The organism is Bacillus sp. WC2507 (assembly GCF_052656125.1).
The window spans coordinates 30,001-192,500 of the sequence record NZ_JBQXPN010000001.1; the positions used below are offsets into that span (position 1 = coordinate 30,001).

General features: G+C 37.6%; 168 protein-coding genes, 14 tRNA genes, 5 rRNA genes, 1 pseudogene, 3 riboswitches and 2 other annotated features (2 of these 193 only partly in view). Of the genes and pseudogenes, 27 read left to right on the forward strand and 161 right to left on the reverse strand.

Translation table 11 applies throughout. The annotated features are described in order from the left end of the window. The 6 genes from ACUN28_RS00190 to ACUN28_RS00215 form a co-directional block, all read right to left on the reverse strand. Window positions 1-59 (reverse strand) — tRNA-Met (locus ACUN28_RS00190) (it extends 18 nt beyond the left edge of the window). Window positions 60-83: 24 nt separating this feature from the next. Then, window positions 84-159 (reverse strand) — tRNA-Val (locus ACUN28_RS00195). Between the two features lie 4 nt (window positions 160-163). After that, window positions 164-238 (reverse strand) — tRNA-Glu (locus ACUN28_RS00200). 8 nt (window positions 239-246) lie between these two features. Continuing rightward, window positions 247-337 (reverse strand) — tRNA-Ser (locus tag ACUN28_RS00205). 3 nt (window positions 338-340) lie between these two features. Next, window positions 341-415, reverse strand: a tRNA-Asn gene (locus tag ACUN28_RS00210). A 114-nt stretch (window positions 416-529) separates the two neighbouring features. Beyond that, entirely contained in the window at window positions 530-994 is a 465-nt protein-coding gene (locus tag ACUN28_RS00215; RefSeq protein WP_116329675.1) for a SprT family protein, read from the reverse strand. A 189-nt stretch (window positions 995-1,183) separates the two neighbouring features. Between ACUN28_RS00215 and cmpA the strand changes: the two genes are divergently transcribed. Next, window positions 1,184-1,300: a cortex morphogenetic protein CmpA gene (gene cmpA, locus ACUN28_RS00220; protein WP_001143642.1), complete on the forward strand. Its 117-nt coding sequence runs from the start codon at window positions 1,184-1,186 to the stop codon at window positions 1,298-1,300. A 59-nt stretch (window positions 1,301-1,359) separates the two neighbouring features. On the opposite strand, the gene ACUN28_RS00225 is transcribed toward cmpA, so the two are convergent. The 6 genes from ACUN28_RS00225 to acpS all read right to left on the reverse strand — a co-directional run bounded on the left by ACUN28_RS00225 (window position 1,360) and on the right by acpS (window position 7,302). Beyond that, window positions 1,360-3,528 (reverse strand): Tex family protein, encoded by a 2,169-nt coding sequence (locus ACUN28_RS00225; protein WP_016089587.1) that lies wholly within the window; start codon window positions 3,526-3,528, stop codon window positions 1,360-1,362. 68 nt (window positions 3,529-3,596) lie between these two features. Further along, entirely contained in the window at window positions 3,597-3,947 is a 351-nt protein-coding gene (ndoA, locus tag ACUN28_RS00230) for a type II toxin-antitoxin system endoribonuclease NdoA (RefSeq protein WP_000635963.1), read from the reverse strand. A gap of 4 nt (window positions 3,948-3,951) precedes the next feature. Further along, on the reverse strand, window positions 3,952-4,239 hold the full coding sequence (locus tag ACUN28_RS00235) for an antitoxin EndoAI (protein WP_000004570.1): 288 nt from the start codon (window positions 4,237-4,239) through the stop codon (window positions 3,952-3,954). Window positions 4,240-4,548: 309 nt separating this feature from the next. Continuing rightward, window positions 4,549-5,718, reverse strand: a complete 1,170-nt coding sequence (alr, locus tag ACUN28_RS00240) for an alanine racemase (protein ID WP_000390587.1) — start codon at window positions 5,716-5,718, stop codon at window positions 4,549-4,551. A 117-nt stretch (window positions 5,719-5,835) separates the two neighbouring features. Then, window positions 5,836-6,786 carry a LolA family protein gene (locus ACUN28_RS00245; RefSeq protein WP_016089588.1) on the reverse strand — a complete coding sequence of 317 codons (951 nt, stop codon included), beginning with the start codon at window positions 6,784-6,786 and terminating at the stop codon, window positions 5,836-5,838. A gap of 156 nt (window positions 6,787-6,942) precedes the next feature. Next, window positions 6,943-7,302, reverse strand: coding sequence for a holo-ACP synthase (gene acpS, locus ACUN28_RS00250; protein WP_016089589.1), 360 nt, complete (start codon window positions 7,300-7,302; stop codon window positions 6,943-6,945). Between the two features lie 92 nt (window positions 7,303-7,394). Here acpS and ACUN28_RS00255 point away from each other — a divergent pair, with 92 nt between their 5' ends. Then, a complete protein-coding gene (locus ACUN28_RS00255; protein ID WP_016089590.1) occupies window positions 7,395-7,943 on the forward strand; it encodes a rhomboid family intramembrane serine protease in 549 nt (182 codons plus the stop codon). A gap of 52 nt (window positions 7,944-7,995) precedes the next feature. On the opposite strand, the gene uvsE is transcribed toward ACUN28_RS00255, so the two are convergent. The 14 genes from uvsE to ACUN28_RS00325 form a co-directional block, all read right to left on the reverse strand. Continuing rightward, a complete protein-coding gene (gene uvsE / locus ACUN28_RS00260; protein ID WP_016089591.1) occupies window positions 7,996-8,958 on the reverse strand; it encodes a UV DNA damage repair endonuclease UvsE in 963 nt (320 codons plus the stop codon). A gap of 92 nt (window positions 8,959-9,050) precedes the next feature. Continuing rightward, complete coding sequence (locus ACUN28_RS00265) at window positions 9,051-10,634, reverse strand: DEAD/DEAH box helicase (protein ID WP_000206603.1); 1,584 nt, start codon at window positions 10,632-10,634, stop codon at window positions 9,051-9,053. Window positions 10,635-10,939: 305 nt separating this feature from the next. Further along, window positions 10,940-12,316: a UDP-N-acetylmuramoyl-tripeptide--D-alanyl-D-alanine ligase gene (gene murF, locus ACUN28_RS00270; RefSeq protein WP_016089592.1), complete on the reverse strand. Its 1,377-nt coding sequence runs from the start codon at window positions 12,314-12,316 to the stop codon at window positions 10,940-10,942. A 60-nt stretch (window positions 12,317-12,376) separates the two neighbouring features. Next, the gene (locus ACUN28_RS00275) at window positions 12,377-13,462 is read right to left on the reverse strand and encodes a D-alanine--D-alanine ligase (protein WP_016089593.1); all 1,086 of its coding nucleotides are present in this window, start codon (window positions 13,460-13,462) and stop codon (window positions 12,377-12,379) included. A gap of 233 nt (window positions 13,463-13,695) precedes the next feature. Then, window positions 13,696-14,967: an MDR family MFS transporter gene (locus ACUN28_RS00280; RefSeq protein ID WP_033659611.1), complete on the reverse strand. Its 1,272-nt coding sequence runs from the start codon at window positions 14,965-14,967 to the stop codon at window positions 13,696-13,698. Between the two features lie 108 nt (window positions 14,968-15,075). Next, window positions 15,076-16,491, reverse strand: a complete 1,416-nt coding sequence (locus tag ACUN28_RS00285; RefSeq protein WP_016089595.1) for an amino acid permease — start codon at window positions 16,489-16,491, stop codon at window positions 15,076-15,078. A gap of 231 nt (window positions 16,492-16,722) precedes the next feature. Further along, window positions 16,723-17,895, reverse strand: coding sequence for a homogentisate 1,2-dioxygenase (locus ACUN28_RS00290; RefSeq protein ID WP_000499922.1), 1,173 nt, complete (start codon window positions 17,893-17,895; stop codon window positions 16,723-16,725). Further along, complete coding sequence (locus tag ACUN28_RS00295; protein WP_016089596.1) at window positions 17,861-18,817, reverse strand: fumarylacetoacetate hydrolase family protein; 957 nt, start codon at window positions 18,815-18,817, stop codon at window positions 17,861-17,863. Before ACUN28_RS00295 ends, ACUN28_RS00290 begins: the two co-directional genes overlap by 35 nt. Before the next feature lie 66 nt (window positions 18,818-18,883). Further along, window positions 18,884-20,002: a 4-hydroxyphenylpyruvate dioxygenase gene (hppD, locus tag ACUN28_RS00300; RefSeq protein WP_016089597.1), complete on the reverse strand. Its 1,119-nt coding sequence runs from the start codon at window positions 20,000-20,002 to the stop codon at window positions 18,884-18,886. Between the two features lie 345 nt (window positions 20,003-20,347). Beyond that, the gene (locus tag ACUN28_RS00305) at window positions 20,348-20,458 is read right to left on the reverse strand and encodes a DUF3948 family protein (protein WP_001083700.1); all 111 of its coding nucleotides are present in this window, start codon (window positions 20,456-20,458) and stop codon (window positions 20,348-20,350) included. Window positions 20,459-20,500: 42 nt separating this feature from the next. Next, window positions 20,501-20,608: a DUF3948 family protein gene (locus ACUN28_RS00310; protein WP_000664237.1), complete on the reverse strand. Its 108-nt coding sequence runs from the start codon at window positions 20,606-20,608 to the stop codon at window positions 20,501-20,503. 41 nt (window positions 20,609-20,649) lie between these two features. After that, entirely contained in the window at window positions 20,650-20,757 is a 108-nt protein-coding gene (locus ACUN28_RS00315) for a DUF3948 family protein (protein ID WP_000664237.1), read from the reverse strand. Between the two features lie 41 nt (window positions 20,758-20,798). Then, window positions 20,799-20,915 (reverse strand): DUF3948 family protein, encoded by a 117-nt coding sequence (locus ACUN28_RS00320; RefSeq protein WP_000654250.1) that lies wholly within the window; start codon window positions 20,913-20,915, stop codon window positions 20,799-20,801. Between the two features lie 35 nt (window positions 20,916-20,950). Continuing rightward, window positions 20,951-21,058, reverse strand: coding sequence for a DUF3948 family protein (locus tag ACUN28_RS00325; RefSeq protein ID WP_000664237.1), 108 nt, complete (start codon window positions 21,056-21,058; stop codon window positions 20,951-20,953). A 450-nt stretch (window positions 21,059-21,508) separates the two neighbouring features. On the opposite strand from ACUN28_RS00325, the gene ACUN28_RS00330 reads away from it, so the two are divergent. Continuing rightward, the gene (locus ACUN28_RS00330) at window positions 21,509-22,381 is read left to right on the forward strand and encodes a Cof-type HAD-IIB family hydrolase (protein WP_016089598.1); all 873 of its coding nucleotides are present in this window, start codon (window positions 21,509-21,511) and stop codon (window positions 22,379-22,381) included. Window positions 22,382-22,500: 119 nt separating this feature from the next. Here ACUN28_RS00330 and ACUN28_RS00335 read toward each other — a convergent pair whose 3' ends face one another. From ACUN28_RS00335 to ACUN28_RS00360, 6 genes are all read right to left on the reverse strand, one after another. After that, window positions 22,501-23,466, reverse strand: coding sequence for an ABC transporter ATP-binding protein (locus ACUN28_RS00335; protein ID WP_016089599.1), 966 nt, complete (start codon window positions 23,464-23,466; stop codon window positions 22,501-22,503). Continuing rightward, window positions 23,463-24,443, reverse strand: a complete 981-nt coding sequence (locus tag ACUN28_RS00340; protein WP_016089600.1) for an ABC transporter ATP-binding protein — start codon at window positions 24,441-24,443, stop codon at window positions 23,463-23,465. Before ACUN28_RS00340 ends, ACUN28_RS00335 begins: the two co-directional genes overlap by 4 nt. Before the next feature lie 10 nt (window positions 24,444-24,453). Beyond that, complete coding sequence (gene opp4C / locus ACUN28_RS00345; RefSeq protein ID WP_016089601.1) at window positions 24,454-25,377, reverse strand: oligopeptide ABC transporter permease; 924 nt, start codon at window positions 25,375-25,377, stop codon at window positions 24,454-24,456. A 12-nt stretch (window positions 25,378-25,389) separates the two neighbouring features. Continuing rightward, window positions 25,390-26,346: an ABC transporter permease gene (locus tag ACUN28_RS00350; RefSeq protein ID WP_016089602.1), complete on the reverse strand. Its 957-nt coding sequence runs from the start codon at window positions 26,344-26,346 to the stop codon at window positions 25,390-25,392. 103 nt (window positions 26,347-26,449) lie between these two features. Further along, a complete protein-coding gene (locus ACUN28_RS00355; RefSeq protein WP_016136990.1) occupies window positions 26,450-28,177 on the reverse strand; it encodes an ABC transporter substrate-binding protein in 1,728 nt (575 codons plus the stop codon). Between the two features lie 238 nt (window positions 28,178-28,415). After that, window positions 28,416-30,119 (reverse strand): ABC transporter substrate-binding protein, encoded by a 1,704-nt coding sequence (locus ACUN28_RS00360; protein WP_016089604.1) that lies wholly within the window; start codon window positions 30,117-30,119, stop codon window positions 28,416-28,418. A gap of 237 nt (window positions 30,120-30,356) precedes the next feature. On the opposite strand from ACUN28_RS00360, the gene ACUN28_RS00365 reads away from it, so the two are divergent. Continuing rightward, window positions 30,357-30,554 (forward strand): hypothetical protein, encoded by a 198-nt coding sequence (locus tag ACUN28_RS00365; protein WP_000369250.1) that lies wholly within the window; start codon window positions 30,357-30,359, stop codon window positions 30,552-30,554. A gap of 11 nt (window positions 30,555-30,565) precedes the next feature. Here ACUN28_RS00365 and ACUN28_RS00370 read toward each other — a convergent pair whose 3' ends face one another. The 7 genes from ACUN28_RS00370 to ACUN28_RS00400 all read right to left on the reverse strand — a co-directional run bounded on the left by ACUN28_RS00370 (window position 30,566) and on the right by ACUN28_RS00400 (window position 38,141). Next, the gene (locus ACUN28_RS00370; protein ID WP_016089605.1) at window positions 30,566-31,711 is read right to left on the reverse strand and encodes an ABC transporter permease; all 1,146 of its coding nucleotides are present in this window, start codon (window positions 31,709-31,711) and stop codon (window positions 30,566-30,568) included. An 11-nt stretch (window positions 31,712-31,722) separates the two neighbouring features. Next, on the reverse strand, window positions 31,723-32,919 hold the full coding sequence (locus ACUN28_RS00375) for an ABC transporter permease (RefSeq protein WP_016089606.1): 1,197 nt from the start codon (window positions 32,917-32,919) through the stop codon (window positions 31,723-31,725). 15 nt (window positions 32,920-32,934) lie between these two features. Beyond that, entirely contained in the window at window positions 32,935-33,867 is a 933-nt protein-coding gene (locus ACUN28_RS00380) for an ABC transporter ATP-binding protein (RefSeq protein WP_016089607.1), read from the reverse strand. 138 nt (window positions 33,868-34,005) lie between these two features. Continuing rightward, window positions 34,006-34,662: a response regulator gene (locus tag ACUN28_RS00385; RefSeq protein WP_016089608.1), complete on the reverse strand. Its 657-nt coding sequence runs from the start codon at window positions 34,660-34,662 to the stop codon at window positions 34,006-34,008. After that, on the reverse strand, window positions 34,659-35,852 hold the full coding sequence (locus ACUN28_RS00390; protein ID WP_016089609.1) for a sensor histidine kinase: 1,194 nt from the start codon (window positions 35,850-35,852) through the stop codon (window positions 34,659-34,661). Before ACUN28_RS00390 ends, ACUN28_RS00385 begins: the two co-directional genes overlap by 4 nt. A 149-nt stretch (window positions 35,853-36,001) precedes the next feature. Further along, window positions 36,002-37,882: a ribosomal protection-like ABC-F family protein gene (gene abc-f, locus ACUN28_RS00395; RefSeq protein WP_016089610.1), complete on the reverse strand. Its 1,881-nt coding sequence runs from the start codon at window positions 37,880-37,882 to the stop codon at window positions 36,002-36,004. 124 nt (window positions 37,883-38,006) lie between these two features. Then, the gene (locus ACUN28_RS00400; protein ID WP_046956655.1) at window positions 38,007-38,141 is read right to left on the reverse strand and encodes an RAxF-45 family protein; all 135 of its coding nucleotides are present in this window, start codon (window positions 38,139-38,141) and stop codon (window positions 38,007-38,009) included. A gap of 421 nt (window positions 38,142-38,562) precedes the next feature. Here ACUN28_RS00400 and ACUN28_RS00405 point away from each other — a divergent pair, with 421 nt between their 5' ends. Both ACUN28_RS00405 and ACUN28_RS00410 read left to right on the forward strand, forming a co-directional pair. After that, on the forward strand, window positions 38,563-38,691 hold the full coding sequence (locus ACUN28_RS00405) for a hypothetical protein (RefSeq protein ID WP_002006681.1): 129 nt from the start codon (window positions 38,563-38,565) through the stop codon (window positions 38,689-38,691). Between the two features lie 135 nt (window positions 38,692-38,826). Further along, window positions 38,827-39,621 carry a DUF4931 domain-containing protein gene (locus tag ACUN28_RS00410; RefSeq protein WP_033659610.1) on the forward strand — a complete coding sequence of 265 codons (795 nt, stop codon included), beginning with the start codon at window positions 38,827-38,829 and terminating at the stop codon, window positions 39,619-39,621. Between the two features lie 11 nt (window positions 39,622-39,632). Here the strand turns inward: ACUN28_RS00410 and ACUN28_RS00415 are convergent, their stop codons facing one another. Further along, window positions 39,633-40,166 (reverse strand): transglycosylase SLT domain-containing protein, encoded by a 534-nt coding sequence (locus tag ACUN28_RS00415; protein WP_000713257.1) that lies wholly within the window; start codon window positions 40,164-40,166, stop codon window positions 39,633-39,635. A gap of 250 nt (window positions 40,167-40,416) precedes the next feature. On the opposite strand from ACUN28_RS00415, the gene ACUN28_RS00420 reads away from it, so the two are divergent. Then, the gene (locus ACUN28_RS00420; RefSeq protein WP_016089612.1) at window positions 40,417-42,066 is read left to right on the forward strand and encodes a DUF2334 domain-containing protein; all 1,650 of its coding nucleotides are present in this window, start codon (window positions 40,417-40,419) and stop codon (window positions 42,064-42,066) included. A 35-nt stretch (window positions 42,067-42,101) separates the two neighbouring features. On the opposite strand, the gene ACUN28_RS00425 is transcribed toward ACUN28_RS00420, so the two are convergent. The 6 genes from ACUN28_RS00425 to ACUN28_RS00450 all read right to left on the reverse strand — a co-directional run bounded on the left by ACUN28_RS00425 (window position 42,102) and on the right by ACUN28_RS00450 (window position 48,115). After that, window positions 42,102-43,607, reverse strand: coding sequence for a DL-endopeptidase inhibitor IseA family protein (locus ACUN28_RS00425; protein WP_016089613.1), 1,506 nt, complete (start codon window positions 43,605-43,607; stop codon window positions 42,102-42,104). 95 nt (window positions 43,608-43,702) lie between these two features. Further along, complete coding sequence (locus ACUN28_RS00430; protein WP_016089614.1) at window positions 43,703-44,467, reverse strand: TatD family hydrolase; 765 nt, start codon at window positions 44,465-44,467, stop codon at window positions 43,703-43,705. Between the two features lie 743 nt (window positions 44,468-45,210). Beyond that, window positions 45,211-45,567, reverse strand: coding sequence for a YxeA family protein (locus tag ACUN28_RS00435; protein ID WP_016133457.1), 357 nt, complete (start codon window positions 45,565-45,567; stop codon window positions 45,211-45,213). A 138-nt stretch (window positions 45,568-45,705) separates the two neighbouring features. Further along, window positions 45,706-46,542 carry a YitT family protein gene (locus tag ACUN28_RS00440; RefSeq protein ID WP_016089616.1) on the reverse strand — a complete coding sequence of 279 codons (837 nt, stop codon included), beginning with the start codon at window positions 46,540-46,542 and terminating at the stop codon, window positions 45,706-45,708. A gap of 118 nt (window positions 46,543-46,660) precedes the next feature. Continuing rightward, the gene (locus tag ACUN28_RS00445; RefSeq protein WP_016089617.1) at window positions 46,661-46,990 is read right to left on the reverse strand and encodes a PH domain-containing protein; all 330 of its coding nucleotides are present in this window, start codon (window positions 46,988-46,990) and stop codon (window positions 46,661-46,663) included. 147 nt (window positions 46,991-47,137) lie between these two features. Beyond that, a complete protein-coding gene (locus ACUN28_RS00450; protein ID WP_016089618.1) occupies window positions 47,138-48,115 on the reverse strand; it encodes a LacI family DNA-binding transcriptional regulator in 978 nt (325 codons plus the stop codon). Window positions 48,116-48,420: 305 nt separating this feature from the next. Here ACUN28_RS00450 and ACUN28_RS00455 point away from each other — a divergent pair, with 305 nt between their 5' ends. Then, window positions 48,421-48,516, forward strand: coding sequence for a DUF3948 family protein (locus tag ACUN28_RS00455; protein WP_080118129.1), 96 nt, complete (start codon window positions 48,421-48,423; stop codon window positions 48,514-48,516). A gap of 73 nt (window positions 48,517-48,589) precedes the next feature. Here ACUN28_RS00455 and ACUN28_RS00460 read toward each other — a convergent pair whose 3' ends face one another. Then, window positions 48,590-49,195 (reverse strand): lysophospholipid acyltransferase family protein, encoded by a 606-nt coding sequence (locus ACUN28_RS00460; protein WP_016089620.1) that lies wholly within the window; start codon window positions 49,193-49,195, stop codon window positions 48,590-48,592. 336 nt (window positions 49,196-49,531) lie between these two features. Between ACUN28_RS00460 and ACUN28_RS00465 the strand changes: the two genes are divergently transcribed. Further along, window positions 49,532-49,654, forward strand: a complete 123-nt coding sequence (locus ACUN28_RS00465) for a DUF3948 family protein (RefSeq protein ID WP_080118131.1) — start codon at window positions 49,532-49,534, stop codon at window positions 49,652-49,654. Window positions 49,655-49,686: 32 nt separating this feature from the next. Here ACUN28_RS00465 and ACUN28_RS00470 read toward each other — a convergent pair whose 3' ends face one another. Continuing rightward, complete coding sequence (locus tag ACUN28_RS00470) at window positions 49,687-49,827, reverse strand: YrzO family protein (protein ID WP_000894068.1); 141 nt, start codon at window positions 49,825-49,827, stop codon at window positions 49,687-49,689. A gap of 21 nt (window positions 49,828-49,848) precedes the next feature. Next, on the reverse strand, window positions 49,849-50,817 hold the full coding sequence (locus tag ACUN28_RS00475; protein WP_033659609.1) for a DMT family transporter: 969 nt from the start codon (window positions 50,815-50,817) through the stop codon (window positions 49,849-49,851). A 128-nt stretch (window positions 50,818-50,945) separates the two neighbouring features. Between ACUN28_RS00475 and ACUN28_RS00480 the strand changes: the two genes are divergently transcribed. Both ACUN28_RS00480 and ACUN28_RS00485 read left to right on the forward strand, forming a co-directional pair. After that, a complete protein-coding gene (locus tag ACUN28_RS00480; protein ID WP_016089622.1) occupies window positions 50,946-51,812 on the forward strand; it encodes a LysR family transcriptional regulator in 867 nt (288 codons plus the stop codon). Window positions 51,813-52,067: 255 nt separating this feature from the next. Beyond that, window positions 52,068-52,169, forward strand: coding sequence for a DUF3948 family protein (locus tag ACUN28_RS00485; RefSeq protein ID WP_016089624.1), 102 nt, complete (start codon window positions 52,068-52,070; stop codon window positions 52,167-52,169). Window positions 52,170-52,386: 217 nt separating this feature from the next. Here ACUN28_RS00485 and ACUN28_RS00490 read toward each other — a convergent pair whose 3' ends face one another. After that, window positions 52,387-53,334: a helix-turn-helix transcriptional regulator gene (locus tag ACUN28_RS00490; protein WP_080118132.1), complete on the reverse strand. Its 948-nt coding sequence runs from the start codon at window positions 53,332-53,334 to the stop codon at window positions 52,387-52,389. A 134-nt stretch (window positions 53,335-53,468) separates the two neighbouring features. On the opposite strand from ACUN28_RS00490, the gene modA reads away from it, so the two are divergent. From modA to ACUN28_RS00525, 7 genes are all read left to right on the forward strand, one after another. Next, window positions 53,469-54,275, forward strand: a complete 807-nt coding sequence (gene modA, locus ACUN28_RS00495) for a molybdate ABC transporter substrate-binding protein (RefSeq protein ID WP_016089626.1) — start codon at window positions 53,469-53,471, stop codon at window positions 54,273-54,275. Window positions 54,276-54,280: 5 nt separating this feature from the next. Next, window positions 54,281-54,955 (forward strand): molybdate ABC transporter permease subunit, encoded by a 675-nt coding sequence (gene modB / locus ACUN28_RS00500; RefSeq protein ID WP_016089627.1) that lies wholly within the window; start codon window positions 54,281-54,283, stop codon window positions 54,953-54,955. Between the two features lie 301 nt (window positions 54,956-55,256). Then, complete coding sequence (locus ACUN28_RS00505) at window positions 55,257-56,108, forward strand: GRP family sugar transporter (RefSeq protein WP_016089628.1); 852 nt, start codon at window positions 55,257-55,259, stop codon at window positions 56,106-56,108. Between the two features lie 212 nt (window positions 56,109-56,320). After that, window positions 56,321-57,124, forward strand: a complete 804-nt coding sequence (gene proC, locus ACUN28_RS00510) for a pyrroline-5-carboxylate reductase (protein WP_016089629.1) — start codon at window positions 56,321-56,323, stop codon at window positions 57,122-57,124. A 1-nt stretch (window position 57,125) separates the two neighbouring features. Beyond that, entirely contained in the window at window positions 57,126-57,959 is an 834-nt protein-coding gene (locus ACUN28_RS00515) for an aldo/keto reductase (protein WP_016089630.1), read from the forward strand. A 152-nt stretch (window positions 57,960-58,111) separates the two neighbouring features. Continuing rightward, window positions 58,112-58,216: riboswitch (SAM riboswitch) on the forward strand. 132 nt (window positions 58,217-58,348) lie between these two features. Continuing rightward, the gene (locus tag ACUN28_RS00520) at window positions 58,349-59,989 is read left to right on the forward strand and encodes a peptide ABC transporter substrate-binding protein (protein WP_016089631.1); all 1,641 of its coding nucleotides are present in this window, start codon (window positions 58,349-58,351) and stop codon (window positions 59,987-59,989) included. Between the two features lie 387 nt (window positions 59,990-60,376). Further along, on the forward strand, window positions 60,377-62,017 hold the full coding sequence (locus tag ACUN28_RS00525) for a peptide ABC transporter substrate-binding protein (RefSeq protein WP_016089632.1): 1,641 nt from the start codon (window positions 60,377-60,379) through the stop codon (window positions 62,015-62,017). A gap of 40 nt (window positions 62,018-62,057) precedes the next feature. On the opposite strand, the gene ACUN28_RS00530 is transcribed toward ACUN28_RS00525, so the two are convergent. Genes ACUN28_RS00530 through ACUN28_RS00540 form a run of 3 tightly spaced genes read right to left on the reverse strand, consistent with a single transcriptional unit; the run spans window position 62,058 to window position 63,507 of the window. After that, window positions 62,058-62,408, reverse strand: a complete 351-nt coding sequence (locus ACUN28_RS00530) for a hypothetical protein (RefSeq protein ID WP_016089633.1) — start codon at window positions 62,406-62,408, stop codon at window positions 62,058-62,060. Next, entirely contained in the window at window positions 62,405-62,596 is a 192-nt protein-coding gene (locus ACUN28_RS00535; protein ID WP_016089634.1) for a hypothetical protein, read from the reverse strand. Before ACUN28_RS00535 ends, ACUN28_RS00530 begins: the two co-directional genes overlap by 4 nt. An 11-nt stretch (window positions 62,597-62,607) precedes the next feature. Then, complete coding sequence (locus ACUN28_RS00540; RefSeq protein WP_016089635.1) at window positions 62,608-63,507, reverse strand: helix-turn-helix transcriptional regulator; 900 nt, start codon at window positions 63,505-63,507, stop codon at window positions 62,608-62,610. Between the two features lie 172 nt (window positions 63,508-63,679). Between ACUN28_RS00540 and ACUN28_RS00545 the strand changes: the two genes are divergently transcribed. Then, entirely contained in the window at window positions 63,680-64,147 is a 468-nt protein-coding gene (locus tag ACUN28_RS00545) for a YusW family protein (RefSeq protein ID WP_016089636.1), read from the forward strand. Window positions 64,148-64,163: 16 nt separating this feature from the next. On the opposite strand, the gene ACUN28_RS00550 is transcribed toward ACUN28_RS00545, so the two are convergent. The 5 genes from ACUN28_RS00550 to ACUN28_RS00570 are packed head-to-tail and all read right to left on the reverse strand — an operon-like array spanning window position 64,164 to window position 69,464. Further along, window positions 64,164-65,774 (reverse strand): peptide ABC transporter substrate-binding protein, encoded by a 1,611-nt coding sequence (locus tag ACUN28_RS00550; RefSeq protein WP_016089637.1) that lies wholly within the window; start codon window positions 65,772-65,774, stop codon window positions 64,164-64,166. Window positions 65,775-65,787: 13 nt separating this feature from the next. Beyond that, on the reverse strand, window positions 65,788-66,561 hold the full coding sequence (locus tag ACUN28_RS00555) for an ABC transporter ATP-binding protein (RefSeq protein ID WP_016089638.1): 774 nt from the start codon (window positions 66,559-66,561) through the stop codon (window positions 65,788-65,790). Beyond that, window positions 66,558-67,568 carry an ABC transporter ATP-binding protein gene (locus ACUN28_RS00560; protein WP_016089639.1) on the reverse strand — a complete coding sequence of 337 codons (1,011 nt, stop codon included), beginning with the start codon at window positions 67,566-67,568 and terminating at the stop codon, window positions 66,558-66,560. The genes ACUN28_RS00555 and ACUN28_RS00560 overlap by 4 nt, the downstream gene beginning before the upstream one ends. Continuing rightward, a complete protein-coding gene (locus tag ACUN28_RS00565) occupies window positions 67,525-68,529 on the reverse strand; it encodes an ABC transporter permease (protein WP_016089640.1) in 1,005 nt (334 codons plus the stop codon). Before ACUN28_RS00565 ends, ACUN28_RS00560 begins: the two co-directional genes overlap by 44 nt. A 17-nt stretch (window positions 68,530-68,546) precedes the next feature. Further along, a complete protein-coding gene (locus ACUN28_RS00570) occupies window positions 68,547-69,464 on the reverse strand; it encodes an ABC transporter permease (protein ID WP_016089641.1) in 918 nt (305 codons plus the stop codon). 137 nt (window positions 69,465-69,601) lie between these two features. Beyond that, a riboswitch (SAM riboswitch) is annotated at window positions 69,602-69,707 on the reverse strand. A 173-nt stretch (window positions 69,708-69,880) separates the two neighbouring features. On the opposite strand from ACUN28_RS00570, the pseudogene ACUN28_RS00575 reads away from it, so the two are divergent. Beyond that, window positions 69,881-70,097, forward strand: a pseudogene (locus ACUN28_RS00575) (DUF3951 domain-containing protein). Window positions 70,098-70,113: 16 nt separating this feature from the next. Here the strand turns inward: ACUN28_RS00575 and ACUN28_RS00580 are convergent. After that, complete coding sequence (locus ACUN28_RS00580) at window positions 70,114-70,617, reverse strand: lipoprotein (RefSeq protein ID WP_016089642.1); 504 nt, start codon at window positions 70,615-70,617, stop codon at window positions 70,114-70,116. Window positions 70,618-70,986: 369 nt separating this feature from the next. Between ACUN28_RS00580 and tnpB the strand changes: the two genes are divergently transcribed. After that, entirely contained in the window at window positions 70,987-72,105 is a 1,119-nt protein-coding gene (tnpB, locus tag ACUN28_RS00585; RefSeq protein ID WP_016133450.1) for an IS200/IS605 family element RNA-guided endonuclease TnpB, read from the forward strand. A 181-nt stretch (window positions 72,106-72,286) separates the two neighbouring features. Here tnpB and ACUN28_RS00590 read toward each other — a convergent pair whose 3' ends face one another. The 5 genes from ACUN28_RS00590 to ACUN28_RS00610 form a co-directional block, all read right to left on the reverse strand. Next, complete coding sequence (locus ACUN28_RS00590; RefSeq protein WP_116329624.1) at window positions 72,287-73,546, reverse strand: multidrug effflux MFS transporter; 1,260 nt, start codon at window positions 73,544-73,546, stop codon at window positions 72,287-72,289. A 118-nt stretch (window positions 73,547-73,664) separates the two neighbouring features. Then, complete coding sequence (locus tag ACUN28_RS00595; protein WP_016089644.1) at window positions 73,665-75,383, reverse strand: DUF3981 domain-containing protein; 1,719 nt, start codon at window positions 75,381-75,383, stop codon at window positions 73,665-73,667. Window positions 75,384-75,461: 78 nt separating this feature from the next. Next, complete coding sequence (locus tag ACUN28_RS00600) at window positions 75,462-75,995, reverse strand: MFS transporter (protein ID WP_016089645.1); 534 nt, start codon at window positions 75,993-75,995, stop codon at window positions 75,462-75,464. After that, the gene (locus tag ACUN28_RS00605) at window positions 75,992-77,428 is read right to left on the reverse strand and encodes an FAD-binding oxidoreductase (protein ID WP_016089646.1); all 1,437 of its coding nucleotides are present in this window, start codon (window positions 77,426-77,428) and stop codon (window positions 75,992-75,994) included. The genes ACUN28_RS00600 and ACUN28_RS00605 overlap by 4 nt, the downstream gene beginning before the upstream one ends. Window positions 77,429-77,552: 124 nt before the next feature. Beyond that, entirely contained in the window at window positions 77,553-78,317 is a 765-nt protein-coding gene (locus ACUN28_RS00610) for a hypothetical protein (RefSeq protein ID WP_016089647.1), read from the reverse strand. A 154-nt stretch (window positions 78,318-78,471) separates the two neighbouring features. Between ACUN28_RS00610 and ACUN28_RS00615 the strand changes: the two genes are divergently transcribed. The 4 genes from ACUN28_RS00615 (at window position 78,472) to ACUN28_RS00630 (ending at window position 82,170) form a co-directional block, all read left to right on the forward strand. After that, window positions 78,472-79,380 carry an NAD(P)-dependent alcohol dehydrogenase gene (locus ACUN28_RS00615; RefSeq protein WP_016136989.1) on the forward strand — a complete coding sequence of 303 codons (909 nt, stop codon included), beginning with the start codon at window positions 78,472-78,474 and terminating at the stop codon, window positions 79,378-79,380. A gap of 81 nt (window positions 79,381-79,461) precedes the next feature. Then, a riboswitch (SAM riboswitch) is annotated at window positions 79,462-79,576 on the forward strand. A gap of 85 nt (window positions 79,577-79,661) precedes the next feature. Continuing rightward, complete coding sequence (locus ACUN28_RS00620; RefSeq protein WP_016089649.1) at window positions 79,662-80,474, forward strand: MetQ/NlpA family ABC transporter substrate-binding protein; 813 nt, start codon at window positions 79,662-79,664, stop codon at window positions 80,472-80,474. Between the two features lie 12 nt (window positions 80,475-80,486). After that, a complete protein-coding gene (locus tag ACUN28_RS00625; RefSeq protein WP_016089650.1) occupies window positions 80,487-81,527 on the forward strand; it encodes a methionine ABC transporter ATP-binding protein in 1,041 nt (346 codons plus the stop codon). Beyond that, window positions 81,502-82,170 carry a methionine ABC transporter permease gene (locus tag ACUN28_RS00630; protein ID WP_016089651.1) on the forward strand — a complete coding sequence of 223 codons (669 nt, stop codon included), beginning with the start codon at window positions 81,502-81,504 and terminating at the stop codon, window positions 82,168-82,170. Before ACUN28_RS00625 ends, ACUN28_RS00630 begins: the two co-directional genes overlap by 26 nt. A 190-nt stretch (window positions 82,171-82,360) precedes the next feature. Here the strand turns inward: ACUN28_RS00630 and ACUN28_RS00635 are convergent, their stop codons facing one another. The 24 genes from ACUN28_RS00635 to ACUN28_RS00750 form a co-directional block, all read right to left on the reverse strand. Beyond that, the gene (locus ACUN28_RS00635; RefSeq protein ID WP_016089652.1) at window positions 82,361-83,137 is read right to left on the reverse strand and encodes an SDR family oxidoreductase; all 777 of its coding nucleotides are present in this window, start codon (window positions 83,135-83,137) and stop codon (window positions 82,361-82,363) included. A gap of 366 nt (window positions 83,138-83,503) precedes the next feature. After that, entirely contained in the window at window positions 83,504-85,123 is a 1,620-nt protein-coding gene (locus ACUN28_RS00640) for an S-layer homology domain-containing protein (protein ID WP_016089653.1), read from the reverse strand. A 389-nt stretch (window positions 85,124-85,512) separates the two neighbouring features. Beyond that, entirely contained in the window at window positions 85,513-86,079 is a 567-nt protein-coding gene (locus tag ACUN28_RS00645) for a DUF4256 domain-containing protein (protein ID WP_016089654.1), read from the reverse strand. Window positions 86,080-86,176: 97 nt separating this feature from the next. Further along, complete coding sequence (locus ACUN28_RS00650) at window positions 86,177-88,141, reverse strand: S9 family peptidase (RefSeq protein ID WP_016136988.1); 1,965 nt, start codon at window positions 88,139-88,141, stop codon at window positions 86,177-86,179. 263 nt (window positions 88,142-88,404) lie between these two features. Beyond that, complete coding sequence (gene glmS / locus ACUN28_RS00655) at window positions 88,405-90,207, reverse strand: glutamine--fructose-6-phosphate transaminase (isomerizing) (RefSeq protein WP_016089656.1); 1,803 nt, start codon at window positions 90,205-90,207, stop codon at window positions 88,405-88,407. Between the two features lie 12 nt (window positions 90,208-90,219). Continuing rightward, window positions 90,220-90,405: a hypothetical protein gene (locus tag ACUN28_RS00660; RefSeq protein ID WP_033659100.1), complete on the reverse strand. Its 186-nt coding sequence runs from the start codon at window positions 90,403-90,405 to the stop codon at window positions 90,220-90,222. 286 nt (window positions 90,406-90,691) lie between these two features. Further along, complete coding sequence (gene glmM / locus ACUN28_RS00665; RefSeq protein ID WP_016089657.1) at window positions 90,692-92,038, reverse strand: phosphoglucosamine mutase; 1,347 nt, start codon at window positions 92,036-92,038, stop codon at window positions 90,692-90,694. Then, window positions 92,031-93,494, reverse strand: coding sequence for a CdaR family protein (locus ACUN28_RS00670; RefSeq protein ID WP_016089658.1), 1,464 nt, complete (start codon window positions 93,492-93,494; stop codon window positions 92,031-92,033). Before ACUN28_RS00670 ends, glmM begins: the two co-directional genes overlap by 8 nt. Further along, on the reverse strand, window positions 93,487-94,308 hold the full coding sequence (gene cdaA, locus ACUN28_RS00675) for a diadenylate cyclase CdaA (protein WP_016089659.1): 822 nt from the start codon (window positions 94,306-94,308) through the stop codon (window positions 93,487-93,489). Before cdaA ends, ACUN28_RS00670 begins: the two co-directional genes overlap by 8 nt. A gap of 248 nt (window positions 94,309-94,556) precedes the next feature. Next, window positions 94,557-95,450 carry an arginase gene (rocF, locus tag ACUN28_RS00680; protein WP_016089660.1) on the reverse strand — a complete coding sequence of 298 codons (894 nt, stop codon included), beginning with the start codon at window positions 95,448-95,450 and terminating at the stop codon, window positions 94,557-94,559. 209 nt (window positions 95,451-95,659) lie between these two features. Then, window positions 95,660-96,805 carry a glycerate kinase gene (locus tag ACUN28_RS00685; RefSeq protein WP_016089661.1) on the reverse strand — a complete coding sequence of 382 codons (1,146 nt, stop codon included), beginning with the start codon at window positions 96,803-96,805 and terminating at the stop codon, window positions 95,660-95,662. 116 nt (window positions 96,806-96,921) lie between these two features. Next, a tRNA-Ala gene (locus ACUN28_RS00690) sits at window positions 96,922-96,994 on the reverse strand. Between the two features lie 10 nt (window positions 96,995-97,004). Further along, window positions 97,005-97,076, reverse strand: a tRNA-Gly gene (locus tag ACUN28_RS00695). A 5-nt stretch (window positions 97,077-97,081) separates the two neighbouring features. Next, a tRNA-Lys gene (locus tag ACUN28_RS00700) sits at window positions 97,082-97,157 on the reverse strand. Window positions 97,158-97,162: 5 nt separating this feature from the next. Continuing rightward, window positions 97,163-97,237, reverse strand: a tRNA-Gln gene (locus tag ACUN28_RS00705). Between the two features lie 65 nt (window positions 97,238-97,302). After that, a tRNA-Tyr gene (locus ACUN28_RS00710) sits at window positions 97,303-97,386 on the reverse strand. Window positions 97,387-97,403: 17 nt separating this feature from the next. Continuing rightward, window positions 97,404-97,479, reverse strand: a tRNA-Val gene (locus ACUN28_RS00715). A gap of 5 nt (window positions 97,480-97,484) precedes the next feature. Further along, window positions 97,485-97,559 (reverse strand) — tRNA-Glu (locus tag ACUN28_RS00720). A gap of 22 nt (window positions 97,560-97,581) precedes the next feature. Further along, window positions 97,582-97,654: transfer RNA gene (locus tag ACUN28_RS00725), tRNA-Thr, on the reverse strand. A 4-nt stretch (window positions 97,655-97,658) separates the two neighbouring features. Next, window positions 97,659-97,733 (reverse strand) — tRNA-Asn (locus tag ACUN28_RS00730). A 9-nt stretch (window positions 97,734-97,742) separates the two neighbouring features. Further along, window positions 97,743-97,858, reverse strand: a 5S ribosomal RNA gene (gene rrf, locus ACUN28_RS00735). Window positions 97,859-97,945: 87 nt separating this feature from the next. After that, window positions 97,946-100,867: ribosomal RNA gene (locus ACUN28_RS00740) — 23S ribosomal RNA — on the reverse strand. Window positions 100,868-101,013: 146 nt separating this feature from the next. Continuing rightward, window positions 101,014-102,565, reverse strand: a 16S ribosomal RNA gene (locus ACUN28_RS00745). The 16S, 23S and 5S rRNA genes sit together here with 9 tRNA genes alongside, the layout of an rRNA operon. 225 nt (window positions 102,566-102,790) lie before the next feature. Then, on the reverse strand, window positions 102,791-103,009 hold the full coding sequence (locus tag ACUN28_RS00750) for a hypothetical protein (protein WP_016089662.1): 219 nt from the start codon (window positions 103,007-103,009) through the stop codon (window positions 102,791-102,793). Between the two features lie 170 nt (window positions 103,010-103,179). Between ACUN28_RS00750 and pdaB the strand changes: the two genes are divergently transcribed. After that, window positions 103,180-103,944, forward strand: coding sequence for a polysaccharide deacetylase family sporulation protein PdaB (pdaB, locus tag ACUN28_RS00755; RefSeq protein ID WP_016089663.1), 765 nt, complete (start codon window positions 103,180-103,182; stop codon window positions 103,942-103,944). 127 nt (window positions 103,945-104,071) lie between these two features. Here pdaB and kbaA read toward each other — a convergent pair whose 3' ends face one another. Then, window positions 104,072-104,683, reverse strand: a complete 612-nt coding sequence (kbaA, locus tag ACUN28_RS00760; RefSeq protein WP_016089664.1) for a KinB signaling pathway activation protein KbaA — start codon at window positions 104,681-104,683, stop codon at window positions 104,072-104,074. Between the two features lie 139 nt (window positions 104,684-104,822). On the opposite strand from kbaA, the gene gerD reads away from it, so the two are divergent. Then, window positions 104,823-105,440 (forward strand): spore germination protein GerD, encoded by a 618-nt coding sequence (gerD, locus tag ACUN28_RS00765; RefSeq protein ID WP_016089665.1) that lies wholly within the window; start codon window positions 104,823-104,825, stop codon window positions 105,438-105,440. A gap of 58 nt (window positions 105,441-105,498) precedes the next feature. Here the strand turns inward: gerD and ACUN28_RS00770 are convergent, their stop codons facing one another. From ACUN28_RS00770 to ACUN28_RS01125, 72 genes are all read right to left on the reverse strand, one after another. Next, window positions 105,499-106,566 (reverse strand): Mrp/NBP35 family ATP-binding protein, encoded by a 1,068-nt coding sequence (locus tag ACUN28_RS00770; protein WP_016089666.1) that lies wholly within the window; start codon window positions 106,564-106,566, stop codon window positions 105,499-105,501. 143 nt (window positions 106,567-106,709) lie between these two features. Continuing rightward, on the reverse strand, window positions 106,710-107,423 hold the full coding sequence (cwlD, locus tag ACUN28_RS00775; protein WP_000822446.1) for an N-acetylmuramoyl-L-alanine amidase CwlD: 714 nt from the start codon (window positions 107,421-107,423) through the stop codon (window positions 106,710-106,712). 66 nt (window positions 107,424-107,489) lie between these two features. Beyond that, complete coding sequence (locus tag ACUN28_RS00780; RefSeq protein WP_001101006.1) at window positions 107,490-107,918, reverse strand: YbaK family protein; 429 nt, start codon at window positions 107,916-107,918, stop codon at window positions 107,490-107,492. 162 nt (window positions 107,919-108,080) lie between these two features. Next, window positions 108,081-108,473: a 30S ribosomal protein S9 gene (gene rpsI, locus ACUN28_RS00785; RefSeq protein WP_000079986.1), complete on the reverse strand. Its 393-nt coding sequence runs from the start codon at window positions 108,471-108,473 to the stop codon at window positions 108,081-108,083. 21 nt (window positions 108,474-108,494) lie between these two features. Beyond that, a complete protein-coding gene (gene rplM, locus ACUN28_RS00790; protein WP_001260795.1) occupies window positions 108,495-108,932 on the reverse strand; it encodes a 50S ribosomal protein L13 in 438 nt (145 codons plus the stop codon). A 152-nt stretch (window positions 108,933-109,084) separates the two neighbouring features. Then, window positions 109,085-109,828: a tRNA pseudouridine(38-40) synthase TruA gene (gene truA, locus ACUN28_RS00795; RefSeq protein WP_016089667.1), complete on the reverse strand. Its 744-nt coding sequence runs from the start codon at window positions 109,826-109,828 to the stop codon at window positions 109,085-109,087. 14 nt (window positions 109,829-109,842) lie between these two features. Then, window positions 109,843-110,637, reverse strand: coding sequence for an energy-coupling factor transporter transmembrane component T family protein (locus tag ACUN28_RS00800; RefSeq protein ID WP_016089668.1), 795 nt, complete (start codon window positions 110,635-110,637; stop codon window positions 109,843-109,845). Continuing rightward, window positions 110,625-111,506 (reverse strand): energy-coupling factor ABC transporter ATP-binding protein, encoded by an 882-nt coding sequence (locus ACUN28_RS00805; protein WP_016089669.1) that lies wholly within the window; start codon window positions 111,504-111,506, stop codon window positions 110,625-110,627. Before ACUN28_RS00805 ends, ACUN28_RS00800 begins: the two co-directional genes overlap by 13 nt. Beyond that, entirely contained in the window at window positions 111,482-112,324 is an 843-nt protein-coding gene (locus ACUN28_RS00810; protein WP_016089670.1) for an energy-coupling factor ABC transporter ATP-binding protein, read from the reverse strand. Before ACUN28_RS00810 ends, ACUN28_RS00805 begins: the two co-directional genes overlap by 25 nt. A 103-nt stretch (window positions 112,325-112,427) precedes the next feature. Then, window positions 112,428-112,790, reverse strand: coding sequence for a 50S ribosomal protein L17 (gene rplQ / locus ACUN28_RS00815; RefSeq protein WP_000331490.1), 363 nt, complete (start codon window positions 112,788-112,790; stop codon window positions 112,428-112,430). A 35-nt stretch (window positions 112,791-112,825) separates the two neighbouring features. Further along, a complete protein-coding gene (locus ACUN28_RS00820; protein WP_000569644.1) occupies window positions 112,826-113,770 on the reverse strand; it encodes a DNA-directed RNA polymerase subunit alpha in 945 nt (314 codons plus the stop codon). Between the two features lie 180 nt (window positions 113,771-113,950). Then, the gene (rpsK, locus tag ACUN28_RS00825; RefSeq protein WP_000101797.1) at window positions 113,951-114,340 is read right to left on the reverse strand and encodes a 30S ribosomal protein S11; all 390 of its coding nucleotides are present in this window, start codon (window positions 114,338-114,340) and stop codon (window positions 113,951-113,953) included. Window positions 114,341-114,364: 24 nt separating this feature from the next. Continuing rightward, on the reverse strand, window positions 114,365-114,730 hold the full coding sequence (gene rpsM / locus ACUN28_RS00830) for a 30S ribosomal protein S13 (RefSeq protein ID WP_000090790.1): 366 nt from the start codon (window positions 114,728-114,730) through the stop codon (window positions 114,365-114,367). A gap of 21 nt (window positions 114,731-114,751) precedes the next feature. Then, entirely contained in the window at window positions 114,752-114,865 is a 114-nt protein-coding gene (rpmJ, locus tag ACUN28_RS00835) for a 50S ribosomal protein L36 (protein ID WP_000868344.1), read from the reverse strand. Between the two features lie 35 nt (window positions 114,866-114,900). Beyond that, window positions 114,901-115,119, reverse strand: a complete 219-nt coding sequence (gene infA, locus ACUN28_RS00840) for a translation initiation factor IF-1 (RefSeq protein WP_001029884.1) — start codon at window positions 115,117-115,119, stop codon at window positions 114,901-114,903. Window positions 115,120-115,187: 68 nt separating this feature from the next. Further along, window positions 115,188-115,934, reverse strand: coding sequence for a type I methionyl aminopeptidase (gene map / locus ACUN28_RS00845; protein WP_445423327.1), 747 nt, complete (start codon window positions 115,932-115,934; stop codon window positions 115,188-115,190). Beyond that, entirely contained in the window at window positions 115,934-116,584 is a 651-nt protein-coding gene (locus ACUN28_RS00850) for an adenylate kinase (protein WP_001048996.1), read from the reverse strand. Before ACUN28_RS00850 ends, map begins: the two co-directional genes overlap by 1 nt. A 56-nt stretch (window positions 116,585-116,640) precedes the next feature. Then, window positions 116,641-117,942, reverse strand: a complete 1,302-nt coding sequence (gene secY, locus ACUN28_RS00855) for a preprotein translocase subunit SecY (RefSeq protein ID WP_000490118.1) — start codon at window positions 117,940-117,942, stop codon at window positions 116,641-116,643. Beyond that, the gene (gene rplO / locus ACUN28_RS00860; RefSeq protein WP_000766083.1) at window positions 117,942-118,382 is read right to left on the reverse strand and encodes a 50S ribosomal protein L15; all 441 of its coding nucleotides are present in this window, start codon (window positions 118,380-118,382) and stop codon (window positions 117,942-117,944) included. The genes secY and rplO overlap by 1 nt, the downstream gene beginning before the upstream one ends. Before the next feature lie 33 nt (window positions 118,383-118,415). Next, window positions 118,416-118,598 carry a 50S ribosomal protein L30 gene (rpmD, locus tag ACUN28_RS00865; RefSeq protein WP_001085231.1) on the reverse strand — a complete coding sequence of 61 codons (183 nt, stop codon included), beginning with the start codon at window positions 118,596-118,598 and terminating at the stop codon, window positions 118,416-118,418. A 13-nt stretch (window positions 118,599-118,611) separates the two neighbouring features. After that, window positions 118,612-119,112, reverse strand: a complete 501-nt coding sequence (gene rpsE / locus ACUN28_RS00870) for a 30S ribosomal protein S5 (protein ID WP_000554646.1) — start codon at window positions 119,110-119,112, stop codon at window positions 118,612-118,614. Window positions 119,113-119,133: 21 nt separating this feature from the next. Beyond that, on the reverse strand, window positions 119,134-119,496 hold the full coding sequence (gene rplR, locus ACUN28_RS00875; protein WP_000628818.1) for a 50S ribosomal protein L18: 363 nt from the start codon (window positions 119,494-119,496) through the stop codon (window positions 119,134-119,136). 31 nt (window positions 119,497-119,527) lie between these two features. Then, window positions 119,528-120,067 (reverse strand): 50S ribosomal protein L6, encoded by a 540-nt coding sequence (gene rplF / locus ACUN28_RS00880; RefSeq protein ID WP_000086553.1) that lies wholly within the window; start codon window positions 120,065-120,067, stop codon window positions 119,528-119,530. Between the two features lie 32 nt (window positions 120,068-120,099). After that, window positions 120,100-120,498, reverse strand: a complete 399-nt coding sequence (gene rpsH, locus ACUN28_RS00885) for a 30S ribosomal protein S8 (protein ID WP_000245511.1) — start codon at window positions 120,496-120,498, stop codon at window positions 120,100-120,102. Window positions 120,499-120,527: 29 nt separating this feature from the next. Continuing rightward, window positions 120,528-120,713 (reverse strand): 30S ribosomal protein S14, encoded by a 186-nt coding sequence (gene rpsN, locus ACUN28_RS00890; RefSeq protein ID WP_001085700.1) that lies wholly within the window; start codon window positions 120,711-120,713, stop codon window positions 120,528-120,530. A gap of 33 nt (window positions 120,714-120,746) precedes the next feature. Then, window positions 120,747-121,286: a 50S ribosomal protein L5 gene (gene rplE / locus ACUN28_RS00895; protein ID WP_001080829.1), complete on the reverse strand. Its 540-nt coding sequence runs from the start codon at window positions 121,284-121,286 to the stop codon at window positions 120,747-120,749. 26 nt (window positions 121,287-121,312) lie between these two features. Beyond that, the gene (gene rplX / locus ACUN28_RS00900) at window positions 121,313-121,624 is read right to left on the reverse strand and encodes a 50S ribosomal protein L24 (protein WP_000558201.1); all 312 of its coding nucleotides are present in this window, start codon (window positions 121,622-121,624) and stop codon (window positions 121,313-121,315) included. A 38-nt stretch (window positions 121,625-121,662) separates the two neighbouring features. After that, window positions 121,663-122,031, reverse strand: coding sequence for a 50S ribosomal protein L14 (rplN, locus tag ACUN28_RS00905; protein WP_000615912.1), 369 nt, complete (start codon window positions 122,029-122,031; stop codon window positions 121,663-121,665). Window positions 122,032-122,074: 43 nt separating this feature from the next. Then, complete coding sequence (gene rpsQ / locus ACUN28_RS00910; RefSeq protein WP_000004106.1) at window positions 122,075-122,338, reverse strand: 30S ribosomal protein S17; 264 nt, start codon at window positions 122,336-122,338, stop codon at window positions 122,075-122,077. A 20-nt stretch (window positions 122,339-122,358) separates the two neighbouring features. Then, entirely contained in the window at window positions 122,359-122,559 is a 201-nt protein-coding gene (rpmC, locus tag ACUN28_RS00915; RefSeq protein WP_000855718.1) for a 50S ribosomal protein L29, read from the reverse strand. Next, window positions 122,549-122,983 carry a 50S ribosomal protein L16 gene (gene rplP, locus ACUN28_RS00920; RefSeq protein ID WP_000928969.1) on the reverse strand — a complete coding sequence of 145 codons (435 nt, stop codon included), beginning with the start codon at window positions 122,981-122,983 and terminating at the stop codon, window positions 122,549-122,551. The genes rpmC and rplP overlap by 11 nt, the downstream gene beginning before the upstream one ends. A 1-nt stretch (window position 122,984) precedes the next feature. Next, the gene (gene rpsC / locus ACUN28_RS00925) at window positions 122,985-123,644 is read right to left on the reverse strand and encodes a 30S ribosomal protein S3 (protein ID WP_000529958.1); all 660 of its coding nucleotides are present in this window, start codon (window positions 123,642-123,644) and stop codon (window positions 122,985-122,987) included. Window positions 123,645-123,647: 3 nt separating this feature from the next. Next, complete coding sequence (rplV, locus tag ACUN28_RS00930) at window positions 123,648-123,989, reverse strand: 50S ribosomal protein L22 (RefSeq protein WP_001148024.1); 342 nt, start codon at window positions 123,987-123,989, stop codon at window positions 123,648-123,650. 17 nt (window positions 123,990-124,006) lie between these two features. Then, a complete protein-coding gene (rpsS, locus tag ACUN28_RS00935; RefSeq protein ID WP_000124454.1) occupies window positions 124,007-124,285 on the reverse strand; it encodes a 30S ribosomal protein S19 in 279 nt (92 codons plus the stop codon). Between the two features lie 60 nt (window positions 124,286-124,345). Further along, a complete protein-coding gene (gene rplB / locus ACUN28_RS00940) occupies window positions 124,346-125,176 on the reverse strand; it encodes a 50S ribosomal protein L2 (protein ID WP_000511584.1) in 831 nt (276 codons plus the stop codon). A 28-nt stretch (window positions 125,177-125,204) separates the two neighbouring features. Further along, window positions 125,205-125,495: a 50S ribosomal protein L23 gene (gene rplW / locus ACUN28_RS00945; protein ID WP_001205558.1), complete on the reverse strand. Its 291-nt coding sequence runs from the start codon at window positions 125,493-125,495 to the stop codon at window positions 125,205-125,207. Further along, window positions 125,495-126,118 carry a 50S ribosomal protein L4 gene (gene rplD / locus ACUN28_RS00950; protein ID WP_001127258.1) on the reverse strand — a complete coding sequence of 208 codons (624 nt, stop codon included), beginning with the start codon at window positions 126,116-126,118 and terminating at the stop codon, window positions 125,495-125,497. Before rplD ends, rplW begins: the two co-directional genes overlap by 1 nt. 25 nt (window positions 126,119-126,143) lie before the next feature. After that, window positions 126,144-126,776 carry a 50S ribosomal protein L3 gene (gene rplC, locus ACUN28_RS00955; protein ID WP_000160209.1) on the reverse strand — a complete coding sequence of 211 codons (633 nt, stop codon included), beginning with the start codon at window positions 126,774-126,776 and terminating at the stop codon, window positions 126,144-126,146. Between the two features lie 34 nt (window positions 126,777-126,810). Then, on the reverse strand, window positions 126,811-127,119 hold the full coding sequence (rpsJ, locus tag ACUN28_RS00960; RefSeq protein WP_001040595.1) for a 30S ribosomal protein S10: 309 nt from the start codon (window positions 127,117-127,119) through the stop codon (window positions 126,811-126,813). A 399-nt stretch (window positions 127,120-127,518) separates the two neighbouring features. Further along, window positions 127,519-128,706: an elongation factor Tu gene (gene tuf / locus ACUN28_RS00965; RefSeq protein WP_001029617.1), complete on the reverse strand. Its 1,188-nt coding sequence runs from the start codon at window positions 128,704-128,706 to the stop codon at window positions 127,519-127,521. A gap of 117 nt (window positions 128,707-128,823) precedes the next feature. After that, entirely contained in the window at window positions 128,824-130,902 is a 2,079-nt protein-coding gene (gene fusA / locus ACUN28_RS00970) for an elongation factor G (protein WP_000196381.1), read from the reverse strand. A gap of 208 nt (window positions 130,903-131,110) precedes the next feature. Then, window positions 131,111-131,581, reverse strand: a complete 471-nt coding sequence (gene rpsG / locus ACUN28_RS00975; RefSeq protein ID WP_001137492.1) for a 30S ribosomal protein S7 — start codon at window positions 131,579-131,581, stop codon at window positions 131,111-131,113. Between the two features lie 29 nt (window positions 131,582-131,610). Then, on the reverse strand, window positions 131,611-132,033 hold the full coding sequence (rpsL, locus tag ACUN28_RS00980; RefSeq protein ID WP_001142341.1) for a 30S ribosomal protein S12: 423 nt from the start codon (window positions 132,031-132,033) through the stop codon (window positions 131,611-131,613). Between the two features lie 114 nt (window positions 132,034-132,147). Next, on the reverse strand, window positions 132,148-132,396 hold the full coding sequence (locus ACUN28_RS00985; protein ID WP_016089671.1) for a 50S ribosomal protein L7ae-like protein: 249 nt from the start codon (window positions 132,394-132,396) through the stop codon (window positions 132,148-132,150). A gap of 113 nt (window positions 132,397-132,509) precedes the next feature. Further along, window positions 132,510-136,121 carry a DNA-directed RNA polymerase subunit beta' gene (gene rpoC, locus ACUN28_RS00990; RefSeq protein WP_016089672.1) on the reverse strand — a complete coding sequence of 1,204 codons (3,612 nt, stop codon included), beginning with the start codon at window positions 136,119-136,121 and terminating at the stop codon, window positions 132,510-132,512. A gap of 37 nt (window positions 136,122-136,158) precedes the next feature. Next, on the reverse strand, window positions 136,159-139,692 hold the full coding sequence (gene rpoB, locus ACUN28_RS00995; RefSeq protein WP_016089673.1) for a DNA-directed RNA polymerase subunit beta: 3,534 nt from the start codon (window positions 139,690-139,692) through the stop codon (window positions 136,159-136,161). A 291-nt stretch (window positions 139,693-139,983) separates the two neighbouring features. Then, window positions 139,984-140,583, reverse strand: a complete 600-nt coding sequence (locus ACUN28_RS01000; RefSeq protein WP_000763283.1) for a class I SAM-dependent methyltransferase — start codon at window positions 140,581-140,583, stop codon at window positions 139,984-139,986. A gap of 75 nt (window positions 140,584-140,658) precedes the next feature. Further along, window positions 140,659-141,018 carry a 50S ribosomal protein L7/L12 gene (gene rplL, locus ACUN28_RS01005; protein ID WP_000159737.1) on the reverse strand — a complete coding sequence of 120 codons (360 nt, stop codon included), beginning with the start codon at window positions 141,016-141,018 and terminating at the stop codon, window positions 140,659-140,661. A gap of 67 nt (window positions 141,019-141,085) precedes the next feature. Beyond that, window positions 141,086-141,586: a 50S ribosomal protein L10 gene (rplJ, locus tag ACUN28_RS01010; protein ID WP_000048719.1), complete on the reverse strand. Its 501-nt coding sequence runs from the start codon at window positions 141,584-141,586 to the stop codon at window positions 141,086-141,088. A 39-nt stretch (window positions 141,587-141,625) separates the two neighbouring features. Beyond that, window positions 141,626-141,769, reverse strand: a sequence feature (ribosomal protein L10 leader region). Window positions 141,770-141,818: 49 nt separating this feature from the next. After that, complete coding sequence (gene rplA, locus ACUN28_RS01015) at window positions 141,819-142,511, reverse strand: 50S ribosomal protein L1 (RefSeq protein WP_002020168.1); 693 nt, start codon at window positions 142,509-142,511, stop codon at window positions 141,819-141,821. A 177-nt stretch (window positions 142,512-142,688) separates the two neighbouring features. Continuing rightward, window positions 142,689-143,114, reverse strand: a complete 426-nt coding sequence (rplK, locus tag ACUN28_RS01020; RefSeq protein WP_001085872.1) for a 50S ribosomal protein L11 — start codon at window positions 143,112-143,114, stop codon at window positions 142,689-142,691. Between the two features lie 167 nt (window positions 143,115-143,281). Next, window positions 143,282-143,815 carry a transcription termination/antitermination protein NusG gene (nusG, locus tag ACUN28_RS01025; protein ID WP_000415794.1) on the reverse strand — a complete coding sequence of 178 codons (534 nt, stop codon included), beginning with the start codon at window positions 143,813-143,815 and terminating at the stop codon, window positions 143,282-143,284. A 131-nt stretch (window positions 143,816-143,946) separates the two neighbouring features. Further along, the gene (gene secE / locus ACUN28_RS01030) at window positions 143,947-144,126 is read right to left on the reverse strand and encodes a preprotein translocase subunit SecE (protein ID WP_001241321.1); all 180 of its coding nucleotides are present in this window, start codon (window positions 144,124-144,126) and stop codon (window positions 143,947-143,949) included. A gap of 32 nt (window positions 144,127-144,158) precedes the next feature. Then, window positions 144,159-144,305 (reverse strand): 50S ribosomal protein L33, encoded by a 147-nt coding sequence (gene rpmG, locus ACUN28_RS01035; RefSeq protein ID WP_002070160.1) that lies wholly within the window; start codon window positions 144,303-144,305, stop codon window positions 144,159-144,161. Window positions 144,306-144,432: 127 nt separating this feature from the next. Beyond that, window positions 144,433-145,092 (reverse strand): RNA polymerase sporulation sigma factor SigH, encoded by a 660-nt coding sequence (locus ACUN28_RS01040; RefSeq protein ID WP_000387198.1) that lies wholly within the window; start codon window positions 145,090-145,092, stop codon window positions 144,433-144,435. 67 nt (window positions 145,093-145,159) lie between these two features. Next, window positions 145,160-145,672: an NYN domain-containing protein gene (locus tag ACUN28_RS01045; RefSeq protein WP_000997888.1), complete on the reverse strand. Its 513-nt coding sequence runs from the start codon at window positions 145,670-145,672 to the stop codon at window positions 145,160-145,162. A gap of 3 nt (window positions 145,673-145,675) precedes the next feature. Further along, window positions 145,676-146,419, reverse strand: a complete 744-nt coding sequence (gene rlmB, locus ACUN28_RS01050) for a 23S rRNA (guanosine(2251)-2'-O)-methyltransferase RlmB (protein ID WP_000093762.1) — start codon at window positions 146,417-146,419, stop codon at window positions 145,676-145,678. Continuing rightward, window positions 146,416-146,823, reverse strand: coding sequence for a Mini-ribonuclease 3 (locus ACUN28_RS01055; protein ID WP_000564263.1), 408 nt, complete (start codon window positions 146,821-146,823; stop codon window positions 146,416-146,418). The genes rlmB and ACUN28_RS01055 overlap by 4 nt, the downstream gene beginning before the upstream one ends. Window positions 146,824-146,825: 2 nt before the next feature. Beyond that, a complete protein-coding gene (gene cysS / locus ACUN28_RS01060) occupies window positions 146,826-148,223 on the reverse strand; it encodes a cysteine--tRNA ligase (RefSeq protein WP_016089674.1) in 1,398 nt (465 codons plus the stop codon). Then, on the reverse strand, window positions 148,204-148,869 hold the full coding sequence (gene cysE / locus ACUN28_RS01065) for a serine O-acetyltransferase (RefSeq protein ID WP_000476500.1): 666 nt from the start codon (window positions 148,867-148,869) through the stop codon (window positions 148,204-148,206). Before cysE ends, cysS begins: the two co-directional genes overlap by 20 nt. Before the next feature lie 146 nt (window positions 148,870-149,015). Further along, window positions 149,016-149,262: a binding site (T-box leader), on the reverse strand. A 47-nt stretch (window positions 149,263-149,309) separates the two neighbouring features. Beyond that, window positions 149,310-150,767, reverse strand: a complete 1,458-nt coding sequence (gene gltX / locus ACUN28_RS01070) for a glutamate--tRNA ligase (protein ID WP_016089675.1) — start codon at window positions 150,765-150,767, stop codon at window positions 149,310-149,312. A gap of 89 nt (window positions 150,768-150,856) precedes the next feature. After that, complete coding sequence (gene ispF / locus ACUN28_RS01075) at window positions 150,857-151,333, reverse strand: 2-C-methyl-D-erythritol 2,4-cyclodiphosphate synthase (protein ID WP_002159614.1); 477 nt, start codon at window positions 151,331-151,333, stop codon at window positions 150,857-150,859. Between the two features lie 116 nt (window positions 151,334-151,449). Next, window positions 151,450-152,130 (reverse strand): 2-C-methyl-D-erythritol 4-phosphate cytidylyltransferase, encoded by a 681-nt coding sequence (ispD, locus tag ACUN28_RS01080; protein WP_016089676.1) that lies wholly within the window; start codon window positions 152,128-152,130, stop codon window positions 151,450-151,452. Window positions 152,131-152,146: 16 nt separating this feature from the next. After that, complete coding sequence (locus ACUN28_RS01085; RefSeq protein WP_016089677.1) at window positions 152,147-153,256, reverse strand: PIN/TRAM domain-containing protein; 1,110 nt, start codon at window positions 153,254-153,256, stop codon at window positions 152,147-152,149. A 160-nt stretch (window positions 153,257-153,416) separates the two neighbouring features. Beyond that, window positions 153,417-154,490 carry a DNA integrity scanning diadenylate cyclase DisA gene (gene disA / locus ACUN28_RS01090; protein ID WP_000392165.1) on the reverse strand — a complete coding sequence of 358 codons (1,074 nt, stop codon included), beginning with the start codon at window positions 154,488-154,490 and terminating at the stop codon, window positions 153,417-153,419. A 3-nt stretch (window positions 154,491-154,493) separates the two neighbouring features. Further along, complete coding sequence (gene radA / locus ACUN28_RS01095; protein ID WP_001085203.1) at window positions 154,494-155,870, reverse strand: DNA repair protein RadA; 1,377 nt, start codon at window positions 155,868-155,870, stop codon at window positions 154,494-154,496. Window positions 155,871-155,965: 95 nt separating this feature from the next. Then, window positions 155,966-158,401 carry an ATP-dependent protease ATP-binding subunit ClpC gene (clpC, locus tag ACUN28_RS01100; RefSeq protein WP_016089678.1) on the reverse strand — a complete coding sequence of 812 codons (2,436 nt, stop codon included), beginning with the start codon at window positions 158,399-158,401 and terminating at the stop codon, window positions 155,966-155,968. A 22-nt stretch (window positions 158,402-158,423) separates the two neighbouring features. Next, window positions 158,424-159,488: a protein arginine kinase gene (locus ACUN28_RS01105; protein ID WP_016089679.1), complete on the reverse strand. Its 1,065-nt coding sequence runs from the start codon at window positions 159,486-159,488 to the stop codon at window positions 158,424-158,426. Between the two features lie 4 nt (window positions 159,489-159,492). Continuing rightward, the gene (locus ACUN28_RS01110; protein WP_016089680.1) at window positions 159,493-160,041 is read right to left on the reverse strand and encodes a UvrB/UvrC motif-containing protein; all 549 of its coding nucleotides are present in this window, start codon (window positions 160,039-160,041) and stop codon (window positions 159,493-159,495) included. 173 nt (window positions 160,042-160,214) lie between these two features. Further along, window positions 160,215-160,676, reverse strand: coding sequence for a transcriptional regulator CtsR (gene ctsR, locus ACUN28_RS01115; protein ID WP_016089681.1), 462 nt, complete (start codon window positions 160,674-160,676; stop codon window positions 160,215-160,217). A 207-nt stretch (window positions 160,677-160,883) separates the two neighbouring features. Continuing rightward, a 5S ribosomal RNA gene (gene rrf, locus ACUN28_RS01120) occupies window positions 160,884-160,999 on the reverse strand. Between the two features lie 49 nt (window positions 161,000-161,048). Beyond that, window positions 161,049-162,500 (reverse strand): 23S ribosomal RNA (locus ACUN28_RS01125); it runs 1,470 nt beyond the window's last position.

Genomic DNA, 162,500 nt, shown 5'->3' on the forward strand with positions numbered 1-162,500 from the left:
TTGAACCTGCGACCTTCGGGTTATGAGCCCGACGAGCTACCGTGCTGCTCCACCCCGCGATGATATTACTTATATAATTTATATGGTGGAGGATGACGGGATCGAACCGCCGACCCCCTGCTTGTAAGGCAGGTGCTCTCCCAGCTGAGCTAATCCTCCGAAGTGGTGACCCGTACGGGATTCGAACCCGTGTTACCGCCGTGAAAGGGCGGTGTCTTAACCACTTGACCAACGGGCCAGTATGTATGGCAGAGAAGAAGGGATTCGAACCCTCGCACCGCGTTAGCGATCTACTCCCTTAGCAGGGGAGCCCCTTGAGCCACTTGGGTACTTCTCTGTATGGCTCCGCAGGTAGGACTCGAACCTACGACCGATCGGTTAACAGCCGATAGCTCTACCACTGAGCTACTGCGGAATAATAAAGACAATTTGTATCTTATAAAATTTCTCATCGTAAGTCAAGATGTTTTTTCATAACATCTTGTACAAACGTGACATGTTTATAATATACTGGATTGCGTTTTCACTGTCAAGATGTTTTCTTTATCAGGTTCAGTTTCCCTTTACACTTTCCGCAGACATATCTTTTTGTATTTATTTGACGTCTTCTTACATATTGAAGCGAACAGCCCATACATTCATACGTATAAACCTTTTTTTCCTTCTCTTCATTCATTATTCGTTTACAAAAGCGTGGCGCATCAACTTCTTTTAACAATTCACGAAAATCTCTATCCCGGTGCTTATAGCCCCTTCCTGTAATATGCAAGTGATAATGACAAAGCTCATGTTTAATGATTCCAACTAACTCTTCTTTCCCATACATTTCGTAATATCGATAATTCACTTCAATATTGTGTGTATTCAATAGATAACGTCCACCAGTTGTACGCAACCTACTATTGAACATAGCTTTATGTAAAAATGGCATTCCGAAGTATTGTAGTGATACTTCTTCCACCAGACGCTGTATTTCTTGCTCATCCACTCTCATTCCTCCTAAACTAAAAAATATTTTTACACTTTTCTCCTCCCTTATACATATATTAAATAGTACATATACCCATCCTCATTCAAGAAGCGTGGTTTCTAAAAATATAGCATGAATAGAAATCCACTCACCAACCTCTCATCAATAGTACCTTAGATTGTTGAGAGTAGGATTAAACAAGGAGGGATTCCTATGCCTACGTGGCTAAAAAAACAAATGCAACGCGCATATTTTGAAAAAAACCGGTATCAAATTAAATTACTAAATGAATGCTGGTTTTATTATAGCAAAATACACCAAAGCTCATAATCCATTACACGTTTTATCCCATAAAAAAAGAGAGCAGTTTCATCCGCTCTCTCCTCTTACTATTCTATCGGCAACATGGATAGTGCAACGCGACCTTTTTTCGTATCAATATCATCTACCCATACCTTGACGATTTGTCCGACAGATACAATATCTAACGGATGCTTCACATACTGTTTGCTTAGTTTAGAAATATGTACTAAACCATCTTGTTTTACACCTACATCAACAAAAGCACCAAAATCAACAACGTTACGAACTGTTCCTTCCAGTTCCATACCACGTTTTAAATCTTCTAATTTCAAAATCCCTTTTTTCAGAAGCGGTTTAGGCAACTCATCCCTCATGTCTCGCTCCGGACTAATGAGCGCATCTATAATATCTACTAATGTCGGCTCCCCAACTCCCGTTTCTTGCGACAACTTAGAAATCTCCACTTCTTCCAAGCTCTTTTGTAATTGCAATTGCCCTACGTCATCTTTTGATAACCCTAGACTCTTCAATAACAATTCAACATTTTTATATTGTTCTGGATGAATACCCGTTCGATCTAAAGGATTTGCCCCTTCTAATATACGTAAGAAACCTATGCATTGTTCATATGTCTTCGCACCTAGACGCGGTATTTTCTTTAAGTCTGTTCGTTTTGTAAATTTCCCTTCTTCTTCACGCTTTGCCACAATATTTTTCGCAACGGTTTTCGATAAACCCGAAACATATTGCAATAAAGCAACTGAAGCTGTATTTACATTCACACCAACTTGGTTAACTGCCGTCTCTACTACAAATGTTAATGATTCATTCAACCTCTTTTGAGATACATCATGTTGGTATTGTCCAACCCCAACTGATTTAGGATCAATCTTCACAAGTTCAGCAAGTGGATCTTGCAGACGTCTCCCAATAGAAACAGCACTTCTTTCTTCAACCTGCAAATTCGGAAATTCCTCACGAGCTAAATCAGAGGCCGAATACACACTCGCACCAGCTTCGTTCACAATAATATAGAAGACTTCTTGTTTCACATTTTGTAATACATCAACTATAAATTCTTCCGATTCTCTAGAAGCTGTACCATTCCCAATCGCAATCATTTCAACTTGATATTTATCTATAATAGAAAGAACTTTCGTTTTTGCATCTTCATATTTACGAACAGGTGGATGCGGATAAATAACATCAATATATAGAACCTTCCCCGTATCATCTACAACAGCTAATTTACAACCCGTTCTATATGCAGGATCTACAGCTAACACAACCTTTCCTTTCATTGGAGGTTGTAATAATAAATTACGTAAGTTCTCAGAGAAAATATGTATCGCTTGTTCCTCAGCTGTTTCTGTTAATTCTTTTCGAATCTCTCTTTCAATGGAGGATTGAATTAATCGTTTATAACCATCCTCAATTGCTAACTTTACATAATGTGCACTTTTCGAATCGTTATCACGAATTACTCTCTTATATAAGAAAGTTACTATCTCATCTACTGGTGGAACAACAGAAACTCTCAATATATCTTCTTTCTCACCGCGATTCATCGCTAATACACGATGCGGTACTACTTTCTGCAACGGTTCTTCATAACTGTAATACATTTCATATATATTCTTTTCATCTTTCTCTTCATCTTTCACGGACGAAGACATAACACCTTTTCTAAAAGTAACATTCCGAATCCAACTTCGATAAGCTGCTTCATCTGAAACGATTTCTGCAATAATGTCTTGGGCACCTTGTAATGCTTCTTCTGCAGATTGCACTTCTTTCTCTGCGTCAATAAACTCCACTGCCTTCTGATTTGGATCTTCTTTCTTATATAACAATAACCATTCAGCTAACGGCTCTAGTCCTTTTTCTTTTGCAATCGTTGCTTTCGTTCTTCTTTTCTCTTTATATGGACGATATAAGTCTTCTACTTCTTGCAACTTTACAGCTTTAACAATTTGCTGACGTAACTCTTCTGTCAGTTTCCCCTTCTCATCAATAAGACGAAGAACCTCTTCTTTCCTATCTTCAAGCTGCATCATATATTGCCATCTCTCTAAAATTGTACGAATTTGCACCTCATCTAAAGAGCCTGTCCATTCTTTTCGGTAACGAGCAATAAATGGAACTGTGTTACCTTCTTCTGTTAATTGAATAACATGACGAACTTGCTTTTCGGTAAAGCCTAATTCCTTCACTAACATTTTCATTAACGCTTGTCGATTATCTACCATTTCCATATACAACCGTAACCTCCTCTATAATAAAAAAAAGTTGCCCTGTAAAGAGAGCAACTTAAACTGCCGATTTAAAAATCTATTAGTCCTAAACTAATTTGTAGCGCTTCATCTACACGAATCATCATCACTTCATCTAAGTGAGTGATTTTGTCCGTTAAGCGCTGCTTATCGATTGTTCGAATCTGCTCAAGTAAAATAACAGAATCTCTCTCAAAACCGTACTTTTTCGCATCAATTTCCACATGAGTGGGTAATTTAGCTTTTTGAATCTGTGCAGTAATAGCCGCTACAATCACCGTTGGACTAAAACGATTTCCGATGTCATTTTGAATGACAAGAACCGGACGAACGCCTCCTTGCTCAGAACCAACAACTGGGGAAAGGTCTGCAAAATACACGTCGCCGCGTTTTACAATCAAAATATTACCCCCCGCTAACTAAGCGTTCTACTGTATGAGCTGCTTCATACTCTGCTAAGAAAGCTTCCGATGCAATACCAAGATTAATTTTTCCCATTTCAATGTACCCACGTCGCATTGATTCATGTTGGTAGCGTTTCTTCGTCTTATGTTGACGCAATAACAGTTGTGTTGCCTGGCAAATTAGTTCATGGCGATTCTTATTCTCTTGTTTTCCAATTCCGTCCAATTCCGTTACCATTTGCTTTGGCAACCGAACCACGATTTCAGTAGTTACACTTGATTCGGACACAAAAATACACCTCCACCGTCAACTACACACCCAAATATATATATGACACCTATTGTAATAATACCATTGTATGGAGCCTGTTGCAAAGACTTCCTTATTCCTTGCTTATGTTTTCCAATTCACAAACAAAACATTCATATTCTTTTATTTTTATCTTATTACAAACAAGAAACGAAAGAGTTTCCCAGCAAAATTCACTTTAAATTATGTTAAAAGTAATGATAAGTAAAAAGCTTCTCATCAAAAATGAGCTTATTCTTAACCAATGAACAGTCCTCTCAAATGACAAGAAGCAAATCATACTACCTTCTATATATTGTTCAAATAATTGATTACTTCTACAACCTTGCCGTGCCGTATGAATATTCTCGGCACACGGAAGCTTATCGTTGCAATAATTTCATAATTAATAGTCCCAGAATATTCAGCAACCTCAGTAGCACTAATATACTCATCACCTTGTTTTCCAATGAGTGTAACTTTCGTACCAAGCGGCACTTCACAAGGAAGGTGTATCATGAATTGATCCATTGTTACTCGACCTACAATCGGTACCCTTTTACCATTTATAAGCACTTCGAACCCTTGTAATCTTCTAAGCCATCCATCTGCATATCCAATTGCAACAGTTGCAATCCATTCCTCCGTCTTCGTTCGGTAAGTGACGTTATAACTAATCCCATCCCCTTTAATCACCTGTTTAATATGAGCAACTTTCGTATGCAATGATAGCGCTGGTTCTAATTTAAACGGTAAAAAAGGGCGTATTTCTACAGACGGGGATAACCCATACATCGCAATGCCAATTCGTACTGCATTAAATGTAATCCCTTGAAAACGTAGCGTTGCAGCACTATTAGCTGTATGGACAAACTTAGGATCCACTCCGAACTCTTTCAACCAACTTAACTGCTGCAAAAATGTGTTATATTGCTTATCAAAGTAAGAAGTCTCCACCTCATCCGCTGTTGCAAAATGTGTATAAACTCCTTCTAATTCTAAAAATGGTGCACCTTCTAAACTTTTTAAAAACCCTTTTAATTCTTTGCGTTCGCGTATTCCAATTCTCCCCATACCACTATCGAAATTAATATGGTATTTCATTGTAGATGAACCATCCCAAAGTTTGATCGCTTCATCCACCCATTCTTTTTGAAAGACAGTTAACGCTACATCATTTTCAGCCGCTACATTGACATCACGAGGCGGGGAAGGACCTAACACTAAAATTGGCACAGTAATACCAGCCCTTCGGAGCACTAGAGCTTCATCTAAAAAGGCAACCGCTAACCTTGTCGCCCCTGCTTCTAATGCCGTTTTAGCCACCGGTACATAATCGTGTCCATATGCATTCGCTTTAACTACAGCAAAAATCTCTACATCACTTGGAATGAAATCTTTAATGTGTGTAATATTGTTATAGATCGCATCTAAATCCACTTCCACCCAAGTATCACGGTAAAATGGTGCTTCTTCCATAAATACACTTCCTTATACACGATATGCGAAGCTTATTCTTTTATATGCTTCTTTTATGAAATCCACCTTCAAACTAAGAAAAGACGTGGTGCACATATATCACCACGTCTAAGAAGTTTACTTCACTTGCTTCTCTGTAACTGAACGAGCAACCATTAACAGCTCCTTCGGCTCTAAACCTTTAGACACGAGCATATATTCTACTCCGTTATGCGACCACGTTAAAGAGTCTTTCGTCAATGCACCAATCGTAAAGCCAAGATCAACCAATTCTCCACTCACACTTATCGCTGACGAAGCCTCTGCAACTTTTGCCTTTTCTTGTATTAAAGTAAAGGATTTCTTACTTCCAGTGTATGTGAGTATCGCACGCTTGCCACTGTCTGTCTTCAACTCTTTTTCGTCTTTCAAAACCATACCTTGCGGCGTATCACGCGGATACAAAACAGCAAATGGTTTGTCTTCTTTCGCTGTCGTTTGAACATCTACTTGCGCTCTAGACATATTTTGTTTCGTATCAAATGCACCTTTATCAAATTTCGCATCAAATTTCACTTTTGAGAAATCTACTTTCACAAGAACATTTTGATCATTATCCATTAACTTCACCGAAACTGGTGTTAAATCACTTTTCTTCAATGTAATCTCTTGTTTTGGCAACATGTTTTGATGTTGATAGTTTGTTTTTGTTTTAAAAATATAATACTTATCTGTTTTTTCAAAAGTAAGGTTTTTCTTATCCTGTAAAATGTCTCTCACAAGTGATTCATATAAATAAGCCTGGCTACTATTTTGCGGCCAATCACTTTGGAAACGGAAACTCTTATTAAGCGCTGGCGTTAATACAAATACCCCTTCTTCATTTCTTAAAATAATTTGGCTTTGATCTTTTTTCGCATTCTGCAAATTCACACGATAAAAAGAAGGTTCCTTATGCCATATTTCTACCTTGTACTCCTGAGGCTCATTCCCTGTTTTAATAGATAATTTTGCTTCAGCTTGATAACTTTTCATCCCTTTTACTTTCGCCTCTAAATCTCTCACAACATCATCTTGTTTCTTTTCCATACAACCCGCCAACACAAAAACGGTTAATAAACCGACAAGAACTAAAAACAGACGCCTTTTCATCACTTCAGCCCCTTTGCCCCTATAAATGAATGGAAGATGTACCTTCCTTATCGCTACATCAAATATATGAGACAAAGATATAAAATATGCAGACTAGCGTGACGAGCTTTCTAAAACAACTTGAGCAACAGCAAATTCCTTACTATGACTAATTGATAAATGAACAATATGCTCTGTACTTGTAACAAGAATTGGCTTACCTCTATCATCATTTCTTACTTCAATATCTAAAAAACTTACTTCTTTCCCGATACCAGTCCCTACCGCTTTTGAATACGCCTCTTTTGCTGCAAATCTTCCAGCCACAAACTCTATAAGGCGACTTCCTTTCAACTCCTTAGCAACATTACGTTCATTTTCATTTAAAATACGTTCCATAAATTTAAGTTTTCCATCTAGCATTTTTTCAATTCGATTCAATTCAATAATATCGATTCCAATCCCTACAATCATTTCAAAATCCCCTTCTTCTATTTAGCTTTCTTCTTTCATATTGTAAGAATAACAGAGAATCTTTCTGATGCAAAAGGAGTGATACTAACAACATGCTAATACCATCTTTCCGCATTTCCTTACAACCAATCGTCATCGCTTTACTTCTCATACAATTAGTCATGATTATGTTAGGCGACTTTTTTCTCTTTCCCATGGCAGCCTATAATGAATATATCGCTAAAGGAGAATGGTGGCGTCTCATAACTTCTCTACTTGTACATGTAGACTTACAACATTTCCTTTCTAATAGTATTTGTTTATTCGTGTTTGGCTCTTCTATTGAAAAGCAACTAGGGCACTTTTCTTTCATCATTATTTTTTTCCTTTCTGGCATTCTTGGAAATATTTCTTCTTATCTTATTATGCCTCTTGAATATATTCATGCCGGGGCATCTGGTGGTATTTTTGGATTGCTAGGGGCACAATTATTTCTATTATATAGTCGATATCGTTCTTTCAATCCAAGAGACATTGCTATTTTTTCAATTATGATATGTATATTACTCCTATTCACTTTCTTCAATCCCTCCGCTAACCCCATAAGCCATTTAACAGGATTGATCATTGGCGGTATTTGCACCCCTTTTTTAATAAAGTGAAACTTTAATCAACCCACAAATAGCGGGATAAAAAAACTCGATGGTGCAGAGCTTATTTAATATAAAAGCTTGCACCATCGACAATTTCTACATCTGTTTGTTTACTTAAATCTCTCATTAGTTGAAATAAAGACTCATCCTTCTTCTTCGCCTCAATCATACAATCAATTTGCGAAACACTTCCCTTTATCTTTTTTAAAAAAGATAAAAAAGTATCTACATCAATAAAGTCCGCGTGTGCTCTCGGGTCTTTTCCCTCTCTAGGACTAGAAATGTGCATTTTCACTGGTAACAAAGACGATTCCCACGTATGTACAACACGAGCCCAATCTTCATGCCAATCTTCTCGATCATGATTCATCATATGGTGATGCAAATCAAACACGACTGGAATATCTAACTTCTCACCCAAATACAATGTTTCTTCTAAAGAAAAGGTCGTATCATCATTTTCTAATATGACCATCTCTTGAATACCTCTTGGGACATTCGACCAATTTTCTATAAAACGTTCTAATGCAAGTTCCTTATCGTTATAACCTCCACCCACATGCAATACACACCTCTGTTTATGTTCAATCCCCATACCTTTTAATAATTTTTTATGCATCTGCAATGTCTTTACGGATTGTTTAAAAATACTCTCTTCAGGTGAATTCAGTACAACAAAATGATCTGGATGGAAATCAATTCGCATGTTCATACGAATTGCGTATTCACCTAGCACTTTTAAATTTTCTTTCAACGGACGAATGTAGTTCCACTCTAGCAACTCCTCATGATTCGCTAAAGGAACAAGCTTGGAACTAAGCCGAAAGAAAGATATATCATGCCCTTTATTATGCTTTAACAACCGTAAACAATTTTCTAAATTCGAATTGGCAATTCTTTCGAGTTTACGAATTGCAGCCTCCCGATCATCAATTCGTTGAAACTGCGCATATGTCATCGTTTGAGATGGAGATGCATTCTTTAAATGTACACTCATCGCAACATACCCAAGTCTTACAAGCATGTAGCACCTCTTTTCTACACAAGTTATTATGTAGTATGTACAATTACAGAAATAAAAAAAGAGAATACCCGCAAAGGGCATTCTCTTTTTTATTAAGCTTGTGGACGGCTATGATGTTTTCTTTCGCCACGTCCATTTGAAGATCCAGGGCGACCTTGACCTTCACCTTTACGACCACGGCTACCACCATCACGATTACGATCACGGTTACGGCCATCGCCACCACCGCGTCCATCACGATTGCGATCACGGTTACGACCATCGCCACCGCCGCGTCCGTCACGACTACGATTACGGTTACCATCACGGTATCCGCCTCCGTTACCGCCGCGTTTTTTAGAACCGCCACCTCTTGAAACAACTGGTGGTTCTGATGTTAAAGCGATTGGAGTTGTATCTGGCTCTTTTGTCATCATTTTTAAAGCAGCAGCTACTACTGTTACAGAATCATTCTCTTCTAACATTTCTTCTGCAATACGCTTGTAGTATGATAAGTTCTCATTTTGGATTGTGCTTTGAAGCTTTTCAGCGATTAAACGTTGTTGACCTTCTAATGCCTCGTCAAGTGTCGGTGCTTCCATACGGTCAACTTTACGTTTTGTTGTGCGCTCGATATTTTTTAATTGTCCTGATTCACGTGGTGTTACAAATAACATTGCAATACCTTTTTTACCCGCACGGCCAGTACGACCGATACGGTGAACGTATGATTCTGGATCTTGTGGGATATCGAAGTTGTATACGTGTGTTACACCTGAAATATCAAGACCACGTGCAGCAACGTCTGTTGCAACAAGAACTTCAATAGCACCTTCTTTAAATTTACGTAATACAGACATACGTTTCGCCTGTGTTAAGTCACCATGAATACCTTCTGCTGCATAACCACGTAAGTTTAATGCTTCTGATAATTCATCAACACGACGCTTTGTACGACCGAATACGATTGCAAGCTCTGGAGATTGAATATCTAGCAAGCGTGTTAACACGTCAAACTTTTTCTTTTCTTGCACTTCTAAATAGAACTGCTGAATGTTTGGCATTGTTACTTCTTTTGCTTTTACTTTAATGTGTTGAGGCTCAGTCATGAAACGCTCAGCAATACGACGGATTGGATCTGGCATTGTCGCTGAGAATAATAATGTTTGATGTGTTTCTGGCACATCTGTTAAAATCGCTTCAATATCTTCAATGAAGCCCATGTTTAACATTTCATCTGCTTCGTCAAGAACAACAGTCTCTACGTTTTGTAAGCGAAGTGTTTTACGGTTAATATGATCTAAAATACGACCCGGCGTACCAACAATAATGTGTGGGTGTTTTTTTAGAGCACGAATTTGGCGGTTAATATCTTGACCACCATAAATTGGTAGAATACGAACGCGCTTATGTTTACCAATTTTGTATAACTCTTCTCCAACTTGAATTGCTAATTCACGCGTTGGCGCGATAACAATACCTTGAACTGCTTCTTTATTTGTATCCACTTTATCTAATAGTGGTAATCCGAATGCTGCTGTTTTCCCTGTACCTGTTTGTGCTTGCCCAATAATATCTTTACCCTGCAATGCATGTGGAATTGTTTCAGCTTGAATCGGCGTAGCCTCTTCAAAGCCCATACTTTCAACAGATTGTAGTAAAGACTCACTTAATCCTAATTCTCGAAATGTTGTCAATGTTACTTCTCCTTTTCTATCCTATACTTATCATTTAAAAAAAGGCGTTTTCCGAATTTGCGGAAAAGCCCTTTTCCTGAATGCTCACGTATATAAACGGGCGTATATTCTTCGCGAAAATACTTCTAAACGTTATTACACTTTATCAATTATAAGTTTTGTATGTGTAAAAAGCAAACCCAACTGTTACCTTATTTTCATATTCAGAGTTTTTTTCTTCACTTTTATTTTTTTATATTTACTGTAAGCGCTTATTATAAGTTTCTTCTATTTTCGTGGCTATCATCCCTATTTATATACACCAATTATTTCAACATAGTAATTACTTCTTCCAATTTCATACCGCGAGATGCTTTTATTAATACAACATCTTTCACATCGACTACTGCTTGCAACTCTTTTACTAACTCTTCTTTATTATCATACGCCTTTACACGTTCATTTGGGAAATTAATTTTCGCTCCTTCAGCAATTTGAGCTCCTAATTTACCATATGTGAACACATATGAGATTTTTGCTGGATCGATTAATTTACCTACTTCATAATGAAACTGTACTTCTTGATCTCCAAGCTCTAACATATCGCCGAGCACAACAATTTTTTTAGCAAATCCATCTAAACCATTCATTAAATGGAATGCTGCTTCCATAGCTGTCGGACTTGCATTATAAGCATCATTGATAATTGTTAATCCACTATCCGTTTTTACAATTTCCATACGCATGCCCGTCATTTGAAGTGTTACTAAACCTTGTTTCATTTCTTCCCATGTTACACCAAAATGTTTCGCAATTGCCATTGAAGCAAGTGTATTATACACATTATGTTTTCCCAATACTGGTAAGTAGAATGAAATATTTTCATCTCTATTCATTTTAAAATGTGTCCCAGTCGCCTGTAATGCTACAGTCGTTGGATAATAATCATTTGCTCTAGCATCACCAAACGTAACTGTTTCAGCTATTAAATTCATTTCGGGAACACGATTTGTTAATAATGGCTCATCTCCGTTATATACGAATACTCCACCTTCTTGTAATCCTGTCACAATTTCTAATTTCGCTTCAGCAATTGCCTCACGAGAACCTAAGTCCATTAAATGTGCCTCACCAATGTTTGTAATGATAGCTGCATTTGGACGAGCTAACTTAGATAAGAATTCAATTTCCCCTCGGCTTGACATACCCATTTCTAATACAGCTACTTCTGTATTTTCTTCTAAGTTTAAAATAGTAAGAGGTAATCCGATATGGTTATTGAAGTTTCCTTCTGTTTTTTGAACTTTGAATCTAGTCGCAAGAAGACTTGTTACAATATCTTTTGTAGATGTTTTACCGTTACTACCTGTCACACCAATAACTTTAACATCCAATTGATCGCGATAGTTTTTCGCTAACATTTGTAATGCTGATAGCGTGTCTTCTACAAAAATAACTGGAAGATTCTCAGGTGGATTTGCTACATTTTTCATCCATAATGTCGCCACAGCTCCATTTGCAACAGCTTTATCTACAAAAGCATGTCCATCGAAACGTTCACCTTGAATCGGAACATATAGGTTTCCTTTTTCGATTTTTCTCGTATCGATAGACACTCCTTGTATAGTAATTCCCTCATATTGCGCTGCTAATCCCGTACCATTTATCATCTGTTCTACTTGTTTTAACGTTCGATTTATCATGAAAACACTCCTTACATAGAGGAAGCACTATTCCTGCGAATAGTGCCTCCTCCTTTTTTGTTAGATTGTATATTTAATTTTTTGTTTTTCTTCGTGACGCTCAATCGCTAAACGAATTAGCTCTTCAATTAATTCCGGATACGGTAATCCAGTATGTTGCCATAGTAGAGGGAACATACTAAACGGCGTAAATCCTGGCATCGTATTCACTTCGTTAATATATACTTCTCCGTCTTTTGTTAAGAAGAAATCAGCTCTTGTTAAGCCAGCACTATCTAAAGATTGGAATGCAATAATCGCATCTCGCTTAATGACATTAGACTCTTCTTCTGTCATTTCAGCTGGAATAATTAACGCTGTATCGCCATCGATATATTTCGACTTATAATCATAGAAGTCTTTTTTCGGTACGATTTCACCTACAACTGAACATTTCGGTTCATCATTACCTAGTACACCAACTTCTACTTCACGTCCAACAATATTTTCTTCTACAATAATTTTACGGTCAAATTGGAACGCCTCTTCAAATGCATTCTCAAGTTCTTCACGATTTTTACACTTATTAATACCAACACTTGAACCAAGGTTTGCTGGTTTTACGAAGCAAGGATATCCTAATACTTCTTCTACTTTTTCATATGCTGTTTCACGATTTTTTTCCCATACGCTACGAATAAATGATGCATATTTTGCTTGTTTTAATCCAGCTTCTGCAAAGATGTTTTTCATAACAACTTTATCCATACCAGCAGCAGATGCTAGAACACCATTTCCTACATAAGGAATGTTCATTAATTCTAATAATCCTTGAACCGTTCCATCTTCACCATTTGGTCCATGTAATAATGGAAAAATAACGTCGATAGCATTTTCCTCAGAAGCTGCAGATGGAATGATTTCTGTGCTTAATGATAACGGAGAAATCGCATTTTCTGCACCGCTCATTTTTAGAACTTCAACATCTGTTACTTCACCTTCGATACGCTCACCGCGCACCCATTGACCTTGTTCTGTAATATAAATTGGATGAATCTCGAATTTATCTTGATTTAATGCTTTAATAGCAGCAAGAGCCGTTTGTAGCGAAACTTGATGCTCAGCTGATTTTCCACCATATAATAAACCTAATTTAATTTTTGTCACTGAAATCACCCTAACCAATTGTTTTCATTTTTCTATTTTAGCACTTTTTATAAAAATAGGTAGTTCCTATTTGAAATAAAATGTAACTTCCACAAATAAATAAATGACTCCACTTATTGGTTTTCTATACTTTTTCCACTTAACTTTCTTCATAAATATATAAAATTGCACCCCACTCTAGTTATGTACCTAGAATATGTAGAAATCCCCTTTTTGTGTATGTCATCTACTCATTAAGAAGATTGTTTGGTCATTGTGCCTTTTTGCCTTTCTTCAACGAGATGATCTAAAGAAACATATACAATACCTGCAACTACACATCCTACAGCTAAAATTGTAAATAGAAAGTGGCCAAGTAATCGATCCAATAAAAAACCTCCAAGAAGCGGACCGAATGCACCTCCTGTAATCCACTGCAAACTTGCAGCTCCCATATAAGTCCCTCTCAAGTGCTCAGGGGCCAAATTCGCTACAAACGTCATCTGTACAGGCGACATAATCATCTCACCTAACGTATATATGGCATAAACGAACAACAACGTTATTAAAATAATCGTAGCATTTGCATCGAATTCTCCAAACCACTTCGGTAACCATCCTATAAAGAACAAACCAATCCCGAACAAACATGCGCCATATAACATCGTCTTTCCGACAGGTTTATCTGTGGCCCATTTTGAAATTTGAAATTGGAACAACACAACTAATAGTCCATTTAAAGCCATTAAATATGGGTATGGATTGTTAATCCCAAAAATGCCTTTCATTTCATTATCAAAGTGCAGCGGCAACATGCCTTCTGTTTGAGAAAATCCCATCGAAATAATGATACCTGCTAACAAATAAATCATTAGTGCCTTATCTCTCATTACAATTTTCCAAACCGCCCCTGATTCCTTTTCTTTATTCTCTTCTTTATTCGCGCTCTTTGGCATTGTCTCTTGAATAAGAATGAATACAAGTAATGCATAAAATAACATCGTAGACGAGGCAATAATAAACACAAGGTTCTTCGACAACATAACTACTGAAGCGCCCATTATCGGGCCAATTGCAGCACCTATATTGTGCCCCATTCGTAATAAACCGTATGCTTCTGTTCTTTTTTCTGGCGTTGTTACATCCGCAACCATCGCTGATGCAGCTGGATGAAATAGCGAATTACTTAACCCTAAAAAAATAGATAAAATCGCATACGGAATAAATCCTTCTATAAATAAAAAACCGAGCATTAACACCGCATTACTCGTCATCGAAAATATCATAATCGGCTTTCTTCCATATATATCAGCAATTCTTCCCCCTATAATTGATCCAAAGCTTGCTGCAATTGGAGAAAGCGCCATAATCACTCCGACCTGCAATAACGAATCTACCTTATCTTTTAAATATAATGCAAAAAAAGGCATCAACATCATCATCGCAATTCCATTTAACGTCTCTCCAATAAATCGAATCCATACGTTACGGTCCATCTCCCTTAACTCACGCCACGTATTTTTCATCATTTCACCCCTTTCGTTCGCCAACAATTATCTTATAACTAATTCAGAAAAATGTAAATTTTCAAAATAAAAAATCCATCCTAACAGAATTAGAATGGATTTTTCGACTTATAAATTTGCTGCATCTTCTTCGTCTTTACTATTATTTAACGCACTATGTTTTCGGCTATATAAGAAGTAAACCGCAATACCGATAACCATCCATACCCCAAAACTAATCCAAGCAGTCCCGGATAACTGAAGCATTAAGTATAAACAAAAAATCACCGTTAATGCTGGTAAAAATGGTACAAGCGGCGCCTTAAATGCCCTTGGTAAATCAGGATGAGTTCTTCTCATTACAATAACAGCAACAGCTACAAGTGCAAAGGCTGACAAAGTCCCCATATTTACAAGATGCGCTAACACATTTAAATCTATTAATCCTGAAATAAGTGCTGCAATAATTCCTGTTGTCCATGTATTTAAAAATGGTGTTTTAAATTTCGGATGGACTTTAGCAAGGCGCTTCGGCAATAATCCATCTCTACTCATTGCATACGAAACACGTACTTGCCCATACATCATAACTAACATTACTGTTGTGATTCCCGTAATTGCCCCTACTGAAATTACTCCAGCTAAACTATCTTGTCCAATAAATTGAAGTGCAAAAGCAACTGGATCTGATATATTCAACTGTCCGTATGGAACAATTCCTGTCAAAATAAGTGAAACGACAATATAAAGAACCGTACAAATTAATAAAGATGCAATAATGCCAATTGGTAAATCACGTTGTGGACGTTTCACTTCCTCTGCAGCTGTTGAAACTGCATCAAATCCTATGAATGCAAAGAACACCGTAGCAGCTCCAGCCATTACACCATCTAAGCCAAACGGCATAAAAGGTGTCCAATTTTCAGGTTTTACATAATTAAAACCAGCAAAGATAAAAATAAGAACAACCGCTAATTTAATAAACACCATAATGTTATTTATTCGTGCACTTTCACGAACACCTCTAGATAAAAGAACTGTCATAATTAAAATAATTAAAACTGCAGGTAAATCAATTATTCCACCCTTCCCTGTACCAGGTGCTGAGGAGAGAATAGTCGGAATATGAATCCCAAATCCCTTTAATAAAGATTGAAAATAAGCGGACCAACCGTTTGCTACAGCAGATGTAGCGAGTAAATATTCAAGCATTAAGTCCCATCCAATTAAAAATGCGAATACCTCTCCCATCGTCGCATATGTGTACGTATACACACTGCCTGAGACGGGAACTGAAGAAGCGAATTCAGCATAACAAAATGCAGCAAAGGCACAGGCTAACGCGGCTATCGCAAATGATAATATAATAGCTGGTCCAGAGTGTTTTGCTGCCACCACGCCCGTTAGAACAAAAATACCTGTTCCAACAATTGCCCCGATTCCAAGCATAGTTAAATCCAATGCGCCCAATGTTCTTGCTAATGTCTTTTGCTTACTCTCTTGCATTAACTTTGCAATAGGCTTCTTTTGAAAAATTTGCTTCATAGCATGCTCCTCCAAGTTTTAAATTTTCTGAAAATTTTTAATTCGCTTTTTTATTTTACTCATAGCACTTTTCCTAGTCAATACTTTTGTCGAAATAAGTAGAAATTCTTCTGAATATGTCCTATCCTTATCCTTCTTTCTATATATCTTTCTATAACTTTTTTTGGTATTATTATACATGTCGATTCCATAAAAGAGGCACGCTCACTAAGTGAGCATGCCTCTTTTTACTTATTTCACAGTATGTGAACCTTCTTCAATCCAGCTATACATATATTTTTCATCTTCCGTCTCATGTGCTTGTTTTACAATACGAAGCGGACGGAATGTATCTATCATAACAGCTAATTCAAGCGTTTCTTTCTTCCCTATACTCGCCTCTGTTTTCCCAGGGTGCGGCCCATGAGGAATTCCGCTCGGATGAAGTGTAATAGAACCTTCTTCCACACCTTTCCGGCTCATAAAGTTTCCTTCTACATAGTACAGTACTTCATCACTATTCACGTTACTATGATAATATGGTGCCGGAATAGATTCTGGATGATAGTCGTATAAACGTGGTACGAAAGAGCAAATAACGAAATTGTGACCTTCAAACGTTTGATGTACTGGAGGTGGCTGATGAATACGGCCTGTGATCGGTTCAAAGTCCTCTACATTAAAGACCCACGGATATAAATAGCCATCCCATCCAACAACATCTAACGGATGGTGCCCTAAAACATGTTTATGCATATACCCTCGCGACTTTGTCATTACGACAAACTCACCTTTTTCATCATACGTCTCTAATTTTTCAGGACCACGAATATCCCTCTCACAAAACGGACTATGCTCTAACAATTGTCCGTATTCATTGCGGTAGCGACGCGGCGTTGTAATTTGACTATTTGCCTCTACAACAAGAAACTTAGTCTCTCCTTCATCTGGAATAACACGATAGATTGTGCCAATTGGAATCGTTACATAATCACCTTTTCGATAGTGAATCGTTCCAAACATCGTTTCAATTTTCCCTGTTCCGTAATGAACAAATAACATTTCATCTCCATCGCCATTACGGTAGAAATAGTCCATTTTTTCTGTTGGAGTCACTACTCCAATTAATAAATCCTCATTCCCAAGCATAAAGTTTCTTCCACTTACTGCATCACCAGTTTTTTTATTTTCTTTCGTGCGAAAATGACGGTGAGCAAGAGCTACATCTTCTTCATACTGCAACTGACAGGAATGTGATACTGCCGAATGCGATACTTCCGTTGGCATATAATGATGATACAAAATAGACTGCGTACCAGAAAAGCCTTTCGTTCCCATTACCTGTTCACGATAAAGCGATCCATCCTTTTTACGGAATTGTACATGTCGTTTATGAGGTAGCTCCCCCATGTGACGATAAAACATGCCCATCACCTGCTTCCATTTCTTTTTTGACCGTATTACGTAACGTACCTAAACCAGTAATCGTAAGTTCTACAACATCTCCATCTTGCAGCCACTCTTCCGTACCCAGTTCTAAAATACAACCTGTTCCTACTGTCCCAGAACCAATCACATCGCCTGGATATAAAGTAACGTCTTCTGAAGCACGTTCAATCATTTCAGCAAATGTATAGTAAATATCTTGGAAGTTCCCCTTTGATAATAGCTTTCCATTTACATGAGCAGTCATTTCTAACTCATAGCGGTCACCGTTACGATACACAGCTAGTTCCTCTTTCGTAACAAGGTGCGCTCCTAATGAAGTTGCAAAATCTTTTCCTTTTGCTGGACCGAGTCCTACCTTCATTTCTGTTGCTTGTAAGTCCCTTGCACTCCAGTCATTCATAATACAATAACCAAAAATGTATTCTTCTGCTTGCTCACGAGAAATATTTCTTCCTTCTTTCCCGATTACGCAAGCAATCTCTAACTCATAATCAAGTTTTTTAGATTTCTTCGGACCGATTACAAAATCATCAGGACCAATTACAGCACGATGGTTCGTAAAATAAAAAACCGGGAAATCGTACCATTCAGGTACAACATCTAGCCCTCTTCGGCCACGAGCCGTTTTTACGTGCTGTTCAAACGCGTAAAAATCCCGAATACTACTCGGATTAGGAATTGCCGCCGCTAATTGTACTTCCTCTAAGGAATATACACCCTTTTCCGGATTCTTAATCTTACGCAATACTTCTACATACTCATCCGCTTTCTCTAAAAAGGCGAACATAGAAGAAGGTAATTTCCCATCACTAGCAAGATTCATATCAATTACTTTGTCACCTTCAAGCCATCCAGCTCGCATTTCTTTTGAAGGAAGACGAAATGTAACAAATTTCATCATGATTCCTCCCTATGAAAATGAAATTTCCACCAACAAAATAATTTTTGCTGGTGGATATAAATTTTATAAATTTCCGCGACGCTCTTGTTCTCTTTCAATTGATTCGAATAATGCTTTAAAGTTCCCTTCTCCAAATCCGCGAGAACCTTTACGTTGAATGATCTCAATAAATAAAGTTGGACGATCTACAATTGGTTTCGTAAAGATTTGTAGTAAGTAGCCTTCCTCATCACGATCTACTAAAATCTTTAATTCTTTTAACCTATCAATTTCCTCATCAATTTTTCCAACTCGTGCACTTAACTCATCATAATAAGTATCGGGTGTATCTAAAAACTCCACGCCATTTGCACGAAGCGCTTCCACTGTTTTAACGATATCGCTTGTTAGTAAAGCAAGATGTTGTACACCTGCTCCATTATAGAATTCTAGATATTCTTGAATTTGTGATTTTCGCTTTCCATCTGCCGGTTCGTTAATAGGGAACTTAATACGACTTCCATTCGTCATTACTTTTGACATTAACGCCGAGTACTCTGTACTAATGTCGTCATCATCAAAATGGATCATTTGTTTAAAGCCCATAACGTTCTCATAATAACTAACCCACTCTTCCATTTTTTCAACATTACCAACTACGTGGTCTACAGCAATTAACCCTGACTCTTCAAATGGAATATTAAACTCGACCTTTTGGAATCCTGGCATAAATGTTCCTTTATAATTTTTACGCTCTACAAGCGTGTGAATTGTATCACCATACGTACCAATAACTGCTTTTTTCAATGTACCGTCCTCGTCCGTTAACTCTACAGGCGGAGCAATTGCGACGGCACCACGTTTTACTGCTTCCGAGTATGCTTTATCAACATCATCAACAAGTAATGCCACGTCTTTCACACCATCACCATGAGTCTTTACAAACTCTGCGATACGATTGTCGCTACTTAAAGCTCCAGACACAACAAAACGCATATTTTTTTGCACAAGAACATAAGATACCTTTTCACGGTTACCAGTTTCTAATCCAGAGTAAGCCACAATTTTGAATCCGAATGCTCTCGCAAGATAATAACTTGATTGCTTTGCATTCCCTACGTAAAATTCCAAATGATCTACATCACGTACTGGAAAAAAGTCCTCCATTTGTGCAGCTAGCGTATCCATAGATTTTTGTTTCATAAAATCCTCATCCCCCTGTAAATAGATTAAATGGTCCATACTTAAAACCAACCGAAAACGCTTCCAACATCGATTAATAGAAATTAGTTAGCAAGCTAACAAATTCTGACCTTTAAAATTTTCTATCTTTTCTGTCAAATTCCTCTTTTTTTCTTACATATAAAATTCGACTTTTTTCTCTTTAAAATAAAGTGAAACTTTAATCAATGAAGTTTTACGAGATAAAGGAAGACTGTTAATACTTGAAGGAATATATAGAAGAAAAACAAAAAAGACCCCAACATATTAACTACTTACTAATATGCTAGAGTCTTTATTTTTTTTGAATGATTGTATTTATATGTCTCATACTAATACATTTGCAAGGAATAGAATAAATGATGTTAATACTACCGCTCCACCTAATGATCCTAATAAATCTGTTTTTGTTACTTGTAACACTTGTTCACTGTTCATATTCCTCATTCTCCTTTCATTTTGTGAGATTTAAAATTTTTATTATACTAATACGCTTGATAGAAATACGATTAACGCTGTTAATACTACTGCTCCACTTGCTGATCCTACGAAGTCACCTTTTGTTACTTGTAATACTTGCTCTTTCATTTTGCATTCTCCTCTCTTTTTCTTTTATTACAAAACTTCTATTATACTAATACGCTTGATAGAAATACGATTAACGCTGTTAATACTACTGCTCCACTTGCTGATCCTACGAAGTCACCTTTTGTTACTTGTAATACTTGCTCTTTCATTTTGCATTCTCCTCTCTTTTTCTTTTATTACAAAACTTTTATTATACTAATACGCTTGATAGAAATACGATTAACGCTGTTAATACTACTGCTCCACTTGCTGATCCTACGAAGTCACCTTTTGTTACTTGTAATACTTGCTCTTTCATATCTTTCATTCTCCCTTCTATTTTCTTTTGTCACAAAACTTTTATTATACTAATACGCTTGATAGAAATACGATTAATGCTGTTAATACTACTGCTCCACTTGCTGATCCTACGAAGTCACCTTTTGTTACTTGTAATACTTGCTCTTTCATTTTATGTATCCTCCTTTTTAATAAGTTATCTATATGTAATTTCTAAGAAATGTTTATTTCATAGTTTTTATGTTAGCGTTACATTAAATTTAATAACGTAACGTTTGTAACATTAATGTAACATAACTATTATTACGTTGCAATATAATTACGTAAATTTTATTACACTTTTTTTACGTTTTTTTATAAACACCCTCAAAAACCTTGTTTTAATGCACTTTCTACTAAGTTCACGTTTGTAACATTCGTGTAATATTACAGTCATAAAACGAAATATAATCATTTCTCTCCCTACTTTTGTTACAAATCAAAGTAAAACTCTAATAAATGACAGTGAACCTATTGAAACTTTACTGACAGTTAATACGGGATAAAACACCATCTTTCCAAGATAAGTTTATATGTTTCCTCTATATAACTATGTATAATAAAAACAAAGAGGTGGTCATTTTGAAATTAATCGCATTAGATATGGATGGTACGCTACTATCATCTAATCTCGAAATCTCCAAAGAGAACTTACAAGCAATCCAAACTGCAAAAGAAGCCGGTCATATCGTAATGATTTGTTCTGGCCGTGCAAAAGAGGATGCTTTGAAATTATTGGAAGAATATAAACTATCTCTTCCAGTTGGAGCGAGCAATGGGGCAATTGTTTATGTGGATGGAAAAGTAATTAACTCGCGTTGTTTACAAAATGATAAAGTATACAAGCTTGCAAAATTACTAGAATCTGAAGGTTTTCCTTATAAGCTATATACGAATAAAGGAGTTTATTCTCCATATACATGGCAAAATCAAGTCATGCAAGCGTTCGAAGAAAACAAGCATGCACTAGATGTTACACTTGAGGAACTCGAAAGAATTACAGAAAAACAAAAGAAATCAAACTTAATTACTGATTTCCAAAAAATCGAAGATGTTGTAAATAATCCAGAACTAGAAATATCTAAATTCTTTATTTTGACATTTAATGCAGAGCATCGCGCACAGCTATTAAGTATGTTACAAGAAGACACTGATATTATGGTTACAGCATCTGCTCCTACTAACTTAGAAATTATGGATAAGAATGGGCATAAAGGGAATGGGCTGAAACAAATGGCAGCCCACTTTAATATACCAATTGAAGATACAGTTGCTATCGGTGACAATTTTAACGATGTACCCATGTTAGAAGTAGCTGGTTTATCAGTTGCAATGGGAAATGCTGAAGAAGATGTAAAAAAACTATGTGATGTTGTGACATTAACAAACAATGAACATGGTGTTGCTCATGCAATCGAGCAATTTGTATTGAAACAAACTTCATCTAGTAAATAAAGTGAAACTTTAATCAGAGGGGGGGCCTCTGATTATTAGTTGAACCAATCGGGCTTTTACAGGCAGTTAATGCGGGGTAAAAAAGGGACTCTTTCAACTTCTGAAAGAGTCCCTCTCTTTTATACATGATGACAAGCAACAAAGTGCTCTTCACCAACATTACGGAATTCTGGTACTGTTTGTTTACAAATATCCGTCGCAAACGGGCAACGTGTATGAAAGCGACAACCCGAAGGTGGATTTGCTGGACTTGGAATGTCACCCTCTAGTATAATTCGCTCTCGCTTCACTGTTGGATCTGGTATTGGCACAGCCGATAACAATGCTTTTGTATACGGATGAAGTGGGTTCGTAAATAACTCATCACGCGGCGCTGTTTCCACAATCGTTCCTAAATACATAATCCCAATTTTCGTACATAAGTGCTCCACTACGCTTAAATCATGTGAAATGAACAAATAAGATAGTCCCTTTTTCTCCTGTAACTCACTAAACAAATTAATGATCTGTGCTTGAATAGATACATCTAGTGCTGCCACAGGTTCGTCAGCTACAATAAATTCTGGATTTAATACCATAGCTCTCGCGATAACGATACGCTGACGTTGCCCACCAGAAAACTCGTGAGGATAACGGTCAATATGATATGGAGCTAGACCGCATAACTCTAATACTTCTGTCACTTTTTCACGAACGTTTTCTTTCGTCGCTAGTCCGTGAGCCAACATCGGCTCGCCAAGCGCTTCTCCAATTCTCATTCTTGGATTTAATGAGCTAAATGGATCTTGGAAGACGAGCTGCATATTAGGACGATGTTTTCTCAATTCCTCTTTTGATAGAGAATGAACATCGTGTCCTTTAAACTTCACTTCCCCCTCCGTTTTTTGGACGAGACGTAAAATTGTTTTTCCTATCGTCGTTTTTCCGCTTCCTGATTCACCAACGAGACCGAACACTTCGCCTTTATTAATAGTAAAGCTTACTCCATCAACTGCTTTTACATGTCCAATTGTTCGACTAAATACGCCACCTTTAATGGGGAAATATGTCTTTAAGTTTTTTACTTCTAATAATGGTTCGCTCATTGTTCCGCACGCTCCTCATATAACCAGCAAGCTACTTTATGATTTTCATCATGTACATTTAGATTCGGTGCTTCTTCTTTACATATTTCCATACAATGCTCACAACGACCGCTAAAGTAGCAAAATTCATCCAAACCGACTAAATTAGGAACTTGCCCTGGAATAGAATATAGTTTATCTATTCGTTTTCCCATCACTGGTTTTGATTTCAACAATCCTTTCGTGTACGGGTGTTTCGGATTTTGGAATATCTCCAGCACTGGTGCTTCTTCAATAACTTTCCCGCCATACATAACGACAACGTAATCAGCCATTTCTGCTACAACGCCTAAATCATGTGTAATTAATAAAATGGATGTTTTAAATTCCTCTTTTATTTGTCTTAATAAGTCTAATATTTGAGCTTGAATCGTAACATCAAGAGCCGTTGTCGGTTCATCAGCAATTAATAACTTTGGATTACAACTAAGTGCAACAGCAATCATAATACGTTGTAACATGCCACCACTTAGTTCGTGCGGATAAGAATGGACGATTTCATCCGCACGAGCTATGCCGACTTTACGAATTAACTCAATTGCTTTCTTATACGCTTCATTTTTACTAAGTAATTCATGCTCTCTTAACGTTTCTACAATTTGTTCACCTACAGTGAAGACAGGATTTAGCGATGTCATCGGTTCTTGAAAAATCATTGCAATATCATTTCCTCGTAAACTACGAAGTTCTTTCTCTTTCATTCCTAAAAGACTTTTTCCTTCATATAAAATATCTCCACCTACTACACTGCCTGATTCAGCAATAAGTCCCATAATAGATAAAGCCGTTACACTTTTCCCGCACCCTGATTCACCTACAACACAAACCGTTTCACCTTCTCGAACTGCAAAGCTAACGTGATTTACAGCCTTTACTGTCCCTTCTTCTGTCTGAAAGTGTGTTTGTAAGTCTTTCAGCTCTACTACCGCTTTATTCATACCTTCTCACCTACCGTCTCATCTTTGGATCTAACGCATCACGAAGTGCATCACCAAGTAAGTTAATTGATACAACTGTTATAAAGATTGCAAAACCAGGCGGAATCCATAACCACGGACGCTTTTGGAAATCAATTAATGAGTTAGCTGCACTAATCATATTCCCCCATGATGGTGTAGGTGGGACGACGCCGAGACCTAAGTAGCTTAGTGCGGACTCCCCTAAAATTGAACCCGCAACACCTAATGTGGATACAACAATTAATATCGGTAAAACATTAGGAATTAAGTGGTATATAATTTTTCGGTAATCTTTTATTCCTAGCACATCAGCAGCTTGCATAAATGCTTGCTCTCTAAGTGATAAAATTTGACCTCTTACAAGACGTGCAAGCCCCGGCCAACCTACTAAACTTAAAATAATCATAATGACATACAGACGATAATCAGACGGTACTTTCCACTCTGATAAAATCGCTCCCATTATAATAAGTAATGGTAATCCTGGCATCGACATTAATATATCGGCAAGACGCATAATAATATTATCAACGATACCACGATAAAAACCTGCGATAGCTCCTAATACAGCTCCTAGTATCACTGATAAAACCATTGATGCTAGGCCAATCGTTAATGAAATTCGTCCCGCTTGCATAAGTCTTGTTAAAATATCTCTTCCTAATTGATCTGTACCGAGCCAATGAGAAAAACTAGGTGGTTTGTTAATTAACGCAACTTGTATTTTCCCTGATGCATATGGTGAAAAGAACGGACCGATAAAACAAAATAAAAACATAAAAATTAGTGCATACAACCCTACGAGCGCCATCTTATTTCTCTTTATCCGTTTAAGAGCTTGTCGCCATGGCGATGATTCATTTTTTCTTCTCTTTTTTTCTTTCTTCTCTGTAATTACTGTAACAGTCTCCATTTCTTTCCCCCCTTACTTCAACCGAATTCGTGGATCAACAACTGCATATACGATATCTGCGAAAAAATTTGAAACGATTGTTAAACAAGAAAGAAACATCGTAAATGCCATCAATACTGTATAATCACGGAAATTTAGTGCTTCCAATTGAATACCGCCAATCCCTGGCCAGTTAAAAATTTGTTCAATAATAATTGCCCCAGAAAACAATCCAGGTAACTCAAACGCAAGCAATGTAATAGCCGGTAAAATGGCATTTTTTAATGCATGCTTATAAATAACAGTCTTCTCTTTTAACCCTTTTGCTCGTGCTGTTCGTATGTAATCTTGTCTTACAACCTCTAACATACTTGTTCTAAAGTAGCGAGTTAATGAGCCCACACCAAGAAGAGTCAAAATAAATACCGGTAAAACCATATGCTTTGCAACTTCTATCACATAAGCGAATCCGGTTGAATTACTACCAACATCAATCATTCCACCTATTGGCAATAACTTAAGATCAACTGCGAACACCTTAATTAAAAACAGACCTATAAAAAATGAAGGAAATGACATTGCTGCAAAGATACCAATTGTTACAAGCTTATCGAATAAAGAATGTTGTTTTGTCGCTGAAAATACACCGATAATAAGTGCAATTAGCCAAATAAAAAACAATGCAATAATTGCTACACTAAAAGAGTTCCAAATAAATTTATTTAATAATGATGTTACAGGTTCTTGATACTGCAACGAAAAACCAAAGTCGCCTTGTAACGCATTACCTAACCAATGAAAATAGCGCTCAACAATTGGCTTATTTAATCCATACAATTCCCGAAGCTCTGCCGCCCTTTGCGGTGTAATCTTAGGATTCGAATCAATATAATCCCCTGGAAGAAGTGCAAACAGGAAGAAAATAACAATTGACGTTCCCAAAAGTGTAGGAATCATTTGTAACAACCTACGAACGATATACGTTTTCACCCTTTTTCTCTCCAATCTTATGCTTAAAATAGAAGAACATTTTTTCGAATCAGCATATTACTAGCCGAATGAAAAAATGTCTTCTACTTATACATTCTTCTCGTTATTTTTCAATAGATAATACTGGCGAGTTCGAACTAATACTGTCATACTTCTCAGGATCAATTCCTTTAATGTTTCCATTGTAAGCTGTGATGATTCTACGATAGTTTAATAAAATTACTGGCGGATCATCACTTAGTTCTTTGTACAGTTCTTTGTAAATTGGTTTACGTTTCTCAATATCTACGGTTTCAATTCCTTTTTTAATTAATGCATCTACTTTTTCATTTTTATAACCTAGGGTATTATCATCACCTTCTGAAGAGTAACCACTTACAGTTTCACTTGGATCTGTTGTAATTGGTGTTGCAACAGAAGCTAAATCATAATCGCCTTTTTTCACTTTTGATAGCATCGTATTAAAATCCATAAATTCAGGATTGAACTCAACACCTAATTCTTTATAGTTCTCTTTTGCGATCGGAATAAATAAATCACCTTCTTTTGCTGAGCTTGCACCATAATACGTTAATTTAAGTTTTTGACCATCTTTTTCACGAATTCCGTCTGAACCAGCTTTCCATCCAGCTTCATCTAATAATTTCTTCGCCTTATCTAAGTTATATTCGTACTTATTAATACCCTCTTCTGTATAAGCCCAAGATGTTGGATGAATTGGAACATTTGCTACTGTACCGTATCCTTTCAAAGCTGTATCTACATATTTTTTACGATCCAATCCATAAATAAGAGCTTGACGAACTTTCTTATCTTTTAAATACGGTTTTTTACTATTCATTCTTATATAACTAAATGAAGCAGCCGTCTCTATTTCAACATTTGCAAACTGTAAACTCTTCACTTGTTCTAGAATTTCATCCCCGTAGCCTACTCCTGTATAATCTATCTCACCTGTTTGGAATAATTGGAATTTTGTATCCGGTGAAGTAATCTTATAAATAAAGTTTGGGATTTTTGGTTTGCCTGCATAATAATTTTCATTTGCTATAAAACGAACTTCTTGTCCTGGGATATACTTTTCAAACTTATATGGCCCCGCAGCTATCGGTTTTCCATATAACTCTTTTAAATAATCTAAACTAGTATTTTGTTTATACTCTTTTCCATAATAAGCTTTCGATAATACTGGACCACCTAAAGCAATTAGCGCTTGTGAGTTAACTTTTTCAGTTGTAATTTTAATTGTTTGTGGATCAACAACTTGAATTCCTTCAATAGACGTCGCTTTTCCTTCTTTATATTCCTTTCCACCTTTAATTGCATATTGTGAAATATCATCGCCGCCTTCATACGCTTTATCATGTAGAAGTGATAATGTAAATGCTACATCCTCAGCGGTTAATGGCGATCCATCACTAAATTTCAAGTCTTTGCGTAAATGAAATGTATATGTTAATTGGTCTGAAGAAACATCCCACTTCTCAGCAAGATCTGGTATAGGTTTTCCTTGTTTATCTGTTGTAACAAGGGAAGCAAAAATAACCGATGTCACATTCCCATCCCAACCGTTCTCTTGAAAGTAAGGTAAGAAAACTCCCCCAGGCTTTGAGATACCAGAAATAAACGTATCTTTTCTATTTTTTGCCTTATCAGGTACTTTCGTTTTATCTGTAGCCGCAATTTTTTCAACTTTTACATTTTTTAAATCCTGCTGTTTTACCGGTTCTGTAGAAGCCGTATCCTCCTGTCCCCCACAAGCAGATAACACAAGTGAACTACTCAGTAATACCGAAAATACACCAGCCCATTTTTTTGTCTTTTTCTTCATTGTCCCCACCCTAACTGTTTAATAGTGATACCCTTTGAACTTATTAGCTTATGTATGCCTCCCACAGCACATTTATAGCCAATCGGAAAAGTCGGTTTTAATCGTAAAAAAATAGACGTTTTTGAGGGGTAACAATCCTATTCCGACCTTTCCGGTAGACTTTATGGTTATTAGCTTATATCGTCCATTATATTTTGTCAATTCTTTCTAAATAAATATTTTGAGAATTTTTCCAAAATTATTGTTCTATCTTTAATTTAGGTAAACTTAACAAGATACCGTTATAGTTATCTTCTTGCAATCCTTGAATGCGTGCATTATGTGCAGACACAACTTTACTATTATTTAGGAAAATAACAGGCGGATCTTCGCTCAACTCCTGGTACAACTTTTTATAAATTTCTTTTCGTTTTTCAATATCTAATGTTTCTAGTGCCTGCTTAGCTAATTCATCTACTTTTGGATTATAGTATCCATCATAGTTTCGTTTACTTGTCGAAACAAACTCCTCAATTGTTCCACTTGGATCATCAATCATTGGCGTAGATACCATCGCCAAATCATAATCACCTTTTATCACTTTTGAAATCATCGTATTAAAGTCCATATATTCCGGGTTGAACTCTACACCAAGCTTTTTATAATCTTCTTTCATCACAGGAATCATTACATCATTTATTTTACTTGCTGATGAGGCAAAATAACTTACTTTCAGTTTTTGTCCGTCCTTTTCACGAATTCCATCCGAACCTGCTTTCCATCCAGCCTCATCCAATAATTTCTTTGCCTTCTCTAAATTATACTCATATTTATTAATGCCCTCTTCTGTATACGCCCAAGAAACTGGCGTAATCGGTACATTAACAAGTGACGCATAACCTTGGAAATACGTATCAATAACCTTTTGACGCTCTAATCCATAAATAAATGCTTGGCGAACACGTTTATCTTTAAAGTATGGCTTCTTATAATTCATTTTAATGTAGCCGTAAGAGCTTCCTGTATACACATTAATATTAGCAAAACCTAAATCTTTTAATTGTTCAATTGTTTCTGCATTTGTAGAAAATCCGTCGTAATCCACTTCTCCAGCTTGGAATTGCTGCAACTTCGTATCGCCTTTTGAAATTTTATAAATAAAGTGCTCAATCTTCGGCTTTCCTTCAAAATAATTTTCATTTGCTACAAATCGAACTTCTTGACCAGGAATATATTGATCTAACTTATAAGCTCCTGCTCCCACTGGCTTCCCATACAACTCTTTTAAGTACTCCAAGTGTCCTTGTTTATACTCTTTCCCGTAATAAGCTTTAGATATAACTTCTCCGCCAATTAACGATAATGTTTGGGCATTTACCTTTTCGGTTGTAATCGTAATTGTTTTCGGATCAATGACCTGAATTCCCTCAATAGAATTTGCTTTTCCTTCTTTATATGCTTGCCCACCTTTTATTGCTGTTTGACTTATATCAGTCGCCCCACTATAAGTTGGGTCGTGTAATAAAGTTAATGTAAATGCTACATCATCTGCAGTTAACGGTGTACCATCACTAAACTTTAAATCATCTTTCAAATGGAATGTATATGTAAGCTGATCCTCCGAAATATCCCACTTCTTCGCCAAAATAGGAATTGGTTTCCCTTCCTTATCCAGTCCAACAAGAGGCGCAAATATAGCTTGCGTTATATTACCATCCCATCCATTCTCCATAAAGTGCGGAAGGAATATACCCCCAGGACTCGGCATTCCAACTACAAAGGTATCTTTTCTTTCTTTTACTTTTGTAGGACTTTTTGCTTTGTCGCTTGCCTTAATAAATTCATCTTTTACTTTTGGTACGTTCCCGGCTTCATTTGTACTTGCTTCCTCTTGACCACATCCGGCTAGTAATACTGATACACTAAGAAATGTAACAAGTGCTCCTTTAAAAGCATTTTTCATTGCACTCTCACCTTTACCTTCCTAATTTTTAACGATGTAGGAACATAGGCCCCCTTCCTGTAACTATCTTTATTTTTCCTATAAAAATAGTATGAATTAATTTCAAGATTATTCCTTTCCTTTAAACATGTCAATCGTTCTCTTTTATTTCGTATTAAAAAATTGAAAATCCACTTCTATTCGTTCAGCATGAAACATAGAATACTAATAACCAATTACCAAAAAGGGGGCGAAAACATGGACAACCTATTCCAATACGTCCTGCACTACGTATTATTAACAATTATGATAGTTGGGGCGCTATTACTATTCCCATTCTTCCCAAAGTTCGTCCTCTTTTTAGCTTTTTTTATTATGCTCGGGATCGCTATTATCATTTCAACAAAGGAAGATACCACACAAAAAGAAAGCAGAGTTCAGCGTGTAAAGCTGTAACTCTGCTTTTTTCAATCGTAACGTATTCTTGTTAAACCAATCACGAAAAATACTCCTGCAAATAAAATGAGTATACCAATATAGCTTCCTATATCTGCTAATGCACCTCCTCTTACAATCAACTCCGTAAATCCACGCATTGCCCAAGTTTGCGGAACAAAGTTTGCTACTGTTTGCATCCATGCTGGTTCAATTTCAATTGGCCAATAAAGACCACCAATCATGCATGTTGAAATCACAACGATATTCCCTAGCGCGGACTGCTGTTCTGTTGTTTTTACGATGCTTGCTAATAATAAGGCTAGACCAATGACAGCTAGTAATAACGCCGAGGTGAGGGTAATAACTCCTAATAAATTTCCCCACTGCACATCAAATAAGGAATGCGTTAATATCATTAAAACACCAAATTGAATCCACCCTATTAAAAAGAAGGAAAGGATATATCCCGCCAGTATTTGAACTTTTGAAACTGGCGCTTCTAATAAACGAGACCAAACACCAAGTTGCCTAGCTTTTAAAATAGTCCCCGTCGCACTTAACATAACAATCATAACGAATAGAATGGAAAAGCCTGCCGCTCGTCCTGTAACGTTATTTAACTTTTGATCATCATGTGAAATTGACTCTTTTTGAATCGAAACAGGTTCTACTTTTGTATAGGTTTCTTTATACATCGTTTCCCACGAAGTGTTACTTTTCTTCTCAAAATCTCTTGCTGCACTAACTTCTATCTCCATTTTTTTTAATGTGCTTGTCAATACTTGCTCTACAGAAGTTCCACCAGTAAAATCAGCACTGGCCTGAAACTGAATATTTTCTATCTTCCTATCTAGCATACTCTTTTGAAAGTCTTTCGGAATGATAACTATACCCGATGATTTTTTATTTTCAACCTTCTGTTTTCCTTCCTGATACGTTACCTTCTCTATAGAAATTAAGTCACTTTTCTTTATTTCCTCATAATATTTGCTAGATAGTACAGAACCATCTTCATCTACTAAGCTAACATTTACTTTCTCATTCCCACTTCCACCTAAAAGTCCTCCAAAAATGAGTGTAAAAATAATAGGCATTCCAAACATGAGTATATAACTTTGTGGCTTTATTAAAATTTGTTTTAGCTCTAACCAACAAAGCGCCCAAACCTTCTTCATCATTTCCCCTCCTATCTCGTACGTAAACGTAATGTTCCAACCATAACGGAGACAATTCCTGCACTACATAAACTAAAAATAACAGGGAGTAGCACATCCCAAGATGTTCCCGACATAATATTTAAGAAGCTTGTAAGTGCCCATTTATTCGGAGTAACATTTGCAATGGTTTGAAGTGTATCAGGGAATACGTAAATCGGTAACATTGATCCCCCTAATATAGCGAGTATTTGAATACCGATTCCTCCCATTACATCTGCCGTTTTTTCCTCATGGATAAAAGCCGCAATTAACATAGATAAACCAGAAACACAAATTGCATACGAAATTCCCAATACTACTATTTGAGACACATCTTCTCCCCATTCCACATGAAACATAAAGTGCGTAGCAGCTATAAATATTCCAAATTGTATACAAGCAAATAGTAATGTACCTAAAAACTTTCCAAATAAAATTGAAAATGAGCTCGTCGGTGTACTGAACAAACGCGCCAACGTTTCAGTTCGTTGCTCTGTTACAACTGACTTTGCACCTACTGTTATGTTATATAGTAAAAACATGACTAACATCGCTGCTGCATAATATTGCATCGCTGCAACTGTTTTTTTACCTATCGTCCCTCTTTTAATGTTATCCGCATTTGTAGTTGCTATCGCCTGTAAACTTCCACTTACCTCTTTTGCAACTTGTGCTACATCACCCTGCTGAGATTTCACTAATTCTGTTACAACACTTTTAGTAGATACTGCGACTGTTTGAACACGTTCTGAAAAGGATCGGATCATTGATTCAGCAATTTTCGCTTGTATATTTTTTGATGGGTCTATAAGCACCTTTGGTTCTTTTAATTTTCCATCTTGTACTTGTTCGCTCCATTTATTTGGGATGACGATTCCCACATCGATTTTCTTTTCCTTTAACATATCTTCAAGCTCTTCCTGAGAATGAACTATCTTTACTTTCACATCATCTTTTATTTCTTTAGATTGCAATACGTCTTTTTGAAAGACATCTGCCAACTCATCAGTTCCCACTTGATAATAGCCAATCACTGTTTTCGGTAGTCCACCATTATCAAATATATTACTTAACGCTGAACCTAAAATCGCTGTTAATAAAAGCGGCATAATTAACATCATCATAAATCCGCGCCGATCAATTAAACGTATTTTTAAATCCTTCCATGCAATAATAAAACTTTTCATCCCACACTAACCTCCTTAATCACGAAGTGAACGTCCTGTTAATTGTAAAAAGAGTGCCTCTAAATTTGGTTCTTGTACTTCAAGCTTTAAAATTTGAGCGTTGTTCTCAACAACTACTGACACAACTGTACCAATAGACTCGCCACCATTTAGTCCAATATCAATCGTGCTATTATCTTCATCAAAAATAATCCGTTCAACAACAGATAGTGATTTCAACTTTTGTAGCAATTCCGTACTATAACGATTTAATTGCAATCTCACTATAAACCCATCTGCCAGGCGATTACATAGCTCCCTTTTCGTTCCTAATGCAATTACCTTTCCGTGATCAACAATTGCAATTCGTTCACATAAATACTCTACTTCTTCCATGTAATGACTCGTATAAATAACCGTCATACCTTTTTCATTTAATTTCTTAACAGTTTCTAAGATATGATTTCTCGATTGTGGATCAATCCCGACTGTCGGTTCATCCATAATTAATAACTCTGGTTCGTGCATAAGTGCTGCACCAATATTAATACGCCTTTTCATGCCACCTGAAAATGTTTCAATTTTATCTTTTCCGCGGTCCTGTAAACCGACGTAGGCTAATACTTCCTCTGCCCTCTCTTTTGCAACTTTTCCATTTAAACCGTACATCTTTCCCCAAAAAATCAAATTTTCCTTTGCTGAAAGTGTCGGATACAAAGCAATGTCTTGCGGAACAATACCAATTTTCTTTTTCGCTTCTAATGGATATTCTTTTACAGATTTCCCACCAACTTTTATATCTCCACTATCGTACGGAATTAATCCACAAATCATTGATATTGTCGTTGATTTTCCCGCTCCATTTGGACCAAGCAATCCAAATGTTTCACCTTTTTTCACTTCAAAAGACACATTCTTTATGATTTCCTTCTTACCAAATGATTTCGTAATATGATCTATGACTAACATACTGATTCAGCCCCTTTGCATTCATCTACACTTTCATTGTAGAAAATTTTTTTCTTCTCTCCATCACCCTTGAGATAGAAATACAAAATAAAAAAGCAGCAAATTCTGCTGCTTTTTCACAATTATATATGCCAAAAGTCATGTGTACATCGTGATGCCATACCTTACTGCATATATGGCAGCTTGCGTTCGATCTCTCAGTTCTAACTTACTAATTAAATTAGAAACATGATTCTTAACAGTCCCTTCTGTAATAAATAGCTTTTCCGCAATCTCTTTATTATTTAAACCAAGTCCAATTTCTCTTAAAACATCTACTTCTCGCTCAGTTAATTGCGCTAATTGTTCTGGTGTGGTGCACTCTACTGCTACTTTTGTCTTTTTTAATTCTTTTATGATTTGCGCTGTTATATCCTGAGGAAGCACAGCCCCTCCACTATGCACCGTTAAAATTGCTTGAGCAATTGCATCTGCCTCCATATCTTTCAATAAATAACCACTCGCTCCTTGCTCCAATGCTTCAAAAATAAGCTCACTATCACTAAAAGTCGTCAGCATAAGTACCTTTATATGAGGGAACTGTTCTCTAACTAAACGTGTTCCTTCAACACCATTCATACGAGGCATCCTAATATCCATCAAAATAATTTCAGGATGTAGCTCTTTCACCTTTTGTATCACTTCGTCTCCATCCGTAGCCGTTCCCACTACATCGAGTTCCGGACTTAAATTTAATAACATCGCTAAACCATCACGAATGAGCGATTGATCATCAACAATCATAATCCGAATCATACAGTTCCCCCTATTATCCACGTTTTCTCCTGAAGTGGAAATTCAATCTGTAACCGAAAGCCTTTTTCTATCTCACTCTCAAATTGAATAGTTCCACCATGTTCCTCTACTCGTTCTTTCATATTAAGTAAACCAAAACCCGGGCTTACCTCGTTAACTCCCACGCCATTATCCAAAATACATAGTTTAACTTGTTTCGCCGAACAAATTAAACTCACTTCACATAAACTCGCTTTCCCATGCCGCTTTGCATTTGTTAAAGACTCTTGCATAACTCGGAGCAGTGTAGGTTGTAGTGACAACGGAATCACAACCGGATCCCCTTCTAATTGAAAAGATACTTGTACTTTCGTCGCTTTAGAATATCCATGTAACATTTCACGCATATTCTCTATTATGTTCCCTAGTTTACCTTCTTCTTTTAAAGCATGTACAGAAGCTCTAACCTCTTGAAGTGATTTTCTGGCTAGCCCATGACATGTATGTAAAACCTCTTCCGTAGCGTCCGATTTTTGTTTCCACAAAGCCTCTGCCAGTTGTAATTGAACAAGTAAGGCTGTCATATTATGACCGACAGTATCATGAATTTCTCGGGCAATATCATTTCGCTCCCGAACAGCTGTCAATTCTTCTACCTCTTTGGCATATAGACGTAATTGTTCATGCGCTTCTTTTAAAGCTGTATGAGATAATGCTAATTCTCCATATTGCTCATCTACCATTTTCCGAGCAGCTGTAAGTTTTTTTATTAAGCTTCCAGCTAAAGCACTAAAAACGATGAACATAAAATTAATGGCATTACTCTCCAATTCTAAACTACCTGTATGTTGATATGCATGTAGTATATTAATAAGCCAACAAAGAAAGAAAAAAGTAATAAAAAAGTACGTCATGCTTCTACGAAATTCATGAATAAATAGTCCTACTGCATCAATTCCAAATATAATTAAATATAAACATGTCTCAGGAAATAAAAAACCTAATAAAGCTGTGACTATCCCATTTGCTAATAGTGTATAAAAAACAAGCTTTTTACCTCCACTTACTTTTACTAGCAAAATATGATTCACAATATAAATAAAAAGTGCTGTACCTACAAAAAGTTGCAAATGTGCTGTTTCACGTGAAACATGGTTTGCATAAACAAAACAAATCATAACGATTGTAGCAATCCGTGCGTATCCTAACATAACATTCTCCTCACGTTTTAATAACTTAAAGTTCTTCTCTTTATTGCAACAACAAGAAAATTATACCAATTTTTATCTTTCCGTACACAAAAAGAGCAAGCCTCCCTCAAAATATGAGAAAAACAACTTGCTCTTTCATTCTAATTTCTTTACTCCACAATATTCTCTAACTCATTATATAACTCCGCTCGCAACAACTCTTTCTTCGTTTTTTCTTCATACAATTGTTCAAGCATTTCAACATCAACTACATGCTCCATCTTACACTCAAGCGCATATATATCCTCTTCTACATGCATTAACTCCGTTTCAATATCCTCAACATTCCTAACTTCTTTCTTTTTTACAGGAGCTGTTTCAATATTTTTTCTTCCTTGGCGTTGCTGCTTTATTACTTGTTTCTCGAGCTTTTCTTCCCACTTTTGACGAGCCCATGCGTAGTTCCCTGCAAACTCAAATAATTTATGCTCATCAATCCAATACGTCTTTTCAAATAACTTATTCAAAAAATAACGATCATGTGAAACAGCTAAAATCGTTCCATTATATTGCTCAAGAGCTTCCTCTAAAACTTCCCTTGATTCAATGTCGAGATGGTTTGTCGGCTCATCTAAAATTAAAAAATTGATATCTTGATACATAAGTTGCGCAAGTCTTAACCTCATTTTTTCTCCACCGCTCAGTTGCGTTACTTTCTTAAACACCGCTGGACCATAAAATAAAAACTTAGCTAATATATGTCTCGCTTCTCCCTCTGTTACAGCTACATATTCCCTGAAAGCCTCTAATACATTACTCTTCATATTTCCGTACGCATGTTGTGATAAATAACCAATTTTCACACTACTACCAATACGGATCTCTCCAACGTCTGGTTCTATTTCTTCTAATAATAACTTTAGTAGCGTTGTCTTTCCTGTACCATTACGACCAACGATCGCCGCACGCTCTTGAAAACGAACATGTAAATTCGCTTCGTTAAATAAAGGGTGGTCAGCAAATCCTTTACTCACTTCTTTCATTACAACAACATCTTTCCCACTTCTCTCTTTCCCTTCAAACTGAAGTCCCATTTGTTTTCGTTCTAAAATAGGTTTCTTTAGTTTCTCTATACGTTCCAGTGCACGTTCCATACTTCTCGCTCTCTTATGCAATCCTTCATTCGGAGGATTCGCCTGATTTGCCCATTCACGTAGTCGTTTAATTGCTTCTTTCATTTTCTTTATTTTCTTTTGCTGTTCTTGATAAGCCTGAAACTCCTGAAGTAACCGTTCTTCCTTTTCCTCAACAAACTGAGAATAGTTTGTATGATACACGTGAATCTCTCCATCTTCTAAATCAAAAATCTTCGTTACAACTTCATCAAGGAAATAGCGATCATGTGAAATGACCATAACCGTTCCATTGTATTCTTTTAAAAATTGCTCTAGCCATTCTACGGCGAATAAATCTAAATGATTGGTTGGTTCATCTAATAGAAGTAAATCTGGTTTCTGCAACAACATGTATGCAAGGCTTACTTTTGTTTGTTCCCCACCACTTAACTCGGAAAATGATCGGAGAAATAGTTCTGTCACCTGTAGACCGTTTGCTACCTTCATCATATTCGCTTCTATTTCATAACCACCAAGAAACGCAAACTTTTCTTGGATTACTCCGTATCTCTCCATTAATCTTTGTAAAGCAGACGGTTCCCGTTCTTCTGCCATATGTTTTTCTAAAGCACGCATTTCTCTTTCTAATTCCTTTTCTGTTTTAAAGGCGGAACTCAATACATCATATATAGTCATACCCTCATCAAATTTCGGAATTTGTGCCACATGACCAATACATGTACCTTTCTTCATATGAATGGCCCCTGCATCCAAACTTTCCATTCCAGTTAGAAGCTGAAAGATTGTTGTCTTCCCACTACCGTTACGACCAACTAATCCAACACGTTCACCATTCTTTATTTCAAGCGATATATTTTCAAATATGATGTTTCCACCAAAAGATTTCGTTACATTATTTACACTACAAATTGTCATTTTCCGTACTCCTTTCAATATAAAAAACCATGGGAAAGAAACATTCCCCATGGTTTTCGGCATAGAAAAAGGAAGCCAAATAGCTCCCTTTTCACACGTTTATTAAAAATGGGTGAAGAGATTTCTATCGTTCAATAGCTACTATGCAATTGTTAAAAAAGGACAGACGTATCCCGTTAACAACTACATCATGAAAAATCGCACGACAAAAATAGATATAATCTAAAAATTTGGCACGTGCAGCTAAAGAACGTTTCATCTCATTCACCTCTTTCGTACGGAATTTAATACTTACTTCTTTATTATACTTCCCCATTTCATGTTTGAATAGTCATTTTTCTGAAAATAATGAAGATAGACTAAACATTTCAATAAGTGACATCAAATCTTACAACACTGTTATGTTCACGTAATGGAAAGCGATAGTACGAAAAAGCGCCTCCCTATACAATAAAGATGTAAACAAGAGAGACAACAAAAGGAGGAAAACAATCATGATGAAAGAAATCGTAAAAGCAATCTTTGAGGTATTAGTGAACGGACAAGCAGTTGTAAAAGAACTAAACGAACTATAAAAAGGAGTGAAGGAATATGATGAACATGGTAAAAATGATTTTACACGCTCTAGTTGATGCAAAAGCAGTTAGCCAAGAATTAAACGAACAATAAAAAAGGGGTAAATGAATATGAAGAAAGCCATTATTGTAATCGCAAGTACAGCAATTGCCTTATACACAATAAAAAATAGAAAAAAGAAGCACAATAAAAACGATCTATATTATCCATACACATTATTAAAGAAAAAATAAAAGACAAGGTACCCTATCTTAATGAGGATATCTTGTCTTTTATTTTTCCTATCCCCTTTAAAGGATTTCCTTCTCCTTTTCCCGAATGTATTAAGCGGGATTTTTTACACATATTTTAAAGGGGCACATATACAAATGGATACACAACAACTATACTTTTTAAACGATATCGGCAAACAAAAACCAGAAAGCATCCGGAATAGAAGCGCTGCATGTCCTTTTTGTGACAGAGAAAATTTAACGGATATTTTAGCTACTGAAGACTCAATTATTTGGCTAAAAAACAAATTTCCTACATTAAAAGATACATTTCAAACGGTGCTAATCGAAACAGATAATTGTGAAGACCATATTGCGACATATACAGAAGAACATATGAGATCGCTAATCCGTTTCTCCATTCAACATTGGTTAGACTTACAGAAGAATGAAGAATTCACATCTGTGATTTTATACAAAAATCATGGTCCATTCTCAGGCGGAAGTTTGCATCATGCACACATGCAGATTATTGGAATGAAATATGTAGACTACCTCGATAACGTAGAACAGGAAAACTTCCAAGGAGTAATTGTGCAAAAAAACGAACACATTGAACTCAATATTTCAGATCGTCCTATTATCGGTTTTACTGAATTTAATATCATCATTGAAGATGTTGAATGCATAGATGAACTAGCAAATTATATTCAACAAACTGTACGTTACATACTGACAGATTTCCATAAAGGATGTAGTAGTTATAACTTATTCTTCTATTACTTAGACGGAAAAATCATTTGTAAAGTTGTTCCTAGGTTTGTCGTTTCACCATTGTATGTAGGATATAAAATACCGCAAGTTTCCACAAAACTAGAAGACGTGAAAATACAACTCGCGCAGTACTTCACGAGCGAAAAAGATACAATTATTCACAAAAAAACAGAGTAGGTATAGAAAACCTACTCTTTGATTACACCTTTATTTCGATAGTACACGTCCTCTAACCCGACGTTATACTTCATGTTATTATCCGTCCACTCTGGTCCTAAATTTCCCGGCCATCCAGATGTATTTGCTATATATTTTAGTAATGCAAAATCAGTCAAACCTTTTTGCACCCCGCGCTTATATCCTTTCATTAAATGCGGCATTGCAATTTGCGCATTTGTACGTGGATCTTTCAACTCTTCATCAGTTAAATGCTCTGGTGCAAGTCCACCCCCGCGATGCAATTGAAACAATCCGAATGAAGTTCCATTATCTCCAACACTTCTTGGATTTAACCGGCTTTCATGTTCGGCAATTGTAAGAGGTATCCATTCTGGAAGATTGACTTTCTTTGCTTCCTCTATAATAATTTGTTTCATCTGTTTTGCTTCTTCTGAGTCAACATAGCTTGTCTCATTCATTAACTTGCCCATTCCTTCAGACTTTCCTTGGAAATATAAGTACACCCCAAGAACAACTAAAAATCCTACAAAGAATTTCTTCACTACCTCTACCTCTTTCTCCGCTGAAATTTGTCCCCTTTCAGCCTTCTTCCCTTTACAATTACCAACATTCTATCATTCTCTTACCCTTTTATCATAGCAAATAACTATACATATTATCATCATGCTTTAGACCGATTTTGTGAAAAAACAGCTGGTAAATACGTGCAAAAATGTAACTTTCATAGACCACAACGTATTTTTTGTATATAATTGTAAATTGAACTCTACATATAGAATAGGAGCAAACCAAATGAAAAAGTGCATAATACTCTTGTTCAGCATTTTACTTCTTATGCCTATCCACACCTCTGCACAAACGTCACCAAAACCAAAAGTACTTGTTTTATATAGTACAAAAGACGATAAAATTACAAATAATATTCAAATACTTAATACTCAATTAGGCCATTTTACAAACGATATAACTACGAAAAGTTTAAAACAAGCTAATGAAATTACTAATTCATCTTCTTATACACATATTGTCTATATCGGTGAACAAAAGGAAGAGTTTCCTGCTGAAGCAAAACAACTGATAGAAAATTTCTCAGGCCCAGTATTAGTTCTAGGACAAAATGTTGAACAATTATCTAATCGCTTTTCTTTCATTACTCTAAAGGATAATGAGATACGAGTTAATAAAATCGAATATCCAAGCCATAAACTAAAAAACACTTTAGAAGAGGAACGGTTGATTCAATCCTTTGATACAAACGGAACTGTTCTTGCTAACGCTGTAAGCTCAAATAGCAAGAACCCACTTATCGTTCACCATGAAACATCTTATTACGTTGCAACGCCAAATCTCTTTGACTGGATGTCTCATTACGTCGGTGAAATGTTATTTTCTTACTTTGGACAAAAATCGACGACAAATAAAGTAGAAGCTTATTTACGTCTTGAGGACGTTCATCCAGCCGCAGATACAAATCAATTAAAAGAAATTGCTGAATTACTAAAAGAGAAAAAGATCCCTTATATGATTACAGTCATACCGGTATATAAAGATCCGGATACAGGAAAGACCATACATTTAAAAGATAAACCTGAGCTAGTCGATCTTTTACGCTCTATGCAAGATGATGGTGCAGCAATTATTATGCATGGTTATACTCACCAATTTTATGATAGTGAAACTGGTGAAGGTTTTGAATTTTGGGACGTAAAAACAGATCAACCAATTCGTCAACCGAAGCATGAAAAATCAAAAACAAAAGATGACTTTCCTAATATAGAGGCATATAATGCATACGTAAAAAAAGGAGAAGAGTTTGAAGAAAAATATACGACTGATCATATTGAAAAAGGCATTCAAGAACTTGTAGATGCCAAACTATATCCTGTCGCATTTGAAGCACCTCATTACACGATGTCTCAAAAAGGATACGAAATATTATCAAGGTACTTTTCAACTTATGTAGGACAACTACAGTTAAGTGATACAACTTGGAAATCCATGCACTCACCATTTTATACAAGTACCCCATCATTTTTACACGGAATGAAATTAATGCCTGAAACAGTCGGCTTTATCGAAGAAGATAAGCCACATGCTATTGCAAAGATGAAGGAACGTGCTGTATCTGTTGCTAAATTATCCGATGGCGTTATTGGTGCATTCTATCATCCTTACTTAGGTGTGAAACCATTAAAAGAAGTATTAAAGGATCTAGAAAGTATTCCAAATATAGAATGGATTGATTTACAAAAAGAAACAAATGAAGTGAAAATGAAAAATATTCATATTACCACTAACAAAGATGGCATTCATGTTGAAAAACCAACAAGCGCAGATGACGTAATGGATTATATAAAACAATATGGGTTCTTCCTTATACTTGGTTTCTTCGTCATTGTCTTTCTTTTCCTATTAAGACGCGCGAAAAAATTAGAGTCATAATACAAAACCACCAAGTAGAATGCTTGGTGGTTTTTTTAACTTAAACCAAAACGTGGCATGTTATTAATAACCCATTGATTATTTTCATAAACAAATTCAACTTCTACTTTTTCCGTTACATTATCATAGTCATTATACGTTTCTACCTGCGCTTTTATTTTCCCATCCTTCAAATCGGTAGAAATAATTTTTGTAAATTTAGTCGCTGCTTTTGACCCTGGATCTCCAATAGCATAGTGCATTTTTCCATTTAACTCTTTAATATACTTACTCTTCATATACTCTGCTATAAATGATTTTGAGAAGTACGTAGATAGCGTAGTCTCTAAAGTATCCCTCGTATTATAAATAGGATTCACTAATTCCCCGTACGAAAAATCCCCTACTCGTTTTGGGTTTCCTGTTAGTGCAGCCATTTGAATATTAGTAAGTTCCTTCTGTGCATTCCATACTTTCTGTAACATACCGTCATCTGCTAACTTCTTATCTTGTGCTTCATTTGATTTCTTTGTATCTAGATTCAAAATAGTCCCGTTATCCGTATAGAGATACATATCTCCTGCTACAAAATATAAATAGGATTTCGTTGGTTCAACCGCTTTATTATAAATCACTTTTTCATTTCCACCATTCATTTTCTTCTTATATACTCCGTCCTTTTTTAAATAATAAAAAGTATCCCCTTTCACATTCATCTGCAAGGCATCCTTTACCAATAGCTTTTCATTATTTTGTTGAATGTCTATTTCATATATGCCATGCTCAGCTTCATTTGTTTCAAAAGGTAACGAGAAGTCGACAACAGCATATAATTTTTCATTATTATACGTAGCACTAGATATTGTTGCATAATTTTCTTTTGACCAAGTTTTATTATCCTTTGTCACTTGCGTTCCACGATTTTTATTCCAATGTAGAATACTATCGTCTATCGTTCGAGACCAACCAGAGTTTTTAAATGCCGCTTCTTCTTCCTGTCCCGTTTTCAAATCCATTTTTACAATCCCTACAATATCAAAGCCACCATGCTCAGAATATTTTTTCGGATAAAATAAAGTTTGGTCTTTTATATAAACATAATTTGTATCATCTTTTAACGTGTCTAGCTTTTTGCTAGATATATCATACTTCATTAAATAAGATAATCCTGCATTCTTATCTTTATCCGTATGAATAAAATATAAAGATTTATCTTTTATATTTATGTAAGAAGCATTTACGCCTTTTACTACAGGCTCTGCTGTTTGAAATTGATCTTTCGTACGATAAATGCCTCCTGTATTTTTATCACCATTCACCGCATAGTAAATCCAGCCGTTACTTTCTGCCATTTTCCCTTCATTAGAACTGTTTCCAACCGTATTCCCATTCTTCTCATTTTCTTTCATCTGTTTTTCAACTACTGGATCAATTTTTTCTTCCTTATTTTCTTGTTTTGCGTTTGGATTTATAGCCTTTGTTTCTGCTTCACACCCAAATGCTGCAAGTGAAAGTGCACCGACCATCATTGTAATAGCTATTTTTTTATATGCTTTCCCCATTTTTCCCCCTACTTCCTTCATCAAATTAAACACATCATAAATTATAGAAAATATTAGAAAAAATATCCATAATAAAAAGGATAAGAGTAACTCTCCTATCCTTTTAAGTAAAATTGAATCGTATTTTCATATATCGTTTTCGTAACCCTATCAACAGATATGTTTTTTATAACACTAATTTCCTTTAATACCTCTCGAATCATCCTCGGATGCGTCATAACATCCTCTTGAAATTCCCACGGTCCATCTGTTTCTACCATCATATATTCAAGTGGATAATACGAAACAATTTTTCTAATCTTCTCCTTATGTAAAACATCTGGTGTGATAGAAATATAATAACCGTTCCTCATCATCCGTTTCATTGTTGTTTCACTTCCCTTAAACCAATGAAAGTGTGCACGCGAAACTTTATGTTCCTCTAGTAAATCACATACGATATCAGCATCTTCATAAACAGCGTGCAAAACAATCGGCAAATCGTACTTCCTCGCTAACTCTATAAACCTTTTCAATACCGCTATATATGGCTCTAGAGTAATATCTTTCTCTTCTTGCCTTAAATAATATGGTAATCCCACTTCACCAATCGCAACTATGTCCTCTACATGATCTTCAATTAATTTATACATTTGCTCACAGTCTTCTTTATGAATCGGTTGCTCCGGATGAAAACCTATTGCTGGATGCACAAAAGGATATCGCTTTGCTAAAGATAAAGTTTCTTTACATGATTGATAATTCATAGATACCGCAATAAGCCCCTTTATCTCTTTACTATTTTCCACATCTTTAAGTAATCTACTTTTTTCTTCATCCTTATATTGATCAACATGTATATGACTATCAATCCATTTCATTTTTATTCCCCCATAAAAAAAACAAGAAAGGATCTCCCTTCTTGTTTTGTCATCTATATTATTTAACAATTAAGTTTGTTATGATATCAAATAATCCAATACATACTACGGCAACAGTAAAGTAGCTACAGAAATCTTTAATTGGAAACTTCACTACTTCTTCTTTACGCATCCCAGTTTTCTCCCTTCTTACTATATCCCTAATTATTTTATCTATTTGTATCTATTATGCAAAAAATATGACAAATTTACTATCGAATTAACTTACGTAAACCTTACAATGTTGTAAGGTTTATAAAAAGAGCCCCATCTACATACAGATGAGGGCTATTAAAAAGTAGTTGGTTTTTCATTCTTCATTAACATTACAAACAGAAAGTAATACAGTGCGACTTTCTAATTACACTATATGAAATTCACTATCTTTTAACTATCGAATTACATTACAGAAGACTTACATGTTTGTAAGCTATGTGTAATGTAATTCGATAGTTTCCCTTGCCTACATCTCGTACAATAAAGTTAGAAAGTAAGCCAAATAAGAAGAACACTCACATAACCAAATTACATTGCTAGTAGCTACTCTTCTTATACCTTTCACTCATGCTACTACAATGTACCCCCTTCCCCTTTATATAATAAAAAAAGCCTTAGTCCATATGGATTAAGGTTTTTTACGCATCTCAAAATACCCCTACCTTGTATTTTTGTTTTCGACAAAAAATAGGTAGGGGTATATTTCGCTATCTCATCGCTAAAAGTTTACTCTTCGCATTAATAGGAATATTTACAGCTTCAATTTCTTCAATTGACTCACCGTAGCGTCCTTTTGCGTACACCTTTAATGCTTCATCTCTCTTTAACATATGCTTAACAGTCTTCTTTATTTTTTGTTCTCTTCCACGTTCGTCAAACGCAATAAATTCATATTCATACCACTCATCACCAACATGCTGACCAATTGTATTCACAACCGTATAGTATTCTTTCGTCTTATAAAGCGGATTATATTTATCGATAAATGGTCCAAGTTTCGTAGGCAGTAACATTACTACTATCACTAGCATCGCTATTATAGTAGTGATCATTTTTTTCTTCATACTAAACATTCCTCCTCTGCAGGATATATATACATCCATTTTAAAAAGAAGGAATAAAATCTACTATTGAATCTCATTACATTACACTTACATTTTTGTAAGAATAAAAAAAGGTGAACGAATTTACTCGTTCACCTTTTAGCTCGCTTTAAAACCACCACCAAGCACATCACGTACATCGTGAATAACAACGAAAGCATCTTCATCTACTCGGCTAATAACTTGCTTTAACTTAACAAGCTCTTGTTTATTAATAACAACATATAAAACTTCTTTATTTTTACCAGTATATCCGCCGCGTCCTTCTAATACAGTGACACCGCGTGTCATGTTTTTCGTAATAGCCTCACGTATTAAGTCTGGTTGATTTGAAATGATTGTGACAGCCGTTTTTGTATCCATTCCTTCTACAATGAAATCAATCACTTTGGCTCCGATGAATACTGCAACAAGTGTGTACATCGCTTTTTCTTGTCCTATTATAAATACAGAACCAGCAATTACAACGATATCAATAATAAGTACACCTTTACCAACGCTCCACCCTAAATATTGATTTGCTAACCGTGCTAAAATTGCCGATCCTCCTGATGTACCTCCAGCTTTGAACATACAGCCTAATCCGATACCTACAAACAAACCAGCAAATAAAGCTGCTAATAGCGTATCACTATTTACATGATACTCAATATGTTCTGTAACATATAAAAACAAGGATGTTTCTACAATCCCTAAAATTGTATAAACCATCGTTTTTTTATCAAAAAACTTATAACCAATAGCTAGTAAAATTGCATTTATAGCAAAGTTCACAATCCCTGGTGACCAATCAAATAAGTAGTACGTAACAACCGTTAAACCAATAATTCCACCTTCCGATAAACGGTTTGGAATTGCAAAGTAATTAATACCAATTGCGAATAATAATGAACCAATTGTAATTAGTGTTATTTCCTTTATACGTTGATTAACCATAGTTCATACCCTCCCCCCATTTGACATTGTATCACTATCTCCTAGAGGTTTAGAAGTGGTTTTTATTCCGCATTTTACCTCTTAAAAATCGAGATATTATGTTTAAACAAAGGGGTGGTTAATTATTCATATTCATTCTCACTGTACGGACAAATCGCTCCACATTCCCTTTCTGAATATGCTTAGCTCTAACCGTTTCATGATTACAAGTAAACTCAAAGTACGGATGAAAATCTATGCTATCTATATGCAAATATGAGTACTCTTTAAATGTTGAAGGATAGTACGGAAATTTCCCGTAAAACAGGAGACGTCTAGTAGTGGCAACAAAAATTCCATGTTGATAACATAACATAAAATTATCCTTCTCAAAGACCCCTACTACAAAGGCTAAAATCTTTTCGTCATCCTCTATATACTTTTTCATACTTAATAAAAGTTCATTCATGCATATCCCTCCAAATATTATTCTTGAAAAGAATCCATGGATTGTTACAAACCGGTTTAACTTCTTTATAAAGTATGAAACGCGTTTCCTGTCAAAGATATTTCAAAAAAATAATCCGTTATGTGATGTACACATAACGGATTAAAATTAAACTGTAGAGCGTTCCACAAGTTCGTATGGAATTTCCAACTTTTCTTGTTTAGAACTTTCATCACTTATTTTCCTATAAAACATTTCAAAAGCCTTTTTACCTATCTCCTTTAAATTTTGATCAATGGTTGTAAGTTGCAATACTTGCGAAATAGGTTGATTATCAAAGCCAATAATCGCTAAATCCTCAGGAACTTGAATACCTAATTTTTCAGCTTCTGTCATAACTCCAATCGCAACTTCATCTCCTGCTACTATTAATGCTTCGGGAAGATCCTGCATCCCCTTTAATTTATGAGCCACTTTCACACCATCTTCTAATGTAAAACATTCTGTGAAAATCCACTCTTCATTCACTTCTTCATCTATAGATTGCAATCGTTGTTTATAAACATCAAAACGCTTTTGACTACTCGGTCCTAATTTCCTTCCCGTACAATAACCAATTTTTTTATAACCTTTCCCAATTAAATAATCCATTCCTAATTGAAAAGCTGCCGAATGGTTCGTATATACACTTGAGATATTTGAAATATCATTATCTTCACAAGCAACAATCGTCCCATAGGAAGCATACGGCTCTATCGTTTCCCATTCATTCGCACGAGAACAAATAATCAGACCATCCAATTGTTTTGTTTTTAACATATGTAAACTTTTCATTTCTTCTTTTTCATTATAATTCGTTTGGCAAAGTAGCACTCTGTAATTATGAGCTAACGCCACCTCCATCATCCCGCCCACCATCGCATCAAAACATGGATGATTAATATACGGTAAAATCACACCAACGATATTCGTTTTCCCTTTTGATAAATGAACAGCATTTGCGTTTTGTGAGTAATTCAACTTCTCAACTATCTCTATAACCGCTTTCCTTTTCTCTTCACTTACGTACGGATGATCATTCAATACTCTCGAAACAGTCGTAACTGAAACTCCCGCCATCTTTGCGATATCTTTAATATTAGCCATACACTCACCTCTACTTTTAACTTAATGAATCCCATCAACATATGTCAAATCTTCTTATCATTACAACTTCATTCGTTTTTCTTACAAAAGTGTAATTTTCCTGTAAGCTAATTCGATAGTGACTCTCCGCAATATTTCATACAATTAAGTCAGAAACAGGGCAACAATTACTCGAAAAGGAGCGGATTCATATGATGAACACAATGAAAATAAACAATTTCTTCAATACAATGGGCATGGTATTTTCCGCTCTTATCGATGCAAAAGCTGTTGCTTCTACATTAAACAAGTAAGGAGAATGCATGATGAATAACATCACTTTTAACAAATTAGATTTTGTAGGATTAGCTAGTGGCTCGATTCTTCTTACTGCTTTTATTTACGCCGCTACGCTTGTATAAATTTTGTGTCCCCTTTCCCCTTTATTATAAATAGTAATAGAAAAGACGACCGTCTATGCCCGGTCGTCTTTTCTTACTTTTGATGTGATTGCAAAGTTTCCTTTAGCTCCTCAAACTTCTCATTTAATTGATCTGTCATCATTTTCATAGCTGTTTTTCGATCTATTTGTTCTCCGGCATCAATTTGAATTGGATCACCAAAAACTAATTGCGCTTTTTTCCCTTTTATCAATTCTTTTACACTTGATGGACCAATATAAGCTGCCGGTACTAACGGAACGTTAGAACGCAGCGCAATCGTAACAGCTCCAGCTTTTAATGAAACGTCTTCTGTTGATCTCGTCCCACTCGGAAAAATCCCTACTACTTTTCCTTCTTTTAATAGGCGTGATGGAATTTTAAGTGTACTCGGTCCTGGATTCGCACGATCTACAGGGAATGCATTCACATTTTTAAAGAACCAATTTTTGAACTTCCCTTCAAATAACTCTTTTTTTGCCATGTAATGAATTTGGGTCGGGTACATCCCTGTAGCTAACATTAATACATCCATAAAACTTGTATGTGTACATGCAACAACATATGGGCCACCTTCTGGTAACTTTTCTCTTCCTTGCACTTCTACTTTCCCAGCTGTTTTAAATATATATTTCAACAAAAATGTAATTGGTTTATACATTTGTTTCGTTCCTTTCTGAATATCCGAATTATAATCATTCTCTTACAACGATTATAACACTAAGTTTTAGGAGTTGGTAATAATTTTAAGTATTAATTGTTACATTTCAATTCTTACAAAAGTGTAATTTTCTTGTAAGCTAATTCGATAGTTACTTCCCAAAATATTTCATACAATTAAGTCAGAAAGAAACAACAACTATTCGAAAAGGAGCGGATCAATATGATGAACACGATGAAAACGAATAATTTTTTAAATACAATGGGCATGGTATTTTCCGCTCTAATCGATGCAAAATCTGTTGCTTCTACATTAAACAAGTAAGGAGAATGTATCATGAATAACATCACTTTTAACAAATTAGATTTTTTAGGATTAGCTAGCGGCTCTCTTCTTCTTACTGCTTTTATTTACGCTGCTACGCTTGATAACTTTGTGTCCCCTTTCCCCTTTATATAGAAAAAGACGACCGTCTATGCCCGGTCGTCTTTTTACATTTTTCTTTCTTTCAATTCTTTTAAAAGCTGTATCATCTCAGCTTGTTGTTTTATCTTTTTACGACCATTTCGGTTAATTGCTGCAAGCTCGCAGGCAACTCCGACGGCGAAGAAAAACAATAAACTTTCTAACATGTGAAATCCTCCAATTGCCTATTAAACAGCTTGGCGTAATTGCTCTTCTTGTAAAATCTTCTTATTTATATTTTCTTCTTTTCTCTGACAAACGTTATTGCGAATAAGTGCCGCAATAACAAGTAAAGTTCCTACAATATCAAACATCGTTATTTGATATCCTTGCATCATCATAATCATTAAAGTCGTAATCGGTACAAAGTTAATAAATAAAATCCCATTAATAGATGATAAAATTTTCACACCATAGTTCCAAGCGAGTAACGCTACGATACCTGGTAATGTCATCATAAACAATAAATCATATTTCACAATAGAAATCGTTCCCACACTCGGAACCGATACGTATCCAAGCGATGTAATAATTACAGTTATAATCCCTGTGACAGTCGTACCGAATACACACGTCAACGTAGAATAACGTAATGTTGACCAATCGCTACACGTTTGACCACCCATCGTATAAATAACCCAACCTACAACACCAACAAATATAAAGGCCAGTGAAAACATGTTATCTTTCAATGTTAAAAAGAAACTCACATCACCTTTCGTAATAACGAATACAGCTCCTACAAAAGCGATAATCATGCTCGTTATCATATACTTTTTCGGTTTTACATGCTTATATCCCCATAGAATACAAATAGAAATCATCGGCATAAGTGCTTCCATAATAGAAGCTACCATCACGCCTGATTTCCCCATTAACATTTGACCTAAAAATATAAGTACATTATATACAGTAAACGCCATCGTTCCGAAAAAGACGAGTAACTTTCCTCTTCCCTCTAAACGAAATGCCTGTTTTCCTTCTTTCATTAACAACAATACAATAAGTACGATCGCCACCGCTCCATAGCGAATGAGCGAAAAATAAAATGGATCTATGTATTCTAGCGCATGATCAGCAACCGGAAACATTGCCCCCCATGACATACTTGCAATTAAACATGCTAAAGCCCCTATTATCATTTGACCTTTTCTCAACACAATTCCCCCGCTTCTTTCTATTTGCACAAAGAGAATTGTAAAAGAAAAAATATATCACGTAAAATGATTCAAAATGATGTTAACTATCACTTATAATGATAGTTAACATCAAGGAGGATCATACTATGGAATTAAGAGACTTACAAATCTTCCAAAGCGTTGCCGACCGCGGTAGTGTAACCGGTGCAGCAAAGGAATTAAACTACGTACAATCAAATGTAACTGCACGTATTAAACAACTGGAAAACGAGCTGAAAACACCGCTCTTTTATCGTCATAAAAGAGGCATGACTTTAACAGCTGAAGGAAGAAAAATGCTCGTTTATGTTAATAAAATTTTGCAAGATGTTGATGAGCTAAAACAAGTATTTTTAGATAGTGAAACACCCTCTGGCATATTAAAAATCGGTACTGTCGAAACAGTAAGTACATTACCTACCATTTTATCTTCTTACTATAAAAGCTATCCGAACGTCGATTTATCATTACAAGCGGGTCTAACAGAAGAATTAATTAGACAAGTACTTGATCATCAATTAGATGGTGCCTTTATATCAGGTCCTATTAAACATCCACTAATCGAACAATACGATGTTAGTACAGAAAAATTAATGCTTATAACACAGAATAAAGCTTTTCATATAGAAGAATTTACAACAACACCCCTACTCGTTTTTAACCAAGGATGTGGATACCGTTCCAAACTAGAACGATGGCTGAAAGACGAAGGTTTGCTACCAAAAAGAATTATGGAATTTAATATATTAGAGACAATATTAAACAGTGTTGCACTCGGCCTTGGGATTACACTCGTACCCCAGTCTGCTGTCCATCATCTTTCTAAAGCAGGTAAAGTGCATTGTCATGCAATCCCTGAAAAATATGGTAGTATTTCAACGGTTTTCATACGTCGTAAAGATAGCTATATGACGAATTCAATGCGCAGCTTTTTAAAAACAATTGAAGAGCATCATCATATCAACATGCTTTAAAGGACATTCTTACGCGAATGTCTTTTTTTCTTACAAAAGTGTAAGCCTTCCGTAAGCTAATTCGATAGTTGTAACCGATCATATTTCCTATAATTAAGACATAAAGCAGGGCAACAACAATTCGAAAAGGAGCGGATACGCATGATGAACAAAATGAAATCAAACAAATTTTTAAATACAATGGGCATGGTGCTATCCGCACTTGTCGATGCAAAAGCTATTGCAACTACATTAAACAAATAAGGAGAGATTATAATGAACAACATTACTTTCAACAAATCAGACTTTTTAGGACTTGCAAGTGGAGCGACTCTTCTTACAGCTTTCATTTACACACTTGCTCAAGGTCTTGTTTAACACTTTGTTTCCCCAAACCCCTTTATATATAGAAAAAGCTGCTCGTCTTATAGACAAGCAGCTTTTTAGTTTATCCCGCTTTAATGGGCAGTAAGACCCCCACCTCAAAATTCAGCGAAAGCAAAGAAGTTTGGTGGGGGATCAACTGCCCATAAAAGTCCGATTGGTTCAACTAATAATCAGTGGGGGATGAAGAAAACCCCCACTGATTAAAGTTTCACTTTATTTCATATATAATTTGACCTGTTTTCGTCATATCGTATCCGCCAATTGCTTTTAATTCATTATGAAATTCTTCCGATTGTAGAATGTCTTTCACGACTTCAATCAGCTCTTCATTTTCTTTATTCTTCAAAATCACTAAATCATACTGTTCTTTCATGATTGGAATAAAATCTACATTTACAATTTGCGAAAATTTTTCTGAACCTACTCCCACATCAGCTTTTCCATTCGCGACTTGCGTGGCAACACCAAGATGATTTGATTCTTCCCATTCATATCCACTAATACGTTCTTTATTTAACTTTTGAATTCGCAATTGTTCATCGACTAACACCCTAATGCCAGAACCTTTTTCTCGATTTACAAATCGTATAGACGATTGAGATAAATCAGCCCATGTTTTTATATTTTTTGGATTCCCCTTTTGCACATAAAACCCAACGTTCCTTGCTAATAAATTAATCATAATACATGGTTGTCCAACTAAAATACGTTTTACATACGGAACATTATATGTATCCGTTTCTCCATCAAACAAATGCAAGCTAACGATACTTCCTTCTCCTTGATACATCTTTACTAAACTCGTTAAACTACCTTGATATGCCCGTAATATATTTGAACTTGGCAGGCGATTTTCTATACGTTTTGCCAGCATATCTAATGTTAGTTCTTGCCCGCTAATAATACATGTACCCAAGCCTCTACTATCTTCGCTCTTTACAGGAGTACCTTGTATTTTCCCCGTTTTCATTTGCTTAATATATTGTTCTAAATCTTCTGCATCAATGCGCATCTGTCTACCAACTCTATAAGAAGGAAGTTCTCCTTTTTTAATTAAGTCGTATACAGTTAATTTCGATACTTTTAATCGCTTTGCTACTTCTTCCGTTGTGTAGGAATGATGATCCATAGACGATTCCTCACTTTCTTTCTTCATTGTAACAAAGAAAAGAATATTTCTCCTATATTTTAAAAACAACTACATCGTTCAAATTATATTCAATTATAACTAGTTATATTTAGTTATATTTAGTTATAATTGAATATGTCAAAACGAAAGGGGATTTTTTTATGAATAAGTTTACATTACGATCCATCGGGGCACTTATACTTTCTTTTCTTCTTATATTTAGTGTTGCATGTACAAGCGGAGAGAAGAAAGAGAAATCAACTGCCAAAGAAGGAAAAACAGTCGAACTTACTATATCAGCAGCTGCAAGCTTACAAGATGCATTAAAAGAAATTGAAACAAAATATAAAGAAAAAGAACCTACTATTAAACTTTCTTTTAACTTCGGCGCTTCTGGTGCACTTCAACAACAAATTGAACAAGGTGCACCTGCTGATTTATTCTTCTCAGCAGCTGAAGATAAATTCCAAACTCTTGTTAAAAAAGGATTCATTAATGAAAAAGAAGGGAAAAATCTTCTTGGAAATGAGCTCGTTCTAGTCGTCCCAAAAGATAGTTCTCTTACAAAAATTCAAGATTTAAAAGATGAAAAAATTAAGAAAATCGCACTTGGTACACCTGAATCTGTACCTGCGGGAAAATACGCAAAGGCTTCTCTCACCCATGAAAATCTATGGAATGACATTCAAAATAAAATCGTATTTACAAAAGATGTTCGCCAAGTGTTAACATATGTAGAAACAGGTAATGTCGATGCTGGTATTGTATATAAAACAGATGCTCTCATTTCAGACAAAGTAAAGATTGGTGAAACAGCAGCAGCGACTTCTCATGAACCAATCCACTATCCTTTAGGTATTATAAAGGAATCTAAGCATAAGAAAGAGGCGACTTCATTTTATGAGTATTTGCAGTCAAAAGATGCACAATCTATCTTTAAGAAATATGGATTTACAGTCCTATCATAATTGCCATGAGCTTTGATGTTATTTTGTCACCAATCTTTCTATCTTTACGAGTAGCTGCATGTGCCACCATTATCGTTACAATTTTAGGAACGATTATCGGACGAGCACTAGCACGCTCCTCATGGAGATATAAAGTAATATTAGAAACTATTTTCTTATTACCAATGGTACTTCCGCCAACTGTAATCGGCTTTTTTCTCATTATCATTTTTGGAAATAACAGTCCCATTGGAACGTGGATAGAATCAATATTTCAGCAGTCTATTATGTTCACATCTACTGCTGCTATCATTGCTTCTACAGTTGTTGCATTTCCGCTTATGTACCAATCAGCAAAAACAGGATTTTCTATCGCGAATGTACAAATTGAAGAAAGTGCTCGTGACCTTGGTGCAAGTGAATATCAAGTTTTTCTACACGTCACACTTCCGCTTGCATTTCCTGCCTTACTAAGCGGAATGATTTTGAGCTTTGTTCGTGCGCTCGGTGAGTTTGGTGCTACACTCATGTTTGCTGGGAACATTCCTGGTAAAACACAGACGATCCCAACTGCAATTTACATGGCAATTGATGCAAGTAATATGCAACTCGCCTGGACACTAGTAGTTATCACTATTAGTATGTCCCTCCTATTTTTGCTATGTATTCAGCTTATTAATAAAAGAATCACTAACTCTTAAAGCAGCTTTTTTTGAAGCTGCTTTTTTTATTTCTTAGGAAATAAAATATACCATCGGGAAATAACTGAATTTTACCTTTTATTTAAATATACATTTTATTTGAATTCACTTTCTAAAATAGGCAATTTCCTGTTATTATATGGAGGTGTTTCAAAAAATGAAGAAATGAAAACGCATTTATATCGTAAGTTCTTCATCCTGTTTTAGCGATCGGTAATCTTCTACTCTATTAGTGGGGCATTACCGATCGTTAGAACGATATGTAATTATATTGGTATAGAAAACCGAAGGGAGTCTTGTAATGGACATTTTATTAGCGCTTCTTCCTGCAATTGCATGGGGAAACATCTTATTAGTAAGCGTAAAAATGGGCGGTGGTGCATATAGCCAAACGGTAGGTATGACAATCGGTGCTCTATTCTTCGCAACAATTATGTATGTATTTACTCAACCGGCTTTAACAATGACAATCTTGATTGTTGGTTTTATTTCAGGTTTATTCTGGGCTTTAGGACAAGTAAACCAATTAAAAACAGTTGAAAAGTTAGGTGTTTCTACTACTGTAACGATTTCTACTGGTATGCAACTTGTTGCAACTTCTATCTTTGGGGTTATCGCTTTCCGTGAGTGGACTACTACTACTACAATCATTATGGGAACGATTGCAATCCTATTAATCGTAGTTGGTGTTGTATTCACATCACTAGATGACAAAGAAAATGCTCAGCCACCAGGACAATTGAAAAAAGGACTTCTTACTTTAATTGTTTCTACTTTCGGCTACCTTGTATATGTAATTATCATTCGTTGGTATAATATCGATGGTTGGTCTGCTATTTTACCACAAGCAGTTGGTATGTTTGTTGGTGCGGTTGTACTGACATCTAAACATAAGCCATTTAACAAATATGCAATCCGTAATGCTTTATCTGGTTTACTATGGGGAACAGGAAACTTATTCTTACTTCTTTCATTACCACGTGTTGGAGTGGCAACAAGCTTCCCATTATCTCAAACTGGAATCGTTATCTCAACATTCGGTGCGATTGTCTTCTTAGGTGAAAAGAAAACAAAACGTCAATTGATCTTTATTGCACTAGGTAGTGTTTTAATTATCGGCGGCGCTGTATTACTTGGTATGACAAAAGCATAAACTTATAGTCTATTAATCCCTGAAGCAATTATGCTTCAGGGATTTTTTATTACAACTATTTTTTAAATATAATAATATTTATAACCTTATTTGCATTAACCCTCCTCCCTCCATTTTCATCCTTTTCACGATAAGTCTTTTCTTTTTACAAAATTCTCTTAAAAATGGTATCGTTTTTTATAACATATCTCCACTAGAAAGGAATAAAGGATATGCTAACTAAACATCGAATTTTATTTATTGGTGCTGGTCGTATGGCAGAAGCTATATTTTCCGGATTACTTAAAACAAGCAAAGAATACATCGAAGAAATTATCGTTTCTAACCGTAGCAACGTAGAAAAGCTAGAACAATTAAAAGGGTGCTATAATGTGTCTATTACAACAGATTGGAAGCAGCATGTTACATCTGTTAATACGATTGTTTTAGCAATGCCGCCTTCTGCACATGAAGAATTATTAGCAGAGTTATCTCCGTTACTATCAAATCAACTTGTCGTAACGGTAGCTGCTGGCATTGGCCCATCTTATTTAGAAGCTAGACTACCTAAGGACACGCCTGTTGCTTGGATTATGCCAAATACAGCTGCTGAAATTGGGAAGTCAATCTCCTTATATACAATGGGACAATCAGTAACCGAGATGCATCAAGAAACCCTGCAACTGCTTTTAAGAGGCATTGGTACTTCGCAACTTTGCACTGAAGAGGAAGTTCATCAGCTTACTGCAGTTACTGGAAGTGCACCAGCTTTCCTTTATTACTTTGCTGAAAGCTTGATTGAAGCAACAAAAAGTTATGGAGTCGATGAAGCAACCGCAAAACACCTTGTCATTCAAATGATTTCTGGCTCTGCTTCTATGCTTGAACAAACGCAAAATCCGGCTAACCTCCGCGAACAAGTAACAACGCCAGGTGGTTCCACAGCTGAAGGTCTCAAAACTTTATATGAGTATAATTTTTCAGAGGCAATTCAAAAAGCAGTAGAAGCAACAAACAAAAAAGCTAGGGGGAAATAATATGAGTTTAACAAGTTTAAAAGACTATACAACATTACATAACGGTGTAAAAATGCCTTGGTTCGGTTTAGGTGTTTTTAAAGTAGAAGATGGTTCAGAAGTAATTGATTCTGTAAAAGCAGCAATTAAAAATGGCTACCGCAGCATCGACACTGCAGCAATCTATCAAAATGAAGAAGGCGTTGGACAAGCGATTCGTGAATCAGGTGTTTCACGTGAAGAATTATTTATTACATCAAAAGTATGGAATAGCGATCAAGGATATGAAACAACACTCCAAGCATTTGAAACTACATTAGAAAAATTAGGTCTAGAATATTTAGATTTATATTTAGTACATTGGCCTGTAAAAGGGAAATATACTGAATCATGGAAAGCATTAGAAAAGCTTTATAAAGATGGCCGTGTTCGCGCTATCGGTGTGAGTAATTTCCACATTCACCACTTACAAGACGTATTTGAAATTGCTGAAATTAAGCCAATGGTCAACCAAGTGGAATACCACCCACGTTTAGCACAAGAAGAATTACATGCTTTCTGTAAAGAACATAACATTCAGCTTGAAGCTTGGTCGCCATTAATGCAAGGACAGCTACTGGATAACCCAACATTACAAGACATTGCTACAAAATATAATAAATCAACTGCACAAATTATTTTACGCTGGGATCTACAAAACGAAGTTGTAACAATCCCTAAATCTATTAAAGAACATCGCATTATTGAAAATGCAAATATATTCGATTTTGAATTAAGTGCTGATGACATGAAAGCAATTCAAGCTCTAAATGAAGATCGTCGCGTTGGTCCAGATCCAGATAACTTTAACTTCTAGTAGAAAAACCACTGCCATATGCAGTGGTTTTTACGTTAAATAAAACTGAAAATTTAAACTATATTCCATCCGGTTGACACTTCATTATCCAAGGTGTAAGATTTTGAATTATCAAAGAAACACAAAAATTAATAAAATTTATTCGTTTACTCATTGTATCAAGAGAGGTGGAGGGACTGGCCCTTTGAAACCTCGGCAGCAGGTTCATTTTGAATACTGTGCCACTTCCTGCAAGCTTTGTGCTTGAAAGATAGAATGAGGGACTTCGTTTATATACGGGTGCATAACTTGTACGTAAAAATCCCTCTTTCTCAATACGAAAAGAGGGATTTTTTATTTTTCATTTCCCTCATCATCATCCAAACTTAATTATTTAGGAGGAAAATCAAATGAAAAAGAAGTTTGTACCCGGTATCGCATCAGTTGTAGGAGTAAGTATTTTATTAACTGGTTGCGGTAGTTATAAAAACGAAGCAAGCGGAGCAAATGCAAAAGGCGAGGCACCTAGTAAACAGGTTTTAAACTTATCTTCACCTACTGAAATACGAACAATGGATACAGCTCGTGCTACAGATACTGATTCTGGTCAAGTGATGAGAAACGTATTTGAAGGCTTGTATAATCTTGGTGAAGGTAACAAACCTGTCCCTGGTGTTGCAAAATCTCATGAAGTAAGTGGCGATAAAACGAAATACACATTCCATTTACGAGATTCAAAATGGTCAAACGGTACGCCTGTTACCGCGAAAGATTTCGTCTTCGCTTGGCAAAGAGCTGTCGATCCAGCAACAGCCTCTGAATATGCATTTTTATTCTTTGATATTAAAAACGCAACAAAAATTAACAACAAAGAACTTCCAGCCGACCAACTTGGTGTAAAAGCAATTGATGACCATACGTTTGAGGTAGAATTAGAGCGTCCTGTTCCGTATTTTATTAGCTTAACAGCGTTCCCAACATTTCTACCAATTAACGAGGAATTCTTTAAAGCACAAGGTGATAAGTACGCTTTAGAAGATAATGCAATCTTGTACAATGGAGCTTTTACACTAAGCGATTGGAAGCATGAACAAAGCTTTAAATTCAAGAAAAACCCTAGCTATTGGGATAAAGATACTGTCAAACTAGAAGAAATCAATTTTAACGTCGTAAAAGAAAAATCTACAGAAGTAAATTTATTCGAATCTAAACAATTAGACCGTATAAAACTAACATCTGACTTCGTTGATAAATATAAAAAAGATGCCAACTTTAAAGAACGCCCGAACGTAGGGGTCCAGTTTTTACGTATGAATCAACAAAACAAAGTACTTCAAAATGTTTCTGCACGCCAAGCAATCGATCAAACAATTGATCGAAAATCCTTTGTAAATACGTTATTAAATGATGGCTCTACACCAACCTTTAGTCTCGTGCCGAAAAACTTTACAAAGGGGCCTGACGGAACAGACTTCCGTACTGCAAACGGGGATTTAACAAAAATCAATACAAAATCTGCACAAGAATTGTGGAAGAAGGCAAAACAAGAGCTTGGTTCTGAAAAGATCACATTAGAATTATTAACAAGTGATGGTGACCTTGAGAAGAAAACTGGCGAGTTCTTAAAAGGGCAACTAGAAAAGAATTTAGACGGATTAACAGTAAATGTAAAACCACAACCGCGTAAACAACAAGTTTCACTTTTATTAAAAGGTGACTACGAAATCGGAATTGACGGCTGGAGCCCTGATTTTGCGGATCCAATTACATTCCTTGAACTATTTACAACGAATAACCCTTACAACTTAGATCATTACTCTAATAAGGAGTTCGATGAAACAATAGCAAAAGTGAAAACAACTTTAGCTGGTGATGAAAAAGCTCGCTGGGAAGCATTACTGGCATCCGAGAAAATATTATTTAAAGACTCTGTTATCGCTCCTCTTTACCAAAAAGGTGAATCTTATTTAGAACGTTCTTATGTGAAAGGAATTGTGCAAGTAGACTTTGCAGGTCAATTAAACTTCAAATGGGCACAAATTGAAAAATAAAAGGCAACCTGAATTGAAGTTTTTCTACCCATACCAATTGTTTTATTGGAAAAATGTATCAAAAGCGGATTTCTCATTAGGAGAAAATCCGCTTTTTCAATATATTATTTTTAAAAAATAATACTCCATTTTTTATTATTGACATATAGTTCTTTCCAGTGTTAATATTCTAAATAATCAAAGAAACTAAATATTTAACCATCAAAATATAATGTCTTCTACGTTGAAACATATAACGATAGATTATAGTTCAACATGTATATACATATAGAACACCTGATGACCTACATGCACATTTTTATAATAGGTTTTCTCTTCTTCTATAGTTACACTTCAAGACATGGACATTATGACGTTACAAACAACACATTTAGGGAGGAACGAACAATGAAGAAAAAAGTTGTACCTGTTGTTGCATCTGTTTTAGGGGCAAGTCTATTACTAACTGCTTGCGGGGGAAATAAAGATAATGCAAGCGGAGCGAAAGCAAATGATAAAGCACCTGATAAACAGGCCATTAACTTATCATTCGCTTCAGAAATTCCAACAATGGATGTTGCAAAAGCAACGGATGGTGAATCCATGAACGTAATGCGAAATGTTTTTGAAGGTTTATATGCAATGGGAGAAGATAATAAACCGATTCCGGGTGTTGCTGAGTCGGTTGACGTTAGTCCCGATAAAACAAAATATACATTCCACCTGCGTGATTCAAAATGGTCAAACGGTACTCCTGTTACAGCAAAAGATTTCGTCTTCGCTTGGCAACGTGCCGTAAATCCTGATACCGCAGCTGAATATGCATTCTTATTCTTCGATATAAAGAATGCGAAACAAATAAACCAAAAACAATTACCGGTTGATCAATTAGGTATTAAAGCTCTTGATGACAAAACTTTAGAAGTACAACTAGATCGTCCTGTTCCCTACTTCTTAAACTTAACGACATTCTCAACATTCTTACCAATTAATGAAGAGTACTTAAAATCTCAAGGTGATAAATACGGTTTAGAAACAAATCATTTAATTTACAACGGTGCTTTCACATTAGATAACTGGAAACATGAACAAAGCTTCCAATTGAAAAAGAATCCTAACTATTGGGATGCTAAAACGGTAAAATTAGAAGAAATCAACTTCAATGTCGTTAAGGATAAATCTACAGAAGTTAACTTATATGATTCAGGACAAATTGATCGTGTTGCTTTGACTGCGGAGTTTGTTGATAAATATAAGAGCGATCCAAACTTCAAAGAACGAGCTGAAGTTGGCATTCAATTTTTACGACTCAATCAAAAAAATGAAACATTAAAAAATCAACATGCACGCCTTGCTATTAACGGCGCAATGAATAAAAAGGCATACGTAGAAACAATTTTAAATAACGGCGCTGTTCCAGCTGAAGGAATGGTTCCTGCGAAATTCGCAAAGAGTCCAGAAGGCAATGACTTCCGTAAAGAAAATGGAAATCTAGTCAAAGATGATGTGAAAACAGCGAAAGAAAACTGGAAAAAAGCGAAGCAAGAACTTGGTACTGACAAAGTAACAATCGAACTATTAACTAGTGATAATGCTTTAGCTAAAAAGACTGGTGAATATTTAAAAGGTGAACTAGAAAAGAACTTAGATGGCTTAACAGTGAATTTAAAACCACAACCACGTAAACAACAGTTAAAACTACTATTAAGTGGTGATTATGAAATCGGAATCGATGGCTGGGGCCCTGACTTCGCTGATCCAATTACATTCTTAGATTTATTTACAACAGATAGTGCTTACAACTTCGATAAATACTCTAATAAAGAGTATGATGAGCTAATTCATAAAGTAAAAACAGATTTAGCCGGTGATGAAAAAGCACGCTGGGAAGCAATGAAGCAAGCTGAAAAAATCCTATTACAAGACGGTGCTGTCGCTCCTTTATACCAACAAGGTCGTTCTTACTTACAACGCGGATTTATTAAAGGACTTGTAACAACTGACTTCGGCGGTGAGTTTAACTACAAGTGGACAGAAGTTGCAAAATAATAAAGTAAAAAAGGTATCCCAAGAAGGATACCTTTTTATTTTATGCTTCTTTAACTACAGAGCTTCTTCTTCCCTTTACCATTCCTTTTATCGCTAAAGTCATCACTGCTACTGATTGTGTAACCAATACAATAACTAATAATGAAATAATATTTCTCTCTAAACTAACTCCTCCGAATATTATTGTATAATAGCCATTTGCTGCATATGTTGCGGGAAATAATTCGTCGATTGTTTGATATGTTTTAGAAAGCATCTCATGTGGTACGATTACACCCGAACTTACAAGTTGTAACGATAGTGAAATTATATTAAAGATCATACCTGCATTTCCGAAAACAGTTATGAACATTTGTGTTAATGAAAGAAAAGCGAAGAAGACTATTGTCAATAATCCTCTTCCCCTTCTTTTTGCATTGAACTAAAACTCATCATAAATATAAATAAAAACATCAAATATATTTTCCACGTCAAAGAAGGTATATGCCCTGACCAAAGATAGCTAATCAAATAGTTAATCCCCATAATACAAGAAGATACTACTAAACTAATGCTTATTAGTTTTACATATTTGAACATACCTTTTCTCCTTACTTTTCTATCTCTTCAAATTGCAGATTTACCGGCTCTTCTAGGAGTGTTTCATAAAAGTTTTCAGCCAAATCTGTTGAAGGAATTTTTCCATCCACTTCATCAAATCGAATACTATCTAGCCACACACAACCTTCTCCTGATAATAAAACACCAAATGCAATACCAAGTGCTTCTTCCTTTATATCTAATACAACCGAGTACGATTGCCAGTTATTCGTATTTTTAATTGGACGATTTTGCATGTTATCCATAGCGAGCGGTTCTGTATCTTTTCCGTCTACTCGCATCCACAATCCTGCCCAATCTCTTACGTTTTCACTCTTAACAAATGCTGTAAAACGTAATCTCTTTCCTACATATTTATCCGCTCGGAACATTTGCATTAATGTTGAAAATCCTCCGTGCGTAACATTCTCTTTTGCTTTTATGTATGCAGATACTTTCCCTTGATGGACAACTTCATAATCTAAACCCATCTCATATTCAGCAGGATGACTTCCACTTAAGATCCATCCTTTCGGTATACCTTTTTGCATTGAAACACCCTCTCTTTCTATATAAAATGATTGGAAATACTTTCGATATTTCTTTGGTGGCAATTGGAACATTCTTTTAAAAGCTCTCGTAAATGCCTCTTGTGAGGAAAAACCGTATTGCACTGCAATATCAATAACTGCTCTCTCAGTTGACACTAAAACCTGCGCAGCATGAGTTAACCTTCTCTTTCGAATATAATCCGTGACACTCATCCCAATATAACTTTGAAAAATACGATGAAAATGGTACATCGATACTGCAATGTGAGATGCCACTTTTTCTGTTGTAAGCTCCTCATGTAAATGCTCCTCTATATATTCAATTGCTTTTTTCATCATCTCTTTATATTCTTCATGCATTTTAGTACCCCCTCACAACTTCAATTTACCATATACATACAAATTATTTTTGATTTAAATTGCGGATTAGCCCTTGTGGCTACAGAATAATAATTTATTTTTAGCACATACATAATTACATGATTTTGGGAAAAACTTGTATAGAACGAATTTACATAAGGAGGAATTTATAATGAGAATTTTACTATCAGTTTTATTAGCTCTTATGCTAGTACCTGCATTAACAGGATGTAAAGCCCCTGCAAAAGAAGACACAACTTCTAATAAAAAGACTACAGAAGAGGCGAAGAATGAAGCTCCTGCTGATTTAAAACTAAACTTCAATGAATTCGATTTAAAGGCAGACTACCAAGATACAAAGAAAGACTACGAAGCAGACTATAAAAACGTAGCAGCTGATAAAAAAATGGAAGCAAAAATTGAAGATCATAAAGCAGATGTAAAATTAACAGGAGACGAGGCTATTACAAAATTAAGCCCACTTCTAAAAGAATTAAAATTTGATAAAGATACTCCTGACCAAGAAGTAATCGATCAAGTAGTGAACGTGTTCAAACTTGATAAAGACTACCAAAAATTCGATTTAGAAGTTGTCTTCTCTGATGGAACGAAAAAAGAATATAAAAGAGAAATAAAATAAAGAAGTAGGCGGTTGCCTACTTCTTTATTTTTGCATATCTTAAATCTGGCTTAGATCCAACATAATATTGAAGTCCAGATACTGATTCTTTTTGTAAATAGGAATCAGAAGGGAATATAACCGGAATTAATGGTGAATCTGTAAACATAATATCTTCTGCTTTATGCAGTAAGTCAAAGCGCTTATCTTCATCTTGTTCAACTTCTGCTTCTTTTACTAAAGCATCAAATTCTTTATTATGCCATTTTGCATAGTTATTCGGACCATCACCTGCATATAGATCTAGTTTAGTAATTGGATCTAATAGAGAGCCGCCCCATCCCATATAAGCTAATTGGAAATCACTTTGCTTATATGTGTCGATGTAACTCTTCCACTCTTTATTTTCTAATTTAATATCTACGCCTAGATTTTTCTTAAACATTTCTTGCATTGCTTCTGCTACTTTTTTATGTTGTGTATCTGTAGTGAATTTTAATGTTACTTCAGGTAATGTAGACCAGCCTTGTTCTTTCATACCTTCTTCTAGTAATTTTTTCGCTTCTGCTGGATCAAATTTAACGTAACCACCTTTTTCTTTACGGAAATCACGGCCACTTTGTGTTTTTGCTCCTTCTGGAACGAATGCATTTGCTTCTTGTGCATTGTTTTTATACAGTTTTTCCACGATAAACTTGCGATCAACTGCTAATGAGAATGCTTTACGTACTTTCGCATTTGTGAATGGCTCTTTTTCTACGTTAAACGAATAAATATAAGATGAAAATCCTGCAACACGCTTATATTCTTTATTTCCTTTTTCTTTCTCAATCATCTCTTGTGGTAAACCACTTAGTAAATCTAATTCTTTTGATTTGTACAATTGGTACGCTGTTTTAGAGTCTGGAATAATACGAAACTCAATTTCTTTTAATGTTACCTTTTTATCATAGTATTCTTTATTTTTTTGTACTGTAATTGCTTGGTTATGCTTCCATTCTTTTAACGTGAATGGTCCGTTCGTAATTAACTCTTTTGGATCTGTTTTTAATTTATTATTATCATCAATTGATTTTTTAGATAATGGAATAAATAATGAACTTGCTAATTTTTGTTTAATAGAAGACACTGGGTGCTCTAGTGTTACCTTTAATGTTTGAGGATCAACAACTTGAATACCCACTTGGCCTTCTTCACCTTTTCCAGTATTATATGCCTCTGCACCTTTAATAAAATACATTTCTGTCGCATTCATAGAACCTGTTTTTGGATTTAATAATCGCTTCCATGCAAATTCAAAGTCATTTGCTGTAATAGCAGAACCATCTGACCATTTAATATCTTTCTTTAAATGAATTGTATATTCAGTTCCATCAGTATTTACTTCTTCTTTCTCTGCTAATTCATTTTGATATTTCCCATCACTATCTTGCGTATATAAACTTGAGAATAAATGTCCAATTACATAACCTGACGTGCTATCTGTTGCAATAGCGGAATCAAGTGTATATGGATCGCTACCAATATTCGTTACTAATCGATCTCCTCCTCCCTTACCAGCACTTGCCTTTTGCGTCTCTTTCTTACCGCAAGCGACAGAAGTAATTGCTAAAACGGTCATAATGACAAACAGTAAAAACTTCTTCATCTTACATTCCCCTTTACCCTGAAATTTTTGGTGTTGATGCTAATAATGTTTTTGTATAAGAATGTTGTGGATTACGGAATACTTCATCCGTATCTCCAAATTCAACAAGTTCTCCTTTATATAAGACAGCCACTTTTTCACATAAATAGTGAACCATCGGTAAATCATGCGCGATAAATAAATATGTATAGCCTTGTTCCTTTTGAATCTTTTGCAGCAAGTGCACAATTTGGATTTGAAGTGAAACATCTAATGCTGAAATTGGTTCATCCAGAATCAATACTTCTGGCTCACATAATAAAGCTCTTGCAATAGCAATACGTTGACGTTGCCCTCCGCTAAATTCATGCGGGTAACGATCAATATATCGTCTATCTAACCCAACACGCTCTAGCGCATCACCCGCGACTTTATCTTTCAATCCTTTATCGCCTAAACCAAATGAAATATAGCCTTCTGTTACGCTATCGCGTACTTTCCAGCGCGGATTTAATGCCGCTGTGGAATCTTGAAAAATGAACTGCACTTTCTGTAAGAAATCACGCTTATGAGCTGCCTTCAACTTGTGAACAACTTGACCGTTATAATCAATTTCACCAGACGTTGGTTTCTCGATCCCAGCTATAAGCTTACCGAGTGTTGTTTTTCCAGAACCGCTTTCTCCAATAATGCCAAGCGTTGTTCCTTTCGGGATAGAAAGAGATATATCTTTTAAAGCTGTGATTTCTTTGTTTTTACTTCCATACGTTTTCTTTACTTGCTTTACCGTAATTAAATCTGTCGTCATGAAGCATTCACCTTCTCTTTTGATTTCGCTTGGTTATGCTCTAGAACATGCTGCCAACAATGAGAACTATGCTCCTCAGAATATGTTGTTCTCTCTGGGAAGCGATGAATGCATTCTTTTATTGCTACTGGGCAACGATTAACAAAGGGACAACCAAAGCTATTTAATGTTTCAATGGAAGGTGTCGTTCCTTCTATTGCACGTAATACTTTTTCTGAATCATCCATATTCGGAATTGCTTGTAATAAGCTTTTCGTATATGGATGTTTAGGAGAACCTATTACTTCCTGTATCGTCCCTTTTTCAACAACACGTCCACCGTACATAACTACCACCCGGTCAGCTACTTCACGTACAAGCGCCAAGTCGTGTGTGATTAATAAAATGCTCGTATTTTGTTTTTCTTTCCGCTCTTTTAATAATCCCATAATTTGTTTTTGAATCGTTACATCTAACGCTGTTGTTGGCTCGTCTGCAATAACAAGCTTTGGATGACAAGCAAACGCAATTGCTAAACAAATACGTTGCCTCATACCGCCACTTAATTGATGTGGGTACTGTTCAAAACGTTTCTCTGCTTCATGTATTCCTAAATCATTTAATAGGTTAATTGCAATTTTTTTTGCCTCTTTTTTCGATTTCTTTTCGTGTTGCAAAATCACTTCTGTAATTTGCCTTCCCACCTTCATCGTCGGATTTAAAGATGAAAGCGGATCTTGAAAGATAAAGGAAATATCTTTCCCGCGAATTTGATTCCATTCTGATTCTTGTAAATTCGTTAATTCCTTTGATTGGAAAGATACATTTCCACCATCGATACGAATGGATTCTTGATTTAAGCCGATAATAGATTGCGCTGTAACGCTTTTTCCTGAACCACTCTCCCCTACCAATGCCACTATTTCACCTTTGTTAATAGAAAAGGAAACATGTTTCACAATCGCTTGCTTACTATTCTCTTTTTCAACGGCTAACGTTACGTTTTCTAAAGATAAGAGCTGTCCCATGTTTTTTCTCCTTTCGATTCCGTTTTACGATTTTCGGATCAATTGCATCTTGCAAACCATCACCAATAGCATTAAATGCGAACATGATGAGTGCAATCATGATTGCCGGGAAGAATAGCTGCCACCACTCTCCGCTTAGTAATGTCCCAAGTGCATCGTTCGTCATCGTTCCCCAACTCGCTGCTGGCGATTGCACTCCAAGGCCAATAAAGCTTAAAAATGATTCTGAGAAAATAGCTGCTGGAATTGTAAATGACAAATTCACGATAATAATGCCTGTTAAGTTTGGAATTAAATGTCCATATATAATTTTCATATGCGATGTACCTAATCGCTCTGCTGCAATAACAAACTCTCTTTGTTTTAAAGACAAGACTTGAGCTCGAATGAGACGAGCCATTCCAATCCACCCTGTTAATGCAAGGGCGATAATGATGGTAAAAAGACCTGGTTTCATAACGATTAATAGTAAAATAACAATTAATAAATATGGGATACCATATAATACTTCAATCCCTCTTATAATCCACTCATCAATTAACGTTCCAAGGCGATTGCGCCCTCTCACATATCCACTAAATCCACCGATCAGTACACCTAGCCCTATATCAAGAGCTGCTGCTACCAATCCAACTGTTAGCGAAATTTTCCCGCCAGCCCATGTACGTGCCCATATGTCTCTACCTAAATCATCTGTTCCGAACCAATGTTCACTACTAGGCGGTAAGTTTGTTGCCTCTTTTACTTGCTCACTCGCAGTAAATGGCGTTAAACTTTCACCAATAAGAGAGAATACAATAATTAGTAATAACGTCACTGACCCTAAAACTGCGATTGGATTCGATACAAACTTACGAAGTACTTCCTTTTTTCGGCTAATCGTTTGCTGCTCTTTATTTATCGTTAATTCTTTTTTCTCTTCATTCGTTAATAACTGTTTATTAATTTCATAAGCTCCCATTTAAATATCCCCCCTCCTTACGTAATAGAACGAATGCGCGGATCAACAATACGATGAATGATATCTGTAATAAAAATACATACAATCAATAGCGCACTATAGAAAATGGTTGTTCCCATAATTACCGGATAATCTCGATTAAAAATACTATCTACGAAATATTTTCCTAAACCAGGAATGGAAAATATTTTTTCAATAACGAAAGTCCCTGTTAAAAGCCCAGCCATTAACGGTCCAACAAATGTAAGTACTGGAACAATTGCATTCCGAAGAGCGTGTCTTATAATAATCTTCTTAATTGGTATACCTTTCGCTCTTGCTAGCTTAATATAATCACTCTGCAAAACTTCGATCATATTAGAACGAACAAACCTTGTAATAACCGCGATTGGCCCTAACGCTAATGCAAAGGATGGCAACACCGTATGCTCGAATGTGCCCCAAGACGCTACTGGTAAGAGCTCAAATTGAATAGCGAATACTTGTATAAATAGTGGTGCTAAAATAAAACTTGGAATAGATATGCCGAGAATCGCAAGTAAACTCACACCATAATCAATTACTCTCCCGTGATAGAGAGCAGCAAATGTACCTGCTGCAATTCCGACTAATAATGAAATAACAAGTGCTTGTAAACCAATAATCGCTGATGGACCAAATCCTGTCGTTATAATTTCTGATACGCCTTGCCCCGTCGATTGAACGGATTCACCAAAATCAAAATGAACTACGCCGTCTAGATACGCAACATATTGATTCCATAACGGTTCATCAAGATGATACTTTGCTCTCATATTTTGTATCACTTCTTCAGGAAAGATTTTCGCATCCGATGAAAATGGATCGCCTGGAATAATATGCATAATTAGAAATGTCACTGTCGTAATAACCCATAGTGTGAATACCATAACCGATAATTTTTTAATTACATACACTTCAATAACCCCCTAAACACATAAATTTACTTAGTTTTATTAACGTATTTTCCCCATTACTCCCTTTTCTCTTTTTAGAATACAAAAAGCCTTGATCTTAAAAAAATAAGATCAAGGCTTAATAAACAAAGGCCCATCACTTATCTTTCAAGACTTGCTTGCTGGAATTAGCACGGTGTTCCTGTTATAGAACCCGCTGCTGAGGTGTCATAGGGCCAGTCCCTCTACCTCTCTGGATAAGTAAATTGCTATATTATTATTTGGTTCAAATTGTATATTTCGAATTATAATTCTGAAAAAATGAAAAGTCAATCAAATTAGATATATTTAGAAAAATCAGTTTTCTGCGATGCTAGTTATTGAAATTACAATCTTTCGCTTATAATAAAAAGAAATTGTATTAAAGGAGTTATAAAATGGATTCCTTACTTCTTGCTACTATAGGATTACCATTAACCATCGTTATACTTGTCATCATCGGCTTCTATAAACTCTTTATTCAAAAGAAACGTATCACTTCTTTTTATAACTCCATTCGATAATATTACCGGACAAACAATTTCTGAATTTCACGAAGAACAGAAGGTATTAGTATCCGAGGATGAAGACGGAGATGGTAAGAAGAAAAAATAACCTTGCATGCGCAAGGTTATTTTTTCGTTTCTGCTTGAAAACGTTTATAGTATGTCGATGCTGTTGCAAAATTAATTTCTATATCACGAATCAACGATGAATCTTCTTCTTTAGCTAACTTCTGTAATTTTTTCATCGCTTGTTCTGATTCATTCAAGAAACCAACATATACCTCATGTTCTTTCTCTTTCGACTTTGGAACACGAATTTCTTTACGTATATGATCAATATCTTCTAACATGCTCGTCGTTACCTTTTGCACGTCTTCTTTATATGTAGCATTCGTTATTTCCTTACCGCCCTTTTCTTTTGCCACTTCAAATAACTGCAGTGCTTTATTAATTTCTTTATTTATTTTTATATCGTATTTTTCATGTACTGCAAGGTATTCTTTTATCTCTTCTTTTTGTTCAGTAGATTGCTCTACCTTTTCTTTCGGTTCTTTCGTATCTTTATTTCCATTACACCCTGCTAGAAGGAGCATACTTCCCATTACAGCAATACCCAAAACCTTCTTCATCTCTTCTTCTCCTTTTATCTACAGCTATTACTCATTATAGTTTATTTTATCTCCACTTGTTATTATACCGAGAACACCCTACTTTTTACACTTAAGACGATATCTTAATATACACACCAACATTTTTGTCACAGTATCGTCACTTTATCAATTTAGCCAAGAAGACTCCTTCCTCAAGGATCGTGAAGGACGTAGCCCAGCGAGTAGGTGGGAGATGAATTGGCTTCGAACAAGAGATGACAGGAAGTCATCTTAATCGTTCGACATATGTAAAGTATTACCAGGAAATTTGTAATAATCACTTCACTATCAATCGAATGTATGTTTGGTATATAATAGACATATATCGAAATGGAGGTGAAACGAAGGATGATTAATAAAGCGTATAAATTTCGTATCTATCCAAATAAAGCACAAGCGATCCTGATTAATAAAACGATTGGTTGTTCTCGTTTTGTATTCAATCACTTCCTATCTCTATGGGATAATGCATACAAAGAAACAGGAAAGGGTTTGACATATGGTACATGCTCTGCCAAACTTCCTGCCATGAAGAAAGAGTTTGTTTGGCTAAAAGAAGTGGATAGTATTGCTATTCAATCGTCTGTTCGCAACCTTGCGGATGCTTACACACGCTTTTTTAAAAAACAAAACAGTGCCCCGCGTTTCAAATCTAAAAAGAACAACGTACAATCTTATACCACAAAACAAACAAATGAAAACATTGTTGTTGTGGGAAACAAAATGAAATTGCCGAAACTAGGTCTTGTTCGATTTGCCAAAAGTCGTGAAGTAAAGGGACGTATTTTAAATGCTACGGTTAGACGGAACCCTTCTGGTAAATACTTTGTGTCCTTGTTAGTTGAAACAGAAGTGCAAGAACTTCCGAAAACACATTCTTATATTGGAATGGATGTAGGGTTAAAAGATTTCGCCATTTTGTCAGATGGAACAACCTATAAAAACCCTAAATTTTTTCGCTCATTGGAAGAGAAGTTGGCAAAAGCACAGCGTGTTCTTTCTAGAAGAATGAAAGGATCTTCTCGCTGGAATAAACAACGAGTAAGGGTAGCTAGAATTCATGAATACATAGCTAATGCTAGAAAAGATTACTTGGACAAAATCTCAACTGAAATCATCAAAAACCACGATGTTATCGGTATAGAAGATTTACAAGTATCGAATATGTTAAAAAATCATAAGTTAGCAAAAGCGATTAGTGAAGTATCTTGGTCACAATTTAGAACGTTGCTAGAATACAAGGCAAAATGGTATGGAAAACAAGTCATTCCGGTATCCAAAACATTTGCTTCAAGCCAATTATGTTCTTGTTGTGGGTATCAAAATAAAGACGTTAAGAATCTAAATCTTCGTGAATGGGATTGTCCTGAGTGCAATAGTCATCACGACAGAGATATTAACGCAAGTATCAATCTTAAAAATGAAGCTTTAAGGCTTCTAACCGTAGGAACTACGGGGATAGCCTAATGAATTAGAAGCCACTAGGCTTCTGTACTTAGGAATCTCCCACTTCAAACAGTCCGTAAGGACGTTAAGTGGTGAGTAGTTCAAGCAAATAACTTTTGCATCACCTTACGAAACTGTATGCGTTATTTCAAAAAATGAAAAAAGAGCTGATTCAAAAAATATTTGAATCAGCTCTTTTTTATTAAGCCTCTAAATTTTGTCTTTGTTGCAGTTCAAACTGCTTCTCACTTCTTCTGGCCATAAATAGATAACATAATACAGCACCAATTTCACAAAGCGCTATAACAACTCCCATCGGTAATGCGGTGTTGCTTCCACCAATACCTACTAGCGGTGCAACAAGTGCTCCTGAAATAAACTGTAATAAGCCTAATAAAGCTGATGCTGTTCCTGCAGCTTGTTTCTGATTTCTCATCGCTAATGAGAACCCAGTTGTTGATACAACCCCCACGCTTGACACGACAAGGAATAAGGAACATAAAACACCAATTAAACCTATTCCTAGTACGATTGTTAATAGTAAAGATAAACCACCAACAGCTGCAATAATAATACCGGAAACAAATAATGTCTTCTCATTCACTTTCCCCGCTAAACGGCCCGTAACCTGACTAGCAATAATAATACCGATACCATTAATCGCAAAGAATAAGCTAAATTGCTGTGGTGATGCTCCGTATATGTTCTGCAACACAAATGGTGATCCCGAAATGTACGCAAACATTGCCGCCGTTACTAACCCTTGTGACAATGCATATCCCATAAACAGACGATCCTTTAACAGTTTTCCGTACGTCGCCAATGTCCCTGACAAACCACCTGTTTCTCTTTCTTCAGGAGGTAATGTTTCACGTAATACGAAAGTAGCTGATATTAACATAAATACACTAATTGCTCCAAGAACGATGAAGACACCGCGCCATGTTGTGAACTGTAGTAATTGTCCCCCAATAATCGGTGCCAAAATAGGCGCTGCTCCGTTTACTAACATGAGCAGCGAGAAAAACTTCGTCATTTCAGAACCTGAATACATATCACGTACCATTGCACGTGATATAACAATCCCTGCTGATCCTGAAGCTCCTTGTAAGAAGCGTAATAATACTAAACTCCAAATAGATGGCGCAATAGCGCAAAGTAAAGAAGAAGCAACATAAATAATAAGAGCAATAATAAGAGGTTTGCGTCTTCCGTAAATATCACTAATTGAACCGACAAACAACTGTCCTACTGATAGCCCAAGCAAACAAGCTGTCAATGTAAGCTGCGCAAGGGATGCACCCGTTTGTAAATCATCTGTTAATTTCGGTAACGAAGGCAAATACATATCAATAGATAATGGCCCGATCGCCGTAAGTGTCCCTAGTACAAGAATCATCCATAACCTGTTCATCTTTACAGGTTTATATATTTCGTGATTAACTTCATTCACTTTTTCAATTCACCCTTTCCGATACATACTAAATCGTAACAATTATAGTTACAACATAAACATACGTCAAGTATAGTGCATTTTCCTGTTTTATACTGTAAAAAAAAGCGATAGAATTTCTATCGCTTTACTTTTTCAAATTACTATTTGTAAATTTAGATACAGATGCCATTGTTTCTCCTGTGTCTAAATATGTGATTTGGATTGGATCCCCTACTTCTGTAAACATTGCATATGGGAATTTCTTCGCTGGTACCATAAATACTTTTTGCTCATTTTCTAATAGTACGTACACAATCGTATTTTCACTTGATTTTTCTTTATATACACGTTGTACAGTACCTTCTTTTTGTGCTTCTTTACCACTTGAAGTCGGTCTAAATGAATCTCCACTTCCACTCAACGCATTTTTATAATTCTCAAGCGCTTCTTTTTGTGTCGAACCTGTTGCAAATATTTTCGCATTAGAAGCATAGATAACCGTGTGAGCACGTACTAATCCTCCGTCATCAATAACAGGTACAATCCAAGAAGGTTTACCATACACGTTATAAATAACCGGCATCGTTCCGTGCCATTTCTCTCTCTTAAAGGAATTATCCACTACTTCCGAAGCAGCTGAACCATCCATAATTCCCTTTACTTCTTTTCCGTTATAGTAATACAACTTACCTGTACGCGCATCGATAAGCGAGTAACCTAACGCAGAATCTACTCCTTCTTTCGGAGAGGTGAAATCAGTAAAGTAATATAGCGTTCCATCCTTACCGAAGATTGGTGTAACTCCTTCTTTCGTTCCCCACTCAGTCGGAATCTTCATATCCGTTTGCGAGAATTTTGTATTCCAAAATCCATGAATATATTTACCAAAATACGTATTTAATGTAGATGCGGTCTCGTGATTTAACACACCATCAACAAATTTAGGCGCTTTTCCTTTATCGTATCTTTTCACTTCACCTGTTTGTGCATCTACTACTACAACACCCTCTACCTCAAATCCAGATCTTCCTGAAATAAATTCACCATACGTCATTGTATAATACGGTTTCCCTTGATCATCAACTTCGAATTTAGGCTTCCCTTTAAAAATTAAATCCGGTTCTGCTTTTCGAACGACACGTTCTAATTTATTACCAAAAAACATGCTCGGCACATATTTCATTTTATAACCGAGGTGCAGCTTCGCTTCCGCATCAGGATTCGTACCTGACATCGTTACATACCCTGGAATTGTCTCAGCCTTACGTGCTTTAAAAAATCCTGAAACTTCAATCGGTGCTACATATAAAGCCTCACCATTTACCATTTGTGGTGTTAATTCTCCCAGCTCAAAATAAGCTACTTTCGGAATATCCCCAAATACTTTTTTCATCTTATTCTCCGCTGTCTTTGGCGGCACTGTAAACGGCTGATCATTTTCAGTAAATGGCTCTGAAATATCTTTCTCTACTTTAACAACAGAATCATACTTCGTTTGCGTGATTACTATATCGTGTAAATAACCAAAATAACCGTAACTTGCGAGTAAAACAAACATTAGAAGTCCTTTTAATGTCCCTTCTAATTTCCCTATCTTCTCTTGTGAAAATAAAACAAGCCCAATTAAAATTGCTACTGCAACAGAATAATGAGTAAGAATCGAATCTGCTCGATCATCAATTAGCCAAAGATATTCATAGATTGCAATACCTATCCAAAATAAAATAGGAATAACTAAAATAGATGATTTCTTACCCCTTACAACCTTCCCAGCCTCTTTCTTATCCACTGCTTGCAGTTTACTACCGCTTCTTGTCCATGGAATTAAAAACAAAGTGAGAATAGCTAAAATTAAAAATTTCATCAAAGGCAATGTCCCCTTTTCTTTTGTTTTCCCCTTTAGTATAACAAATAAAGGGTATACAGGTAAAAATGGGAATGTTTATATTTTTTTACTACTTAATACAACTCCGCTCACTACATATAAGATAGATGCAATATAAAAAATGGTACCAATCGTAAAGAAATCTACTAAATATCCCGTTGCAATAATTGCTACTGCTCCTCCAATCGATGTCCACACATGATATTTTCCAATCTCATAACCAGCATTTTCTTGCACAACTTTTCGTGCTAACGATGTCTTCTCCGTATTACGCTGCACAGCCCCTAAAATACCCATTAGAATTTGAAGAATGTATACATGCCAGACTTCCGTGGCGATCGGAAAACAAAGCATTAATATCGCCATGGACCAAGCATATATAATTAATAATTTTTGATCGCCTACTCGATCAGACATCTTTCCTACTAACGGATATACAAGTGCTGAAGTTAAAGCAAATAAGCCATACGCCCAACCAAACTGTGAGAAACTATTTCCAACGTTCCGAAGCAATAATATATAAAAGGGAAATACCATACTTCCCGCCATCATAATGATACTTTGTGAGGCTACAAATCTTCTATATGTCATTTCGTATACTCCCTATAAAATAAATTCACAAATCTCTCTTCTGGATCTACTTCCTTCTTCTTCTGAAGAAATTCTTCTATACGAGGATATGCTTTCTTTAGCTGTTCTTTCGTTGGGTAAGAATAATACGGTAAATAATAACTACCATTATGCTTTAAAGTAACATCGATCATCTTCCGAATGACACCTTCTGTTTTCTTTATCTCTCTCTCAGAGCGTCCCTGATTAATTAAAAGAACTAGTGCAAACATATCATCTTTCGCATAGGATAAAACTGCATTTTCATTCTTTTCCACGTAACGAATCGTAATGTTGAGCAAATTCAGCTCTTCTTTAGTTAATGTGTTACGTAAATCATCTATGTATTTTGTGAAAGAATCTAAGGGCACAAAGTATTCTTGTAACACTTCTGTCCTATTCGGATTTTCATATTCCATAAAAGCACTATCTGACCTCATAACATTATTTCGCGTCTCATACTTTCCATCTGTACGTTCAAAATAATTTCTTTGTATATCCCAAAACGTATTCTTTCCCCATTCGCTATAACGCGATAACCCAAGCAAAAATTTCGGTGCAGCTATAATATTTTCTTCCTTTAATTCACTGTACTCTTCCCTCATATTTTGATTTTGTGCCACTGTATAATCTGTCACATACATCTCTTTTAAAAATGAGTTTGGAGCAACAGAAATACGCGCTAAGTGCATACGAACATTTTCATCTTTTTTCACTTTTTCTTTGAAATAAGATGCGTATTCTTTATAATCTAGCATTCTTGTGTGCGTTTCATATAATTCATCATCCGTTAACTTTAACGTCACATCTAAAATAACACCAAATAACCCGTAACCACCAATGACATATGGAAATAACTCCGTATTCTCTTTTCTGCTTACATTGCGTACAGTACCATCTGCCATTAATAGTCGAAAGGATTCGACCGTATCAATCAATGCTTCATGACGAATATCACGCCCATGTACATTTACACTTAATGAACCACCAACAGTAAAAATATTTTGAGATTGCATCACTTGAACCGCAAGACCATATGGATTGATTTTCTTTTGAATGTCATTCCAGGTGACACCGCCTTGCACCCTAATCCTCTTCTTCTCCGCATCGAATTCTAATATTTTATTATACCCTTTCATATCAAGCATCGTACCGTTCGGATAATACGTCTGACCGCCTTGACTATGCTGCATACCCGCAATCGAAATTTTCTCTCCTGAAACTTTTGCATCTTGCACTAATTTTATTAACGAGTGCTCATCCGTAGCACTTTCAACACGTTTAATCTTTGTCGGGAGCAATTTACCGACATCACTCATCATAGGATGATCGAGTTGTTTTTTATACGTATGTACAGACGCCGCTAACAAAACGGTATACGCTACAATGACAACTACTATCTTTCTTTTTTTCAAATGACACTCTCCTTGTTTGAATTTCTTTCACTACATATTGTACATATTTTTCTAAGAAGAAAATATGTTAGTAACGAAAAAAGAGAGATACCCTTGCTCTTTTAGGCATCTCTCTTCAAATCAATTAATTCGTTACTGGCAACTGTATGGGATCAAATTTTTCATATGATGTATATTTTATATCCGTCATAATTTTTGCTTTCTCCTTACTATTTCTACTCACAACTATATCCAATTTTAATGATTCATATTTAAAATCTTTTGTGATCATATATTCTGCATCTATCTCTTCTACCTTTGCATTTTGTGCTTCTAATGCTTTCTTCTGCGTTTCACCTATACTACCTAAAATACTCTCTGCATCTTTTCCTTTTAACCTGACCTTTAATTTATATTTGTCTCCACTTTTTTCCATCTTCATTTTTTGTACAATTTCTGGTGGGATTTCTACATTCTCTTTCACACTCTTGGCTGCATTCATCCCACTAATATTTAATTTCTCTTCTGGTATAGATATAACTTCACCTGTATTAGGATTCTTCACTTGACCAACAATTTTATCATTTACACCATAAATGATAATATCCGTACCCGAAACATTCATTTCAGCACGAGAACTCTTTGTTTTCAGCTCTATTTGTATTTTAGCCTTCATTATACTCAGTTCTTGTCCATCAGCCTTTATATCCATATCCTGCATCACCGTTACATACTCTTCATTTTTTAAGTTCTCATACGCCTTATTAAAAACATCTTTTGCGGCTAAATCCTTCTCTTTCTTTACTGATGCCGTTTTGGGTTCACCCGTCTTCGATACTTTATCACTACTACACCCTACCCCTAAACCAATTGTAAGTAATAAACTAGAAGCTACTATAATTTTCTTCATAAAAATCCCCCTTTACCAAATAATACCACTTTTTTATCTTTTAAATCTATATGATTTCCAATGTCCTTATTTAAATTCAACTCTAAATAACAACATGTTTGATGAAAGGTTTAAATATGATGTAAATAAAAACAACGAAATTCGGGAGGTTATTATGAAAGTAATGATTTGCACAAAATATGGACCACCTAACGTTCTCCAGCTTCAAAATATAGAGAAACCTACACCTAAAAAGAACGAAGTATTAATTAAAATTCATGCAACAAGTGTATCGACTGGAGATTGTAGAATACGCGGCTTTAATAGTCCCCTCTTATTTTGGATTCCTATGCGGATCATATTAGGTTTCAGAAAACCGAGAAAACCTATACTCGGCGTAGAATTAGCTGGAGAAATTGAGGAAATTGGAACAGATGTAACCCAATTTAAAAAAGGAGATCCAATTTTTGCATTAACAGAACTAAACCTTGGTGGTTATGCCGAATACACATGTGTACATGAAAGTGGATTAATAGCATTAAAACCTACCAATGTGACGTATGAAGAAGCGGCAGTTATTTCTTTTGGCGGAACTTCAGCATTACATTTCCTGAGAAAGGGCCGTATAAAAAAAGGACAACAAGTGCTCATATATGGTGCCTCTGGATCAGTAGGAACAGCTGCCGTACAACTTGCTAAATATTTTGGTGCGACCGTTACGGCTGTTTGTAGTCATTCAAATTTTGAACTCGTGCAATCTTTAGGAGCTGATAAAATAATTGATTATACAAAAGAAGATTTTACTAAGCGGGGTGAACGCTACAATATTATATTTGATGCAGTTGGAAAACATAAAAAATCCCTTTGTGAAAAGGCATTAACACCTAATGGGAAATATGTATCTGTGAATGGAATGATGGCAAAAGTAAGTAAAGAAGATATGATTCTACTAAAAAAACTAACTGAAGCAGAACATTTAAAGCCTGTTATTGATAGAACTTACCGATTAGAAGAAATTACTGAAGCTCATATATATGTAGAAAAAGGGCATAAAAAAGGAAATGTTTCGATTACCTTAAAATAAAATATATTCAGAAAATAACATTGACAATTCTTTTTGTAAGATTTACTATTAGTAGCATATTAAAAAAACTACATACACATACTCTTATCAAGAGTGGCGGAGGGACTGGCCCGATGATGCCCGGCAACCGAGCTTATGACGTATAAGCTAAGGTGCTAATTCCTGCAAAACGAGCTTTCGTTTTGGAAGATAAGAGAGGAACCTATTTTGTCTATTCGGCACCTCTCTTATTTTTGAGAGGTGCTTTTTATTTTGGAACGTATATGAAGGGGGAACTATAGATGAAAAAAGTATTATTGAGCATTGTAAGTGGAGCGGTATTATTATTAGGCGCATGTAGCGGGGGTTCAGATAAAGAAGTAAAAGCGTTAGATGAGAAAAAGATTACTGTCGGTGTAACAGGCGGTCCGCATGAACAAATTTTTGAAAAGGTAAAAGAAGTTGCCGCAAAAGACGGTCTCGAAATTGATGTAAAAGTATTTAATGATTATGTAGCACCAAACGTATCCCTAGATGAAAAAAGCCTCGATGTAAATAGCTATCAAACGAAATCATATTTAGACGTATTTAAAGCTGAACGTAATATGAAATTAACTGAAGTATTTTCAACAGTAACATTCCCTATGGGTGTATATTCGAAAAGCTTAAAAGATGTAAAGGATTTAAAAGAGGGCGACGCAATTGCTGTACCAAATGATCCAACAAATGAACTTCGAGCTTTAAAGCTATTTGAAAAAGCCGGTGTTTTAAAAGTAGATCCAAAGGCTACAGAAAAAGCGACTGCGAAAGATGTAATTGAAAATCCAAAAAACTTAAAGATTGTTGAATTAGAGGCATCTCAATTACCGACACAACTAAGTGAAGTAAAAGCAGCTGCGATTAATACAAACTTTGCATTAGGTGCAAAATTAAGCCCTGCGAAAGATTCTATCTTCCGTGAAGGAAAAGATTCACCATATGTGAACTGGGTCGTTGTTCGTACTGAAAATAAAGATGATGCTGTTGTAAATAAATTAAAGAAAGCTTATCAATCTAAAGAAGTGAAAGAATTTATCGAGAAAAAATTTGATGGTTCTGTTTTACCGTCTTGGTAGGAGCTGACGATAATGATTGAATTAAAAAATGTATCCAAAGTATTCACAACAAAAAAAGGGAATGTGGAAGCTCTTAAACCTACCTCCCTTCAAGTAAAAAAGGGCGAAGTATTTGGAATCATTGGATATAGTGGTGCTGGTAAAAGTACATTAATTCGATGTGTAAATTTATTAGAAAAGCCAACGACAGGAAATATCATTGTAAACAACCAAGACTTAACAACTTTATCAGCAAAAGAACTCGCAAAAGCGCGACAAAAAATCGGAATGATCTTTCAAGGATTCAATTTACTTAAAACCGTGACAGTTTATGAAAATATCGCATTACCTTTACGCCTTGCTGGCATTCCCAAAGTAGAAATTGAAAAAAGGGTAGAAAAATACTTACGTATTGTCGATCTTTTCAATCGAAAAGATGCCTATCCGAGTGAACTTTCTGGTGGCCAAAAGCAGCGTGTTGCCATTGCACGCGCACTATCACACGAACCTGAAGTGTTATTAAGCGACGAAGCAACAAGCGCTTTAGATCCGGAAACAACCGATTCTATCCTTGACTTATTATTAAAAATCAATGAAGAAATCGGGATCACAATTTTATTAATTACACATGAAATGAATGTCATCCAGCGTATATGTGACCGAGTTGCTGTTATGGAACATGGAGCAGTAATCGAAAGTGGAACTGTGAAAGATATTTTCACCAACCCACAACATATAACAACGAAGAAATTCGTAAATAGTGCATTTGCAGCTAGAATTCCAGAAGAGGTACAAAAAGAACTACAAAGAACCGGAGAAATCGTAACACTTTCATTTATAGGAACTTCTTCTGGCGAACCAGCGTTAGCTATTGCTACAAAACGTTTTCAAGTGTATCCAAATATTTTATCCGGTAACATTACACAGTTAAAACATGAAGCATATGGGAAACTGGTCATTCATATGCAGGGTGAAAAAAATGAAGTAGACCGCGCTTTATCATTTTTACAAGAACAAGGGATCATCGTAGAAGGAGGTAGAACAGATTATGGGAAACAAGTCCTTTTTGGATGAATGGGGTAAAGTCATATGGGAAGCAACCATTCAAACATTTCAAATGACATCTATTTCACTATTCATCTCTATCCTTATTGCATTACCACTTGGCGTCACACTTGTTTTAACGAGACCTGGTGGGCAGCACGAAAATAAAATCATTTATCCGATTCTTAATACAATTATTAATATCATTCGCTCTCTTCCATTTATCATTCTATTATTCTTCATTTTACCTTTTACAAAGTTTCTAATGGGAACATCCATTGGCGTGCAAGGTGTCATCGTACCACTTGTCGTATTCACAGCACCTTACATTGCACGATTAATGGAGACAGCTTTATTAGAGGTGGACCGTGGTGTTATTGAAGCTTACCAAGCAATGGGCATTTCTACTATAAAAATTATTTGGCACGTTATGGTGAAAGAAGCTCGTCCCTCCCTTGTACTTGGCTTAACAATTGCAACAATCGGCTTAATCGGTGCAACAGCAATGGCTGGACTTGTAGGGGCTGGCGGGCTAGGGGACTTAGCATATCGATTCGGACACTTACGCTACGAACCTGAAGTAATGTATGCAACCGTCTTTATTTTAATTATCCTCGTTCAAGGGTTACAGTCTTTAGGGAATGGTGTTGCACGAAGATTGAAGAAAGATTAAAAAAGAGGGCATCTCACCGAAATGAGATACCTTCTTTTTATCCCGCATTAACGGGCGGTAAGACCCTCGCCTCAAAATTCAGCGGGAGCAAAGAAGTTAGGTGGGGGATCAACTGCCCTTAAAAGTCCGATTGGTGAAGGCTAATAATCAGTGGGGGATGAAAAAACCCCCCACTAATTAAAGTTTCACTTTATCTTTTAAATCCGCCTTCTGAATGAATAACTTGTCCTGTAATCCATTTTGCTTCTTCACTTACTAAAAACTTAATAAGCCTCGCTGCATCCTTTGGCTCACCAATTCTGCCGAAAGGAAACATTGGTTTTAATCCTTGCTTTATCTCTTCAGTCATCCACCCTGTACTAGTTGGACCTGGATTAATTGCATTCACTGTTATTCCTAAATGGGCTACTTCCGCTGACAACGTACTAGTAAGAGCGTCAATAGCTCCCTTCGTTGTTGCATACGCCAGTTCTCCAGCCATAGGCCCTTGAAATTGACCTGAAGTCATATTCACAATTCTACCACCAGATTTCTTATCAAATCCTCGGGCAAATTGGCTACTTAACAATGTAGCCGCACGAATATTTACCATGTAATGCTTATCCAATTCTTCAGCAGTCAAATTAGAGAAATCATTATTTGTAGAATACGCTGCATTATTAATTAATATATGAGGGTATCCTAGTTGTTCAGTAACTTTATTTATAAGCTCTTTCGGTGCATCATTCCGAGTTAAATCTAACTCCATGCTCGATACTTTCACACCGTTTTTTAGTAACTCTTTTTTTAATTGTATTTGTTCACTTTGATCGACGCCCCAAGGCATCTCTTTATCGTAAGCTGTCCAATACGTAAAAAATATATCGTATCCTGCTTCAGCTAACTCTTTACAAATCGCTGCGCCTATACCATCTAAACGACTTACACCTGTAACAATTGCTACTTTATGTTTTAATTGATTCATCATATACTCCTCCAATTTTAAAGGACGCATATTTTATATAAGAGATATAAATTTCCCCACATAGGTATCTATCCTTACAAAGGGGATGTACAAGCCAAATATGCAGTCCTTGAATGATTTACAGATAGCTAAATAACCCCTCACTTATGAGAGAAAAATTCATCTATCTAATTTCTAATCATTACAAGTTCGTACGCATATTGAATCCTTGTCTCCTTTCCATATATCTCTATTTTTATTATAGCAATATGACAAAACATTTTAAATAATATAAAAGAAAATACAACAGAAAAACAGGCAATGGGAAAAATACTGCCCATCGCCTGTTTTTAATTGGAATACCTAATATATAACTTTCGTCTTAACGGTTTAATTTTTATCCTTCTTATATACCATGTAACTAGGCTCATTATAAACCCACTCATCTGTACCAATTCTTAGCCAGCCATTCTTTTCTTCGTATACTGTAGCTTTTTCACCTTTGCTTGCTTTTCTAACAACAGAGTAGCTAGCACCTGCTCCGCTGCGAACATTTACCCCAATTCCATTAATTTCAACTGTACCAATTCCTTTTTGAACACTACCAGTTTCAATTACTTGAAGCATGTTTAAAATGAATGCTGCTGTTTCACCACGAGTCGTCGTTCCTTTAGGCACATACAGATTATCTCCCATACCTTTTACAATACCCAAACCGTATAATCTTTGTACTGCTTCTTTATAGATAATTTGATCTTTATCTGCAAATGGTAAGTTTGCCAATGGTCCATTTATTTTTTTATACTGTAAAGCTTTATTTACAATAACTGCAGCTTCTTCTCTTGTAATAGGTGTGTTAGGGTCAAAATTACCGTCTCCTCTACCAGAAATGATGCCTGCACTTGCAGTACGTTTAATACCATCTCGTAAAGTTGGATTTACATCATTTAAATCTTTAAACGTTGCATCTCCAGCTGGAAGACTTAGAGAATTAGAGATTAATTGAGCAAACTCAGCTCTTGTTACAGATCTATTAGGCGCAAAAATACCGTTTCCTTCTCCGACCATAATACCTCTTCTATTCAAATCACGAATAGCTGGCTCATACCAACCTCCTGTTATATCGTCTGTTGGTTGATAAAATTTATTATAATACCCTTCAACACCATTTACGAATGGAACCCATTGTCCACTGTTAATCATAATAGCAGGACAGTTTTTACCACTCCATTTTTGATGTTTTACGACATTATTTAATGGTACACCTGTTTCTTTCATTAAATGAGCTGCAAGTTTCTTAGCGTTATCTACTGCCTTATTATAGTCACCATCACTGTTAACTGCAATTTCAATGGCAATAGATTCTCTATTACCTGGTCCATCACCGTCTCCTGCGTGCCATCCGTTTTCGTTTAATGGTAAGTGTTGATAAATCTCTTTATCATCTACTGTAAAGTGCCATGATGCAGCTCGATCTGTTTGTCCTACTGCTTGGTTATATAAGTATTGAGCGTGGTTTTTAGCTCCTGCTCCTACACTTTTATTGTCAGTCTCGTGAATTGTAATATACTTTGGAATCATGTGGTTTTGAGGACGAATATTCTCATTACCAGTCGGAACAATCCATTCAGTAAATGGAACGCCATTTATAGTACTAGAAACTTTAGGTGCTGAAAAAGAAAGACTACGTTTTGTTCTATTTGAATTGTTAGGAACCGTTAATGTACCTGTTTCTTCATACATACCTTCTGAACCTTGAAGACTGTCCACTTTCTTATTATCGACAGTACCTCCACCACGTCCATCTACTCCTTGAAAACTTTCTTCAATGCTTTTTAAAGCTTGTTCGTCTGATACCTGAAGTTGACCTGTTTCACCTTGTTCCAGGGCACTTATAGATTGATAGTTATTTACTGATTGTTGTTCCTCTGCGAACGATACCACAGATGAAGATAATACCGTTAATCCTGCTGTTAATGCTACTACCTTTTTATGAAATGTAATACTCATGTTTAATTTGATATATCTCGCTATTTTAGATATATCTTCCTCCTTTAATAGACTTATAAAAATTAGCGAAAAAAACCTTTAAAATACCCTTTTGAATGTCGAAAACAATACTTAACATTTTACTCGATATCCCGTTTGTTTTCTATGAAATCTCTAAATTCTTTAAAAATCCTGACAACAAATAAAAAAGAATTCCTATTTTTAGAAATCCTTTTTTGCTACACCTCTAGGTATGAGTTTACTAATATGCTAGATATTAATTAATTTTACATAGTATTACAGTTCTTAACTAGGTTAATCAAACCAATATGAATAACTCTAAATAACAATTATAAAAAAGAGCATGTTTCAAAAAGATTAATTAAAACATACTCTTACTTTTTCCAAATTTAGACCTTTAGCGAACCACGAAATCCTCTAGCAGCATAGTATGAATCTGCTCCATTGTGATACACGAAAACGTGTCCGAAGCGATAATCGCAAAATAGAGCACCGCCGAGTTCTCGAATATCTGAAGGTGTTTGTACCCAGCTTGATGATTTCATGTCGAAATTCCCGAGCTGGTGCAACTCTCGATATTGTTCTTCCGTTAATAATTCAATGCCCATAGCAGTTGCCACATCAATAACATTATTTTCTGGCTTATGTTTTTTTCTTGACTCTAATGCTTCAAGATCATAACAAAGACTTCTGCGACCTTTAGGACTCTCCTTTGAACAATCATAGAAAGTATACTCGTCCTTCTCCTCATCATAACCAACAACATCCGGCTCACCGCCAGTTACTTCCATTTCATTAATTGACCATAGTTTTTCAGTATTAGTAGCCAGCTTTGCTTCAACTTTAGCCCATTCAAGACCTTCATGGCGGTTCATGTTTTTCTCAAAACGGGCTTGTAATACTTTTAATAGTTCTTCGCGTTGTTCTGCAGATAACTCATTTTTATTCTCCGTCATATTAATCCTCCGAATTACGTTTCCTTATAATCATTTAAATCTTTTCAATGATAGTTTGTATACAGTTTACAACGAAAAATCCCTGTACATATATCCATTATATAGTACGAAAACCTTTCATGCTTTCTCCAAGAATATAGTGTGAAAACCACATCAAGTTCTGCCTCATAATAGCTACTCTCATTCCTGGCTGATCCGAGCTATATGCCATTCCTTTAAATATAATTAATTCTGTATCAACTTCCATTTCTCTTAATCCTTCATATAGCTCATATGCATTTGTAGTTGGAATTCTTACATCCTTTTCTCCATGTTGAATTAACGTAGGCGTACAAGCTGATTTAATATATGTCATTGGTGATGTCTTCTTATATATCTCTGGATCATTCCATGGAGTATTTCCTAAATACATTCTAATAAAGTAAGGGATATCTGTATTTACATAATGGGTACTCAAGTTAGTAATTCCACCTCCAACTGAAATAGCTTTAAATCTACTACTAAATGTAGAACAGAAAGCTGATATATATCCTCCGTTACTCCATCCCATAACTCCTACTCTATCTTTATCTACAATCCCTTTTTCAACTAGTGCATCCACTCCAGATATAATATCATCATAATCAGCAAATCCTTGTTTTCTATAGTTTGCTTTTAAAAATTCATTACCATAACCAGAACTTCCTCTATAGTTTGGTTCTAAAACGATAAAGCCTTTTTCAACAAACTGTTCAATCGGATATTTCTCATTGAAGCAGTCTGAAAATATCGGAAAGGACGCCCAATTCGGACCACCATGGATTACTACTAATAAGGGATGTTTTTTATTTGCCTCAAACTCTACTGGGGTTGATAAAACACCTTCTATTTCAAGACCATCACTACTTCTCCATGAGATGATTTCCCTGTTACTTTTAAGCCTGCCTTCGAAAAAGCTATTTTCATTTGTTATTTTTTTATCATCCAAATAGATTTCAAAGGTTTCATTTGTTATAGCCTTAGTATATGTTATATGATTTCCATCCCTTGTTATAGAGGCATCCATTATAAATCCTTCTACTGTTTCGCTTAACATTTCCACAGTTCCATCCTCACATAGCAATCCAATACGGTAATTCGTTTTATCCTGCCACCTAATTAAAATCCCTTTAGCTGTCCACTGTAATGGCATAACCGTACTATCAAAATTTGTTAGAGGTTGAATTACCTCTCCCGTATTCATATCATATATCTCTAATGTACTATCTTGTATATGATTCCTATAGTAATCCTTCTCTCTTATGCTTGCTGCGTAACATATTTTATCGCCCTCGGGAGAAAAGCAGACGCTTGCTCCTAACAACTTATCCATATTCATTTTTTGTAGTTCTCCAGCTTCAACATCTAATATGTAGAGCTCACCATTCATATAATCGTTTAGGCTTGGTGTAGCCATACATACAACCTTTTTCCCATCATTTGAAATATCAAAGTTATGTATATAAAACTCCTTACCGTCCGTTAGTTGATAAACACTGCTAACCTTCCGTTCCCCTTTATCATTTTGTATCACTTTTTCTATTTCAACGTAGTATAAACAATTATTCCGATGTTCCTTACCTACATGGTGGAAATCTCCATATCGTTCCTTATGCTTCTTTATTTTCTCACATTCTTTTGACTGTGCAACATAATAAAAACCTTTACCCGTGGGATTCCATTTAAATGTACTGACACCTTCTTCCTCATCAGTCATTTGAACCTCACTACAACCATCTATTGATTTAACAAAGATCTGATTTGTATTAGCTCCGTCACTGCCTGGGCTAAGGTATGCAATAGTCTTAGAATCTGGAGACCATAATGGATGTGTACTATCTATATCCCCATTTGTTAGTGGATAACCCTGCCCTTTATCTTTCTCATATATCCATACATGATTTCTATACGTATTGTCATCCCAGTTAGCTGTCTTTTTTACAAATGCTACGTTTTTTCCATCATCACTTATATTTGCACTGGATACGACCGGTGATGAAATAATCTCTTCTATACTTAAATATGTTTTTGCTTTCACTTTCATTAATAAGCCCCCCTTGTAATGACCATGAATCTATCGTCTCTTCTCTTTATAATAAAGAGAATTGTTCACACATACTTAAAATGATAGCTGAAAATTCAAATAAATCAAAGTAGTTCTATTCCAACTCCAATAAAGTAAAACCTTCATTAGTAGGGTGCTATCCACTTACCAATTTTAGATGTTCTTTTTCAATACAAAAATACCCCTTTAGATACAATATCTAAAGGGGTACCGATTCATTTATTTATTAACCTACCAATCTCCTACTCAACCGTAACAGACTTAGCTAAGTTACGTGGCTTATCAACATCACACTCGCGATGAAGTGCTGCGTAGTATGAGATAAGTTGTAATGGAATAACTGCTACTAGTGGTGCTAGTGTTTCGTGTACAGCTGGTAATACGAAGCTGTCACCTTCCATTTCTAAGCCTTTCATTGAGATGATACATGGATTAGCTCCGCGTGCTACTACTTCTTTCACGTTACCACGAATTCCAAGGTTTACGTGCTTTTGTGTAGCAAGTGCGATAACTGGTGTACCATTTTCGATTAAGGCGATTGTACCGTGTTTTAACTCTCCTCCAGCAAATCCTTCTGCTTGGATGTAAGAGATTTCTTTTAGCTTTAACGCACCTTCTAATCCTACGTAGAAGTCTACGCTACGTCCGATGAAGAAACAGTTACGAGTTGTTGCTAAAAATTTCTTTGCTAATGCGTCCATTTCTTCTTTTTGATCACAAAGTACTACCATTGCGTTTGCTACAAGTCCTAGTTCGTGTGTTAAGTCAAAATCAAGAACTTCACCTTTTGCTTTAGCAATATCAGCTGCTAAAATTGAAAGTACTGCAAGCTGTGCTGTGTAAGCTTTCGTTGATGCCACTGCAATTTCTGGTCCCGCGTATAATGGAAGTGTATAATCAGCTTCACGAGAAAGCGTAGAACCAGGTACGTTTGTAATTGTTAATGCTTTATGACCCATTTCATTTGTTTGTACAAGTACTGCACGACTATCAGCTGTTTCACCACTTTGTGAAATGTAAATGAAGAATGGTCTTTCTGTTAATAATGGCATGTTATAAGAGAATTCACTTGCTACATGCACTTCAACTGGCATTTTTGCAAACTTCTCGATAAATTGTTTTCCAACAAGACCTGCATGATAACTTGTTCCACATGCAATGATGTAAATGCGATCACTATCTAAAATTGCGTTACGGATATCTTCATTCAATTCAATCTCGCCATTTTCATCTTGGTACTTTTGAATAATATTACGGATTACAAGTGGTTGCTCGTCGATTTCTTTAAGCATGAAATGAGGATACGTTCCTTTTTCAATATCACTTGCGTCTAATTCCGCTGTAAACGGTGCACGTTCAATCGTTTCACCTTGTAAGTTTTTAATTGTAATACTTTCTTTCGTTACAATTACGATTTCTTTATCCATTAATTCGATAAATTGATCTGTAACTTGTAACATCGCCATAGCGTCGCTCGCCACAACATTAAAGTTGTCACCAACACCTACTAATAGCGGGCTTTTGTTTTTAGCAACATAAATCATGTTTGGATTTTCAGCATCAAGTAATCCGATTGCATAAGAGCCATGTAAAAGAGATAGCGTATTACGGAACGCTTCTTCTACACTTAGTCCTGTGCTCACTTGTTGTTCCATAAGCTGTACGATAACCTCTGTATCTGTTTCACTTACGAACGTTACATCTTGTAAATATTCCTTTTTCACTAACTCATAGTTTTCAATTACACCATTATGAACTAGCGTAAAGCGTTTTGATGTACTTTGATGCGGATGCGCGTTTACTTTGCTTGGAACACCATGTGTAGCCCAGCGTGTGTGACCGATTCCCACGCTTGCTGCTACGTTCTCATCTACGATTTCGCGAAGTTTTGCAATACGACCTTTTTCTTTGTATACAACAACACCGTTCTCTGCTTGTACTGCAATACCTGCTGAATCATATCCACGATATTCTAGCTTTTCTAAACCTTTTAATAAAATTTCCTTTGCATCTTGCTCTCCAATAAATCCTACGATTCCACACATGTTTAGTCGCCGTTACAAATGCTTACATTGCTCTGCGAACATGTAACGACATAGTCCGATACCATTTTTATTTATACTAAAAAACGGATTACATATTGCTAGCCCTGTAAGCTTGTAACGGCTTTCACCTTCCTCTCGATTGGGTTTAAGTCCGTATATACTTATACAGCTAGTTTTCATCCGTTCCTTTTCTCTCATCACACTTTCACCTTTGTCCACTAAGTCACCTTAATGATTTAAGTAAAAGCTTGCGGTTGTGATGAACAACCGAGAGTCATCCGCCGAAATCTCGATAAACTCCACCTCGTCAACTACACTACTTGTAGTTCTGGCGCTTCTATAATTTACAATATTTCCTTTGAGAAAAAGAACAAGACCATCTTATAACAAACATGGATAAACCGTCAATGAAATTTTTTTCATCGTCTATAAAACATATGAAAAAGGAGCACTTATTGTGCTCCTTTTCAATAAATTTATCGAATTATTCAGCGCCAACTTCAGCTTTCACAACTTCTACAATGCGATGTACATATGCGTCACAAACTTCTTGTGTTGGTGCTTCTGCCATTACACGAATAAGTGGCTCTGTTCCAGATGGACGAACAAGAATGCGGCCATCACCGTTCATTTCTTCCTCTACAACACGAATAATTTCTTTAATTTTTTCGTTTTCTAATGCTAGTTTTTTATCTGTTACACGAACGTTTACTAGTAATTGTGGGAATTTGATCATCTCACCTGCAAGCTCAGATAGTGGTTTTTTCGTCATTTTCATGATGTTTACAAGTTGAAGTGCACTTAACATTCCATCACCAGTTGTAATGTAATCAAGTAAGATAATATGACCTGATTGTTCTCCACCCAGGTTATATCCACCACGCTTCATCTCTTCCATTACATAGCGATCGCCAACTGCTGTTTTATCACTTGTGATATTGTTAGCTTCTAGTGCTTTGTAGAAACCTAAGTTACTCATAACAGTTGAAACGACTGTATTATGCTTTAGTTGACCAGTTTCTTTCATGTACTTCGCACAAATAAACATAATTTGATCGCCATCAACGATGTTTCCTTTTTCATCTACAGCGATTAAACGGTCACCATCACCATCAAAGGCAAGACCGATATCAGCACCTTTTTCTTTTACTAATTCAGCTAATACTTCTGGATGTGTAGAACCTACTCCATCGTTAATATTCATACCGTTTGGTGAAGTTCCCATTGTTGAAATATCAGCTTCTAAATCAGCAAATAAGTACGGAGCTAAAGAAGACGTAGCACCATGCGCACAATCTAAAGCGATATGTAAACCAGAGAAATCTTCCTCTACAGTTTGTTTAATGTATTGTAAATATTTTTGTCCGCCTTCAAAATAATCACTCACTTGTCCTAGGTTAGTACCTGTTGGACGTGGTAATTCATCAACTTCTTTGTCTAATAAAGCTTCGATTTCTGCTTCTTGCTCATCAGTTAATTTAAAACCGTCTGAACCGAAGAATTTAATTCCGTTATCTTGTACTGGATTATGAGATGCAGAAATCATAACACCTGCTTGTGCATCTAACGCTTTTGTTAAATAAGCAACACCTGGTGTAGAAATAACACCAAGGCGCATTACTTCTGCTCCAGTTGATAATAGGCCTGCTACTAAAGCTCCTTCTAACATATGTCCTGATATACGTGTATCACGGCCGATAATTACTTTTGGACGATCTGTATCTTTTGTTAATACATAACCACCAAAACGTCCAATTTTGAACGCTAATTCAGGTGTTAACTCCTGGTTCGCAACCCCGCGTACTCCATCTGTACCAAAATATTTACCCATTATGATTCGCTCCTTTTTCTGGCTCTTTTTGATTATCTACTGTTGGCTCTTGATTAGTTTCTTTTTCTTTATTTTGTTCCTGTTCCTTTTCCGGATCAGGTTTAGGTTCAGGATTTTTTGGTTTTTCAGTTTGATTATCTTGGTTATTATTTGAATCTGGTTTTTCACCGTTACCCTGTACTTCTTTATCTGGATTTTCTTTCTTCACAATTGTGACTTTAGCACTTTTTTGTTTTGGCTCTATTGAAATATTACCAGGACCACTCACTTGAATAGAAACATCCTTCGTCCCCGGAGATACATTTTGCAAATTAATTGCTGCTGTTATTTGAGCAGCTGTTATTTTATCTACTATACTTGTTTCTCCTGAAATATCAACGCTTATCTTCCCATCTTGCGGCGAAAGTAGCTGGGCCGTAACATCTTTAGAAAGTCCATTTTTTTGAATCGATATACCATCAATCGTTCTTGTTTTCGTTTGTTTTGTTTTTTGCACTCCTACCGAAACCTTCACTTGATTCGGTTTTGCACTTGTTACACCCTTTGGCAATAAAACAGAGGTATCGAATGTTGTAGACTCTGTCAATTGACTAAGATCTACTTCGACCCCCTCTATCGATTGTATATTATCCAAGATATCTTTTGGACCTGCTATCGTTACTTCTCTCGGCTCAACGCTAATATTTGTAACGGCCAATCCTTCTGGTAAACTCCCCTTTTTCGTATACGTTACAGGAACAGTTTTTTCAGTATTATTGGCTGTAGCTTGCGTCGCCACATTCAATGTTACACTAATTTTAGATGGACTCGTTCTTACATTTAAACGTTTTCCTTCTTTATTGTATAATGTAACCTCGGCTGTTTTTGTAACAGTTTTATTAACACCCTTTAAATCAATATACGCCTTAGCAGATGAAATACTTTCAATTTCTTCTTTCGTCCCAACTACCTCAACAGTATCCGGTTTAATATTTGATTTTTCAAGAGTAGCACCCGCAGGCATCTGATCTTCATTTGATAATTTTAAGTCTACATGAACATATTTTCTCGCTTTTTCATGAAGAGTAATTTTAATTATTGATGGCTGAACTGTTCCTTTCACATCATCTGGAAGCCCGTTCGTTTTCAAAGAAACTTCATACGTTCCTTTTTCGCTATCTCTCAAATCAACTGGTATATCAAATTGTTTTTTTGCTTTTGCCGTAGCAACTGCTGCTTTTGGGCCCTCTAACTTCACCTTAACACCCTCTGACGGAATACCACTTACAATATATTTCTCTTCATCATACTTAAGATTAATTTCATAATTAGTTAATGTTTCTTTCGCATCATTTGCGAAAGGTAGTATCCCCGATGTCGTATTTTTTTCAGTTAAAGTCGCTGACATAAAAAGCATACACGCCAATAGTAATGAGATCCCTTTTAAAAACCAATGATTCTCCATTAACTTATCCATGACGCTTTCTCCTCCAATTCCATAAAGACGAAGAAGTCGTTTTTTCGTTTCCACTAAATTCAGCCAACAACATATCTTTCAGTTGTTCTGCCTTCAAATCACGATGCAACTTACCATTTTTCGTTAAAGAAATTTGGCCAGTTTCTTCCGACACAACTACAGTAATACTATCAGTGACTTCACTAACTCCCATTGCAGCACGATGCCTAGTTCCTAACTCCTTAGAGATAAATGGACTTTCCGATAACGGAAGATAACACGCTGCTGCTTTAATGGTACTTCCTTGCATAATTACTGCCCCATCGTGAAGAGGTGTATTAGGAATGAAAATATTAATAAGTAATTCCGATGATACGTTTGCATTTAGTGGAATACCCGTTTCCACATAATCACCCATACCGGTCTCTTTTGACAAAGTAATTAATGCACCAATTCTACGTTTTCCCATATATTCCGTTGCTTTCGCTATCGCTGTTGCAACGATTTCAGGTTCATCATCCTCATGAGTTCCAACACGCGAAAATAAACTCCCGCGTCCTAGCTGCTCAAGTGCTCTCCGCAATTCTGGCTGGAAAATAATAATAACGGCTAAAAATCCCCACGTTAATACTTGTTCCGTTAGCCAATATAGCGTATGCAATTCAAGGAAAATACTGATCATCCGAACGACAATAATAACTGTAATCCCTTTTAAAAGTTGAACAGCTTTCGTCCCACGGATTATGAGAATTAGCTTATATATAATAAACCATACAACGGCAATATCTAATACCGTACTAAGATATTTCAAAATGGTCGTATCTTCAAAAGGCATGCTAACCCTTCCTCCTACTTACGAGCAATTCTATCCATATATTGAAATATTGTTTTATGCTCTATCTGTATGTATTTCCAACAACTAGTTAATTATACCATACTTGAAACAAACAACAATTACAAACAACCCCCTTTAGCCTAAATTGGTAAGATGTCAAACATTCTTATCGTACAGTATAATATAAATCATTATTATACGCTTATTTTCAAATAAAAAAAGCAACTTCTCAGTTGCTTTTCTTACATTTATTTTAGTTTTTCACCGAATAAAGAACCCATTAAAGCAACCGCTGTTGTTGCCGTTCTATTTCGCTCATCTAAAATCGTATTTACCTCTACAAACTCAGCAGATGTAACAATATCAGCTTCCGCCAACATTTCCATTGCTAAATGGCTTTCACGATAAGATAGGCCACCAATTACAGGTGTTCCAACTCCTGGTGCATCATGAGGGTCAAGACCATCTAAATCTAATGATAAATGCACACCATCAGTATGAGATAAATACGCGATTGTTTCTTCCATAACAGCCGTCATACCCATACGATCAATCTCGTGCATAGAGAATACTTTAATACCTTCATTGCGAATAAAGTCTTTTTCGCCTTCATCTAATGCACGTGCACCGATAATTACAACATTCTCTTTTTTCACCTTTGGATATGCCCCGTATAAATCTACAAGTGAAGGATGCCCATACCCTAAACTTGCTGCGAGTGACATGCCATGAATATTTCCAGATGGTGAAGTTTCTTCTGTATTTAAGTCGCCATGTGCATCATACCAAATAACACCTAAATTTTTATAATGTTTCGCAACACCAGCTAATGTACCAATAGCAATACTATGGTCGCCACCTAATACAAGTGGAAAACGTCCTTCTTCTATAATATGATCCACCTTACTTGCTAATTCGTTACATACAGTTGCAACTTGTGTAAGGTTTCTTAAACTTGTATTTACATCTACTTCTTTTTCTCTCTCTATACATATATCTCCCATATCTTTAACGTCATATCCAATTTCTTCAATTCTTTCAATTACACCTGCATAACGGATTGCGCTCGGCCCCATATCAACTCCACGACGCATCTGCCCTAAGTCCATTGGAACTCCAATAACTGAGATTTCTTTTTTCATAGATAGTATCCCCCTTTTGTGCCTTCACTAAATATTTTAAATCTTTTATATAGTCTGACTCAACTCGACATTTTTCTGTATGGATATACAAATTATTCACTTATATTCGCTTTAAAATCCAAATGTTAAGACTATTCTATGTATAAAGTTAACCTAATGAAACAATTTTCATCATTATTATTAAATAATAATAAAAAACACTCCTACATTTAGAAGTGTTTTTCTGATGCTATTTTCCACAATGCTGCAATATTCTTTGCTGTCATTTCAATATTCTCTTCTGCTACTTTATATGCCTCTTCTAATGTCATCGGACTCGCTGTAATACTAAATACTGCATCAATTCCTTTTTCATGAACAGCCGGATAATTCGGAGATACAGATCCTCCAATAGCAATCACCGGAATACGAAAAGGCTTTGCACGCTCCGCAACACCTACAGGGGCCTTTCCATATGCTGTTTGTTCATCTATTCTCCCTTCGCCAGTTATAATTAAATCTGCACCTTCTATATGCTTATCAAAATTTGTATAATCTAATACAATTTCAATTCCTCTCCGCAAGTTTCCCTTTAACACTGCAATAACAGCTGCTCCCATTCCTCCTGCGGCTCCTGCACCAGGTATTTTAGATACGTCGCAAGATAAAGATTGGTTAAGGATATTCGCATAATGCTTTACATTCTCATCCAGCTCTTTCATCATCTCTGCGTTCGCACCCTTTTGTCTGCCAAATACGAAAGATGCTCCCCTTATCCCAACTAACGGATTATCTACATCACATGCTGCTTCTATCTTTATATGCGTTAAGCGTGAATCCATTCGCGAAAAATCAATAGCGACAATCGAATGTAACGTGCCTCCAGATGGCTCTATTACTTCCCCTTCTTCATTTATAAACCTGACTCCTAAAGCTGACAACATACCTGCTCCGCCATCATTTGTAGCACTTCCTCCAAGTCCTAAAATAATGTGCTCAGCTCCTTCGTCTAGCGCATGTAGTATAAGTTCTCCTGTTCCTTTAGTCGTTGTAATAAGTGGGTTTCGCTTTTTAACCGGAACATGTTGTAATCCTGATGCTGCTGCCATTTCAATAAACGCTGTCTTTTTATCTTTAGACATACCGTAAAAGGCTTGTACACGTTCTCTAAGCGGCCCTGTCACTTGAAGTGATATCATTCTTCCACCTGTAGCATCCACAAGCGAATCAACCGTTCCTTCTCCCCCATCCCCAATTGGTATTTTTACATACTCTGCTTTAGGGAAAATCGCTCCAAAACCTCTTTCAATAGCTTCACATACTTCTATAGCTTTTAAGCTTTCTTTATATGAATCAGATGCAATAACAACTTTCACAATTATCCCCCATCCTTTCTTTTTACATTTTCTTCATTTTAAACGACAAGTATGAAAGTTGTCTTTTTAAATACAAAAAAAGCTTACATCATATGATGTAAGCTTTTTTATTTAGATGGAGCCTAGCGGGATCGAACCGCTGACCTCCTGCGTGCAAGGCAGGCGCTCTCCCAGCTGAGCTAAGGCCCCTTAGTAATTAAGCGGAAGACGGGATTCGAACCCGCGACCCCAACCTTGGCAAGGTTGTATTCTACCACTGAACTACTTCCGCGAAAATGGTGAGCCATGAAGGATTCGAACCTTCGACCCTCTGATTAAAAGTCAGATGCTCTACCAACTGAGCTAATGGCTCGTAAATGGCTGGGCTAGCTGGATTCGAACCAGCGCATGACGGAGTCAAAGTCCGTTGCCTTACCGCTTGGCTATAGCCCATTAATATTTACTAGTATGGTTATCTTTTCAAAAAAATAAACCCTCTCAGGTTATTTTAAAGAAAATGGTGGAGGGGGGCAGATTCGAACTGCCGAACCCGAAGGAGCGGATTTACAGTCCGCCGCGTTTAGCCACTTCGCTACCCCTCCGACATTTAAAATATATATGGTGGAGGATGACGGGATCGAACCGCCGACCCCCTGCTTGTAAGGCAGGTGCTCTCCCAGCTGAGCTAATCCTCCAAAAGTGGTGACCCGTACGGGATTCGAACCCGTGTTACCGCCGTGAAAGGGCGGTGTCTTAACCACTTGACCAACGGGCCAAAAATTTTAAAACTCTTCCCAAGCTTCCAACCGGGCTTGAACCGGTGACCTCTTCCTTACCATGGAAGTGCTCTACCAGCTGAGCTATGGAAGCATAATGGCTCCGCAGGTAGGACTCGAACCTACGACCGATCGGTTAACAGCCGATAGCTCTACCACTGAGCTACTGCGGAATAATAATAGCCTGGCAACGTCCTACTCTCACAGGGACAAGGTCCCAACTACCATCGGCGCTAGAGAGCTTAACTTCCGTGTTCGGTATGGGAACGGGTGTGACCTCTCTGCCATCATTACCAGACTTTTATCATTATAAACATTTCTTTCGAAATATCAAGAAGAAAATTATATATTCCTTCAAAACTAGATAACATTTGCTTCATATTATATGGTTAAGTCCTCGATCTATTAGTATTCGTCAGCTCCACATGTCACCACGCTTCCACCTCGAACCTATCAACCTGATCATCTTTCAGGGATCTTACTAGCTTACGCTATGGGAAATCTCATCTTGAGGGGGGCTTCATGCTTAGATGCTTTCAGCACTTATCCCTTCCGCACATAGCTACCCAGCTATGCCCTTGGCAGAACAACTGGTACACCAGCGGTGCGTCCATCCCGGTCCTCTCGTACTAAGGACAGCTCCTCTCAAATTTCCTACGCCCACGACGGATAGGGACCGAACTGTCTCACGACGTTCTGAACCCAGCTCGCGTACCGCTTTAATGGGCGAACAGCCCAACCCTTGGGACCGACTACAGCCCCAGGATGCGATGAGCCGACATCGAGGTGCCAAACCTCCCCGTCGATGTGGACTCTTGGGGGAGATAAGCCTGTTATCCCCGGGGTAGCTTTTATCCGTTGAGCGATGGCCCTTCCATGCGGAACCACCGGATCACTAAGCCCGACTTTCGTCCCTGCTCGACTTGTAGGTCTCGCAGTCAAGCTCCCTTATGCCTTTGCACTCTACGAATGATTTCCAACCATTCTGAGGGAACCTTTGGGCGCCTCCGTTACACTTTAGGAGGCGACCGCCCCAGTCAAACTGCCCACCTGACACTGTCTCCCGGGTCGATAAGACCCGTAGGTTAGAATTTCAATACAGTCAGGGCGGTATCCCACCAGCGCCTCCACCGAAGCTAGCGCTCCGGTTTCAATGGCTCCCGCCTATCCTGTACAAACTGTACCAAAATTCAATATCAGGCTACAGTAAAGCTCCACGGGGTCTTTCCGTCCTGTCGCGGGTAACCTGCATCTTCACAGGTACTATAATTTCACCGAGTCTCTGGTTGAGACAGTGCCCAAATCGTTACACCTTTCGTGCGGGTCGGAACTTACCCGACAAGGAATTTCGCTACCTTAGGACCGTTATAGTTACGGCCGCCGTTTACTGGGGCTTCAGTTCAGAGCTTCGCTTACGCTAACCCCTCTCCTTAACCTTCCAGCACCGGGCAGGTGTCAGCCCCTATACTTCGCCTTACGGCTTCGCAGAGACCTGTGTTTTTGCTAAACAGTCGCTTGGGCCTATTCACTGCGGCTTTCCGTTAAGAAAGCACCCCTTCTCCCGAAGTTACGGGGTCATTTTGCCGAGTTCCTTAACCAGAGTTCTCTCGCACACCTTAGGATTCTCTCCTCGCCTACCTGTGTCGGTTTGCGGTACAGGCACCTTTTATCTCGCTAGAAGCTTTTCTTGGCAGCGGGGAATCAAAGACTTCGCTCCATAAGGAGCTTCCCCATCACAGCTCAGCCTTCACGATAAGCGGATTTGCCTACTTATCAGCCTAACTGCTTGGACGTGCACAACCAATCGCACGCTTCTTCTATCCTTCTGCGTCCCTCCATTGCTCAAACGATAAAGAGGTGGTACAGGAATATCAACCTGTTGTCCATCGCCTACGCCTGTCGGCCTCGGCTTAGGTCCTGACTAACCCTGAGCGGACGAGCCTTCCTCAGGAAACCTTAGGCATTCGGTGGACGGGATTCTCACCCGTCTTTCGCTACTCATACCGGCATTCTCACTTCTAAGCGCTCCACCAGTCCTTCCGGTCTGACTTCACTGCACTTAGAACGCTCCCCTACCACTGATACCATTGGTATCAATTCGCAGCTTCGGTGGTGTATTTAGCCCCGGTACATTTTCGGCGCAGAGTCACTCGACTAGTGAGCTATTACGCACTCTTTAAATGGTGGCTGCTTCTAAGCCAACATCCTAGTTGTCTAAGCAACTCCACATCCTTTTCCACTTAATACACACTTTGGGACCTTAGCTGGCGATCTGGGCTGTTTCCCTCTTGACTACGGATCTTATCACTCGCAGTCTGACTCCTAAGGATAAGTCATTGGCATTCGGAGTTTGACTGAATTCGGTAATCCGATGAGGACCCCTAGTTCAATCAGTGCTCTACCTCCAAGACTCTTACACTTAAGGCTAGCCCTAAAGCTATTTCGGGGAGAACCAGCTATCTCCAGGTTCGATTGGAATTTCTCCGCTACCCACACCTCATCCCCGCACTTTTCAACGTGCGTGGGTTCGGGCCTCCATTCAGTGTTACCTGAACTTCACCCTGGACATGGGTAGATCACCTGGTTTCGGGTCTACGACCACGTACTAAACGCCCTATTCAGACTCGCTTTCGCTGCGGCTCCGTCTCTTCAACTTAACCTTGCACGGGATCGTAACTCGCCGGTTCATTCTACAAAAGGCACGCCATCACCCATTAACGGGCTCTGACTATTTGTAGGCACACGGTTTCAGGATCTCTTTCACTCCCCTTCCGGGGTGCTTTTCACCTTTCCCTCACGGTACTGGTTCACTATCGATCACTAGGGAGTATTTAGCCTTGGGAGATGGTCCTCCCAGATTCCGACGGAATTTCACGTGTTCCGCCGTACTCAGGATACATTCAAGAGAGAACGAAGTTTCGACTACGGGGTTGTTACCCTCTACGACGGACCTTTCCAGGTCTCTTCGTCTACCTCGTTCCTTTGTAACTCCGTATAGAATGTCCTACAACCCCAAGAGGCAAGCCTCTTGGTTTGGGCTATGTTCCGTTTCGCTCGCCGCTACTCAGGAAATCGCATTTGCTTTCTCTTCCTCCAGGTACTTAGATGTTTCAGTTCCCTGGGTCTGTCTTCCTTACCCTATGTATTCAGGTAAGGATACCATACCATTACGTATGGTGGGTTTCCCCATTCGGAAATCTTCGGATCAAAGCTTACTTACAGCTCCCCGAAGCATATCGGCGTTAGTCCCGTCCTTCATCGACTCCTAGTGTCAAGGCATCCACCGTGCGCCCTTTCTAACTTAACCAAACTAAAATTAAAAAAATATGAGCTACACTGTTATCTAGTTTTCAAAGAACATACATTTATATATGAGAGATAGTTCTCTCAAAACTGAACAAAACGAAACACGGAAACTTATATTGATGAACAGCGTTCATCAATTCTCCATAGAAAGGAGGTGATCCAGCCGCACCTTCCGATACGGCTACCTTGTTACGACTTCACCCCAATCATCTGTCCCACCTTAGGCGGCTGGCTCCATAAAGGTTACCCCACCGACTTCGGGTGTTACAAACTCTCGTGGTGTGACGGGCGGTGTGTACAAGGCCCGGGAACGTATTCACCGCGGCATGCTGATCCGCGATTACTAGCGATTCCAGCTTCATGTAGGCGAGTTGCAGCCTACAATCCGAACTGAGAACGGTTTTATGAGATTAGCTCCACCTCGCGGTCTTGCAGCTCTTTGTACCGTCCATTGTAGCACGTGTGTAGCCCAGGTCATAAGGGGCATGATGATTTGACGTCATCCCCACCTTCCTCCGGTTTGTCACCGGCAGTCACCTTAGAGTGCCCAACTTAATGATGGCAACTAAGATCAAGGGTTGCGCTCGTTGCGGGACTTAACCCAACATCTCACGACACGAGCTGACGACAACCATGCACCACCTGTCACTCTGCTCCCGAAGGAGAAGCCCTATCTCTAGGGTTTTCAGAGGATGTCAAGACCTGGTAAGGTTCTTCGCGTTGCTTCGAATTAAACCACATGCTCCACCGCTTGTGCGGGCCCCCGTCAATTCCTTTGAGTTTCAGCCTTGCGGCCGTACTCCCCAGGCGGAGTGCTTAATGCGTTAACTTCAGCACTAAAGGGCGGAAACCCTCTAACACTTAGCACTCATCGTTTACGGCGTGGACTACCAGGGTATCTAATCCTGTTTGCTCCCCACGCTTTCGCGCCTCAGTGTCAGTTACAGACCAGAAAGTCGCCTTCGCCACTGGTGTTCCTCCATATCTCTACGCATTTCACCGCTACACATGGAATTCCACTTTCCTCTTCTGCACTCAAGTCTCCCAGTTTCCAATGACCCTCCACGGTTGAGCCGTGGGCTTTCACATCAGACTTAAGAAACCACCTGCGCGCGCTTTACGCCCAATAATTCCGGATAACGCTTGCCACCTACGTATTACCGCGGCTGCTGGCACGTAGTTAGCCGTGGCTTTCTGGTTAGGTACCGTCAAGGTGCCAGCTTATTCAACTAGCACTTGTTCTTCCCTAACAACAGAGTTTTACGACCCGAAAGCCTTCATCACTCACGCGGCGTTGCTCCGTCAGACTTTCGTCCATTGCGGAAGATTCCCTACTGCTGCCTCCCGTAGGAGTCTGGGCCGTGTCTCAGTCCCAGTGTGGCCGATCACCCTCTCAGGTCGGCTACGCATCGTTGCCTTGGTGAGCCGTTACCTCACCAACTAGCTAATGCGACGCGGGTCCATCCATAAGTGACAGCCGAAGCCGCCTTTCAATTTCGAACCATGCAGTTCAAAATGTTATCCGGTATTAGCCCCGGTTTCCCGGAGTTATCCCAGTCTTATGGGCAGGTTACCCACGTGTTACTCACCCGTCCGCCGCTAACTTCTTGAGAGCAAGCTCTCAATCCGTTCGCTCGACTTGCATGTATTAGGCACGCCGCCAGCGTTCATCCTGAGCCAGGATCAAACTCTCCAATAAAGTTAGTTTGTCTAGCATCTAAAAATAAAAATTGACGTTTCACGTTGTTTGTTTCGTTCAGTTTTCAAAGAACTACTTGGTCGCTCATTTGCGACTTCCTTATGTTAACATCTTCGTTTTTCCATGTCAACTAAGTTTTTCAATTTCTTTTTTGTCGTTTTCTGCGTTTCCGCATCAGCGACGGTTATTAATTTATCATATAATAACCATTAACGTCAATAGTTTTTAATAAAAAGTTCTTTTTCTTACATAACGAATACATTCCTCTGCATTAGCGACTCTTCGAAACAAACAAAAAATGATTTTATATCTTTCTTCCATCGCCTTTTTTACAACTTCATGAATACGTTCATCTTCAAAATCAAATAAAAGTTCTTCTAACTCTCTCTTCAATATGTATTCCATTTCTTTTTTCTCTTCTTTCGTTAACATAAATCCAAGCAACTCATCACCTCAATCATTTCTTACAGAGCAATAAACGTTCCGCTCATTTTCATTTAACAAAATCCTATCATCCATTATATCCACTACTTACGATATTAATCCCTTGTTCTCTTTTTTATATTTACAGCATATATGTAACTGAAAAGGATTGGACAAAGGGGCGTAATATTATGTTTTTCTTTTTTATTACGAGTAAAAGAAATTTTAAACACATTAGCTTAATAGTGATACTTTCCTTATTTACAGCATGGCTACTCTTTTTGAAAACATATTCACACGAGTCTGCTTTTTCAACTGCTACAGGGCCTAAAGTCATCTACAAAGGCGACACCTCTAAAAAACAAGTTGCATTCACGTTTGATATTAGTTGGGGAGACAAAAAAGCAATTCCAATCCTTGATACACTTAAAGAAAGAGACATTAAGAATGCAACCTTTTTCCTTTCTGCTGCATGGGCAGAAAGACACCCTGATGTTGTCGAACGCATCATAAAAGATGGACATGAAATCGGTAGTATGGGTTATAATTACACGTCCTACACTTCTCTAGAGACAAATGAAATACGAAGAGATCTTTTGCGGGCACAAGATGTTTTTACAAAACTCGGTGTGAAACAAATCAAATTATTGCGTCCACCTAGTGGAGACTTTAACAAAGCAACACTTAAAATAGCAGAATCACTTGGATACACTGTCGTTCATTGGAGTAATAACTCAAACGACTGGAAAAACCCTGGTGTAAACAATATCGTTTCCACCGTCTCTCATAATTTAAAAGGTGGAGATATCGTCTTATTACATGCATCCGATTCTGCCCTTCAAACAAATAAAGCTTTACCACTGCTCCTGCAAAAATTAAAGAGCGACGGATATGAGCAAATATCCGTATCACAACTTATTTCCAACACAAATACGAAAAGTGAAGATGTACAGTAATTCTTCCATCGTGCCTTCACACATAAAAAGCTCTACTACCTTTCCTTAAGGTAGTAGAGCTTTTTTCATCCCGCTATTTTCATTCATACAACTACCTCTGCGTAAAAATTCAAAAAATCTCTCTTAGTTAAGCAGACTTACTCGTCTGTCCAATTAAACGATGTAATATAAGTAACTGATATGCATTACATAATAAAAGTGGTATCACCATTAAATATAACCAGTCTGTATCATTAATACGGAGGGCTGGTACCCACTCAAGAATCGTTACAACAACCATAAAGAATAGAGCGGGCACAAATGCCTTTCTATTCGTTTCTTTACTTTTTATGTAAGCAACAATCGCCCCAAACACAAATAGCACACCAGCAACAAGTATGTTATTCCCTAATGAAACTTCCCCATTTGCAATCAGTACGGATCTTAAATACACGAAATCAAATAAAACAAATGCAATAAAGAAGAGCTGGACTGCATTCCATAAAGAAGACGATCGGAACATACCTAGTCCAAAACGGTGGATTGTTAAATAGGCAAAGAACCCCATTTGACTTATAACACTAAAAATAAATCCTACACCCATCAACCAGAAAGAAACTGCTAGAATTTCCTTTCCGTCGAAATTTTGAAAAAATTTAGCGTACTTGTCCCACTCCAAAACAAAGCCAATAATGACCGTACTAATCCCACCAAGAAACAACGTCGTAAAAAATAGTCGTACCCACTTGCGGCTATTCACAACACATCCCCCATTATCCTTATATTTCTAATTAAATTGTATCAATGACAATTTCAAAAAGCTAGCCATGTTCATGTATAAATTCCTTAAAGATATTTATATTAAAAAGAGAGAACTGTGCTGAAAGGAGTTCCAACTTATGAAACGGATGCTGCTCGTTTTGACTTCTTCTTTTCTATTTCTTGTACTTGTAGCATGTGCACAAGGAAAAGAAGCAAAGTCCGAACTTGATTATGATCAAACGAAGAAAATGATTGTTGATATTTTAAAAACCGACCAAGGTAAGAAGGCCATTCAAGATGTATTAACTGATGAAAAAATGAAACAAGCACTCATACTAGATGAAACAGTAGTAAAGAAAACGATTGAAGATGCAATGGTATCCGACAAAGGGCAACAATTCTGGGAAAAGCTCTTTAAAGACCCTGAGTTCTCATCGAAATTCGCTAAAAGTATGGGGAAAGAACAAACAACCTTAATGAAAACATTACTGAAAGACCCTGAATACCAATCCGGTGTTATAGAAATTATGAAAAACCCTGAAGTAGAAAAAATGATGTTACAAACAATGAAGAGCAAAGAATACCGTCAATATTTACAACAAGTACTCACAGAAACTGCTGAAAGCCCACTCTTCCAAGCTAAGATGATTGATATTATTAGTAAAGGTGTACAAAAAGCGGAAAAAAGTGGATCTGATAAAAAAGAAGCAGGCGGTGAAGGTGGTTCCCAAGACGGTAAAAAGGAACAGCAATAAAAATAATAACGATAATAATGAGTGGACAATATATATGTATCGTCCACTCATTATTATTTTATTTTTGTGCAACAGCTGTTTTATCAATTACTGTCTCAGCTATCGTGCGATAAATAAGCCCCGTTGTATGTGTATCTTCATATACTGAGGGCGCAAAGTCTTCTTTATTCCAATCAGGTTGTTGAAGCGGGATTCGGCCAAGTACTTCTGTTTGAAGTTCTGTAGCTAATTTATCTCCTCCACCTCTTCCAAACACATATTCTTTTTCACCAGTTGTTTTACTTTCAAAATACGCCATATTTTCAACAACACCAAGAATACTATGTTCTGTACGTAGAGCCATGGCTCCAGCACGTGCTGCTACAAATGCCGCCGTTGGATGCGGCGTCGTTACAATAATCTCTTTACAAGCCGGCAACATCGAATGTAAGTCTAGCGCAACATCACCTGTACCCGGTGGTAAATCTAAAACTAAATAGTCTAAATCGCCCCACTCTACTTCTGTAAAGAAGTGATTTAACATTTTCCCAAGCATAGGCCCTCTCCAAATAACCGGTGCATTATCTTCTACAAAGAACCCCATTGAGATTACCTTTACACCTAGACGCTCCACTGGAATAATTTTATCGCCTCTTACAACAGGACGTTTTTCTATCCCCATCATATCCGGTACGCTAAAACCATAAATATCGGCATCAATAATACCAACCTTTTTTCCTAGACGAGCTAGAGCAATAGCAAGGTTAACAGAAACTGTTGATTTTCCGACTCCACCTTTTCCACTCGCCACTGCTAAAAATGTCGTTTTTGAATTTGGTGACAATAAAGATTCATTTTGCTCTTCTTCCTGTTCTGGTGCAAACTGAGCTAATTCTTCTTCTGTAAATTCCGCAAAGCGAAGCCCTACTGTTGCTGCTCCTAGTTCTTTTACTAACTTTACAATTCCAGATTGCAATTGCATTTGTTCCGCTGTACCGGTTTTTACGATTGCAATTTTAACACTTACATGTTCCTTCTCAGGCTTAACTGTTACCTCTTTAATTGCACCTGTTTCTTTTAACGTTTTATGTAAAAACGGATCTACAATCCCTTCTAACGCTTCCACTACTTGCTCTTTCGTTACCATAGTTAGCCCAGCCCCCTGTATGAAAAATAACGTAATGTTAATTAAATTTTTCTCTCTTTATTTTCGAAATAAATGCGTTTACATTTCCAGTATAACATATTTTCGGAAAACTTCGTTAACGAGAGAAACTCAAAAAATCCTCCTTATTCTGGAGGATTTCCTTTTTCCGTGAAATAACGTAATATACCACGATATACTGCAGCCGCTACCTTTTGCTGATATTTCTCCGAATTTAACATATACCTTTCATTTACATTCGATAAAAAGCCAGCTTCAATCAGAGCACCTGGTGTTTTCGCATACTTTAATAAATACACATGAGAAATTGTTTTAGCGGAACGATTCGTATTCTCTAAACTTGTTCTCAATTCAGCTTGTATAAATTTCGCAGCACGTTCATTTTCAACCGAAGATCGGTAGTAGAACGTTTGTGCGCCTTTCGATCCACTACTAGTTAAAGCATTTAAATGAATACTCGCAAAAAAGTCTACATCAGGTTTATTAATAATCTCTACACGCTTTTTTAAATCCTCTGCTTTACGTCTACTATATGATTTTGTATCTTTCTGAGCTAAATCATAATCTCCCTCACGTGTTAAAATAACTAGTGCACCTTGTTCTTGTAAATAATCTTGTACCTTCTTTGTAATCTCCAGCGTAATATCTTTTTCTATAATATCTTTTCCACCAACAGCCCCTCCGTCTGGCCCACCATGCCCAGCATCTAATACAATCACTTTCCCTGATAAGGGTAAATTCCAAGCTCGCCACGATTTTGTAATTTGAAATTCTTGTTTGACTAAAAAAAACAAAACAACCGCAGCGAGTGCAAAAGAGATAATTCGGATTCTCTTCATACCTTTCCTCCTCCAGCTAGTCCCTCTAATTACTTATATGGGACAAGAGGAAAGTTTATGCTTGTCTTAATGAAGCTTTAATCGATATCTTCTTTCACCTTTTTCATATCCCTCCTGCCACCATAAGCCGATAAACTGCTGGCAAGATTCAAAAAGTAATTCCTCATCTTGTAACTTAATTTCCCGCATAGTCATGCTCGTTAAAAATTGAAATAGCGTTTCCGTTAATTGTTGCTCTTCTTCTAAGGCTCTATATTTCACATCAAAGAACGATTCGCCATAATAACCAAATTTACTATATCTCGCTCCTAATAAATACGATTCTATCCCTAATTCAATACAGTAATCTTCATACTGACGATGAAGTTCCTGCATCTGAAAGGCATCCCGAATATTTGAGCGCAATGTTTTTAATGATAATTCTCGCAGCATCTTCCGTTCATATTTCAACTGCTTTTCTTTTTGTTTTTCTTGTAAGCTGACAATGACATTCATAGTACTTATAAACCTCCCTAATACGTATTAGTCTAAACTTCTAAAGAAGAAGCATACGCGAGAGAATAGCACTAAAATATTCCAAACTACAAAAATTACAAAAGAGGAATGAAACATAAAAAAACCCCAACCAAAATGGTTGGGGTTTGTAGTTCGCAAAAATTAACGTTTTGAGAACTGAGGTGCACGACGTGCGCCTTTAAGACCGTATTTTTTACGCTCTTTCATACGTGCGTCACGAGTTAATAGACCTGCACGTTTTAGTGTTAGACGGTATTCTGGATCAGCTTTTAATAAAGCGCGAGAAATACCGTGACGAATAGCACCAGCTTGACCAGTGTATCCACCACCATTTACGTTTACAAGTACATCGTAGTTACCTAAAGTTTCTGTTGCAACTAGAGGTTGTTTCACTACTTCACGTAATGCAGCAAATGGGATATAGTTTTCAAAATCACGACCGTTAATGATAACGCGTCCTTCGCCTGGAACTAGGCGTACGCGCGCTACTGAACTCTTACGACGTCCAGTGCCATAGTATTGAACCTGTGCCAAAGTAAGCCCTCCTTTAATTAATTATCCGCGAAGTTCGTAAACTTCTGGTTTTTGTGCTTGGTGTGGATGCTCTGCTCCAGCATACACGTTTAATTTCTTAGATACTTGACGTCCTAAACGTCCTTTTGGAAGCATCCCTTTAATTGCAAGCTCTAACATTTGTACAGGGTAGTTTGTACGCATTTCTAGAGCTGTTCTTTGCTTAAGTCCACCTGGGTGGTTAGTGTGACGGTAGTAAATTTTATCGTTTAATTTATTACCTGTTAAATGAATTTTCTCAGCGTTAATAATAATTACATGATCACCCGTGTCAACGTGTGGTGTAAATGTAGGTTTGTTTTTACCACGTAAAATGGATGCTACTTCAGTAGATAGGCGACCTAAAGTTTGACCTTCAGCATCAACCACATACCATTTACGCTCAACTTCGTTAGCTTTTGCCATAAAAGTCGTACGCATGTGTTTCCCTCCTCGTTATCTTTTCCATAGAAAAAATCTATTGTTTATCTTAAACACGATTTCCTTCCGGGGCTAATCGTGGTTTTAGAAACAATACCATATGTTATGATATACTTTTGAGTTTCTAATGTCAAGCAAATGTTACACCAGGATTAGTTGTTATAGTTTACCTGCCATAAGTAAAGTCCATGACCTGGAGCCATCTTTCCAGCAAACTGACGATTTTGTTTCGCTAAAATCTCTGGAATGCTATCAGGATCAAGCTTTCCTTGCCCTACGCTAAGTAACGTACCAACAATAATTCTGACCATATTATATAAAAATCCATTACCTACAAAACGAAAAATTAATTCATCGTCTTGCTCAATTAACTCAATTTCATAAATTGTTCGCACTTTATCTTTTTTGTCAGTTTTTGCCGAACAAAAAGAAGTGAAATCATGCGTTCCAATAAAATAAGGAATCGCTTTTTTTATAGAGCTTATTTCGAGCGGATATGGATATTGATATACGTAATTTCTACGGAATACATCCGCAGTCTTCGATAATAATACACGATAACGATATTCTTTTCTCTCAACACCGTAACGTGCATGAAATTCTTCTGTTTTTTTCTCCACCTGTCCGATAACAATATCATCTGGCAACATTGTATTTAAAGCATTACCCCATTGCCACTCTTCAAGAGACAAAGGTGTATCAAAGTGTATTACTTGTCCTTTTGCATGAACGGTGGAATCCGTTCTGCCCGATGCCTGAACACGAACAAGTTCTCCTTTATGCAATTTCTGCAATGCTTTCTCTATCTCTTGTTGAACAGTACGATGCTGCGGCTGAATTTGATAACCACAAAAATGCATGCCATCATATGCAACCGTACATTTTATTCTTTCCATCTTTCCATTCTCCATTACAATCGCACCCATGCCAAAATACAAGCTAAACAAAGTAAGCTTATAATCGTTACTGTATCACTTGTTTTCCAGCGTAGTTGCCTAAATTTAGTACGTCCTTCACCACTTTTATATCCACGTGCTTCCATCGCAATCGCTAAATCCTCTGCACGCTTAAATGCACTGATAAATAGCGGAACGAGTAGCGAGATAATAGCTTTCATCCTATCTTTTATCGGTCCCCCAGCGAAATCAATACCGCGTGATGCTTGTGCTTTCATAATTTTACTCGTTTCATCCATTAATGTTGGGATAAATCGAAGAGAAATTGACATCATTAGTGCGATTTCATGCACAGGGACTTTTATACGCTTCAATGGCTTTAATAACGTCTCCAAACCATCTGTAATTTCAATAGGTGTCGTCGTTAACGTTAATAATGTCGTCATTAAAATAATAACGAAGAATCGTATAGAAATGTATATCCCTTGCTCTAATCCTTTTTCATGTATCGAAAACCAACCAAGCTGGAATAGTACATCCCCCTCTTTATTTGTAAAAATATGCAGGAAAAATGTAAAAAGAAAAATCCATAAAATTGGTTTTAAGCCCGAAAGTACATAACGAATCGGCACTTTTGCAAAAAATAAAGCAATGAGTGCATATAAAAATAAAAATCCATATGAAATCGCATTATTTGCCAAGAAAACAACAAATACATATAAAAAGACAATCAGCAGCTTCGTACGTGGATCAAGTTGATGAATAAGAGAATTCCCTGGAATATACCTTCCAATAATCAACTGCTGCATGATTCATGACCACCTTTTCGTAACACCTGCAAAACTTCATGAGTAAGATCCTCTAAAGATAAGGTAGCCTTTGGGATTGAAATGCCAAACTTCTCTTCAATTGCACGTTTATACTTTAAAGACATAGGAAGATCCACACCAATTTTCTCTAGTTCATCAGCATGTGAAAATACTTCCTCTGCACTTCCTTGCAAAAAGACCGTTCCTTTATGCATGACTACAATCTGCTCCGCATACTTAGCAGCATCCTCCATATTATGCGTTACTAGAATAACTGTAAGACTTTTCTCCTTATGTAGCTTATAAAACATCTCCATAAGTTCATTCTGCCCTTTTGGATCTAATCCTGCTGTAGGTTCATCTAATACAAGCACTTCTGGTTCCATCGCCAATACGCCCGCTATCGCAACACGCCTCATTTGCCCACCACTTAACTCAAATGGTGAACGTGTTAACAGTTCTGGTTCTAACCCCACAAGTTCAATTGCCTCTCTTGCCTTTTGCTTCGCTTCTTCTACAGATATCCCAAAATTAGTAGGGCCGAAACAAATATCTTTCTCCACAGTCTCTTCAAACAACTGATGTTCTGGGAATTGAAAGACAACCCCTACCTTTTTACGTAGTGGCTTTAGCTTTTTTTCTTTCTTTCCTGCCGAAATGAAATGTTCACCAATTTGAACTGTGCCATTTGTCGGCTGCAATAAACCATTTAAATGTTGAATCATCGTCGACTTACCTGAACCAGTATGACCGATAATGGCATAATAGCCCCCACTTGGAAACGACACGTCTACATCATAAAGTGCGCGTCTTTCAAATGGAGTTTTATATTGATAACGATGTTCTACTTTTTGGAATGTAATCTCCAAAGTTCGTTCACCAAGCTTTCCATTGTAAGATGCGTATTTTGCAAGAGAATTTCATTTCTTTTTAATAATTCTGCTATTTTCACAGAAAATGGTACATCTAATCCAATTTCTTGGAGCATATGAGAGGACTTGAAAATTTGCTCTGGAATCCCTTCCTCTAATATCTCTCCCTTATTTAAAATAATGACACGGTCTGATTGTGCCGCTTCTTCTAAATCGTGCGTAATTGATAACACGGTAATACCTTTTTGATTAACAAGTTGTCTAACCGTTTCTACTACTTCACGTCTCCCTTGAGGATCTAACATTGACGTTGCTTCATCTAATATCAAAATAGATGGCTGAAGTGCTAAAACGCCTGCTATTGCCACTCGCTGCTTTTGCCCACCAGATAACGAATGAGGTTCATCATTAAGAAAATCTTCCATACGGACAAGTTTGAGGGCCTGATCTAATCTTTCTATCATTTGCTCTCTTGGCATTCCGATATTCTCTAAGCCAAAAACAACATCGTCTTGCACTGTCGTTCCAACAAATTGATTGTCTGGATTTTGAAATACCATCCCAATTTGTTTTCGAACATCCCATACCGTTTCCTCTGATAAAACCATTGTATCATTTACTGTAATAGTCCCTGCTTCTGGCAAAAACAAACCATTCAATAATTTTGCAAGTGTAGACTTCCCTGAACCGTTTTGTCCAATAACAGATACCCATTCTCCCTCATACAAGGAAAATGAAACATCTTTTAATGCATAATTGGCTGCCCCAGGATATTGAAATGATATATTTTCTGTCCGAAGTTTCTCTTTTTTCAATACAAGGCACCCTTTCCTTTGCCAAGTTAGCCTATTTTTATATTTAAAAAAAAGGGCCATGACCAGTTTCTTGAAAAGAACTGTCCTGCCCTTTTAATTATCATTATACTAACTCGATAATTACCATTGGTGCTGCGTCTCCGCGACGTGGACCAATTTTTGCAATACGAGTGTATCCGCCTTGGCGCTCAGCATAGCGTGGAGCTACATCAGCGAATAATTTTTGAAGTGCATCTTGACCAGTCTCAGCGTTAGCTACTTCATTGCGAATGAAAGCTGCTGCTTGACGACGAGCATGAAGATCTCCGCGTTTACCTAAAGTGATCATTTTTTCCACTACAGAACGAAGTTCTTTTGCACGAGTTTCTGTCGTTTGGATGCGCTCGTTGATAATTAAATCAGTAGCTAAATCACGTAACATAGCTTTACGTTGCGCACTTGTACGGCCTAATTTTCTGTATGCCATTCGTAGTTCCCTCCTTTGTTGATGGGTTTAAATCCTCAGTCGTCTTTACGTAAACCTAAACCTAATTCCTCAAGTTTATGTTTAACTTCTTCTAAGGATTTACGTCCTAAGTTACGAACTTTCATCATATCTTCTTCTGTTTTGTTCGCAAGCTCTTGTACAGTATTAATTCCTGCACGTTTTAGGCAATTATAAGAACGAACAGAAAGATCTAGTTCTTCGATAGTCATCTCAAGAACTTTCTCTTTTTGATCTTCTTCCTTCTCGACCATAATCTCAGCATTTTGTGCTTCATCAGTTAAACCAACAAAGATATTTAAATGCTCAGTTAAGATTTTGGCACCTAAAGAGATAGCTTCTTTTGGCCCGATGCTTCCATCCGTCCATACATCAAGCGTAAGCTTATCATAATTAGCCACTTGTCCGACACGTGTCTTTTCCACTTGGTAAGTTACACGTGATACTGGAGTATAAATAGAATCAATAGGAATTACTCCTATTGGTTGATCTTCGCTTTTATTTGCATCAGCTGGCGTATACCCACGGCCACGCTTTGCAGTTAAACGCATGCGGAAATGCGCATTTTTTGCTAACGTTGCAATGTGTAAATCTGGATTTAAGATTTCTACATCACTATCGTGAGTAATATCAGCAGCTGTGACAATACCTTCGCCCTGTACATCAATTTCCAACGTCTTCTCTTCTTCAGAGTAGATTTTAAGAGCTAACTTTTTCAAGTTTAAGATGATCGTCGTAACGTCTTCTACTACGCCCTCAACTGTTGAAAATTCATGTAATACGCCATCGATTTGGATGGCAGTAACAGCGGCACCAGGGAGTGAGGATAAAAGAATACGACGTAAGGAGTTACCCAAAGTAGTACCATATCCACGCTCAAGCGGTTCAATTACGAATTTACCATATTTAGCATCTTCGTTAAGTTCAACCGTTTCGATTTTCGGCTTTTCGATTTCAATCATTAACTAAACCCTCCTTCAAAACGTCGAAACCCCGGTTAAACAAAGGGATACCCCCTGTCTAACCGAAAGTCCCCCTTAGGCAGTTCCCGATTGTGCACAACAAGCGATGTTTCTGTACGAAATTTCTCGATAATGCATCATATCCATTATAGACAAAAGGGAAAATTCTATACAGAAAAATTACACACGACGACGTTTTGGTGGACGACATCCATTATGAGGAACTGGAGTAACATCTCTAATTGCTGTTACTTCTAGACCTGCAGCTTGAAGAGCACGAATTGCAGCTTCACGACCAGCACCAGGACCTTTAACAGTAACCTCTAAAGTTTTTAAACCGTGCTCCATTGCAACTTTAGCAGCAGCTTCAGCAGCCATTTGCGCAGCGAATGGAGTAGACTTACGAGATCCACGGAAACCAAGTGCACCAGCACTAGACCAAGAAAGTGCGTTACCATGAGTATCTGTAAGTGTTACGATTGTGTTGTTGAAAGTAGAACGAATATGAGCTATACCAGCTTCAATATTCTTTTTCACACGTTTTTTACGAGTGTTTGTTTTACGTGCCATTGTTAGTTCAACCTCCTTTACTTATTATTTCTTTTTATTTGCTACTGTACGACGTGGACCTTTACGTGTACGAGCATTGTTTTTAGAGTTTTGACCACGAACTGGTAAACCACGACGGTGACGAAGACCACGGTAAGAACCGATCTCCATTAGACGTTTAATGTTAAGAGATACTTCACGACGAAGGTCTCCCTCAACTTTAATACGATCGATGATATCACGGATACGTCCTAGTTCGTCTTCCGTTAAATCACGAACTCGTGTTTCTGAAGAAATACCAGCTTCAGTAAGAATTTTTTCAGCAGTTGTGCGACCAATGCCGAATACGTAAGTTAAAGAAATAACAACGCGTTTGTCTCGAGGAATATCTACACCTGCGATACGTGCCATTCTGAATGCACCTCCTTCTGATTAACCTTGTTTTTGTTTATGTTTAGGGTTTTCACAAATAACCATTACTTTTCCACGTCTACGAATAACTTTACATTTTTCGCAGATTGGTTTAACTGACGGTCTTACTTTCATGTCTCGAACCTCCTTAAAGATTACGGAGTGCTATATTATTTAAAACGGTACGTAATACGACCACGATTTAAATCGTACGGAGATAATTCTACCGTAACTTTGTCTCCTGGTAAAATACGAATGAAGTTCATACGGATTTTACCAGAAACGTGAGCCAATACGACATGCCCATTCTCTAATTCTACTTTGAACATAGCATTTGGCAACGTTTCAAGAACGGTACCTTCGACTTCAATTACATCATCTTTAGCCATTCAATAGTTCTCCCTTCTTCAAATCAGTAACATTTTACACTGCTCTGAAATCCCGGAGAGCCAGCTACTTATAAAGTGGTAAGGATTTCGTATCCTGCTTCTGTAAGAGCAATCGTGTGCTCAAAGTGGGCACACCATTTACCATCTACCGTTACCACTGTCCAGTCATCAGATAGTGTTTTTACATATCGTCTTCCTTGATTCACCATCGGCTCAACACAGATGACCATTCCCGGCTTTAATCTAGGGCCTCTATTTGGTGGACCATAGTGCGGGATTTGAGGGTCCTCATGTAAGTCTTGCCCGATTCCGTGACCAACATACTCCCTAACGATCGAGAACCCATTCTCTTCAGCATGGGTTTGAACCGCATGTGAGATATTTGATAATCTTTCGCCTGGTTTTACTTGTTCTAGACCAAGATACAACGATTTTTCTGTGACATCAAGTAGCTTTTGAACAGATTCAGAAATGTTTCCAACTGGATACGTCCATGCAGAATCTCCATGGTACCCATTGTATTTCGCACCAATATCGATACTGATGATATTGCCCTCTTCGAGCTTGCGCTTCCCTGGAATTCCGTGTACAAGCTCTTCATTTACAGAAGCACATATGCTCCCCGGAAATCCGTTGTATCCTTTAAAAGATGGCGTAGCACCATATTTTCGAATCGTCTTTTCCGCTATTTGATCGAGCTCTTTCGTTGTAATTCCTGGAGTAATATGCTGTTTCAACTCTTGATGAGTTAAAGCAACGATCCTGCCAGCTTCTCGCATGATTTCTATCTCGCGAGGAGTTTTGCAGATGATCATTACGCTAAGCCTCCGATGAGAACATCGATATCAGCAAATACTTTATTGATATCTTGCTCACCATTAATGCTTTGTAAGTAACCAAGCTCCTCGTAGAAATCAAGCAAAGGTTTTGTTTGCTTAATATTTACATCTAAACGATTTGCCACAGTTTCTTCATTGTCATCAGAGCGTTGATATAATTCGCCACCACATTTATCGCACACATCAGCTTTTGCTGGTGGATTGAATTCTAAGTGGTAAGTCGCACCGCACTCTTTACAAATGCGACGGCCTGTAAGGCGTTTTAATAACAACCCTGAATCCACATTAATGTTTAAAACATAGTCGATTTTTTTACCAAGATCTTTCATAATCTCTTCAAGAGCTGATGCTTGTGCAACAGTTCGTGGGAAACCGTCTAGTAAGAAACCTCTTACGCAGTCTTCTTGACTTAAACGTTCACGAACGATTCCGATTGTAACTTCATCTGGAACAAGCGCACCTTTATCAATAAAAGATTTTGCTTGTAGACCCATTTCAGTTTCAGCCTTCATAGCTGCACGGAACATATCTCCTGTTGAAATGTGAGGGATGTTATACTTGGCAACAATCTGTTCGGCTTGTGTACCTTTACCAGCACCAGGAAGCCCCATTAAAATTAAGTTCATCCTTGTTCCCCCTCAGAGTACATGAGCATGTAGGGAAGACAAACCTTCCCACTTACTCACTGCTTGATAAACCCTTTGTAATGGCGTTTTACCAGTTGGCTTTCTAGCTGCTTCATTGTTTCTAAAGCAACGCCGACAACGATTAACATACTCGTTCCACCAATCTGTGCAGATGGAGGAAGATTTCCCAGTTTCGTAAAGATAACTGGTAAGATTGCAATCGCTGCTAGGAAAATTGATCCTACAAAGGTTAAACGATACAAGATTTTTGTTAGATATTGTTCCGTATTCTTACCCGGACGAATACCTGGAACATATCCACCTTGTTTGTTTAGATTCTCTGACATTTGCTCTGGATTAACCTGAACAAACGCATAGAAATATGTGAAGGCTACAATGAGCGCAACATATATGATCATTCCCACTGGGTGAGAATAGTTAAAGTTTGCAATGATCCACTGCGATACATCATGCTTCGGGAAGAACTGTGCAATAGTTGGAGGCGTAATTAAGAATGAAACAGCAAAAATGACTGGAATAACACCCGCACTATTTACCTTAAGCGGTAAATGTGTGTTTTGTGCTCCAGCATGATTCCCATTCCCTCCTGTTACACGCTTCGCATATTGAATTGGGATCTTTCTAACAGCCTGTTGAATGAAAATAACACCAACAATAACCGCTAGCACAGCTAGTAAGATCAACGCAACTTTAACGATACTCATGAACAATTGATCTCCGATATTTTGAAACTGTTGTTGATACACTTGAGATATAACACTTGGGATCGCTGCGGCAATACCGCCAAAGATAAGGATGGAAATACCATTACCTACACCTTTAGCTGTAATCTGTTCACCTAACCACATTAAAAATGCAGTACCAGCAGTCAGTACCGTAGCAATGTATAAATAAGTGCTCCAACCAGGATTCAAAATTAATTGTCCACCTACCATACCGTTAAAACCGATTGACATACCAAACCCCTGAATAAACGCAAGAACAATTGTAAAGTAACGCGTGAATTGCGTTAGTTTACGACGGCCCATTTCACCTTGCTTCGACCATTCCGAAAATTTAGGAACAACATCCATCTGCAATAATTGCACGATGATGGATGCTGTAATATACGGCATGATTCCCATCGCGAAGATGGAGAAGTTTTTCAAGGCGCCACCGCCAAATGTATTTAGGATACCTAAGGCATTTAATTGATCTTGTGCTTTCAGTACGTCTCCATTTGTAAATGGCACTGGGATAAACGTGCCAATCCTGAATACGATTAACATCGCTAAAGTGAATAATATTTTACGTCTTATCTCAGCAACGCGCATAAAGTTGGAGATTGTACGAAACATTAGATCACCTCAACTGATCCGCCAGCTGCTTCAATTGCTTCTTTAGCACTTGAAGAGAACTTGTGCGCTTTAACAGTTAATTTTTTCTCTACTGCTCCGCTTGCAAGAATTTTAACACCGTCGTTTAACTTGCTGATAACGCCAGTTTCCAGCAATAATTCAGGTGTTACTTCTGTACCATCTTCAAAACGATTTAACGTTGATAAGTTTACAATAGTAAACTCTTTACGGTTAATGTTTGTGAAGCCGCGTTTTGGTAAACGACGGAATAATGGAGTTTGACCACCTTCGAAGCCAAGACGAACACCGCCACCAGAACGTGCGTTTTGTCCTTTATGACCTTTACCAGCAGTTTTACCGTTACCAGAACCGATACCACGACCGACACGGTTACGTACTTTACGAGAACCTTCTGCAGGTTTTAATTCATGAAGTTTCATTCCCAGGCACCTCCTTATATTAATGAGTTATCCTTAAGCTTCTTTTACAGTTATAAGGTGAGAAACTTTGTTGATCATACCAAGAATAGCAGGAGTTTCTTCCTTAACTACAGTTGAATTCAACTTTTTAAGACCTAAAGCTTCTACCGTCGCACGTTGATCTTGTGGACGACCAATTACACTACGAGTGAGGGTAATTTCTAACTTTTTCGCCATTTGTTTTCCCTCCTTAACCTAGTAGCTCTTCTACAGATTTACCGCGTAATTTTGCAACATCTTCAGCGCGCTTAAGTTCGCTTAATCCGTTCACAGTAGCGCGAATCATGTTGATTGGTGTGTTAGAACCAAGAGATTTCGAAAGAATATCTTGTACACCAGCTAATTCAAGTACCGCACGAACAGGTCCACCTGCAATAACACCAGTACCTTCAGCAGCAGGTTTTAAGAATACTTCACCAGCTCCAAAATGACCGTTGATTGTGTGTGGAATTGTTGTACCAACTAATGGTACAGCGATTAAGTTTTTCTTAGCGTCTTCGATAGCTTTGCGGATTGCGTCTGGTACCTCTTGTGCTTTACCAGTACCGAATCCAACATGACCGTTTTTATCGCCAACTACAACTAGTGCAGCAAAGCGGAAACGACGACCACCCTTAACAACTTTCGCGACACGATTTATCGTAACTACACGTTCTTCAAGTTCTAATTTACTTGGGTCAATGCGATGCATCAATTTTCCCTCCTTTGACCATTAAAATTGTAATCCAGCCTCACGAGCAGCTTCAGCTAGAGCTTTAACACGGCCATGGTATAAGTAACCACCGCGATCAAATACTACTTCTTTAACGCCTTTCTCTACAGCACGCTTAGCAACTGATTCTCCTACTTTCGTAGCAGCTTCAGTATTGCTAGTACCGTTAAGAGCAAGGTCTTTATCAAGAGTAGATGCACTTACTAACGTTACACCATTCACATCATCAATAACTTGAGCGTAAATATGTTGATTAGAACGGAACACGTTTAAACGTGGACGTTCTGCAGTACCAGTAAGTTTAGCACGTACACGTGCATGTCTTTTCTTACGAGTCGCATTTTTATCAGCTTTAGTGATCATTCTTGTCACTCCTTTCTCTCACCTAACGGGTTTACTTAGCAGTTTTACCTTCTTTACGACGAACAACTTCGCCTTCGTAACGAATACCTTTACCTTTATATGGCTCAGGAGCACGTACAGCACGGATGTTAGCAGCAAATTCGCCAACACGTTGCTTGTCGATACCTTTGATTACGATTTTAGTTGGTACAGGTACTTCAACTTCAAGACCTGCTTCCGGAGTCATTTCTACTGGATGAGAATAACCTACGCTTAATACAAGTTTATCTCCTTGTTTTTGAGCACGGTAACCAACACCGACTAATTCAAGTCCGCGTGCGAAACCTGTAGTTACACCTTCAACCATGTTTCCGATTAAAGCACGAGTTGTACCGTGTAATGCACGGTGTTCCTTCTGTTCAGATGGACGCTCAACTGTTAGTGTATTTTCTTCAATTTTGATAGACATATCAGCATTGAATTTACGAGTTAATTCACCTTTTGGGCCTTTTACTGTTACAGTATTGTCTTCTGCAATTGTAATAGTAACACCTGCAGGGATTTCAAGAATCTTTTTACCAATACGAGACATGTGGTCACACCTCCGTTCGTTTTAAATATATATTACCAAACGTATGCTACTACTTCTCCACCAGTTTGTAATTGACGAGCGTCTTTGTCTGTCATTACTCCCTTAGATGTAGAAACAAGAGCGATACCTAATCCGTTAAGTACACGTGGTACTTCATCAGCTTTAGCGTAAACGCGTAAGCCAGGTTTACTGATACGTTTTAATCCAGTGATTACACGTTCATTGTTTGCACCGTATTTCAGGAAAATACGAAGGATACCTTGTTTGTTATCCTCGATGTATTCTACATCACGAATGAAACCTTCACGTTTTAAAAGTTCAGCGATCTCTTTTTTGATTTTAGAAGCAGGAACCTCTAATTTCTCATGACGTACCATGTTCGCATTACGGATGCGAGTAAGCATGTCTGCAATTGGATCTGTCATCACCATGTGTTTTACCTCCTTCCCATTTGTGGGTTTTACCAACTAGCTTTTTTAACACCAGGAATTTGACCTTTATATGCAAGTTCACGGAAACAAATACGGCAAAGCTTAAATTTGCGGTATACAGAATGCGGACGACCGCAGCGTTCGCAACGTGTATACTCTTGTACTTTAAACTTAGGAGTACGCTTTTGTTTCGCTATCATAGATTTTTTAGCCACGTTTTCGCCTCCTCTACTTAGCGTTGGTTTCCATTATTTTTGGAATGGCATACCGAATTGTGTTAAAAGTTCACGAGCTTCTTCATCAGTTTTCGCTGTAGTAACGATTACGATGTCCATACCGCGGACTTTGCTTACTTTATCATAATCGATCTCAGGGAAGATAAGTTGCTCTTTAACACCTAATGTGTAGTTCCCACGACCATCAAATGATTTCTTAGAAACACCACGGAAATCACGTACACGTGGTAAAGAAACCGATACTAATTTGTCGAAAAACTCATACATCTGCTCGCCGCGTAAAGTTACTTTCGCACCGATTGGCATACCTTCACGAAGACGGAAACCAGCGATTGATTTTTTAGCACGAGTTACAACAGGTTTTTGACCTGCGATTTGTGTTAATTCTTCTACTGCATTGTCTAAAGCTTTTGAGTTAGATACCGCGTCACCAACACCAGTGTTGATTACGATCTTTTCGATTTTCGGTACTTCCATCACAGATTTATAGTTAAACTTGCTCACTAGAGCAGGAGTAATTTCCTTTTGGAACTTCTCTTTAAGGCGATTCAATGAAGTGACCTCCTTTCTTAAGAAAATTATTTATCTAATAATTCACCAGATTTTTTTGCAATACGAACTTTTTTACCATCTTCTACTTTGAAGCCTACGCGAGTAGGTTCACCTGTTTTCGGATCTAAAACCATAACGTTAGAAACGTGAATAGGTGCTTCTTTAGTAATAATTCCACCTTGTGGATTTAATTGAGATGGCTTAGAGTGTTTTTTAACGATGTTAACACCCTCAACGATAACACGGTTTTGCTTTGGGAAAGCCACAAGGATAACGCCTTGTTTTCCTTTGTCTTTTCCAGTGATTACCTGTACTTTATCACCTTTTTTTACATGCATCTTAATTCTGCACCTCCTTAGCAAGGCAATACCTTAAATTATAGAACTTCTGGAGCTAAAGAAACGATCTTCATGAAGTTGCTATCACGTAATTCACGAGCTACTGGTCCGAAGATACGAGTACCACGTGGGCTCTTATCGTCTTTAATGATAACCGCTGCGTTTTCATCAAATTTGATGTAAGAACCGTCCGGACGACGAGCTCCGCTCTTCGTACGTACTACTACTGCTTTAACAACGTCACCTTTTTTAACAACGCCACCTGGTGTTGCTTGTTTTACCGTAGCAACGATAATATCACCAATGTTAGCATATTTACGACCAGAGCCGCCTAATACTTTAATTGTTAAAAGTTCACGTGCACCAGAGTTGTCAGCAACTTTCAAACGAGATTCTTGTTGGATCATGTTATGAAACCTCCCTTCGGACTAAAAATTCCGATTCGTCTATTTAGATAATAACCGCTTCTTCAACGATTTCAACTAAACGGAAACGCTTAGTAGCAGAAAGCGGGCGAGTTTCCATGATTTTAACGATATCGCCAAGTTTCGCTTGGTTTTGCTCATCATGGGCTTTGTACTTCTTAGAATACTTAACACGTTTTCCGTACAAGGAATGAGTTTTGTAAGTTTCAACTAAAACTGTAATCGTTTTGTCCATTTTGTCAGACACAACACGACCAGTATAAACTTTGCGTTGGTTACGTTCGCTCACTATGCAAACCTCCCCTCAATTTATCGATTAATTCCGATCTCTCTTTCACGAACTACAGTTTTCATACGAGCGATTGCTTTACGCACTTCACGAATGCGAGTTGGATTCTCTAATTGTCCTGTAGCAAGTTGGAAGCGAAGATTGAACAATTCTTCCTTTAAAGCTTTAACTTTTGTTTCGATTTCGGCAGTGGTTAATTCACGAATATCATTAGTTTTCATTAGATTCACCACCATTTTCTTCACGTTTTACGAATTTACATTTCACAGGTAACTTGTGAGCTGCAAGACGTAATGCTTCGCGTGCTACCTCTTCAGATACACCCGCGATTTCGAACATAATTTTCCCAGGTTTTACTACTGCTACCCAGCCTTCTGGTGCCCCTTTACCGGAACCCATACGTACTTCTAGAGGTTTTGCAGTGTAAGGCTTAGAAGGGAAAATTTTAATCCATACTTTACCGCCACGTTTCATGTAACGAGTCATTGCACGACGAGCAGCTTCGATTTGACGGTTTGTAATCCATGAAGCAGCTTGTGCTTGTAAACCGAATTCACCGAAAGCAATTTCAGTTCCACCTTTTGCACGACCACGCATTTTACCACGATGCTCTCTACGATATTTTACGCGTTTTGGCATTAACATATTATTTTCCTCCTTCCTCAGAAGCTTTCTTTTTTGTAGGAAGGACTTCTCCACGGTAGATCCATACTTTTACGCCTAATTTACCGTATGTTGTATCAGCTTCAACTGCTGCATAGTCAATATCAGCGCGAAGTGTATGAAGTGGAACAGTTCCTTCACTGTAAGATTCTGCACGAGCGATATCAGCTCCGCCAAGACGACCAGAAACCTGTGTTTTAATACCTTTAGCACCTGCACGCATAGCACGTTGAATAACTTGCTTTTGTGCACGACGGAATGATACACGGTTTTCTAATTGACGAGCAATGTTTTCGCCTACTAATTTAGCGTTAAGATCAGCTCTCTTAACTTCTAAAATATTGATGTGTACACGCTTGCCTGTTAATTGGTTAAGAGCTTTACGAAGTGCTTCAACTTCAGTACCACCTTTACCAATTACCATACCAGGTTTTGCAGTGTGAATTGTAACATTTACACGATTTGCTGCACGTTCGATTTCTACTTTAGCAACAGCAGAATCTTTTAAGCGTACAGTAATGTACTCACGGATTTTGATGTCTTCATGTAATAATGTAGCGTAATCTTTCTCTGCGAACCAACGAGATTCCCAATCACGGATAACGCCGACACGAAGACCAATTGGATTAACCTTTTGACCCATCGATTATCCCTCCTTCTTTTCTGATACCACAACTGTAATGTGGCTTGTGCGTTTGTTAATTTGGCTTGCACGACCCATTGCACGTGGACGGAAACGTTTCAACGTTGGACCTTCGTCAACGAAAACTTTTTCAACAACTAGGTTGTTAATATCCATCTCATAATTGTGCTCTGCATTTGCGATTGCAGATTTTAAAACTTTCTCTACAACTGGAGAAGCAGTTTTTGGTGTGTGGTTAAGGATAGCAATCGCTTCACCCACTTGCTTACCTCGGATTAAGTCTACTACTAAACGAACTTTACGAGGAGCAATACGAACTGTTCTCGCTACTGCTTTAGCTTGCATTGAAGTGCCTCCTCTCATTATCTTCTAGTTTTCTTATCGTCAGCAAGGTGACCTTTATACGTACGAGTTGGTGCGAATTCACCTAACTTATGGCCAACCATATCCTCAGTGATGTACACAGGTACGTGTTTACGACCATCATATACAGCGATTGTGTGTCCGATGAACTGAGGGAAGATTGTTGAACGGCGAGACCAAGTTTTAACAACTTGTTTTTGCTCAGATGCAACTAATTTTTCCATTTTGCTCATTAAGTGATCATCGACAAATGGTCCTTTTTTTAAGCTACGAGCCATTTTGGTGCCTCCCTTCGTGATTGGCGTACGGTTCTGGAAATGAACCGTACTACAATCCCATTATTTTTTACGACGACGAACGATGAATTTGTCAGACGCTTTGTTTTTCTTACGAGTCTTGAATCCAAGAGTTGGTTTACCCCATGGAGACATTGGAGACTTACGTCCGATTGGAGAACGTCCTTCACCACCACCGTGTGGGTGATCAACCGGGTTCATTACAGAACCACGAACTGTTGGGCGTTTACCTAACCAGCGAGAGCGACCTGCTTTACCGATTTTGATAAGTTCGTGTTGTTCGTTACCAACTTGACCGATTGAAGCGCGACAAGCAGATAATACAAGACGTACTTCACCAGAAGTTAAACGTACAAGTACGTATTTTCCTTCTTTACCAAGTACTTGAGCAGATGTACCAGCAGAACGAACTAATTGTCCGCCACGACCAGGCTTAAGCTCGATGTTATGAACAACAGTACCTACTGGAATGTTGATTAATGGTAATGCGTTACCGATTTTAATGTCAGCTTCAGGGCCAGACATAACTTCCATACCTACTTCTAAAGTTTTAGGAGCAAGAATGTAACGTTTTTCACCGTCAACGTAGTTAATTAATGCGATATTCGCAGAGCGGTTTGGATCGTATTCGATCGTAGCAACGCGTCCTGGAATTCCATCTTTGTTACGCTTAAAGTCGATGATACGGTATTGACGCTTATGTCCGCCACCTTGATGACGTACAGTAATTTTACCTTGGTTATTACGACCAGCCTTCTTGCTTAAAGGAGCAAGTAATGACTTTTCGGGTCTGTCAGTCGTGATTTCAGCGAAATCATTCGTAGTCATGTTACGACGACCGTTAGTAGTTGGATTATACTTTTTAATTCCCATCTCAATTTCCCTCCTTCTTTAGTAAGAATTAAACGCCTTGGAAGATTTCGATTTCTTTGCTGTCAGCAGTTAGCTTAACGATTGCTTTACGACGACGGCTAGTAAAACCAGCGTGACGACCAACGCGTTTTGCTTTCGGCTTGTAGTTCATGATGTTCACTTTTTCTACTTTAACACCAAAGATCGCTTCAAGAGCATCTTTAACTTCTGTTTTATTAGATTTAACGTCCACATCGAACGTGTATTTTTTTTCAGCCATCATTTCCATAGAACGTTCAGTGATAACTGGGCGCTTAATGATATCACGAGGATCTCTCATTATGCAAGCACCTCCTCTACTTTTTCCACTGCCGCTTTTGTCATGATTAGCTTATCATGATGAAGCACGTCTAAAACGTTTACGCCATCAGCAGTGATTACTGTTACTCCAGGGATATTGCGAGCAGATAACTCTACAGATTCGTTTGCATCAGCAGTTACGATAAGAGCTTTCTTCTCAACAGTTAATCCTTTAAGTACTGCTAGCATGTCTTTTGTTTTTGGTGCATTTAACACTAGGTCTTCAAGAACTACAATGTTGTTCTCAACTACTTTAGTAGCTAATGCAGATTTGATTGCTAAACGACGAACTTTCTTAGGAAGTTTGTACGCATAGCTTCTTGGTGTAGGTCCGAATACCGTACCACCACCACGCCATTGAGGAGAGCGGATAGACCCTTGACGAGCACGTCCAGTTCCTTTTTGACGCCATGGTTTACGACCACCACCACGAACTTCAGAACGAGTTTTTACTTTGTGTGTACCTTGACGTAAAGATGCACGTTGCATCATTACAGCTTCGAAAAGTACAGCTTCATTTGGTTCGATACCGAAAATAGCTTCAGCTAATTCGATTTCACCAACCTGTGAACCAGTTTGGTTATATACAGTAACTTTTGGCATTGGAATTCCTCCTTCCTATTGTGAATTATTTGCTAACCTTCACAGCGCCTTGAACAACTACAAGAGATTTCTTAGCACCTGGAACGTTACCTTTTACTAGTAATAAGTTGCGCTCAGTGTCAACTTGAACGATTTCTAAGTTTTGGATAGTAACTTGGTCTCCACCCATACGTCCAGCAAGTTTTTTACCTTTGAATACACGGTTTGGAGCAACTGGCCCCATTGAACCTGGACGACGGTGATAGCGAGAACCATGAGACATAGGTCCGCGAGATTGTCCGTGGCGTTTGATAACACCTTGGAAACCTTTACCTTTAGAAATTCCTGTTACGTCAACGATTTCACCTGCAGCGAAAACTTCAACTTTTACCTCTTGACCAACCTCTAATCCGTCCACGTCTGCATCGCGGATTTCGCGAATGAAGCGCTTAGGAGTTGTAGATGCTTTAGCAGTGTGGCCTTGTTCAGGTTTGTTAGTTAACTTTTCACGTTTATCTTCGAATCCTAACTGGATTGCATTGTAGCCATCAGTTTCAGTTGTTTTCTTTTGAAGAACAACGTTTGGATTAGCAGCGATTACCGTTACTGGGATTAACTCACCGTTCTCAGCAAATACTTGAGTCATACCGATCTTTCTTCCTAAGATTCCTTTGGTCATGAGTTACACCTCCTACATTTTTAAGTTATATAAATTATAGTTTGATTTCGATATCTACACCAGACGGTAAGTCTAAACGCATTAATGAATCTACTGTTTGTGGAGTAGGACTCACGATATCGATTAAACGTTTGTGTGTGCGCATTTCGAATTGCTCACGAGAATCTTTGTACTTATGAACAGCACGAAGAATTGTGTAAATAGTCTTCTCAGTTGGTAATGGGATCGGACCAGAAACTGTTGCCCCAGAACGCTTAGCTGTTTCTACAATTTTCTCAGCTGATTGATCAAGAATACGGTGATCATAAGCTTTTAAACGGATACGAATTTTTTCTTTTGCCATTATTTTCCCTCCTTCGTTCGCCTATTTCTAAAATAGACCTTCTCCATGGAAATTTCCCCACACCATGCCATGGCAAAGCGGCCGGGTGTGTCAGCAACCTTCCACTTCATCGCAGTCAAAGACCAACATTGTCTATTATACAATGTTATTCGTCTAGATGCAAGCATCTTTTTGTTTGCATCTGCTTTTCTCTACTTTTGCTATTATACATGGCACTTTAAAGAATTTCAAGTTTTCATCTCACAGAATTCATTTTACAGTTTCTGGATTTTAGTTTATTGATTTTGTATTACTATAGAAGAAACTCGTCAAAATATAAAAATATCATTTCATTCATTATATAAATACAAACAAAAAACCCAAGGGAAAATCCCTTGGGTTTTTTTATATCAGTTAAGATTACTCAACGATAGTAGCAACTACACCGTAACCTACTGTACGTCCACCTTCACGAATAGAGAATTTAGTTCCCTCTTCGATAGCGATTGGAGCGATAAGTTCGATAGTCATTTCGATGTTGTCACCAGGCATTACCATTTCAGTACCTTCTGGTAATTGGATGATACCAGTTACGTCAGTTGTACGGAAGTAGAACTGAGGACGGTAGTTAGCGAAGAATGGAGTGTGACGTCCACCTTCTTCTTTAGATAATACGAAAACTTCAGCTTTGAATTTAGCGTGAGCTTTTACAGAGCCAGTTTTAGCAAGAACTTGTCCACGTTGGATATCTTCACGAGCAACCCCACGAAGAAGAGCACCGATGTTGTCTCCAGCTTGAGCTTGGTCAAGAAGCTTACGGAACATTTCTACACCAGTTACAGTTGTAGAAGCATTTTCTTCAGCAAGACCGATGATTTCTACTACGTCACCAACTTTAACGATACCGCGCTCTACACGACCAGTTGCAACTGTACCACGACCTGTGATAGAGAATACATCCTCGATAGGCATTAAGAATGGTTTGTCAGTTTCACGTTCTGGAGTTGGGATGTAAGCATCAACTTCAGTCATTAATTCAATGATTTTTGCTTCCCAATCAGCTTCTCCTTGAAGAGCTTTAAGAGCAGAACCTTTGATTACAGGAATGTCGTCGCCTGGGAATCCGTATTCAGATAATAGGTCGCGAACTTCCATTTCTACTAATTCTAATAGTTCTTCGTCGTCTACCATGTCGCATTTGTTTAAGAATACAACGATGTAAGGAACACCTACTTGACGAGAAAGAAGGATGTGCTCACGTGTTTGAGGCATTGGGCCATCAGCAGCAGATACTACTAAGATACCGCCGTCCATTTGAGCAGCACCAGTGATCATGTTTTTAACATAGTCAGCGTGACCTGGGCAGTCAACGTGTGCATAGTGACGAGTTTCAGTTTCGTACTCAACGTGTGCAGTTGAGATTGTGATTCCGCGCTCTCTTTCTTCTGGAGCAGCGTCGATTTGATCGTATCCGCGTGCTTCAGCACCACCAGCTTTTGCAAGAACTGTAGTGATCGCAGCAGTTAATGTAGTTTTACCATGGTCAACGTGGCCGATTGTACCGATGTTAACATGGGGTTTAGAACGTTCGAATTTAGCTTTAGCCATTCTAAATTCCTCCTTAGTTTATATAGGTTATTTTATATTTAGACTAGAAAGCGAAACTTAAGTCTCACTTTCTAAGCTTACATAAGTAGTTATACTTGAACAATCGATAAAAATCAATTATTCACCTTTATTTTTTTTAATAATTTCTTCAGAAACAGACTTCGGTACTTCTTCATAATGATCAAATGTCATTGAGAATGTTCCGCGTCCTTGAGTGTTAGAGCGTAATGCTGTCGCATAACCGAACATTTCAGAAAGTGGAACCATAGCGCGAACAACTTGAGCGTTACCGCGAGCTTCCATACCTTCTACACGTCCACGACGAGACGTTACGTCGCCCATAATGTCACCCATGTACTCTTCAGGAATTACAACTTCAACTTTCATCATTGGCTCAAGAATTACTGGGCTACATTTAGAAACCGCAGCTTTAAGCGCCATAGATGCAGCGATTTTGAAAGCCATCTCAGATGAATCGACATCATGGTAAGATCCGTCAACTAACGCAGCTTTGATGTCAACTAGTGGATAACCAGCTAGTACACCATTTTTAAGTGAGTCTTCAAGACCCGCTCCAACAGCTGGGATGTATTCACGTGGAACTACACCACCGACGATTTTGTTTTGGAATTCAAAACCTTTACCTTCTTCATTAGGTTCAAACTCAATCCAAACGTGACCGAATTGTCCACGACCACCAGATTGACGAGCGAACTTACCTTCAACTTTCGCAGCAGCGCGGAAAGTCTCACGGTATGCTACCTGAGGAGCACCAACGTTTGCTTCCACTTTGAATTCACGACGCATACGGTCAACGATGATATCAAGGTGAAGTTCACCCATACCAGCGATGATTGTTTGGCCAGTTTCTTGGTCAGTGTGAGCACGGAATGTTGGATCTTCTTCAGAAAGCTTAGATAATGCTGTACCCATTTTATCTTGGTCAGCTTTAGATTTTGGTTCGATAGCTACAGAGATAACTGGCTCTGGGAATTCCATAGACTCAAGGATAACAAGGCTCTTCTCGTCACAAAGAGTATCACCAGTAGTAGTATCTTTTAAACCTACAGCAGCAGCGATGTCACCAGCGTAAACTGTTGAAATCTCTTCACGGCTGTTAGCGTGCATTTGTAGGATACGACCTACACGCTCACGCTTACCTTTAGTTGAGTTTTTCACGTATGATCCAGAGTTTAACACACCAGAATACACACGGAAGAACGTTAACTTACCAACATAAGGGTCAGTCATGATTTTGAATGCTAAAGCTGCGAATGGTTCTTCATCGCTAGACTTACGTTCGATTTCTTCATCTGTATCCGGAAGAGTACCTTTAATAGCAGGTACGTCTAATGGAGATGGTAGGTAGTCGATAACTGCGTCTAACAGAATTTGAACACCTTTATTTTTGAATGCAGAACCACAGATTACTGGGAAGAATTCTACAGAAGTTGTAGCCTTACGGATACCAGCTTTAAGCTCTTCTACAGTGATTTCTTCACCTTCTAGGTACTTCATCATCATTTCTTCATCAAGCTCAGCTACCGCTTCAATAAGTTTTCCACGGTATTCTGCAGCTAATTCTTTGTGCTCTTCAGGAATTTCAACACGCTCGATGTCTGTTCCTAAATCGTTACCGTACATGTAAGCACATTCTTCAACAAGGTCAATGATACCATTGAACTCATCTTCAGCACCGATTGGTAACTGAATTGGGTGTGCGTTTGCTTGTAAACGATCGTGGATTGTTCCTACAGAGTATAAGAAATCTGCACCAATCTTATCCATTTTGTTAACGAATACGATACGAGGTACACCGTAAGTAGTAGCCTGACGCCAAACAGTTTCTGTTTGTGGTTCTACACCAGATTGTGCATCAAGTACTGCTACCGCACCATCAAGTACGCGTAAAGAACGTTCTACTTCTACTGTGAAGTCTACGTGTCCTGGAGTGTCAATGATGTTTACACGGTGACCTTTCCATTGAGCTGTAGTTGCAGCAGAAGTAATTGTGATACCACGCTCTTGCTCTTGCTCCATCCAGTCCATCTGAGATGCACCTTCATGAGTTTCACCGATTTTATGAATACGTCCTGTGTAATACAGAATACGCTCAGTTGCTGTTGTTTTACCAGCATCGATGTGAGCCATGATACCAATATTACGAGTGTTTTCTAAAGAGAACTCTCTTGTCATTTGGTGTCTTGCTCCTTCCATATATGGATTGGATTTTTTTATTTTAAGTAGCAAAAAAGCCACTTTATATTGTTACACATGTCAGTATGTCCAGTACCCTCATTATGTAAAACGAGCGCCCAACGAAAGGGAGAGGCATTCTCCCTCTCCACACTTCCATAAGCGACAAATAAAGCGGTTTATGCTTACATTTATTTTACGTTGAATCCTACCAACGGTAATGAGCAAATGCTTTGTTAGCTTCTGCCATTTTATGAGTGTCTTCACGTTTCTTAACAGATGCACCAGCGTTGTTAGCTGCATCTAAGATTTCGTAAGCTAGACGCTCTTCCATAGTTTTTTCACCACGAAGACGAGCATAGTTTACTAACCAGCGAAGACCTAAAGTTGTACGGCGTTCTGGACGAACCTCAACTGGAACTTGGTAGTTAGCACCACCAACACGACGAGCGCGTACTTCAAGAACAGGCATGATGTTCTTAAGAGCTTGCTCGAATACTTCCATTGGTTCTTTATCTGAACGTTCACGAACGATATCGAAAGCGTTATAAAGAATTGTTTGAGATTTACCTTTTTTACCGTCAACCATCATTTTGTTGATAAGGCGTGTTACTAGCTTAGAATTGTACATTGGATCTGGTAACACGTCACGTTTTGCAACAGGTCCTTTACGAGGCATATTGAGTTCCTCCTTTCATTTCAAAGTTATTATTTTTTAGCAGGTTTTGGTCGCTTAGTACCATATTTAGAACGTCCTTGCATACGTTTGTCAACACCAGCTGTGTCAAGCGCACCACGAACGATGTGGTAACGTACCCCCGGTAAATCCTTTACACGACCACCGCGAATTAATACTACGCTATGCTCTTGTAGGTTATGACCGATACCTGGGATGTAAGCTGTAACCTCGATACCGTTTGTTAAACGTACACGAGCGTATTTACGTAACGCTGAGTTAGGTTTCTTTGGAGTCATTGTACCAACACGAGTACATACACCACGTTTTTGAGGTGCAGAGATATCAGTTGATTTTTTCTTTAAAGAGTTGAACCCTTTGTTTAACGCAGGTGATTTAGATTTCCATACTTTATCAGTACGACCATTTCTCACTAATTGGTTAATAGTAGGCATTTGATTATCCTCCCTTCGCATGTTTGTATGACCACATATCCAGGTGGTTCATTATTAGTTGAAAACAAAGTTTTTGCAAGGGAGAGCAAATGCTCTCTCCTCACAAAAACAGTTTTAACTTATTATTCCTATTGCTGAAGCTCCCACTTGAATCCCCGAAACTTTTCCAAGTTTACGAACTGATTCAACTTTTGTTATGGGTATGTTATGTTGCAATGCAGTACGAATGATAACATGGGTTAACCGCATATCAGCATCTTCCGCAATAACAACTTCTTTAACTATACCATTTTTGATTGCCTCCAATGTGCGTTTATGACCAACGACTACATTTTCAGCATTTGACACTTTTTGATAAGACATATAAATATCCTCCAAAGCATCGTTCAGGAGCAACCTTGCTTATAGTAACATTTTGACTCATACAATGTCAACTAGGATTAACTGTTTTTATACAAAATTTATGACGGAAAATTTTACTGTTCCACATAAACTTCATCGTTTTCTACATTCATGTCACCTTGTGTTGTTTTTACAAGATCCACTTTGCGATAACGATTCATACCTGTTCCAGCAGGAACAAGTTTACCAATAATAACATTTTCTTTCAATCCTAGAAGTTCATCGCGTTTACCCTTAATTGCTGCATCAGTTAAGACACGAGTTGTTTCTTGGAACGACGCTGCAGATAAGAATGAATCAGTTTCAAGTGAAGCTTTTGTAATACCAAGTAGAACAGGTCTAGCCGTTGCTGGTTGTTTACCTTGCAGTAACACCTTCGCATTCGCATCAGTAAACTGATGGATATCTAGTAATGTTCCTGGTAATACATCTGTTTCACCCGCATCACTTACACGAACTTTACGTAACATTTGACGTACCATTACTTCTACGTGTTTGTCACCAATTTCTACCCCTTGCATACGGTATACTTTTTGAACTTCACGTAATAAGTATTCTTGAACCGCCGTAATGTCCGTTACTTTTAGTAATTCTTTCGGATCAATAGAACCCTCTGTTAACTCTTTACCGTGGCTAATTGGCTGTCCTGGAGTTACTTTCAGACGTGCACCGTAAGGAATAGCATACGTACGAGCTTCAACTTCACCCTGTACAACTACTTCTTGGCGATCTTTAACATCGTTGATCGCTGCGATAACACCATCGATTTCACTGATAACTGCCTGACCTTTCGGGTTACGAGCTTCGAAGATCTCTTGGATACGAGGTAAACCTTGAGTGATATCATCTCCGGCAACCCCACCTGTATGGAACGTACGCATCGTTAACTGTGTACCTGGCTCACCGATAGATTGAGCTGCGATAATACCTACCGCTTCTCCTACTTCTACGTCTGTACCAGTAGCTAAGTTACGACCGTAACATTTCTTACATACACCGTGGCGAGTGTTACACGTGAACGCTGAACGAATGTTTACAGTTTCAACACCCGAATTTTCAACAATATGAGCGATATCTTCAGTAATTAATTGATTTTCAGCAACTAATACTTCACCTGTTTCAGGATGTTTTACAGTTTTTCTTGCAAAACGTCCAACAAGACGATCATATAATGACTCAATAACTTCATTACCCTCTTTAATCGCACCAATTAATAAACCACGATCTGTTCCACAATCATCTTCACGAACAATTACATCTTGTGCAACGTCAACAAGACGACGTGTTAAGTAACCAGAATCGGCAGTTTTAAGTGCTGTATCGGCAAGACCTTTACGTGCACCATGCGTAGAGATGAAGTACTCAAGTACTGTTAAACCTTCACGGAAACTTGATTTGATTGGAAGTTCGATGATACGACCAGATGGATTGGCCATCAGACCACGCATACCAGCAAGCTGAGTAAAGTTCGATGCGTTACCACGGGCACCGGAATCACTCATCATGAAGATTGGGTTGCGTTTATTCAAGGATTTCATCAGTTTTCCTTGGATAACATCTTTTGCATTACTCCAAATAGAGATAACGCGATCGTAACGCTCTTCTTCCGTGATTAAACCGCGACGGAATTGTTTAATTACATTATCTACTTTTGCTTGTGCTTCGTGGAGAATTTCATCTTTTTCACCTAATACAAGAATGTCAGATACCCCAACTGTAATACCAGCTTTTGTAGAGTATTTGAATCCTAAGTTTTTCATACGGTCAAGCATGCGAGACGTTTCTGTAATTTTGAAACGTTTAAACACTTCCGCAATGATGTTACCAAGGATTTTCTTGCTGAATGGCGCCACTTCTTCGCGACTAGCAATAATTTCTTTAATGTTTGCACCTTTTTCAACGAAATATTCCGCTGGTGTTTCTTTTTCAAGGTTTGAGTTTGTTGGTTCATTAATATAAGGGAACGACTCTGGTAAGATTTCGTTAAATATTAATTTACCAACTGTTGTTAATAGAAGCTTACCCTTTTGCTCTTCAGTAAACGTTACATTATTTACTGAACTTGCAGCAACTGCCACACGTGTGTGCAGATGTACATATCCATTTTGGTATGCAAGTATTGCTTCGTTTGCATCTTTGAAGACCATACCTTCACCGATTGCACCCTCACGCTCAAGTGTTAAGTAGTAGTTACCTAATACCATATCCTGAGATGGAGTAACAACTGGTTTTCCGTCTTTTGGATTCAAGATGTTTTGTGCCGCTAACATAAGAATACGAGCTTCTGCTTGTGCCTCTGATGATAACGGAACGTGAACCGCCATTTGGTCACCGTCAAAGTCCGCGTTGTATGCAGTACATACAAGTGGGTGAAGACGGATTGCGCGACCTTCTACTAATGTAGGTTCAAACGCCTGGATACCAAGACGGTGAAGTGTTGGTGCGCGGTTTAGAAGTACTGGATGTTCTTTAATCACAGATTCTAAAACGTCCCAAACTTCAGGTTGTACACGCTCGATTTTACGTTTCGCACTCTTAATGTTGTGTGCTAATCCTTTTTCAACTAACTCTTTCATTACGAAAGGTTTGAACAGTTCAAGCGCCATTTCTTTCGGTAATCCACATTGATACATCTTTAAGTTCGGTCCTACAACGATTACAGAACGGCCAGAGTAGTCAACACGTTTACCTAATAAGTTTTGACGGAAACGTCCTTGTTTACCTTTAAGCATGTGAGATAGTGATTTTAATGGACGGTTACCTGGTCCAGTTACTGGACGGCCACGACGACCATTATCGATTAATGCGTCTACAGCTTCTTGTAACATACGTTTTTCGTTTTGAACGATGATGCTTGGTGCACCTAAGTCCAATAGACGTTTTAAACGGTTGTTACGGTTAATTACACGACGGTATAAGTCGTTTAAGTCAGAAGTAGCAAAACGTCCACCATCTAACTGTACCATTGGGCGTAGTTCTGGTGGGATTACTGGTAGAACATCTAAGATCATCCAAGATGGCTCATTTCCAGAGTTACGGAATGCTTCTAATACTTCTAGACGTTTAATAGCACGAGTACGGCGTTGTCCTTGTGCTGTTTTTAATTCTTCTTTTAAGAAGTCTACTTCTTTATCTAAATCGATGTCTTGTAATAGCTTTTTAATAGCTTCTGCACCCATAGCAGCTTGGAATGTGCTACCATATCGATCACGATATGCACGGTATTCTTTTTCAGAAAGTAATTGCTTCTTATCAAGTGGTGTATCTCCACTTTCTGTTACAACATAAGAAGCGAAATAAATTACTTCTTCAAGCGCGCGAGGGGACATGTCTAAGACAAGTCCCATGCGGCTCGGGATACCTTTGAAATACCAAATATGAGATACAGGAGCAGCTAATTCGATATGACCCATACGCTCACGACGTACTTTTGCACGCGTTACTTCAACGCCACATCGATCACAAACTACACCTTTATAACGTACACGTTTGTATTTTCCGCAATGACATTCCCAGTCCTTTTGTGGTCCGAAAATACGCTCACAGAACAAGCCGTCTTTTTCAGGCTTTAACGTACGATAGTTAATTGTTTCTGGTTTCTTAACTTCACCGTATGACCAAGAACGAATCTTGTCAGGTGAAGCAAGTCCAATCTTCATATATTCAAAGTTATTTACATCTATCAAGGGGCCTACCTCCCTTTTAGTCTACAGGTTATCCCAATTATTCCTTAGTTGTCTCAACTTCGACATTCAATTTATCTGCTGATTGATGATCATCGTCATCTTCCGTATCACGCATTTCAATTTCTGTATCGTCGCTAGACATCATTTTAACGTCCATACCTAAACTTTGCAGCTCTTTAATCAATACTTTGAATGATTCAGGAACGCCTGGTTCTGGAACATTTTCGCCTTTAACAATTGCTTCATACGTCTTAACACGTCCAACAACATCATCAGACTTCACTGTTAAGATTTCTTGAAGAGTATAAGCAGCACCGTAAGCTTCAAGTGCCCAAACCTCCATCTCACCGAAACGCTGTCCACCGAACTGAGCTTTACCTCCAAGAGGCTGCTGCGTTACAAGTGAGTATGGTCCAGTAGAACGAGCATGAAGTTTATCGTCAACCATGTGCGCAAGTTTGATCATATACATGACACCAACAGATACGCGGTTATCGAATGGTTCACCAGTACGTCCGTCATACAGGATTGTTTTCGCGTCATTTGCCATACCAGCTTCTTCAATCGTGCCCCAAACATCTTCCTCACGAGCACCATCGAATACTGGTGTTGCAATGTGAATACCAAGGTATCTTGCTGCCATACCAAGATGAAGCTCTAATACCTGACCGATATTCATACGAGATGGTACCCCTAATGGGTTTAACATGATATCGATTGGCGTACCGTCTGGTAAGTAAGGCATATCTTCTTCTGGTAAAATACGAGAGATAACACCTTTGTTACCGTGACGTCCGGCCATCTTGTCACCTTCAGAGATTTTACGTTTTTGAACGATATATGCACGTACAAGTTGATTCACACCTGGTGGCAATTCATCGCCATCTTCACGGTTGAATACTTTTACGTCTAAGATAATACCGCCACCACCGTGTGGTACACGTAGTGATGTATCGCGTACTTCACGTGCTTTTTCTCCAAAGATAGCATGTAATAGACGTTCTTCAGCTGTTAATTCTGTAACACCTTTAGGCGTTACTTTACCAACAAGTAAATCTCCATCTTTTACTTCCGCACCAACGCGAATGATACCGCGCTCGTCAAGGTTGCGTAATGCATCTTCCCCAACGTTTGGAATGTCACGTGTAATTTCTTCTGGTCCAAGCTTCGTATCACGAGCTTCTGACTCATATTCTTCAATATGAATAGAAGTGTACACATCATCTTTTACAAGGCGCTCACTCATAATGATCGCATCCTCGTAGTTATAACCGTCCCAAGTCATAAAGCCAACAAGCACGTTACGTCCAAGTGCTAGTTCACCTAATTCCATAGAAGGACCATCCGCAAGGATCTCACCTTTTACAACTTCATTTCCAACACTTACGATTGGACGTTGGTTGTAGCAAGTTCCTTGGTTAGAACGAATGAATTTTTGCATTTTGTAGCGATCTAAGTCGCCTTTTACTGTTTGACCGTCAACTTCTACATAGCGACGTACCCAAACTTCACGTGCTTCTACGCGTTCAACAACACCAGGGTGTTTACAGATTACTGCAGCACCTGAGTCTTTTGCTGATACGTACTCCATACCTGTACCTACAATCGGAGATTCCGGATTCATTAACGGAACCGCCTGACGTTGCATGTTCGCTCCCATAAGTGCGCGGTTAGAGTCATCGTTTTCTAAGAACGGAATACAAGCTGTCGCTGCCGACACTACTTGTTTTGGAGATACATCCATGTAGTCGATGCGTTCTTTATTTGTGACAATGTTTTCACCACGGAAACGAGCTACGATATCTTCGCTAAGGAATTCTCCTTCTTCAGATAATTTCATATTCGCTTGGGCTACAACATAATTATCTTCTTCATCTGCCGTTAAGTAATCAACCTGCCCTGTTACAAGACCAGATTCTGGGTCAACACGACGGTATGGTGTTTCAATGAAACCAAACTCATTTACTTTCGCGAACGATGATAATGAGTTAATCAAACCGATGTTTGGTCCCTCTGGTGTTTCAATCGGACACATACGACCATAGTGAGAGTAGTGAACGTCACGCACTTCAAAGCCTGCGCGCTCACGCGTTAAACCACCAGGTCCTAATGCAGATAGTCTTCGTTTGTGAGTTAACTCTGCTAATGGGTTTGTTTGGTCCATGAACTGAGATAACTGAGAACTTCCGAAGAACTCTTTAATAGATGCAATAACAGGACGAATATTAATTAGTGCCTGTGGTGTAATTGCATTTGTATCTTGGATCGACATTCTCTCACGAACAACACGTTCCATACGAGAAAGACCGATACGGAATTGATTTTGTAATAGTTCTCCAACAGAACGCAGACGACGGTTTCCTAAGTGGTCGATATCATCTGTATCCCCTACTTTGTATAGTAGGTTGAAGAAGTAACTGATAGAAGCAAGGATATCACCTGGTGTGATGTGTTTTACATCACGAGTAATATTTGCATTACCAATTACATTAATTACGCGTTCGCCTTCTGACTCAGGAGCATAAATCTTAATAGATTGCAGCTCAACATCGCCTTCTACCACTCCACCCATTGGTTTCGCTGTTTTGAATCCAATGTTTTTCTCTAAGTAAGGTAAAATGCGATCAAGTGTACGACGATCTAAGATTGTTCCTTCCGCCGCTAAAATTTCACCAGTTTCTGGATCCACTAATGTTTCAGCTAAACGTTGATTAAACAATCTGTTTTTAATGTGTAACTTCTTGTTGATCTTATAGCGACCTACATTTGCTAAATCGTAGCGCTTTGGATCGAAGAAACGAGACACAAGTAAGCTCTTTGCATTTTCTACTGTTGGTGGTTCACCAGGACGTAGACGCTCATAAATTTCAAGCAATGCTTTTTCTGTGCTATCTGTGTTGTCTTTTTCTAATGTGTTGCTTAAGTATTCGTTATCACCTAAAAGCTCGGTGATTTCTTGATCAGAGCCAAACCCTAATGCGCGTAACAAAACAGTTACAGGAAGTTTACGCGTACGGTCAATACGCACATATACAACATCCTTAGCATCTGTCTCATACTCTAACCAAGCTCCGCGGTTTGGAATTACAGTAGCAGTAAAACCACGTTTTCCGTTTTTATCCACTTTGCCACTATAGTATACGCTTGGAGAGCGAACTAACTGGGAAACGATAACACGTTCTGCACCGTTAATTACGAATGTTCCAGTCTCTGTCATGAGTGGGAAATCTCCCATGAACACATCTTGTTCTTTTACTTCACCAGTTTCCTTGTTGATTAGACGCACTTTTACACGAAGTGGTGCTGCATACGTCACATCACGCTCTTTGCATTCGTCTACAGAGTATTTAGGTTCACCTAAGCTGTAGTCGATAAATTCAAGCGATAGATTTCCCGTAAAGTCTTCAATCGGAGAAATGTCTTGGAACATTTCTCGCAAACCCTCATCAAGAAACCACTGATAAGAAGAGGTTTGAATTTCGATAAGATTTGGTAACTCTAATACTTCACTAATACGGGCATAACTTCTTCGTTGGCGGTGGCGTCCGTATTGAACTAGTTGACCTGTCAACTGCTTCACCCCTCAAATCATGAGTATTATAAATGCACAAAAAAATTTGTGCAAAATCACAAATAAATACAACTACTGCTATTAGCGTAGTTTTTTTCTCTTAAAGATAAATACGTTGAGTCTTTCTACCTGCTCAAAAAAGAAAAATGGCTTCTATAAGAAAACCATCATTCTGTTTCATAATCTGCTGATTTTACTATCTTTTCCAAGAGAAACAAAAATATACATCTTTCTCAACGCAGAAAATCATATATTGGCATTGTATAATGTTAACATAGCCAAAAATAACCGTCAACGTTTTTTTGATTTTATGATATAATATCCTTTTTTCTTTTCTACAACTTCGACTTCAGAAAATACTTCCTCTAGTTTCTTCAGCGCAGATGGTGCACCTTGCTTCTTTTGAATAACAATCCACAACTCTCCACCCGGAACTAAATACTCTACAGCCTTTTCTAAAATCTCATGCACGATATCTTTACCAGCACGAATTGGAGGATTAGATAGAATAGCAGCATACATACCATCTACATTTTCATAGACGCTACTTTGAAAAATGTGTACATTTCCAATTCTATTGTTAGCGGCATTTTCTTTCGCAAGCTCAAGCGCCCTTTCATTCACATCCACCATGTGAACTTTACGGTCTTGAAACTCTTTCGCCAACGATAAACCAATTGGTCCATATCCACAACCTACGTCTAATATATCACCTTTAATATCTGGCACTTGAAACGCTTCAATTAAAAGACGAGAACCAAAGTCCACTTCGTTTTTCGAGAACACCCCACGGTCAGATAAGAAAGTAAATTGAGATCCACGAAGTGTAAATTCCCATCGCTTACGATCACTTTTACTAGAAGGGTCGTTAGAAAAATAATGGTCTGCCATATGGCCACCTCTTTTCTTTACAGTTAAAAAAAAAGCTCGCATGAGAGCGAGCTTTTTTAAAGCATCAAAAGTTAATTACTTAACTTCTACAGCAGCGCCAACTTCTTCAAGTTTAGCTTTCATTTCTTCAGCTTCCTCTTTAGAAACGCCTTCTTTGATTGCTTTTGGAGTGTTGTCAACTAATTCTTTAGCTTCTTTTAAGCCAAGACCAGTGATTTCACGTACAGCTTTGATAACTTTGATTTTTTGAGCGCCAGCACTTGCAAGTACTACGTCAAATTCAGTTTTCTCAGCAGCAGCTTCACCAGCGCCACCAGCTACAGCTACAGGAGCAGCAGCAGTTACGCCGAATTCTTCCTCGATAGCTTTTACTAAGTCGTTAAGTTCTAATACAGTCATAGATTTAACTGCTTCAATGATTTGTTCTTTAGTCATTGTAAATATCCTCCCTTAAATAGGTTTGTATTGTTTTATAGATAACAAGTAATTATCTTTTAAAAAATTAAGCGCCTTGCTCTTCCTTTTGATCTGCAACTGCTTTAGTAGCAAGTGCAAGGTTACGGATTGGAGCTTGAAGAACGCTAAGAAGCATAGAAAGTAAGCCTTCACGTGATGGAAGAGTAGCGATAGCTTTAACCTCATCAAGTGTCACAAGTTTACCTTCGATTACACCAGCTTTAATTTCTAAAGCTTCATGTTTTGTAGCGAAGTCGTTTAATACTTTCGCAGGAGCAACTACATCCTCGTTACTGAACGCGATTGCGTTTGGTCCTGTTAAGAATTCGTTTAACTCAGCCATTTCAGCAGACTCTGCAGCACGACGAGTTAAAGAGTTTTTGTAAACTTTGAACTCAACGCCAGCTTCACGTAAGTTTTTACGTAATTCTGTTACTTCAGAAACTGTTAAACCACGGTAGTCAACAACGATTGTAGATTTACTTTCACGAAGTTTGTCCGCGATTTCAGTTACAACTTGTTGTTTAGTTTCGATTACTTTGCTCATGTTATTACACCTCCTGTAGATTATATAGAAGATGTACCGAAAGTGCACTAAAAACCTCCATGCCCAACTTGTAGACATGGAGGCATATAGTCACAGAAAAAAATTCCGTTTCGTATATTAACACCTAGGTAGGAAATTAAGTCTATTGACACCTACTGTCTACGGTACACTAATTAAATTCACAACATAAATGATTATATAAAAACTTCTTTATGAAGTCAACTTCCAAAATTTACGCTAATGTAGAAACGTCTACACGTACGCCAGGTCCCATTGTAGAAGCAACTGTTACGTTCTTCATGTAAGTACCTTTTGCAGCAGCAGGCTTAACTTTTTGTAAAGTGTCAGCAATTGTTCTGAAGTTTTCTACTAATTTAGCATCTTCGAAAGATACTTTACCGATTGGAACGTGGATGTTACCAGCTTTATCAACGCGGTATTCAACTTTACCAGCTTTGATTTCGTTAACAGCTTTAGTTACATCGAAAGTAACTGTTCCAGTTTTAGGGTTTGGCATTAAACCTTTAGGTCCTAATACGCGACCAAGTTTACCAACTTCACCCATCATGTCAGGAGTTGCTACTACTACATCGAAATCGAACCAACCTTGTTGGATTTTACCGATGTAATCAGCATCGCCTACGAAGTCAGCTCCAGCAGCTTCAGCTTCTTTAGCTTTTTCACCTTTAGCGAATACTAATACACGTTGTACTTTACCAGTACCGTGTGGAAGAACAACTGCACCACGGATTTGTTGGTCAGCTTTCTTAGGGTCAACACCTAAACGGAATGCAGCTTCTACAGTTGCATCAAATTTAGCTGTGTTTGTTTTCTTTACTAATTCTACTGCTTCTGTTGCAGAGTAAGCAGCTGCACGATCAACAAGCTTTGCAGCTTCTACGTACTTTTTACCTCTTTTAGCCATTTTTATTTCCTCCTCGAATGTGGTTTTAGCGGAATAACCTCCCACGTTTACGCTTATTTTCAGGTATAACCTGAGGATGCGCGCCATCCATTTATTTAAAAACGATAATCATTTACGATAATAAAGGTTGCGAATTGGAATTCCAGACCCGCAACCTTTTTTTAAAAACAAATCGAATTAGTCTTCGATAACGATGCCCATACTGCGTGCAGTACCTTCAACCATACGCATTGCAGCTTCTACGCTAGCAGCGTTTAGGTCAGGCATTTTAGTTTCAGCGATTTCGCGTACTTTATCACGCTTAACAGTTGCCACTTTATTACGGTTTGGTTCACCAGAACCAGACTCAATACCAGCTACTTTCTTAAGAAGAACAGCAGCAGGAGGAGTTTTAGTAATGAAAGTGAATGAACGGTCCTCAAATACCGTAATTTCAACAGGGATGATAAGACCAGCTTGATCAGCTGTACGAGCGTTAAACTCTTTACAGAAGCCCATGATGTTAACACCTGCTTGTCCTAATGCTGGACCAACTGGTGGAGCTGGGTTAGCTTTACCTGCAGGAATTTGAAGCTTTACCATTTTAATTACCTTTTTAGCCACGAGACACACCTCCTTAAGTCCGTGATGTGGTCAATTGGACAGTGATTTGCCCTCCCACGTCATATTTTATCTGTAAGGATAAAATCTTTCAAAAAACGTCTCCGATAACGAAGACGTACTGACTTAAAAGATATTATCACTTTTTACAATTCATTTCAAGTTTCATTTTATAATTTTTCAATTTGATGGAAGTCAAGTTCAACTGGAGTCTCGCGACCAAACATGTCCACAAGCACACTAACCTTTTTCTTCTCCACATCAATTTCTTCGATAGCACCTGTATAATCTGCGAATGGTCCCTCGTTTACACGTACTGTTTCATGAAGTTCAAAGTCGAAATCAACCACTTCGTTGTCCATTCCCATATGTTTCATAATGGTAACAACTTCCTCTTCTAATAGAGGTGATGGTTTAGATCCAGAACCAGAAGAACCAACGAACCCAGTTACACCTGGTGTGTTACGTACAACATACCAAGAGTCATCAGTCATGATTAATTCTACTAATACATAACCTGGGAATACTTTTCTTTTCATTAATTTTTCTTTACCGTTTTTCATTTCTACTTCTACTTCTTCCGGGACAACAACACGGAAAATTTTATCTTGCATACCCATTGATTCTACACGTTTCTCTAGGTTTGCTTTTACTTTATTTTCATATCCAGAATAAGTATGGACAACATACCAACTTTTTTCCATTCATTTAGGACGAGCGTCCTTCCCTCCCTGACGTACATTTTTTTGCGCAAATGAAAAAACCCGTTCACCGGGCTTTTACACAGTTCTTATAAATAACATTATATCATGGATAAGTGCTTCTTATTCAAGAATTAACCAAGAATTAACCGAATTAAAGAAGAAATGCCCATATCAACCACTGCGAAGAAAATCGCAAAGAAGACAACTGTAGCGATAACAGTCGCTGTTGAACGGAGTAATTCATCTTTTTTAGGCCAACTTACTTTTTTCATTTCGCGACCTACATCGCCGAAAAAGTTCGTTAAACGCATCTACGGGACCTCCAGTGTATTATTTCAATTATTTATTTTGTTTCCTTGTGAACTGTATGCTGATTGCATGTTTTACAAAATTTCTTTATTTCAAGTCGCTCTACTGAGCTCGTATCTTTCATCGTAGAGTAGTTTCGATTTTTACACTCTTCACATGAGAGTACAACTTTTTTCCTCATTAGTTACACCAACCTTGTAACATTATGTCCCTAAAAATGTATCATACAACAAAAGACAATGTCAATGACATGCCTTTTGTACTCTCTACAAAAAGAAAACAGGTGATTTTTACACCTGTAGCATTTGTTATGAATTTAAAGTGGTACTCTCTCTCATTTCCATATATCGTTCCAATTTCCTCTTCACTCTCTGTAAAGCGTTATCAATAGATTTCACATGTCTATTTAACTGTTCCGAAATCTCTTGATAAGAACGACCATCTAGATATAAAGATAGCACTTTTCTTTCTAAATCGCTTAATAATTCAGATATTTTAGACTCTATGTCTGTATATTCTTCCTGACTTATAATCATTTCTTCAGGGTCCGTTACCTTCGCTTCCGAAATAACATCTAATAATGTCCGATCAGATTCCTCATCATAAATCGGCTTATCTAAAGACACATATGAATTTAATGGAATATGTTTTTGCCTTGTTGCTGTTTTAATAGCGGTAATAATTTGCCGAGTGATACACAGTTCAGCAAATGCTTTGAATGAAGATAGCTTGTCCTCTTTATAATCACGAATCGCTTTAAACAATCCAATCATACCTTCTTGAACAATATCTTCTCGATCGGCACCCACTAAGAAATAAGATCTTGATTTCGCGCGAACAAAGTTCTTATATTTGTGAATCAAATATTCTAGAGCGTCAGTATTACCTTTTCGAACTAACTCAACGATTGCCTCATCCTCTAAATCACGAAATGTAACGTCGCCTACACTTACGAAGCCTGCTTCCACCTTGATCCCTCCGACCGCTATTTATTTAGCAATATTATACAGTAAAAAGATAAAGAGCGTCAATGCTTCAACGCTCTCCTCTTCTTAATTTTTCTAATTTTTCTGTAATATCTTTACTAAATATCTTTCGCATGGCGGGTTGCTTTTCTTTTGTGTCTTGTGTACGCCTTCTTACTTGTTGCTCCATCGCTTGTACTTCCAACTCTAATTCACGTGCAGATTTCCGAAGAGCACCTTGCGCAAATATAACCCATTGTTCCGTATAATCAGAAGTCGCAACATATATTTGCGTATTTATATTTCTAAGCTCAATCGCTAGTTGCTCTATCTTTTCATCTGCAGTTTGATTCTTCCTCGTGAATATGACTTCCACACGCGATTGTTTCATCTTTTTTTCAATACCTTGGACCGTATAAGCATCAAAGACTATCATTACCTTTGTACCTGTGTAACCTTGGTAATCCGCCATCTTATCAATCAGTGCATCTCTTGATGATTGCAAATCTACATCCCGTAGTTTCTTCAAATCTCCCCAAGCTCCGATAATGTTGTAACCGTCAACGATTAAAATATCGTTCATTTTTTATTTACCAATTTCGTGACGCTTACGATATACCTCATACATTAACAAACTTGCGGCTACTGAAGCATTTAAGGATGTAACTTTACCGACCATCGGTAAAGTAATTAGGAAATCACATTTTTCACCAATAATACGACTCATACCTTTTCCTTCACTTCCAATTACTAATCCAATTGGCATTTTACCATCTAAATTACGGTAATCCGTTTTCCCTTTTGCATCTGTACCAGCAATCCAAAGTCCACGTTCTTTTAATTCATCGATTGTACGAGATAAATTCGTTACACGTGCAACAGGAATATATTCAATTGCTCCAGTCGATGCTTTCGCAACTGATGCTGTAAGTCCCACAGCTCTTCTCTTCGGAATAATAATTCCATGAGCCCCTGTTGCATCCGCAGTACGCATAATAGAACCTAGGTTATGCGGGTCTTCAATTTCATCTAAAATTAAGAAGAACGGATCTTCGTTACGCTTCTCTGCTACTTTAAATAGATCTTCTAGCTCAGCATATTGATATGCAGCCACTTGAGCAATTACACCTTGATGGTTTCCCTCAACTAATTGATCTAACTTCTTTTTTGGTGCATGTTGTAAAATAACCTTATTTTCTTTCGCTAGTGCTAGTACAATTTGTACTTGTCCTTTGGCAGCACCTTCTGCGATCCAAATTTTATTAATATCTCTTCCTGATCGTAACGCTTCAATTACAGGGTTACGTCCGATAATATATTCACTACTCATGATGATGTGCCCCCTTCCTTTTCTTCTAAAACAGCAATTGCCTTATACACAATTTCGTCTAATCTTTCACGATTATTTAATAAGTGATGATAGCCAATTAATGCTTCAAAGGCTGTACTATATCGATATGTTTGTACATCAGTATTTTTCGGAACAGTACCTGAATTTGCATTACGCCCTCTTCTTAGTACCGCTTCTTCTTCCTCTGTTAAAAACGCTGTCTCTAATAAATGATAAACAACTTTCGCCTGTGCTTTTGCCGAAACAAAGCTTGTCCCTAATCGATGTAATTGATTGGGACGAACTTTCCCTTTTTGAAGTAGGTGATAGCGGATATATTGTTCATATACCGCATCACCCATATATGCTAACGCTAAGCTGTTTAATTGCTTTGCATCAATCATTCTTATCCTCTTTTCCATCTTGTACCTTGAGCGGTATCTTCTAAAATAATATTACGGTCTTTTAAATCATCGCGAATTTGATCTGATAATGCAAAATCACGATTTTTACGAGCTTCAATGCGCTTTTGAATAAGTGCCTCAATTTCTTCATCAAGCAACTCTTCTTGCGCTAATTCTAACCCTAAAATATCAAATAATGTTTCAAGTTGCTTTACGTATGCTTCAATTACAACTGTAGACGTATGTTCTTCCAGTAAATATTGATTTGCATGATTTGCTACATTATATAACTCAGTGATTGCATTAGCAGTGTTGAAGTCATCATTCATCGCTTCTTCAAATGCAGTCTGGAATTTTTCCAGTTCCGCTAACCATTTCTCATTATGGTCTGTTAAATCAGTACTACTTTCCATACGGTGTTTTAAGTTACCGTAAGCCGTTTTAATTCTTTCCAGTCCGTTATTTGTACTTTGCAATAACTCTTCACTGAAATTAATTGGGTGACGGTAATGTACCGATAGCATAAAGAATCTAATTAGCTGTGGATCATATTGCTTAATGATATCGTGAACTAAAATGAAGTTCCCCAGTGACTTAGACATCTTCTCATTATTAATATTAATATATCCATTGTGCATCCAATAACGTGCAAATGTTTTTCCTGTTAACGCCTCAGACTGCGCAATTTCATTCTCATGATGAGGAAATGCTAAGTCTTGACCACCAGCATGAATATCGATTGTATCTCCTAAGTATTTACGCGCCATGGCCGAGCATTCAATATGCCAACCTGGACGACCTTTCCCCCAAGGGCTTTCCCAGAAGATTTCTCCTTCTTTGGCAGCTTTCCATAAAGCAAAATCAAGAGGGTCTTGTTTCTTTTCTCCTACTTCAATACGCGCACCGTGACGTAAGTCTGCGATTGGTTGATGCGATAATTTACCGTACCCTTCGAATTCCTTCGTTCTAAAGTACACATCACCTTCTGATTCATATGCATATCCTTTATTCACAAGTTCTTGAATAAATTCAATAATGATATCCATATTTTCCGTTACACGCGGATGAACCGTTGCATGTTTGCAACCTAGTGCCGTTACATCTTCAAAGTACGCTTCAACGAAACGGTCAGCAATTGTCGGCACATCTTCACCTAATTCATTTGCTGCTTTAATTAATTTATCATCTACGTCAGTAAAGTTAGATACATACTGCACATCATACCCTTTATATTCTAAATAACGGCGTACCGTATCAAATACCATAGGTGGTCTTGCATTCCCAATGTGAATATAGTTATAAACTGTAGGTCCGCACACATACATCTTTACCTTATTTTCTTCTAATGGAGTAAACTCTTCCTTTTGACGCGTTAACGTATTATAAATGTGAATAGTCATTTTTATCCTTCCTTTCTACCTTTACTTCAAGTTGTTTTTTCAATTTATCAAGTTCTACTTCCATGACCTTTAACTTATCAAAAATCGGGTCTGGAAGGTCAGAATGATTTAATTCTTGACCGATCTTTACTCCATTTTGAATAACGACTCGGCCAGGTATACCTACAACTGTAGAATGTGCAGGGACTTCCTTTAATACGACAGACCCTGCTCCAATTTTAGAATTCTCTCCAACTGTAATAGAACCTAGTACTTTAGCACCTGTTGCAATTAATACATTATCCTGAATTGTAGGGTGCCTCTTCCCCTTTTCTTTACCCGTACCACCTAATGTAACACCTTGATAGATCGTTACATTATCACCAATTTCGCACGTTTCTCCAATTACAACCCCCATTCCATGGTCTATGAAAAAACGACGACCAATTGTTGCTCCTGGATGAATCTCAATACCAGTAAAGAAACGACTAACTTGTGAGATCCAACGTGCAATAAAGAAGAAATTCTTTTTATAAAAAGCATGTGCAATTCGATGGGCCCAAACTGCATGTAATCCAGAGTAAGTCAAAATGACTTCGAAATAACTTCTTGCCGCTGGATCCTGTTCAAAAACGACTTCAATATCTTCCCGAAGCCTCTTAAACATCGACGTTCCCTCCCCTTTATGGGCTGCTTTTTCGAGTGAACTAACTCCCTTAACTCCCTACTTATCCCCCTAAATCTTTATGCACGGGGATAAAACTTATACTCATACCCATTTTACGGTATAAAAAAAGACGCCTCTGTCATATTGACAGAGACGCCTTATAAGCGCGGTTCCACTCTGTTTAGGCTAAAGAAAGCCTCAAACTCATCTATGATAACGGTGTACACCGCTTCTGCTTACTTTACGCCCTAAGACGTTTCACAAAACAATTCGCTGTTCAGCAGAAGACTCGAAGGGGCATTTCAAAAATCCGCTTATAAACCACTTCCAGCCTAAAGGTGGTTCTCTCTGTAAAAAGCCTGATTTTCTACTTCTCCTTCTCGTCGCTTTTCCTTATTAGGTTTTAAGTATACTTATTATATTTCTAAACCTAGAAAATGTTAACCAATTACTTTTTGAAGACGATTTAAAACTTTTTCTTTTCCAAGAAGTGCAATAGCATTAGGAAGCTCTGGGCCATGTGTTTGACCCGTAGTTGCAACACGGATTGGCATAAATAAGTTTTTACCTTTATGACCTGTTTCCTTTTGAACTGCTTTAATAGCCGCCTTAATTGCTGCTGGTTCCATCGCTTCTAGTGCTTCTACTTGACCAGCAAATGCACGAAGTACTTCTGGTACTTGTTCACCTTTTAATACTTCTTGTCCTTCTTCTTCATAATCAACATGATCTTTGAAGAACATTTCAGAAAGCTCTACAATTTCAGCTCCAAAACTCATTTGTTCATGATATAACGCAATTACATCACGAATCCAAGCTTGTTCTTGTTCACTTACAGTTTCACCTATACGTCCAGCTTTCACTAGATGCGGTAAGCTTAATTCTACCACCGTATCTAAATCTTGCTTTTTCATATATTGGTTGTTCATCCATTTTAGTTTTTGAGAATCAAATAATGCAGGTGATTTTGATAAACGAGCTGCATCGAACATTTTGATAAACTCTTCTTGAGAGAAGATTTCTTCTTCTCCTACTGGCGACCAACCTAGTAGTGCAATAAAGTTAAAGATTGCTTCTGGAAGATATCCAAGTTCTTTATATTGCTCAATAAATTGAATAATAGATTCATCACGCTTACTTAATTTTTTACGGCTTTCATTTACAATTAAAGTCATATGACCGAATTGCGGAATATCCCAACCGAAAGCTTCATAAATCATCATTTGTTTTGGCGTGTTTGAAATATGATCATCACCACGAAGTACGTGTGTAATTTCCATTAAGTGATCATCTACTGCTACCGCAAAGTTATAAGTTGGAATTCCATCTTTTTTCACGATAACGAAATCACCGAAATCATTTGAATGGAATGCAACTTCATCTTTTACAATATCTTTAAATGTGTAATCACGGTCAGCTGGTACACGGAAACGAATACTCGGAATACGTCCCTCAGCTTCAAATTCTTTCACTTGCGCTTCAGTTAAATCACGGTGGTTACCTGCGTAACGAGGTGTTTCACCACGAGCGATTTGCCCTTCACGTTCTGCTTCTAGCTCTTCTTCTGTCATATAACATTTGTAAGCTAAACCACGCTCTAATAAATCTTCATATAATTTTTTATACATATCTAAACGCTCTGTTTGACGATATGGTCCAAATTCACCACCAACATCAACACCTTCATCCCAGTCCATACCGAGCCATTTCAAGTATTTTAATTGGCTTTCTTCTCCACCAGCAACATTACGTTTTACATCAGTATCTTCAATACGAATAATAAACTTACCATCTTGATGACGAGCAAATAAATAATTAAATAATGCCGTACGCGCATTTCCGATATGTAAGTGTCCTGTTGGACTTGGCGCATAGCGCACTCTCACTTGCTTTTCCATAGTTGGTACACCTTCCAATCTTAATGTCAACACATTCTATAATTGTACACCAAAAAAATGTGATTATCCATCTTACGAATTAAAAACCGTTATTTTTTCTGTAATAAAACAACTGCTTGAGAAGCGATTCCTTCTTCTCTACCTGTAAATCCTAATTTTTCTGTTGTTGTTGCCTTTACATTGATATTATCAATAGACGTTTCTAATAGTTCACTAATACGTTTACGCATACTTTCAATATGTGGTGCCATCTTTGGCTTTTGAGCAATAATTGTACAATCTAGATTCCCTAACTCGTAACCTTGTTCACATACAAATTCCCAAACCTTTTGCAGCAATACAGCTGAATCCGCATCTTTAAAGGCAGGGTCTGTATCAGGGAAATGCTTTCCAATATCTCCTGCTGCAATGGCACCTAAACATGCGTCCGCGATCGTATGTAACAATACGTCCGCATCAGAGTGACCGATTAATCCTTTCTCATGAGGAATTGTAATTCCACCAATAATTAACGGTCTACCTTCCGCGAATTCATGTACATCAAAACCTTGTCCAATTCGAAACATTTTTTACATCCTCCTCGAGCTAAACTACTGAGCTTTATGATTCTATATTATATCGCTTATCCTTATAAAGAAAAGCCCGGCCGTTGCCGAGCTTTTCTTCGCTATAATCATTGCTATTATTTCTTTTGAACATGAAGAAAGCTTTCAGCAATTAGTAAATCCTCTGGAGTCGTCACTTTAATATTATAGTAACTCCCCTCTACTACACCTACTTGCTTCCCGATACGTTCTACGAGACTTGCATCATCTGTACCAAGGAAACAACTCTGTTTCGCACTTCTATGAGCTTCTAACAAAAGAGAAACAGAAAACCCTTGCGGTGTTTGTACAGCTTTAAGCTGAGATCTTTCTACCGTTTCGACAACAACACCCTGCTCTACTTTCTTAACGGTATCTTTCACTGGCACCGCACAAATGGAAGCCCCATATTTTTCTGCTGCAGTTAATACATCTTGAATCACTTTATTCGTTACAAATGGGCGCGCACCGTCATGCACAAGAACATACTCAACATCACTCGTATGCTGAATCGCATTATATACACTATCTTGTCTTTCAGCTCCACCCTGAATAAATTGTACTGGCTTTTCAATCGGATATTTCTGCATTAGCTCTTCAAAATATGGGCGCTCTTCTTCGTTAATTGCCATGATAATATTTTTACATGCTTTATCCTTTTCAAAAGCACGTAACGTATGCACAATAATCGGTACTTCATTAATAAGTAAGAACAACTTATTTTTGCCAGCACCCATTCGCTTTCCTTGACCAGCTGCTGGAATAATTAATGTATACATATTAATAATCCTCTACTTATAATGCTTTTTCTAATAATTTACGTTTGGCGAAAATCATACGACCAGCTGATGTTTGTAACACACTCGTAACAAGTACATCGAGTTGCGAACCTACGTATTCTCTACCATCTTCTACTACAATCATCGTGCCATCATCTAAATATGCAACACCTTGATTTTGTTCTTTTCCATCTTTTACAACATAAACGCTTAGTTCTTCACCTGGGAGTACAACAGGTTTAATCGCATTAGCTAAATCGTTAATGTTTAACACCGTTACCCCTTGTAATTCAGAAACTTTGTTTAAGTTGAAATCGTTCGTTACTACCGTTCCACCAGTGATTTTCGCCAACTTTACAAGTTTGCTATCCACTTCTTGAATATCATCGAAATCGCCTTCATAAATTTCTACCGGAATCGGCATCTCTTTTTGAATACGATTTAAAATATCTAATCCTCTGCGTCCACGATTACGCTTTAAAGCATCAGAAGAATCGGCAATATGCTGAAGTTCTTCTAACACGAATTGTGGAATCACAATTGTTCCTTCTAAAAACTTTGTTTGGCAAATATCAGCAATACGTCCATCGATAATTACACTCGTATCGAGAATTTTCCAATGAGTTGTAGATTCTTCTACCTCAGTTTCAGTTTCTTCATTCTCACTATTATTATTTTTCTTCTTCCCACGTTGTGGTAATGTAAATAATCCTAGCAATTCATTCCTCTTTTTAAACCCTACTTGGAATCCTAAATATCCAAGTAAAAGAGTAAAGAACACTTGCAACACTGTACTGATAACTGGAATTGTAAATTCACGAATTGGTATTAAAATTAAATATGCAACAATAAGACCAGAGATTAACCCTAATGTACCAAATAAAACATCTGCTACAGGCGCCTTTACAAGAGCCTCTTCAATATGCTTGATAAGTTGAACGATATAATCTACAAGCCAAAATGTTGTTAAAAATAAAATAATTGCACCAATAATTGCACGAACATACGATCCTTCTAATAAAGGAACAGCACCGATGTCCAATACATTAATAACTTTTGGGATTAAGTAAATCCCTAACGCTCCTCCAATTACTAGAAAGAAGAGCTGTACAATCCGTTTTAACATCCAACCACCTCCTACTCATTATTAACCATTGTTTCGCTAATCAAAACGCCGAATGCAAAAGCGGACGTGTTTTTTTATAAATAGTTTTATTTACCAATATACCATATCATATACCAAAAATGTTCTAGTGTCGTTATATTATGGAATCAATGTAATATTCTTAATTGTGTCTACTCATATAGAGATGCTCTTGGATTCTTTTTAGGCCTTCTCGTATTTTCTTCGCCCTGACTTCTCCAATTCCTTCCACATCATCCAATTCATTAATAGTTGCTCGACAAACACCTTGCAAGGTCTTAAATCGATTAATTAAATTTTCAATGATAAGTGGCGGAACGCGCGAAATTTTGCTTGTGATTCGGTATCCTCTCGGCGTCACACTTTCTTCTAAACTCATTTGTCCTGGGTAGCCAAGTAATTTAACTAAATCACTATCCTCTAGAAGTTGTGTATTCGCAAGATCTTGTAACTTTTTCAAAATTTGATGATGGTCTTGTGTTTTTTCTTGATAATAATCTTTAATTAATAACGCTGCCTCTGCCTCTAAATCAGCTAGTAGTTCTGTAAGTTGTAAACGAATTAACCTACCTTCTGTTCCTAGCTCATGAATATAGCTCAATATTTCATTTTTAATACGAAGTACCATTTCAACACTATGTAACACATGAACCACCTCGGACATTGTAACGACCTCTTCAAATTCTAGAATGCCCAAATTCGTAATACCATCATTCCATACAGCCTTATATTTTTCTAACGTTTGAATAGCTTGGTTTGCCTTTGTTAAAATAACACCTATATCCTTTAGTGTATAACGTAAATTCCCTTGATATAGTGTAATTACGTTACGTCTTTGTGAAATAGCCACAACGAGACTACCTGTTTGCTTTGCTACACGCTCTGCCGTCCGGTGGCGCATACCTGTTTCAATAGAATCAATAGATGCCTCTGGAACTAACTGTGCATTTGCAATTAAAATTTTACTTCCAGTTTCATTTAAAATAAGTGCCCCATCCATTTTTGCTAATTCGTATAAACTCGCAGGAGAGAATGCACAATTAATGTGAAATCCTCCATCAACAATACTTTTAATTTGTTCATTATATCCAAGAACAATTAGTCCCCCTGTTTGTGCGCGAAGTACATTATCTATCCCTTCGCGCAGTGGTGTCCCCGGGGCTACAAGTTGTAAAATATTAATCATACTTTTGACACGTTGCTTGTTTTCTTCCATAGCCTAGCCTCCTAATGTCAAACGAAGCGCTTCTCCTAAATTGGATACACCTACTACCTCAATCCCATCCGGAATTGTCCATCCTCCCAAATTTTTTCTAGGAATAATAGCGCGTTGAAATCCTAATTTAGCTGCTTCTTGTACACGTTGTTCAATTCTTGATACTCTTCTTATTTCTCCAGTTAATCCTACTTCTCCTATTACTGCATCGGTTGGTGCCGTAGATTTATCTCTAAAACTTGAAGCTATACTTAAAGCAACAGCCAAATCAATTGCTGGTTCATCTAATTTCAAACCACCTGCTACTTTTAAATATGCATCTTGATTTTGTAATAATAAACCTGTTCTTTTTTCTAGCACTGCCATAATAAGCGATACACGGTTATGGTCAATTCCCGTTGCCATTCTTCGAGGGTTTCCAAAACTAGTAGGGGAGATTAATGCTTGTATTTCTACTAAAACTGGTCTTGTTCCTTCCATTGAGGCAACTACTGTTGATCCTGCGACCCCAACTGGTCTTTCCTCAAGAAAAATTTCAGAAGGGTTTAAGACTTCCGCAAGTCCAAGCTCTTTCATTTCAAAAATACCCATTTCATTCGTGGAACCAAAACGATTTTTAACAGCTCGTAGAATACGATATGTATGGTGTCGATCTCCTTCAAAGTAGAGAACTGCATCGACCATATGTTCTAACATACGAGGTCCTGCAATTGCCCCTTCTTTTGTCACGTGTCCGACGATAAAAATAGGGATTCCTTTTGTTTTGGCAAGTTTCATTAATTCTGCTGTACATTCACGTACTTGCGCTACACTTCCAGGTGCTGACGTCACCTCAGGTAAATGTATCGTTTGAATAGAGTCAATAACAACAAAAGCTGGATTCATCTCTTCAATATGTGCTGCAATTCGCTGTAAGTCAGTCTCTGCTACAACAAATAGATTACTACCCTTTACATCCAAACGATCTGCACGAAGTTTAATCTGCTTTGCTGACTCCTCACCTGATATGTACAGTACATCATATGAAGCGTCTGCTAATTGTGATGAAATCTGTAATAACAACGTTGATTTCCCAATCCCAGGATCCCCACCAATAAGTACTAAGGATCCATCTACAATCCCGCCACCAAGGACACGGTTAAACTCCTGAAATTTTGTTTCAATACGCGCCTCAGACTTTGTTTCTACTTCTGTAAGACGTCTTGGTTTTGTTACTTCTGATTGAATTGCATTTGCATAATTAAGGCGCCTTGATGATACAACCGGCTCCATCTCTTCAACAAGCGTATTCCATTGACCACATCCTGGACATTTACCCATATATTTTGGTGACTGATAACCACATTCTTGACATGTGAATTTTGTTTTCTTTTTAGCCATATCGTTTTATATTTCACTTCACTTTCATCTATCAACATTTATCCTTCTCGTACAAGAAAGAGGGCTATCTCATAGCCCTCTTAGTTTGTCTATACTTATTTTACCTTTTCAGCACTATGAATGACAAATGATTCCCCTTCTACATCAAAGATAACTTTTTGTCCTTTCTCAATAGCACCTTTTAAAAGTTCTTCCGATAGTCTATCTTCTACATGCTTTTGAATTGCCCTACGAAGCGGACGAGCACCGTACTCACGATCAAACCCTTTATCAGCAATCGCTGAAATCGCTCCTTCTGTTAAGTGCAATTCAATCTCTTGCTCTTTTAAGCGATTCACTAACTGATTCACCATAAGTGTTACAATCTCTTGAATATGTTTTTTCTCAAGCATATGGAACACGATAATTTCATCAATACGGTTTAAGAATTCTGGACGAAATGCCTTTTTCAATTCATCCATTACTTTACCTTTCATATCTGAATAATCGCGGCTCTCATCTTGTACGTTAAATCCAAGATGTTTATTACGTTTTAACGCGTCTGCACCAACGTTAGATGTCATAATAACAATTGTATTACGGAAATCAACTGTACGCCCTTTAGAATCCGTTAAGCGACCATCTTCTAATACTTGTAGTAAAATGTTAAACACATCAGGATGAGCTTTCTCTACTTCATCTAATAGGACAACTGAATATGGCTTACGGCGAACCTTCTCAGTTAATTGACCGCCTTCTTCATATCCAACATATCCTGGAGGAGATCCAACTAAACGAGAGGTAGAATGCTTCTCCATGTACTCAGACATATCGATGCGAATCATTGCATCCTCATCACCGAACATAGATTCTGCTAATGCTCTTGCTAGCTCCGTTTTACCTACACCTGTTGGTCCTAAGAAAATAAAGGAACCAATCGGACGTTTCGGATCTTTCAATCCTGCTCTAGCACGACGAACAGCTTTCGCTACAGCTACTACCGCTTCATCTTGACCAATAACACGATCGTGAAGAATGGATTCTAAGTTTAATAATTTATCAGTCTCTGTTTGTGCAAGTTTAGAAACCGGGATACGAGTCCACGTAGAAACGACATTTGCAATATCTTCTACTGTCACTTCCGAGTTTTCTTTTCCTTGTTGCTCTTTCCATTGACGCTTCGTATCTTCTAACTTCTCACGTAAGCGTTGTTCCATATCACGTAAGGAAGCAGCTTTTTCAAATTCTTGACTTTGTACAGCTGCATCTTTTTCTTTTCTAATTTCCTCAAGCTTCACTTCAAGCTCTTTTAGATTTGGTGGTGTTGTATAAGAGCGTAAGCGAACCTTTGAAGCAGCTTCATCAATTAAATCAATTGCTTTATCTGGTAAGAAACGATCTGTAATATAACGGTCTGAAAGCTTTACAGCTGCATCAATTGCATCATCTGTAATAGATACACGGTGATGTGCCTCGTAACGATCACGTAAACCTTTCAAGATTTGAGTTGATTCGTCTAAACTTGGCTCATCAACGTGAATTGGTTGGAAACGTCTCTCTAAAGCCGCGTCTTTTTCAATATATTTGCGATATTCATCTAACGTTGTCGCCCCAATACATTGTAACTCCCCGCGAGCTAAAGATGGTTTTAAAATATTCGATGCATCAATAGCACCTTCTGCTCCACCTGCACCAATTAATGTATGAAGTTCATCAATAAATAGAATAATATTTCCTGCTTGACGGATTTCATCCATAACTTTCTTCAAACGATCTTCAAATTCACCACGATACTTCGTTCCAGCTACCACTGTACCCATATCTAGTGTCATAACACGCTTATCTCTTAAAGTTTCAGGAACTTCATTATTTACAATTTGTTGTGCTAATCCTTCTGCAATTGCCGTTTTACCTACACCAGGCTCTCCAATTAATACAGGATTGTTTTTTGTTCTACGGCTTAAAACTTCAATTACACGTTGAATTTCTTTACCACGCCCAATAACAGGGTCTAAACGATTTTCACGTGCAACAACTGTTAAATCACGTGCTAAACTATCAAGTGTTGGTGTATTTGCATTTGTTGAAGAACCACCTTGGTGACCTGAACTTGCTTCATTACTTCCAAGAAGTTGCAATACTTGTTGTCTTGCCTTATTTAAGCTAACACCTAAGTTATTTAAAACACGTGCTGCTACACCTTCACCTTCACGGATTAAACCAAGTAAGATATGTTCTGTTCCAACGTAAGAATGACCTAATTTACGAGCTTCATCCATAGACAACTCAATAACCTTTTTCGCACGCGGTGTATAATGTACCGTTTGAGAAGCTTCTGTTCCGCGTCCAATTAACGCTTCTACCTCTTTTTGAACTTTCTCTGGACTTAACCCAAGAGCAATTAACGCTTTTGCTGCAATTCCTTCACCTTCGCGTACAAGCCCAAGTAAAATATGTTCTGTTCCAATATTATTATGCCCAATACGAATTGCTTCCTCTTGAGATAAAGCTAATACTTTCTGTGCTCTTTCTGTAAATCTTCCAAACATCATAGAAATCGCCTCCTACTTGCGCTTAGTTTTTTTCAATACGTAATCGCTCACGGATTAAGGTTGCTCTTCGATAATCTCTTTCTTCTGGTCCTAAAGGTCCTCCTGCATATTGTTGTAAAATGCCTGGTTGTGTAAGAACCATTAGCTCAGTCAAAATATTTCTCGATACACCTTTTATATATCCTAAATCAATACCCAGTCGTACATCTGATAAGCAGGTGGCCGCTTCCGCAGATTGAATTAACCGACTGTTTGCTAGTATGCCATAAGAGCGATAAACTTTATCTTCAAGCTCAATACTTGAATTTTGTACAATTAATTCTCTAGCCATTTTTTCTTGTTGTATGATTTGTTGAATGACACTCTTTAAATCTGCAATAATATCTTCTTCAGATTTTCCTAGCGTCATTTGATTTGACACCTGAAATATATTACCTAACGCTTCGCTACCTTCACCGTATATTCCTCTTACTACTAACCCTAATTTTTGAATTACTTGTATAATACGGCTAATTCTTTTCGTTAAAACGAGTCCCGGTAAGTGAATCATTACGGAAGCCCTTAATCCTGTACCGACGTTAGTAGGACAACTCGTAATATATCCAAGTGATTCATCAAAAGCATATTCAACCTCTTCCTCTATCCAATTATCTATTTGATTGGCACTTTGAAGAGCCTCTGATAACTGCAACCCTGAAAATAAGCACTGAATCCGAATATGGTCTTCTTCATTAAGCATGACACTAATATGTTCATTTTCTGACAATAGGCATGCTCCATATTCTGTACCTGCAAGGTTGGGGCTAATTAAATGCTTTTCAACTAATACTCTCCTTTGAAGAGGCGTTAATTCATTCATTTTTAATAGTTCAAACTCTCCAAAAGGTTCTACCGTTTTATTTATAAATTCCTTTTTAAATAATTCATGAATCTGTTTAGCTTCTTCTTCATTTTGCATAGTAGAGAATTGATATTTTTTAAAATTACGAGCCAAACGAATTCGACTACTTAAAACAATATCAGAATCAGGGCCATCCCCCTTCATCCATGGACTAATCGCTTCATTCATAATTTTGTCCAGTGACATAGAACTATTCCCCCTCTCTATGCTCACTAAGCTGATTTTCAAGACCTCGAATTTTATCCCTTACCTCAGCAGCTTTCTCAAACTCCTCTTTCTGTACGTATTGTTTCAGAATGAGTTTTAGTTCATCTAATTCTTTCTTTAAGTGAATATTTCCTTCTATACGTTCCGGAATTTTTCCACAATGATCTGTATGCCCGCCGTGAAGACGTTTTAATAATGGCTTTAAATGTTCCTTAAATGTATCGTAACAAGAGGCACATCCAAAGCGTCCCACCTTTGTAAATTGCTCGTATGTCATCTTACAATCTGGACACCTTAATATACTTTTATTTGAAAATCCATTTTTGCCTTCTTCAAACATTGTTGATTCACCGTGTAATAACCCAGCAAATAAATCATGGAATGAAAAGCTAGACTGCGATGATTGAAAGAAAGACGTATAGCCACTTTGTTCTGCACATTGCTCACAAAGATGAACTTCCGTCTTCTTTTCGTTGATTACTTTTGTATAATGTAAAGTTGCTGGTCTTATATTACAGTTTTGACAAGTCATCACTATCCCCACCTTTACAACAGGAACGATCTATCTCATAGTACTTTTCATACATTACTAGATTGTTCACTTTCCTTTATTCGTTTAAATAAAAGTGCGTGTTCTTTTTTCAAAACTTCTACAATATTTAACTGCCTTATCTTTTAGTTATCATTCTTTTACAAAAGCTGTATTTATTTATATTTCAGTGTTCTTAACATTGCGCATAATATTCGAGCCCTAAGTTCATCTCGAGAAGGAACATCCATTGATAATACAGAGCGATCTAGTACACTTAACATAAGTTTAGCTTCACGATTTGTTATGATTCCCTCTTCTATTAAACGTATAATCATACTCTCTGCATTTCCTTGCGCAACGCTATGATCAATCATATGAAGCATTTGATCAATAATGTCTATATCGTCATGCAGTTTGACTTTTATAATGCGAATGTAACCTCCTCCACCACGTTTACTTTCTACTACAAATCCTCTTTCTAACGTAAAACGGGTATTGATTACATAATTGATTTGAGATGGTACGCACTCGAATTGATCCGCAATCTCATTTCTTTTGATTTCAATCACATTATTATTACTTAAGTCAATAACTTGCTTTAGATATTGCTCAATGATATCAGATATATTTCTCATTTATCCGCCACCTTTATTGACTTTGACTATCTTTGACTTTAATTATATACGTATTAATAAAATTTGCAACTCTTTTGCTTATTCACTATCCTAGCCACATTCCCCTGTATTTAATCAAAATAATAATAATTTAAACACATTTTTTACTTACTATGGATTATAAAAGAAAACACGAAAAAACACGAGTCATTTGACTCGTGTTTAGTTGCTTGGCGACGTCCTACTCTCACAGGGACAAGGTCCCAACTACCATCGGCGCTAGAGAGCTTAACTTCCGTGTTCGGTATGGGAACGGGTGTGACCTCTCTGCCATCATCACCAAACTATGAAGGCATATTCCTTCAAAACTAGATAACATTTGCTTCATATTATATGGTTAAGTCCTCGATCTATTAGTATTCGTCAGCTCCACATGTCACCATGCTTCCACCTCGAACCTATCAACCTGATCATCTTTCAGGGATCTTACTAGCTTACGCTATGGGAAATCTCATCTTGAGGGGGGCTTCATGCTTAGATGCTTTCAGCACTTATCCCTTCCGCACATAGCTACCCAGCTATGCCCTTGGCAGAACAACTGGTACACCAGCGGTGCGTCCATCCCGGTCCTCTCGTACTAAGGACAGCTCCTCTCAAATTTCCTACGCCCACGACGGATAGGGACCGAACTGTCTCACGACGTTCTGAACCCAGCTCGCGTACCGCTTTAATGGGCGAACAGCCCAACCCTTGGGACCGACTACAGCCCCAGGATGCGATGAGCCGACATCGAGGTGCCAAACCTCCCCGTCGATGTGGACTCTTGGGGGAGATAAGCCTGTTATCCCCGGGGTAGCTTTTATCCGTTGAGCGATGGCCCTTCCATGCGGAACCACCGGATCACTAAGCCCGACTTTCGTCCCTGCTCGACTTGTAGGTCTCGCAGTCAAGCTCCCTTATGCCTTTGCACTCTACGAATGATTTCCAACCATTCTGAGGGAACCTTTGGGCGCCTCCGTTACACTTTAGGAGGCGACCGCCCCAGTCAAACTGCCCACCTGACACTGTCTCCCGGGTCGATAAGACCCGTAGGTTAGAATTTCAATACAGTCAGGGCGGTATCCCACCAGCGCCTCCACCGAAGCTAGCGCTCCGGTTTCAATGGCTCCCGCCTATCCTGTACAAACTGTACCAAAATTCAATATCAGGCTACAGTAAAGCTCCACGGGGTCTTTCCGTCCTGTCGCGGGTAACCTGCATCTTCACAGGTACTATAATTTCACCGAGTCTCTGGTTGAGACAGTGCCCAAATCGTTACACCTTTCGTGCGGGTCGGAACTTACCCGACAAGGAATTTCGCTACCTTAGGACCGTTATAGTTACGGCCGCCGTTTACTGGGGCTTCAGTTCAGAGCTTCGCTTACGCTAACCCCTCTCCTTAACCTTCCAGCACCGGGCAGGTGTCAGCCCCTATACTTCGCCTTACGGCTTCGCAGAGACCTGTGTTTTTGCTAAACAGTCGCTTGGGCCTATTCACTGCGGCTTTCCGTTAAGAAAGCACCCCTTCTCCCGAAGTTACGGGGTCATTTTGCCGAGTTCCTTAACCAGAGTTCTCTCGCACACCTTAGGATTCTCTCCTCGCCTACCTGTGTCGGTTTGCGGTACAGGCACCTTTTATCTCGCTAGAAGCTTTTCTTGGCAGCGGGGAATCAAAGACTTCGCTCCATAAGGAGCTTCCCCATCACAGCTCAGCCTTCACGATAAGCGGATTTGCCTACTTATCAGCCTAACTGCTTGGACGTGCACAACCAATCGCACGCTTCTTCTATCCTTCTGCGTCCCTCC

Coding starts and splice junctions, on each gene's coding strand:
- ACUN28_RS00340 (WP_016089600.1), bottom strand. CDS start 24,443: ATGAATAAAGCGGTAGTAGAGCTGAAAGACTTACAAACACACTTTCAG.
- ACUN28_RS00360 (WP_016089604.1), bottom strand. CDS start 30,119: ATGAAAAATGCTTTTAAAGGAGCACTTGTTACATTTCTTAGTGTATCA.
- ACUN28_RS00505 (WP_016089628.1), top strand. CDS start 55,257: ATGGACATTTTATTAGCGCTTCTTCCTGCAATTGCATGGGGAAACATC.
- ACUN28_RS00215 (WP_116329675.1), bottom strand. CDS start 994: ATGAGAGTGGATGAGCAAGAAATACAGCGTCTGGTGGAAGAAGTATCA.
- alr (WP_000390587.1), bottom strand. CDS start 5,718: ATGGAAGAAGCACCATTTTACCGTGATACTTGGGTGGAAGTGGATTTA.
- modB (WP_016089627.1), top strand. CDS start 54,281: ATGAGCTTTGATGTTATTTTGTCACCAATCTTTCTATCTTTACGAGTA.
- rplV (WP_001148024.1), bottom strand. CDS start 123,989: ATGCAAGCTAAAGCAGTAGCGAGAACAGTTCGTATTGCTCCTCGTAAA.
- ACUN28_RS00660 (WP_033659100.1), bottom strand. CDS start 90,405: ATGAGAGAAAAGGAACGGATGAAAACTAGCTGTATAAGTATATACGGA.
- acpS (WP_016089589.1), bottom strand. CDS start 7,302: ATGATTGTAGGGATTGGAATCGATATTATTGAATTGAATCGAATTGAA.
- ACUN28_RS00400 (WP_046956655.1), bottom strand. CDS start 38,141: ATGAAACGTTCTTTAGCTGCACGTGCCAAATTTTTAGATTATATCTAT.
- rplF (WP_000086553.1), bottom strand. CDS start 120,067: ATGTCTCGTATTGGTAAAAAGATTCTTGAAATCCCTGCAGGTGTTACT.
- rplA (WP_002020168.1), bottom strand. CDS start 142,511: ATGGCTAAAAGAGGTAAAAAGTACGTAGAAGCTGCAAAGCTTGTTGAT.
- ispF (WP_002159614.1), bottom strand. CDS start 151,333: ATGTTTCGAATTGGACAAGGTTTTGATGTACATGAATTCGCGGAAGGT.
- cwlD (WP_000822446.1), bottom strand. CDS start 107,423: ATGAAGAGAATCCGAATTATCTCTTTTGCACTCGCTGCGGTTGTTTTG.
- ACUN28_RS01045 (WP_000997888.1), bottom strand. CDS start 145,672: ATGAACGATATTTTAATCGTTGACGGTTACAACATTATCGGAGCTTGG.
- truA (WP_016089667.1), bottom strand. CDS start 109,828: ATGGAAAGAATAAAATGTACGGTTGCATATGATGGCATGCATTTTTGT.
- rplL (WP_000159737.1), bottom strand. CDS start 141,018: ATGACTAAAGAACAAATCATTGAAGCAGTTAAATCTATGACTGTATTA.
- ACUN28_RS00255 (WP_016089590.1), top strand. CDS start 7,395: ATGCTAATACCATCTTTCCGCATTTCCTTACAACCAATCGTCATCGCT.
- ACUN28_RS00650 (WP_016136988.1), bottom strand. CDS start 88,141: ATGAAAGTGAAAGCAAAAACATATTTAAGTATAGAAGAGATTATTTCA.
- ACUN28_RS00850 (WP_001048996.1), bottom strand. CDS start 116,584: ATGAACTTAATTTTAATGGGGCTTCCTGGTGCTGGTAAAGGTACACAA.
- ACUN28_RS01110 (WP_016089680.1), bottom strand. CDS start 160,041: ATGACTTGTCAAAACTGTAATATAAGACCAGCAACTTTACATTATACA.
- cysE (WP_000476500.1), bottom strand. CDS start 148,869: ATGTTTAAGAGGCTTCGGGAAGATATTGAAGTCGTTTTTGAACAGGAT.
- ACUN28_RS00320 (WP_000654250.1), bottom strand. CDS start 20,915: ATGAAAGATATGAAAGAGCAAGTATTACAAGTAACAAAAGGTGACTTC.
- fusA (WP_000196381.1), bottom strand. CDS start 130,902: ATGACAAGAGAGTTCTCTTTAGAAAACACTCGTAATATTGGTATCATG.
- ACUN28_RS00305 (WP_001083700.1), bottom strand. CDS start 20,458: ATGAACAGTGAACAAGTGTTACAAGTAACAAAAACAGATTTATTAGGA.
- rocF (WP_016089660.1), bottom strand. CDS start 95,450: ATGAAAAAAGAAATCTCAGTTATTGGAGTTCCAATGGACTTAGGGCAG.
- rpsJ (WP_001040595.1), bottom strand. CDS start 127,119: ATGGCAAAAGAAAAAATTCGTATCCGTTTAAAAGCTTATGATCACCGT.
- rpmJ (WP_000868344.1), bottom strand. CDS start 114,865: ATGAAAGTAAGACCGTCAGTTAAACCAATCTGCGAAAAATGTAAAGTT.
- ACUN28_RS00425 (WP_016089613.1), bottom strand. CDS start 43,607: ATGGGGAAAGCATATAAAAAAATAGCTATTACAATGATGGTCGGTGCA.
- tnpB (WP_016133450.1), top strand. CDS start 70,987: ATGATTAATAAAGCGTATAAATTTCGTATCTATCCAAATAAAGCACAA.
- ACUN28_RS01000 (WP_000763283.1), bottom strand. CDS start 140,583: ATGGCAGACCATTATTTTTCTAACGACCCTTCTAGTAAAAGTGATCGT.
- ACUN28_RS00635 (WP_016089652.1), bottom strand. CDS start 83,137: ATGATGAATCAATTAAAACATAAAGTAGCAATTGTTACAGGTGTAAGT.
- ACUN28_RS00370 (WP_016089605.1), bottom strand. CDS start 31,711: ATGAAGAAGGTTTGGGCGCTTTGTTGGTTAGAGCTAAAACAAATTTTA.
- ACUN28_RS00375 (WP_016089606.1), bottom strand. CDS start 32,919: ATGAAAAGTTTTATTATTGCATGGAAGGATTTAAAAATACGTTTAATT.
- rplR (WP_000628818.1), bottom strand. CDS start 119,496: ATGATCACTAAAGCTGATAAAAATGCGACTCGTAAGAAAAGACATGCA.
- glmS (WP_016089656.1), bottom strand. CDS start 90,207: ATGTGTGGAATCGTAGGATTTATTGGAGAGCAAGATGCAAAGGAAATT.
- radA (WP_001085203.1), bottom strand. CDS start 155,870: ATGGCTAAAAAGAAAACAAAATTCACATGTCAAGAATGTGGTTATCAG.
- ACUN28_RS00285 (WP_016089595.1), bottom strand. CDS start 16,491: ATGAAGCAAATTTTTCAAAAGAAGCCTATTGCAAAGTTAATGCAAGAG.
- rplO (WP_000766083.1), bottom strand. CDS start 118,382: ATGAAACTTCATGAATTAAAACCTGCAGAAGGTTCTCGTAAAGTACGT.
- ACUN28_RS00225 (WP_016089587.1), bottom strand. CDS start 3,528: ATGGAAATGGTAGATAATCGACAAGCGTTAATGAAAATGTTAGTGAAG.
- rpsC (WP_000529958.1), bottom strand. CDS start 123,644: ATGGGTCAAAAGGTTAATCCAATTGGTCTTCGTGTCGGCGTTATCCGT.
- rplX (WP_000558201.1), bottom strand. CDS start 121,624: ATGCATGTAAAAAAAGGTGATAAAGTACAGGTAATCACTGGAAAAGAC.
- ACUN28_RS00245 (WP_016089588.1), bottom strand. CDS start 6,786: ATGGAAAAGAAACAAGATGATGTTGTGAGAGATTTAGAGGCGAAAGTA.
- proC (WP_016089629.1), top strand. CDS start 56,321: ATGCTAACTAAACATCGAATTTTATTTATTGGTGCTGGTCGTATGGCA.
- secE (WP_001241321.1), bottom strand. CDS start 144,126: ATGCGTTTAACGAACTTTTTCGGCGATGTAGGTCGCGAAATGAAAAAA.
- ACUN28_RS00290 (WP_000499922.1), bottom strand. CDS start 17,895: ATGTTTTATCGTCACATGGGGGAGCTACCTCATAAACGACATGTACAA.
- ACUN28_RS01085 (WP_016089677.1), bottom strand. CDS start 153,256: ATGTTAAAACGGATTGTACAGCTCTTCTTTCTAGTAATTGGAGGAGCG.
- ACUN28_RS00355 (WP_016136990.1), bottom strand. CDS start 28,177: ATGAAGAAAAAGACAAAAAAATGGGCTGGTGTATTTTCGGTATTACTG.
- ACUN28_RS00440 (WP_016089616.1), bottom strand. CDS start 46,542: ATGGTTAATCAACGTATAAAGGAAATAACACTAATTACAATTGGTTCA.
- rpmG (WP_002070160.1), bottom strand. CDS start 144,305: ATGAGGAAAAAAGTTGTACTCTCATGTGAAGAGTGTAAAAATCGAAAC.
- ACUN28_RS00595 (WP_016089644.1), bottom strand. CDS start 75,383: ATGAAATTTTTAATTTTAGCTATTCTCACTTTGTTTTTAATTCCATGG.
- gerD (WP_016089665.1), top strand. CDS start 104,823: ATGAAACGGATGCTGCTCGTTTTGACTTCTTCTTTTCTATTTCTTGTA.
- ACUN28_RS00430 (WP_016089614.1), bottom strand. CDS start 44,467: ATGAAATGGATTGATAGTCATATACATGTTGATCAATATAAGGATGAA.
- ACUN28_RS00525 (WP_016089632.1), top strand. CDS start 60,377: ATGAAGAAAAAAGTTGTACCTGTTGTTGCATCTGTTTTAGGGGCAAGT.
- ACUN28_RS00295 (WP_016089596.1), bottom strand. CDS start 18,817: ATGAAATTTGTTACATTTCGTCTTCCTTCAAAAGAAATGCGAGCTGGA.
- ACUN28_RS00335 (WP_016089599.1), bottom strand. CDS start 23,466: ATGAGCGAACCATTATTAGAAGTAAAAAACTTAAAGACATATTTCCCC.
- rplW (WP_001205558.1), bottom strand. CDS start 125,495: ATGAGAGATCCTCGTGATATCATTAAGCGCCCAGTTATCACTGAACGT.
- ACUN28_RS00545 (WP_016089636.1), top strand. CDS start 63,680: ATGAGAATTTTACTATCAGTTTTATTAGCTCTTATGCTAGTACCTGCA.
- secY (WP_000490118.1), bottom strand. CDS start 117,942: ATGTTTCGTACAATCTCCAACTTTATGCGCGTTGCTGAGATAAGACGT.
- cdaA (WP_016089659.1), bottom strand. CDS start 94,308: ATGCCTTTTGAAGATACGACCATTTTGAAATATCTTAGTACGGTATTA.
- ACUN28_RS00315 (WP_000664237.1), bottom strand. CDS start 20,757: ATGAAAGAGCAAGTATTACAAGTAACAAAAGGTGACTTCGTAGGATCA.
- ACUN28_RS00445 (WP_016089617.1), bottom strand. CDS start 46,990: ATGAATGAACTTTTATTAAGTATGAAAAAGTATATAGAGGATGACGAA.
- nusG (WP_000415794.1), bottom strand. CDS start 143,815: ATGGAAAAAAGTTGGTATGTTGTCCATACTTATTCTGGATATGAAAAT.
- rplP (WP_000928969.1), bottom strand. CDS start 122,983: ATGTTAATGCCAAAACGCGTAAAATATCGTAGAGAGCATCGTGGTAAA.
- ACUN28_RS00630 (WP_016089651.1), top strand. CDS start 81,502: ATGGGAAACAAGTCCTTTTTGGATGAATGGGGTAAAGTCATATGGGAA.
- infA (WP_001029884.1), bottom strand. CDS start 115,119: ATGGCTAAAGATGATGTAATTGAAGTCGAAGGTACCGTTCTTGAAACG.
- murF (WP_016089592.1), bottom strand. CDS start 12,316: ATGATAAATCGAACGTTAAAACAAGTAGAACAGATGATAAATGGTACG.
- ACUN28_RS01055 (WP_000564263.1), bottom strand. CDS start 146,823: ATGATTGATGCAAAGCAATTAAACAGCTTAGCGTTAGCATATATGGGT.
- modA (WP_016089626.1), top strand. CDS start 53,469: ATGAATAAGTTTACATTACGATCCATCGGGGCACTTATACTTTCTTTT.
- ACUN28_RS00480 (WP_016089622.1), top strand. CDS start 50,946: ATGGAATTAAGAGACTTACAAATCTTCCAAAGCGTTGCCGACCGCGGT.
- ACUN28_RS00645 (WP_016089654.1), bottom strand. CDS start 86,079: ATGACGGAGAATAAAAATGAGTTATCTGCAGAACAACGCGAAGAACTA.
- ACUN28_RS00390 (WP_016089609.1), bottom strand. CDS start 35,852: ATGTTAGGATACGCACGGATTGCTACAATCGTTATGATTTGTTTTGTT.
- ACUN28_RS01105 (WP_016089679.1), bottom strand. CDS start 159,488: ATGTCACTGGACAAAATTATGAATGAAGCGATTAGTCCATGGATGAAG.
- ACUN28_RS00515 (WP_016089630.1), top strand. CDS start 57,126: ATGAGTTTAACAAGTTTAAAAGACTATACAACATTACATAACGGTGTA.
- rpsG (WP_001137492.1), bottom strand. CDS start 131,581: ATGCCTCGTAAAGGACCTGTTGCAAAACGTGACGTGTTACCAGATCCA.
- cmpA (WP_001143642.1), top strand. CDS start 1,184: ATGCCTACGTGGCTAAAAAAACAAATGCAACGCGCATATTTTGAAAAA.
- rplD (WP_001127258.1), bottom strand. CDS start 126,118: ATGCCAAAAGTTACTGTATATAACCAAACTGGTTCACAGGTTGGTGAA.
- ACUN28_RS00820 (WP_000569644.1), bottom strand. CDS start 113,770: ATGATTGAAATCGAAAAGCCGAAAATCGAAACGGTTGAACTTAACGAA.
- cysS (WP_016089674.1), bottom strand. CDS start 148,223: ATGACTATTCACATTTATAATACGTTAACGCGTCAAAAGGAAGAGTTT.
- ACUN28_RS00520 (WP_016089631.1), top strand. CDS start 58,349: ATGAAAAAGAAGTTTGTACCCGGTATCGCATCAGTTGTAGGAGTAAGT.
- ACUN28_RS00560 (WP_016089639.1), bottom strand. CDS start 67,568: ATGGGACAGCTCTTATCTTTAGAAAACGTAACGTTAGCCGTTGAAAAA.
- rpsM (WP_000090790.1), bottom strand. CDS start 114,730: ATGGCACGTATCGCAGGTGTAGATATTCCTCGAGACAAACGCGTTGTT.
- map (WP_445423327.1), bottom strand. CDS start 115,934: ATGATCATCTGCAAAACTCCTCGCGAGATAGAAATCATGCGAGAAGCT.
- ispD (WP_016089676.1), bottom strand. CDS start 152,130: ATGTATACATTAATTATTCCAGCAGCTGGTCAAGGAAAGCGAATGGGT.
- glmM (WP_016089657.1), bottom strand. CDS start 92,038: ATGGGTAAATATTTTGGTACAGATGGAGTACGCGGGGTTGCGAACCAG.
- ACUN28_RS00620 (WP_016089649.1), top strand. CDS start 79,662: ATGAAAAAAGTATTATTGAGCATTGTAAGTGGAGCGGTATTATTATTA.
- rplJ (WP_000048719.1), bottom strand. CDS start 141,586: ATGAGCAAAGTAATCGAAACTAAACAACAAGTTGTAACTGAAATCGCG.
- rlmB (WP_000093762.1), bottom strand. CDS start 146,419: ATGAGTAGTGAATATATTATCGGACGTAACCCTGTAATTGAAGCGTTA.
- ACUN28_RS00405 (WP_002006681.1), top strand. CDS start 38,563: ATGAATATGAAGAAAGCCATTATTGTAATCGCAAGTACAGCAATTGCC.
- rpsS (WP_000124454.1), bottom strand. CDS start 124,285: ATGGCTCGTAGCTTAAAAAAAGGACCATTTGTCGATGATCACTTAATG.
- ACUN28_RS00435 (WP_016133457.1), bottom strand. CDS start 45,567: ATGAAGAAAAAAATGATCACTACTATAATAGCGATGCTAGTGATAGTA.
- abc-f (WP_016089610.1), bottom strand. CDS start 37,882: ATGACAATTTGTAGTGTAAATAATGTAACGAAATCTTTTGGTGGAAAC.
- ACUN28_RS00800 (WP_016089668.1), bottom strand. CDS start 110,637: ATGCAGCAGTTGATTATTGGAAGGTATATTCCAGGGAATTCTCTTATT.
- ACUN28_RS00985 (WP_016089671.1), bottom strand. CDS start 132,396: ATGTCTTATCAAAAAGTGTCAAATGCTGAAAATGTAGTCGTTGGTCAT.
- ACUN28_RS00365 (WP_000369250.1), top strand. CDS start 30,357: ATGGACAACCTATTCCAATACGTCCTGCACTACGTATTATTAACAATT.
- ACUN28_RS00455 (WP_080118129.1), top strand. CDS start 48,421: ATGAATAACATCACTTTTAACAAATTAGATTTTGTAGGATTAGCTAGT.
- ACUN28_RS00490 (WP_080118132.1), bottom strand. CDS start 53,334: ATGAAGAAAGAAAGTGAGGAATCGTCTATGGATCATCATTCCTACACA.
- gltX (WP_016089675.1), bottom strand. CDS start 150,767: ATGGAAAAGCAAGTGAGAGTGCGCTATGCGCCAAGTCCAACAGGACAC.
- rpsL (WP_001142341.1), bottom strand. CDS start 132,033: ATGCCTACTATTAACCAATTAGTGAGAAATGGTCGTACTGATAAAGTA.
- ACUN28_RS00670 (WP_016089658.1), bottom strand. CDS start 93,494: ATGGATAAGTTAATGGAGAATCATTGGTTTTTAAAAGGGATCTCATTA.
- ACUN28_RS00325 (WP_000664237.1), bottom strand. CDS start 21,058: ATGAAAGAGCAAGTATTACAAGTAACAAAAGGTGACTTCGTAGGATCA.
- ACUN28_RS00470 (WP_000894068.1), bottom strand. CDS start 49,827: ATGTTAGAAAGTTTATTGTTTTTCTTCGCCGTCGGAGTTGCCTGCGAG.
- ACUN28_RS00770 (WP_016089666.1), bottom strand. CDS start 106,566: ATGGTAACGAAAGAGCAAGTAGTGGAAGCGTTAGAAGGGATTGTAGAT.
- rpsH (WP_000245511.1), bottom strand. CDS start 120,498: ATGGTGATGACAGATCCAATTGCAGACATGCTTACTCGCATCCGTAAT.
- rplM (WP_001260795.1), bottom strand. CDS start 108,932: ATGCGTACGACTTTTATGGCAAAAGCTAACGAAGTTGAGCGTAAATGG.
- tuf (WP_001029617.1), bottom strand. CDS start 128,706: ATGGCTAAAGCTAAATTCGAACGTTCTAAACCCCATGTTAACATCGGT.
- rplB (WP_000511584.1), bottom strand. CDS start 125,176: ATGGGAATTAAAAAGTATAATCCAACTACTAACGGTCGTCGTAACATG.
- pdaB (WP_016089663.1), top strand. CDS start 103,180: ATGTTTTTCTTTTTTATTACGAGTAAAAGAAATTTTAAACACATTAGC.
- ACUN28_RS00410 (WP_033659610.1), top strand. CDS start 38,827: ATGGATACACAACAACTATACTTTTTAAACGATATCGGCAAACAAAAA.
- rpsE (WP_000554646.1), bottom strand. CDS start 119,112: ATGCATCGCATTGACCCAAGTAAATTAGAACTTGAAGAACGTGTAGTT.
- ACUN28_RS00280 (WP_033659611.1), bottom strand. CDS start 14,967: ATGAAAAATACGTGGCGTGAGTTAAGGGAGATGGACCGTAACGTATGG.
- ACUN28_RS00420 (WP_016089612.1), top strand. CDS start 40,417: ATGAAAAAGTGCATAATACTCTTGTTCAGCATTTTACTTCTTATGCCT.
- ACUN28_RS00625 (WP_016089650.1), top strand. CDS start 80,487: ATGATTGAATTAAAAAATGTATCCAAAGTATTCACAACAAAAAAAGGG.
- ACUN28_RS00550 (WP_016089637.1), bottom strand. CDS start 65,774: ATGAAGAAGTTTTTACTGTTTGTCATTATGACCGTTTTAGCAATTACT.
- ACUN28_RS00640 (WP_016089653.1), bottom strand. CDS start 85,123: ATGAGTATTACATTTCATAAAAAGGTAGTAGCATTAACAGCAGGATTA.
- rplC (WP_000160209.1), bottom strand. CDS start 126,776: ATGACCAAAGGAATCTTAGGAAGAAAGATCGGTATGACTCAAGTATTT.
- ACUN28_RS00485 (WP_016089624.1), top strand. CDS start 52,068: ATGAACAACATTACTTTCAACAAATCAGACTTTTTAGGACTTGCAAGT.
- ctsR (WP_016089681.1), bottom strand. CDS start 160,676: ATGAGAAATATATCTGATATCATTGAGCAATATCTAAAGCAAGTTATT.
- uvsE (WP_016089591.1), bottom strand. CDS start 8,958: ATGCTTGTAAGACTTGGGTATGTTGCGATGAGTGTACATTTAAAGAAT.
- rpmD (WP_001085231.1), bottom strand. CDS start 118,598: ATGGCGAAAAAGTTAGAAATTACCCTCACTCGTAGTGTAATTGGTCGT.
- rpsK (WP_000101797.1), bottom strand. CDS start 114,340: ATGGCACGTAAAACAAACACTCGTAAAAAACGTGTGAAAAAGAATATT.
- ACUN28_RS00615 (WP_016136989.1), top strand. CDS start 78,472: ATGAAAGTAATGATTTGCACAAAATATGGACCACCTAACGTTCTCCAG.
- ACUN28_RS00535 (WP_016089634.1), bottom strand. CDS start 62,596: ATGTTCAAATATGTAAAACTAATAAGCATTAGTTTAGTAGTATCTTCT.
- ACUN28_RS00540 (WP_016089635.1), bottom strand. CDS start 63,507: ATGCATGAAGAATATAAAGAGATGATGAAAAAAGCAATTGAATATATA.
- hppD (WP_016089597.1), bottom strand. CDS start 20,002: ATGAAACAAAAATCTATGGATACGCTAGCTGCACAAATGGAGGACTTT.
- ACUN28_RS00380 (WP_016089607.1), bottom strand. CDS start 33,867: ATGTTAGTCATAGATCATATTACGAAATCATTTGGTAAGAAGGAAATC.
- opp4C (WP_016089601.1), bottom strand. CDS start 25,377: ATGGAGACTGTTACAGTAATTACAGAGAAGAAAGAAAAAAAGAGAAGA.
- ACUN28_RS00780 (WP_001101006.1), bottom strand. CDS start 107,918: ATGAATGTCATTGTCAGCTTACAAGAAAAACAAAAAGAAAAGCAGTTG.
- ACUN28_RS00580 (WP_016089642.1), bottom strand. CDS start 70,617: ATGAAGAAGGTTTTGGGTATTGCTGTAATGGGAAGTATGCTCCTTCTA.
- ACUN28_RS00565 (WP_016089640.1), bottom strand. CDS start 68,529: ATGGGAGCTTATGAAATTAATAAACAGTTATTAACGAATGAAGAGAAA.
- ACUN28_RS00600 (WP_016089645.1), bottom strand. CDS start 75,995: ATGACATATAGAAGATTTGTAGCCTCACAAAGTATCATTATGATGGCG.
- rpmC (WP_000855718.1), bottom strand. CDS start 122,559: ATGAAAACTAATGATATTCGTGAATTAACCACTGCCGAAATCGAAACA.
- clpC (WP_016089678.1), bottom strand. CDS start 158,401: ATGATGTTTGGAAGATTTACAGAAAGAGCACAGAAAGTATTAGCTTTA.
- ACUN28_RS00610 (WP_016089647.1), bottom strand. CDS start 78,317: ATGAAGAAAATTATAGTAGCTTCTAGTTTATTACTTACAATTGGTTTA.
- ACUN28_RS00385 (WP_016089608.1), bottom strand. CDS start 34,662: ATGATTCGGATTATGATTGTTGATGATCAATCGCTCATTCGTGATGGT.
- disA (WP_000392165.1), bottom strand. CDS start 154,490: ATGGAAGAAAACAAGCAACGTGTCAAAAGTATGATTAATATTTTACAA.
- ACUN28_RS00465 (WP_080118131.1), top strand. CDS start 49,532: ATGAATAACATCACTTTTAACAAATTAGATTTTTTAGGATTAGCTAGC.
- rplN (WP_000615912.1), bottom strand. CDS start 122,031: ATGATCCAACAAGAATCTCGTTTGAAAGTTGCTGACAACTCTGGTGCA.
- ACUN28_RS00555 (WP_016089638.1), bottom strand. CDS start 66,561: ATGACGACAGATTTAATTACGGTAAAGCAAGTAAAGAAAACGTATGGA.
- rplQ (WP_000331490.1), bottom strand. CDS start 112,790: ATGGCATACAGAAAATTAGGCCGTACAAGTGCGCAACGTAAAGCTATG.
- ACUN28_RS00310 (WP_000664237.1), bottom strand. CDS start 20,608: ATGAAAGAGCAAGTATTACAAGTAACAAAAGGTGACTTCGTAGGATCA.
- ACUN28_RS00460 (WP_016089620.1), bottom strand. CDS start 49,195: ATGTATAAACCAATTACATTTTTGTTGAAATATATATTTAAAACAGCT.
- ACUN28_RS00450 (WP_016089618.1), bottom strand. CDS start 48,115: ATGGCTAATATTAAAGATATCGCAAAGATGGCGGGAGTTTCAGTTACG.